The organism is Streptomyces sp. V1I1, from assembly GCF_030817355.1.
Lineage (GTDB): Bacteria > Actinomycetota > Actinomycetes > Streptomycetales > Streptomycetaceae > Streptomyces.
Genome location: NZ_JAUSZH010000001.1, coordinates 676776 through 905703, shown reverse-complemented (window position 1 = coordinate 905703; position 228928 = coordinate 676776). Strand labels below are relative to the sequence as shown.

Sequence of the window (228928 nt, the reverse complement as noted above, 5' to 3'; positions counted from 1 at the left end):
GGACTATCTGCGTGGACTGACGCCCGTCGTGCTGCGCGCCGACACCCGCGTCACCAGCCACGGCTTCCGCGACCGCACCGCCACCACCTACCAGTCCGTGCTGCAGGCCGGGACCGCCGTGCTGGTGGACCAGTACGGCACGCCGCGCGTCCGGTGTGCCTGCGGAAACCCGCTGAAGCCGCCGGTCGCCGTCAAGGGCGCCGTGGTTCACAACGGCCAGTCCTGGGCGGGCTACCAGTCGGACCGGGTCGTCGTCATCAAGCCGACCACCCAGGTCATCAACAATTTCTTCATCGTCAACATCGTCACCAACACCTGGATCGACCGGCAGGCCGGGACCGACGGCGAACTGGACAAGCGGCCCGATGTGCTCCCGCCGGTGACCCCGGACGACGTCTTCGTCTATCCACCGGTGATGCCCGAGTCCGGTGACTCCGACGTGCCGAGCGACGGCAGTCTCACGCCGACGACACCGGAGCAGCCGGTCAACCCGCCCGTGGAGACGCCTGCCGAACCGCCTGTGGACACACCGAGCGAGGCACTGCCCCCGCCGGTCAACCCCGATGTGCCCTCCGACGAGGGGGTCACACCGTCCCAGCCGGACCTGCTCATCCCCAACGAGGAGCCGGCGTCGCCGGACACCTTCCAGGGCTGAGCACGCCCTCCGAACCGGTCGAAGAATCCGACAAATGATGGCAGAGTGGCCCCATGGTTGATCGGGCAGCGGGTGCCCTGTCGCTTCCCGACGACTGGCCGGCCGACCCGGATCTGAGCCTGACCCTCAATGGCATGGGCAGCTTCGACTGGGACCTGGTCAGCGGGCTGATGCACCTGGACCAGCCCGGTCACGAGGTGTTCGATCTGCGCCCCGGCGAGTACGACGGCCGTCCGGAGAGTCTGGCTTCCCGGGTGCCGTCGGACGAGGCCGCCCGGCTTGACGCCCTGGTGGCGCAGGCGCTCAAGAACGGCAGTGACCGCTACGGGGCGTACTTCCGCGTCCGCCGCCGCGACGGCAGCCTGCACTGGGCCCACACGCAGGCCTGCGTCCGCCGCGACGAGACGGGCCGCCCGTTGCGCATCATCGGCATCGTCCGCGACGCCACCGAAGAGCTTGCCGAGTCCAGGGAGCGCCTCGAAGTCGAAGTCGAGCGCCGCCGGCAGACCAGCGTCGTCGAGAGCACCACCGCGGCCCTCGCCCATGCCAGGACCGTCCAGGACGTCATCGACGTACTGAGGGACTCGCACGGCCTGGAGCACTTCGGCGCGACCAGCCTGGTCATGGGGCTGCTGGAATCGGGCCGGATCCATCTGGTCGCCGAGGGGCCGGAAGGCTCGTTCGTGCCGGGCACCCGCTACACGCGCGTCGACGAGGAGTACCCGATGAGCGAGGTGGTGCGTACCCTCACGCCCCGCTTCATCGAGTCCGAACGGGACTTCGCCGAGTCGTATCCGCTGCTGTGGCCGCACATCAAAGATCTCAAGATCACCTCGGCCGCCTATCTGCCGCTGATCGCCCAGGCCCGCCCCATCGGGGCGCTCGGCCTGCTGTACGGCGACAAGACCGGCTTCAGCTCCGAGGAGCGCAATCTGCTGGTCGCCCTCGGCAGCAGCATCGCCCAGAGCCTCCAGCGCGCCATGCTCTACGAACAGGAGCACGATCTCGCCGAAGGCCTCCAGCAGGCGATGCTGCCGCGCCGGATCCCCGCTGTGCCCGGGGCGCAGATCGCGGTGCGCTACCGCTCCGCCCGTATGGGCCGGGACATCGGAGGCGACTGGTACGACATCATCGCGCTGCCCGGCGGGCGGGTGGGCGCGGTCATCGGCGACGTGCAGGGGCATGACGTGGACGCGGCCGCGGTGATGGGGCAGCTGCGCATCGTGCTGCGGGCGTACGCGGCCGAGGGGCACACCCCGGCCACCGTGATGGCGCGCGCCTCCGTCTTCCTCGATGAGCTCGACACCGACCGGTTCGCGACCTGCATGTACGCGGAGGCCGACCTGTCCACCGGTGTGGTGCAGCTGGTGCGGGCGGGGCATGTCGACCCGCTGATCCGGGACATCGACGGCAGCTGCCGACGGCTGCCGGTGGAGGGCGGGCTGCCGCTGGGGCTCTCGGCGGAGTTCGGGCAGCTCGAATACCCCGTCAGCACCGTCGAGTTGGACCCCGGCCAGACCTTGCTCCTCTACACCGACGGACTGGTCGAGCAGCCCGGCGCCGATCTCGACGACGGGATGCAGCTGCTGACCGCGCAGGTGCGCGACGGCCCGCGCGATCTGCAGCTGCTCGCCGACCATCTGTGCGAGGCGGCGGGCGAGCGGGGCGGCGACGACGACGTGGCGATGCTGCTGCTGCGCCGCAAGGGCGCGTACACCCCGCAGACGGGCGGCCGGCTGCAGCAGCATGTCGGGCAGAACGACCCGGAGGCGCTTCGCTCGGCCCGGCACATGATCCGGGCGGCCGTACGCGCCTGGGGCGCGCGCCAGCGGTCGGACGAGATAGAGCTGGCTGCCGACGAGATGATCACCAACGCGCTGATGCACACGGACGGCGGCGCGATCGTGACCATCCGGGTGCTGTCCGGCCCGGAGCGGCGGCTGCGGGTGGAGGTCGAGGACCGCTCCAGCGCGCTGCCGCGTCGGCGTGATGCGGGCGAGTCGGGCGTGTCCGGCCGCGGGCTGATGCTGGTGGACCGACTGGCGGAGGCCTGGGGCGTGGAGTCCAGGGGCAGCGGCAAATGCGTCTGGTGCGAGTTCATAGTCCCCGACAGGCCGCCCAACTGATGGAAACCTGTTGTTAACTGTGCGTGAAGTGATCGTACTTGACCGTAACCGACCGCAGGCGTTTGACTCCGTACTCTGTGGCCCTTCAGGACACCCTTTAGGACACCTTCTAGGACAAGAGGTCCCCTTGAGCAGCGAGCTTCTTGCCCCCCTCGACCTGGCGTTCTGGCACCTCGAGTCCGCCGGTCATCCGATGCACCTCGGTGCCCTCGCCTTCTTCGCGCCCGCCCCCGGGACGCGGAGCGGCGACAGCGTCCTCGAACTGCTCGCCACGCGCGCCGCCGCGATCCGCCGGCTGCGGATGCGGGTGAGGGATGTCCTGCTGCCCGTCGGCGGCGCCCGCTGGACCGTGGCCAAGGACTTCGACGTACGACGGCATGTGCACCATGTCCGCCTCCCGGCCGGCGACTTCGCCACCGAGGCCGCCGGGATTGCCGGCGAGCTGATGGAACGGCCTCTTGAACGAGGTCTGCCGCCGTGGGAGATGTACCTCCTGACGGGTGAGCCGGGCGGCCCGTTCGCGGTGCTGGTGAAGCTGCATCACGCGCTGGCGGACGGCATGCGCGCGGTCGCCATCGGGGCCGGCATCTTCGACCAGATCGCCGACGCCCGCACGGTCGGCGTACGGCGGACGCGTACCGTGCCGCCCCGGTCCTGGTTCGCGGGTCCCTCGCAGGTGGCCGGCTTCGCCCGCGGCCGGATCGAGGAGCTGGGCCGGGCCGTCGGTGTAGGGGCCTCGGTCGTACGTGCCAGCAGGCTCGACCCGCGCGGCATGGCCGCACTCACTGCCGGTTCGAGCGGCACACGGCGGCTCGGCACCGCCGTACTCGACCTGGAAGACGTGCAGCGCGTACGCAGGGCGGTGGGCGGCACCGCCAACGATGTGCTGCTCGCCATCGTCGCGGGCGGGCTGCGGCGCTGGCTGGCCGAGCGCGGCGAGCGGCTGCCGGCCGCCGACCCGCGCGCCCTGGTGCCCGTCTCTCAGCGCAGGCCCGGCAGCCCGCCCGGCTCGGGCAACAAGTTCTCCGCGTATCTGCTGGAACTTCCGGTCTCCGACCCCGATCCGCGTTCACGGCTCGACGCCGTACGCACCGCCATGGACCGCAACAAGGCGGCAGGGCCTTCGCGTGGCGCCGGGGCGCTGGCCGTGCTCGCCGATCAACTGCCGCCACTGGCACACCGGTTCGGCGCGCCGCTGGCGGGCGGCGCGGCCCGGATGCTCTTCGACGTCCTGGTGACCAGCGTGCCGCTGCCCCGCTCGGCCCTGTCGCTGGGCGGCTGCCCGCTGCGCGAGGTCTATCCGATGGCACCGCTCGCCCGCGGGCAGTCCCTGGCGATCGCCATGTCCACCTATGACGGGCGGGTGCATGTCGGACTGGTCGCCGATGGCAAGGCCTTGCCCGATCTCGACCGGCTGGCGCGGAGTCTGGGGGAGGAGCTCGTAGAACTCCTCGGCCTGATTGGAGAGGCCTCGCTCGGTATGCCGGCCCGATAGATCGGACAGCTCAGAGGCCCGGCATAAGTTCTCGCCCCTTCAAGGGTGTTGACGCCCCCAAGTGATCCGATGAATATTCGTCGTCATCGGTGAACGCCACAGCGAGGGGGCAGCAGCGGATGCGACGGAGCACGCTCGGACGCAGCGCGGTCGAGATCACCGAACTGTCCTTCGGGGCCGCCGGAATCGGCAATCTCTACACCCCCGTGGAGCCCGTTGCCGCCGCGGCGGCGGTCGACGCCGCCTGGGACGCGGGCATCCGGACCTTCGACACCGCGCCGCACTACGGGCTCGGCCTGTCCGAACGCAGACTGGGCGAGGCCCTGCGCACCCGTCCCCGCGACGCGTACACCCTCTCCACCAAGGCCGGGCGGCTGCTCGAACCCTGCCCGCCCGACGGAGACGACCTCGCAAGCGGCTTCGCCGTTCCCGCCGACCACCGTCGCGTATGGGACTTCAGCGCGGACGGCGTACTGCGCAGCATCGAGGAGAGCCTCCTGCGGCTCGGCCTCGACCGGATCGACATCGTCTATCTGCACGACCCGGACGAGCACGAGGAAGCCGCCTTCCGCCACGGCTACCCGGCGTTGGAGCGGCTGCGGGCCGAAGGCGTCGTCGGCGCGATCGGCGCCGGCATGAACCAGGCGCCGATGCTCACCCGTTTCCTCCGCGACACCGACGTCGACGCCGTCCTGTGCGCCGGCCGCTACACCCTCCTGGACCAGAGCGCGCTCGCCGAGCTGCTGCCCGAAGCCGCCGCCCGCGGCAAAAGCGTTGTCGTCGGAGGAATCTTCAACTCCGGGTTGCTCGCCGATCCGCGCCCGGGGGCCACGTACGACTACACCGCCGCGCCGGACGACATCCTGCAGCGGGCTCTGCGGCTCAAGGCCGTCGCCGAACGCCACGGCGTACCGCTGCGCGCCGCCGCCCTCCACTATCCGCTCGCCCATCCGGCCGTCGCGGGCGCCCTGGTCGGCGCGCGCTCAGCCGATGAAGTACGGGACGCGGCCGACATGCTCGCTCTGGCCGTCCCGCCCGCGCTCTGGGACGAACTGCGCGCCGAAGGACTGCTGCCGAAGGACGGGGATGCCCGAGAGCACAGGGACGGCCGAAACGACGGGGACGCTCGAAAGGACGGGGACGCCTGATGAGAGTCGCCCTGCACACGACGGTTCGCGCCGACCGCATCGACGAGTACGAAGCGGCGCACCGCGAAGTCCCCAACGAGCTCACCGCCGCGATCCGCGGCGCCGGTGTCACCTCCTGGACCATCTGGCGCAGCGGCACCGACCTCTTCCACCTCCTCGAGTGCGCCGACTACGGCCAACTGCTCGCCGCACTCGAGAAACTCCCCGTCAACATCGCCTGGCAGGCCCGGATGGCCGAGCTCCTCGATGTGGTGCACGACTACTCCGCGGACGGTGCCGAAGCCGGACTGCCCGTCGTCTGGGAGCTGTGAGCCAATGGCGATCATCGACGCCCACCACCATGTGTGGGACCTCTCCGGACGGGACCAGGACTGGATCACCGGCCCCGACCTGGCCCCCATCCGGCGCAGCTTCTCCCTCGACGATCTCGTCCCCGAGGCCCGCGCCGCGGGCGTACACGCCACCGTCCTCGTCCAGACGGTCACCGTCGCCGAAGAGACCCCGGAATTCCTCGCCATCGCCGACGGCAGCGACCTCGTCGCGGGCGTCGTCGGCTGGACCGACCTCACCGCCCCCGGCATCGCCGACATGCTCGCGGCCCTGCGTGAACTCCCGGGCGGGGACCGCCTCGTCGGCGTCCGCCACCAGGTCCAGGGCGAGCCCGACCCCGCCTGGCTGCTCCGCCCCGATGTTCTGCGCGGCCTCGCCGCCGTCGCGTCGGCCGGACTCGTCTACGACCTCGTGGTGCTGCCGCACCAGCTGCCCGCGGCCACCGAGGCGGCGGCCAGGCTGCCCGAGCTCACCTTCGTACTCGACCATCTCGGCAAGCCACCCATCGCCTCCAGGGAGCTGGAGCCCTGGGCGAGCGCCGTGCGCGCACTCGCGGCCAGGCCCAACACCGTCTGCAAGCTCTCCGGGATGGTCACCGAGGCGGCCTGGTCCACCTGGACCACTCCCGATCTGGCCCCGTACGCCGATACGGTCCTCGACGCCTTCGGCCCCGGCCGGCTGATGTTCGGCTCCGACTGGCCGGTCTGTCGGCTCGCCGCGAGCTACGCCGAGGTGGTCGCCGCCGCCCGCGCGCTGACCCATCGGCTGGCCGAGGACGAACGCCGCGCCGTCTTCGAGACCACCGCGGGCCGCGTCTACGGACTGCCCCCGCGCGGTGAATCTCAGTGAACCTGCGCGCGCCCCGCCCCTTTGGCACCCTGGATGCATGCCGGAGCTGCCCGAAGTCGAAGCGCTGAGAGAGTTCCTCAACACCCACCTGGTGGGGCAGGAGATCGTCCGCGTCCTGCCGCTGGCGATCAGCGTCCTGAAGACGTACGACCCGCCGCTGACCGCCGTCGAGGGCGCCGAGGTCACCGCCGTGAACCGGCACGGGAAGTGGCTCGACATCAGCGTCGGCCCACTCCATCTGGTCACCCACCTCGCCCGGGCGGGCTGGCTCCAGTGGAAGGACGAGTTCCCGGCCGCGCCACCACGGCCCGGCAAAGGCCCGCTCGCCCTGCGTACCGTCCTCGCCTCGGGCGGCGGCTTCGACCTCACCGAAGCGGGCACCACCAAGCGTCTCGCCGTCCATCTCGTACGTGACCCGGCCGAGGTCCCCGGCATCGCCCGTCTCGGCCCCGATCCGCTCGCCGACGGCTTCGACCGTGACGCCTTCGCCGCGCTGCTGGCCGGGGAACGGCGGCAGATCAAAGGCGCGCTGCGCGACCAGGGCCTGATCGCCGGCATCGGCAACGCGTACAGCGACGAGATCCTGCATGCCGCGAAGATGTCGCCCTTCAAGCCGGTGCAGAACCTGAGCGAGGACGAAATCACCGCCCTGTACGAGGCCCTGCGCTCCACGCTGCGTGACGCCGTCGAGCGCTCGCGCGGAGTCGCCGCCGGCCGGCTCAAGGCCGAGAAGAAGAGCGGTCTGCGCGTCCACGGCCGCACCGGTCAGCCGTGCCCCGTCTGCGGCGACACCATCCGCGAGGTCTCCTTCAGCGACTCCTCGCTGCAGTACTGCCCCACCTGCCAGACCGGCGGCAAGCCGCTCGCCGACCGCAGACTCTCCCGCCTGCTGAAGTAGCGCAGGACCTGAGCTACCCCTTGAGGGAGATCAGAGGCTGTCCGTCGAGGGTGCGAACCTCCCAGCGGCCGATCTCGCCGCTCGGCAGGTCCGTGCCCCCCTCGATGTCCAGCGGGTCCTCGTGCCCCGGAGAACCCGGGATCCCGTAGCCACCGGCCGGCACCGCCCAGGTGAGGACCGGGTGTTCGATGCCGTCCCTGCCGATGGCGACAAGACGGCAGGCGCCAGGCCCCTTGAGACCCGACAGACGCAGCGCGACCGCCGTGCCCCAGGCCCGCTCCTGCGTCGCGGCGGCCGCAGTGACGCCCGTCGTGGAATCCTTCGCCACGATCAGGGCGGGGTTCCCGCTCCCGGCGTCCTCGAGCGCCACCGCCGCGGCGGGCAGGGCGACGATCAGAGCCGCGGCCGCCGCGACCAGCTTCAGCCGACGCCTGCGGCCCCGCCGCCGCACCGCGTCGACCTCGTCCGTCAGCCGGTCGAGCAGTCGCCCGCTGGGACGGACCACGATCCGGTCGGGTCCCGCGAGCTCGGCCAGGGACGTGGCGGCCGAGGCGAAGTCGGAGAGCTGTACCGTGCACATCACACAGTCCGCCAGATGCTCCTCGAACCGGAACGCGTCCGCGGGCTCCAGGACGCCCAGCGCATAGGCGGCCACGTCCCGGTGCCGCTGCTGCAAGCTCATGGCGTCCTCGATTCGTCTCTCGCCCCGTTGCGTACTGCGTCTGTAGCGGGTCTGTCGCGGGTCTGTCGCGGGTCTGTAGCGGGTCTGTCGCCCTGAAGTACGGACCAGGTGCGCGCCGTACTCAACTCCGTGCGCGTCGAGCGCAACCGCCGGGCGGCCCGGACCGTGCCGCAGTATGAACGGCCCGCTTGCGGAACCGTCTTGAGACCGGGCGAGTGCTGCCCGCATGATGTGTGCGTGACAGGTGGAGAGACGGGGACCAGCATGATCGTGCCGCACCCCGACAGCGCCCATGTGGAACTGCTGCTCGGCGCGTATGTCCTCGGTGCGCTCGGCCGTGCCGAGGACACCCGGGTCTCCGGCCACCTGCAGGTCTGCGACCCGTGCCGGATCGCCTACCTCGACATGGCCGACGCCCCCGCGCTGCTGGCGATGTTCTCCGAGGACGATCTGCTCGACGGGCCCGACGATCTCGACGATCTCGACGGGCCCGACGGGCTCGGCGAGCAGACGCCATAGTCCGGCCGTCGAGGCGCGCCTACACTCCGTAGCATGCTGCGCGTACTGGCTGTCGACGACGAGAAACCGGCACTCGAAGAGCTGCTCTACCTCCTGCGCTCCGACTCCCGCATCAAGAGCGCCGAAGGAGCCACGGACGCGACCGAGGCACTGCGCCGCATCGGCCGTGCGCTGGACGCGGGCCCGGACGGGGACGACGGCATCGACGTCGTCTTCCTCGACATCCACATGGCCGGTCTCACCGGTCTCGACGTCGCCAAGCTGCTCGCCGGATTCGCCCGGCCGCCGCTGATCGTGTTCGTCACCGCCCACGAGGGCTTCGCCGTCCAGGCCTTCGACCTCAAGGCCGTCGACTACGTCCTCAAGCCGGTGCGCAGGGAGCGGCTGGCCGAAGCCGTACGCCGGGTCCGTGACCTGGTCGTCTCGGCGCGCGAGCCCCGGCAGCCCGACCCGGCGGGCCCCGCGGTGCACACCCCCGTACCCAGCCCCCCACCGGCCGTCGCGCTGCATGCCCCAGGGGGGACCGCGGCCGAGCAGATACCGGTCGAACTCGGCGGTGTCACACGGTTCGTACCGATCGACGACATCGCCTACGTGGAGGCCCAGGGGGACTACGCCAGGCTGCACACCGAGGACGGGAGCCACCTGGTGCGCATCCCGCTGTCCACCCTTGAGGAGCGCTGGGCGTCGCGCGGGTTCGTACGCATACACCGCAGCCATCTCGTCGCCCTCGCCCGTATCGACGAACTGCGCCTGGACGCCGGGACGACCACCGTCCGGGTCGGCTCCGCCGAGCTCGCCGTCAGCCGCCGTCATGCGCGCCAGCTGCGCGAACTGCTGATGCGGCACGCCAGGGGCTGAGCGGGGCGGACCCTGCCAGGACCCGGCCGACCGTTGGACGGGCGGACAGAGCCGCTCGTCGCCCCACCACAGCCGTACGGCGACGGGCGTCATCCGCTGACCGAGCCGCCGCCGGATTCGGCGCCGACCGCCCCCGCCCGCCGCCTAGCCTTGATCGGGCACGGGGAGAAGGGGCCTGATGTCCGACATCGAAGCACTGCTGGAGGAACTCCGGAGCCTGCCGGCGACCCGGGTGTCCAGCGCTCGTGACCTCGAGGCACTGCTCACCACGGTGAAGAGCGCGGCCGGGCGCTGGGCGGATGTGCTGTACGAGATCCAGGAATCGGCACAGGGGCTGGCCGGCCCGCGCGCCGAAGCAGCCCTCGAAGTCGCGTTCCGCAGGGCGGAGGAGTCCTACGTCGAGCTGGAGATCGCGCTGAGTGACTGCGCTCAGCGCACGGGCGGCCACTGAGAGGCGTCGCCGTACCGTCCGTCTCGAGGAACGGCTGGTGTCTACCGTAGGTAATCGCCCCTGCGTAGACTCCACAGCTCCGGAGAGTTCGCCGACAGACGCTGGAGCGGACGACGATGTCTGCAGAGCAACAACCCCGCCGTGAGGTGGTCACCGGCGTGCCGCGCAGCGCCAGGCGCGCGCCCGGGCACGCCCCCGCCCGGTCCGAGATCAGCGAGCAGACGACACTCGGCGCCACGTATGTGCGCTCGCTCATGCGCAGCCAGCTGCGGGCCGCGCTCTACGCGCTCGGCACCCTCGTCCTGTTCGTCGGCTCGCTGCCGCTGCTCTTCGCGCTCCCGGCCGTCTTCGACGGAACCCTCTCCTCGCCCGAGCCCTTCGTCTGGGCGGCACTCGGCGTCGCGGTCTACCCCGTGATGTGGATGACCGCCCGCTGGTACGTACGCCGGGCCGAGCGCAACGAAGAGGACTTCACCAGGCTCGTCGAAGGACGCTGACCTCGTGAACCAGACCTACGCGGTGACGGCTGTCACCGTCGTGGTGCTCGCCACCGTGCTCATCGGCGCGCTCGGCCTGCGCATATCCCGCACCACCTCCGACTTCTACGTCGCCTCCCGCACCGTGAAGCCCGGCCTCAACGCCGCCGCCATCAGCGGCGAGTACCTCTCCGCCGCCTCCTTCCTCGGCATAGCCGGGCTGGTCCTCCTGCAGGGCCCGGACATGCTCTGGTACCCGGTCGGTTACACCGCCGGCTATCTCGTCCTGCTGGTGCTGGTCGCCGCCCCGCTGCGCCGCTCGGGGGCGTACACCCTCTCCGACTTCGCCGAGGCCCGCCTGGAGTCCGCCGCCGTGCGCAGGCTCGCCAGCCTCTTCGTCGTCGGCATCGGCTGGCTCTATCTGCTGCCCCAACTACAGGGCGCCGGCCTCACCCTGGAGATCCTCACCGGCGCACCCGACTGGGTGGGCGGCCTCGTCGTCGCCTTTGTCGTCACCGGGGCCGTCGCGGCGGGCGGCATGCGCAGCATCACCTTCGTGCAGGCATTCCAGTACTGGCTCAAGCTCACCGCCCTGCTGGTGCCCGCGCTGTTCCTGGTCGCGGCCTGGGCCGGCGACGACACTCCCCGGGCACGCTTCGACGCGCCCGCGGTCTTCCGCGAGCACACCGCCGTACGCATCGACGACACCGTCCGCGTCGATCTCGACGAGCCGCTGACCCTCACCGTCACCGGCGACGTCGACGACACACGGTACGAGGACCGGAAGATCACTCTCGACAAGGGCACCCACCGCATCGAGGCCGGGACGAAACTTGGCTTTCCGCAGGGCGCCGCAGTGCCCGAACGGGCCTCGTCGGGCACCGATCCGGCCAGCTGGTCCCAGCCGCTCTCCGGCGGCCGGGACGGCTACCACCTGTACGCGACGTACGGACTGATCCTCGCCACCTTCCTCGGCACGATGGGGCTTCCGCATGTCGCCGTCCGCTTCTACACCAGCCCCAACGGACGTGCCGCGCGGCGCACCACCCTCGTCGTCCTCGGGCTGATCGGCGCGTTCTATCTGCTGCCGCCCGTCTACGGCGCGCTCGGGCGGATCTACGCGCCCGAACTCTCCCTGACCGGTGACGCGGACGCGGCCGTGCTCGTGCTGCCGGAGCGCATGGTCGGCGGAATAGCGGGGGACCTGCTCGGGGCGCTGCTGGCGGGCGGCGCGTTCGCCGCGTTCTTGTCCACCGCGTCCGGGCTGGCCATGTCCGTCGCCGGAGTCATCACTCAGGACGTGCTGCCCTCACGCGGCGTGCGGCACTTCCGCCTCGCGACCCTCCTCGCCATGGCGGTGCCGCTCGCCGTCAGCGTCGTGGCCACCAATGTGCCTGTCGCCGACGCGGTGGGGCTGGCCTTCGCTGTCTCGGCGTCCTCCTTCTGCCCGCTGCTGGTGCTCGGCATCTGGTGGCGAAGACTCACCCCGCCGGGTGCCGCCGCCGGGCTCGTCGTCGGCGGCGGGGCGGCGCTCACCGCGGTGATGGCAACCCGCGCGGGCCTCGCGCCCGAAGGCTGGGCGCACACCCTGATGGCCTGGCCCGCAGTGTGGTCGGTACCCGTCGGCTTTCTGACCATGGTGCTGGTCTCGCTGGCCACGCCCAGCCACATACCTCCCGGCGCCACCGCCATCCTCGCGCGGCTGCACCTGCCGGAAGATCTCGTCGGCAGGCCGCAGCCCGAAGGAGCGGAACGATGACCGGGATGGGAATGGCCGCGCTGGCAGCGGCCGGAGCGGTACTGCTCACGGCCGGAATCGCGCTCGGCAGGCTGACGGCACGGCGCGTCGTCAAGTCCGACCTCGACCTGGGCACGCCCGTCGAACGGGCCACCTTCCTCACCCTGCACACCGCATCGCTCGCCGCGCCCCCACTGCGCGCCGGCCTCACCGAAGACACCGCGCGCAAGGCCGCCCGGCGGCTGCGCTCGCTCCTGGGCACCGAGGCGCTCTGCCTCACCGACCGCGAATCCGTCCTCGCCTGGGACGGTCCCGGCGCCGACCACCACGAGCAGCGCGTGATGGTGCGCGTCGCCGAAATGCTGGACTCCGGGCGCAGCCAGAGCGTGCACACCGAGTGCGAGGAGCTGGAGTGCCCGCTGCGCTGGGCCGTGATCGCCCCGCTGACGGGCGAGGAGGGCGTGCTCGGCGCGCTCGTCGCCTACGGCTCGCGGGAGTCGGCCGTCCTGGTGCGGGCCGCGACCGAGGTGGCCCGCTGGGTCTCCGTACAGCTGGAACTGGCCGAGCTCGACCGGTCCCGCACCCGGCTCATCGAGGCGGAGATCCGGGCACTGCGCGCCCAGATATCGCCGCACTTCATCTTCAACTCGCTTGCCGCGATCGCCTCCTTCGTCCGCACCGACCCCGAGCGGGCGCGTGAACTACTCCTGGAATTCGCCGACTTCACCCGCTACTCCTTCCGCAGGCACGGTGAGTTCACCAACCTCGCCGACGAGCTGCGCTCCATCGAGCAGTACCTGGCGCTGGCCGGGGCCCGCTTCGGAGACCGGCTCAAGGTGACCCTCCAAGTCGCGCCGGAAGTGCTGCCGGTGACGCTGCCGTTCCTGTGTCTGCAGCCGCTCGTCGAGAACGCCGTCAAGCACGGCCTGGAGGACTCGAAGAGCGAATGCCGCGTCATGATCGCGGCGCGGGATGCCGGCGCCGAGGCGATGGTGACCATCGAGGACGACGGCGTGGGCATGGACCCGGACGTGCTGCGCGGAATCCTCGCGGGGGAGCGGACGCCGTCGTCGGGCATCGGCCTGTCCAACGTCGACGAACGGCTGCGCCAGGTGTACGGGGACGATCACGGGCTCGTCATCGAGACAGGCGCCGGCGCGGGCATGAAGATCACCATCCGGATCCCCAAGTACCGGGCGGGCGTGCACTCCTCCGCGGGCCGCCGGTCCACGGACTGAGATTTCGGCGCGGCGTTGAGTCGGCCCCCTGCCCGGTTCGTATCAACCGGTGGCAATAGACACCTACGTGGGGGCGTAAGCGACATGTGCACTGTACAGCCGACGGTGAGACCCGCCCGTGACGAGTTGCGCAGCCTGCTCGGCGCGCTCGACCCGGGCGACCGCGCGGTGGTCCATCAGCTCCATGTGCTGCGCAGCAGCCCCTTCGAGGCGGCCACCGCGCTGGGGCTTCCGGTGACCGAGGTGCATCTGCGGGCCACCCGCGCCGTGCGGCAGCTCAGCCGCGGGGCGAGGCAGCTCGGCGCCGCGTAGGCATTCCCCGTGCATTCCCGGTGGCCTTCCGCCAGGTTCCTCGGAGGAGGTGGATGGCCAGGTGGCTCGGCAGTAGACGTCGATGGCCAGGTGGCTGAGCCGTAGATGTGGCTGAGCCGTAGATGTGGATGGCCAGGTGACTCAGCAGTAGAGGTGGATGGCCAGATGGCTCAGCGGAAGTCCCAACTGCCAGGCCGGCGTCCATATCTGCGCGTACTCGTCCACGGCCGCGTCCATCGGGTTCGGCGCGTGCCACGGATCGCCGCCCTCGCCGAGGTCGGCGGCGAGCAGCTCGGTCTGCCGCAGCCAGCTCCAGGTGCCCAGCGCGAGGGTCAGATCCGGGTCGGCGCCGTCGCCCAGTTCGCTCTCCCGCTGCCGCCGGGCGGCCAGCCTCTCCTCCACCCACTCCCGCCAGGGATGGCCGTACGAGGTCAGGGACAGCCACTCGTCGATACGGGAGACCACCCGGACGCCCGCGAGCTCTTCCGCGCTGTCACACAGATAGATGGTCAGCGCCAGCGTCTCCCGGCCCGCCCGGAACTCGAGCGAGCCGCCCTCGACGAGAGCGCTCGTACGGAGCATCTCTTCGGCGATGTACTCGGCGCAGAGCCACGCCATGGGGACTGCCAGCCCGCCTCCGCTGGTGCCGTTCGAACTCTCGGGCCGCACGCTTCCCACCTTCCTCCCGGACGACTTCGTTGGGCGGCTTCGTGCGCCGACCCCGACGAAGAGCCTCCACCGAGAGACACGGCTGGGAGCCCGTATTTACTCAACTTGAGCGTGAGGTTTCGCATACGGTCGCCCTTTGGCCGTGATCCCAGGGGGACGAGGAAACCGGCGGGACAGCCGGGGCGCGCGTGACTGGGCCACCCGCTCCCGAAGGGCGACACTCCCGCCGGTGGACCCGCGAGCCGCGGCGCACCGATAATGCGGGGCAGCGCGCGTCGACGATCGCTGGGCGGAGAGATTCCGCCTCCGTGGCGCGTCGGGGGGACGGGGTGATGGCCGCCGTGTGGGTCGGTCGGGAAGAGCACGTCGGCATGGTGCGCACATTGCTCGACGCGGCTGTGGCAGGGCGCGGCGGCTCGGCGCTCGTGGAGGGCGAGCCGGGCGCCGGCAAGACCCGGCTCCTGGAGGAAGCGCTCTCAGCGGCGGAGGGGGTCGGCTGTGGCGTCCGGCACGGCAGCGGCGACGAGCTGTGGCAGGGCTACCCTCTCCGGGCGGTGCTCGACTGTCTCTACGGTGACGGCGCCGCCGGGGACCGCGGCCGCGGCGAGATCGTCGGACTGCTGAACGGCGACGGTGCCGACACACCGACCACAGAGACATCACTGATGGCGGCCATGGACCGGCTGCTCGCCCAGGTCGACGAGATCTGCGCCGAGCGTCCGCTCGTCGTCGCACTCGACGATCTGCAGTGGGCCGACGACGCCAGCCTGCTGATGTGGCAGCGCCTCACCAAGGCCGCACCGCGGCTGCCATTGCTCCTGGTGGCCTCCTGCCGGCCGGTGCCCAGGCGCCGCGAACTCGACCGGCTGCGCGCCGGGTTGGTCGAGCGCGGCACTCTTCCCGTCCGCCTCGGCCCCCTCACGCCCGAGGAGTCGGAGCGCTTCGTGGAGAGCCTGGCCGGCGCGCCGCCGGGGCCCAGACTGCGCGGCCGCGTGGGGCTCGCGGGCGGAAACCCGCGCTACATCGAGGAGTTGGTGAGCGGCCTGCTGGCCGAGGGGGCCATCGACATCGTGGGCGGGCGGGCCGAGCTCACCACCCCCGACGGGGGACGTGGCCATCTGTGTTCCCTGGCGGACAGGATCGGCTTCCTGACGCCGTCCTCGTACGAAACACTCCGTCAGGCCGCGCTCCTAGGCGTGGAGTTCGACGCCGGCCAGCTCGCTGTCGTACTCGGCCGGACCACCCGCCAGCTCCTGGACGCCTTGGGCGAATCCATTGCCGCCGGGCTGCTGAGCGACACCGGTGACCGGCTGCGCTTTCGCCACGAGGTGATCCGGGAGGCGCTGTACGCCGACATTCCCGGCTCGGTGCGGTCGGCGCTGCATCACGACACCGCGCGGGCCCTGGCCGACGCCGGAGCCTCTGCGCCCGTCGTCGCCGGGCAGCTGCGGGGAGTGTCGGGCCCGATGACGGGGTGGGCGGTGCGCTGGCTCGTGGAGCACGCCGGGACCCTCAACGCCCAGTCGCCGGTTCTCGCGGCCGAGTTGATCGAGCGGGCCATCGAGCAGGGCTGGCCCACCGACGCAGACCGCCCCGTCCTCGAAGAGCGCCTCGCCGAGGCGGCGACGCTGCTGCGCCGCCCCCAGTCGGCCGGTCTCGTGCGCACCATGCGCGACCGTACGCAGGACCCGGCGCGCCGGGCGGTCCTCGGCTTCATGCTGAGCTCGGCGCTGATGGTGCAGGGAGACATGGCCCAGGCGCTGAAGGCAACCGAGGAGGCTCTGGCGGAGCCCGGACTCTCCGTCGCCTGGCACATCAGACTCGTGGCCTGCCGGGTGCTCTGCCACGCGGACCTGGACCGGCTCGACGCGGCGCGCGCCGAGGGTGAGGATGCGGTCGCGGCGGCGGAGCGCCTCGGGGACCCGCTCGCCGAGGCCGAGGCGCGCCATGCGATGGCGTACGTGTACTACCGGCTCGGCCGGGAGCGGGAGGCCCTCCGCCACGGCGCGCAGGGCATCGCCCGGGCGCGGCAGATTCCGGCCGCCGCGGACATCCGCCTGCTGATGCTCGCCAACGTCGCGGAGGGACACGACAGGCTCGACGAGCCGGAAGACACGGAGCAGGCTCTCGACGAGGCGCGGACCCTGGCCCGGCGCGTGGGCTCCACGGGCCGGCTCGTCGGCATGGAGGCGCGCTCCGCCGAATTCCACTTCCGGCGTGGACGCTGGGACTGCGCGGCCGGGCATCTGGAGCGGGCCGCCGAACTGAAGGTCTTGGACGGGTGGGTTCCAGTGCTGGTCCACGGCATGCACGCGCTGATCCTCGGCCACCGCGATCAGCGCGCAGCGGCCCTGCGCCATCTGGAGCGGGTGGAGCCGGACGCTCTGGCCGCCGGCACGGCGGTGCTCCGCGACGCAGGCCATCTGTTGCTGGCCCGGGCGCTGCTGGCGGAGCGCGACGGCCGCCCGCGGGACGCGTTGCGGGTGCTGCTGCCCGTGCTGTCCGACGAGTACGCGGCCGGCATGGTCCATGAACGCCACTGGCTGCTGCCCGAAGTGGTCCGACTCGCCCTGGAGTCGGGGGACGCCGGGAGCGCCGAGGCCGCGGTCGCGGCCTGCGAGGCGGAGGCGGCGAAGGCACCCGAATACCCGGGCCCGAGGACCGCGGCGATCCGCTGCCGGGGCCTGTTCGCCCAGGATCCCGCGCCTCTCGCGCAGGCGCTCGCGTACTACGAGGGCGGCTCATGGCCGCTGCTGCTGGGCCAGACGCTGGAGGATCTCGCGGTGGCGCAGGCCTGGCACGGCGACCTCGTGGCATCGCGGATCAGTCTGGACCGGGCCGTGGAGGCGTACGGCGGCCTCGGCGCCCAGTGGGACATCGCCAGGGCCGAGGCGCGGCTGCGCACGCTGGGGGTGCGCAGGGGCAGCCGTGCGACACGCCGCAGGGCCACCAGCGGCTGGGAGTCGCTCACCCCCGCCGAGCTGAAGGTCGCGCTGCTGGTCGCGCAGGGGCGGTCCAACCCGGAGATCGCCTCCGAGCTGTTCCTGTCCCGCCGGACCGTCCAGACCCATGTGTCGCACATCCTGGGCAAGCTGCAGATGCGGTCGCGCACCGAGGTGGCGAGGGAGGCCGCACTGCAGGCCGCGGGGGAGTGAGAGGGGGTCAGGCGGTCAGCGCGCCATAGCCGGGCAGCACCTTGCGCAGGGCGCGCAGCGCGTAATACGTACGGGACTTGACCGTGCCCGCGGGGATGCCGAGCGCCTCGGAGGCCTCGGCCACCGACAGCCCCCGGAAGTAGATCTGCACCAGCACCTCGCGGTGCTCCCTGCTCAGCATCCTGACGGCGTCGCGCACATCGAGCGCGGTCGACGACGACTCGGTGTGGTCGTCGGCCACGGGGGACTGCTCCAGGCTCTCGGCGGCCACCTCGGCCGGGCGGGCCTGCCGGGCCCGGCGCGCGTCGATCGCGAGCCGGCGGCCCACGGTGAACAGCCAGGGGCGCATCGACTCGTGGTCGGTCTCCATCGCCTCGGGGTGCTTCCAGGCACGCACCAAGGTCTCCTGCACCAGATCCTCCGCCCGCTGCCGGTCCCCGTAGGTGAGCCCGAGGAGGAGGCGGAAGAGGGCCCTGCCGTGCTCGCGCTGCAACTCGGCGAGCACCCGCTCGTCGGTACGGGGCGCGGTCGCGGTGGCGCCGGTCTGCTGGTCCAGGGTGGTTGTCACCGTAACTCTCCTTCTGAGGGCCGGGTGGGGTGAAGACCCCGTCGGCCGGGCCGCACCGACCCTCAGAGCGTGGCGGGACGTGCCCCCGGAGTTATCCGCCACCTGGCGTATACGGGCCTGCTGGGCGCTCAGCGGCCGAATGGGACGACGAGGGCGGCGACGAACGGTCGAACGGGCGCGACGAGCGGTACGGCGGGCCGGTGCGCGGCGTCAGGGATGGCCCGCGCTCGCCGTCGCGCGCGGGCGCGCGTAGCCCGGCAGGCAGCGGGCGAGCGCACGCAGTGCGTAGTACGAACGCGACTTGACCGTCCCGGCCGGTATCCCGAGTGCCTCGGCGGCCTCATTGACGCTCAGCCCGTGGAAGTAGATCTGCACCAGCACCGCGCGGTGCTCGGGGCTCAGTGACTCCACGGCGGCCCGGACGTCGAGCGCGGCGACGGCCGCCTCTGTGACGTCCGCCGGGTCCGGCGTGGTGGCCAGGACCCCGTCGCCGATCTCGGTGGGACGGGCCAGCCGGGAGCGGCGGGCGTCGATCGCGAGGCGGCGGCCGACTGTGAAGAGCCATGGCCGCATCGACTCGTAAGGGCCGTCGAACGCCTCGGGGTGTTGCCAGGCCCGTACGAGCGTCTCCTGCAACAGATCCTCGGCGCGCTGCTGGTCCCCGTAGGTCAGGCCGAGCAGAAAGCTGAACAGAGCGGGGCCGTGTTCACGCTGCAGCTCGGCCATGGCCCGCTCGTCGGTTGTCGCTGAAGCAGTCGCGGTCGCCATTGCCAACACCTTTCGTGCAGAGTCGCTGCCACGTGGCGTATACGAACCCATCCGGGCGCGGAGGGACAGATGACGCACGGCTGTCTTCGGCGAGCGGTCGCACGGAGCGGCGAATGGTGCGGTGAACGGTCGGCGCACGCGTCAGGGACCGGTGGCCGCCACCGGCGTACTCCTCTCTGCCGCGGCAGGCTGCGCCGGACAGTCCCCCACCCGCATGGGCGACCGGCTACGGAACGACAGTCACCGGCCAGCGCCCGGCCTTCACCAGACGGACCGCCACCGACCCGATGATCCGGTGTCCCGCCGACTCCGAAGCCCCGACCACCACGGCGTCCGCCTTCAGCTCGTCGGCCGCGGTGACCAGTCCGCTGTACGGGTCACCGCGGACGGTGTGGAACTCCCAGCGGACGTCCCAGATCCCCTTGACCCGCTCGGCGGCGGAACGGATCTCGGCCACCAGCTCCTCGGCGATCTCCCCGGTCGCGTCCCCGACCGGGACGCCGAACGCCGCGCCCGCGGGCATCACCGGCTGGACGTACACGATGGCGAGCAGAGCGTTCTGCCGACGGGCGAGACCGCCCGCGTACGCCGCCGCCCGCAGCGAGGAATCGGAACCGTCCACGCCGACGACGATGACCTTCGGGCCGTCGGTGCCGCGTTCGAATTGGTGCGGTTGCTGCCGGGGCTGCTGCTCTGTCACACCAACGAGGCTAGGTCCTGTTCTTGGTTGTGATCAATGGGCTGACAGGAGGCTGGCGATCCAGATCGTCGTGGCGCGGAGGTGGACTCCGGCGAGGTAGCTCTCGGGGGTCTTGTCGTAGCGGGTGGCGATGCCTCGCCAGGCCTTCAGCTTGTTGATAGCGCGCTCGACGGTGTTGCGGTCGCGGTAGAGATCCGTGTCGTAGGTGACAGGGCGACCGCCCCGGCTGCCCTTCTTCCTGCGGTTCGCGGCCTGGTCCTTCTTCTCCGGGATGACCGCCTTGATGCGGCGTTCGCGCAGGTGGGCGCGGTTGGTGCGGGAGGAGTAGGCCTTGTCGCCGGCGACTGCGTCGGGCCGGGTGCGGGGACGGCCGACCGGGAGTCGGACCCGTACCTTGTTCAGGACGGGGACGAACTGGGGGCTGTCAGCGGCCTGTCCGGCGGTTAGGAGAAGCGCCATCGGGCGGCAGCGCCGGTCCGCAGCGAGGTGAATTTTGCTGGTCAGCCCGCCGCGGGATCTGCCGAGCAGGGCGGCCTTCAGCCGGGCCTTGCGCCGTCGCCGGACGCGTCGGCGCTCGGCCCGTTCGGGGTCGTCTTCGCCGTCCTGCCCGTTCCGTTCCTCAGCTGCTCCCCCTTTTGCCGGACCGCCTTCTCCTGTTCGAGGGCCGCTTCCTCCAGAGCGGCCATGACCTCCTCGTCGAGGCGCGTACCGGCCGCGTCCTGGTGGGCCCGGGCGGTGGTGGAGTCGACGCTGACCAGGGACATGTCGGTTTCACCTCGTCGCGCGGCCTCGGCGATCACACCTTCCAGCAGGGCCTGGAAGACGCCCGTGTCCCGCCACCGGACGAACCGCTGGTAGACGGTCTGCCAGGCGCCGAACCGCTCGGGCATCTCGCGCCACTGGCTGCCGGTCCGGAACCGCCAGATCACCCCCTCGAACTGCTCACGCAGCCGTCCGGGGTACGGGCCGAACCTGCCTATCGGCAGGTAGGGCTCGATGAACTTCCATTCCTGGTCGGTCAGTTGCGCACGCGTCACACGAACGTCCTACCAGCCCGCACGGGGCCAAAACCCGACTTTGATCACAACCGAGAACAGGCCCTAGTCGCTCCCGACAGGCGGCCCGCCGATGGCCTCCTTAGAGTGCAGATCATGAGTGTCACCGTGCAGGAGCCGACTCCCGCCCGTGGCAGCTTGCTGAGCAGGGTGCCCGGCGCATTCGCGATGTTCTTCGGCGCACTCGGCGTGTTCTGCGTCGTCCTCTCACTCATCCCTCCGCTGCGGCATGTGCTGCGACCGGTCGCCCTCTTCCTGGACCGGGTCACCGTCCCCGTCAGCGCGAACCTCGCCTACGCCGCGTTCCTGCTGCTGCTCGCCGCGGCCATCGGCGCCCGCAAGAAGGCCGCCTGGTGGCTGGTCGTCGGCTATCTGACCCTGCTGCTGATCACCGACGTACTGGTGCTGATCTTCGACAAGGACTGGGCCTGGATCCCCAGTCTGGTGCTGTGCGCGATCGCCCTGGCGGTGCTCGTCATGGCCCGCGGGGAGTTCTACGCCGAGACCCGGCGCGGGGCCCTGCGGCGCGCGCTCCTCGTCCTGGTCCTCGGGCTCGCCGCCGGAATCCTTGTCGGCTGGGGCCTTGTCGAGGCGTTCCCGGGCGGGCTGCCCCAGGGCCAGCGGCTGCTGTGGGCCGCCAACCGGGTGCTCGGCGGACTTGTCTCGGGCGACGAGTTCGACGGCCGCCCGCCGCGACCGCTCTTCTTCCTGCTCGGCCTCTTCGGTGCGATCGCCCTGCTCAGCGCCGCTGCGACGCTGTTTCGCTCGCAGCGCATGGAAGCCGCCCTGCACGGTGACGAGGAGCCCCGCATCCGTGCCCTGCTCGGCGCCTACGGCTCCCAGGACTCGCTCGGCTACTTCGCCACCCGCCGCGACAAGGCCGTCGTCTTCTCACCCAACGGCAAGGGCGCCGTCACCTACCGCGTCGAGGCAGGCGTCTGCCTCGCCAGCGGCGATCCGGTCGGCGACCGGGCGGCATGGACCCCCGCCATCGAGGCCTGGCTGGACGTCGCCAGACGCTACGCCTGGGCCCCCGCCGTCATGGGCGCGTCCGAGGAGGGCGCCAAGGTCTTCGCCCGCTCCGGGCTCGGTGCGATCCAGCTCGGCGACGAGGCGATCCTGCAGGTCGGCCGCTTCGACCTGAACGGCCGTGACATGCGGGTCACCCGGCAGGCCGTGAACCGTGTGCAGCGAACCGGCGCCACCACCCGGATCCGCCGTCACTCCGCCCTGAGTGACGAGGAGATGCAGCGCATCGTCGACAAGGCCGACGCCTGGCGGGACACCGAGACCGAACGCGGCTTCTCCATGGCGCTCGACCGCCTCGGTGACCCGGCCGACGGCGACTGCCTGCTCGTCGAGGCGCTCGACGGGGACGGCAATCTGATGGCCCTGCTCTCCTTCGTGCCATGGGGCAGGGACGGCATCTCGCTCGACCTGATGCGCCGTGACCGCACCGCGCCCAACGGCGTCATGGAGTTCATGGTCGCCGAGCTGTGCGCCCATGTGCACCGAGTCGGCATCCGCCGGATCTCCCTCAACTTCGCCGTCTTCCGCTCCGCCTTCGAGGAGGGCGCCCGCATCGGCGCGGGCCCCGTCCTGCGGATCTGGCGCAAGCTGCTCCTCTTCTTCTCCAAGTGGTGGCAGCTGGAAGCCCTGTACCGCTCCAACGTCAAGTACCAGCCCGAGTGGTATCCGCGCTTCCTCTGCTACGGCGACGCCGGCTCCCTCGCCCGAGTGGGCCTTGCCTCCGGGATCGCCGAGGGCTTCGTCTCCGTACCGAGCCTGCACAAGTTCTGGGGAAAGGGAAAGGGAAAGGGACGGCCGAAGGGAGTGGTCACCCCCGTCACCACCGAGGGGCTGCCGTCCATCGACTCGCTCGGCCTGGTGGGTCCGGACTCGCCCGACTCGGCAGGGGAGCAGCGGCTGCCCGAGCAGGTGCGGATCCGCCACCGCAAGCTGGATCGACTGCGCGCCAACGGCACCGACCCCTATCCGGTCGGCATCGCCCAGCGGACCGACACCCTCGCTGAGATCCGGGCCGCGACCCCCGCGCCCGAACCCGGCACCCGCACCGGCCGCAAGGCCACCGTGGCCGGGCGCGTGATGGCCGTTCGCGACCTCGGCGGCGTCGTCTTCGCCGTACTGCGCGACTGGTCCGGCGACCTCCAGCTCGCCCTCACCCGCGAGGACTGCGGAGAGGGCGTACTGAACGACTTCACCTCCGTCGTCGACCTCGGCGACCACATCACCGCCGACGGCGAGATCGGCGCCAGCGACAAGGGCGAGCTCTCCGTCTTCGTCACCGGGTGGCAGCTGACCGGCAAATGCCTGCGCCCGCTGCCCGACAAGCGGCACGGCCTGGCCGACCCCGAGGCCCGGGTCCGCCGCCGCTATCTCGACCTGGTGGCGAGCCCCGAGGCCCGTGATGTCGTACGCCACCGATCCACCGCCGTCCAGGCGCTGCGCCAGGGCCTGCTGGACCGCGGCTATCTCGAGGTCGAGACGCCGATGCTCCAGCAGATCCACGGCGGGGCCAACGCCCGCCCCTTCACGACGCACATCAACGCCTACGACCTCGACCTGTATCTGCGCATCGCACCCGAGCTGTATCTGAAGCGGCTGTGCGTGGGCGGTCTGGAGAAGGTCTTCGAGATGGGCCGCACCTTCCGCAACGAGGGCGTCTCCTACAAGCACAACCCCGAGTTCACGATGCTGGAGGCCTATCAGGCCTTCGCCGACTACGACGTGATGCTCGATCTGACCCGTGAGCTGATCCAGGGCGCGGCCACCGCGGCCTTCGGCGCCCCGATCGCGCACAAGGCCGGCCCGGACGGCAGACTCGTCGCCCACGACATCTCAGGCCCCTGGCCGGTCAAGACGCTGTACGGAGCGGTGTCCGAGGCGCTCGGCGAGGAGGTCGACGCCGACACCGACGAGGCCGTGCTGCGCCGACTGTGCGACCGGGCAGGCGTCCCGCACATCCCGGACGACACCCGCGGCGATGTGGTGCTCGAAATGTACGAGCGCCTCGTCGAGGAGCGGACCAAGATGCCCACCTTCTACAAGGACTTCCCGACCGACGTCTCCCCGCTCACCCGCCAGCACCGCCGCGACCCACGGCTCGCCGAACGCTGGGACCTGGTCGCCTTCGGTACGGAACTGGGCACCGCCTACTCGGAGTTGACCGACCCCGTGGAGCAGCGGCGCAGGCTCACCGCCCAGTCGCTGCTCGCCGCCGGCGGCGACCCGGAGGCCATGGAGATCGACGAGGACTTCCTGGACGCGCTGGAGTACGCCATGCCGCCGACCGGCGGTCTCGGCATCGGCGTCGACCGGCTCGTCATGTTCCTCACCGGGCTGACCATTCGCGAGACGCTGCCGTTCCCGCTGGTGCGTCGCAGCTGACGGCCTGAACCTGAGGCCCGAGGCGGCGTGAACCCTCCCGCTGCTCCCATCGGGTGCTTTCGCTTGTATTACCGGTGTTGATGAGGTGCCCGGGGTGGCAGCCGTGCGAGCAGTTGGTCATGAAATCGCATCAGATGCTCCCGGGGCGTCGGTCGGTGCTGCGCGTCGCCGCCTGCCTCGGTGCAGCCGCCACCGCCGGGCTGCTCTTCACCGAGCGGGGGTCGGCCCCCGCCCGGACCGCAGTCTCCCGCCCGGCAGCGGGTCCCCGGGCCGTCGCGGGCCCGCCGGTCAAGGCGTCGGCCTACCGGCTGCAGCCCATGACGGCGTACTCTCCGCCGAGATTCCGCCGGGCGATGCCACCCGTGCGCCAGCGGCCCTTTCTGGAAGTCTCGGACGCCGGGCGCACCATGGTGCTCACCTTCGACGACGGGCCCGATCCCCGCTACACGCCGGACATCCTGAGCACCCTGCGCAAGTACGAGGTGCCCGCGATGTTCTTCGTCTGCGGCGAGATGGCCTCGGACCACCGCGATCTGCTCCGTGAGATGGCCGACGACGGGCATGTCGTCGGCAACCACACCTGGTCACACCCCCTGATCCCGAAGCTCCCGCCGTCCAGGATCCGTGACGAGCTGGGCCGTACCAGCGAAGTGATCGAAGAGACGCTGGGCACCCCGCCGCTCTGGTACCGGGCTCCGTTCGGAGCCTGGAACAAGCACTCCTTCGAGATCGGCGCGCAACTCGGCATGGAACCGCTGGCGTGGACCGTCGACACCCTCGACTGGACCGAGCCCGGCACGAAGACGATCGTCCGCCGCGTGCTGGACGGTGCGGGACCCGGCGTCGTCGTACTGTCGCACGACGCGGGCGGCGACCGCTCGCAGAGCGTCGCCGCACTGCGCAGCTATCTGCCCGAGCTGCTTGACGCCGGGTACCGCATCACCGTTCCGCGCCGCTGAGCCGCGCAGCGGCTGCTCGACGCCACGCAGCGGCTTGCACGCAAGGGCCGGGATCAGCGGATCCTGACCATCCGTGCGAACACGACGACGTTCCCGTCGTAGCCGTTCGCCTTGGAGTAGCCGCCGCCGCAGGTGATCACCCGCAGTTCCGCCTGCCCTGTGTCGCCGTACACCTGGGAGCCGGGGAAGTCCTCCTTGGAGAACACCTCGACGCCGTACACCTCGAAGACCACGGTCTTGCCGTCGAAGCGGCTCACCTCGACGTGCTGGCCCTTCTGGATGGAGCCGAGGCCGTAGAAGACGGCAGGCCCGGAAAGGTTGTCGACATGGCCTACGACGACCGCCGTGCCGCGCTGGCCGGGGGCGATGCCGTTCTGGTACCAGCCCGCCAAATTGGGGTCGTGCGCGGGCGGCGCGGCGATCCAGCCTTCCTGGTCCAGGCCTACATTCACGACCGGAGCGTCCACATTGATAGCCGGAATCCGCACGCGTTCCGCGGCCGCGTACGCGAGCGGCTCGAGGTCGACGGGGATGAACGTCTCGCCCTGGGCACGGCCCGTCAGCGAGGCGGCCGCCGCGGGCTGGGGCGGTCCGAGGGAGACATCCGAGCCATTCCTTATAAGGGCGATTCCGCTGAGCAGGGCGAGGGCCAGTACGCCCCAAGGTGAGCGCCTCTTCTTCTCCGAGCCGCCGTAGTGCAGGCCCATGGTTCTCCCTTCGTGGCCTCTGTAAGCACGCTAAGCGCGCTCTGTCCACGCGGCGAGGAGGGAGAGGCGAACGGGTGGTGGGCCTGGGCGATGCCCCATCCGAGCAATCAGTCATTAAAAAATTTCTGACGGTCTGTGACCTGCGGCTCAGTCAGGTCCCCCGGCGCGTCGTCGGCGTGTCGCCTCACTGGGGTGGACCAGTGTCGAAATGCGGGGTTTGTTCGCCCCAGTGAGTGTTCGTCATGGAAGGCGTACTCGTCGATTTTCCCGGAGCGCCCGCTTTGGGGCGTCTTCCACAGGAGGTTCTACGATGCGTTCAACACGCTCTCTCGCAGTGGCCGCGGCCGCCGTCGCGGCCGTCGCGCTCACTGCCCCGCTGGCCGCCGCGGGCGGCGACGTCGATCCAGGGGGAATCGGTCAAGGTCAAGTTCCAGGGGGGATCGGCCCGGGAGACAACGGCCTGGGCGGGATCGGTCAGGGAGATTACGGTCAGGGCGGCAATGGTCAGGGAAATAACGGTCGGGGAGACAACGGTCGAGGCGGGAACGGCCAGGGAGACAACGGCAGGGGAGATAACGGTCGAGGTGGGAACGGCCAGGGAGATAACGGTCGGGGAGATAACGGTCGGGGGGACAACGGTCAAGGAGGCAACGGCAACGGTCAGGGGAACAACGGCCGGGGAGACAACGGTCAAGGGGGCAACGGCAACGGCCAGGGAGACAACGGTCGGGGAGACAACGGTCAAGGGGGCAACGGCAACGGCCAGGGGAACAACGGTCGGGGAGACAACGGCCAGGGCGGTAACGGCCAGGGCGGCAACGGCCAGGGGAACAACGGTCGGGGAGACAACGGCCAGGGCGGCAACGGCCAGGGGAACAACGGTCGGGGAGACAACGGCCAGGGCGGCAACGGCCAGGGAAACAACGGTCGAGGAGACAACGGCCTAGGCGGCAACGGCCACCAGGGAGTCAACGGTCTGGGCGGCGGTCAGGGGGGCAACGGTGCCATCAGCATCAACGTCAACCCGCGATCCGTACACCAGGGCGGCACCCTGACGATCTCGGTCCAGGGCTGCAAGCGCGGTGGCACGGTCACGTCCAACGCCTTCCCGCAGACCAATCTCTCCGTGAACCCCAACGGTATTTCGACCGCCATCGCGCGGATCCACAACGACGCGGCGCCGGGTCAGTACAACCTGGCGATCAGGTGCAATGACAACTCGAGGGTGGCGACCGATCAGTTCACCGTGCTCGCAGGCCGGGGCGCGCTCGGCGGTCTCGGCGGCTCCGTCGGCCCCAGCTCCACCGAGATGGCGATCGGCGGCGGGCTTGTGCTCACCGCGGCCGTCGGCGGCAGTCTCTTCGTCGCCCGTCGCCGCCGTATGGTCAGCACAGACGTCTGATCGACTGAACATCCTCGTCAGACGTCGATACGCCCGTCGCCCCGAGTCCTGGGCCAGGACTCGGGGCGACGGGCGTATCGCGGGGGTTACGGGCACAGCCCTCAGTGCCCTCAGTGCTGGCGGCCCTCCCTCCGCCTGCGGACGACGAAGATGGTGGCGGTGGCCGCGGCCACGACCAGTGCGGTGCCGGCCGCGAGCTGCCCGGCGTTGAGCCCTCCGATGCTGCCGCCGATCCCGCCCCTGGCGGGCCCGGGCGCGGTGGCGGTGGCGGTGGCGGTGCTGCCGATGGTCGGAGCGGACCTTCCGCCCGAGATCGTGAGGTTGAACGATCCGGTCCCCTGCCCGGGGCAGTTGAACTGGACCGAGTACTGCGCGCCGACTCTGGCGTCCGAGTCGACAACGGCAGTGGTGGAGGAGCCCGGTCGGATGGTGACGGTGTCGAAGACGCCGGAAGTGGCGGTGGCCGTCGTGTTGCATCCACTGGCGGACAGAGTGACGCGCCCGCCCGGCGCGACGGTCGAGGGGCTGACGCTGAAAACGGGCGACGTCACCTGGTTGTCGGCTGCCGCCGCGGTGGGGGCGGTCAGCGTGAATGAGGCCACTCCCAGCAGAGCGGCGGATGCGACACGTATCGCACGCATGGACATTCCTCCGGGTCTCCGAGGAGCAGCTGCGGAACGGATTTCCACAAAATGCAGAGAATGCACCTCGATGACCGAAACGCTAAGAGGGGCGGTTACCCACCGCGATCGCTGTCGCGCGAATGGGGTATCGATGTCCCCCGTGCGGCCCACCGCCCGGGCGTGTCACGGCGTCATTTCCGCTGCCGGCTGAGGGAGCGGCCGCGTGCCCGCGAGCGTACGACCGGGGTGTACTGGGGACGCAAGCCGTCCGGGCAGACAAGGAGCGCAGGCATGTCCGAGCTGTATCCGCCGATCGAGCCGCACGAACAGGGGATGCTCGATGTCGGCGACGGCCATCTCGTCCACTGGGAGGTCTGCGGCAACCCTGAAGGTAAGCCTGCCCTCGTCGTCCACGGCGGTCCGGGCTCCGGGTGCTCCACGGGCGTACGCAGCTACTTCGACCCGGACCGCTACCGCGTCGTCCTCTTCGACCAGCGCGGCTGCGGCCGCAGTACGCCGCACGCCGCAGATCCGGCGGCCGACCTGACCCACAACACCACCGGCCATCTCCTCGCCGACATGGAACGGCTGCGGGAGCACCTCGGCATCGAGCGCTGGCTGCTTTTCGGCGGATCCTGGGGTTCGACGCTGCTTCTCGCGTATGCCGAGCGGCATCCACGGCGGGTGTCGCAGATCGTCGTCAATGGGGTCACCACGACCCGGCGGTCGGAGATCGACTGGCTCTACGGCGGCGTCGGACGGTTCTTCCCCGAGGAGCACGAGCGCTTCAGGTCCGGCGTTCCCGAGGCCGACCGCGAGAACGATCTCGTCGCCGCCTATGCGCGCCTGATGGCGGACCCCGACGCCGGCGTACGGGAGCGGGCCGCCGCCGAATGGTGCCGCTGGGAGGACGCCGTACTGTCCCTGGAACCCCAGGGCGGGCCGAGCCCCTACAGCGGCCGCCCCTCGGCCGCGCGACTGGCGCTCGTACGGATCGCCTCCCATTACTTCGCGCACGGCGCCTGGCTGGAAGAGGGCGCCCTGCTGCGCGACGCGGATCGGCTCAAGGGAATTCCCGGAGTCCTCTTCCACGGCCGGCTGGATCTGAGCAGCCCGCTCGACACCCCCTGGGAACTGACCCGCGCCTGGACCGACGCCGAACTCGTCGTGGTCGACGACTCGGGGCACAAAGGCAGCGCTTCGATGCGGGCACAGGTACGCGGCGCACTCGACCGGTTCAGTTCCCTGAGTGACTGACGGAGTCAGTGGTGCGGTTGAGATCAAGCCATTCCGTCTTGGGGTGAATTCCCCTGGTGGAAGAGGGGTTTCGACGATTCGCGACTGCGACTGATGAAGATTTTTTCAAACGCGTTGAACACATCGCGCCCCGCTGTCCGTACCTAGGGCCATGAACGGCGCACTTTGGCGCCGAGGCAAGACCGATGGACTACGGGAGTGGACATGAACACCTGGCGGAACGCCTCGCTCGCGGTGACTGCGGCGGCCGTACTCGCGCTGACGACGGCGTGCGGTCAGGACAAAGGCACGGAGAACCCCAATGGTCAGGCGGTAGGCGCGGCCAATCCGGCGGCGCAGCCCGGCGCCGGCGGCTACGGCTCGGACTACGGCGCCGGCGCCGCGAACCAGGCGGCCGCGAAGCCGGCCGGCCAACTTGCCGTCTGGGACAGCAAGGAACTCGGCAAGGTCGTAACCGACAGCGCCGGCTTCACGCTCTACCGCTTCGACAAGGACACGGCCAGCCCGCCGAAGTCCAATTGCGAAGGCGAGTGCGCGAAGGCATGGCCCGTCGTGGCCGCCGGCGGCGCCTCCGCCGCTCCCGGCACTGACGCCTCACTGATCGGCGAGGTCACCAGGGCCGACGGCTCCAAGCAGCTCACCATCGGCGGCTGGCCGATGTACCGCTACGCCAAGGACGCCAAGCCCGGCGACGCCAAGGGCCAAGGCGTGGGCGGCACTTGGTACGCCGCCGCCCCCGACGGCAAGAAGGCCGGCGGTGGCGCGGGTGCCGGGGCGGGCTCCGGAGACTACGGCGACGGCGCGGGCGCCGGTGAGGAAGCGGGCGGCGGCGCCGCCGACCTGGCCGGGCTCTCGGTCCGCAAGGACCCCAAGCTCGGCGAGATCGTCGTCGACAAGAACGGAATGACGGTCTACCGGTTCGAGAAGGATTCCGCCTGGCCCATGAAGACGGCCTGCACCGGCGATTGCCTCAAGAAGTGGCCGGTTGTCGACCCTGTAGACAAGAACGACACCGAGGGAATCCTCAAGAAGGGCTTCGTCACCTTCAGCCGTCCCGACGGAATCAAGCAGCAGACCATCGACTGCTGGCCGATCTACACCTTCTCGGGCGACGCCAAGCCCGGTGACACCAACGGTCAGGGCGTTGGCGGCACCTGGTACGCGGTATCTCCCCAGGGCAAGCTGGTCGGAGCGCCCAAGTAGTCCCCACGCCGCGCGTCCGGCCCGGACCGGCCCGTCTCACGCCCCCCGCGTGAAGACGGGCCGGTTGCTGTGTAACGTCGGCGTGTGACCAAGAACGGACCGCTAATTTCCGTTTGGGCTCGCTCTCTTGGCGGGCGATCAGTAGCCTCGGCTCGAACACTGGCCATGGACATGGCCGAACTCCCCCGTGGCGACTTGTTGGAGACATCGATGGAGCGTCCCGCCTGGGCCCCGCAGGGCATCGACATATCGGTGCCGAGCGTGTCCCGCATTTATGACTACTACCTGGGCGGCTCGCACAATTTCGAAGTCGACCGGGAAGCCGCCCGCAGGGCCATGGAGTTCATGCCGGGCCTCCCCAAGATCATGCAGGCGAACCGCGCGTTCATGCGCCGGGCCGTGAATTACGCGGTGAGCGAGGGCGTCACCCAGTTCCTCGACATCGGCTCCGGCATTCCGACCTTCGGCAATGTCCATGAAGTGGCACAGAAGGCCAGCGCCGAATCCCGGGTCGTGTACGTCGACCACGACCCGGTCGCCGTCTCACACAGCCGGGCCGTGCTGGACGGCAACGAGCAGGCCGCCGTCGTCTCCGCCGACCTGCGCAAGCCGCAGCAGATACTCGACAGCCCGGAGACGACCGGACTGCTCGACCTGGAGCGGCCTGTGGCGCTGCTCCTCGTCGCAGTACTGCACTTCCTCGAGGACGAGGACGACCCGCAGAGCGCCGTCGCGGAGATCCGGGACGCGCTCGCGCCCGGGAGCCTCGTCATCGTCACCCACGCCTCGTACGAAGGAATCCCGGTGCCCAAGGAGCAGGCGGGCGGCGCCGTCGACGTCTACCAGAACATACGTAACCCACTGGTCATGCGCTCGCGCGAGGAGATCGCGCGGTTCTTCGAGGGGTACGAGATGGTCGAGCCCGGGCTGGTATCCATGCCGCTCTGGCGGCCCGACACCCCCGCCGAGCAGGAAGACCCGTATGCCTTCGCTGGCTTCGCCGGGGTGGGGCGCAAGGCGTGATGGCGCCGTCGCAGGCGGCGGGTTCCGCGGCGGACCCGGACGGCCTGGAGGACAGACTCCGCAGATTCGCCACGATCTGGAGCCGGGCCATCTTCCCGGTGACGGCCACATCGCTGACCCGGCCCGAGGTCGAAGAGCATCTGCTGCCGCTGGCCCGGGAGTTGTGCCTCTCCCTGCATGCGCGCCCCTTCGACCCACAGGTCGCGCAGCGGGTCGGAGCAGCCCTCGTCGAGGCACACTGCACGGACCCCGAGGCGCTCAGCCGCACGCTCGGCGTCATCGACGCGTACCTGGTGCTGTACTGCGGCAGCGGTGATCCCGAGCAGTCGGCCGAGGAGAGCCGGGCCCGCTGCGCGAAGCTGCAGCACGCGCTGGCCGCCGGCTTCGCCCAGGGACTGCGCGAGCGCACGCTGGCCGAGCAGGAGGCCATCGCCCGCTCCTCGCTGCTGGCCCGCAGCGACGCGATGCAGGCGCTGCACGCCACGGAGGCACGCTTCAGCGCAGTGTTCGAGGGGGCCGCGATCGGCATCGGGATCGCCGACCTCGACGGCAATGTGCTCGAGGTCAACGACACCCTGACGAGGATGTTCGGCGGCCTTGAGCACCATGTGCGCGGCAGGAAAGTGACCGACTGGGCGCATCCCGAAGACCGGCCGCACGTCTGGGAGTTGTACGGGGAGCTGGTGCGCGGCGAGCGCGAACACTTCCGGGTGGAGAAGCCGTTCTACCGCAACGACGGCACCGTGCTCTGGACCAATCTGACGGTCTCTCTGCTGCGGGACGCCGAGGGTCAGCCGGAGTACCAGCTGGCGCTGATGGAGGACACCACCGAGCGCCGGCTGCTCAATCTGCGGCTGCGCTACGAGGCCACGCACGACGCGCTGACCGGACTGCCCAACCGCACGCTGTTCTTCGAACGGCTGGAGAAGGCGCTCTCCGCCGGCGACGGCGCCCGCTTCGGCCTGTGCTACCTCGACCTCGACGGGTTCAAGGCGATCAACGACAGCCTCGGCCATGCGGCGGGGGACCGGCTCCTGGTGGAGGTCGCGGACCGGCTGCAGAGCTGCGCCACCGCGCCGGGCGAGATGGTCGCCCGCCTCGGCGGCGACGAGTTCGTGGCGCTGACGACCGGCCCCGACACCCAGCGCGAGGTCGACGAACTGGCCACCCGTATCCTCGCGGTACTCGCCTCGCCCATCTGCGTGGACGGCCGGGAGTTCACCGTCCGCGGGAGCATCGGCATCGTCGAGGGTCCGGCCGGCGAGCGCACCGCAGCCGAGGTGCTGCGCAGCGCCGACATCACCATGTACCGGGCCAAGTCCGCGGGAGGCAACCGCTTCGAGATCGCCGACCCGGAGGCGGACGCCCGCGCCATCACCCGGCACGGTCTGACCACCGCGCTGCCCGCCGCGCTGGAGCGCGGTGAGTTCTTCATCGAGTACCAGCCGCTGGTGCACCTGGGCGACGGGAGCGTGCACGGCGCGGAGGCACTGGTGCGCTGGTGCCATCCGCAGCACGGCGTGCTCGGGCCGGACCAGTTCATACCGCTCGCCGAGCACACCGGGCTGATCGTGCCGCTGGGCCGATGGGTGCTCCAGGAGGCCGTACGCCAGGCCAGGTACTGGCAGGAGCGCCACTCCGACGGCGGCCCGCTGCGGATCAATGTGAACCTCTCGCCCACTCAGCTGCACCACCCGGGTCTGGTCGCCGACACGGTCGCCGTCCTGGAACGCTCCGGCCTCGAACCGGGCGCGCTCTGCCTGGAGGTCACCGAGTCCGCGCTGATCGGCGCCGACGAGGATCTGCTCAAGCCGCTGCGGCAACTCGCAGAGATGGGCGTGGACATAGCGCTGGACGACTTCGGCACGGGCTACTCCAACCTCGCCAATCTGCGCCGGCTGCCGGTCAGCGTGCTCAAGCTGGACCGGTCCTTCACCCAGGGAATGCAGCGCCACCCGGCCGACCCCGTCGACCTGAAGATCGTCGAAGGGATCGTCTCGCTGGCGCACAGCCTTCAGCTCGCCGTCACGGTCGAGGGGGTGGAGACGGGTGCCCAGGCGGAACAGCTGCGGGAGCTCGGCTGCGACACCGCGCAGGGCTGGTACTACGCCCGGCCGGGCCCGCCGGACAAACTGCACGCCCTGTCCCTGGCGGACGCGGTGTAGCGGTTCGGGCATGCGCCGGGGCGGAGCCCCGGGGCTAGAGCACCGCCGCGCGCGAGTTCAGCAGCACCCGCTGCAGCTCACGCGCGGCGCGCGGCGGGGCCACATCGCTGCGGTGCGCGAGCGCGATCGTACGCCGCAGCCCCGGCCGGGCCAGCCGCGTGACCCGGAGGTCGCGGCCCGCCAGCTCGGCCACCATGCTCGGCACCACGGCTACGCCGAGCCCCGCCCGTACGAAACCGAGCACCGCGTCCATCTCGCCGCCCTCCACGGTGAAGCTCGGCTCGAAGCCCTCCGCGCGGCACGCGGCGACCGTCAGCTCCCGCAGGTCGTAGCCGTGCCGGAACATCACCAGCGGCTGGTCGCGCAGATCGGCGATCCGCACCGGCCGGCGCGGCGCCGCAGCCGCGGCCGATGACACCACGACCAGATCCTCCCGCAGCAGCTCCACGGTCGTCAGCGCCGGCGATGCGGGCGGCAGTGGCAGCACGATCAGGGCCAGGTCGAGGGAGCCGCGCGCCAGCTCCCGTACGAGATCGTGCGAACCGCTCTCCTCGATCAGCAGCTGGATGCCCGGATGCAGATCGTGGAAGACGCGCAGCACATCCGGGAGCAGGCCTGTGCAGAGACTGGGCGTCGCGCCGAGCCTGACCCGGCCGCGGCGCAGCTGGACCAGCTCCTGCACCTCGTGCCGGGCGGTGTCGGCGTCGGCGAGGATGCGCCGGGCCAGCGGCAGCAGCGCCTCGCCCGCGTCCGTGAGCGCGATATTGCCGCGCGCCCGGCTGAACAGCTCGGCGCCGAGCTCCTTCTCCAGCGCCCGGACCTGCTGGGAGAGCGACGGCTGGGAGACATGGACACGCTCGGCGGCATGCGTGAAGTGCCGGGTCTCGGCCACCGCGACGAAGTAGAGGAGCTGCTGGAACTGCATGGGATTCACGATAGGGCATGCCTATGGACATGAGCCGGATCATGTCTTGGACCTCTGGAGCCCTTCGGCCCTAGCGTTCCTCACATGGCTCTGGCAACGCGGACGGATCGAAAACCGCCACCCACGCGCACCTTCTGGGGATCGACGGTCGGCAAGAAGGCGGTCATGGCCGTGAGCGGCCTGATCATGCTCGGCTATCTGGTCGCGCATGTGATGGGCAACCTCAAGGTCTTCTTCGGCCCGGGGGAGTTCAACGCCTACGGCCACTGGCTGCGCACCATGGGAGAGCCCGTCCTGCACTATGAGTGGGCGCTCTGGATCGTCCGCGTGGTGCTGCTGGCGGCCGTCGTGGGGCACGCCGTCTCGGCGTACCAGCTCAGCCGCCGGGATATCAAAGCCCGGCCCACTCCGTACGCGCACAAGCGGCGGCGCGCGAGCTATGCCACCCGCACCATGCGATGGGGCGGAATCATCGTCGCGCTGTTCATCGTCTGGCACCTGCTCGACCTGACAACGCTCACCGTCAACGAGAACGCCCAGCCCGGCCATCCGTACGAGAACGTCGTCGCGACCTTCTCCACCTGGTACGGCAACGTCATCTACATCGTCGCGATGCTTGCCGTCGGTCTGCACATCCGGCACGGATTCTTCAGCGCCGCCCAGACTCTCGGCGTCGGCAACGCCACCCGCGACCGCGCGCTCAAGGCGCTCTCCAACATCCTCGCGCTGGTGCTCACCGCGGGCTTCGTCTCCGTACCAGTCGCCGTCATGACCGGAGTGGTGAGCTGACATGAACGACTACGCCGACTACACGGCCTACGAGACCGGCGCACCGATCGCCGACACCAAGGCCCCCGAAGGGCCGATCGCCGAGCGCTGGGACCGCCGGCGCTTCGAGGCCAGGCTGGTCAACCCGGCCAACCGCCGCAAGCACACCGTCATCGTCGTCGGCACCGGCCTCGCGGGCGGCGCGGCAGGCGCGACACTCGCCGAACAGGGCTACCACGTCGAGCAGTTCTGCTACCAGGACTCGCCGCGCCGCGCACACTCCATCGCCGCCCAGGGCGGCATCAACGCCGCGAAGAACTACCGCAACGACGGCGACTCGATCCATCGCCTCTTCTACGACACCGTCAAGGGCGGCGACTTCCGCGCCCGCGAGTCGAACGTCCACCGGCTCGCCCAGATCTCAGTGGAGATCATCGACCAGTGCGTGGCGCAGGGCGTGCCCTTCGCCCGCGAGTACGGCGGCCTGCTCGACACCCGCTCCTTCGGCGGCGTCCAGGTCTCCCGTACCTTCTACGCCCGCGGCCAGACCGGACAGCAGCTCCTGCTCGGGGCCTACCAGGCGCTGTCGAGGCAGATCGCGGCCGGATCGGTGACCCTGCACGCCCGCACCGAAATGCTCGATCTGATCGTCGTCGACGGGCGGGCGCGCGGCATCGTGGCCCGCGATCTGATCACGGGAGAGATCTCCAGCCACTTCGCGGACGCCGTGGTGCTGGCATCAGGCGGTTACGGCAACGTCTTCTATCTGTCGACGAACGCCATGAACTCCAACGCCACCGCCATCTGGCGCGCACACCGGCGCGGCGCGTACTTCGCCAACCCCTGCTTCACCCAGATCCACCCCACCTGCATCCCGCGCACCGGCGACCACCAGTCCAAGCTGACCCTGATGAGCGAGTCGCTGCGCAACGACGGCCGGATCTGGGTGCCGAAGGCAGGTGGCGACCAGCGGCCGCCCAACGAGATCCCCGAGGACGAGCGCGACTACTACCTGGAACGGATCTACCCCTCCTTCGGCAACCTCGTCCCGCGCGACATCGCATCGCGGGCCGCGAAGAACGTCTGCGACGAGGGCCGCGGTGTAGGACCCGGCGGGCAGGGCGTCTACCTGGACTTCGCCGACGCGATCCGGCGGATGGGCCGGAAGAAGGTCGAGGAGAAGTACGGCAACCTCTTCGACATGTACGAGCGGATCACCGCCGAGAACCCGTACGAAGTCCCGATGCGGATCTACCCCGCCGTGCACTACACGATGGGCGGGCTGTGGGTCGACTACGACCTCCAGACCACCGTCCCGGGTCTCTTCGCGATCGGAGAGGCCAACTTCTCGGACCACGGCGCGAACCGGCTGGGCGCGTCCGCGCTGATGCAGGGCCTCGCCGACGGGTACTTCGTCCTGCCGTCCACGATCAACGACTACCTCGCCCGCAATCCGCATCCGGAGAGCGTCGACGCCTCGCATCCGGCGGTGGCCGAGGTGCTGGCCGAGACCGAGGACCGGCTGAATCTGCTGCTCTCGGTCGACGGAGACCGCACCCCCGACTCCTTCCACCGCGAACTGGGCGAACTCATGTGGGAGTTCTGCGGAATGGCGCGCACGGACGAGGGCCTGCGCAAGGCGCTCGACCGCATCCCGCAGATCCGTGAGGAGTTCTGGCGCCGCATCAAGGTGCCGGGCACCGGCGAGGAGTTCAACCAGTCGCTGGAGAAGGCCAATCGCATCGTCGACTATCTGGAGCTCGCCGAGCTGATGTGCCTCGACGCCCTGCACCGCGCCGAGTCCTGCGGCGGCCACTTCCGTGAGGAGTCCCAGACGGCGGACGGCGAAGCCGCCCGCAGGGATGAGGAGTTCGGCTACGCCGCGGCCTGGGAATTTCGGGGGTCCCGGGGTCGCCCCCCGGGACAGCACAGCTCCGGCACCGGCGCGGCGCCCGTCCTGCACAAGGAAGACCTCGTCTTCGAATACGTCCACCCCACTCAGCGGAGCTACGCATGAAGCTCACCCTGCGCGTCTGGCGTCAGCGGAACCCTGAAGCGCCCGGCGCCATGGCCACGTACGAGGTCGACGGCATCTCGAAGGACATGTCGTTCCTCGAGATGCTCGACACCCTCAACGAGGAACTCATCCTGCGCGGAGAGGACCCCGTCGCCTTCGACCACGACTGCCGCGAGGGCATCTGCGGAGCGTGCAGTCTGGTCATCAACGGTGACGCCCACGGCCCGGAGCGCACCACCACCTGCCAGCTCCATATGCGGTCCTTCAAGGACGGCGACACCATCGACATCGAGCCGTGGCGTGCCTCCGCCTTCCCCGTGGTGAAGGACCTGGTGGTCGACCGCAGCGCCTTCGACCGGATCATCCAGGCCGGCGGCTACATCACCGCCCCCACCGGCGCGGCTCCCGAGGCGCACGCGACGGCCGTGGCCAAGCCGGACGCCGACTTCGCCTTCGAGCACGCCGAGTGCATCGGCTGCGGAGCCTGCGTCGCGGCCTGCCCCAACGGCTCGGCGATGCTCTTCACCTCGGCGAAGGTCAACCACCTCAATGTGCTGCCGCAGGGCGCGCCCGAGCGTGAGACGCGGGTGCTCGACATGGTCGCGACGATGGACGAGGAGGGCTTCGGCGGCTGCACGCTGACCGGCGAATGCGCGACGGCCTGCCCGAAGGGCATCCCGCTGCCGTCGATCTCGGCCATGAACAAGGAGTGGCTGCGGGCCACCCGTAAGGTGCGCCGCTGAGGCGGGGATCCGGTCAGCTTTCCTGTGTGAAGCCGAACACGTCTCCTCGCCTCCCGCAACAAGATATTCACACAGCTGCCGCATTGGCCGCAGGATTTCCGCTTCTGGCGGCGGCTGGGCGTGCGGACAGCAAGATCAACTTTGTTCAATTCTGCACTGCATATCTCGACATGTCCGCTTAGCAGCCAACCAGTCCTCAGGGATTTCAGCGGGACTCGGGTCAGCCGGTAGGCATGGCCGGGGTCACGGCAACCGACCACGCCGTGACCGACCGAACCACTGCAATTCCTGGGGGTTTTGCCATGCCTGAAATCACCCGCCGACGCGCCATGGGCGCGGCCGCAGGAGCGGCCGCCGCGCTCGCCGTAGGAGGCACCGCCGCCGCTGCCGCGCGGACGGTGTCGACCGCAGCCGAACCTGCGTCCTTCGACGAGGTCTACCGGGGCCGCCGAATACAGGGCGCGCCGTCGCACGGCGGCGGACACCACGGCGGACACGGGGGAGGCGAGGGACACGGCGGAGGCGAGGGACACGGGGGCGGCTATGCGGTGCGCATAGACGGCGAGGAACTGCACGTCATGCGCAACGCCGACGGCACCTGGATCAGCGTCGTCAACCACTACGAGACGTTCGCCACGCCCCGCGCGGTGGCCCGCGCCGCCGTGGAGGAGCTCCAGGGCGCCCAGCTCGTCCCCCTCGCCGTCGCCTGATCCGGGAGCACCGCCATGACCGTACGCAAGAACCAGGCCCAGCTCACCGCCACCGAGAAGCGCCGCTTCGCCGACGCGCTGCTCGCGCTCAAGCGCAATGGGCAGTACGACACCTTCGTCACCACCCACAACGCCTTCATCATGAGCGACACCGACAACGGGGACCGCGTCGGGCACCGTTCGCCCTCCTTCCTGCCCTGGCACCGCCGATTCCTCATCCAGTTCGAGCAGGCGCTCCAGGCCGTCGACCCGTCGGTGGCGCTGCCGTACTGGGACTGGACCGAGGACCGCACCGCCGCCTCCTCGCTCTGGGCGGCCGACTTCCTCGGCGGCACCGGACGCAGCAGGGACGGTCAGGTGATGGACGGACCGTTCGCCTTCGCCGCCGGCAGGTGGCCGGTCAGCGTCCGCGTGGACGGCCGCGGTTATCTTCGCCGGGACCTCGGCGTCGGCGGACGGCAGCTGCCGACCAGGGCCGAGGTCGACTCCGTACTCGCCATGACCACCTATGACGCCGCGCCGTGGAACAGCGCGTCGAACAGCTTCCGCAACCACCTGGAAGGCTGGCGCGGCCCGAATCTGCACAACCGGGTGCACGTCTGGGTCGGTGGTCAGATGGCCACCGGCGTCTCGCCGAACGATCCGGTGTTCTGGCTCCACCACGCCTTCATCGACAAACTCTGGGCCGACTGGCAGGCCCGCCACCCCGGCTCGGCCTACCTCCCGGCCGCCGGCACGGCCAATGTGGTGGACCTCAACGACACGATGCGCCCGTGGAACAACGTGACCCCCGCGGACATGCTGGACCACACCCGCTACTACACCTTCGACACGGCGGCCTAGCCCCCGTCAGGGGAGGCACCTCAGCAGATACGGCGCGGTGCGGCTGCCGGCCGCCCGCGCCACCTCCGCCGGGGTGCCCGCCGCGACGATGCGCCCGCCCTCGTCGCCCCCGCCGGGCCCGAGGTCGATGACCCAGTCCGCGGCCGCGACCACATCCATGTCGTGCTCGACGACCACCACCGAGTGCCCCGCGTCGACCAGACCGTTCAACTGCCGCATCAGCACCTCGACATCGGCGGGATGCAGCCCCGTTGTCGGCTCGTCGAGGACGTACAGCGTGTGATCGCGGCGGACGCGCTGGAGCTCGGCGGCCAGCTTGATGCGCTGTGCCTCGCCGCCCGACAGCTCGGTGGCGGGCTGGCCGAGCCGCAGATAGCCGAGCCCGACGTCGAGCAGGGGGCGCAGGCTGCGTTCGGCCGCGGGGACGCCGGTGAAGAAGTCCGCGGCAGCCTCCACCGTCAGACCGAGCACCTCGGCGATGTTCAGCCCTTCGTGACGGACTTCCAGCGCCGCCGGGTTGTAGCGCGCGCCGTGACAGTCAGGGCAGGGAGCGTACGTACTGGGCAGAAAGAGCAGCTCCACCGAGACGAAGCCCTCGCCCGCATAGCGGACGATTCTAGGCGTCGCAGCTGGTCAGCCCGGCGATCCCGGCGAGCCGGCGGAAGGAATCCAGCAGCGCCGCACGGTCATACGTACTGGTTGTGACCAGCACCTCGTCGGCGCCGCTGTCCTTCACGACCGCCTCCAGCGCATCCGCCACCTGCTCCTGGGTCCCGGCGATATGGCCGCGCAGCCCGGACTCGTAGAACCCGCGCTCCCTCTCCGTCATCGTCAGCTCCTCGATCCGCTCCGGCGGCGCGAGCGGCGGGAACACACCGTGCGTACGGGAGTACGCCAGCGCCCACGCCTCCGGCATCAGCAGTCGGCGGCCCTCCGCCTCCGTGGCGGCGACCACGACCGTGCCCGAGACGACCACATACGGCTGCTCGGACCAGGGGGACGGCCGGAAGTCCAGCCGGTAGCGGTCGATGGCCGCCAGCATCCGCTCGCGGCCCCGAATGTCGCCGATGACCAGCGGCAGCCCGGCAGCGGCCGCGATCTGCGCGCCCTCACCGGTCGCCAGAAGAAACGGCGGAACGCGCAGACCCTCCGCAGGGTGGGCGTGCACCTGCGGATGCGCCGTCTGCTCACCCGTGAACCAGCCCAGCAGCTCCTCCAACTGCCCGGCGAAGTCCTCGGCGTCCTTCTTGTCCCGGCCCAGCGCCCTGCGTATCCCGTCCGTGAAGCCCACCGAACGGCCGAGCCCCATGTCGATCCGGCCGGGGAAGAGCGATTCGAGCACCCCGAACTGCTCGGCGACGACCAGCGGTTGATGGTTCGGCAGCATCACGCCGCCCGTGCCGACGCGGATTGTCGAAGTAGCGGCCGCGACGGCCGCCGCGAGGACGGTCGGCGCCGAACCGGCCACCCCCGGCACGCTGTGGTGCTCGGACACCCAGAAACGGTGATAGCCGAGCGTCTCCAGCTCCTGCGCGAGACGAACCGTGTCGCGCAGGGCGGCGGCCCCGTCGTATCCCTCGCGGGTGCGGGAACGGTCGAGTACGGACAGCCGGGTGGACGCGATCACTGAGCTCACACCCAGTTCAACGCGCTCACCGCAGCGGGATTCCCCCGGCCTTGCCTAGGGTGGGGGCCGTGACGCGAAACAGCAGGCCACTGGCCATATTCGACCTGGACGGGACGCTCGCCGACTCGGGGCACCGGCAGCGCTTCCTGGAGCGCAAACCGCGAGACTGGGACGCCTTCTTCGCGGCGGCCCCCGACGACCCGCCGCTGGCGAAGGGCATTGAGATGTGTCTGCGGGCGGCCGAGGAGTGCGAGGTCATGTACCTCACGGGCAGGCCGGAGCGGTGCCGCAGGGACACCCTGACCTGGCTGGCCGAGCAGGGACTGCCCGAGGGCAGGGTGTTCATGCGGCGCAACGACGACCGCCGGCCCGCCCGCACGACCAAGCTGGAGATCCTGCGGCGGCTGGGCCGCGACCGGGAGATCCGGATGCTGGTGGACGACGACGAGTTGGTGTGCGACGACGCGGAGCGCGCCGGTTTCCGGGTCGTACGGGCCGGATGGGCGGCCGACAGGTCCGAGGCTATGAAGGACGCGCAGGAACGGGAGGGCCGCACCTGATCCGGCCCGGTGGGCGTACGGGCCCGGTGGTCGTACGGTCCGGCGGTCAGTCGCCGTCGTCGAGCCGGAAGCCGACCTTGAGACCGACCTGGTAGTGCTCGATCTGCCCGTCGACGATATTTCCGCGGACCTGCGTCACCTCGAACCAGTCGAGTCCCCGCAGGGTCTGGGACGCACGGCTGATGCCGTTGCGGATGGCGTCGTCGACGCCCTCGTGGGAGGTGCCGACGATCTCGGTGACCCGGTAGGTGTGATGTGACATGTGTGTCGCGCTCCTCTCGATGCGTTCACTCCACCGTGCCCCACCAGGAGGCAGTCCGCGAGGCGTCGGGAGCCGGACGGTCGTCCGCTGCCGGGCCGAGCGCCAGCCGCGAGACGATGCGGTACCGGTCGCCGCGGTAGAGGGACCGTACGTACTCCACCGGCCTGCCCGCGCTGTCCGATGTGACGCGGTCGAACAGCAGAGCGGGGGAGAGCACCCGGACGCCGAGCAGCTCGGCCTCGTCCTCGCTGAGAACGGTCGGCTCGATCGACTGCACGGCCCGTACGGTCACGACCTTGCGCTCCTCGCGCAGATGCGCGTAGAAGCCCGTCTCCATCTGCTCAGGGGTGAGCCCGGGCACCAGAGCGGCGGGGATGTGCAGATACTCCAGCGCGATGGGCGCACCGTCGACCAGCCGCAGCCGGGCCACGTACACCAGCTCGGCTGCGGGGAGACCCGCAGCTTGCGCCCGATGCGCGCACCGGCGGTGACGGTACGGAACTCGAGAACCCGGCTCGCCCAGGCACCCGGAGCCTGCGGGGCCGCAGCCGGGCCGCTCTCCGCGACCAGCTCCTGAGTGATTTTGGCGGGGGCGACGAACATGCCGCGTCCGTGTTCGCGTACGAGCTGTCCGGTGGCGACGAGTTCATCGACGGCGGCGCGCAAGGTGGGCCGGGAGACGCCCAGTTCGGCGCAGAGCGTGCGCTCGGAGGGGATGGCGTCACCGGGCCGGCGGTCCTCGACGAGGGTGAGCAGATACGCGCGCACCCGTTCGCGTTTGAGTACCGCCTTAGGAGAGTGGCTGTCGTTCATTGATGTTCCCCTCTCGGCCCCTCCGGCCACCGGCCCGCCCCGTCCGGGCCTGGGCGGCGGCACCGGCCGACGCCGCCGCGTGGCACGCGCCGCGGCCGTCCGCGCGGGCGACGATCCGGCCGGCTTCGATACGGACGGCGGCCTCGGTCGCGTCGCTCACGGCGGGCACACCGGCCGCCGCGGCGAGGGCGCCCGACTCGTCGCACACCGCCTGAAGGCGCGGCCATGCCGACGGCGGGAAGGCCTGACGCAGGCAGTCGCGGAGGCCGACGACGCTCAGCCGTGCCAGGGGTGCCAGCTCGCCGGGGTTGGCAGTGACCAGGACGGCGGTGACTGTCGCGCCGGGCGGTGCGGCCCGTACCAACTCCTCGGCGGCTTCCAGGCGGTGCAGCCCGAGGATGCCCACCACGCCGTCGTCCGCGAGCCGCGCGGGCTCGCCGCGCACCGCGTCCACCGCCCGCGGCGGGGCCCACGGCTCGTCGGCCGGCCGCGCGTGCGGGATGTAGGGGAGGTACGGCGGGGGCCACGCGTCGTTGAGATCGAGGCCCGCCAGCTGCTCGCAGGCCCTGACGACGTTGAAGGGCTCGATGAACCCGGGGGCGGCGTCTGCCAGTTGGGTCGCGCCGTACAGGGTCGTGAGGGCGGCCTCCGCAACGCGCACCAGGCGGCCCTGCGGCGCGTCGGCCGGTCGCAGCCGCTCCAGGGCCAGCCCGAGGAGGATCGCGTCCAGCTTCAGCAGCTGCCCGAACGGGCGCCGAATCGATTCGTCGGCGAGGATCTCCGGCATCAGGTGCATGCCGAGCCGGGCCGAGCCCCGCTTCTCGTCGGTGTCAGTGTCGGCGTCGGCGAGCGGCAGCCGGGCGACCCAGGCGCGGGCGAACGCGCCGAGCGCCTCGAAGACGGTGCTGTCCGGCTCCGGAGCGGCCGGCTCGTGCGCCGCATCCGGAGCCGACGCATCCGGAGCGGCCGGCTCGGGCGCCGCATCCGGAGCCGACGCATCCGGAGCGGCCGGCTCGGGCGCCGCATCCGGAGCCGACGCATCCGGAGCGGCCGGCTCGGGCGCGCGCTCGGCGAGGTCGGCCAGAACCGCGAAGTAAAGGGCCCGCTTGCCGGGGAAGTTGGAGTAGACCGCACCGCGAGTCAGCCCGGCGCGCTCGGCGATGCCGTCCACCTTGGCGTCGCGGAAGCCGCGCCCGGCGAACTCGTCCCTGGCGGCGGCGAGCACCTTGGCGCGGTTGAGCTGCTGCAGCTCCGCTCTGCTGAGCCGGCCCATTACCCCTCACTCATCGCCGTGTTGCCGTCTGTCGCGGTTCAAGATACCGTCGCCATTCAGATGGTGACGTCATATGATCCGGACATTGCAACTCGTAACCAGCGAGGGGACGCTTCCGAGTGACACGCATCGGTGACGGCGGCTCCTTGCTGGCGTGCACGTTCTGCGGGAAGAGCCAGAAGCAGGTCAACAGACTCATCGCGGGCCCGGACCGGTTGTGCATCTGCGACGAGTGCGTCGGGCTCTGCAATGAGCTCATCGACGACGAGCCGAGCGAGCCCTCTCAGGTGGGGTGGGAGGAACTGCCCAGGCCGCGCGAGATCTTCGAGTTCCTCGAGCAGTACGTCATCGGGCAGGAGAGCGCCAAGAAGACGCTCTCGGTGGCGGTCTACAACCACTACAAACGCATCCGGTCCGAAGGCGGCGCCAAGTCGCGGCACCTCGCGCAGGAAGAGCCGGTCGAACTCGGCAAGTCCAACATCCTGCTGATCGGCCCGACCGGCTGCGGCAAGACCTACCTCGTTCAAACGCTCGCCCGGATGCTCGACGTACCGTTCGCGATCGTCGACGCAACCGCGCTCACCGAGGCCGGCTACGTCGGCGAGGACGTCGAGACCATCCTGCTGAAGCTGATCCAGGCGGCTGACTACGACGTCGCGAAGGCCGAGACCGGCATCATCTACATCGACGAGATTGACAAGGTCGCCCGCAAGAGCGAGAACCCGTCGGTCACCCGGGACGTCTCCGGCGAAGGCGTTCAGCAGGCGCTGCTGAAGATGCTGGAGGGCACGACGGCCTCAGTCCCGCCGCAGGGCGGACGCAAAGACCCGCACCAGGAGTTCATCCAGATCGACACGGGCAATGTGCTGTTCATCGTCGGCGGAGCGTTCGCCGGTCTTGAGCGGATCATCGAGCAGCGGGCCGCGCGCAAGGGCATCGGGTTCGCGGCCGCGATCCCCAACGCTCAGGAGCGGGCGGACCGGGACGCCTTCGCCGAGGTGATGCCCGAGGACCTGCTGAAGTTCGGGCTGATCCCGGAGTTCGTCGGCCGGCTTCCGATGGTGTCGACCGTCCGGCCGCTCGACCATACGGCGCTGACGCGGATCCTCACCGAGCCGCGCAACGCGCTGATCAAGCAGTACCAGAAGCTCTTCGAACTCGACGGCGTCGAGCTGGAGTTCACGGACGAGGCTGTCGGCGCGATCGCTGAACAGGCCCTGCTCCGCCGTACCGGTGCCCGGGCGGCCCGCGCGGTCCTCGAAGAGGTTCTGCTCAATGTGATGTACGAGGTGCCGAGCCGGGACGACGTGGCCCGCGTCGTGGTCGACCGCGACACCGTGCTCGACAACGTCAACCCGACCCTGGTGCCGCGTGAGCAGCCGGGTGGGGCGGGGGAGCGCCGGGAGAAGTCCGCCTGAGGCCGGGCCGTGTCCGGCCTCGGTGTGTCAGTGCGCGATGGAGTCGATCAAGTCTCGTGCGCCCTGGCGGAGGAGGGTGACGGCGACGGAGGTGCCGAGGGTGGCCGGGTCGAGAGGGCCGGCCCATTCGTGCGCGTTGAGGACCGTCTTGCCGTCGGGAGTGAACACGCAGGCGCGCAGGGAGAGATCGCCGCTGCGCTCGGACTTGGCGTAACCGGCGATCGGGCTGTTGCAGTGACCCTGGAGAACGTGCAGGAACATACGTTCCGCCGTGGCCTCGCGGTGGGCGTCGGGGTCACCGAGGCCGCTGACGACGTCGATCACGTCGGTGTCGCCCTCGCGGCACTGGAGGGCCAGGATGCCCGCGCCGATCGGCGGACACATCACCTCGGGCGCGAGGACCTCGGCGATCACATCCGTGCGGCCGATGCGCTCGAGGCCGGAAACGGCCAGCAGCAGCGCGTCGGCCTCGCTGTGGGCGAGCTTGTCCAGGCGGCGGTTGGCGTTGCCGCGCATCGGTACGCACTCGAGCTGCGGGTGGGAGGCGGCGAGCTGGGCCCTGCGGCGTACGGAGGATGTGCCGATCCGCGTCCCTGCCGGGAGCTCGTCGAGAGTGAGCCCCGCGGGATGGATGAGGGCGTCGCGGATGTCGTCGCGTTTGAGAAAGGCGGCGAAGACCGTGCCGGCGGGCAGCGGCCGGTCGGCGGGCACGTCCTTGACGCAGTGCACGGCGAGGTCCGCCTCGCCGGCCAGCAGGGCGGCGTCCACCTCCTTGGTGAACGCGCCCTTCCCCTCGACCAGGGAGAGGTCGCCCATCCACTTGTCCCCGGTCGTCTTGACCGGGACGACCTCAGTGCGGATGCCGGGGTGAAGCGCGGCCAGTTCGGTGCGCACGCGCTCCACCTGGGCGAGCGCCATGGGCGAGTCGCGGGAGACGATGCGGATCAGCTCAGGGGTGGACATGGCATCCACCATAGAGGCTCGGACTCGCAACTCCCTCCACCGGACCCGACGCCCATCTCGGCGGTGCGGCAAGGAGGTTGGGCCATTCGGGCGGGTGTGCGGGATTCCGGGCGGGGCGGCCACGGCCGTGGGACCAGGTGGTCGAAGACGTCTGGCCGCGCGGTGCGGGCACGGCGATTGGCGTCCTCGTCGGCCAGGCGCTCAGCGCCCGCCACTCATACGTCCAGGGCTTGCCTTCCATCGCTGCCATAGCCCTTGGTCATGGCAACACTCCGGCAGCTCGAATACCTGGTCGCCGTCGTCGACACCGGCTCCTTCACCCGGGCGGCCGAGCTTCTGCACGTCTCCCAGCCCGCCCTGTTCCACCAGGTCCGCGCACTGGAACGGGATGCGGGCGGCCCCCTGCTCGAACGCCTGCCACGCGCCGTCCGGCTGACGCCGACGGGCCGTGCCATGCTGCCGCACGCCCGCGCCGCACTCGCCGACGCCGAGCGGGCCCGTACCGCCGCCCGCCGTGCCGTCGGCCTCGACGGCGGTGAGATCCAGGTGGCCGCGGTGTACTCCGTCACGCTCGGCGTGCTGCCGCCGGTCCTGCGCGCCTGGCGTGAGCAGCACCCCGGCGTTCGTATCCGGCTGCTGGAGTTCGCCCACACCGACGCCCTCGTCGACGCGATGACCGCGGGCCGTGCCGACCTCGCTGTCGGGCCCGCGCCGGGCTCGTGGGGCGGTCCCGTACGGGAGCTGGGAACGGAGGAGTTCGTGGTCGTCGTCGCCGACGGCGACCCGGCCGCCACCGACGAGGCCGGCCGGGTGGCGCTCGCGGCGCTCGCCGACCGCGACTGGGTGCACTACGCCCCTGGCAACGGCCTCGCCGACACCGTCCCCGGCCAGTGATCACGCTTCAAGGGGCGGACGCCAGGTGCGCGTCCGCCCCGCGGCCGGACCCCGCCACACCTTCCGGGGCTTGACCGGTCCTTTGGTACAGACCAAACTCCGTCACACCCGTGCGAGCGCGGAGCGCGCTTCCCCCCACGTCGGGCTCACACTCCCGTGCTCCCACGCCGAAGGTGACCTCCGTGAAGAAGCGCTCTCACAACCTGTCCGTCATCCTGTCAGTCGTACTCGTGTCCGCGCTCACGCTCAGCGGCTGCGGCGTCCTCGGCGGGCCCGAGACCCGCACCGTCCGGATCTGGCTGATGAAGGACAGCGTCTCCGACGACTTCCTGAAACGCTTCACCACCGCCTACGAGAAGGACAACCCCTCCATACGACTGGAGTTCACCTTCCAGGAGTGGACCGGCATCGGCAAAAAGGTCACCGCCGCGCTGGAGAGCGAGAAGACGCCGGACGTCATCGAGGTGGGCAACACCCAGGTCGCCCAGTACGCCGAGAGCGACGCACTGCGGGACCTCACCCTCGAATCCGTGCGGGACCTCGGCAACGAGGAATGGCTGCCAGGACTCGCCGAACCGGGCAGCATCAACGGCTCGCAGTACGGCATTCCCTGGTACGCGGCCAACCGCGTCGTCATCTACAACAAGGACCTCTTCGCCGACGCCGGGATCACACAACCCCCCAGAACCCGCGCCCAGTGGCTCAAAGACTCCGAAAGACTCAACCGCGGCGGCACACAGGGCATCTACCTCTCCGGCCAGGACTGGTACACCCTCGCCGGCTTCATCTGGGACGAGGGCGGGGATCTCGCCGTCGACCAGGGCGGCGAATGGCAGGGGGCGCTGGACACCCCGGCGGCGCTGCGCGGCATGGCGTTCTACAAGAAGCTCCAGGCGCACGGCAGCGGGCCCAAGAACGCGGACGAGGAGACCCCGCCGCAGGCCGAAGTCTTCGCCAGAGGCAATGTCGCCCAGATGATCGCGGTGCCCAGCTCCGCGACCCTCATCGAGAAGAACAACCCCGATCTCCAGGGCAAGCTCGGCTTCTTCGCCGTACCGGGCAAGACGGCCGCCGCGCCCGGCGCCGTCTTCACCGGCGGCTCCGATCTGATCGTGCCCGAGAAGGCGCGCGAGCGGACCGCCGCGATCGAGGTCGTCAAGGCGCTGGCGGGCGAGAAGTGGCAGACCGACCTCGCCCGCACCATGCACTACGTACCCAACAAGACGACCCTCGCGGGCGTCATCGAGGGCGAGGAGAGCACCGCGGCGATGGCCGCCGGCGCCGCGCGGGGCAGGGCGACGCCCAACTCGCCGCAGTGGGCCGATGTCGAGGCCGACAACCCGATCAAGCCCTATATGACGGCCGTTCTGCAGGGCAAGGAGCCCAGGCGCGCGGCGCGGATCGCATCCGCGCGCATCACCGAGGCCCTCGCGCCTCACTGAGCCGTCCCCTCTCGCTACCCTCCGTGCTCTGTCACGGCACGCATTCCCCGGCATTCAGCCTTCGCACATCCACTCTCCGCCGGGCGGTCATGTCGAATCCAGCCGACCACGGAAGAAGTAAGGAGCCGGGCCGCCGCACCCGCGGTCCGCCCCCTACCGTCCGGCACAGGAGAGCGTCATGCCCGCATCGCCAACCGTCGTCCCCGCCCCAGTCGCCGCTTCCCTCCCCGCGCAGTTCTCGGCGCCCGCGCCCGCCCTCACGCCGCTCGCCGAGGGCGACCAGCCCCGCTACGTCGTCTCCCTCGCCCGGGACCAGGACGACGTACGGGCCGCGCAGCGCCTGCGCCACCAGGTGTTCGCCGGTGAGATGGGCGCCAGGCTCGAGGGCCCGGAGCCGGGTCTGGACATCGACGCCTTCGACGCGTACTGCGACCACATCCTCGTGCGCGAGGCGGAGACCGGCGAGGTCGTCGGCACCTACCGGGTGCTGCCGCCCGAGCGCGCCAAGGTGGCAGGCCGGCTCTACTCCGAGACCGAGTTCGACCTCACCCGTCTGGCACCGATCCGCGACGACCTCGTCGAGGTCGGCCGCTCCTGCGTCCACCCGCTGCACCGCAACGGCGCCGTCATCGCCCTCATCTGGGCCGGGCTCGCCCGCTACATGACCCGCACCGGCCACACCTGGCTGGCCGGCTGCTGCTCCATCCCGCTCGCGGACGGCGGCACCCTCGCGGCCGCCACCTGGGACACCGTGAAGGCCAAGAACCTCGCCCCCGAGGAGTACTGGGTCACCCCCCACAAGCTCTGGAACCCCGACTCCGTCACCCGCTCCGAAGGCCGCACCGAGCTGCCCGCCCTGCTCCGCGGCTATCTGCGGCTCGGCGCCTGGGTGTGCGGCGCGCCCGCCCACGACCCCGACTTCGGCGTCGCGGACCTGTACGTGCTGCTCTCACTGCGCCGCACCAACCCCCGCTACCTGCGGCACTTCCTCTCCCTCGCCCCCGTGCGATGAGCGTCTGGCTGCCCAGCGCGCCCTGCACCCCGGGGGGCTGCGCGACACACCACGGACCGGCGGCCGGCGCGTTCACGGCCGCCGCCCGGCTGCTGGCCGGGACGCTTGCCGTGCTCGCGGGTCTGCTCTTCGCGCCGGTGGCCGTGCTGCTCGGCGTCCTCCTCGGGACCCGGGTGCGGGACGCCATGACCCGCTGCTGGGCGCGTGCGGTGGTACGCGCCTTCGGCGTACGCATACGGGTCGTCGGCCGGCCGTACGGCCCCCGGGGGTCCCTCGTCGTCGCCAACCACATCTCCTGGCTGGACATACCGCTGATCGCGGCGGCCCTGCCCGGACGGATGCTGGCCAAGAGCGAGATCCGGCGCTGGCCGGTGCTCGGGCCGCTCGCCGCCCGGGGCGGCACCCTCTTCCTGGAGCGCGACCGGCTCCGTACGCTGCCCGCCACCGTCCGCGAGATGGCGTCCGCGCTGGGCAGCGGCGCCCGCGTCATAGCCTTCCCCGAGGGCTCCACCTGGTGCGGCCGCGCCCAGGGCCGCTTCCGGCACGCCGTCTTCCAGGCCGCGCTGGACGCCGACGCCGCCGTCCAGCCCGTACGAATCAACTATCTGCCCACCGGAGCGGCCGCGTTCGTCGGGGAGGACCCGCTGACCGCGTCCCTGTGGCGGGTCGTGGCGGCCGGCGGGCTCACCGCGGAGGTCCGGCTGCTGCCGCCCATCCCCGCGGGGAGCCACCCCGACCGCCGCTCACTGGCCCGCGCCGCTCAGCTGGCCGTCGAGAGGGACAGTGCGAATCTGCCCTCCGTGTCCGTCCACCACTTCGTCAACTCGAGTTCAGCAGCCGCCAGTTCCCTGCGCACACCCTTCTGACGGAACTTCGCCGACACCTCCGTACGCATCTCCTCGCCCGCTTCGAAGGACACCGCCAGATCCAGCTCGGGGATCTTCACGGTCAGCGCGGAGCGCGCCCGCAGCCGCATCTCGATCCACTCCTGCTCCCGGTCCCAAACAGCCACATGATCGAAGTCGCCGGGGTCGACGTCCGCGCCCAGCTCCCGGGCGATGACGGACAGCACGTTCTTGTTGAACGCGGCCGTCACCCCCGACGCGTCGTCGTACGCCCTGACCAGGACCTCCTCGTCCTTCACCAGATCCGTCCCCAGCAGCAGCGCGTCGCCGGGGTCCAGCAGCGACCGCACGGAACGCAGGAACACCGCGCGCTCGGCGGGCAGCAGATTGCCGATGGTGCCGCCGAGGAACGCGACCAGCCGCGGTCCCGGCGTGCCGGGCAGCGCGAGACCGCGGGTGAAGTCGGCGATCAGAGCGTGGACATTCAGCCCTGGACGCTCGGCGAGCAGCCCCTCGGCCGCGCCGGTCAGCGCGCTCTCGCTCACATCGACCGGCACATAGCTGTCCAGCGCGGGCAGTGCGTCCAGCAGATGCCGGGTCTTCTCAGAGGATCCCGAGCCCAGCTCCACCAGGGTGCGTGCACCGGTCGCGGCGGCGATCTCGGGAGCGCGGGCGACGAGGATCTCCCGCTCGGCACGGGTCGGGTAGTACTCGGGCAGCCGGGTGATCTCCTCGAAGAGTTCGCTGCCCAGGGCGTCGTAGAACCACTTGGGCGGCAGTTCCTTGGGCGTACGGGTCAGCCCGTGCAGCACATCGGCGCGCAGAGCGGCATCCGTGGCGTCCTCGGGCAGGGTGCGGGTCAGCAGGAACGGGCTCACGCAGTGGGCTCCTTGAGCGGGGTCAGCAGGACATCGGTGCGGGTCGCGGCCAGCAGGGTGTGGTCGGGAACCTCGCGCCAGTGGGGATCGTCGTCGTACGGCTCGGAGGCCACGACCGTGCGGCGGCCGGGCTCGGCGAGATACCAGAGGGTGTCGCCCCACGCCGTCGCCGCGATCGTCTCGCCGTCGGTGAGGAGCAGATTGAGCCGGGATCCCGGCGCCGCCTCGGCGGCCTCGCGGACCGTGTCGGCCAGCGCCTGGCCCATCTCGTCGCCGTCGCGCAGCCGGTGCAGCACCAGCGCCCACAGCAGCGCGGAGTCGCAGCGCGCCTCCAGCGACAGCAGTTCGGCGGCGGGCAGCGACAGCGCGAGCGGAGCCAGTGTGGCGGGCCAGCCCCTGATCGCACCGTTGTGGCTGAACAGCCAGGGCCCGGCGGCGTATGGTGCGGCCGCCGCCTCACCGTCCGCGCCGGCCACGGTGGCGTCGCGGACGGCCGCGAGCACGGCCCCGCTGCGGACCACCCGGGCGAGATCGGTGAAGGAGAGATCCGCCCAGATGGGGCCCGACCGCCGGTATCTGGCGGGCACCGGATCCCCCTCGGCGTACCAGCCGACGCCGAATCCGTCGGCGTTGACGGTTCCGTACCGCTGGTGACGAGGCGCCCAGGACTGCCGGAACAGGCCGTGGGCGGGCTCGACCAGCAGTTGCCCGAGCGGCAGTTCGGGTCCGAGGAAGGCGATATGGCGGCACATCAGCGCTCGCCCCCTCGGCAGAGCAGGCGTCCCGGCAGCGGCGCGCGGAGCGCCGTCCGCGCGCTCACGACGCCTCCCCGGGAGCCGCGTCCCGCGCCGTGCGGAACCCGGCGAAGATCTGCCGGCGCACCGGCAGGTCCCAGTTGCGGAACGTGCCACGGCAGGCCACCGCGTCGACGGCGAACGAACCGCCGCGCAGCACCTTGTGCGCACTGCCGAAGAACACCTCGGAGTACTCCCGGTAGGGGAAGGCGGCGAACCCCGGGTAGGGCAGGAAGTCGCTCGACGTCCACTCCCACACATCGCCGATCAACTGCCGTACGCCGAGCGCCGATTCACCCTCCGGATAGCTGCCCACCGGGGCGGGCCGCAGATGGCGCTGGCCGAGGTTGGCGTGTGCCGGCGCCGGATCCTCGTCGCCCCACGGGAAGCGGCGGGAGCGGCCCGAGTCGGGATCGTGGCGGGCGGCCTTCTCCCACTCGGCCTCGGTGGGCAGCCGCCGCCCCGCCCAGCGGGCGTACGCATCGGCTTCGTACCAGCTCACATGCAGCACCGGCTCGTCGGCGGGCACCGGCTCGGTCACCCCGAAGCGGCGGCGCAGCCACTGCCCGCCCTCGCGCCGCCAGAACAGCGGTGCGCCGATGTCGTGCTGTCGGATCTGGTCCCAGCCATCGGCCGCCCACCAGCGGGGGTCCGTATAGCCGCCGTCCTCGATGAAGGCCTGGTACGCGCCGCAGGTCACCGGCACCGTGTCGATGAAGAACGGCGGCACGACACGCTGGTGCGAGGGCCGTTCGTTGTCCAGCGCCCACGGCTCGGTCGATGTGCCCATGGTGAACGGGCCGCCCGGCACCAGGACCTCGGCAGGCAGGCCCCGCGCGCTGCCGCCCGGCGGCTCGGGCGCGGTGAGCGCGGCCGGGCCCTTGCGCAGCTGGTGGGTGATGAGCATCGTCTCGTCGTGCTGCTGTTCGTGCTGGGCGATCATCCCGAAGGCGAAGGCGGCGTCGACCAGCGGCCCGCCCTCCAACGGGGTGCGGTCGAGGACGTCGAGGACCCGGCCCCGTACGTCGGATGCGTACACGCGTGCCTCGGCAGGGGCGAGCAGCGGCAGCGTTGGCCGCAGGGCACGCGGATGCTCGAAGGCGTCGTAGACGGAGTCGATCTCGGGCCGCAGCGCCTCACGCCCGGCGACGGTGCGCCACAGCCACTGCTCCTCCTGGTTGCCTATGTGGGCCAGGTCCCAGACCAGCGGGGACATCAGCGGAGAGTGCTGGGCGGTCAGTTCATGGTCGTCGACGCACGAGGTGAGCGTGGCCGTACGGGCTCGGGCGGCGGTCAGCGCATCGAGGGCGCGGCGCCGGAGGTCTTCGGTCATGTGCTCAGTTCCTTCCCGAGGGAGGAGATGCGCAGATCGTCGGCGGGACATCGGCCCCGCAGGACATGGCGCTCATTGAATGCGGCGACGGCCCCCAGCACGGCGTCGGACGCGCCGATGCGGGGGAGTGCTTCCAGGGCGACGGCGAAACAGGTCACGGCCGACGCGTGCAGCTCGGGATCGGCCAGCCCGTGCCGGGCGGCGTTGACCCAGAGCGGATTGCGCGGCGCCGGCAGCGAACCGGCGTACTCAGCCAGCGGTTTGACGGTGCGATAGACCGTCTCCGCCGCCTCGGCGTCGTCGAACAGGGCGGTGGTGACGGCGAGCGGCACCAGCCAGCCGTCCTCGCCGGACTGGGCGTCGATCATGCGCAGTTCGAGATGGCCACGCGGCCTTACGGGCGGAAAGAGGGTGGTCAGGTGGTAGTCGAGGTCCTCCCGGGTCGGCCGGCGCAGATTCCCCGAGCGCAGCCACTGGCGGAAGGTGAGGCCGTCGGGCAGCTCCCACGACCCCTCGGCCGTCCGGACGCACATCACCGGGGCGTCCAGCGCATGGGCGGTCCAGGCGGAGCGCGGCTCCTGGTCCAGCGGCGGCGCCACGGGCCGTAGGTCGTCGAGCGCGGCCCACACGGCCTGCCGGGTCGACCGCCAGCCGGTGTAACGCCCTTGCTGTGCAGGCGAGTTGGCGAACGCCGCCATCAGCACGGCGCCCAGAAGATGCGCGAGCTGCCAGCGTCTGCCGTACCCGAGGGGTCCCGGCTCCTCCTCGCCCGCGTCGAGGCACACCTGGGTGGAGGCTGAGGTGCACATCATGGCGCGGCCGGCCGGACCCGTCCGGTCCAGATACGCCTCCATGGCGTCGTAGCGGGGTTCGTGGAGCAGTCGGCGCGGCGGATGCCAGGGGTCGAGGCCGAGTCCGGTGAGAGTGAGGCCTGCCGGGCGGAGCGCGGATCGTACGGCGTCCAGATCGGCGGCGGTGGAGTCGATGCACTCCATCAGGGAGGCGGCGGGGAGGGAGCTGAGCTCCAGCTGGCCGCCTGGCTCGAAAGTGAGGGCCGATTTCAGTTGTAGCGAACGTACCTGGTCGTGGGCTGCGGCGATGCGGTCGGCGGGGACGGGGCGCTCGGGCCGCTCCAGCTCATGAATGAGCCATTCGACCTCCACGCCGACGGTGCGGGGCGGGCCGTTCTTGAAGCAAATACATCGAAGCAGGTCCTCCGCTTCATCCAGGTCGATCGGCCGGCCGAAGTCGTCGGCATCGGGTGGGTGCATGATCTGCTCCTCCAGTCGCGAAGGCACTCTGCCAACCTAAAGCCACGCCCGCTGGTTCGCACAAGAGTGCTTGTGATGTCCGCGGGACGTAAGGAAATCGATTGCCGTGGCCCCGGCCGATCAGGACGATGTCCGGCATGAGTGCACGACTGCGGGGGATCGCGAAGCAGACCGAAGACATCGTCGAAACGGGCCATTACCTGGCATTCGACGGTCGGAAGGTGGAGATCGGGCGGGAGCTGGCCGCCGCGCTGGTGGGCACGAGGATGTACGGACCCGAGGCGGTGGAGGTCACCGCGGACACGGACCGTACGACGTCCTTCGAGGTCACGGGCGAGAGCAGCACGGAAGCCGCCCGCCGGCTCACCTCCGCGGACGCGGCACCGGTCGCCGTCCTGAATTTCGCATCGGCACGCAACCCCGGCGGCGGCTATCTGAACGGCGCACAGGCCCAGGAAGAGGCGCTCTGCCGGGCCTCGGCGCTGTACGCCACGCTGCTGCGCGCCCCCGAGTTCTACGACCACCACCGCGCAGACCGCAGTCCGTTCTACACCGATCGGGTGATCCACTCGCCCGGCGTCCCGGTCTTCCGCGACGACCGCGGACGGCTCCTGGACGCTCCGTACACCGTGGGATTCCTGACCTCGCCCGCGCCGAACGCCGGGGTGATCACCAGCCGCACCCCCGACGAGGCGCACCGCATCCCGGCCGCCATCGCCGTCCGCGCCGAGCGGGTCCTGGAGACGGCGGCCGAGCGCGGCTACCGGCGCCTCGTGCTGGGGGCCTGGGGCTGCGGGGTCTTCCGCAACGACCCCGCGGCGGTCGCGGGCGCCTTCCACGCACTGCTCACCGACGGTGGCCGGTTCGTGGGCCACTTCGAGCAGGTCGTCTTCGCGGTCCTCGACCGCACGGCCGGGGCGGCCACGCTGGGGGCCTTCCGGCGGACCTTCGCGGGCCGGCTCAAGCCGTTCGGTCAGCTCCAGCCGTAGCGTTCCTGAAGCCGCCGCACGACCACGTCGAAGCGGGGCCGGTCGAGCGCGCAGGCCTCGCGGCGCATGCCGTCCTCGTGCACCCGCAGCACCCGGTCGAGGTCGACCCAAGATTCGCGTCCGGCCCGGTCCCACGGCCCGACGCCGATCGGCACCCACTCGCGGTCCCGGTCGTGGCGCTTGCTGGAGAGCTGCACGGCGAGCAGCGTGCCGGCCTCCTCGCGGGCCACCACCAGGACCGGACGGTCCTTGCCCCGCCCGTCGTTCTCCTCGAACGGCACCCACGTCCAGACGATCTCGCCGGGATCGGGATCGCCGTCGCTGTCCGGGGCGTACGAGGTGCGGACCGGGCCCACCTCGACAGGATCGGCCTCGGTAGTGGCCGCGGGGCCGCTACTGCCGGGCAGGTCGGAGGGGCCGTCGTAGGCGTCTGGTGCACCGGATGCACGGGGGAAGACTGTCACCGCCTCACGGTAGGACACTGTCCAGCACTCGTTTCAGGCCATCCTCCAGAACCCCGTGCGGAACTGGTCTGGAAAGATGCCCAGGGCGATGAGTCAGACACCCAAGCAATCCGCAGAACGCCCCGTTCCGACCAGCGCCGACGTCGCCCGGCTGGCCGGAGTCTCCCGAGCCACCGTCTCGTACGTGCTCAACAACACCTCGGCCGTACGGATCAGCGAGCCCACCCGCAGGCGCGTCCGCGAGGCCGCCGAGGAACTCGGCTATGTGCCCCACGCCGCGGCCCGCAGTCTGCGCGCCGGGCACACCCGGATGGTGCTGCTGCCCACCGCCCACGTCCCGGTCGGCCCGCTCTACAGCCGCTTCTTCAACGAGCTCCAGTGGGCGCTGCGCCGGCTCGACTACACCGTCGTGCAGTACGGCAGCCTCGGTCTCGACGGCGACGAGGCCGCCCGCGCCTGGGCGGAGCTGCGTCCCGTCGCGGTCGTCTCGCTCGGCGAGGTCGCGCTCACCCCGCACGGCGTCGACGTCCTCAAGCGCTCCGGCGCGAAAGCCGTCATAACCCTCGGCCCGCACCGCGTCCAGGGCGCGCACTCCCTCGTCATGGACCAGAGCGAGATCGGCAGCTGCGCGGTGACCCACCTGCTCGGGCGCGGCCGGCGCGCCATCGGCGTGGTCATGCCGCAGGAGCCGGGCCTGGAGCTCTTCTCCGACCCCCGCCTGGAGGGCGCCCGGCGGGCCGCGGCGGGCACCGGCGCCCGGATCGAGCCGCTTCCCCTGTCGTACGACGAGGAGTCGGCGGCCCAGCTCGCCGCCCGCTGGCGCAAGTTCGGCCTCGACGCGGTCTACGCGTACAACGACGAGTACGCCATGTTGCTCATGCGCGCTCTCCAGGACGCGGGCATCCAAGTCCCGGGCGAGACCGCCGTGGTGGGCGCCGACAATCTGCTGCTCGGCAGACTGCTGCGGCCCCGGCTCAGCACCGTGCGGATCGACATGGCGACCGGTCAGCGGCTGGCCGAACTCGTCGACCGCGTCGTACGCGACCCGGGTGCCGAGCCGGAGCGGCACGGCCTGATGGGGGCGCGGGCTCTCCACCGCGAGTCCAGCTGACCCGGGGCGCCTCAGCCCGGCGGCCCCGGTCTGGCGTGAAGTGGCGTGAAGTCGGCATGCGGCCCCAGGTCGCCGCAGTGACGACATGCGCGCCGGGCGGTGCGTGTCTAGCGTCACTTGCATGAGTACTGACCCGCAGCGCTTCGAGATCCTGGTGGTGCCCGAGCATGTCGAGGGCCGCGATGCCGCTTCCCTGGCCAAGAGCGCCATCCGCTCCGCCGTCGTGGAGGCCACGGGTCGGCACGGCTCCTCCGGCTATCCGCGCTATGAGGGTGAGGGTGTGGTGGCTGACATCGACCCTGCGACGCGCACGGTCGAGGCGCTGCTCGTCGACGGGTCGGAGCTGGACTACGGACTCTCCGTGCGGGTCGTCGACGTGGCAGACCGCTGACGGCGACTTCTCCACATGGGCGCCTCTCCGGGCCGTCGACAGTGGCCGTTGACATGGGACGACGCCCGGCAGAGACTCGGGCTGGGCCAATGGTGAACGTTGGTTCACCAAGAGAACAACGCTGTGCGCACGGCCAAGCCTGGGAGAGTTTTGATGAGCATCCGCGACGTCTACATCGTCGACGCCGTCCGCACCCCGATCGGCAAGTTCGGAGGCGCGCTCTCCTCCGTACGTCCCGACGACCTCGCCGCGCACGTCGTCAAAGCGCTCGTGGACCGTGCCCCGGAGCTCGACCCGTCCCGTATCGACGACGTCGTGCTCGGTGACGCCAACGGCGCGGGCGAGGACAACCGCGACGTCGCCCGCATGGCCGTCCTTCTCGCCGGCCTGCCCGTCACCGTCCCGGGCGTCACCGTCAACCGCCTGTGCGGCTCGGGACTTGAGGCAGTCATCCAGGCGGCCCGCGCCATCGCACTGGGCGACGCGTCGATCGTGATCGCGGGCGGCGTCGAGTCGATGTCCCGCGCACCCTGGGTGCTGCAGAAGCCCGAACGGGCCTTCCCCGCGGGCCACCAGCAGCTCTACTCGACGACGCTGGGCTGGCGTATGACGAACCCGCGCATGCCCGCACAGTGGACCATCCAGCTCGGCGAGAGCGCCGAACTCATCGCCGAGAAGCACGACATCACCCGCGAGCAGCAGGACGCATTCGCCCTCGCCAGCCACCAGAAGGCCGCCGAGGCCTGGGGCAAAGGGCTGTACGACGGTGAGGTCGTCGCGTACGAGCGCGTGGAGCTGCCGCGCGACGAATGCATCCGCGACTCGACGTCCATGGAGGCGCTCGCCAAGCTGAAGCCGTCGTTCCGCAAGGACGGCACAGTGACGGCTGGCAGCTCCTCACCGCTCAACGACGGGGCGGCGGCGCTCCTCCTCGTCGACGAGGAAGGGCTGCGGGCGACGGGCCGCGAGCCCCTCGCCCGCATCCGCGCCTCCGCCGTCACCGGCATCGAGCCGCAGCTCTTCGGCCTCGGTCCGGTGGAGGCGGTGCGGCGGGCGCTCACCAAGGCGGGCAGGACCTTCGCGGACCTGACCACCTTTGAGCTGAACGAGGCCTTTGCCGCCCAGTCGCTCGGCTGTCTCGCCGAATGGCCGGATCTGGACCCGTCCCTGGTCAACCCGCGCGGCGGCGCCATCGCGATCGGCCACCCGCTCGGCGCGTCGGGGGCCAGGCTGGCCGGCTCGGTCGCTCACCAGCTGGCGGCGGCCGGTTCGGGAACCGGCGTCGCCGCCCTCTGTATCGGTGTGGGCCAAGGCATCGCCCTGGTCCTGGAGCGCTGAGCCGGACAGCCTTCGAGCCTGCGTCAGGCCTCGGTCGCCCGCGTCAGGCCTCGGTTGCCCGCGTCAGGCCTTGGTCGTCCGTGTCACGCCTTGGCCGTGCGCGTCAGGCCTCCGCCGCCGCCTCCGCCTGGGCCGCGCCCTGCGCGTCCTCGATCGACTTGCGGACCTCGTCCATGTCCAGCGCGCGCGCCTGACCGATCACGTCCTCCAGGGCGGCCTCGGGCAGCGCGCCGGGCTGGGCGAAGACCGCGACATTGTCACGGACGATCATCAGCGTGGGGATGGAGCGGATCTCGAACGCGGCAGCGAGTTCCTGCTGAGCTTCCGTGTCGACCTTCGCGAAGACCAGGTCGGGGTGGCGCTCCGCGGCACCCTCGTAGACCGGGGCGAACTGCCGGCACGGACCGCACCAGGAAGCCCAGAAGTCGATCAGGATGAAGTCGTTGTCGGTGACAACCTGATCGAAGTTTTCCTTGGTGAGCTCAACAGTGCTCATGACGTGCTACCTCTTCCTGATGTCCGGCGGACTCGCCCCCGACAACGGTGCCTGGGGCCGTGCTATTCCTGCCCCTGCCCATGTGGCCAGGACGCACACCCGGGACCAGACTGGCTCTATGACAGAACCTGTGGAGTACGACGTCGTGGTGGTGGGCGCGGGCCCTGTCGGCGAGAACGTGGCGGACCGTGCGAGGGCGGCGTGTCTGAGCACCGCGGTCGTGGAGAGTGAACTGGTCGGGGGCGAGTGTTCGTACTGGGCGTGCATGCCCAGCAAGGCCCTGCTGCGCCCGGCGATCGCCCGTGCCGACGCCCGCCGCACGCCGGGCCTGAGCCAGTTGGTACAAGGGCCGCTCGACGCTGATGCCGTCCTTGCCCATCGAGACGAATACGCCTCCCATTGGAAGGACGACGGCCAAGTCGCCTGGCTGGACTCGATCGGCGCCCGCCTCTACCGCGGACAGGGCAGGCTGCACGGCCCGAAGAAGGTCGTCGTCGACGGCCCCGAGGGGGAGCACCACGTCCTGACCGCCCGGCACGCCGTGGTCGTGTGCACCGGCAGCCGCGCCGTCCTGCCCGACATCCCGGGCCTCGCCGGCGCGAAGGCCTGGACCAGCCGCGAGGCCACCAGCTCCTCTCGCGTGCCAGGGCGGCTCGCGGTCGTCGGCGGCGGTGTGGTCGGCGTGGAGATGGCGACCGCCTGGCAGGCCCTAGGCTCGCAGGTCACCCTGCTGGTCCGCGGCGGGGGACTGCTGCCCCGGATGGAATCCTTCGTCGGCGAGCACGTCGCCGAGGCCCTGACCGAGGGCGGGGCACAGATCCGTACGAACACCTCCGTGAAGTCCGTCGAGCGCTCCGAGGGTGCCGGCCCCGTCACTCTCGTACTGGAAGACGGCGAGCGTGTCGAGGCCGACGAGGTCCTCTTCGCCACCGGCCGCGCCCCCCGGACCGACGACATCGGTCTGGAGACGGTGGGGCTGGAACCGGGCGCCTGGCTGCCCGTCGACGACAGCTGCCGCGTCGAGGGCAGCGACTGGCTCTACGCGGTCGGCGACGTGAACCACCGCGCGCTGCTCACGCACCAGGGCAAGTACCAGGCCCGTATTGCCGGAGCCGCCATCGCGGCGAGGGCGCAGCGCGTCCCGCTGCTGGAGACCGACCGCTGGGGCGCCCACGCGGCGACCGCCGACCGTTCGGCCGTCCCACAGGTCGTCTTCACCGACCCCGAGGCGGCGGCCGTGGGCCTCTCCCTCGCGGAGGCCGAGGCGGCGGGCCACCGCGTCCGCGCCGTCGACCAGGACCTGTCCTCGGTCGCGGGAGCGAGCCTGTACGGCGACGGTTACCGAGGCCGCGCGCGGATGGTCGTCGACCTCGACCGCGAAATCCTGCTGGGCGTCACCTTCGTGGGCCCGGGCGTCGGCGAACTGCTGCACTCGGCCACGGTGGCGGTGGCGGGTGAGGTGCCGGTCGACAGGCTGTGGCATGCGGTGCCCGCGTATCCCACCATCAGCGAGGTGTGGTTGCGCCTGTTGGAGTCGTATCGAGGCTGAGCAGTCGTATCGAGGCTGAGGTGGCGACCGCGGTCTGCACGTGCATGACGTGCAGACCGGCTTCGCTTCCGGGCGGCTCAGGACTCGTTGGACGTCTTGGGCATGTCGCCCTTGGTCGTGTTGATGTCGATCACGGAGAACGCCGCACCCTGCGGATCGCTCAGCGCCGCGAACCGGCCGAACGGGCTGTCCATCGGCCCGAACCGCAGCACCCCGCCCCGCTCGGTCGCCGTCGCCACCGCCGCGTCGCAGTTCACCACGGTGAAGTACACGTTGAGGTATGGCGGCACCTGGGGCGGGAAGTCGGCGTCGTCCATCTTCATGCGCCCGAGGACCGCGGAGTCGCCGAGGTTGTAGAGCTTGAAGTCGATCGCGTCGTCCTCCACCCGCTGCACGCTGTACGGGAAGACGGCGGGGAAGAAGGCGTCCGACTTCTCGGGCTCCCGGGTGAACACCTCACCCCAGACGTACGCGCCCGGCACGGCCTTCGCCTCGAAGCCCTCGTGCGTACCCGCCTGCCACGCCCCGAAAACGACACCGCTCGGATCGCGGGCGAGCAGCATCGACCCGAAATCGCCGACCTGCATCGGCTCCATCAGCAGCTCGCCGCCGTTGTCACGGATCTTCGCGGCGGTGGCGGCGACGTCCGGCGAGGCCAGATACAGACACCACGCCGACTGGCCTTCCTGGCCCGGCATCGGGGGCACAACTGCGGCGACCGCCTTGCCGTTCGCGTACGCCTGTGTGTAATTGCCGTACTCCGACGAAGCCTCGCCGAAGGTCCAGCCCAGCACGTCACCGTAGAAGCTCTTCGCGCCCTCCACGTCGGTGAACATCGCATCAGCCCAGCACGGCGTGCCCTCAGGATGTACGGCCATGGCTCTGCCTCCCGCTCGGTGCGTGGTCCCCTTTTGCCACGCTAGCCAGCTGACGGCCAACCCGCCCGCCGAGCGTGTGGCGCAGACCCTCGCTACGGGACCCCGTGCGGCCGGTCACCTCAGAGGCTCCAGCGCAGCACCGCCCCCAGCCCGCCCGCCGGGCCCTGCATGCCCTCGGGAACCAGCAGCACCTCGGCGTCGGAGGCCGCGGCGGAGCGCAGCAGGGCGTCGTCCGCGCGTGCCTGTACGGGCTTGGCGACGCCCATCGCCTGTGCCTGGCCGCGCTGCACGGCGACCTCGTCGACGCCGGGCCCGATCCACACATCGCGGCCCGCGTCGGACGCGTCCTGCCCGAGCAGCAGCGTGGCCACCTGGTGGCTCCGGGCAGCGTCCACGACGGCGGGTACCCCTTCAGCGGCTTCTCCGCGACCGGTGTCGACAGAGGCCGCGCGGTGCTCGCCCGGCCTGCCGCGTCCGATGCGGAATCGCTCGAGGGCGCTCTGGAGCCGGTCGCGCGTGTACTCCTCGCAGGCCTGGGCGATCTGCCGGTCGAGCACGCTCTTCGAGGCACCCGGGGACCTGCTGCCGTTCTCGGCCTCGACGGTAACGGCCCGGATGCGCTCGGGCAGCCGGTTGTACACCGCCCTGCGCTCGCGGGAGTCGCCGGTCAGGACCAGCAACTGTGCGCCGCTGCCGGGCCACTGCCTGGCGAGCTCGCCCGCGATGGTGTCGGCGGTCTCGTTCCAGTTGTTCTCGACCTTGTTCCGGAAGTGCCACTCGCCCGTGGGGACGCTGCGCTGTCCTCGGCCCCGCTCCTTGCCGTTCGCCTGCCCCACGGTCTCGCGGCCGTGCGCGTCGCGCAGCTCCAGATCTGCTCCGGTGCGGTCGATGTACGCCACCAGGCACGACGGCTCGTCGCCCCGCAGGCCGGCCAGCGGCGCTACGTGCGGCAGGACCGACCAGGTCGCCTCGATGCCGGTCGGGGTCACGCTGAGCGGTATGTCGAGCACTACCTCGGCGCCCGCTGCGAACAGGGCCCGGCCGGGTGGTGCCCCGGAGACCGGCTCGTGGGTGAGCCTGTCCATCAGCGCCCTGATGGTGTAGGCGTCTGCGCCCGCGTCGATGAGCTGCGACGCGACGGAGCGCTCACGGAGCTTCTGCAGCCTCTGGGCGTCCTCGGTCGCACGCGTGGTGTCGATGTACACAGAGGCCCAGGGGCCTGGACGGTCGAAGAGCGGCTTGAGAAAACCAAGTTCCATGATCTCCCCCAGGCTGGTGGAGGGTGAGTACTACCAGGTTACGACGATGTGCCGGTTGAGCCCTCTTTATGGAGGAATCGAGCATTGTGGAGGAATCAAGGCAATCGAGGTAGTCGAGGCAATCGCGGCAGTGGCGGATCCGGCATGTGCGGGCCATCGGCCGCGCCCGGGCCCCGGTACCTGGTTACGCCACCCGGTCCTCGCTCGCGGTGGGCCGGTGCGCGCTGATCATCCTGTGCAGCTCTTCGGACGCCGCCCGGCCGAAGGCCGGATCGTTGATGTGGGTATCGAATTCGAGCACTTCGGTCGTGCTGCCCCGTAGCCCGTCACGGAGCGAGGTGAACAACGCGTCGTCTGCGTGCGGATCGTGATACGGGCCTCCCGGGCCGCCGAGCGTGGAGAGCCCGCGCCGGGGCAGGCACACCGCCGTCGGCCCGGTGGCGGCCCGCAGTTTCGCGGCGACGCCGCGGCCCAGCTCGGCGCACTCCGCCGCGGTGGTGCGGATGAGGGTGATGGACGGGTTGTGCACGCGGACTTGGCGGTCCCGGAAGCGCTCCGGGAGGGTGTCGAGCGGCCCGAACTTGACCATGTCCAGTGCGCCCAGGCTCACCACCTGGGGTATGCCCTTGCGCCCGGCGGCCCGGAGCCGGTCGGGTCCGGCGGTCAGGATGCCGCCCACCAGGTCGTCGGCGAGCTCACTGAGCGTCAGGTCCAGGATGCCGGCGAACAGTCCCTGTTCGGCGAGTGACTCCAGAGTCCGTCCGCCGGAGCCGCTGGTGTGGAAGACGAGGACTTCGTAACCGAGTTCGGTGAGCCGCTCCCGGGCGGCGTCGACGCCCGGTGTCGTCACGCCGGCCATCGTCGCGGCCACCAGTGGCCTCCTGCCGGCCCTGAGATCCGCCGGCCGTACGGCCCGTGACGCCGCGGCGAATGACTTGGCCATCGCGGCGATCGCATCCACCGCGTTGGCGAGGATCGGTGCCGAGACGGTGTTGATCCCGGCGATGTCGACGATGCTGTACATCATCGTGATGTCGGTGGAGCCGACGTACGGCGAGACATCGCCCGAGGCCATCGAGGACACCATCAGCTTCGGTACGCCCAGCGGCAGCGCCCGCATCGCCCTGGTCGCGATCGAGGTGCCACCGCTGCCGCCGATGGCCAGCACACCGTGCAGCCGGTTCTCGGCGTAGAGGCGAAGGACTGTCTCGGCGGCCCCGCGGGCCATGGTGGTCACGGCAGCGCCGCGGTCCCCCTCCTCCCGGAGCAGTCCCAGGTCGGCGCCCGCTGCCTCGGCCACCGCGGCGCGTGGGATGTCGGCCCGCACAAGGGGCTCCCCGATGACGCCCGCATCGATGAGCACGACCTCAACTCCCAGCCGCAGCAGCCGGTCCCGGAGCCAGCCGTACTCCTCGCCCTTGGTGTCCAGAGTCCCTACCAGCACAACGATCGCCATGTCTCTTAATGTTCGCGCCAATTCCGAGCGTGACAAGGCCTGCTTTGGGATGAGCACTTTTCGGCCGAGGGTGTGCACTTGCTCCCGGACGAGCAGTGGGGCGTACGCCGGTCCCGCACCTGGCCACGGGCCGCCGGGGGCAGTCGCGGCGCGATGATCGCCGTCGGGCATGCCGGCCGCGTGACCGTGCTCTCCAGCTTCCTGCCCATCTGGGCGATCACCGCTGTCGGTTGGGCGGCCGCGCGGTTCAATGTGCTCGGCGGTCGAGCGCAGACCGTGCTGGGGCCGATTCGCCTTCGCGTTCGCCATGCCCGCGCTGTTGTTCCTGACGCTGTCCAGGTCACAGCTGTCCGATCTGGCCACCCCGGGCATTGCGGTGTTCGCGGCCAGCCTCCTCATCGTGTGCGCCGTAGGCCTGCTGCTCGGCCGGTGGATCTTCCGGCGGCGTCAGGCCGACCGGGCCATAGGCGCGATGGCGGGGGCGTACGTCAACTCCTCCAATCTGGGCATCCCCATTGCCGTACACGTCCCGCCTGAACACCGATCTCGCCAGGGACACCGTTCTGCTGTCCACGCTGCTGTCGATGGGGTCGCTGTCGCTGATCGCCTGGCTGCTCACCTGACGGGCAGCGACTAGCGAGCACCGCCTTCCGGGATGCCTTCTGGGACCGGATCCCCGGACATCGCCGCGGCCATCCGCAGATGCGGCGCGGCGTCCTGGGGCCGCCCCTGCCGCTCCAGCGTGCGGCCCAGCATCAGCCGCGAGTAGTGCTCCACCGGGCTGAGCTCCAGCACGGCGCGCAGCTCGGCCTCGGCCTTGCTCAGCCGCGCCGAGTGGTAGTAGGCGCGGGCCAGCAGCAGACGCGGCGCGATCTGCTCCGGCGCCTCCTCGACGAGACCACCCAGAATGCGGGCTGCCGTCATGTACTTCTTGGCGTCGAAGAACATCTGTGCGCGGTCCCACCGATCGGCCGCGGTGCCGAACTCGTAGTAGCTGTCGTTCACTTGCCCTCCTCCTCAAGGACTCATCCTGCTGCGTGCAGTCAACATAGAATGATGGTTGAATATTCCACTATCCTTTGGGGCGTGGGGGCTGCCGGCTCGCACCCGTACAGGAATAGGTTGAGCGCCATGAGCAATCTCGATCGTCAGGCCGCCCTCTCAGTCTGCGGCGGTCGTGGCTTCGTCGTCGCCGAGCCCGTCCGTGAACTTCTCAGCCCCCGCCGAGTCCAGCTCGGCGAGTCCACCGAGGTCCGCCGACTGCTGCCCAACCTCGGCCGCCGTATGGTCGGCGCCTGGGCCTTCGTTGATCACTACGGGCCTGACGACATCGCCGACGAGCCCGGAATGCAGGTCCCGCCCCACCCGCACATGGGCCTCCAGACCGTCAGCTGGCTGCACGACGGCGAGGTGCTGCACCGCGACAGCACCGGCAGCCTGGCGACCATCCGCCCCCGGGAACTCGGCCTGATGACCTCCGGGCGCGCGATCAGCCACTCCGAGGAGAGCCCCAAGCCGCACGCGCGTTTCCTCCACGGAGCCCAGCTCTGGGTCGCGCTCCCCGACGCGCACCGCAGCGTCGAGCCGCAGTTCCAGCACCACACCGAGCTGCCGACCGTCACCGCGCCCGGCCTGACCGCCACGGTCATCCTCGGCGCCCTCGACGGCGCCGCCTCGCCCGGGACGACATACACCCCGATCGTCGGCGCCGATCTGGCGCTCGCCAGGGGGACCGAGACGAGCCTGCCGCTGGACCCCGACTTCGAGTACGCCGTGCTCGCCATGTCCGGCGAGGCGCATGTCGACGGCGTGCCCGTACTGCCGGGCTCGATGCTCTACCTCGGCTGCGGCCGTACGGAACTCCCGCTGCGGGCCGAATCCGGCGCCGGGCTGATGCTCCTCGGCGGCGAGCCGTTCGAGGAGGAGATCGTCATGTGGTGGAACTTCATCGGACGGTCGCATGAGGAAATCGAGGAGGCTCGGAAGGACTGGATGGAGAGCTCCCGCTTCGGCGAGGTCAAGGGCTACGACGGTGGCCCGTTGGCCGCACCCGAGCTGCCGCCGGTGGCGCTGAAACCACGGGGGCGGGTGCGCTGAACTGGGGCTATGTGTCTGGCGCTAGTGACAGCGAGGCGCGGTCATCATCTCCGGTTCTGTGCGGCGGAGGGGGTGGCCGCGCCTTCTTGTTGGCCGTCTCGGCTGGGTGTCGGTACTTGCAGGCTTAGCGTCTGTGACCAGGTCTAATCAGACTCTCGCTGACCCGTTGCTGACCCTATTGACGCGTAATTAGATCTGGCCGCATGTGGGTGCCAGGAGGGATGGGCAGGAGTCACGGCACAGCAGGGTGTGGCGACTGCTCCATGTCGAGCATTGGCTGCCCCGGCAGTAGAGGTCTCCGACGTGCTGCAACGTCGCTAAACGCGAGTTGGAATGGTCTCCTGCTTGCAGGAGCGGATCAGTGTCGGCGTACGTACTGGCTACTTCGGATGCGCTAGACGGTGCTATCTACAAGACCACCCTGTCAGGGTTCTGTGCTTGAGTGATCGATGTGTCTTGTTGATTTGTCGGCGCTCATTGGTCTATGTCGTCGATCGGAACGCGCGCGTCAAGTGGGGGCGAGGCAGGCGTATGGCAATGGAGTTCGGCATCTGCCCATGTGGTGAGCGGTACTCCCCACGGATCTCGATTGCGAGGTTCGTTCAGGGCAAGACCGTCGTGCTGTCGAGGAGTCCACAAGGATCATGCCCGTCATGCGGTAGTAGCGTCTACAAGTCGACGACGCTCGAAATCATCGAGGGCTGCTTCAAGAACACGTCCAAGTAAGCCACGTCAGCCGATCCGCGCGATCGGCTGGACATTGAACTCAGGGTCGATGTCGCGGTACGAGAGCACGGGCACCTGTGGCAGTTCGGCCCGGATGAGCTCGCGCAGTCTCCGGCGTGCAGCGACCCGGGTGAGGATTCCGGGCACCAGCGCTGTTGGTGGCAAGAATCGCATTTCCTCCATGATGAGGCCGATCAGATCGTCACGTTCGGCCTCCGAGTAAGGTGTGGGATCACTCAGCCGGACCTCGATCTGTGATGCCAGCAGGTACACCACCAGGGTCTTGGCACTGCCTGCGAACTTGGACGAGACAGCGGGTGCAAAGGCCATGCGCACGGCCTCCACGGAGGACACCAGCCCGGTGTTCCCCAGCTCCGGAGCGTCGGGCAGCCCTGGCCGGTAGGACGCTGGTGCGATGACCACACGCTCGTCCACCCAGGCGGGCATTGTCGGCGCGCGATACAGCGATCCGACGATACCGGTCAGATCACGTACGTTGACGCCCTCCGACACAAGGTCCCGCATGACGGGTGTGAGTGCGTCCGCCCCGCCCAGCGACGCAGCCATCGCGGCGGCGGTGTCGGCCAGTGTGCCGAGCTGGCATTCGACGACGTCACGGCTGAGCAGCGCGCACGCATGGCGCCGGACCTGTGCCGCGGCCACCAGGATGACAGTGCCCAACACCGTCCACGTCGTGTGGCCGGCCGCCTCGAGCAAGGCCATATGCCTGGTGGCGACCACGGCGGCAGGCTGCCCGGTCGAGGGGTTCGTAACCGGCTTGGCGTCCACGTCAATTGCCTTGAGTCTCCCCGCGGTGTCGTTTACCAAGGCTGTGCCGGGGCGGATCCCAGGTTGTGTGTTCAGCCGGCAGTCGTTGATCTTCACGGTGGAGTGGTACGGCGGAAGACTCTCGTCGAGGTCGACGCGCGGCCGTCCGAGCACGACCCCGAGTTCCACGAACACTCCTTCGGCCAGCCACGCGGTATCCGCGCTTACCTGCTCCTCATCCTTGTTGATCTCGATATGCGTCAGCTGATCGACCATGATGGTCAAGGGTGCGCTCGCCTCGCACATGGCATCCTCGAATGCCCGGCCGGCCTGGTCGTCGGACCACATGGCCGTGGTAATGGCCAACCGGTCGGGGCGCACACGATGGCGAACGAGTGAGCGCAGTGTGGCGGCGAACGCCTCCGGTGGCCGACTCGTCGTCCCACCCCACCCGGACCACAGCGCCGCGATCACCGCCGGGGTGAGCAACAGCTCCGGGCTTGTGTCCACCGCGTCGGCGAGCCGGGCGTGCAACGACTGGTCGAGCGATGCGAAGTAGCGTCGTTCGACCATGCGGCACCGGCGTCCATTGATGTGCATCAGGAGCCGCTCCGCGGTACTGATAGCCACCTCTACCCGTGGCGAGAGCGGCAGGGCGAGGTCGGTGACCAGTCGCTGTACGGTGCTTCGCACCGCGGCCTCGATCGGTGCTGTCCCGGATGGATCCGCGGTTGCCGGCAACCCGATCTCGACTGTGATCGTGTCGGCGGATTCGGCTTCGCCGGTGGCGCGGCTTTCCCTCATGACAGATCCTTGGCATCCGTCGATGTCACTGTGCGGCCGACCGTACGTCGGCCGAGGAGCTCGGCATCCGCGATGACGTGCAGCCAGGGAAATTCGGTTCTGACCAGGAGCCGTAGATAGCGGCGCACCAGCGGATCCGTGGTGAGCAGAGTTCGCCGCTCATCCGGTCGGCGATCCTCGAATTCCTGGCGGAGCACATCGAGAACCGTGTACGCGTCCCGTGCGTCGAGTACGAGGATGTGCTGGTCACCCGCATCGACGAGAGCGGATCGCAGAATCCGTTCGAGGTCATCGCCGAGGCGCACCAGTTCACCGCGGGGCGAGTTCCCCGGCAACTGCGGCCGGACGCCCGGCAGCACGCGGAGACTCTGAATCGCCTCGTCGATGTTCTCGCCCCGGTCCCGGGCCCCCCGGTACGCATCAAGCAGAACCTCCATCGCCACCACCGGCACCCCGTCGTCGAGCATGGCCCGCACGACCGTGGTGAAGCCGGCCAGCAACGGGAGATCCGCGACCGGGTCGAGCGGGTCCGCCCAGCGTTCCTCGAGCGTCGCGGCGATGTCCGCCTCGCGGAGCCACGAGGTGTCCGCCAGCACCGCCCGGTGGAGATGGCGCAGAGTGAAGTCGTACGGGCTCAACGCGCCCTCGGGCGCGGCAGCGTCGTCTGTGGTCGCGACCCATGCGCCGGATGCGCCGTCCAGCGGGTCCCGCGCGGCACCGCCGGACCGGACGAAGACCGCGCCCGGCACGGTGATCCCCAGGATGCGGCGACCCTCGTTGATCACGATGACGTAGTGGCCGGGATCCAGTTCGTCATTGCCCCGGTACCGAACGGGTGGCAGCCACACACCGACGGTCGCCTGGATCTCACCACGCACGTCGTTCGTCCGCGCCACCAGCCCTGCCGTATCGCCTTGCAGGGCTCTGGAGAGTTCGACCACGACCGGGGTGACGACGCTGGCCAGGGAATCGGCGTCGCCCCCCGCGTCACGCCGCCCCAACCCGCGGAGCCAGAGGTCGAGTTGAGCGAGTTCGCTCTCCAGATCGGACTTTTCCGTGCAGTGGTCCAAGCCGCGGCGAACCACTTCGATCGCCTTCCGCGCTCCGGCGGCCGAGTCCAATTTCTTCCGCCATGCCCCGGCGAGGTTGGTGTAGTACACCGGCCTGGTCGGGTCCTGTCCGATGGCTGCCTCGTATCTGTCGATCGCGGAGTCGAAGTCCCCCTCGGTGTAGTGCCGGTTGGCGATGTCGTTGTGCAACTGCGCGGCGGCCTCGGCGTCGGTGTCGCCGTAGGTGTTCCGAAGCCTGTCGAAATCGAGATAGGCGAGCGTAGCCACGGGATGGTCGGTGTGGGCGTCGACATGGGCGAGATGGAAGGCGTCGACGGTCTCGCCGCGGGTGTCGAGCTCCTCCGCGAGCCTGACCATGGCCCGGCCGGACGCCCGGTCTTCGAGGCCGTCCCACCAGGCCCGTGCCGGATTGCTTGCCGCGCCGTAGCCGATGCGGTTCTTCAACTGGCCAAGGCGTCGTACGATCCGGTCGGCCGCCCATGCCGAGGTGTCGGTGAAGCTGGGCGACCTGGTGTCGTACGGCCAGCGGGTCGCGGCGTTGCCGTCGGACCAGGGCTCCTCGCCCGCCGGCGCGGACTTCGTGCGCTGGTAGTCGAGGAAGCACAGGATCGCCTGGATATTGGCCGTGCCCCCGCCGAGCCACGCGTCGTGGTAGTCGGTGAGCGAGGCGCCCTCCCGCAGCGCGATCTCCTCCGCCAGGTGCAGGGCTCGGTCGAGCCGTGAGTTGTCGGGGCTGGTAAGCCGCCGCCAGAACGCCCGTACCTCGGGTGCGGCCGACGGCCAGTCGAGCTGGTACAGCACCGCCTGCAGCCGCAGGAGGATCCGCCAGGGCGGCCAGCCCTCCACCCTGGACACCCAGGTGATCTGCGGCTGTTCGGTAGACCGCGCCACGTCGAGCGCGCGGAAGGCGTACTCGATCCCTTCGGCCCCGCGCAGGGAGATCGCGTCGACGAACTGCGCGAGCGTGGCCGGGACCGACTGCACGCATTCGGCGATGACCAGCATGTCGCGCAGGCCGTTCGCCCCGGTCAAGCCGCGGCGTCGCTCGGCCTGGTGCCACCATCGGCGGACGTGATCCGGCGCGTTCGCGAAGCCGATGCGCCGCAGGCCGTCGTCGAGGAACACCCGCATGCCCTTGTCGTCGAGACCATGCGCGTCGAAGGCATGAGCCGCCTCCTTCGCGCGATCGCCGTCGAGGAACGCTTCAAGCTGGACATCCTGTGTCGCGGTGTCGGCGAGCCACGCGTCGCGCTGCTCCGCCGACGCGTCGGCGGCTTGCCTGGGCTCCTCGGGATGCAGGACCCGGATCGCCCACAGCTCGTGATACAGCACCTCGATCGAACGGTGGGCGCTCCGCTCGAAGCGCGCCCGCGCGTCCGCGAGGGTGAGCCCGAGCTCGACCATGGTCTTGCCGAGCAGGAAGGTGATCGTCGAGTGGTCGCCGGTGACGTCGGACCACCAGCGCTGGTCGTCGTCGGTGCCGGCGCGGGCCATCCGGTCCACCCGCAGGATCATCTCGTTGGTGTCCCTGCTCCGGCCGGCCGGCCGTCGGCGGGGCCGCCGACGAGCGAGCAGCGCGTTGCTCTGCTCCTCCTCCCGGCAGACCTGTTCGCTCAGCACCGTCGCCCACTCCGGCGGTAGCTCCGCGTCCACCCTGGGCACCGATGCGCCGAGCGAGGTGAGCAGAGCACGGGCGAGGACGAGCCCGTCCCGGTAGACGAACGGCGGACCGTCGCAGGCGGCACGCTCGTACGCCTTGCGCGCGGCGGAGACCGCCTCCCCGATGTCCCCTCGCCTGCGGGCGCACTCCGCGTGAATCCGGTGGGCATCGGAAGCGGTGAGCCGGTAGCGGCCCTTTGGATCAAGGCGGAAGTACTGGTCGACGAGGTCGGCCGCGGCCTGCACGCTGTCCTGGTCGAGCCGGATCTGCGCGAGCGTGGTGAGGGCGAAGCACTGTACGACCACGTACTCGATGCCCCGCGCGGTGCTCAGCGCCGTGGCGAGGTCGTCGTACGCCTCGTCCAGCTCCTCCGGCGTGCCGGCGCCGGCCCGGTACTTCGCCACACCCCTGGTCAGATACTCCCAAGCGAGCTGGTTGTGCCCCTCCGACGCGTCCGTGCCCAGCTCGGTCAGGTAGTCGAGCAGCTGCAGCGCTTCGGCGGGCCGGTTCGCGTACAGAAGCCCCTCGGCCGCCGTCTGCTTGCGCCACCGTTCGGAGTCGAAGTGGCCCATGGGGGAGTCGAGTCGAGCGAGACCCTCTGGTGCCTCGCCACGCAGCGCGAGGACGATGCCGATCCACAGGTCGATCGGCCCCACCATGCCGAACGCGCCGGCCCGCACGCTCATCCAGCGCAGCCGGCGGAGCTCGATCTCCGTCTCATAGAGCCGCCCCTCGTAGAGCGACACCCAGGTGCGGCTGTGGTGGAAACCCAGGAACATGAAGACATCGCCGAGGCGCAGTGCGATCGCGCCGCTCCAGCGGAGCAGCACATCGCCGAGCCCGTCCCGGTCGAATCCGCCGTCGCCCATCTGGACCAGGAGATCGGCGAGTGCGCCGGTCGCGATCGCCTGCTGGCGCCGGGACGTCAGCGGCGGCAGCTGGTACAGATCTCCCAGGGGCAGCAACCGACGCAGGAGGTCCAGCAGTTCGCGGGTGGCGCCCTGTGTTTCGAGGGGATACCAGAGCCGGTAGTAGAAGAGCTCCCAGGCACGGTCGAACTGCTCCGCACCGGCATACATCCCGTACACCTTGATGGCGCGCCGCAGATGGTGCAGATCCAGCGGGCGCTGCGGATCGGGAATCGCGGTCAGTTCCGACAGCGCGTGGCCGAGGAACCGCTCGCGTCCGGTCCCGGTGTCGGTGAGCGCCTCCCACATCTGCCCCCGCACGACGGGATGCACGTCGTACTCCCAGGTGTCCTCCTCCCTCACCCGGCCGATGAGGCCGCGTTTGATCAGGTGGTCGAGTACTTCGTCGACGCGGTCCGGCTCGGCCCACCGGCCCCCGTCATCGGCGATCGAGCCGAACCGCAGCGCCTCCGCGACCTCCCGGTGCAGCATGGGCCGACCGCTCATGGTCAGTACGAACAGCGCCTCGAGCCGGTCCTCTCCCAGGTCGCGCACGGAGGTGCCGATGATGTACGCCCGTGCCCGCGCGGGCGGGCCCTCGGGGTCGAAATCGCGGTGCGCGGCGCGCCAGGGCGTCCAGCCCCCGCTCTCGGCGACCTCCCGGGCCAGCACACCGACGGTGAGCGGATGGTCGCCGCACAGATCGAACAGCGCGTCCAGCACATCGTCGGACGGGCTGTCCTGGACGATGCTGTCCCACAGTTCGTACGTCTCGTCCCGGTTGAGTCCTTCGACGTCGTGGAACTCCGCCACCGCGCGCGCGTCCTGTCCATTCCTGGGCTCGAGTTCGGTGGGGCGGAGCCGGGTGGTGATGAGCACCTTCGTACCGTTGCCGGTCCCGGCCAGACGGCGCAGGAACTCACCGTCGCGCGGGTCGGACATGCTGCGCTGTGCGGGGGACGCGAAGACGAAGTCGTCGGCGGCACGCGCACCTTCCTCGTCGATCGCCCGGTCGGCGGCGCGTGTGTAGGCCGCCATCAGGCGCTCCAAGCCGTCGATCACCAGCACGAAGCGCTCACGCGCCAGCGCCTGAAGAAGCTCCTCCTCGACCCAGGTGCGCGGCATGGACCGGACCGTGGCCTCCTCCTTGCCCCCGCAGAAGACCAGGGCTCGGCGCAGGAAGGCCTCGAAGTCGAAGCCCTTGTCGTAGAAACTGCACCAGAAGGCGCCGCGATAGCCGCTGTTGTGCCATTCGGCCAGGACGCGGTTGATCCACTGCCATGCGATCGCGGTCTTGCCCCCGCCGCCGAGCGCGCAGAGGCAGAGGACGGCCCTCCCTTCCGGGTCGGACGCCCACTGCTCCAGCGCGCGCAGATCGTCCTCGCGCCCGATGAACTCGTCCGTCAGCGAATAGTGGTGAACACACTCGAAGTTGGCCCGTCGACGGTAGGTGTCGAGGTCCGTGTCCTGCTCATGACCGACCGCCCGGCGGCGGTGCCGGGCACGGAGACGCTCCAGCGATGCTACGAGCTCGTCCCATTGCTCGCGTTCGTGCTCGGGCAGCACGTGGACGGCGCGATGAGCGAGCCGGACCGCCGCGTCGAGATGATCGGGCATCGCGACCTGGCGCAGCAGCGCGTCGGCGAATACCCGGTCCGAGGCGAAGTCCCGCGCGGCGTGGTAGGCGCGTGAGACATGCGCAAGGTCGTCCCGGCGGCCTTCCTCCTCGGCCCTTTCGGCGCTCAGCGCGCTGTGTTCGGCCGTGTCGTCGGCGTCGCCTTGGGTGTCCGGGCCTTCACCACTGTCCCTGTTCGCCGGCTGGGCCTGCCGTGCCTCGTCCGGGCCGGCCAGCCGAAGGCTCGTACGCAGCCGGGTGCGGTCGTCGGCGGTGCTCAGCAGCGAGCGGGCCTGGCGCAGCAGTTCGCGGAAGAGTGTGGTGGGGAAGCCCTCGACGGGGTCCTGCGGCTGAGTCATGGCCTACCCCTCGGGGCCGGGTGGTACGGCGGCGAGCCGGAATCCGATCCAATCCGCGCGGGCGTCCCGGTCCTCGCCGAAGCGCGCGGAGACGCGCAGATCCATCGGGAAGGAGCGGAATCCGCCGCCCTTGACCACATGCCCGTGCGTGTATTCGGCCACCACGGGGTTGACGTCGGTGGTCTCGGCCTCGCTGTGCCCGACGAAGCCGTCGCGGCAGCGCTCTGCGACGTTGCCGGCCATGTCCCAGATCCGATAGGGGCCGGTGGGAAACAGCATCACCGGGCAGATACCGACGTTCGACCGGCGGCAGTTCGCCCGGTCGTCGAGCCAGTCGTCCCCCCACGGGAACCGCTTCGCACGGGGCTCCGTCTGGACTGTCGGGCCCCGGGCCGCCTTCTCCCACTGTGCCTCGGTGGGGAGTGCCGCAACATGGCCTTCGGGGACGGGTCCGCATCGGGAGAGCCACCGTGCATATGCGGTCGCCTCCCAGAAGGAGACGCCGGTCACCGGACGGTTGGTGTGGACACGCTGGGCCTCCCAGCCGAGTGGCGCTACGGCGTCTTCGCGGTCACGCCACGCGCATCCTTCCCCGTCCCACCATCTGCTGTCGCGCTGGCCTCCGTCGGCGAGGAAACGTGCGTACTCGCCGACGGTCACCGGCCACCGCTGGATCAGGTACCGGTCGAGCCGGATCGTCTTCGCCGGTCGTTCGTGGTCCCAGGCCTCGAGGTCGTCCGACCCGCGGATGAATGCCCCGGCCGGTATCTCCGCCCAGCGCTCCGGCACTTCGAAGTCGCTGTCGAGGACCCTGCAGAATCCTGCGGCGATACGGCGCCGGTCCGGGAGCGGGAGAGACGCCAACACCGTCTTGATGTCCCTCTGTACGGCGTGTACGGGTGCGAGCAGGTCCGCCTTCCGCTCTTCGGGCAGGAAAGAGTCGACCTCGTCGAGCGCCACCGTCACGGCCGCGAGCCTCGGTGCCCACGCGATCCATGTGTCCCGGCTCGCAGCGTCGCTGCCGGGCGGGATCCTGGGCGGTCGTAGGAGTGCAGTGAAGAAGGCGGGCAGCCGGTCGGGATCACTGCGTGCACGGATGCCTGCCGCCAGTGCGATGGTCTCCACCCAGGCGGCATCGGCGAGATGCTCGGCCAGCTCATGCGGTCGGGTCGCGAAGTAACCGGCCGCGAGAAACTCCTGGAACGTCTGATGCACAAAGGCGACGGTGCAGTCGAAAGGCGAGGGTTTCTTGATCGCGAGCAGGCCCGTGTGCAGAACAAGGCTGTCGAGGAGGGATCTGACGGAACCGGCCGGCTCCGCGGCGGCGAATCGCTCGGCGAGAATTCGGTGTGCGGCGTCGATGTGCAGGTAACCGGTCGACGAGGTGGGTCGGGAGCGTTCTCGCTGCAAAGCGACCGCCATTGCTTCGAGATGACCGCGCAACATCGTCGGTGAGATGCCCAGCTTTCGCACCGCTGGCTTGGCCAGGACGTTTTCGATGAAAGCCTCGTACAGAGGAACGCGCTGATGCGGGATCGGTCCACTCGCGATCTGCACGAGCATCACGGCGAACTGCGGATTCGTGGCGAGCTTGGCGAGGCCGCTGGAGTCCCGGATGGCATCGTCGATGAATCGCCGCGCCCGCTCCGGGTCTGACGTCCGGACCCCCGCACACCACTTCTGGAGGTACTGGTCCCTCTTGTCCTCGGTCATCGGCAGCAAGCGCACCCGGGTGGCGTTGGGGAGCGCGTCCGCCCATGCCTGTGGACGGGAACTGATGACGACATGCACCGCACTGGGCGAGAGCATGCGGTGGAGCACCTGGATCGCCTCGACCAGGCCGACGCGTGCGTCCGCGTCCGGGATTTCGTCGAGACCGTCGAAGACCACGATCAGATCGCCGTCGTCGAGCAGCCTCCGGGTCTGTTCGGGCTGGAGGTTCAGTACACGGGCAAGTGCCTTGGTCCAGCTGTCACCGATGTTCCTCGGACTCACTGCGCGGCCGCTGCCGGACCCGCTCAACGATTCGAGAGCGTCCACCGCCGGCATCCAGACCGGCAGGCGTGCACGTGGCCCGGAAACCGCCGGTGCGGTGCCCGCCGTCCGCTGCTGCTCCAGACGCTTCTTGACGAGGCACATCGTCAGCCACCTCAAGAACGTGGACTTGCCGGAACCCGCATCGCCGATGACGAGGGCGACCTTCGCCTGGAGCAGGTCCTCGGCGGTCACGGTGCCGTGCCCGTCGCCGGGACTGAGGTCCAGCGGCAGGTAGACGCGCTCGAGGGCCACGGACTGGTCCTCGGACGACAGTGGAACCGTCACCCCCGCGTGCTTGTCTCGAAGCAGTTTCAGATACCCGCGTTCCCAGCCGGGTCGTGGCCGGGGACCGGAACCGCGCGGCGGCCGTGGCAGGACCGGGAGGCCGTCCGGTTCGCCCACTCCGAGGTACTCCCACCACTGTCTCGCCCTGTCCGGATCGATGATGGCGTTGACCGGTGCGACGGTGAGAGCCGATTCTCCCTCAGGCGTGTGATGCTCGATGACGACCCCGACGGCATGCTGAGGGCCGCCCGGGCTGCCGGTGAAGACGACGGCACCGGACATCCCCTCCCATGCCGAGTCACCGAGCGGCCGTGGGGCGTCGTTCACCCGCAGGGCCAGCCTGCCGGCGCGCTGTTTCCCTCCGGGGGAGATCTCGCCGTGGACATGCCACGTGTCCCTGGAGCTGCCTTCAGGCAGAACCTGACCGGCCTGACCGAACCGCGGGAAGCCGACGGCCCAGCAGCCCGTGACCGCCTCGGGGCTGTCCCGGTTCACCTGGGCGAAGGAGACCGCAGGCGTATCGGGTACCTCGGGATCGTCGATCACCAGGAGGGCGAGATCCTCGTCGGAGCTCCGGTCGCAGACGAGCAGGGCCGTCGCCATGTACTCGACACCGTCGATGTCGCGCACCAACAGCTGTTCATCACAGCTGAGCTCCTGCCGGTAGTCGAGATTGTGCGCGGCGGTCAGTACCAGGTGACCGCCGATGAGATAGCCCGAACCGGCGCTCCACCGAGGCAGCGATGGTGGAGTGTCCGGGCCACGGTCATAGAGCACCTCGACTGCCCGGCCAGTCCCGGTGTCGTACGCGTCGTCCATGGAGCTGCGCCGGCTCAAGGCTTCCCGGCGGAACCATGGTGAATCTTGACCGGCAGGCCGTCCGGACCCACAGGCGCACCCAGGGTCACCGTTACGGTCTGAATCTCCTCCCGCGCGTAGCCGCCCGCGCCGCCCAACTCCACCACCCAGAACTTCACCCCGGCGCTTCCCTCGGCAGTCCGGGTCACTGCCACATGGAACTCCAGCTGTACCCCCGTCACCGGGAACTGGAACCCGGACCCCGCCCCCGCGGCCGCCGCTCGGGCCAACTCGGCGCGCAGCGCCTCCACCGTCTCCGCCAGTCCCAGTGCATCCATCGCGCGCGGCCCCCCTGCACTAGACGATCGTGCCTGGAACACTTACCGACACGACGGCCCTGATCACTGCTCGGACTCAATGGACCGACTATCCCACCAAGGACCCTTTGATCGTGCTGAAGTTGGCGAAACAAGTGAACTGCTGCCGGCAGGGAACCCTCTGGTCCCACTCGCCGTCCAGGGAGAGCAGCATCACTGGTGGGACGCCGTCCGGGGCGATTCCGCGCGCCCACCTCACCACCACTCTCGACTGCCCGGCTCAGCCATGGACGGATGCCCTCCAGGTAACCGGCAGGCCGACAATGCGCCTGTCAGACAAGGGCGCGGGAACCGGGCTGGGAATGCTGGACATGGGCCTGGCTGCCTGAGGCGTGGTGGAACTTCACGAGGTGCCCGCGCCTCGAAGTGATCCACTCTGTCGCGGAAAACGAGTTGCAGGTGTTGGCGTCTGTCACCAGGTCTAATCAGACTCTTGCTGACCCTGCTGACGAGTAATCAGGTTGCTGGGCCCCGCCGGGGCAGGTGAGGTTGGCTCTTGGTGGGCTCGAGCGCTTGAGGGAGGGCGACGTGCCAAAGGGTGTCGAGCGGTGTGCTCACCCGTAGGGCGTCGGCGCCGGCAAGGGGCGCCCCGAAAAGGTCATCTCTGTCGCCGAGCCCCCCGTGGAGGAGGTGGATCGGAAACTGCGAGCATGTCCAGGTCGCTGGTGGTACACGCTCTGTCCCCATTGTGACCAGCAGGAACGGATGCAGTTGTCCCAGACGGCCGTGAGTCGGCCCGGAGGACGTCCAGGTCGGCCGGCGCGGGCCGACCTGGACGTCATGATCAGACGAGGTCGAACCGGTCGAGGTTCATCACCTTGTCCCACGCCGCGACGAAGTCGTTCACGAACTTCTCCTTCGCGTCATCGCTCGCGTAGACCTCCGCGAGCGCGCGCAGCTCGGAGTTCGACCCGAAGACGAGGTCGGCACGGCTGCCGGTCCACTTGACCTCGCCCGTGCCGGCGTCGCGACCCTCGAACGTGCTCGCGTCCTCGGACGTCGCCTTCCACGTCGTACCCAGGTCGAGCAGGTTGGCGAAGAAGTCGTTGGTCAGGGACCCGGGGGTCGTGGTGAAGACGCCGAGCGGCGAGCCCTGGTAGTTCGCGCCCAGGACACGGAGGCCACCGACGAGGACCGTCAGCTCGGGGGCGCTCAGGTTCAGCAGGTTCGCCCGGTCGGTCAACAGGTACTCGGCCGGCAGTCGGTTGCCCTTCCCGAGGTAGTTGCGGAACCCGTCGGCGGTCGGCTCGAGCGCGGCGAACGACTCCACGTCCGTCTGCTCCTGCGACGCGTCCACGCGGCCCGGCGTGAAGGGGACCTCGACGTCGAAGCCGGCGTCCTTGGCGGCCTTCTCCACGGCGGCAGCACCGCCGAGCACGATCAGGTCGGCCAGCGAGACCTGCTTGCCGCCGGTCTGGGCCGCGTTGAAGGACTCCTGGACGCCCTCCAGGGTGCGCAGCACCGTCGCCAGCTGGTCGGGGTCGTTGACCTCCCACCCGCTCTGCGGCTGGAGGCGGATGCGCGCACCGTTGGCGCCGCCGCGCTTGTCGCTGCCGCGGAAGGACGAGGCCGACGCCCACGCGGTGGACACGAGCTGGGACACCGACAGGTCCTGGCTGAGGATCTGGCTCTTGAGGGAGGCGATGTCCTCGGCGCCGACGAGCTCGTGTGTCACGGCGGGGAGGGGGTCCTGCCACAGCAGCGTCTCGGCCGGGACCTCAGGGCCGAGGTAGCGCACGATCGGGCCCATGTCACGGTGAGTCAGCTTGAACCACGCCCGGGCGAAGGCGTCCGCGAACTCGTCCGGGTTCTCGAGGAAGCGCCGCGAGATCTGCTCGTAGGCCGGGTCGAACCGGAGCGAGAGGTCGGTCGTCAGCATCGTCGGGGCGTGGCTCTTCGACGCGTCGTGGGCGTCAGGGACGGTGCCCGCCCCGGCGCCGTCCTTCGGCCGCCACTGGTGCGCGCCGGCGGGGCTCTTGAACAGCTCCCATTCGTGGCCGAACAGGATCTCGAAGAAGCTGTTGTCCCACGCGATCGGGGTGTTCGTCCAGATACCCTCGAGACCGCTGGTGATCGTGTCGCCACCCTTGCCGGTGCCGTAGGCGTTCTTCCAGCCGAGGCCCTGCTCCTCAATCGAGGCGGCCTCGGGGTCGGCGCCCACGTTGTCCGCAGGGCCCGCACCGTGGGTCTTGCCGAAGGTGTGACCGCCCGCGATCAGGGCGACCGTCTCCTCGTCGTTCATCGCCATCCGGCGGAACGTCTCACGGATGTCGCGGGCCGCGGCGAGCGGGTCCGGGTTGCCGTTCGGGCCCTCCGGGTTGACGTAGATGAGGCCCATCTGGACCGCGCCGAGGGGGTTCTCCAGCTCCCGGTCGCCGCTGTAGCGCTCGTCGCCGAGCCAGGTGCTCTCGGGACCCCAGTAGACGTCCTCGTCGGGCTCCCAGACGTCCGCACGACCGCCGCCGAAGCCGAAGGTCTCGAAGCCCATCGACTCCAGGGCGACGTTGCCCGCGAGGATCATGAGGTCGGCCCACGAGAGACTCTGGCCGTACTTCTTCTTGACCGGCCAAAGCAGGCGGCGGGCCTTGTCGAGGTTCCCGTTGTCCGGCCAGCTGTTGAGGGGGGCGAAGCGCTGCTGGCCGGCCCCGGCGCCGCCGCGGCCGTCGCTGATCCGGTAGGTGCCCGCGCTGTGCCACGCCATCCGGATCATGAACGGGCCGTAGTGGCCGAAGTCGGCCGGCCACCAGTCCTGCGAGGTCGTCAGCACCCCCGCGATGTCCTGCTTCACGGCTGTGAGGTCGAGGGTCTTGAACGCCTCGGCGTAGTCGAACTCCTCGCCGAGGGGGTTGGCCACGGCGGGGTTCTTGGCGAGGATCTTCAGATTGAGCCGCTCCGGCCACCACTGGCGGTTTCCGCCGCCCTGAGTCGGGTGCGGGGCGCGCCCGTGCGCGACCGGGCAGCCACCTCCGCCCTCCGTCTTCGCGTCTACGACGATTGCATCATGGTTCTCAGACATGGGAATCCTTCCGGACTGGGCGGATCACGTTGCTCAGGTACTGCGGGCGGTGGAGCAGTCGGGGCACAGGCCCCAGTAGGTGACCTCGGCCTCGTCGGTGGAGAAGCCGTGGTCGTCGGACACGGTCAGGCAGGGGGCCTCGCCGACCGCTCAGTCGACGTCAGCGACGACACGGCGCGTCCCTCGAACCGGGCCTGGCTGCCAGCCGGTTCGAGGCGGCGTACTGGAGTCTTCCTGTCCCTTGGCTATCGCCGGAACTGATCCTACAATGGACAGAGTCCAGGTCAACAAGCACGCCAAACTCGTATTCAATCGGAACCCGGACGTCCACCGGTAAACTTCGGGTATCCCGCCGAACCTGAATAGGTGAACCGATATGAGTGACTTGCTTGCGCGACTGCGAGGGCGTGGCTGGCGGATGACCTCCCAGCGGCGTGTCGTTGCGGAGGTCCTCGACGGCGACCACGTGCATCTCACGGCCGACGAGGTGCACGCCCGTGCGGCACGGCGGCTGCCCGAGATCTCCCGCGCGACCGTCTACAACGCCCTGGGTGAACTGGTCTCCCTCGGTGAGGTCATAGAGGTCTCCACCGACGGCCGTGCCAAGCGCTACGACCCCAACGCACACCACCCGCACCAGCACCTGGTGTGCTCCAACTGCGGCACCATCCGCGATGTCCACCCGACCGGCAATCCGCTGGCCGGCCTCCCGGCCGAGGAACGGTTCGGCTTCACGGTGTCCGAGGTCGAGGTCACTTACCGCGGGCTCTGCCCATCCTGCGCCTAGTAGGGCTTTGTTAGGTGGGTCTTGTCGCGTTGGGTGTCTGGTAGTTCGCTGTTGGTATGAGGGTCGGGGAACTCGCTTCGTGTCGTGTCCGGTTGGAGGAGTTCGGTGGGGAGGTGTTCGCGCCGCTGGTGCGGCGGGATCAGCGTGAGAAGGGTGCCCTGTATCTGCGGGGGCTGCTGCTGGACGGCCGGCGTAAGTCGATGCAGCCGATGGCCGGGCGCCTGGGGGTGGACCACCAGCAGCTTCAGCAGTTCATCACGTCCTCCACCTGGGCCTTTGACGCGGTGCGGGCCCGGTTGGCGTGGCGGGCCGTGCGGGTGGTCCGTCCTCAGGCGTGGGTGGTGGACGACACCGGGTTCCCGAAGGACGGCATCTCGTCGCCCGGGGTGGCCCGGCAGTACTCGGGCACCCTGGGCAAGGTCGGTAACTGCCAGATCGGCGTCAGCGTCCACGCCGCTTCCGACACCGCCTCGTGTCCGCTGTCCTGGCGTTTGTTCCTTCCCGAGAGCTGGGACACGCCAGAAGCGGCCAGCCGTCGGGAACGCTGTCGCATCCCTGATGACGAGCATCACCGCCCGAAGTGGCAGCTGGCGCTGGAGATGCTCGACGACCTGGCCGGCACCGGGCTGAAGCCGGCGGTGCTGGTCGCGGACACCGGATACGGCGCCAACGCCGACTTCCGCCGCGGCCTGGAAGACCGCGGCCTGGCCTACGTCCTGCAGGCCAAGGCCGAAATGACCGCCCACAGTGAGGATGCCGAACCCCACCAGCCTGCCTATGGCGGCCTGGGGCCCAGGCCCCTTCCGCGTTACCGCACCCGCCCGGTGTCCTTACGGGATCACGTGCTGGCCGCCGGACGACGCCAGGGACGAACCCTGACCTGGCGCAGGGGCTCCAAAGCCGCGATGAGCTCGCACTTCGTTCTTGTGAGGATCCGTCTCGCGGGGCGGCGGCCCAAGCCCGCCACCGACGGCACGATCCCGCTGACCTGGCTCATCGCCCAGTGGCCCGAAGGCGAGGACGAGCCGGTCAAGTACTGGATCTCGAACCTGCCCGCAGACATCCCCGCCCGCGACCTTGTCCGCATCGCGAAACTGCGGTGGCGCATCGAGCACGACTACCGCGAGCTGAAGACCACCCTCGGCCTCGACCACTTCGAGGGCCGCTCGTTCACCGGCTGGCACCGGCACGTCACCCTCGTCACCGCCGCCCACCTGTTCCTGACCGAACAGCGGACCTGCCCAAAAGCCCCTGCCAGGGCCTGACCCTCTACCAGGCCCTGGATCTCCTCCAACACCTCCTGGCCACCTGGACCGGCACCTGCCCCACCTGCCGACAACCCACCCCCTGGCAGCCCTACGACACCACCTAACAAAGCCCTACTAGGCCGTGTCCGCAGAGTCCCGAGCCTGGCCATTCGCGACGGAACAGGCCGTCGAGCAGTGCCGATGGCCTTGAACTGCGTGACGGTCGCCTCGATCGGAAGCTCGGTGTGGCGGTTGATGCCCTCGTGCAACGCGAGCAGTAGCAGGCTCGATGGGCGTGACGTGTCGGACGGTGCGGAAGGCGGTGGACCTCTGGCCGGAGCCGCGCAAGAGGCTCCCGCCCCGGGGCCACCACCTTGGACTGTGCCGACGCCTGCTCCGACCGGCGTGACGTAGCTCCCGCCGGTGGGAGATCGACGCCACCGCTAGTGATCGGTACCGTCCACGGGAACAGCGGATGCCGATCCCGGCAGCCAAAATGACATCGCCACCTTGAGGGCGCGCGCCCGCAACACGACAGGGGACATTGATGTTCCGCAAGGTATTGGTCGCCAACCGGGGCGAGATCGCGATCCGCGCTTTCCGCGCGGCGTTCGAGCTCGGCATCTCCACCGTGGCCGTGTTCCCGTACGAGGACCGCAACTCGCTCCACCGGGCAAAAGCCGACGAGGCCTACCAGATCGGCGAAAAGGGCCACCCGGTGCGGGCCTATCTCTCGGTCGACGAGGTGATCAAGGCCGCGCGCAAGGCTGGTGCCGACGCCATCTACCCCGGATACGGCTTCCTGTCGGAGAACCCCGACCTCGCCGCCGCGTGCGCCGAGGCCGGGATCACCTTTGTCGGGCCCCCCGCCTCCGTACTGCTCCTCACGGGCAACAAGTCCCGCGCGGTGGCGGCCGCTCGAGAGGCCGGCGTTCCGGTACTGAAGTCGTCGGAGCCGTCCACGGACGTGGACACGCTGGTCGGCGCCGCCGACTCCATCGGGTTCCCGGTGTTCGTCAAGGCCGTCGCCGGCGGCGGCGGGCGAGGAATGCGGCGCGTCGCCGAGCCCACCGAGCTGCGGGAAGCGATCGACGCGGCGATGCGAGAGGCGGAGTCGGCGTTCGGAGACGCCACCGTCTTCCTGGAGCAGGCCGTCCTCAACCCGCGCCATATCGAAGTGCAGATCCTCGCCGACGCCCACGGGAATGTCGTCCACCTGTACGAGCGGGACTGTTCGCTGCAGCGGCGCCACCAGAAGGTCGTCGAGATCGCGCCCGCTCCGAATCTCGACCCGGAGCTGCGCGCGCGCATCTGCGCCGACGCCGTCGCGTTCGCGAGGCACATCGGGTACGTCAACGCGGGCACCGTGGAGTTCCTGGTCGACGAGCGCGGCAACCATGTCTTCATCGAGATGAACCCCCGTATCCAGGTGGAGCACACGGTCACCGAGCAGGTCACCGGACGGGACCTGGTGATCGGGCAGCTGCGGATCGCCGCGGGAAGGACGCTTCCGGAACTGAACCTGACGCAGGACGACATCGTCCTCACGGGCACGGCCCTGCAGTGCCGTATCACCACTGAGGATCCCGCCAACGGTTTCCGCCCCGACACCGGCACCATCTCCGCCTACCGTTCCCCGGGCGGCCCCGGTGTACGGCTCGACGGCGGCACCGTCCACACCGGCGCCGAAGTGTCCGCCCACTTCGACTCGATGCTGGTCAAGCTGACCTGCCACGGCCACGACTTCGCCAACGCCGCCCGTCGCGCACGGCGTGCGATCGCCGAGTTCCGTATCCGCGGAGTCGCCACCAACCTGCCCTTCCTCGGCGCCGTGCTCGACCACCCCGGATTCCGCGAGGGCCGTATCACGACGAGCTTCATCGCCGAGCATCCGGAGCTGATCCGGGTGCGCCCCTCGGCCGACCGCGGAAGCCGCATGCTCACCTATCTCGCCGAAACGACCGTCAACCGTCCCCACGGCCCGCGTCCCCAGGTCATCGACCCGGCCGCCAAGCTCCCTCCCGCCTCACTGGGCACAGCGCCCGCCGAAGGCTCCCGGCAGCGCCTCGCGGCACTCGGGCCTGAGGCGTTCGCAGCGGAGCTGCGTGCGCAGCGGGCCGTCGCGGTGACGGACACGACCTTCCGCGACGCGCACCAGTCCCTGCTGGCCACCCGGGTGAGGACGCGCGATCTGCTGGCCGTCGCCCCGTATGTCGCCCGCACAACACCGGAGCTGCTGAGCCTGGAGTGCTGGGGCGGCGCCACCTACGACGTGGCCCTGCGCTTCCTCGCCGAGGATCCCTGGGAGCGGCTCGCGGCCCTGCGGGAGGCGGTGCCCAACATCTGTACGCAGATGCTGCTTCGTGGGCGCAACACCGTCGGCTACACGCCCTACCCCGTCGAGGTGACCGAGGCCTTCGTCGCCGAGGCGGCGGCGACCGGAATGGACATCTTCCGGATCTTCGACGCGCTCAACGACGTCTCGCAGATGCGTCCCGCCATCGATGCCGTACGGTCCACCGGCACCGCGCTGGCCGAGGTCGCCCTGTGCTACACCGCGGACCTGTCGGACCCGGCCGAACAGCTGTACACGCTCGACTACTACCTGCGCCTCGCGGAGCAGATTGTCGAGGCCGGCGCGCACGTACTGGCCATCAAGGACATGGCCGGCCTGCTGCGCCCGCCCGCCGCCCGCACCCTTGTGACCGCACTGCGCGAGCGCTTCGACCTTCCGGTGCATCTGCACACCCATGACACGGCGGGCGGCCAGCTCGCGACACTGATCGCCGCGATCGACGCGGGCGTCGACGCCGTCGACGCCGCCGTCGCCTCGATGGCGGGCACCACCAGCCAGCCGTCCCTGTCGGCGCTCGTCGCGGCTACCGACCACACCGAGCGCGCGACCGGGCTCTCACTCGACGCGGTCGGGGGACTCGAGCCGTACTGGGAAGCCATGCGCAAGGTCTACGCGCCCTTCGAGTCGGGGCTCGCCTCGCCCACCGGGCGCGTCTACCACCACGAGATCCCCGGCGGACAGCTGTCGAACCTGCGTCAGCAGGCCATCGCGCTCGGCCTCGGCGACCGCTTCGAGCTGATCGAGGACTGCTACGCGGCCGCCGACCGGATGCTGGGCCGGCTGGTCAAGGTGACCCCCTCCTCGAAGGTGGTGGGAGACCTCGCCCTGCACCTGGTCGGAGCCGGGGTCCAAGCGGCCGACTTCGAGTCCGACCCCGGCAAGTTCGACGTACCGGACTCGGTGGTCGGATTCCTGCGCGGCGAGCTGGGCGACCCGCCCGGCGGCTGGCCCGAGCCGTTCCGTACGCGCGCCCTCCAGGGCCGCCCCGCGCCGGCCGAGGCCCCGACCTTGTCGGACGAGGACCGCCAGGGACTGAGCCGGGACCGGCGGGCGACGCTGAACCGGTTGCTGTTCCCCGGCCCGACCAAGGAATTCGATGCCCACCGCGAGGCCTACGGTGACACGTCCGTACTGCCCACGCAGGACTTCTTCTACGGCTTGGAGCCGGACACCGAGCACACGGTCACCCTGGGTGCCGGTGTCACGCTGCTGATCGAGCTGGAGGCGATCTCCGAGGCCGACGAGCGGGGCTTCCGTACGGTGCTGGCCACGCTCAACGGCCAGCTGCGCCCGGTGGCGGTGCGGGACAAGTCCGTCGCCACTGAGGTCAAGGCCGCGGAGAAGGCCGAGCGCGGCAACGACCGGCATGTCCCCGCGCCGTTCGCGGGCGTCGTGACGCTCCAGGTGGAGGAGGGCTCTTCGGTGTCGGTGGGTCAGACGGTGGCCACCATCGAGGCGATGAAGATGGAGGCCTCCATTACCGCCCAGTGCGCGGGCACGGTCGCGCGGCTGGCGATCGGAAAGATCCAGCAGGTCGAGGCAGGCGATCTGCTCATCGAGATCGGCTGACGCCTGCTTCCTGCGGGCGTACGCGGCCGGCCCGGGTGAGGTTCCTGGGCCGGCCCCGTACGTACTGGAGTCGGTCGGCCGTCAGACTTCGGCATCGTGGATGAGCATCGCGATCTGGACGCGGTTGTTCAGCTCGAGCTCGCGACGTCGGTGCGGCCCGGCTCAGCCCACGATCAGGCGCCTGAACTCGGCTCAGTGACGCCGAGGAAGATGCCGCCTGGCGTGTTGAGATCGTCGTTGTAGAGGTGGAATGCGCGGAGCGACCTGGCGACCTCTCGCTGGGAGATGAAGGCGTCGCCGTCAAGGTCCAGCCGCTGGAAGATGATCGTGGCGTCAGCGCTGGAAATCTCGCAGAAGGCCAGGTACCGGGCGAACTCGTCCCTGCTGATCCGCTTGTCGCCGTCGACGTCCAGGACATTGAAGATGGCCTGGGCAATGTCCTCCAGCAGGTGGGACGCGTTCGTGTCATAACCTGCAGCGCGGTGCGCCTGGACGAACTCGTCCTGGGACAGACGGTCCTGCCCGGGGTTCGCCTGCGTCAGAAGTCCCAGCCATTGCGCCCAGTACGCCTTCTCCAGTGACTTGATCCTGTCGTCGCTCTCCGCCAACGCATAGCCGGTCATGTACTTGTCCACGATCCGCTGGTAGTCACCCCACGTGACGAAGCCGTCTTCGTCGGTGTCCAGGACAGAGAAGAGCCGCCGGAGTCGACGGGTGATCGGATCGAACGTCGCCATGCGTTCCGTGTCCTTCCGATAGAGCTGATTGACGATGGTGCTTGCACACGGCGATGACGCTGGTCCATGCCTGCTGCATGCTGTCCGCCCTTCTCGAGAACGAACTTCGATGTATTAGACGTCCATAGGCCGCCGGAGGTTCACCGCCGCGCGTCTTCCGCTGTACCTGTCAGTGAGCGAAGGGGGGCGATACTGGTAGGAGTCTGTGATCAGGTGACCGGTAATCGAGGGCTTGCGCCGCTTCCGATTACCGTGAGTATCTGTCAGGGCGGCCTCGGGTAGGCCTTTGTACTGCGGTGTCGGGATCGATGCCTCGGTGCCGTAGTCGCGCGTGGACCCTCTCCCACCGCTCAGCAGGCAGCTTCCACCCGATCACCGATCCGGTGTCGCTTGCGGAGAAGGAGACTCCTGATCCCGTCGGCCCCCAGATCTCTGCGGAGATGGTGTGCGGCACGAGGGTGATGAACCATTCGCGCTGCCGTTCGTCCGTCAGGTCCAGGACTACGGCGGTCTCCCCTTCCCGAGCCCCCGTCGCGTCGACGATGGCGGTGAGGGCGGCCTGGGCATCCGAGGGCCAGGGGAGGTCGGATATGAGATCAATATCCGTCGAAGCCGCGTCAGGTGCCATTTCCCGGATCACCTCTTCGACCACTGTCCGTGCTGTTTCGGGGGCGGTGCCTTCCAGAAGGAGGAGGTCAAGCGGACGTGGCCTCTGGCCACTGCGGTTTCCAAAGGGCCATGCGAATTCGGTGAGTGCGCGCGTGAGTGAGCTTTTGGCGGACATCGGGCTGCTGTCTCCTCCGGTGAGGTTCTGCGCGGATCGTTTCATCGGGTGTGGTCGCCGGGGGCGTACTTCTTCCAGGCCCCTCCGGCTTGGGCGGCGACGGCCTCGGTGTGGACAGTGTGGTAGCCGAGCATGCCCGCGACGACCGATGGCGGTGCCTGAAGGACGAGTTGCCGCAGGGTGGCGGTCCGGCCGTGGAGGGTGGGGACTCCTGCGGTGGTCAGTCGCTTGCCGAGGGTGGCGGGGTCGTGAGGGCTGCGATCCGGGTGCAGTGGCCGGCCGACCGTCGAGTCCCACCCACCGCTTCCAGCCACCTACGCGGGGTGCTCCTGGGCCCGGGTGTTCGGGCACCGCACGGCGAGGGCCGCGATGTCGTCGTTGAGCCTTCCGCCGCTGTAGTGGAGCAGGTCCCGGTGAAGCCCGTCGAGCAGCTCCCGGGGCGGCGCCGGGCCCTGCCGCCGCATCCAGTCCGGCAGCGGGAAGAACTCGCCGGTGCGGTCCCGGGTCTCCGTTACGCCATCGGTGTAGAGCAGCAGCTGGTCGCCCGGAGCGAAGGCGACGGTGTCGACGAAGTAGCGGTCTCCGATGAGCGTGGCGAGGTTGAGGGGCGGCGAGGGGGCGGTGGGCTCCAGGACGCGGATCCCCCCTCGGTGCACGAGTAGCGGCGGGGGGTGCCCGCAGTTGAGAAGTCTGACGTGGCCGCCGCCGTGCGGAATCTCGGCGAGAAGAGCGGTAGCAAAGCGCTCCGGCAGGTCCTGGGCGGGGAACGCAGCGCTGTAGCGGGTGATGCTGGTCTCCAGGCGATGGACGATGCCCCGCAGGTCGGGCTCGTCGAACGCGGCCTCCCTGAAGCAGCTGATCACCGCCGCGGCCGCCCCCACCGCGGGCAGGCCCTTGCCTCGTACGTCGCCGATGAGCAGCCGGACCCCGTACGGTGTGTCGGCCGCCTCGTAGAAGTCCCCGCCGATCCGGGCCTGCTCTTGGGCCGCCAGATACAGCGACTCGATCTCGACGTCCGCGATGCGGCGCGGCAGGGGGCGCAGCAGCACCTTCTGGGCTGCGTCGGCGATGAGCCGGACGTGGAAGAGTGTCTCCTCCCGCTGGAGCCGGACATGGCTTGCGTATGCGGCCGCCAAGGTGACCGCGACGATCGCAGCCGCGGTGTATGGCGTCCCCAGGTCGGTGTAGACGAAGCTGAGTCCGATCATGACCAGCAGGCAGAACGTCCCCAGCAGGATCGTGGGGAGCACAGGCCACATCGCGGCGGCGAGGGCGGGTGCGGCGGGCAGGAGGCGGCTGAAGGCGATCTCCCTCGGTGTGGAGAACGCCAGGCCGGCGATGAGGACGGTGAGGATCACCGGTGACAGCAGGGCAGCTTCCCACCGGCCGCCGTAGGGAGGACGGCGGCGCCGCAGCCGCCCGGGCGTGATCACAAAGTGCATCATATTCGGTGCGAAGCAGGCCGTTACGTACTTCGAGGACCCAGCGGCTGGGCTTCGACGTCGGCGTTGCGTTTCTCGGCGAATCGGTCCGCAGGAAGCCGTCCGACTCCTGATCGACGGTCCCGTCAGACCGCAGGATCGTGTACGAGCACCCATCCGCCCCGCCATGCCACGTGACGAAAAGGCTTTCCACGCTCTGTAAGGCGAGGCCGCTGGTGACCGGCCCGGCTCGGTACCCTAGGACGGGTGCCGGAGGAGCCGGGAGGACGGCAGCAGGCGGAGACGTAGCGTCGTGGCCTGGGCCTGGCGGTCGGCAAGCTCCGCGTAGGTGCGGCTCCAATCGCGCTGGGCCTGCACCAGGTCGGACGGGGCGAGGTGTGAGCCATGGCCGATATTCAATCATGTGTTCGATTTGTAGCGGTTCAAGCCTCGCTGCGCTCGGCGTTGCCGAGCCGGTGTCCTTGCCACTGAATCTTGAGCGTGTGCCGGCGAACCTTGATGGGCGCGAGTCCGTGTCAGCGAAGCTTGAGTGGCGCAGATGAGACACGATGGCGCCGGGTGGCACCGCTTGGTGCCATCCGGCGCCGCCCGGTGCCATTCCGCGCTCCCAGAAGCACATGAGCATGCATGGCGCCACAATCGCTCAGGTCGACCCCTTCAAGTTTCCGCTCTTCAGGACGGCCTCCCTTGAGCCCGCCCCACACAAGGCGCCACCTGGACTTGCACATAACGCCATCATGGTGCCATGGTGGCGTCATGGACCTCACCCCGTATGTCGACACCCTCCGCCGCGAACTCGCGGTGGCCGCCGAAGCCGGCGGCGACGAAGCCCGCGAGCTGGCCGCGAGGCTCACCGCTCCCCTGGAGTCGGCGACCCGGCTGACCATGCTCAACGTGCTCTCCGCCGCGATGGACGAGATCACCCGCGAGCTCGCCCCCGGCTCGATCGACGTACGGCTGCGCGGGCTCGACCCCGACTTCGTGGTGACACTGCCGCCCACCGGCGGCGGTGCCCCCGCGGAGCCCGCCGCGCCCGTCGAACCGCCCAAGACCCCGGCCCCGGCCGACGGCGACGAGGGCGGCACCGCCCGCGTCAACCTGCGCCTGCCGGCCCACCTCAAGGCCCGCGCCGAGGAGGCCGCGAGCCGCGAGGGCCTGTCGGTCAACGCGTGGCTGGTGCGCGCCGTGTCGGCCGCGGTCGACGGCGGCACCCGGCCGCGTACGACGGAGAAGACCCAAACCATCGGGCAGAGCTACACGGGCTGGGTGCGCTAGCCGCGCCCCCGCCCCACCACTTCACCCACACCACGTCCCACCAGCGGGGACGCCCTAAAGACCCAAGAGGACGGGACAGCCATGCCTTCTTTCGACACTCCCGAACCGATCTCGGCCACGGCGCACGTGGAGGCCGGTTCCATCCGGTTCACCGCGGGCGACCGCCTCGACACCGTCGTCGAGGTGCGGCCCCGCGACCCGAAGCGGGACCAGGACGTACGGGCGGCCGACCAGACCGAGGTCACGTACGCGAGCGGCGTCCTGACCGTCAGGACGCCCAAGCAGCGCTATCTCGTCGGGCGCACCGGCACCGTCGTTGTGACGGTCGAACTGCCCACGGGCTCGCGCGTCGACATGACGGGCGCCTGGGCCCAGGTGCTCGGCGAGGGCCGGCTCGGCGAGGTCCGGGTAAAGACCTCGTCCGGTGACGTCCGCCTCGACACGACCGGGCCGCTCCAGCTGACCGCCTCCCACGGCTCGATCACCGTCGACCGGATCGAGGGCATGGCCGAGATCACCACCAGCTCCGGCAGCCTGCGCGTCGGCACCGTCGAGGGTCCCGCCGTCCTGAAGAACTCACACGGCACCACGACCGTCGGCACCGCGACCGGCGACCTGCGGGTGAGCGGCGCCAACGGCGACATCGACATCGCGCGCGCCGAGGGCTCGGTCGTTGCCACCACCGCCCATGGCACCCTGCGCGTCGCCGAAGTCGCCCGCGGCACCGTCCAGTTGGAGACCTCCTACGGCGCTATCGAGGTCGGCATCCGCGAGGGCACCGCCGCCTGGCTCGACGTCAGCTCCGGCCACGGGCAGGTGCGCAACACACTCGCCGCCTCCGAGACCCCGGAGAAGACCGAGGACACCGTCGAGGTCCACGCCCGGACCCGCTACGGCAACATCGACGTGCGCCGCGCCCGGGCCTGAGCACCGGCCCCGCGAACTCGCCCACTCCACCCCCAGTCCCTTCAGCCTTCGAACGGAGGGCTCCGTGCCTTCTTCTGTCATGCCCACGTCCAGGCGCGGCGGTCTGCAGTCGCCCGCCGCCGTCTCCACCATCGGTCTGCGCAAGTCGTACGGCGACAAGACCGTGCTCAACGGCATCGATCTGCGCATCCCGGCCGGGTCCGTGTTCGCACTGCTCGGGCCCAACGGCGCCGGCAAGACCACCGCCGTCAAAATCCTCTCCACCCTCATCACCGCCGACGCCGGCGACCTGCACGTCGGCGGTCACGACCTGGCCACCGACCCGCAGGCGGTGCGCGCCGCGATCGGTGTCACCGGGCAGTTCTCCGCCGTCGACGGGCTGATCACCGGCGAGGAGAACATGCTCCTCATGGCGGACCTGCACCACCTCTCCCGCAGCGAGGGCCGCCGAACCGCCGCCGAGCTGCTGGAGCGCTTCGACCTCACCGACGCCGCGAAGAAGCCCGCCTCCACCTACTCCGGCGGCATGAAGCGCCGCCTCGACATCGCCATGACGCTTGTCGGCGACCCGCGCATCATCTTCCTCGACGAGCCGACGACCGGCCTCGACCCTCGCTCCCGGCACAACATGTGGCAGATCATCCGCGAACTCGTCTCCGACGGCGTCACCGTCTTCCTCACCACCCAGTACCTGGAGGAGGCCGACCAGCTCGCCGACCGCATCGCCGTGCTCAACGACGGCAAGATCGCCGCCGAGGGCACCGCAGAAGAGCTGAAGCGGCTGATCCCCGGCGGCCATGTCCGGCTCCGCTTCTCCGACCCGTCCGTGTACCAGTCCGCCGCCCTCGCGCTGCGCGAGGTCACCCGGGACGACGACTCCCTCACGCTGCAGATCCCCAGCGACGGCACCCAGCGCGAGCTCCGCTCCATCCTCGACTGGCTGGACTCGGCCGGCATCGAGGCGGACGAGCTGACCGTGCACACCCCCGACCTCGACGACGTGTTCTTCGCCTTGACCAGCGGCACCAACCAGCCCCCCAAGGAGGCTGTCCGATGAGCTCCCTCTCCCTCGCCGTGCGCGACTCGTCCACGATGCTGCGCCGCAACCTCCTGCACGCGCGGCGCTACCCGTCCCTCACCCTGAACCTCCTGCTCACGCCGATCATCCTGCTGCTGCTCTTCGTCTACGTCTTCGGCGACGTGATGAGCGCGGGCATTGCCGGCGGCGGCGCCGATCGCTCCGAGTACATCGCCTACGTCGTGCCGGGCATCGTGCTGATGACCATCGGCGGCACCGTGGTCGGGACCGCGGTGTCCGTCTCCAATGACATGACCGACGGCATCATCGCCCGCTTCCGCACGATGGCGATCCACCGCGGGTCCGTGCTCATCGGGCACGTCGTCGGCAGCGTGCTGCAGTCGGTCATGAGTGTGGTCCTCGTGGGCGCCGTCGCCGTGGCCATCGGCTTCCGGTCCACGGATGCCACGGCCCTGGAGTGGCTGGCGGCGTTCGGGCTGCTCGCGCTCGTCGCCCTGGCGCTCACCTGGATCGCCGTCGGGATGGGTATGGTCAGCCCGAACGCCGAGGCGGCCAGCAACAACGCGCTGCCGCTGATCGTCCTGCCCCTCATCTCGAGCGCCTTCGTCCCGGTCGACGCAATGCCGGGCTGGTTCCAGCCGATCGCCGAGTACCAGCCGTTCACCCCGGCCATCGAGACCCTGCGTGGGCTGCTGCTCGGCAGCGAGATCGGCAACAACGGGTGGATCGCGATCGCCTGGTGCCTGGCTCTCTCCGCGCTCGGCTACTACTGGTCGAAGGCGGTTTTCAACCGCGATCCGAAGTAGCCGAGACGACCGCGCCGGCCGCCTCCCGCAGCTCGTCCCGCCCGAGGGCGGCGTACTCCGACACCGCGTCGGCGTACGCCGCCCCGTCCGCGTCCTCGGCCGCCCGCCGGGCCCGGGCCAAGGACATCGTCGGCTGGAACTCACGCTGCACCCGCATCCGTTCGGCCAGCGCGATCAGCCGTACGGCGGAGGTGTCCCCGGACGCGATTCCGGCCAGGCCGAGGGCGTGCAGCACCGTCCCGTACACCGGGAACTCGACGGGGGTGTAACTCGGGGCGGCGAGGAGTGTGCGCAGCCGCTCCCGCAGCCGCTCGGTCAGCTCCGCAAACGGCTCCGGGCGGCCGGCGTACGCGCGTGCCGCCACCGCCGGCGATTGGATCTCCAGCGCGCCACTCAAACTTCGGTGACACACGGTCAACCTTCGATGGCACAGGACAGCCGGCGGCGTGTGCCACTCCCGGAGGTTTTCGGCCATCGCCGTGCCCGCACCGTTGACGGGGTCGGCTGTCAGCTTGAGAATGACATGTCATTCCGTCGGTAGGAGGGGAACGCCCGTGGCTTCAGGCGCCGTTGGCACGGTGGGCGCGGTCGACAAGCGGGAGGCGATCCTTCGCGCGGCGAGGACGGTGTTCGCCGAGCGCGGCTACCACGCGACCGGCATCTCCGACATCGCCCGCGAACTCGGTGCCGGGCACGGCACGTTCTACCGGTATTTCAAGAACAAGGAGGACATCGCGCGCAGCGTGGTGTCGCACGCTCTGCGGCAGGTGAGCGAGGCGCTGGCCGACGAGGACCCGCGCTCCTCGCAGTCCCTGCCGCAGTACCGGGAGCAGGTCGCGCGAATCGGCAACAAACTGTTCGACCTCGTCGTCGCAGAGCCGGAGTTGTGCCACATCCTCTTCTACGACGCCATCGCAATCGACCGGGCCGATGCGGACTTCGCCGGGAGGGTGTTGGAGTCGGCGGCCGCCTTCACGGCCGCGTTCATCCACAACGGGCAGGACCGGGGCTTCCTGCGCCGCGATGTGGACACCATGGTGGTCGGACTGGCCGTGAACGGGATGATCACGACCGGGGCGCTACGGCTGCTGCACGCGCCGGATCCCGAAGCCATGCGCGAGCCGTGGATCCACGCCGTGGAAACGCTCATGTTCGACGGCCTCGGCTCCGCCTGAGCCGCGGGCTGCAAGAGGTGCAAGGACCGCTCATTTCTTTTGCCTTCCGAACGGAATGACATGTCATTCCGGAAAGGGGAGAACAATGGTCCAGGTCGATGTCTTCTGGTCGTACGGCATAGGGGCGAGCCTCGCCACCGCCGCCGCGTACCAGCTCAGGAGCGCTGACGCCCGCCGTGCCGGCCGATGGTCGGATCCTTATCTGCTGGGCAGTGCGCTGTATTGCGCCGTGCTGTTCGCGCCGAGCGGCGCCTGGCTGCTGTGGGGCTTTCCGGACTGGGAGACGATGCAGACGGCCGACGGCCACGGCTCGCTGCCCCCATGGCTGGTCGCGCTGTTCGCCGCGACGAATGTGAGCCAGGGCGTGCTCGGCTACTGCGTCGCGGCGCGGCTGATCGCGCGCGGCCGGGTGTACGCAGCCTTCCTCCAGGCAGGACTGGGGTACACGGGCATGTTCTTCATTCTTGTCCACGGCTGGGACGGCCGGGGCTACCAGCGGTTCTTCTCCGCCGACCGGGATACCTTCGCGGCCTGGCCCGAGCATCCGGGCCTCGGGCAGGCACTGTCGCGCGCGGGCGACTGGCTGGCCTCGCCTGTCGCTTTGACGCTGTACGGGATGGGGGCGGTGATCGTCCCGGCGATGCTGGCGCTGATGGTCTCCTGGGTCAGGTCGGGGCAGCTCGCAGCGGGCGGTGCCGACGGCGGCGTGGTGGCCGGGCGGCTCCGTATCGTCGCTGCCGTGCTGGGCGCCGTCTTCGGGGTGGCGCTGGGCACGGCTGTGGCCGCCAGTGTGCTGGTTCACCTGCTGGGCTGGTGGCTCGGCGTACCGGTGGTCGCGGCCGTCACCCTCCTGTTCGTCGTACGCCCCGAAACGGGTGCGGCGCACCGCGTCTTTCTGCTGCTCGGCCTCCCTGACCGGCGGATCGGTTTGCCTTCGAGTGCACTCCGAGAGTGAGACTGGCAAGCGGTCGTCAGGCCAACCCGCACGCGTCAATAGAGCGAGGACGAGTGACCATCGCACATTTGCCGGGGCACCCGCTGCCATACGACCGCTACCTCGAGGCGATCGAGCGGGATACCGCCCGATTCGCAGCCGCCATCACGGCCGAAGATCCCACCGCAGCCGTCCCCACATGCCCCGACTGGACGCTGGCCGATCTGACCAGACACCTCGGAACGGTGCAGCGCTGGTTCAGCGTTCTGCTGACCCGCGTCATCCAGGAGCCGCCACGCGAGCGCACGGTGGAGCTGGGGCTGCCGGAGCGCGAGGACGCTCTTGCCGAATGGCTCTCAACTGAGGTCTCCGAGGTCCTCGCCCTCCTGCGCACCACCGATCCCGACGCCCCGATGTGGGCTTGGGGTGCCGACCAGCGCGCGCGATTCTGGGTCCGCCGGATGGCCTTCGAAACACTGGTACACCGGGTCGACGCGGAACGGACCGTGGGTCGGACATCGGACATCGACGCCACACTGGCCGCAGACGGCGTGGACGAGTTCCTGGTCAATCTGCCCTACGCCAGCTCATTCGCACCAGACGTGGCGAACTTGCGCGGGAACGGCGAGGCCATCCGTTTCGAGTGCACCGACCGTGAGAGCGACGGTGACACCTGGGTCGTCCGGCTGCGGCCCGACACGTTCGGGATCGAGCCGGAACGAGCGGAGGAGGCCCCGTCAGGGCAGACACTCGAGCACGCCAAGGTCAGGGGTCGGGCCGCTGACTTGCTCCTGCTCATGTACGGAAGGCTTACGTACGACAGCAGAGCCTTCGAGGTATCGGGCGACGAGCGCCTACTCACCCGCTGGTTCAGCCACTCCGCGTTCTGATGCTCGCCAATCGGTCGCCTGCCGCCGCAAGACGTCGGCCTGCGTCGTAAGGCATACCAGGACTGTGTGGATGAGGAAGCTGACGCTGCGGTCGGGTGCGAGCTCACCAGCGCATGACTCGGCGAGCGGCACTATCGGCGAGCGAGTTTGGCAGCGAATCGTTTGGCGAGGGTGTGGACGTCACCCGGCCAGCGGGCGGACAGGTAGTTCCCGTCCTCGACGACGAATGCGGGGCGCTCGTCGCTCGGACTGTCGCGGCTGCTGCCGCGAGCCTTGCGCCGGTAGTCCGCGGTGCCGGGCTCGACATCGAGGAAGTCCTCCGGATGCGCCAGATTCCGTGTCACCTCTTGCTGCACGGACATGTGGCCCTCAGGCTGGCCAGGCTCCTCCCGGTAGGTGCGGTAGTAATCGGGGTCCCAGTAGCGCGTGCGCCGGGCGATTCGCCACGCCGTCCTCTCAAGGCGCCATGTCAGCGCCGTGGTACGGCGGCCGTACAGAACCGAGCGACCGCTGTCGGGGTCAGTGCTCCGCGCGGCGAGCAGAACGCCGTGGCAGATCGCCGCAACCGGCAGGTCGCGGCGGAATGCATCCACGACCAGGGACTGAAGAGTCTTGCTCTCCAGATACGGGCGCATGCCCCGTGCGCGGTGGCCGCCCGCCAGATACAGGCCGTCCGCGCCATCGGCAGTCAACGCATCCCACGACTGCGGGACGCGGAACTCCTCGGACTGGACCATCTTTGTGTAGGCGGACCGGGCATCGGCGTTGGCACGCAGGGCCCGCCCGATGCCGAGGAATCGCTTCAGTCCCGGAACACGTCCCCACGGATCGAGCCCCTGCCCCGTCAGCATGACCTCGTCCCCCATTGCGGTCCTGCCGTCGGGCGTCGCAAACACAACACTGTGTCCGGCCCGGGTAAGGACCTGCCACCCCACCGCCACCTCGCTGGGGTCGAAGTCCTGCGCGGGAATGGGCATCAATACAGTTGCCATTGCTACCTCCTTCGATGCCGGCATCGTCCTGCGTGCGGGTCGGCGCACGACATCCACCGATGTTCCTGGTTAAGCGACTCGACGAGGCGGTTGAAGTACTCATTGGCACGCGCGAGATGCTTCGAGTCCCATCGACTGTGAGGCTACTGCTGGCTGCAGCTTCGATGGCGTACGCAGCGGGTGTCGCCCAGGAGTCAACGTCTGCGTCGCCCTCGTAGCCGGTGCTCACAGGGACGGACCGGTGCGGGACAGCCTCGGACATCGCTTTGACGCGGTTCGTACGCGAACTTCGCCCCATGAGGCGCTGCCTCAGTCCGCCGTCGGCGTCAGAGGGTCAACGCGAGACAACGTCTCGGAGAGCGGCAGCCCGGCCCTTGAAGCCGCGATCTGACGCGTTCGCAGTTCGCAGCGCGTACGCGGACGGAACTTCGGCTCCTTGCCACAGCCACAAACCAGTCGCCCCTCGTAGCGCAGTCCTTCGCCCAGCACCGCAGCCACTACGGACCACCCGCGGACATTACGCCTTGGTGGTGGAGCAAAGTCGTGACCAGCGCAAACAAGGGGCCGGGCGCAGTTCGGGCACGGACGCTCCCGCTCCGGATCCGCATGCTGCTTGAAGCTGACACGGCACGTCACGCATGCGTAGTGCAGCTTGTAGTAGGTCATGGCGTAGAGGCACACCCGGTGACCGTACTGACCAGACCCTCGAACTGCCCACCGGCTTCAGCCATCTGACGCGACTGGGCCCCGACTCGGCGGAACCAGATCGATTTCGCGCATCGGAGCCCCACGGATGCGACCCGCCATCGGAAACGGCGTCATAAAGCTGTGTCCGATGTGGTGATCGTTCGATGGCTGTTCATGGGGCGGGGTACGTGGAGTTGGGTGGTTCTGGACGGACTGCGGGACTGGATGGAAGGGTCCCGCTTCGGTGACGCAAAGGGCTAGGACGGCGGCCGAACCGCTCGCTCCCGAACTGCCGCCGGTGCCTCTCAAGCCACGGTGACGGGTGGCCTGACCTGCGGCACCAACTGCCCGTCCAGGCGCCGGACCTCAAGGATTGCGGCGCCCGCTGCCGGGCCACGGCTCAGTGGGCGAGGAGCATGTAGGTGTTCTCCAGCTCGTCCTGCACGACGTGGGCATCTCCCGCGACCGTCCGCACGACAAGGTCGTCTTCCGGGGCATGGACCCGATACTGCCAGCCTTGCGGGAGCCGCAGCCGGTGGCCGAGCGTGGCCAGGGAGTCCATCGTCTGGCTGTCGTCCACGGTGTGGGAGTACGCCTGCAGGACGTATGTGCGGTCGCCCGGGGCGAGCAGCGCGTGCACCGGTTTGCCGCTGGACAGGACGTACTCGGTGTCCCGTTTCACGGTTGAATCGACGTAGAACTTCTTGGCCGTCGCCCCGGTGAGGTCGATCTCGGCGGGGATGCGGAGTTCGGCCACGCAGCGGGCCTCCAGGCCGTCGAACATCGCGGTGTCCCCCCACTCGAACGCCGTGACCTCGTCGATCGTCCAGAAGCGGGGTCCGTTCAGGAACACCATCGGCACCTTGAACTGCTCCGCCAGCGCACCGGGGTCGAGCGCGTCCCACCGCTCCGGCGGACAGTCGTTGAGACCGAAGGTATTATAGACGGCTGCCTTGAGACGACCGTCCTCGCCCGGCGAGATGAGAAGGATCTCGCCGTAGCGAGCGTTCCGCAGGCCGCTCAGGTGCCGGGCCGCTTTCGTCGTGTCGGACATGGCTCCTCCTGGTCACCGCCCGTCTCCGCTCCTGCGCGGAGACCGCCTGTGGGGAAAGGCCCGCCATGGGTCGGGCCCGGGTAGTACCGCGGGTCGTCCACTCCATCAAGCGCATCACACGCGTGGTGAAGCCGCACGTCGTCCCCGGTGGCGTCGAGTAACCGAACCTGCCCGCCACCGCCCGTACGGCTCACGTGGGATGAGGGACGAAGCCTCGTGCCACCACCGGCAGGCGACCGCCCCGTAGATATCCGGGGGGTGAGTCTCCTAGGTGAAGCGCGCCCCCCTTCACCCCCCACCACACGGCGTCGGGCCGCCCTAGCCTCGACACCATGGACACAGACAAGCGCCCCGCCGCCGAGAACGCGCTGGGAGGTTTCCTCCGCGCACGGCGTGCCCAACTGCACCCCGAAGACACGGGGCTTCCCACCTCCGGCCGCCGCAGGGTGCCCGGTCTGCGCCGAGAAGAGGTCGCCACGCTCGCCGGGGTGAGCGCCGACTACTACATGCGTCTGGAACAGGGCCGTGAACGTCACCCGTTCCAGCAGGTACTCGAAGCCGTCGCGCGAGCTCTGCGGCTGGACGACGAAGCGGTGGCTCACCTGTACCGTGTGGCTACCCCGACCACGCGCCGTACGCGCCGCGCGCCCCGCGTCGAACGCGTCGCCCCGCACTTGCGGCGGCTCGTCGACACCTGGGGCGACACGCCCGCCTTCGTCCTTGGCCACGCCCTGGACATCCTGGCGCGCAACCAGCTCGCGGGCGCCCTGTACGCCGGCTTCACCCACTCCGACAACCTGCTGCGCATGACGTTCCTGGACCTGGCCGCGCACGACTTCTACCGCGAGTGGGACCGTGCCGCCGAATCATGCGTGGCCACACTGCGGCGGGCGGCCGGTATCGACCCCGAGGACCCGCTACTGATCGAACTCGTCGGCGAACTGTCCATGAAGAGTGCCGACTTCCGCTCCCTGTGGGCTCGCCAGGACGTGCGGGGCAAGACTCGCGAGGCCAAGCTCTTCCATCACGCCGAGGTCGGCGACCTGGAGCTGCATTACGAGGCCTTCACCGTGAACAGCGCTCCCGGTCAGCAACTCATCGTCTACCAGGCCGAAGCGGGCAGCCCTTCCGCCGACGCCCTTGCCCTGCTCGGTTCGCTGAGCGCCATCCCCGTTCCCGCGCAGGACACCGCGATGGGCACCGACTGAGTGCGCGCTCGCGGCTCCACGAGGACAGAGCCCTGCCCTGCGTTTCCTGGGTGCGCGCCAGGGCTACCCTCACGGCTCCCCATCAGGGTGGACGCGAAGGAGAATGACGCCATGAACCACATCGTGGAGCTGGGAGAGTTTCTCCGCTCGTGCCGCGGCCGGCTCACCCCCGCCGAGGCGGGAATGCCGAGGACCTCCCGGCGGCGCGTACCGGGCCTGCGCCGGGAGGAGCTCGCCCAGCTGGCGGCCCTCAGCGTCGACGACTGGACGACACCGAATGCGTACATCTGTTCGGTTTAGCGAACCGGCGCCCCATCCAGCACCGAAAGACCCGGCCCGCCCCGCGCGAGCGGGTCGGCCCGGCGGCCCACCAACTGCTGGCCACGCTGGATGCGGCCTATTGCCTCGCCTTCGTGCTGGGGCGCCGTACCGATGTGGTTGCCGCCAACCCGCTCTCGCGTGCACTGATCGCCGACTTCGAGGCGATGCCGACCCGGGAGCGCAATCAGGCCCGGTTCGTCTTCCTCGATCCCGCCGCACTCGAGCTGTACGCGGACTGGGAGACCGCCGCCGCGGACACCGCGGCGATGCTGCGGATGGACGCCGGGCGCCATCCCGAGGACCTGCAGCTGGGCGAGCTGGTCGGCGAACTCGCCGTATGTAGTGAGTACTTCCGGGAGTGCTGGGCCGAGCGCCGAGCGCCGAGCGCCGAGTGCACGAGCGCACCGAGGGGACCAAGGGCTACCACCACCCGGTCGTCGGCGACCTCACCGTCACGTACCAGGCCCTCGCCCTGCCCGGCGACACCGACCAGATCTTGTTCATCTGCACCACCGAGCCGGGCTCTCCCTCCGAAACCGCCCTGCGGCTCCTGGCGACCTGGGCGATCGAGCCCCTCGCCGACGACGCCCGCACCACCGTGCACAGCGAACCGGGCCCCACCTCCTAATGATGTTGTCAAGCTGCTGCTGTGACCGGGAGTTCGCGTTGGTAGCACCGTCCGTCACGTATCAGGGCCCACAGAACGTTGACCCGTCGCCGGGCCAGCGCGAGCACGGCCTGGGTGTGCCGTTTGCCTTCAGCGCGCTTGCGTTCGTAGAAGCGCCGCGATGCGTCGCAGTTGCGGATGCTGATCAACGCGGAGGTGTAGAAGACCCGTTGCAGGCCGCGGTGGTAGCGCCGGGGGCGGTGGAGGTTGCCGCTGACGTTGCCGGAGTCCCGGGGCGCGGGGGCTACTCCGGCGAGGCTGGCCAGGCGGTCGGCGGTGCCGTAGCGGCTCATGTCGCCAGCGGTGGCGGCGAGGAATTCGGCGCCCCAGCAGCGGGCCGATGCCGGGCATGCTGGAGATCACTTCGGCGAGTTCGTGCTCGCGAAACCGGGCCGCAATGAGCTTGTCGATCTCGGTGATCTGCTCGTTGAGGCCCATCACCTCCTTCGCCAGGGTGTGGATCACCTGCGCGGTGATCTTCTCCCCGGGAACGGCGGTGTGCTGACGCTCGGCTGCTTCCAAGGCGACCGTGGTGAGGGCCTCGGGGCTGCGGACGTGGCGGTTGCGCAGCCAGGTCTCCAGACGCTTGCGGCCGGTGCGGCGCAGGGCGGCCGGGGTCTGGTAGCCGGTCAGCAGGATCAACGGGCCGACGTTACCCAGGTCCAGACACCGCTCCAACGCAGGGAAGATGCTGGTGAGTTGGCCGCGCAGGCGGTTGATCCGGCGGGTGCGGTCGGCGTTCAGGTCGGCTCGCCGGTTGGTGAGGACCCGCAGCTCGATGGCACCCTCGTCGTCCGGCCGCAGCACAGTCAGGTCCCGGCGCATCCGGGCCTGGTCGGCGATGACGGTGGCGTCCTTGGCGTCGGTCTTGCCGGTGCCCCGGTAGCCGGCCGAGGCCCGGTTCACCGCGAGACCGGGGATGTAGAGCAACCGCTGCCCGTGGTTGAGCAGCACGCTGATCAGCAAGGTGGCCATGCCGTCGGCGACGTCGACCGCCCATACGGCGTCCTCGTCGAGGGCCAGCACGTCGGCGAGCAGGGCCAGCAGCTCCGGCTCGTCGTTCAGCACCCGCCGCGACAGCAGCCGCTTGCCTTCGGCGTCCAGGACCACGCAGTGGTGATGGGTCTTGCCGATGTCCACGCCCGCCCAGATCTGGGGCACGGGTTCCTCCGGTTCGTCGGTATGAGCTGTTCTCCCGAACGACCTCGCCAGCGTGGTCCTACTCAGCGATACACCCGCAGGTGCTCGCGGCTCCTAATCAGCGGCCGAGTCGTCGTGAGACACCGGGCGGCCAGGTGAGGCAAACCATCGAGTGCAACCGCCTGAAAGCCATACCCGGTGTCTCTGGGCCTCTGGACCTTACGACGGCCCGTCCAACCCACAAACAACGTAGGACCGCCTGAGCCCGGCACTCCTTCCTCGACTAGCCTGGGACCATGAGCGACGGCACTCCTCTGGGAGAGTTCCTCAGAGCACGGCGCGAAGGCCTCAAGCCACAGGATGTGGGCCTGCCCGAGCATGGTCGCAGGCGGGTGCCCGGGCTGCGACGCGAGGAAGTCGCCATGCTGGCCGGTGTGAGCTCCGACTACTACATGCGCCTGGAACAGGGCCGGGAGACCAGCCCCTCGCCCCAGGTCATCGACGCCGTCGCCGCCGCCCTCCACCTCGATGAGGAGGCCACCGACCACCTGCGCAGACTTACCCGGGCACCCCAGGAACGCCGCAGCATTCCCGCCGGCCACGACCGGATCAGCCCCCAGCTGCTCCAGTTGCTCGACAGCTGGCCCGACACCCCCGCGTTCGTCCTGGGCCCGGCCCTGGACGTGCTGGCGCAGAACGTCCTCGCCACGGCTCTGCACAGCGGATTCGAGCGGTTCGACAACCTGGCCCGCATGGTGTTCCTGGACCCGGCGGGACGTGACTTCTACCAGGACTGGGAGAAGGCGGCGCACGCGTGCGTCGCCGAAATCCGCGCGGCCTACGGACATGACCCGGACTCCCCGCGTATCACCGAAGTCGTCGAGATCCTTTGCGCGAAGAGCCCGGAATTCACCGAGTTGTGGGCGCGGCACGATGTGAAGGGCAAGACCCGGCAGGCGAAGAACCTCAAGCACCCCCAGGTCGGCGACCTGGAAATCCAGTTCTCCGCCTTCACCGTCAACGAAGCCCCGCACCAGCAGCTGGTCGTCTACCAGGCCGAACCCGCCAGCACCACCGCCGCCGCCTTCGTCGAGCTCCGCTCCCGGGCCGACCACCGCGAACCCGCGCAGCAGCAGGCCGAAACCGACCGGGTCTCCAGCGACACGTAGTTCCGTTGCCCGTGTGGCCAGACACGTATTCTGAGGAAGTCTGCTGCGTGCGGCGGCAGTTGAGCGGCGTGTAGCCGACGCGGCGAGTCGGTGCGTCCACCGCGTCGGCTGCTGATCACGGGGTAAGGCCGCAGCCGATTACTGCTTGCACCGTCCGGCTCGCAGCTCGACTGCCGTGCCGCCGTCGCCCAGCCCGGTCATGGTCAGGCTCCATCGCGGGCGCGCTGGTCACCTTCGCGGTAGAGCACCAGGTGCTCGTGGAAGAGAATCCCGTCGCGGACGTCACCAGTGGCGGTGAAGCCGGTGTCGTCGACGTAGTCGATGTGGCTGCCGGTGACGGTATAGCCGCCGGTGTAGGCGCTCCGGCGGTTGCCGCGGGCCTCGTCGTAGCGGCCGTTCGGCAGCAGTTCCTGGCGGATGAACCCGTCCGCGGTCACCCACATCCCGACGTACGGATGCGGATCGCGGGGCATTTCGTTGCTGGTCATGGCTCTACAGTCGGCCCTGCGGCGCGGAGCAACCAGGCCGCCGTCTCCCCAGGTGAGGGCTTCCCGGGTGCCGCGCACCCAGTGTTGTGGCCGGCCTCCGCTCCGCGCTGCGATTCTGCTCGCCCGGCCTCACATGGGCGGGCCTCCTGTCGAAGTCGCCCTGGTCGGCGACATGTTCACGCAGATGCGGGCCGTCCTCCAACGCCTCGCCGCACCGCCGCGGGTGGTGCTCGCCCTGGCCCTGGCCGCCGTCACTGTCGCGGCCGGCTCGCTGCTCGGCGGCCACACGATGCTGCTGCTGTGGCCCTGCTGCTGTTCGTGGCCGCCGTAGCCGTACCAGCACCCGCCGTGGTCGAGACCGTCAACACGATCGCACCGCACGCACGGGGCGCGGCCGTCGCCCTCTACGCATGCAGCATGTTCATCGGCGTCAGCCTGGGCCCGCAGCTGACCGGCGCCCTCGCCGGGCAAGGCTTCGGCGGCATCCTCCGCATCGTGGCCGTGGCGCTCGTCCTGGGCATCGACCCGGCCCTTCCGGCCTGCGCAACCAGCCCTCCGAACCACCCCGCAATCCCCACTCATCCTGACCCAGCTCCAGAGCGGAGCCGACGCGAAGTGTCCGATCACCTGGGATCAGCGTGGACTCCGTCAGGAGCCTCTGCCTGGAGCGCAGGCCATTGAACTGGCGCCACGTGCTGGCCGAAGCTCAGGATTCCACGGCTGACTGGTGCAGGATCCGTGCCAGCTCGCGTGGCTGGGAGAACATCGGCCAGTGGCCGGTGTCCATCTCGACCAGCCGCCAGTGCTCGCTGGTCAGCAGCTCGGCCACGTCGTCGCTCGGCTCGGCGCCGTCGAGCAGGCACTTGATGTACGTCGCCGGAAGCTCGCCGAGTGGCAGTGCCAGCACGGCCGGCTCGGCCAGAGAGGCACCCGGGTGCGGCGTCGAGCCGCCCACGAGCCGTGCGATCTGCTCATCGGTGAGGCCCTGGCCGTCGCAGTCGGCCGTGGTCAGCGGTGCCCAGAATCCGCCGTTCCCGGCGATCGAGGCCTCCAACTTCGCAGGGCCCTCCCACCAGCCGGAGACGAACGACCCGCCGTCGGCCGGAACGTTGGAGTCGACGAAGACCACGCGGGTCAGCCGGTCGCCGATCCGCTCGGCGGCCTGACCGACCGGGATGCCCGAGTAGCTGTGCCCGACCAGGACGACGTCGCGGAGATCGTGGCGTTCGACCTCGTCGACGATGTCCTGTACATGGGTCTGCTGCCCCTGCCGGCACGCCCTGCTTGTCGGCGAGGCCGGACAGCGTCAAAGGGTGGGTGCCGTGCCCGGCCGCACGCAACTCCGGCACCACCTCGTCCCACGCCCACGATCCAAGCCACGCGCCCGCCATCAGTACGAATTTCGCCATGGTGGCAACGTAGCGCGGCGGTCTGACAACTCGCCTCGGTTGCGCGCACGATCGGCCGGTGGCGGCCGCCGTCGTCGTGCGCAGTCACCGTCACGGTGCCGTCCTCGGCCCGACAGGGGGGTGTCGCGCACCCAGGTGAACGGCGGCCTGGCTCTCGCCCCCGCGCCGTCGGAGGCTGCTCATACCGGACGCCCATCGGAGGCGCCCCGCCCCCGACATGTGAACGGACTCGACCATGAACCTCGACCACACCCCGCGTCAGACCGTCCTCGACCAGTTGCGCAGCACCGCAACCGACCCCGACCGCCGCATCCTGTTCACCGGCGCCACGGTGGTCACCATGGACCCCGCACTCGGCACCCTCCCGGTCGGCGACGTGCTCGTCCAGGGCACCACCATCGCCGCCGTCGGCGGCGACCTGCGCGCCCAGGGGGCCGCCGAGGGCGCCGTGGTTGTCGATGCCGCAGGCACCGTCGTCACCCCCGGATTCGTGGACACCCACCGCCACGCGTGGGAGGCCCAACTGCGCCGGATCATGCCGGACGTCGACGACCTCGGCGCCTACGTCACGACCACTCTCCTCGGCTACGCCCCGGTCTACCGGCCTCAGGACATGTACACCGGGACGAAGCTGGCGGCGCTCACCGCCATCGACTCCGGCATCACCACGATGCTGGACTTCTCCCACAACTCCCGTACCGCCGCCCACTCCGACGCTGCGGTCCGCGCCCTGCTGGACACCGGCATCCGCGGCGTCCACGCCGCCATGAGCCCGCACTTCGGCGCGTGGGACCACCAGTGGCCGGCCGATGTCGCCCGGTTGCAGAAGGAGTACGGCAGCGAGCTGCTGACCTTCCGCCTGGCCACCCTGGCCACCGATGAGATCGCCGGACCCGAGATCGCGTACGGCCCCGAACTCGCCCGGTTCGCCAAGGAGCTGGGTATCGGCGTCAGCGTCGACGCGGTCTTCGGCACCTCGTCCTCGCAGGCCATCCTGGCCTGGGAGCGGCAGGGCCTGCTGGGCCCGGACCTCACCCTGATCCACTCCACGGGCCTGACCGCCGAGGCCTGGCGCGCCATCGGCGCCAGCGGTACCACCATCGCGCTGGCCCCCACCTCCGACGCCCAGATCGGCCTGGAGAGCGCGATCCCCGCCGTGGACGAGGCCCTGTCCGTCGGCGTCCGCCCCGGCCTCAGCATCGATGTCGAAGTCGCGCTGGCCAGCGACATGTTCACGCAGATGCGGGCCCTGCACGCCATCCAGCGGATGCGCGCGGTCAACGGCGTCTACGGCACCGAGCGTGAGCCGGTCCGCATCAGCACCACCGATGTGCTGGACTTCGCCACCCTGCAGGGCGCCCGGACCAACGGCCTGGCCGACGTGGTCGGTTCACTGACACCGGGCAAGCAGGCCGACCTGTTGGTGATCAACGCTGAGGAGATCAACAACATGCCGCTCAACGACCCGATCGGCACCGTCGTCCTGGGCTCCGATGCCCGCAACATCGACACCGTCCTGATCGCCGGCCAGATCCGCAAGTTCAACGGCCATGTACTCGACGTCGACCTTCCCGCGCTGCGCGCCGAAGTCACGGCCTCCCGCGACCATGTCCTTGCCGCCGCCCAGGCCGCCAACGCGACCGCTCCCTGATCCTCTCTCCCCGCTCCTTCGCTGCCGCCGCGACAGGCACCCCCCGGGTGTCCGCCCGGTGGCAGCGTCGCGCAACCTCCAGAACGACCTGGCCGATCGGCTGCTTGGCCAGGCGGTGTGGGAAGCGCCCTCCCATCGATCGGCAGATGACGCACCAGCAAGGCATCGAAGCGGAGATCGGCTTCGGCTGTCCGCTGCGGTGAACGGCGTGCACGCCGACGTCAGAGCCGTCGAGGGCCGGGCGCCTCTCCTGCCCGACGGCAACTGACCTGCCGTCGGCAACACCACAATCTACGACTGGAGTACCAGGCGACCGTCCGCATAGGGGAGCGCCTTGGCGCGCGGCAGATGCACCAGGAATGCCTCCTTCGCCGGAACTCCGTCCTCCCGCGGCACCTTCGCCTTGATGAGCCGGCCGGCCACCTCGATCTCGAGCACGCGCTGCGGCCCGTGGTCCCGGACGCCCCGAAGCCTGGCGGGAAACGTATTGGGCCCGGGTTCCGTGACGATTCTGACGTACTCGGGACGGATTCCCACCTGGACGTCGGTGGTTCCGTCCGGGATGTCCCACGCCACGGCCAGGGCCCGGCCGCCAAGGGTGAAGTTCCCGCGTGGCCCGTCCACCGTCACGAAGTTCATCGCCGGGGAGCCGATGAAGTAGCCGACGTACGCTGACGAGGGTGCCTCGAAAAGCTGCTCCGGGGTGCCCTGCTGCATGGCTCGGCCGTCCTTCATGACCAGTACTTCCTGCGCAATGCTCATTGCTTCGTACTGGTCGTGGGTAACGTAGATCACTGTGGGCTGGAAGTGCTCGGTGATTTCACGGATTTTGCGCCGCAGCGAGTGCTTCAGCTGCGGATCGATGACGGTCAGCGGCTCGTCCATCAGCACGGCCGCCACGTCGTCGCGGACAAGACCACGGCCGAGCGAGATCAGCTGCTTGTCGTCGGCGGTGAGCCGCCGGGCGGGCTGCTTGAGCCGATCATCCAGGTCCAGCGCCTCGGCGACCTGGTGGACCTTGGCGTCGATCCTCGCCTTGTCCCAGTGCCGGCACTGCAGAGGGAAGGCGAGGTTCTCGTACACCGTCATGGACTGGTAGATGACGGGAAACTGGAACACCTGGGCTATGTTGCGCGCCTTCGTGGGCAGAGCCGTGACGTCCACGCCGTCGAACAGGATCTGGCCCTGTGACGGTCTGACCAGTCCGGACAGGATGTTCAGCAGCGTGGTCTTGCCGCAACCCGACGGTCCGACCAACGCGTAGGTCCTGCCGGCTTCGAATGTCAGCTGCAGTGGCTTGAGAGCCCACTGCTCCTCTTCGACACCCGGCGCGTAGCTGTGCCCGACGTCGACAATGTCCAACTGCGCCATATCAACGTCCTTCCAGTGAAGCAAGATCGTATGAAGGTGTCTGCACGAGCGTGCCCTTCTCGTCGAAGGCGAACAGCCGCTCCGGACGTAGCCGCAGTTTCACCAGATCGCCAAGAGCGACGTCATGGATGCCCTCGATCTGCACGACGAACGGAGTCTCGCCGACGGCCGCGTGAACGAAGGTCTCGGACCCGGAGATCTCGACGAAGGTGACCTCGCCCTCGACACCGGCGGAGGCCAGACCGACGTCCGTTGCCCGCAGGCCGAACTGGTAGGCGCCGTCGGGCAGGTCGGCGAGATGCGGGGATACGTGCGTGGCCTGGAAGCCGGCCACGGTGACCTGACCGCCCTCGATCCGGCCCGTGAAGATGTTCATGGGAGGGTCGTTGATGATGGACGCCACCGTGGTCGTCGCCGGGCGCTCGAAGACCTCCTGCGGAGGGCCGATCTGGAGGATCTGGCCCTCATGCATGACCAGCACCACGTCACCCAGCATCATCGCCTCGGCGGGTTCGGTGGTCGTGTAGACCACTATCGTGTCGCCTTGGTCCGAGAAGAGGGTCTTGAACTCGTCGCGCAACTGCTCACGCAACTTGTAGTCCAGGTTCGCCAGCGGCTCGTCGAGCAGGAGAATGCCCGTGCCGCGTGCAAGGGCGCGAGCCACCGCGACTCGCTGCTGCTGTCCGCCGGAGAGCTGAGATGGTTTGCGCCGCTCCAGGTCGGCCAGGCCGACGCTCGCCAGGCTCTTCCTGACACGTAGTCGAATCTCGGCTCGTGACAGTCCCGCCCGCCTGAGCGGAAAGGCCACGTTGTCGAACACGTTGAGATGCGGGTAGTTGATGAACTGCTGGTAGACCATGGCAGTGTCGCGCCGCCAGACCGGCGTCTTGAGGAAGTCGGCTCCATCCCTGGTCAGGGAGCCGGAGTCGACCCCCTGCAGACCGGCCAGCACCCGCAGCAGCGTCGTCTTTCCCGCCATCGTCCGGCCGATGACGGTGTGGAGCCGTCCCGGCACAAAGGTCGCGGTCACATCCTTGAGATGGTTCACGCCATCGACGGTCAGGCATAGATCAGTGGTACTCATGTTCATCGGACCGCTCCCGACAGGTTGCCTTTTGACAGATAGCGCTCGACCCAGAGCGCGAGCAGGATCAACGGCGCTACGCCGAAGAGGGCGGCGGCGGACAGGGTCCACCACGGCGGGATCGACGAGTTGAGGGCGACGACCGCCTGGGGCAGGGTCTGCACCTCGGTGAATGTAAGCCTGAAGGCGAAGAAGAAGTCGTTCCAGCCGAACACCGCACAGAACATCGCAGCCACGGTCAGCCCGGGCAGGGAGTTCGGCAGGATCGCACGCACGAAGGTCTGGAACGGGCCGCATCCGTCGAGCATGGCCATCTCGTCGATCTCACGCGGGATGCCGTTGAAGAAGTCCACCATCACCCACACCGCGATAGGCAGCAGCAGGGCAACCGTCACGATGACCAGGCCCGCGATGGTGTCCAGGAGGTTGACCCACTGCAGAAGGTAGAAGAAGGGGATCACCAGGACGACAGGCGGCATGATTCGTTGTGACACGAAGAAGAAGACGATGTCGCTGTTCTTGATGAAGCCGAGCTTGAACCGGTAGCGGGACAACGCGTAGGCGGCCAGGGACCCGAGGACGAGGCTGATGGCCGAGGCGGCGACGGTGACGATGGCGCTGTTGAGGAAAGGCTGCATCACATCGACACCACCGGCTCCACCGAAGATGTTGCGCCACCCGGCGGCGGTGGGTTCGTACTGGACCCATGGAAGGTAGGTGGCGCCACCTTGGACCGCGTTGGCGTCCTTGAAACTGGTCGTCATGGCCCAGAAGAACGGTCCCGCGACGAAGCAGGCCCAGAGTGCGATCACGGTGTACTTGAATACGGGATAAAGGCGTGACCTCATGAGTCCCCCTTCAGCTTGAAGGCCCTGGTGAGCAAGGCGGCGACAACCGTGAGCGTGACGATCATCAGGACCAGATAGGTCAGGGACATCGCCCCGCTGTACCCGGTCTGCTGATCCCGGAGCCCCTGGATGTAGAGGTAGTAGCCGGGAGTCTCCGTGGAGGAGCCCGGTCCCCCGGAGGTCAGCACGTAGACGCTGTCGGAGAGCTTGGACGCCTCGATCAGCCGGATGATGACCGCAGCGACCGACACCGGCGCCATGAGCGGGAAGGTCACCTTCCGGAAGGTGCGCCAAACGTCGGCGCCGTCGATCGCGGCGGCCATGAACGGTTCCTTGGGAAGGCTCAAGAGGCCGGCCAGCAGCAGCAGGAACATGAACGGGGTCCACTGCCAGACCTCGACGGTCATCAGCGCGACCAGCGCCGGCCCGGACTCGGTGAGCCAGGGAACCTCGGTCAGGCCCAGCATCCTGAGGAGATCGTTGACCGGGCCCAGGGACTCGTGGAAGATCATCTGCCAGATGGCGGCCATCACTACGGGAGTGGTCATCATGGGGACGAGGAACAGCACCCGCCAGAAACGACGGCCGCGTACCTCACGCCAGACGAGCAGGGCCATCCCGAATCCGATGACGTACTGGAGCAGGACGGTGCCGCCCGCCAGCAGTATCAGGCGCATGATCGAGGCCCAGAAACGACTGTCGTGCAGCATCGTGGCGTAGTTGGCCCCACCGATGAAGTCCATCTGAGGGTTGCTTACGTTCCAGCCGGAGAAGCTGACACGAATGGTGAACAGAAGCGGAAAGATGATGATGAGTGCGAGCGTGAGCAGCCCTGGGAGGAGGAACATGCTCTTGTGCCGGCGCAGGCCGTCCATGGTGCTCCTTGCGGAAGTGGGCGGGCGCCCCCGGTTGGCCGGCCGGCTTGGGCGGCCACCCGGGGCGTCCTGCGATCGGGTCAGGAGTTGTCCTCGAGCGCGACCACGTTTCGATAGGCGCTCTGGACCTTGTCCTTACCGATCTGGTCGGTGATCTTGGCCCATTCCTTGGCCACCTCGTCCAGCGCCCGCTGCGGATCCTTCTGTCCCGCCAGCGCCGCGGCCACGCCGTTGGCCAGCGCGGACATGTATCCGTTGACGCCCGGTACGCGCAGGTCGAAGACGCGGTTGGTGCTCTTCTCCATGCCGGAGAGTGTCTTGACGTACGACTCCGCTACGTCCTTGTCCCACCCCTGCTTCTCCCAGAACGTCGCGTCGAAGTGGGCGTTGCGGTAGGGGTTGACACCGAAGCGGCCGATGGTCAGGTCGAGAGCGGTGTTGGCCTCGTTGCTGAAGAAGCACAGATAGTCGAAGGCCATCTTTTGGTTGCGCGCCGCCTTGGCCACCGCCGAGGTCCATCCCCAGGTGAAGTAGGGGGCCTGGTTCGGCTTCTTGTCCCACGCCTTCTTGGTGAGGTTGTAGACCTCATCGGATCCCGGCAACTCCGCTGCCTTGACCTTGTTACGGATCCTGCTGTCCGGCGACTGGGCCTGGATGAAGGCGTCGTCCCACGAATAGGACATCAGCGTCTGGCCGCCTCCGAAGGAGAAGATCTCGTCACCCAGACCGAAGTTGGCGCCACCGGGTGCCCAGGTCGACTTGGCCTTGACCATGTCGTCGAGGGCTCGTACGAAGCCGGGCGTGTTGATCAGCGGCTTCATGGTCTCCAGGTCGAAGAAGATGCCACCCTTGACGTCGGGGTGCTTCACATACGGCGCCGCACGACTGATGAACGCGGAGAAGGTCAGGTCGTCACGCTTTGTCACCTCGGCGCTGCCGAAGTTGGCCTTGCCGTCACCGTCGACGTCCTTGCCGCCGAAGAACGCGGCGATCTCCTGGTATTCGGCCCACGTCTTGGGTGTTCGGAGTTCCTTGCCCGTGGCCGCCTTGTACGACGCCTGCCTCTTCGGATCCTCAAGGACATCCGTCCGGACCTTGAGGTAATGCCGGTCGCCGTCGACGGGGTACTGCACGACCTTCCCGTTCCAGGTCGCCACGTCCATGTAGGCCTTCGTGACGTCCTTCATGCCGGGAGTGTCCAGATACTCCTTCGGCACCGGGGCCAGATGAGGGGCCATGTCGCCGATCCACAAGGAGGGGTAGAACATGACGTCGTACGCCTGCTGGCCCGCTTGCAGGGGCGTGAGGATCTTCTGGTGCAGTTCCCCGAACGGGACGTTGATCACCTCCACATTCGCCCCGGTGATCTCCTCGAACTGCCTGGCGTGCAGCCGGGTCGGCTCGCCGATGACGGGGACGGCATGGCTGATGATCTTCAGCGTCTGTCCGGAGTAGTCCCTACGGCTGATCGACTCGTAGCTGCAGGGTCCCGGGACGTCCTTGACCTTCGTGGCCGGGTAGTCCTTGCCGTACTTTTTGTAGCTGATCTCCTCACCCGGCTTGAACAGGGCCGGCCTGTCGGCCTTGTTCTTCACCGGACCCTGAGCGGTACATCCCGTGGCGGTGAGGGCCACGAGGGCAGCGGCGGCGACCACGACCTTGTATGAACGGTTGCGCATGGGACTGCTCCTTCGACTCACGGGATCAAGATCGCTCGGCCGCGTACGGCACCGGTGAACAAGTCGTCGAGGGCGTCCCGGAAGGACGCGAGAGGGTACCGCTGGGTGTGCAGGCTGACCTTGCCCTGGGCTGCCAGGACCATCAGCTCGGACAGGTCGTTGTAGGACCCGACGAGATTGCCTATGAAGTTGATCTCGGTGGAGATGACGTCGATCGTCGGAACGTCGAGGTGGCCGCCGTAGCCGATGACGTAGTAGTTGCCGTTACGGCGCAGGCAGGCGACGCCCGTCTCGACGGCACCCCCCTCGCCGACGAAGTCCAGGACCGCTTCCGCCCCGTGGCCCCCGGTCAGTTCCCGTACGCGTTCGGCCTCGCTCCCGTCCGCGAGAAGCGTGTGTTCGGCACCCAGTTCCTTGGCCAGGGCGAGGGCCTCCGGGCTACGGTCGATGACGATCATCTCGACCGGCGACAGGGCCCGGAGCACCTGGATCCCGATGTGCCCGAGTCCACCGGCGCCGATGACCACGGCCTTGTCACCGGGGCGCAGGACCCGGGCCGCCTTGGCGACGGCGTGGTACGCCGTGAGCCCGGCGTCAGCCAGGGCCGCAACCGAGGCCGGCTCAAGGGACGGGTCGAGTGCCACGACCGAGCGGGCGGTGGTCTTCAGGTACTCGGCGTAGCCCCCGTCGGTGTCGATCCCCGGGAAGGCCGAGTTCATACAGTGCACGTCGTCGCCGGCCCTGCAGGCACGGCAAAAACCGCAGGTCATGAGCGGGTGCAGGATGACCGGGTCGCCGACCTTGACGTGTGTGACGGCCTGCCCCACCTCCGCTACCCAGCCGGCGTTCTCATGACCGATGGTGTAGGGGAGGACAACCCCGCTCTTGTCGCTCCACTGTCCTTCGAGAATGTGCAGATCGGTGCGGCAGACCCCTGCGCCTCCGACCTTCACGATCACATCCAGCGGACCGGTGATCTGCGGGTCCGGCACATCCACGAGCACTGGCGGCTCGTCGTACTCGATGACCTGCACGGCTTTCATGGCGCTCCCTGCGAATCGGCGGGTGGATGGTGCGCCGATTACACAGCCCGCCGCGCGCAGGCCGATGTCTCACAAGCGGTCCGCGGATGTATCAATGTGATACAGGCCATAGGCGCGGCGTCATCGAGCTGCTCCAATCACTCCACCGATGGATGACGCGTGCGATACGGGAGTGTTAAATGCCCCGACGTCAACCTGGCAGCTCGCTGACAGCAGCCAGAGAGCTTTACCAGGAAGCCACCAACGATCCGAGCGCCCGCCCGCTCGTGGTCGCCTCGTGGCAACGCTCGATGGAGTACGAAGTGAAGTCGGGCTGTATCGACGCTCCCTACTTCGAGAACCCCAATCTGGACAGCCCGCTCGCCAGAGCGGCGCTACCGATCCTGAACAGGCTGCACGAGCAGCTTGCCGACGACCCGGTGTCCACGATGGTCACAGACCGGAACGGCGTGGTGCTGTCCCGCAAGGTCTCCCACGAGGCCCTGACGACACGGCTGAACCGAGTGCAACTGGCCCCGGGCCACGTGTTCGCCGAGCGCTATGTGGGCACCAACGGCATCGGGACCGCGTTGGCCAGCGGCCGCCCGGTCATGATCGCCGGCAGCGAGCACTACGTCGAGGCACTGCGGGACTTCCACTGCGCGGCCGTGCCGATCCTGCATCCCACCCGGCGCGCGCTGCTGGGAGCGTTCAACCTGACCACGGTCCGTCAGGGTTCTGCCGGCATGCTCATGGCCTTGGCCCGCTCTGTCGCCGGCCAGATCGAAAGTGAGATTGCCGCGATCAGCTCGCGACGGGAGCGGGCCCTGTTCCAGGACTACTTGGACGCGTGCTCCTCGGTGCGCCCGGGACCTGTTCTGGCCCTCAGTCGTGATGTCGTCATGATGAACGAGCAGCTGAGATCGGCCGTGACAGGGCCGGATCAGTACGCTCTGCTCGACCACGCGCGTGAGGTCGCCGACGATTCCCGGTTCGAAGGGACGCGGAGTATCGCCCTCCCCTCCGGACGAGTCGCCGAACTCCGGGTCAGCCGTAGCCGGCGCGAGGACAGCGACGCGGGCGCCATCTTCCGAGTCCGGGTCATCGGACGTCCCCAGCCCGGACCGGTCATCTCCGATGGACCCGCACGATCGAGCCTGGGGCTGGTGGGCTCCTCCCCACAATGGGTGCGCGCGGTCGCCGAAACCGAAGCAGCGTTCGTCGCCGGGTCGTCGCTTCATCTCGTGGGCGAAGCCGGTGTCGGAAAGAGGACGCTGGTCGAAGCCATCCACCGAGCCCACGGTGCCGGGCGCCGGCTCGAGATGGTGGAAGCGCCGCTGTCGGAATCACCGCACGCCACGGAGCCCTGGCTGCGCAACGTCCGCGAGCTGCTGGCCCAACCGTCGATCGTGGTCGTCCTGCGCGATGTCCACCTGCTGGGCGACCACCTGCGCCGGCAGCTGAGAAGCCTCCTGGCGCACGTCGACGGGACCGCCACCGGGGAACTGGTCATGACCAGCCAACCGTCCATGGTCACGACGGACGACGAGCTCGACCGTCTGTGCGACGCCTCCGTGGAGGTGCCGCCCCTCCGTCATCGCTATGGAGACATCGAGCACCTGGTCCGGTTCTTCCTGCTCAAATACCGGCCGAGCGGAGAGAGCGGCTGCTCCCCGGATGCGCTTGAGATGCTGCGGCGCTGCCCCTGGCCGGAGAATGTCCGGCAGCTCGAGTCGGTGATCCGTGGCCTCGCGCGGCGACCTTCTGGCCGGATCATCCGAGTAGAGGATCTCCCGCCGGAATGCCGGGTATCGTCGCACAAGGTTCTGACCACCATCGAAGCGCTGGAACGGGATGCCATTCTGCGTGGGCTCATGGACCGCAGCTCCAACGTCCAGCGCACCGCACAGGATCTCGGCATCTCCCGCGCCACCATGTACCGCAAGATGCGCCGTTACGGGATCGTCCCATCGAGCCTCACCTAGAAGTGTCGTCCGACCACCGCCGGCTGCTGCACGCGGAAGGCCTGGACGTGACGGCGCAGGCACTCGCGCGTGCCGTGCGCGGGACAGGCCTCTCCCTTCCCCTCTCGGCCGGACGGGCCGAGGGGAGACTCTCCGGCCGGTGGCCGGGACATCGGGCAGTCGGGCTGCCTGGACCGCCGGTGTGCAGAGCACTGCTCGCCGGTCACGGTGACCGCTGTGCCGGCGTCCGGCGGCCGGGCCGCCAAGGTTCCGGGTGTACCCGGTCTTCCGGGTCTACCGGGAAACGATCGCTTGCTTCGGTTGGCGTCGGACGATGAGGTCAGCAGATCCTCGGCAGCTGTTCCCCGAGGGGCAGGTCGACGACGCGTCTACCGCCCAGCCCGGTGCGGGCCACCACCATGCCCGGATGCTCGGCCACGCACTCGCCGATCACGGCGGCGCCCGCTCCCCGGGGGTGCGCGCGCATGGCGGCAAGGACGGCGTCCGCGTCCCTGCGCGGCACGAAGGCCACCAGACGGCCCTCGTTGGCGACGTACAGAGGATCCAGCCCCAGGAACCCACAGGCGTTGGCCACGGCATCCGGTACCGGGATGTCCCGCTCGGTGAGGACGACGCCGGTACCCGAGGCGGCGGCGATTTCGTTGAGCGCCGTGCCGAGACCGCCGCGGGTGGGGTCGCGCAGGACGTGCAGTTCATGCGTGACGGCCAGCATCGCCTCGACCAGGCCGCCCAGCGGCGCGGTGTCGCTCACCACCTCCACCCCGAACTCCAGGCCCTCACGCACGCTCATGATGGCGATGCCGTGCATGCCGATGGGGCCGCTGACGATGACGACGTCCCCAGGAGCGGCCCGCTGGGGGCGGATGTCCACGCCGTCCGGGACGAAGCCGATCCCCGAGGTGTTGAGGTAGACCCCGTCGCCGTGCCCTGCTTCGACCACCTTGGTGTCGCCCGTGACGACAGTGACGCCCGCCGCCACGGCGGCCGCCCCGATCGCGTCGGCGACCCGTCCCACGACGGGGAGGCCGACACCTTCCTCCAGGATGAAGGCGCAGGAGAGGAACGTGGCGCGGGCGCCGCTCATCGCCAGGTCGTTGACCGTTCCGTTGACGGCCAGGTCGCCGATGCTGCCGCCGGGGAAGAACAGCGGCCGCACGACGTACGAGTCGGTGGAGAACGCCAGCCGGGATCCGTCCACGGGCAGCACGGCGGAATCGCCCAGGCCGGCCAGTGTCTCGTTGCCGTACGCCGGAGTGAAGAGATGACGGGTGAGTTCGGCGGACAGGGCTCCGCCGCCGCCGTGTCCCATAACGATCACCGGGTGGTCGCGCAGCGGGGCGGGGCAGGACCAGGTGGCCGGGTCGACCGGAGCCTTCGTCTCTGTCATGGTTTCAGCCAACGGTCGTCGCCTCCTGGACTTGCACGGGTCGCGCCGGGACTTCCAGGCGGCGGTAGAGGTAGTACGCGGCGCACGCGCCCTCGCTGGAGACCATCGTGGCGCCGAGCGGGGTACGGGGTGTGCAGGTGGTCCCGAAGGCCTCGCACTGGTGGGGCTTGATCAGTCCCTGGAGCACCTCGCCGCTGCGGCAGTCCCTTGGCTCATCAGCGCGCAGGCCGCCCACGTCGAAGCGCCGCTCCGCGTCGAAGTCCCTGAACGCGTCGGTCAGCCGCCAGCCGCTGCGGGGGATGACTCCGATGCCGCGCCACGCGCGGTCGGTCACCTCGAAGACCTCTTCGATCATGCGCAGAGCCGCCGGGTTCCCGTCCGCGCGGACCGCCCGCTCGTAGGCGTTCTCGACCCGGTGCTCGCCGCGTTCGAGCTGGTGCACAGTACGGCGGATGCCTTCGAGGATGTCCAGCGGTTCAAAACCCGTCACCACGATCGGGACCTCGAACCGTTCCGCGAGCTGCGGATATTCACCGGTGCCCATCACACTGCACACATGTCCCGCCGCCAGGAACGCCTGCACCCGGCAGTCCGGGGCGCTCATGATGGCCTCGACGGCCGGGGGGACGCGTACATGTGAGACGAGCAGACTGAAGTTGCGGATGCCGAGGCGGCGCGCCTCGTGGACGGTCATGGCGTTGGCGGGTGCGGTGGTCTCGAAGCCGATGCCGAAGAACACCACCTGGCGGTCCGGGTGACGGCGCGCGATGCCGAGGGCGTCCATCGGGGAGTACACGACGCGGACGTCGCCGCCCGCGCTGCGTACGCGGAACAGATCGCGGCCGGTGCCCGGCACGCGCAGCATGTCACCGAACGAACAGAAGATCACGTCGGGGCGGGAGGCGATCTCCAGAGCCTTGTCGATCATCTCCAGAGGTGTTACGCACACGGGGCATCCGGGGCCGTGGATCAACTCGACCGAGTCGGGCAGGAGTTGGTCGATGCCGTGCCGGATGATCGAGTGGGTCTGGCCGCCGCAGACCTCCATCATCGCCCACGGCCCGCCGGTGGCTGTGGCGTGGATGTCGTCGAGCAGCCTCCGGGCGAGATCCGGGTTGTTGAACTCGTCGATGTACTTCATCGTGGCTCCTTCTGCGCCTCTGTCACCTCGGGGATGTCGGCGTTGGTCAGGGCGGCCTCGGTCAGGCCCGCCTCGGCTGCCGCTCGGCCCCAGGGGTCGCCGAACTCCTCCTCCAACAGCCCCAGTTCCTCGAAGAGACGCAGTGAGGCCAGGGCCGACTCCTCGTCCAGGCGCTGGAGGGCGAAGCCCACATGGACGATCACGTACTCGCCGACCTCTGCCTCCGGTACATAGGCGATGCAGACTTCCTTGACCACGCCGCCGAAGTCGACGCTCGCCATAGGCGTGCTGTCCCGTTTCCCGATCCCGACCACCTTGCCGGGCACTGCCAGGCACATGGTGTTCTCCGTTCGTCGCTGGTTCGTTGGCTGACTACCGGTCGCTGACTACCGTTCGTGTTTCTGAGCGGCCACGAGGAGCTGGCCGAGGGCGAGTCCGCCGTCTCCCGGGGGCACGTGCCGGTGGCGAAGCACCGTGAGGCCGGCGGCTGTCAGGCGCTCGGTGCACGCCTCGTCGAGGAGCGCGTTGGCGAATACGCCTCCGGTCAGGCCGACCGTGCCGATTCCGGTCCCACGGCGCGCGATCAGGCAGGCGTCCGTGACCGCTGCCGCGACCGCCCGGTGGAACCGGGCGGCGACGACCGGAACCGGGACACCGGCGCGCCGGTCACCGACGACCGCTCGCAGGACGGGTGCCGGATCGATCCTGGTGGTCCCGTCGCCGTATGTGCTCCGCAGCCCGAAGCGGTAAGTGACGCTGTCGTCCCGGTCCCAGGCAAGTGCGGCGGCGGCCTCGAGTTCGACGGCGGCCTGGGCCTCGTACCCCGCTCGGTGGCAGATGCCCAGCAGAGAGGAGACCGCGTCGAACAGCCGTCCCATGCTGGAGGTGGGCACGCAGGCGATGTTCCGTTCCAACTGCCGGGCGAGAAGACGGAGTTCCTCGGGCGGGCAGGCGGCCACGCACGGTAGGTCCGCCGTCCACGGCAGGCCCGCGGTGCGCAGCCGGGCCAGTGCCGTCCGGCAGGGGTTGCCGACACCCGCGTCGCCGCCGGGCAGCGGGGCGTACATGAGATGCGCGAGCCGCCGGTATCCGCGGTAGTCGGCGAGGAGCACCTCGCCGCCCCAGACCGCTCCGTCGTCGCCGAAGCCGGTGCCGTCGAAGGCGACACCGATGACGGGAGTCCTGCCGTCGAGTCCGTGTTCCGCCATGAGGGAGGCGATATGGGCGTGGTGATGCTGGACCAGCCGCAGGGTGGTGTCCGTTTCAGCCGCGCGGCGCGCGGCCCGGCGGGAGGAGTGGTAGCCCGGGTGACGGTCGGCTGCGAGCAGCCGGGGCGTGATTCCGGTCAGTGCTGTCAGCCGCTGTGCCGCTTGTCCGGACGCCGTCACGGTGGCGAGGTCACCCATGTCGCCGATGTGCGGGGAGAACCAGGCGTCACGGCCGGCTCCCAGGCACAGCGTGTTCTTCAGGTCTCCGCCGACGGCCAGCGTCGGCGGCACCCGGACCGGCAGGGGCAGGGGCGCGGGGGCGTACCCGCGGGAGCGGCGCAGCAGCAGTTCGGAGCCGTCGGGGCGCAGCCGGACCACGGAGTCGTCGCAGGACGCGGCGATGGCCCGGTCGTGCCACAGCCAAGCATCGGCGATCCCGGCGAGCCGGGAGAGCGCTTCGGCGTCGTCGGTGACGATCGGCTCACCGGAGCGGTTGCCGCTGGTCATGACGAGGACGCGGGGGCCCGGCGGATCGCCGCGCAGACCGAACAGGAGCTGATGCAGCGGGGAGTAGGGCAGCATCACGCCCACCTGCGGACTGCCAGGGCACACGGCGTCGGCGAGTCCGCCCGCTTCGTCGTCGGCGCGTCGTTGCAGCAGCACGATGGGACGCCGGTGTCCGGTCAGCACCGTCTTCTCCGCGGGACCGACGCGGGCGATCCGCTCGGCGGCGGCGAGATCCGCGCACATCACCGCGAACGGTTTGCCGCCGCGTTCCTTGCGGGCGCGCAGCGTGGCCACGGCGCCGGGGTCGTCGGCGGCGCAGGCGAGGTGGTACCCGCCGAGGCCCTTGACCGCCAGGACCGCTCCCCGCGCGAGCAGCTCACGGGCGCGGACGAGGGCATCCGCACCGTCTGCCGGGCCCGGCTCCGTGCCGGTTGCGGGGGTGAGGCGGAGCCGGGGCCCGCAGGACGGGCAGGCGACCGGCTGGGCGTGGAAACGCCGGTCCGCCGGATCGTCGTACTCCCTCGCACAAAGGGGGCACAGGGGGAACACCCCCATGGTGGTGGTGGACCGGTCGTAGGGGAGACCGGCCGCGATGGTGAGGCGAGGCCCGCAGTGGGTGCAGGCGATGAAAGGGTGGCGGTAGCGGCGGTCACGGGGGTCGGCGAGCTCGCGCAGGCAGTCCGCGCAGGTCGCGGTGTCGGGCGGGATCGCCGCCGCGCCGTTGCCCTCGGTACGCGAGCGCCGGATGGTGAAACCGCCTCCGCCCAGTGGCGTCACGGTCTCGTAGCCGATGTCGCGTACGTCGGCCAGCGGAGGCGGCTGTTCCCGCAGCCGGCGGCAGAACTCCTCGACCGCCGCCGGCGTGCCCTCAACCTCCGTGAAGACTCCGTCCGTGCCGTTGAGTACGAAGCCGGACAGGTCCAGTTCGGACGCCAGCCGGTGGACGAAGGGGCGGAATCCCACGCCCTGCACGGTTCCGCGCACGGTGACCTTGCGGCGCAGGGCGCCCTGTTCCGGACTGCCTGGGAGCGTGCTCGTCATACGGTGGAGCGGGTGCCGACGGCCCCGTGGTCGTGAGCGTGACTCTCCTGGCCGCTGTGCTCGTGCGGCTCCTCGCCATGGGTGTGACCGTGGGCGCGGACGTGTTCCGCGGCGAGCAGCGGGCTGTGTGGTACGGCGCCGTCGCACACGGCAAGCACCCGGTCCAGCAGATCGTCGACGCCCCGCGCACGGCGGGCGCTGGTGCGCAGTACCTCCACTCCGGGGTTGATCCGTTCGACGTTCGCCGTGAACTCCGTCTCGGCGAACCCGGCGGCGTCCGCGAGGTCGGTCTTGGTGAGCACCACCAGCTGCGCCGACCCGAACGCGGTGGGGTACTTGACCGGCTTGTCCTCGCCCTCGGTCACTGACATCAGCGCCACCCGGAGCGTCTCCCCGAGGTCGTAAGAGGCGGGGCAGACCAGGTTGCCCACATTCTCGACGAAGAGCGCCCGGGCGCCGTCCGGCAGCCACCCTTCGAGATGGGCGCGCAGCTGGGCGGCTTCCAGGTGGCACAGGCCGCCGGTGAGCACCTGCTTCACCGGCGCTCCCGATCTGGCGAGCCTGCGGGCGTCGTTCTCGGTCGCGAGGTCGGCGGTGAGCGCGGCCACCCGCACTCCGCGTTCGGTGGCACGGCGCAGCACGAGTTCCAGCAGGGCGGTCTTTCCGCTGCCGGGGCTGGACAGCATGTTGACGACGGTCACGCCTCTGGTCGTGAGTTCGGCCCGCAAGGAGGCCGCCAGGCTGTCGTTCTTGGCCAGTACCGCCTGGCGCACAGTGACGCTCCGGCACATCAGATGTCCTCTCCTGGGCCCTGTCCGAGCCCTGCTCGGCGTGGGGCGGCGGCCCGGCAGGGCTCCGTGTCCGGCAGCCGCACTTCGGCCAGTTCCAGCTCGCGTCCGGTGAGCAACTGCGCGGCGGGGCGGTCGCATCCCGGGCACCACAGGTGGGGCGGCGACCCGACGGCGAACTCCTTGCCGCAGCCGCCGCAACGGGCCCTGGCGGCCACGTCTTCGACGATCAGCTCGGCGCCGGCGACCACGGTGCCCTCGGCGACGAGCTCGAACGAGAACCGCAGGGCGTCGCCGACCACGCCCGCCAGCTCACCGACGCGCAGCCGCACCGCCTCCACCGAAGTCGCTCCATGTGCGCGGGCGGTGTGCCCGGCCTTCTCGACGACGGCCGCCGCGATCGACAGTTCGTGCATGGGGCACCACGCTAGGCAGCCGCGGCGGGCGGCTCCCGGATGACAGAGGCGGGGCGGTCCCCGATTCCCCCCGGTGGCCCAAGCACGGCGCGTCCGGCGGGCCCGCGGCGGCGCGGGAGCGAACATCAGGGTGGCGCGTGCCCACCGGGACCACTGCTCCGGACCCCGGCGCACGCGCTCCTACACTCACTGGCTCGGAGGAGGCGACGTCATGCGCGTGCTGCTGGTCGCGAGCGCGTTCAACAGCCTGTCGCAGCGGGTCATGTGCGAGCTGCGGGACCGGGGGCATACGGTCGCGGTCGAACTGGCCGCCCGTGACGCGCCGAGCCCGGAGACGATCACCCGTCACGCGCCGGATCTCGTCATCGCGCCGATGCTCACCACCGCGATCCCCAAGGAGGTGTGGTCGGCCCGCACCTGTCTGATCGTGCATCCGGGGCCGCCGGGAGACCGGGGGCCGTCCTCGCTCGACCGGGCCGTGCAAAAGGGCGCCGGGCGCTGGGGGGTGACGGTACTTCAGGCTGTCGAGGAGATGGACGCCGGTCCCGTCTGGGCGTCAGAGGCCTTCGACGTTCCGGCCGTCGGCAAGAGCGATCTGTACCGGGGCGAGGTGACCGATGCCGCCGTGAAAGCCGTTCTGCGGGCGGTCGAACGCTTCGCCTCGGGCACGTTCGAACCACGGCCGCAGGGCACGGAGGGCTCGTTCCGCCCGTATCTGCGCCAGGAGGAGCGCCGGATCGACTGGTGCTCGGAGCCGACCGCCGCGGTGCTGCGGAAGCTGCGTGCCGCCGACTCCCATCCGGGCGTGCTGGACACCTTCCTGGGAGGGGAGTGGTACCTGTGCGGCGGGCACGAGGAGGACGCGCTGACGGGCGCACCGGGCGAAGTCCTGGCCACCCGGCACGGCGCCGTGTGCCGGGCCACCGTCGACGGAGCCGTGTGGATCCCCCAGCTGCGCTCGCGCCGACGGGCGGGCGGCCCCCGGACGTACAAGCTCCCGGCGGTCCTGGCGCTCGGTGACCGGCTGCCCGAGGTGCCGAAGCTGCCCGCTCCGCTCCGGCCGGCGGCCGGGCGGCGAACCTGGACGGACATCCGGTACGAGGAGGCGGGGACCGTTGGCTTCCTGCGCTTCTCGTTCCCCGGAGGTGCGATGAGCACCGATCAGTGCCGTCGGCTGCTCGATGCGTACCGCTTCGCCGTCTCCCGGCCGGTCGACGTGCTGGTGCTCGGCGGGGCCAGGGACTTCTTCTCGAACGGCATCCACCTCGGCGTCATCGAGGCCGCCGACGATCCCGCCGCCGAGTCCTGGGCGTGCATCCAGGCGATGGACGACCTGGTGGAGGCGGTGCTGACGACCACGGACCGGCTGGTCGTGGCGGCGCTCGCAGGCAACGCGGCGGCGGGCGGAGCGATGCTGGCCCTGGCGGCGGACGAGGTGTGGTGCAGGTCCGGGACCGTGCTCAACCCCCACTACCGGCTGATGGGGCTCTACGGGTCGGAGTACTGGACGTATACCCTGCCGCGCCGGGCCGGCGCCGAGGAGGCGGAGCGGCTGATGTCTCAGGCGGCGCCGGTGAGCGCCGCGACCGCGCTGCGTCTGGGGCTGGCGGACCGGGTGCTGGACTGCGCGCCTGAGGAGTTCGCCGGGGAAATTGCCCGTTCGGCTCAGCGCCTCGCTGCTTCCGCCCGGCTCCGCGCACTGGTCGGCCGGAAGAAGGCGGAGCGGGAGCGTGACGAGGCCGTCAGGCCGCTGAGCGGCTACCGGGCCGCGGAGCTGGCGCGAATGCGGGAGATCTTCTTCGAGCCGGGCTCGCCGTACCACGCCCTCAGGTCGGCGTTCGTGCGCAAAACGGCCACGCCCTGCTCCGCCCCCTCATGGGTGCGTCCGAATTGTGAGCAATATCAGCCCGTGTGAGCCTGCTGCGGAAGCCTTCGGCAGAAAGGAATGCGCCATGAGTACCGAAACCGAGGCTCCTCCGAGCGCCGTCGACGAGGTCCACATCCTCTGGACCTCGGAAGGGATGAGCTGCGACGGGGACTCGGTGTCGGTCACGGCTGCCTCGCTGCCCAGCCTGGAGGACGTCGTCCTGGGCGCCATTCCCGGCCTCCCCAAGGTCGTCCTGCACAACAAGGTGCTGTCCTACGAGTCCGGCGACGACTTCATGCGGGCCTTCCACCAGGCCGCCCGGGACGAACTGGGAACGTTCGTCCTCGTCGTGGAAGGGTCCGTTCCCAACGAGCGCATCAACGGGGACGGGTACTGGACCTCGATGGGCAACGATCCGCAGACCGGCGAGCCCATCACCTTCAACGAGTGGATCGACCGGCTCGCCCCCAAGGCGTTCGCCGTCGTCGCGATCGGAACATGTGCTACCTACGGCGGTATCCATGCCATGGCCGGCAACCCCACCGGCGCCATGGGCCTCGCCGACTACCTCGGCTGGGACTTCCGCTCGGCCGGCGGTATGCCGATCGTCAATGTGCCCGGCTGCCCCGTCCAGCCGGACAACTTCATGGAGACCGTGACCTGGCTGCTGTACCAGGCGGCCGGGGTCGCCCCGCCCATCCCGCTCGACGAGCAGCTGCGCCCGACCTGGCTGTTCGGCAAGACGGTGCACGAGGGCTGCGACCGGGCGGCGTACTACGAACAGGGCGACTTCGCCAAGGACTACAACTCTCCCAAGTGCCAGGTGAAGATCGGCTGCTGGGGGCCCGTCGTCAACTGCAATGTCACCAAGCGCGGCTGGATGGACGGCGTCGGCGGCTGCCCCAATGTCGGTGGCATCTGCATCGGCTGCACCATGCCGGGCTTCCCCGACAAGTTCATGCCGTTCATGGACGAGCCCCCTGGTGGCAGTGTTTCCTCCGCGATCCTCAGCTCCTCCTACGGCCCGCTCATCCGATCCCTGCGCGCGATCACCAACAGGGCGGCGAACCGTGAACCCAAGTGGCGCCACCGCCGCGCGGAACTGACCTCTGGCTACGCCCCGCGCTGGCCCCGCCGCTGACCCCGCCGACGCCCCGAAAGGACTGTGCCTTGTCGAGCGAGACCGTTCCGCCCGAGCAACGCGACCTCACCGATGTCGCCTTCGACCCCATCACCCGGATCGTTGGCAACCTCGGCATCTATACAAAGATCGACTTTCCTCGCCGTGAGGTGGTCGAGTGCCGCAGCACCTCGTCGATCTTCCGCGGCTACAGCGTCTTCATGAAGGGCAAGGACCCGAGGGACGCGCACTTCATCACCAGCCGGATCTGCGGCATCTGCGGTGACAACCACGCGGTGTGCTCGGTGTACGCGCAGAACATGGCGTACGGGGTGAAGCCGCCGCCGCTCGCTGACTGGATCATCAACCTCGGCGAGGCCGCCGAGTACATGTTCGACCACACGATCTTCCAGGACAACATGGTCTTCGTCGACTACTGCGAACGCATGGTCAAGGAGACCAACCCCGGAGTGTGGGAACGCGCCGAGCGCACTCCGGCCCCGCACGCCGAACTGCACGGCAATCGCACCATCGGCGACATCATGCGCTCGTACAACCCCTTCGAGGGGGCGACGTACAAGGAAGCGCTCGTGATGAGCCGCCTCACCAGGGAGATGATCTGCCTGATGGAGGGCCGGCACGTCCACCCCTCCACGCTCTACCCGGGCGGGGTCGGTACCGTCGCCACGCCGCAACTCTTCACCGACTACCTGGTGCGGCTCACCCGCTGTCTCGACTTCGTCAAGCGGGCCGTCGCCATGAACGACGACGTGTTCGACTTCTTCTACGAGGCCCTGCCCGGCTATGAGGAGGTCGGGCGCCGACGGACACTGCTCGGATGCTGGGGCGCATTCCAGGACCCCGAGATCGTCGACTACGACTACCGGACGATGAACACCTGGGGCAACTCCATGTTCGTCACCCCCGGCATCATCGTCGACAACCAGCTGGTCACCACCGACCTGGTCGACATCAACCTCGGGATGCGCATCCTGCTCGGCAGCTCCTACTACGAGGACTGGACGGCCGAGGAGACCTTCGTCGACAAGGACCCGCTGGGCAACCCCGTTGACAAGCGCCATCCATGGAACCAGACCACGCTTCCGGCACCGCAGAAGCGGGACCTCGACGGCGGCAACTACAGCTGGGTCATGAGCCCCCGCTGGTACGACAAGCGCACCGGCGACCATCTGGCCCTCGACACCGGCGGCGGCCCCATCGCCCGGCTGTGGGCGACCGCCCTCGCCAACAAGGTCCACACCCCCTACGTCCGCTCCACCGGGCACAGCGTCGAGATCGACCTGCCGAAGACGCCCAGCAGTCCCGAGGTGCGGCTGGAGTGGAAGCCGCCCCCATTCCCCAACACCATCGAGCGCAACCGCGCCCGTATGTACTTCGTCGCCTACGCCGCCGGGATGGCGCTGCACTTCGTGGACAAGGCCCTCGCGGAGGTACGGGCCGGGCGCACGAAGGTCTTCCAGGACTTCACGGTCCCCGACGAGGCGATCGGCGTCGGCTTCCACGAGGCCGTGCGCGGTGTCCTCTCCCACCATCTGGTGATCCGCGACAAGAAGATCGCCAACTATCACCCGTACCCGCCCACCCCCTGGAACGCCAGCCCGCGGGACATGTACGGCACACCCGGGCCGTACGAGGATGCCGTGCAGGGCTGCCCGATCTTCGAGGAGAACGGCCCCGAGGACTTCAAGGGCATCGACATCATGCGCACCGTTCGCAGCTTCGACCCATGTCTGCCGTGCGGCGTGCACATGTACCTGGGCGGCGGACGGACCCTGAAGCAGTCCCACTCGCCGACCTTCGGCGCACTCTCCTAGGAGGCGGGGTATGCCCTGGGACGACGAAGAAGCCCGCCGCCACGTGCTGAGGCTCGACGAACTGCTCGCCGCGCTGGACGGCCTGCCGGACCACGCGGCGGCGGCCCGCGCGAACGACGCCGTTCAAGCGCTCGTGGATCTGTACGGGGAGTGCCTCCGGCGGATCATGGGCCAACTCGCGGACGGGGCCGAGGCCGAGCGACGGCTCGCCGCCGACGAACTGGTCGGCCATCTGCTCCTCGTACACGATCTCCACCCGGACCCGGTGGCAGCCCGTGTCGAGGCGGCCATCGCCGAGCTGCGGTCCGTTCTGCGGCGCAAGGACGGTGACATCGAGCTACTGGGCCTGGACGGGGCCGTCGCGCGCGTACGGCTGACGGAAGGCAGCGGCGGTGGCTGCGGCTGTTCGGCCGAGCCGCCGGACGCCGCCGTGCGGGACGCGGTCATGGGGCGCGCTCCCGAGATCGAGCAGGTCGAGATCGAGACCGTGCGGGCCTCCAAACCCCAGGCGCTGATCCCGGTGGACTCGCTCTTCCGGAGCCCCGTCACGGCCGGCCGGGCGACGGGATGACGACACCGACGTTCGCCGCCCGCCGACTGCGCCGACTGGCTCAGGGAGGCACGCCGTCCCGAGCCCGGCGCACCGCGTCGGAGGGCGCCGAGGACGAGCGGTGCGACCTGTGCGCCGAACCGATCCCGCCGGACCACCGGCATCTGCTCGACCCGGGCGCGGGCACGGTCTCCTGCGCATGCCCTGCCTGTTCGCTGCTCTTCGACCGCGGGCAAGCAGGGAGCGCACGGTATCTGCTGCTGCCGACCGCCCGGCGACGGCTGGAGGGCTGCGGCATCGACGACATGGTGTGGGCGGGGCTCGGCGTTCCCGTCGACCTCGCGTTCTTCACCCGGTCCGCGACGTCTGGGCAGGTGAACGCCGCCTACCCCAGCCCTCTGGGGCTGATGCGGTCCGTCGTCGGCCTTGCCGACTGGTCCCGGGTGGAGGCCGCCCATCCCGCCCTGTCCGCCATGGCTCCCGAGGTCGAGGCGCTGCTGGTTCACCGCGCCCACGGCGGCGGCTCCCATGAACCGCAGTACTGGCTGGTGCCGCTCGACGACTGCTACCGCCTCGCCGCCCTGGTGCGCGCACACTGGAAGGGGCTGGGTGGGGGACCCGAAGTGTGGCAGCAGGTCGACGGCTTCTTCCGGGCATTTTCCACCCGCCCTTCCCCCGACACCCAGGAGGCGTCATGGGCATCACCGTAGGCAAGCCGGATGTACGGACCGACAGGACCGCGCACGTCCCGGGGGTGCGCCGGGGCAATCACCGCGGCCTCATCAAGCGCCAGCCGGGCCACCGGCCCGACGACACATCGACCGCGCGGCGCTCCACGGGCATCAACGCCAGGCACCGCGACCCGATCATGCCCGATATGCCGAATCTCTCCCCGGCATGACCGCAGCGCAGCAGGATGCCGTGGTCACCCGGGCCTGTCCCGATCTGACGTTCGCGGTCACCGCCGTGCAGGCGGAACCCTTCGCGGCGGTACCGACCCTCCGGTTCACGCTGGAGGTCGTCCGCGAGGGTGGCGGACCGGTCCGGGGCATGGCTCTCACGACCACGGTCCGGATCGACGTGACCCGGCGGGCGTACGCGCCGGACGCGCACCGGGCGCTGACCGAGCTCTTCGGACTTCCCGAGGAGTGGAGCCGCACCATGAGGCCACTTCAGTGGATCCGAACCACCGTGCAGGTGCCGTCATTCGACGACCGCACGTCCGTGCCGCTGCTTGTGCCGTGCGGTACAGAGACCGAGCTGGCCGTGACGAAGTATCTGCGCGCGGTCAAGGACGGTGAGGTGCCTCTCGGGTTCCTCTTCAACGGCATGGTCTTCTACCAGGCTTCCGGTCCGCCGCCGGGTGGCGTGTTGCGGACCGCCCCCGTTCCCTCGTCCGCGGAGACCTTCTGCCGGATGCCCGCCGCGCTCTGGCACGAGCTCATCGAGCGCTACCACGGCACCACCCCATGGCTACGGCTGCCCCGGGAGATCCACGACCGGCTCGACGACTACCGGGCACGGCACACACTGGGCAGCGTCGGCGACGCCGTACGCGCTCTGCTCGACCGCTCAGGAGCACCATGAACACCGCTGCCACTTCTGCCACTTCTGCGACGACAGCCGTCGACACGATCGCCCGCACCTGCCTGTACGAGGGCTATCTGCTGTGGCCATATCGCAGATCCGCGCTCAAGAACACCAAACGCTGGACCTTCGGCGGAGTCTTTCCCGGGGGCGAGTGCGCCGAGGTACTCGGTGAGCCCGCGTCCATCACGACCCAGGTGCTGCTGGAGCACGGCGGCGCGCCGCGAGAGGTGGCCGTACGACTGCGGTTCCTCCAGGTCGTGGACCGGCAGGTGGTGCGCGAAGGCCCGCACGGGCCGGAGCCCGTGGACGAACTCACCGTTGACGGTGAACGGCATCTCGCCTGGCAGGAGGCCACCGAACGGGAAGTCCTGATCACGGTCACCGTTCCCGGCGGGCCCCGGCACACCGCCGTCGACATCCCCGAGGGCTCGCAGACCGAGCACTTGACCGACTCCTCAGGGCGCCCCGTCGGCAGCGTCATCCGGAGCTGGCGGCGGCTGACCGGGATCCTGGCCTTTGAGTCGCAGCCGGCAGTGCACGGCGTGGACAGGCTCACCGTGCGGGTGGAGAACACCACCGCCTGCCCGGCGCCCGAGCCCGCCGACCGGCACGCCCGCGAGCGGGCCGCCTCATACGCCTTCGCGTCCACCCATGTGATCCTTCACAGCGACGAAGGCCGGTTCGTCTCGCTCCTGGACCCGCCGGAGCGGCTGCGCGGGGCCGCCGCGAGCTGCGCCAACCGGGGCGTGTGGCCAGTCCTTGCCGGGGAGGGCAGCGGGCACAGCTCGCACACCGTGCTGGCTTCCCCCATCACCCTGTACGACTTCCCCACGGTGGCCCCGGAAAGCCCCGGCGATCTCTTCGACGGTACGGAGATCGACCAGCTCCTCGTGCTCAGCGTGCTCAGCATGACGGAGGAGGAGCAGGCCGAGGCCAGAGCCTGCGACCCCCGGGCGCGGGAGATTCTGGACCGGTGCGCCGGGCTCGACCCCGACGTGATGGCGGCGCTGCACGGCGCGATTCGCGAATTCCGCCCTTCAGCCGCACCGTCGGCCTTTCCCTTGCTGGAGGACGCATGAACCAACGGCTACAACCGGTCGCGGCTGATGAGGCCGTGCCGACGACCGTGGTGGTGGACGGTGTGACGGTGGGGCGCGGTTCCCGGGTGCGACTCAAGCCCTCGCGCAGAGCCGACATCTTCGACCTGGCGCTCGTCGGCCGTGAGGCCGAAGTCGACGCCGTCGAGGAGGACTTCGAAGGCATGCTCCACCTCGCCGTGCTGGTGCAGGACGACCCCGGGCGGGATCTGGGAGCGAGCGGGAAGATCGGACATCGCTTCTTCTTCACTCCCGAGGAGGTGGAACCTCTGAGTCCCGACCACGAGAGCGCGTCGCATCGTTCCCGAGTGCTGGTCGCCGGCATCGGCAACATCTTCCTCGCCGACGACGGGTTCGGACCCGAGGTGATTGCCGCCCTGAGGGAGTGGCCGGTTCCGGCGGGCGTGCACGTCGTGGATTTCGGCATCCGGGGCATGGACCTGGCCTATCGGCTGCTTGACGGCTTCGACGCCGCCTTGCTGGTCGACGCGGCGCCCCGGGGAGAAGCACCCGGCACCCTCACCGTCATCGAGCCGGACCTCCCCCCGGAGGCGGGTCTGCCCGAGGCACACGCCATGGATCCCGTAAAGGTGCTCGCTCTGGCTCGGCGGCTGGGCGACGGACGCCTCCCGCGGGTACTCGTCCTGGGCTGCGAGCCACAGGTACGCATGACCGGCGAAGAACCGGATGTCGTGGTGGGACTCAGCGAGCCGGTGCGGGACGCCGTCACGCGTGCTGTGCCGCTCCTCGCATCCGTCGTCGACGCCCTGCAGAAAGAGCCCCTCCGAGGGTTCGGCGACCCGCCTCCTGAAAGAGCGGCGGTCCGAACGAAGAACGAGTCGAGAAAAGGTGAGTCTCTGTGAAGAACGGTATTTTCATTCCGGCCGGCGTGGTTCGCGTCGCTGTGGGCGCTCTGGCCGTCGCGGTGACCGCGATCGTCCTTTCGGAACTACCCGAGGCATGGCGCTACTACAAGATGGAGACCATGTGAGCCGATGAAGTGCGCTGCCGGGCGGGGGCGTACAGAGAATGGGCGGCGTACGCCCGGCCCGCCCTGCCCCGCTACGGCACGGACTCCGTCGCCTCGCGTTGGTGCGGGAACACTACAGGCGCATCCCTCTGCTGCACTGTCACGGTTCGCGTCGGAGCGGGAATCGTGATGCCCTCCTCCCGATATCGCTGATGCAACTGCTTGATGAACTCGTGCTTGATCCGGTACTGGTCGCTGAACTCGCCGACCCCCAGGATTACCGTGAAGTTGATCCTGGAATCCCCGAACGTGTGGAAACGGACAGCCGGTTCATGGTCAGGAACGGCACCGGTGATATCGGTCATCACCTTCTCGACGACTTCGGTCGTCACCCGCTCGACGTGCTCGAGGTCGCTGTCGTAGCCGACTCCCACCTGGACCATGATCGACAGCTGCTGCTCCGGCCTGTTGAAGTTGGTCATGTTGGTGCCGGCGAGCTGGGCGTTGGGGATGATCACCAGGTTGTTCGACAGCTGACGCACCACGGTGTTACGCCAGTTGATGTCGACGACATAGCCCTCCTCGCCGCTGCTGAGCCGGATGTAGTCGCCGGGCTGCACCGTCTTCGAGGCGAGGATGTGCACGCCTGCGAACAGATTGGCAAGAGTGTCCTGCAATGCCAGAGCGACCGCCAGACCGCCCACTCCCAACGCGGTGAGCAGCGGCGCGATGGAGATGCCCAGGGTCTGAAGAACGACAAGGCAGCCCATCGCCAGAATCACGACGCGTGTGATGTTGACGAATATGGTGGCCGATCCGGCCACCCCCGACCTGGACTGTGCCAGGGACCGCACCAGACCGGTGATCACCCGGGCCGCCGTGAGAGTTGCGGCCAGGATGAGCAGCGCCGTCAGCGTCATATTGACGTTGTGTCCGACTCTGGCGGTCAGCGGAAGCGCCGTGGCCGCCACCGCCGCGCCCCCAGCTATCGCCGCCCAGGGGACCAGGGTCCGCAAGGCGTCGACGACGAAGTCGTCTCCACTCCATCGCGTTCTGCGCGCCCGTTCTCCCAGCCATCGCAGGGTCGCGCGCAGCAGCAGTCCTGCCGCGATGCCGGCGGCCAGCGCGATCCCGGCGACGATCAGGTCGTGCAGCGTGAGCGCCCGATTCATCGGCCTGCTCCCGTCGTACGGGGGAGAGGGCTGACGGTGGCATTCGCCGCAGAGCACGGGATGTGATGTTTCGTCACCTTGTTGTCTGCTCGATTCTCGGGTGTGCGGTCACGTCGAGACATGCGGACCGGTCCGACGCGATCGCCCATCCTGCCGCATGCCGTCGTCCGCGCCGCGGCTGGCCCCACTTCGGCTCAGCTCGACGCCGACGCGGTCGTCGTCGGTTTCGGCATCACCCCCAACAGCGGGCTTGCCGACTGCCGTCGGTCTGGGTCCTCGACGGGCCTCCTATCGGTCCGGCCTACGCGCCCCGGCGAACGGCTGCCAGAGCGTGACCTTCCCCGTCGAGGACGGCATGGAGATCAGCTGCCGGCTCTGAGCGGCCAGGGCCGCAGACGCTGGTGAAGGACCGCGGTGGCTGCGGTGGGCGTCCCGCCGCCAGATAGTGGACGAAGAGTTGCCGCAGGGCGGTTTTGGTGAGTGACTCCTCGCACCCCATCCGCTGCCAGTCGACGGCGGCCCGCACCACGGCCCAGCCTTCGGGGCGTTGAGCCGATCCTCGAGGAGGGCGCGGCAATCATCTGTTCGCCGATGCCACGGTCGGTGAAGTCCTCGTGCTCATAGAGGCGTTGTGCCTCGGCTCGGTCCTCGTCGCGCAGCAGACGGGGCAGAATGATCGGCTTCACCCTGCCGAGCACCTGGCGCGCCGCGCGATTCACCTCCCCCTTGGGGGCCTTGAGCCGGCTGTACGCCTCAAAGGTGATCGTGGCGACCACGGTGACGGACGGTTGGTGCCGTGCGAAGGCCGCGTACGGGAGCCGCTGCCGCCGCGCGGCCGGGCTGCCGGGAGCCGTGGAGGAAGAGCACCGAATTGACGTACCGCCGCCGGAACGGGGTGAGGCTGCGGCGCAGGAGTCCGTGCTCGGCGACGTGTGCCGTCAGGGACTGGTGGCCTGACAGATCGAAATCGGACAGCGGTAGCCAGTCGCGGCCCGGCAGCACCCAGCCCCGGTAGCCATGGTGGGCGAGCAGGTTCAGCACCGGTTCCAGTGGCCCGATCCGGGCCTCCAGCTCGATGAAGAGCGCAGGTCGGTCACAGACCAGCGTCTCCTCGGCGCCGCGCAGCACGTTCAGCTCGCTTCCGTCCACATCGATCTTGATCAGGGTGATGTCGTGCAGACCGAGGCTGTCGATCCGGACGCAGGGCACCGGTATCGATCTGGTGTGCAAGTCCCTGCGGACGAGCGACGAGACACCACGGTTGCCGCGGTCGTCCGACGGCAGCCACAGCTGCGCCGTGCCGCCGTCGCGGTCCGTGGCAGCCGCGTTCACCACGTCGACGTTGGCGGGAGTGGTGGCGGCCAGCAGGCGGGCGAGGTGGGGGACCGGCTCGACTGCCACCACCCGGCCCGCCCGCCGCGCCAGCCGCCGAGACCACGGGCCGTACCAGCCGCCGACATCCACCGCCGAGCCGCCGGGCGGGCAGAAGTCGGCCAGTCGGCGCAGCTCCGGCTCATACCGCGGATACAGCAGACCGACGCCCGTGGCGACCAGTGGGGGCGGCAGATGAGGGGCGATCCGGGCGGCGAGTGTCACGGGCCGATCCGCCTGAGGATCCGCTCGTGCTCATCGTCGGGTACCCGTGCACCCGAGGAGGGAAGCAGTTGGGGGATCCCGTCGATGATCGGATAGCGGCGGCGCAGCCGCGGGTTGTAGAGGAACTGCTCGGGCAGGAGCAGCGTGAGCTGCCCCTTGTCGATCGGGCAGGCGATGATCCGGAGCAGGGGGTCGTCATGCTTCATGGGCCAATTCCTTTGCCGGGGTGGGGGGTTCGTCATGCCGCGGAAGCATCAGCAGGACGGAGACGGCGAGTGCGGTGCCGCCGAGCCGCAGCGCGAGCCGCAGCGGGTCTTCCGGCAGCGACTCGCCGAAGACGAAAGTGCCGAGCGCCGCCGTGAACAGACAGGTGACGGTCGTGCACACGGGCACGATCAGAGATGCCCGGCAGCGCTGCAGCGCGGTCTGGGACAGGATCAGGCCGGTGACTGCGGTGAACAGCAGGATGTACGGATAGGGGGACCCCAGCAGGGCGAAGACCGCGTCCCCGATACCGCGGGTCGTCAGATAGCTGGAGACGCCCTTGATGGCGAGCGAGCTGACGCCGTACAACAGCCCGACGGCGACGCCGTATTCGACGCCCGCGGTCGGCAGCCGGTGACGGCGGCGGCTCCGGCGTTCCACGGCCCAGTACAGCCACAGCCCCGCTGCGAGCGCGGGTAGGCAGATCAGCAGGACACGGCCGGCCGAGGCATGCGCGCCCACGGCGTCGGAGTCCTGGAGGGAGGCCACGACCATCAGCAGGGCGAGGGTGATCATGACCACGCCGCGTCGCTCGCGGCCGCTGGGGCGCTCGCCGAGCACGGCCGCGGAGAGCAGCAGGAGCAGCACGAGACCGGAGACGAAGATGCCCTGCGCGGCTGCGATGGGAAGGGTTCGGTAGACGGCGAGCTGTGCCGCGAAGCCGGCGGCGAGCGCGAGCGAACCGCCGAGCCACAACGGGCTGCCGATGAGCAGCCGTACGACTCGGGCCGGTTGTCCCGAGCTCAGTGGCGGCAGACCGGACAGTGCCCGCTTCTCGAGTACGAAGCCGGTGCTGTAGAAGACGTTGGCCAGCAGGGCTGAGGCCACCCCCCACCACACGGCGCTACACCCGCCTGGCGTGCACCAGGAGGATGGAGGCCATGGATGGCGCGGCACAGGCGGCCCGGTCCACAAGGCGCAGTGGGCGCGGGACACCGTGGAAGGGCGCGCCGGCCAGGGCGACCACCTCGAAGCCCGCGGCGGTGAGGAATCCCCGCAGGGCACGGGCGGTGAACAGGCGCAGATGGCCGACCACTTGGGATCCCGGCCGGCCGTGAATGGCACGCAGGCTGACCTCCGAGAAGACGGGCTGCACTCCCGCGGCCAGCAGCAACCGGTTGTACCAGGCGGCCAGGTTCGGGGTGGAGAGCATCAGATGGCCGCCCGGTTTGAGGATGCGGCGAAGCTCGTCCATCGCACTGTCGGGATCCACCAGATGCTCGATCACCTCGCTGAAGAGCACGGCGTCGGCGGTCGCGTCGGCCAACGGCAGGCCGCCCGAGGTCAGTTCACCCCGCACTACATGGTTCATCCGGGTGGCGGCCCGGCGCAGCGCGTCCTGGGACCAGTCGACACCGACGATCCGGTGATGGGGGAGGAGTGGACCCGCGGTGGCCGCCGCGGAGCCGTCGCCGCAGCCGACGTCGACGACGAGGGAGGGCTCAGGGGGCAGAACTCGGGCCAGCATCAGTGCCTGGCGGCGGCTGCGCTCGTCTCCGGAGGCGACGGGGACGGCCGGGTTCTCGTAGAACTCGCGCAGCCCCGCGGGGAGAGTTCCCGTCATGGCCCGTCACCTCCTGACGTGGCCGGCAGGGCCGCCATGGCCGCCAGATACTCCGTGAAGAAGTCGCACAGCCGCTGCCCCGCCGCGTCGTCGAGGAGCGCGCGCGACCAGCGCAGCGCCAGATGCAGTCGTCCCCCCGTGCTGGCGGTGGTCACGGTCAGCCCGCGCGGCATCGCGGCGGGAGCCGAGAACCAGACGGCCTCCGCCCGGCCGGCCTCCGCGAAGTCCAGCGGGTACGGAATGCGCCCGATGTTGCTGAGCAGCGTCGTCGAGGTCCAGGGAGCGGCAGCCCACCGAATGCCACGGGTCAGGGCGGCCCGCATCCCGACGGGCAGGGCGGGTGCGGTCAGGAGGGCGGCGGCGTGGCCGAGTTGAGGGCGGGGTGCCGACTTCAGGGCGCGGGTGCTCTCCGCGGTGCGGTGAAGCATGGCGGCGACAGCCTCGGGGCCTGGCTCCCGCGCGTACTCCTGCGCCCCGAATCCGACCTCGACGAGACGGGTGCCGTTTCCGATGGGCATCTCGGCGCCGCGGGGCCGGTCGTCGACGGGCATGGTGATGCGCATCGGGCGGGGAGGGGCATCGTGCAGCCGGTTCCAGCGGGCGATCATCAGGCAGGTGGCGACGAGGAGTTGGTCGTTGACGGTGTAGCCGGCCCCGGCCGGCCGGCGCGGCACCGGCAGATCGGCCAGCAGCAGGCCGTTTCCGCCGGTACCCCGGACGCCGGTCGCGGGTGCCACACGAGCGGGCCGGGCCGGGCCGACCATGCGGGCGGGCGGTTGTGGAACCGGCCGCCCCGCCGCGCCGACCGGATTGCGTACCGGTGACGTGGGGGAGACGGCGGCGCCGCCGTACAGCTCGGCGGCCGTGGCCAGCACGCGCAGACAGGCGGGCCCGTCCAGGGCGGTGTGGTTGAGCGTCAACAGCAGCACACACGAGCTGCCCGTCGAGGACGGCCTCACCACGTCCAGCCGGACGGGCGGGGAAACGGACAGCGGCGGAGCTTCGGACAGCGCTTTGACCCTGGCACGCTCCAGCGCACCGGGCCCCGGCTCCGGGAAGCTCACCGGATCCACGTCCGGGATGCCGGTCAACTCCCACTCGTAGCGCCGCCGGTACCAGGGGCCGGGTGCCTCGCGCACCAGAATCCGCGGGTGCCGGCGCAAGGCCTCGCCGAACGCGGCCCGAAGCCGTTCCGGATCCGGCTGCCGGGGCAGGCGCACCTCTATGTGTACGGTCTCGGGCTCCTCCTCACGGAGGCAGTGCCGGGAGATCTCATCGACAACCGGAAACGGAATCCGGCCCGGAGCGGGGTCGGCCGGGGGCCCGGGCCGGGCGGGTTGCAGGGCGGTCATCTCGGCGGGGCCTCCCTTGTGTTGAACGGTCCGATGCCGGGCGGATCAGGGTCGGGCCCCGGGCCCGGCCCGGGGCGCTCGGCAAGGCCGTTTCCCGACGGCACCCGCTGGGGCAGGGTCTGCGGATCAGGAGCCGCCGACGCAGGTGTGCCCCGCACCCGCCGGTCCACGGTGACCACGGCGGCGCACAGCGCGATGAGCGCCAGCAGTTGGGCCGGCGGGCCGAACGCACCCTGGCCGGCGGACACCGGATCGCCCGCCCCCGTCGCGGCCGCGATCCCGGCGCCGGCCATCGCCACCGCTGCGATCGGCACCAGCAGGGAGTGCCGCAGGCGGGCAACTACCGCCAGCGCGGGGACGATCAGTGCGAAGGGACCCGCCACGACCGCGACCACGAGGGTCAGCGCGACGCAGCCCAGAACCCATCCGGGCGCCGGCGGGGCCATTTCCGCGGCGGCCGGGGTGGAGCCCCGGCGGCGTACGAGCGCGAGACCCGCGAGCAGGGCCACCGCCACCGCGCCGCCGATCAGCCCGATGTCGTAGATCAGCACGGGCTCGTACTCGAGCTCGACCGTGCCGCCCGCGCCTGCGGGGATCAGCCAGGCCTGCTGCCAGCCGTCGATCCGCAACGGGATCAGCTTCTTGCCGTTCAGGGTGGCCTTCCAGCCGTCGTTTACGTTCTCGTACATCTGGAGGTAGCCGGCCTCGCCCGCGCCGACGGTGACGGACCGCCGGTCGCCGCGCCAGTCGGTTGTGGTTACCGCCCGCTGTTCGCTCACGGCGGTCGGCCGGACCTCGCCGCGGGTCAGCGTGATGTCGGTGAGGGCGAGGGGACCTTCGTCGCCCGCCTCCACCTGGTGCAGCCCTCGGCCCAGCGCAAGAGTGCCGTCCGGTGTCCGGCAGAGCTTGACCTCGACCGGCCGGCGCTCCGTCAGGTCGCGCACCGTTCCCGACGCGCTCGTGGCGTGCAGCGTGCCGTCGACGGCGACGGGAGGGCCTTCGCCGCACGGCACGGAGAACCTCAAGTGCGAGGCCGGGGGCGGTGTGCGAAGGTCGGCGAGCGCCGGAACGTAGACCTCGCTGAGGCCGACCGGCAACTGCATCCGGTTGTCGGCAACGGGGTTGTGGACGGTCATCGGCGCGGCCCGGCTGATGGTGATGTCGAGCCGGTCCGTGGTGATCGGCTCGAAGCGGGCCAGGCCGTTCTCGTCGACGCCGGCCGTCACGGCGCCGTTCGGGGTGCTGATCAGTATCTGCTCGGGCCGGGTGGAGAGTCCGCCCGCGGCCGCGAGGACGATCTCGTCGATGGTCTTCCGGCCGGGCCAGCGCAGATGGATGACCGGCCGGTCGCCGGCGATCCACGCGGTGGTCAGGTCCTCATCGACGAGATTGCGGGGACTGAGGCCGTTCCCGAGTCGGCTGGTCGAGTCGGCGGTCGCCGTGATCCGCCGCCCCTGCCGCGGATCGGCGCCCGTGACGAGCCGGTCGAGCGCCTCGCCCGGCACCGGCAGCGCCTGAGCGGTGACGGCGAAGTCTCCGCCCCGGCCGACGCTGAGCCGACGGTGCAGGCCCTCCTCTGCCGAGGCAGGCGAGAGACCGCCCGGGTCGCTGCCGCGGTGGAGCGAGAACACCTCCGCCCGGGCCTCGGTGTCGCGCGCGTCGGTGGGAAGCCGGAGCAGCCGGGTCACCTGGACGCCGGGGACGGAGACCTCGCTGAAGCCCGCGCCACCCAGTCCGGCCTTCGGGGACTGGGCCGCCAGGACGGTGATCTTCAGCCACTTGGCCTGCCCTGCGGGTGCCTTGACCGGCTGCGGGTTTCCGTTCGGTGCCAGCGGGCTGTCCTCGAAGCCGTGGTCGGTCTCGACCCGTACGAATGTGGGGGCGGCCCGCATTCCGTCGCCGGGCAGCGGAGTGAGCTGAAGCGAGGCGGGGATGTCGGTGGGCGAGGAGAAGCCGATACGGAGCCACTGGCCCGCGGCGTTTTTGGCACTGCCCTCGGCCCACGCGGTCCCCGGGTTGCCGTCGAAGGCGTTCACCGGGTCGTACTGCGGCAGGTGGAACAGCCAGTTGCCACTGCTGGATGCGGTCACCGAGGCGGCGCCCCGCAGGACGGCCGTCGTCTGGTGCCCGGTGCCCTTCATCGGCAGGATCTGCCGCGGTTGCTCGCCCGGGTCCTGCAGGCTCCCGGTGGGGTTCCGTTCATCCGCGGTGTAGGTGTACGAGGTGTTGCTGTTGACCAGCCCGAAGCGGGTGTCGGCGCGGCGCAGCCCGTCCGCGACGTACTGCGCGGCAGGTGTGCCGAGCCCCGGGTGGTTGTCCCCGGTGAGCACGGTGGGGCGGTTCCGCAGTCGCGGATCGGCGGACAGTTGCAGCAGCGCTTCGGGGCCGCCGCTGACCACGGCGGTGTCTGCGACTGCCTGAAGGCCGGCCTGGCCGGGCCGCCGGGCGTTGCCGGCCGGTTCGTAGATCTCGACGGCCTGCATCCGCGGGAAGATGCCCTGGACCTGCAACGGTGTGCCGCTGGGGATCCGGCCGCCGGTGAGTACCGGGTCGAATCCGGCGACTCTCCGGTAGCCGGAGGCCTCCAGGGTGCGCTTCACGGTGATCGGCGGGACGTATCCGATCTGGTCCGGGTCGAGGTCGTTGCGTACGACGACGAAGTAGAGGCCGGCGCGCGACAAGTAGTCGCGCAGGCCCGGAACTTCGCTGCCACTCATGAGCGCCTGCTCCACCGCGTCCATCGCTCGTCGCGAGCCGGGCGTCCCGAAGGGCACGAAGTCCCGCTGTGCCCAAGGGGAGTCGGCGAGCACGTCGAAGGGCTGGTCGATGGGAGAGCCCCAGGTGTAGAGGCCGTGGGAGGTGGCGGGGACGACGAGGGCACGGCTGTCGGGCGAGTTCTTCTCCAGCCAGTCGGCGGCCTGCGTCCACTGGCCCGGCAGCTTCTTGAAGGCGCCGGGCTGCAGGATCGTCCCGTTCACGTACGGCCAGGCCAGACCGGGCAGTACCAGCAGCGTGGCGATCACGGGGGCGTAACGCCGCGCGGGGAACGGCCGGGCGCCGCGGCTCTCGCTCGCCGCCGCCACCAGGTGCATCAGCCCGAAAGCGAGCGCGAGTGCGAGCCCGGGCTGGAACTTGTAGATGCTCCTGAAGGGCCGCAGCGACCCGTTCAGCCAGTCCCGGACCCCGTCGTGGAAGGGCGCGCCGAAGGAACCGGCGTATCCGGCCAGGGCGATCAGGACGACGACCAGCACGGTGAGCAGCAGCCAGCGGCGCTCGGGCAGATCGCGCCGGGCCAGGCCTCCGAGCCCCAACGCGGCGGCGAACGCCGAGCCGAGAATGGTGACCGTCGCCGTCGCCACGGTCCAGCCGGCGGGCAGCCAGGCTTCGCCGAAGTGGAGGTAGGCGACCCAGTTGCCGGCGCCGCGCAGCAGTTCGGTCGCCGACATCGTGCCGGTCGTGGTGTCGGCCTGTTCGACGTACGGCATGAAGTCCTCGCCGTAGACGCCGAGCAGCAGCAAGGGGATCACCCACCAGGCGGTGGCGAGCACGACACCGGGAACCCACCAGGCGATCAGGGCGCGCTTGCGGGGACCTGCCGGGCGGCTGAGCAGATAGAGCCCTACTGGCAGCAGGGAGGCGAGCGTCGATGCCGCGTTGACCCCGCCCATGAAGGGGATCAGCAGAGCCGACGTGGCCGCGGCCACCCGTGGGCTGGTGCGGGTGCCGGTGAGCGGCAGCAGCACCCACGGAAGCATCGAGCCGGGGAGCGCGGCCGCCGAGGTGGAGCCGACGACGATGGTGAAGGTGGGCCACAGCGCGTAGCCGACGGCGCCGAGCAGCCGGGTCCGTGCGCTGCCGATGTCCATGCGCTCGGCGAGCCGCAGGGCGCCCCAGAACGCGGTGGCCACGATTAGCGAGAGCCACAGCCGCTCGGCAAGCCACACCGGGATGTGCGCGAGGTCGGTGAGTGCGTAGTACGGGAGGGTCGGGAAGGCGTATCCGGCGTACTGGTTGGAGAGTCCGCCGAAACCGGCGCGGCTCTGCCACAGCTCCCCGAGGTCGCCGATGAACTTCCATGGGTCGGCGACCACTCCGAGCTTGGTCTCGAAGGTCATCCTGCCCGGTGAGACGGAGAGGAACGCGACGAAGACCGCCGCCCAGAAGGCCAGCAGCCACGATCTGCGGCGCGGCCGGCCGGCCGGCTGGGGCGGCGGTGCGGTGGGCCGGGGCCGTCCGGGCCGGCTCGGGGGGAGGGTCAACGTCGTCTCAGCCACGGGTGGCTCGCAGTTGACTGTTCATCGCTGCTGCCGTTTCTGTTCGGCGCCGGAGGATGAGGAGGAGGTTCCAGGTGGCGATCTCGCGCAGGCCCGGAACGCGGGTGACGGCCTGTGCGAGGAACGGCCAGTACCGCGAGCGGGCCGTTACGAGGGACACGTCGTCGCGGGCGCGCACCTGACGCAGGGTCGGGCCGATGTGGATCGCGAAGAGGTTCTCGCCGAGTGCGTGCTTGGCGGGGCGTCCGGTCCGTCTCAGGTACCGGGCGCGGGCACGGTCGGCACCCAGGTAGTGCCAGGGCGCCCACTCGTGACCGCCCCAGGGGGAGAGCCAGTTGGTGAACGAGACGTAGATCAGCCCGCCCGGGCGGGTGACGCGGATCAGCTCGCTGAGGAATGTCTGCGGATCGGCGACGTGCTCCAGCACGTTGGAGGAGAAGCAGACGTCTGCGACGCCGTCGGCCAGGGGCAGCAGATAGCCGTCGGCGACCACCGAGCCCGCGGGGACGGTGCCCCGCGCGCCCAGTTCCCGCAGATCGGGCTCGAAGAGATAGCTCTGCGCACCGCGCCGCCGGAACTCCTCGGTGAAGTGGCCGCGTCCGCCGCCCACATCCACCACCAGCCGGTCGTGCAGGGGCGTCTGCCGCTCCAGCTGGTCGGCCGCATCCTGGGCGAGCAGGCTGTAGCACCGGTCCGGGTCGGTCTGCTCGCCCATGAACGCCCGGAAGAGCGTGATGGACCTGCGTATGGAGGGATCCTTCACCGCCGCATCACCTCCGCTGCATGGCGGCCTCCGCGGCCGCCGCCCGGAACTGCCGGACCGTGGCGCCCCAGTGGAAGTCCGCGGCCCGCTGCCCGGCCGCCCGGCCGAGCGCCTCACGCCGCTCGGGGCTGAGCGCCAGCGTGCACCAGGCCGCAGCGAACGAGCTCTCGCCGCGGGCGAGGAGGCCGGTGACGCCGTCCTCGATCGAGTCTCTGAGTCCGGGCACGTCGAAGCCGATGGCAGGCGTGGACCGGGCCGCCGCCTCGGTCACCACCAGCCCCCAGCCCTCGACGAGCGAGGGGTGCAGCAACACCCAGGCCGCGCACAGCAGCCGGTGCTTCTCGGCCTCCGAGACCCGGCCGGTGAAGGTCACGCCGGGCCCGGCGAGGGCTTCCAGCCTGGCCCGTTCCGGCCCGTCACCCACGATGACCAGCCGGCCTCCGGTGACCGGTCTGACCCTCTCCCACAGACGCAGCAGCAGCTCTATCCGCTTGTATTCGACGAGGCGTCCCACGGCGAGAAACAGCGGCTCTGCCGATGTGGGGGCGAGCGGGCCCGGCTCCTCGACACCGTTGTGGACGAGCCGGATCCGCTCGCGCGGGACACCGAGGCCGTGGAGCGCGTCCGCCGTCGAAGGGGAGACGGCGACCAGCAGGTTGCCGCTGTGGGCGCGGGTCAGTGCCCAGCGCTCGAGCCTTTTGCCGAGCCTGGCGGCGGGGCCGGGGAAACGCTCGCCCCAGATGTCGGTGTGCACATGGTTGACCAGGCAGAGCGTCGGTCCACGGTGCCACAGCGGGGCGAGGTACGGCATGCCGTTGCACACCTCGACGAACAGGTCGCAGTCACCGACCTGCCGTTCGAAGGCGCGGCGGGCGCGCAGGAAGTGTCCGGCGTCCGAGCCGGCCGAGACCACACGGTAGTCGCGGAAGGCAGCGGGACCGCCGCACAGGAGCGTGACCTGGTGTCCGTGAGCGGTGAGCCCGTCGGCGATACGGTCGATGAGCAGTTCGGAGCCGCCGGCGGCCGGGTTGCCGAGGTCGCGGCGGGCGAGGAAGACGATCCGGCGGGGATGCGGAGGAGGGCCGGACGGAGGGCCGTGCTGCGGGGACTTCGGCGGATGGTGGGGGACTGGCGCGCGCAACATGGGGGGTACGTGCTGGGGCATTCGAGCTCCAACTCGCCTCGGGTGCGGGACGGTGGGGGATGTTGGTGGCGCGAGCGGTTGACGGCGGGGTGGGGTTGGTAGTGTCCGCCCGGCTGTTCGACGCCGCTACTCACGGCGGTGACAAATTTGGCCTGTCCTGGAGCTGACGCTCCATCACATTGTGCGCATTTCTAGGGATTCGGGCGTTCCCTTCCGCGCACGACGAGTACGACACCCGCAGCCGCCAGCACGAGCCCGGCCGCTCCCGCGCCGATCGGCGCGGTGTCACCCAGCGCCCGCAGTCTGCCGCTGTCCGCCTTCGCCAGAGCCACCTGCTCGCGCTGGGTCTCCGGGGTGAACTCCAGCCCCGCGCTGTCCAGCAGGACCACCTTCGCCTCATCGGAACCGGGCGCGCGCAGCGTCTTGCGGGGAGCGATACTCGCGTTCATGACGCGGCCGGTCCGCCGGTCGACGACGAGCTCGATGCCGTCGTTGGCGTACCACTCCTCGGCATGCACCTGGCTCTGCTTCGGCACGCCGACCAGCCGCCCCGGTACCTGCCGGGTGCCCGTCCGGGTGTCCTTCACGGATCCGGTGAACCGGTAACCCTCGTAGCCCGCGACCTTCTTGGTGCCCTTGAACTCCAACCGGACGGTGGCTCCCAGCGTGCTGTCCCACCAGGCGTAACCCCGTTTCTGCACGTCGAAGGGGAACTTGAGGTAGGCCTCGCCCTGGTACTCCGGCGTCTCTCCGCAGCAGTGCACCGGAGCGTTGGTCCGGCGGTCGGTCACCCAGCGCTCCAGCGTCCACTGGTAGGACCTGCGCGGGTCGCGGAAGGCCAGCGTGTCGGGGGTGTCGATGGCCGTGGACACGTCCCACACCGCCCGCCCGCTGCGCTCGCTCGCGGCGACATCGCCCAGCACTCGTCGGGTGATGGTGATTGGTTTCTCCTGGACGGGTCTGAGGCTCTTGGTGTCGAAGTATTCGCCGGTGCCGGTGAAGACCGTGGTGACATCGACATCGGTCGGGGTGCGTTTGGCGCGTGGCTCGACGTACCAGGCGAGCATCGGAGCCAGTACGAGCAGAAAGACGCCGATACCCAACAGGACCAGCGACAATGGCGAAGCGGTACGACGCATGGGGGGCACTCCCGGACAGAGGGTGGATTCAGGATGGTGCGCGTCTGTACGGGCCGGGACCGTAGGCGCCCTCTTGACGAAGTGTCAATGCCCCTCACAGACTGGGCAATCGCCGAGCCGGTGCCGTGGGGGCGGGGTGCCTTCCGACCGAGAGGCTCGCTGAACCATGCACAGACTGACCGCCGCCGTGCTGACCACCATGGCCGCTGCCGCCCTCGCCGTGGGGGTCGCTTTCGGCATCGTCGCCGCACTGAACGCCACACCCGAGCAGCCCAATGTGCCTCTCGTCTCCTTCGAGACGGGCGGGCCGACGGCGTCCCCGCAGCCGTAGCCTGACCAGCGAGGGAGGAACCCATGGCCGTGCGCACGGCCTGGCGGGACGTACCCCGCCCGCGGGCACGCAAGTTCGCATCCCTGGCCATGGCCGAGGTGCCCGCACTCGCCCAGGCCATCCTGGAGGAGATCCGCAGGGAGTACCCCGGCCTGCCGCTCGCCGTCGACGACTCGGGCGAGCCCATGGCCCTGATCGGCATCCGCGGGGCGCTGGAGGACTTCGTGGGCCACCTCGTGGTGGAGGAGAACCGGCCGCACGGGCGTCAGCTGGAGGTCTTCCAGGAGTTCGGCCGCGGCGAAGTGCTGCAGGGCCGCAGCCTGGACTCGCTCCAGGCCATCTACCGGCTCGGCGTTCGGCTCGCGTGGCGTCGCTTCTCCGAGATCGGGCAGCAGGTCGAGATCCCGCCGCCGGCCATGTACGAGCTGGTGGAGTCGGGCTTCGAGTATCTCGAAGGGCTCGTCGCACAGTCCGTACGCGGCTACGCCGAAGCCGCCGCCCGCCAGGCCGGCGAACGGCTGCGACTGCAGCGGCGGTTGATCAGCCTGATGCTCAGCGAGCACCGCACGGATCCCACCGATGCCCTTGCCGAGCATGCCGAGCGTATCGGCTGGCCGCTGCCCGAACAGGTCGCCGTCGGAGTACTGATGCGACCGGCCCCGGAGTCCGTCGCCCCGGCAGTGGGTCAGGACGTGCTGCTGGACATGGAGTACGAGCAGCCGCGCATGGTCGTCCCCGAGCCGGACGCGGCCGGCCGGCCGGAACTCCTGGAGCGTGCGATGACGGGCTGGTCCGGCGCGATGGGACCCCCGGTTTTGCTCGCCGAGGCCGCCAAGTCGCTGCACTGGGCCTTCGCCGCCGTACGCCTGATGGAGCGCGGGCTGCTCCCGGCCGGCCAGGTCCTGCGCTGCACGGAGCACACCGAGGCGCTGGTCCTGCTGCCGCCCGAGGAGCTGATCGAGGACCTCGCCCGTCGCTGCCTGGCGCCGCTCGACCAGTGCACCCCCGCGCACAGCCGACGACTCGTCGAGACGCTGCTCGCCTGGCTGGAGACCCGTGGCGGCGCCCCCGAGGTCGCGGCACGACTCGGCGTCCATCCCCAGACCGTGCGCTACCGATTACGCCAGATCCGCGAACTGCTGGGCGACGAGGTGGACGATCCGGACCGGCGCTTCAAGCTGGAACTGGTGTTACGGGCCCGGCGCCTGCGCGATGCGGGGCCGGCTCGGGACGCCGAGGCTGTCCCGTAGTGCTCCCACCGGCCATTGGCCGGACCGCCTCAGCGCTGCGGGAACGACGGAGCCGCCGGGGCTGGTCCCAGGGTCGTCGTGCCCGGGGCTGCCCGGTGGCCCAGTCCCGTGCGGTACGCGTCCAGAGCGGCCTCGGTGCGGCCGCTGCGGCGCAGCAGGTCGCCCAGCAGACGGCACAGGTCGGCGAGGTCGCCGCTGGCTCCGCTGCGCTCCAGCAGCGCCAGCGCCAAGACGTAGTGCTCCTCGGCGGCCTCGCCCTCGCCCCGCTCCTCGGCGATCAGCCCGAGCAGCCGGTGCGCGCCGCCTGCGTGCACCGCGCCGTGCCGGTCGCCGAGTTCCAGTAGCGCCGAGAGCAGGCCGGCAGCCTCGTCGTGCCGCCCGAGCCGCCGCAGTACATCGGCCAGCTCCACCTCCACCTGGGCGGTGTAGAGAATGGCGCGCTTGGCGGTCAGCATGTCCCGGGCGGTGCGCAACTCCTGTTCGGCGAGGGCGAGTTCGCCGTTCTGTGCCTGGACGTAGCCGCGCATCCAGTGGCAGTGCGCGAGATCGGTACGTAGCCTCAGCTGCCGGTAGATCGCCTGGGCCTTGGCGAGCGAGGCGTCGGCGTCGGCCGTGCGTCCTTCGGCGAGGAACGTACGGGCCACCTGCCGGTGCATGCCCGCCACCAGCACCGGATCGTTGACCTGCGGCGCCAGGGCCAGGGCGAGCTCGGCGGCGTGCGCGGCGCGGGCGTGGGCGCCCATGTCGATGTACGGGCCGATGACGGCGGCGTACAGCAGGACCAGCGCCTCGGGGTCGGCCAGGCCGCTCGCGCCGAGCTCGTCGATGGTGGACTCAAGGAGATAGCAGGCGTAGCGCAGCTCCCCGGCGAGGAGGTGCGCGATGGCGCGGCCCCGGATCGCGCGGGCACGGCGTGGCAGCGGTTCACCGGCCAGGAGCCGCTCCGCCGCCTCGAAGTGCCGTCCCGCGTTGGCGAGTTCACCTGTCTCCAGTGCGCATTCACCGAGTCCGAGCAGCGCCTCGGCCTGCTCGGGAGCGAGGTCGAGGTGTTCCGCGTCGGTGAGGAGCCGGCGGTAGCGGACGGCGGCCTCGTCGGCGGCGCCGGTGGCGAGCTGCTGCTGGGCATCGGTGAGGGCGAGCCGCAGCTCGGTGGCCAGATGCGCGGGGCGTCCGGTGGCCAGTTCCTCGAACGAGGTGCCGAGCCGCTCCGCGAGGAAACGAAGCGCGGTCTCGGAAGGCCGGACCTTGCCGGACTCCAGTGTCGAGACGTACGCGGGCGTGTACGAGGGTTCTGCCAACTGCCGTTGTGTCAGACCGCGTTGGTTGCGCAGTTGATGCACCCGGCGGCCGATCTCGGCCGGTTCGTCCATGGGAACCCCCTGGTTCTCGAACTCCCCAGTATTCAGGGGCAGTAGGCATTGCGCACGTCCTGTTCCTCCGCCTAGTTTAAGCAACTCGTTCATCGCGTTTACTCAGTCACTTAACTTCCGTATCAGGGGGAGGACTTCATGCGTTCAGCACGGCGCAGAGTTATGGCGGCGGTCGGCGTGGCCGCTGCCCTCGCGGCCGTACTGGCCGCCGCACCCGGCGGCGCGGCCGCGGATCCGGTGACGCCCGGCAGGGCCGGGGTCGAGGTCGAGATACCCGGCCCGGAACACGGCACAGCCGCCGGATCCGGCCACACGCGCGTACCGCAGGAGGGCCGGGACCAGCCGTCCTCCCGGCTCTCGGCGGCCGAGGAGGCCGCCGACGGTGAGGTCACCAAGCTGATAGACAACGGCTCCACCGCCGACCGGCTGGACATCGTCGTCGTAGGGGACGGCTATACCGCCGCCGAGCTGGCGCAGTTCCACACCGACGCCAAGGAGAAATGGGCCGAGTTGGCGGCCGTCGAGCCGTACACGACGTACCAGAGCCTCTTCAACGTCTGGGCCGTGGACGCCGTGTCGAACGAGTCCGGCGTCTCGGGCGACCCCGGGCCGGCCATCGTCCGGGACACCGCCCTGGGTTCGTACTTCTGGTGCGACGACATCGAGCGGCTGCTGTGCATCGACCAGGACAAGGTCGACGGGTACGTGGCGAAGGCGCCGGAGGCCGACTTGGTGCTCGTCCTCGCCAACAGTGCCAAGTACGGCGGCGCGGGCTACAACGAACCGAGCGCGACCCTCGGCTACGAGGGCATCTCGACCGCCTCGGCGGGCAACGAGAAGTCCGGCCAGGTCGCAATCCACGAGACCGGTCACTCGCTGGGCAAGCTCGCCGACGAGTATTACTACCCCGGCTACCCGGACTACGAGAAGTACACGGGCCCCGAGCCCGCCGATTCCAATGTCTCCACACTGGCAGCCGAGGACATGTCCGAGCAGCGCGCCAAGTGGCACCGCTGGCTCGGCGAGGAGTCGCCCGACGGCGGCACGGTCGGCACGTACGAGGGCGGGGGCTACTACGTCACGGGGCTGTACCGGCCCACCGACAACTCCCTGATGCGTGTCCTCGGCAAGCCCTTCAACCTGCCCGGTGTCGAGGCGGTGATCGCCGGCTTCTACCGGCATGCGAGGGTCGTCACCGCGGTCACCCCCACCGGTCGAACCCTCCGGCTGGGAGAGACCGCGAAGGCCGCCGTACCCCGGCTGACGGGCGCGGACGGGCGCCAGCTGAGGATCCGCTGGTATCTGGACGGCAGGGAGTTGAAGCCCTTCGCGGGCCGTACTCAGGTGCGTGTGTCGGACGTTGCCCTGTGGCTGCTCGACCTGCGCACGCACAATTTGTCGGTCACCGCCGAGGACCGTACGCCCTCAGTGCGAGACCGGAGAATCGCCGCGACGCTGAAGTCCACCGTCAGCTGGCAGCTCCGGCTCTGACGCCGGCCGGCCGAGCGGGCCACAAACGAAAAGGGGCCGCCGCCTCCCGGGTGTCCGGGAGGCGGCGGCCTCCTTGGTGGCCCCACCGTGCACGTGATGTGAAGAATCTTTGACACGGTGTCTGAGTTGCTTTACATTCATGGAATGCCATACGAAGAGAAGAGCGCATGGGTCATGGGGGTGCTCGCGGTCGGTACGTATACGGGCTACCTCGTCGTCATTCTTGGGCGAGCGGGGGACACCCCCCTCGTGGACGTGCCGTACGTGGCGGCGCTGCTGTGGGCCTTGGGCGTCTCGATCGCAGCGTCGATCGTGCTCCATATGCTCATCGGGATGTTCTGGTCGAAGGACGCCTACAAGAAGGACCAGCGCGACAGGGAAATCAATCGGTTCGGCGAACACATCGGCCAGTCATTCGTCGTCATCGGGGGAGTGGCAGCGCTCGGCATGTCGATGGCCGAGCTGGATCACTTCTGGATCGCCAATGCCGTCTACCTGGCGTTCGTACTGTCGGCGATGCTCGGTTCCACGGCCAAGATCGTCGCGTATCGCCGAGGTTTTCAGTCATGGTGAAGCCCACCAGGGTCACGAACGCGATCCGAGCCCTCCGGTTCACGCACGGAGAGATGACTCAAGCGGATCTGGCCGAACGCATCGGTGTGTCACGCCAGACCGTCATTGCCATCGAACAGGGCAGGTATTCACCTTCACTCGAATTGGCATTTCAGATCGCCAGGGTGTTCAGCGTTCCGCTCGACACTGTGTTCCAGTACCCGGACAGCGAAGGAAAGACACCATGAAGGCAATAGTCCAAGAGAAGTACCGGTCACCCGATGGCCTGGAACTCAAGGAGATCGACAAGCCGGTTGTCGGCGATGACGACGTGCTCGTACGCGTTCACGCCGCCGGCGTCGACCAGGGCGTCTGGCACCTCGTCACGGGCCTGCCGTACCTGCTTCGCATCGTGGGATTCGGGCTGCGCAGACCCAAAACCCGTGTTCCCGGTCTGGATGTCGCAGGGCGTGTAGAGGCAGTCGGCCGGAACGTGATCCGGTTCCAGCCCGGCGACGAGGTGTTCGGCACCTGTGCGGGCTCCTACGCCGAGTACGCCTGCGCGCACCAGGACAAGTTCGCGCCCAAGCCGGCGAACGTCACCTTCGAGCAGGCGGCGGCAGTCCCCACCTCCGCTTTCGCCGCCCTCCAGGGTCTTCGCGGCGGCGCACAGATCCAGGCGGGACAGAAGGTGCTGGTCATCGGTGCGGGCGGAGGCGTCGGGACGTTCGCGGTGCAGTTGGCCAAGGAGTTCGGAGCGAATGTCACCGGTGTGTGCAGCACGAAGAAGACGGACCTGGTCCGCTCGATCGGTGCTGACGACGTCATCGACTACACACGCGAGGACTTCGCGGACAGTCGGCGCCAGTACGACCTGATCCTCGACACCGCGGGTGGTCGTTCGCTGTCCCACCTACGGCGTGCTCTCAGCCCTCGGGGAACTCTCGTCATCGTCGGATCCGAAGCGGGAGGACGGTGGGTGCATGGCATCGACCGCGCGCTCCGGGCGGCGCTGCTGTCACCGTTCGTAAGTCAGAATCTGCGGATGCTGGTGTCCACGGAGCGTGCGGAGGACATCCAGTTGCTGGGGAAACTGATCGAGGCCGGCAAACTGACTCCGGTCGTCGACAGGACGTACTCGCTGAGTGAGGTTCCCAAGGCCATTGAGTACCTGAGGGCCGGCCACGCATGCGGCAAGGTCGTCATCACGGTGTGAGGAGACCAGCCCGTGCTGTGCGGGTGTGCCGGGCCAGGGCGGCTTGCCCGGTGTCGGCCAGTTCGGTCGGACGACGTCTGAGGGAAAGCCGCCCCCGAGTGCACTTTGTCGGGCTTGCAGGGGACGTACCGGCGTGGGAGACCGTCACCGTGACGGGCAATCCGACAAGTGCGGCCGCGGCCGCACTGCTGCGCGAGGTCCACGTTGCGAAGAGCGGCCGCCGGTCCGCGGCCATCATCGGCTGATGGAAACCGGCCGATACCGGTCGACGACGCTGGACGAGTCCCCCCGACGGTGACGGGGCTGCGCCACCGCCCAATTGTCGCCCCGAGCCGACGTACCGGTTCCTCGAGTCGGCGTTGGCGGTCGCAGTGGCTCGGTTACTCGGCCGAGAGGACTTCCTCGACATCTTCAAGGGATCCGTCCATGACGGTCGGCACGGTGAGCGGCAGCCCCAAGGGGTTGTCGAGCGTGTCGGCGTGCGCGCTGGGGGAGGGGGCGATGAGGGATGCCACGACGCCGGTGACGAGAGACGCAACAGCGGCCATGCTTCGCTTCTTCATGACCTGGTCAACGTCTGGTGAGCTCCGACGTCACGGGTGCAGGTGCCGGTCGGCGGGACGAGGGCAATCCTGAGCTTCGGTCCGGGGACTATCACGCGTCACGCCACCGACCAGCGGCCGGATCCCGCGCCCCGGCGTCCTCTTTCCCCGCGACCGTCGCACTCACAAGTTCTGCCGTTCGACCGATGAGTCTTGGCCACGGCCTCAGTCCAACTGCTGCACCCTCAATACCGTTCCAATCCCTGCCCGCCCGAAGGAATTGAGAAGGAACATGAACGCGATCGCCGACCGTTACCGCCGACACGCCGATGCCTTCGAGCGCAAGGTCGCCGCCGCGGGGCCCGATCAGTGGTCCAACCAGTCACCGTGTGAGGACTGGACGGCCCGGGACGTCGTGGGCCACATCCTCGACATGCACGCAGTGATGCTGCGCCCCCTCGACCGCTCTCTCAGCCCTGCACCATTGCTGAAGGACGACCCGCTGGGAGCCTTCAAGTCCGCCCGCGCCGACATCCAAGCCGTGCTCGACGACCCCGAGAGCGCCGGGACGGAATGCGACACCCCCAACGGCCGTATGACGGTCGAGCAGCAGATCGACCAGGTCATCAGCGACGACATGGTGCTTCACGGGTGGGACCTCGCCCGAGCCACCGGGCAGGACGACACGATGGACCCCGCAGACGTCGAGCGAATGTGGTCGTCCACCTCAGCGCTTCCGAAGGAAGTGCTGGAGATGCTGCGCACGCCGGAAGCGTTCGGTCCGGGCGTGAAGGTCTTCGGCCCGGAGGTGTCGGTCCCCGAGGGCGCCCCGCTGCAGGACCGGCTGCTCGGTCTGATCGGGCGCGACCCTCGCTGAGCACCACACCGAAGGTGAGTCGGCCGCGACGGCGCTGTAGCCCGGCCGGCCGCTCACCGGATGCCGCCCCGCCGGGAACCCGGCAGGGTGGCCTCCACCAGGACTTTCCGCACAGACGGGGACTGCCCATGTCCGTGACCGATCACCGGCGCCTCGGCGTTGTCGCCGGGGCAGCGCTCCTGTCCATCGCCGTTGCGGGCTGCTCCGGCCTCGGCCGCGACGCGGTGGGCACCATCTCTTACCAGACCGAGGGGGACCGCCACGTGATGGTGTCCAACCCCTCGGTCAAGGGCTGCCACCGACTCGGGTCCACCGGCGCGACTGAGGTCACCAACAACACGCTGGTCGACATCGTCCTGTATCCCAACCGCGACTGTTCCGGGGATGAGACGACGTATCTGGCGACGACGACGTCCGACCGAATCGCGCCACGCGCCCCCTCGTGGCGCAGCTACACCGTCGTCCACTGAGTGCCTTCATCAGTGGCCTCGGCCCGCGCGTGGAACGGAACCGGCGCTGTACGCATCTGGACTGCGGGGAACAGTAAGTGAATGGGGGAGAGTCTTGATGACGAGGGGCCAAGGTGTGCGCCGCGCGGGTGCCGTGACAGCGGTGGTCCTGCTCTGCTGTGGGCTGTTGGTGTCGTGCGGACAGGAGCGGCCGGAGCCGGGTGCAGTGGTGGCCGACGACGGTGGCGTCCAGGGGCGGTCGGGAGCGGCCGAGGGGAGCACGGATGAGACGACCGACGAGTCCGGAGCGGAACAGCCCGATCTGACGACCGAGGGCGACGGCGAGCCGGTTCTGACATCCGAGGAGGAGATGGCGGGCTGGTACGACGCGAAGGCCGACTTCCGCGACTACCTCGCCTCGAACAGCGTCAGGACCGACGACGTAGTGGCTCCGATGGCCGGCAAGGTCATCATCCGCAAGGTGGGGGACACCAATGAGGCGGAGATCAGGATGCAGGCGGGCTCCGGAACGTCTGAGGACATGCAGCGGGTGGCTGATGCGTTCGCCAAGTGGCGTCAGGACGTGTACGACGACACGGGCCGCGTGAGCGTCCTCGCCGGCGCCAAGATGGGTGGCATCGAGAAGGACTGGTAGCCGTCACTGAGGTCCCGAGAGGCCTCGCCGATCTCGGCGTAGGAACACCGAGCGGACGACACCGGCACATCAGGCCGTTGCTGCACTATTGCCACGCCCCCGGGATCACGGATGGCGATCTCGTAATCAAGCAGGCAGGGGTCCACTCACGCCTGCGGGAGATGCAGGCTGCTGAGTGGACGCGTCGGCAGCGATCGTCGAGCAGAACGCCAGTCGGAGAGTCGCCTCAGCCTCCGGACTGACCAGACATCCGAGCAGTCGAGTACACGCGGCTCGCAAACTCCGCGATTTGTTCGTCGCTCAGGTTCTTCGCGAGATTGGCCTCCGTGATCATGCCGACCAGACGGTGGCCACCTTGGACGTCGATCACCGGCAGCCGCTTGATCTGGTGTTCCTCCATGGTCGTCAGGACCTCGGTGGCGTCCGCTTCGGCATCGATCCAGTGCACCTTGGCATTGAGGGAGCCGGCCTGCACGGTCGCCGGGTCGACGCCTTCGGCGCAGCACTTGACGACAATGTCACGGTCGGTGATCAAGCCTGTGAGCTTGTTGTTGTCGCCGCAGATGGGCAGGCAACCGACGTCCAGATCGCGCATCATCTTCGCCGCCTCGAACAGCGACTGGTGCGCACCGACGCACTGCACGCTGCCGGACATGATGTCTCGGGCTCGCAGCTTCTCAGCCATGATTTCCTCCTGGCCTCTTCAGCGTTGTGTCCTCCGCCATCGATCACAACACGAATGGCTCAACACCGCTCCCCGGGGTGCGTCAGCAAGCCGGAGGAACCCATCTCGGCCGCGATCGAAAACGGATCCAGGCACTCGTATACCCGATGAGCGAGCATCCATGACGTGCGACGACGTCCAGGGTCCGGCGCGCCGCTGCGTCCTGATCCTTGCTGTGTAGGTTCCCGCCGGCAGTGCGATGAGGGGTGAGAACCCTGCTGTGCAGCGGCTGTCTGACCTGTCGGCCGAGGGCTGAACGGCTGTCGTTCTGTTACGGCTCCACGTGACTGAATCCCACCTCGAAGCGTTCGACCGAGACAACCTGTTGGCCTTCCCGGTGTGCGACTTCCTCGCGGAGCCGGGTTCCCCGGTCCTCGCTGGCCTGCATGGCCTGCTTGTCATCCCACAAGGTCAGCGACTTGGCCTTCCCGGAGGCTCGGTCAACGAGGTAGAACACGCCACGGAAGCCGGGAACTTCCTGGATCTGATTGAGAATCGCCTCCCAGTTCGCGGTCAGGTCTCCCTCCGCAGGAACTGGTGACCCCTCATAGGTGCTCAGCCTCGCGAACATCTGCCAACCCTTTCCTGCCCGGCTGCCGGCCGGGGGGACAGGCAGCTCCAGGACCAGGGTGCTCCGGCAGGCCGCACGCCGCATGCCGAGCCGGGCAGCGTGCCGTGCCCCGGCCGACTCGTAGGGCGGGCAGGTGCGGACCGGCAATTCGCCGGGATGCCGAGCATGTACTGCCCGGGGGCAGCAGCTCTGGGGCCGCGATGACCGCGAGCCTTGGCCAGTGCTTAAGCTGCGGCCCACTGATGGTGCGAACGGGGTACGGGCTCCCCCGATCGAGCAGAGTTTTCGTCGGAGCATTGCCTGTGCGGAGGGGGCGAGACGGGGCACGGGCCAGGCCGCGGGGAGGGTGGCGGCGCTGAGCTGGAGCAGCGCCTGCGTACTGGCACCTGTGGGGTCGCCTCAGACAACGGCTGCGGGCAGGGCGACGCCAGTGAGGCGTTCGGCTTCGGTCCACAGGCGCGTAGCTAGGCCGGGCGGCCCCCCGAGTGCAGGCTTTCCAGCCGCCGTTGCAACACTTGCAGCGCCCCGCGCTGACGGCCGGGAACGCTGCGGCGCAGCCTGACGAGACTCGGCGCGAGCGCCCGCGCCCGCGGCAGGTCCCGGATCTGCTCCCACTGGTGATGGGCGCGGTCGACCGCGCCTTCGACGTCCGGGTCGTCCGGGGCCTGCCGACGCGTCAGCCGCGCTTCGGCGGCGGCCATCCACAGCTGGCAGCTGAGGCCCGGATCCCGGGCGAGCCGGGCGAGATCGGCGCGTACTTCCAGCCAGTGGATCGCCTGCACCGATCCGGGGCCGTGGGTCCGCAGCTCCTGCTGCTCCCAGGCGGCGGCAGCGGCGGCGGCCTCGCTGTGCCGCCCGGCCTGCGCGGCAGCGAGGATCGCCGGATGCGGGTCGTCGGGCGAGGGGAGGGCTTGTGCGGTCGCGACCCGCGGGGTCGTGGCCTGCCGCGTGACCGCGACCTGCGTAACCGGGCTCGGGGCGTTCGCGGCCTGCGGGGGTGCGACCCGCGGGGCCGCGACCTGCGTAGCCGGTCTCCAGGCGGCCGCCGCCTGCTGTTCGGCCGCGGGCGTGCCGGCCGTCAGCAGCAGCGCCTCATCGCCGCCGGCCCGCGCCGCGGCCTGTTCGTGCAGCGCGGCCAGGTCCGGCCGTGCTCCACTGCGCCAGATCGCGGCGCACGCCTTCAGATAGTCGGGCGTCGCCGAGCCCCGCCGCTGCGGTGCCGGGGCGACGCGCCCGTACAGACGGGTGCCGCGCCCCAGGGCGAGGCCCTGCGACGCGACCTGTTGCCACGCCTCGGCGTCGGCGACCAGGTCGACTACCACGGTCGTGGTGCCGGGGGGCCGGATCGCCGTTTCGGCGATCAGCCAGTGCCAGGGGAGCGCCGTGTAACGCATGGTCGTCGGCGTGGTGCGGGCGAGCCCGAGATGCAGCAGCCGCTGCTTACGGTCGAGTTGGAGCTGGCCGGCGATATACAGGAACAGCGGCCCCTCCGCGGCCGCCGTCGCCCGGATCCGGGTCAGGACGGTCTGCGGGTCGAGCGGATCGGCGAGCTCGATCACCGTCGCGGCCGGGGTGCCGGTCAGCGCGCTGGGCGGGACGGCCGCGAGCGCGGGCAGCACGGAACTCGCGTCGATCAGACGCCCCTTGCCGACCGGCGCGGCCGCGATCAGCAGCGCGGTCCCCGGCGCCGCTGTGTCCCCTCCGGTGATCACCACACCCAGCACCGTAGCCGACGCCGCAGACAGCAAGCGCTCCGTACGTTGTGGTCCTCACCTCGCCACGCCTGCCCGGAGCGGGCGTTCACTCCTCAGCACCACGGCGGCACGGCGCGTCCGATCTCACCGCCGTCGCCGATCATTCTTGTCATGCCCCTTGCGGGACGGGGCCGACGCTGCTATTCCAGCCGGTTAGGAAAGTTTCCTTCCAGTCCTTGAAGTGAGTCCGCACCACCAGCCCAGGCAACGGAGACCCCCATGAGACCGGCACGGTTCTGGTTACGCTCGCTCGGCGGCGTCGGCACGCTCAGCGCCGCCCTGCTCCTCGGCCTCACCGCGGCACCCACCGCCCCGGCCGCCCCCACAGCGTCCGATGCCCCGGCGGCAGCCCCCGCCGCTGCCGTCACCCACGAGGCCGAGAACGCGGTCATCTCGCAAGGAGTCGTGGAGTCCAACCACACCGGCTTCACCGGCACCGGCTTCGTCAACTACAACAACAACACTGGCAGTTACGTCCAGTGGACGGTGAACGCCGCCCAGGCGGGCAGCGCGTCGCTCACCATCCGCTACGCCAACGGCACCACCACCAACCGTGCGATGGACATCACCGTCAACGGCGCCGCCGCGGCCACATCCCGCGCCTTCCCCGGCACCGGCGCCTGGACCACCTGGACGACGACCACCATCACCGCGAATCTCAAGGCCGGCGCCAACACCGTCCGGGCCACCGCCACCACCGCCAATGGCGGCCCCAACGTGGACCATCTCGCGATCGACGCAGGCGGCCCCGCCCCCGGCGGCAAGTCCCCCGTCGAGATCAACGGGCAGCTCAAGGTGTGCGGTACCAAGCTGTGCAACCAGTACGGCAAGCCCATCCAGCTGCGCGGCATGAGCACCCACGGACTTCAGTGGTACAGCCAGTGCGTGACCTCGGGCTCGCTCGACGCCCTGGCCACCGACTGGAACGCCGATGTCCTGCGCATCTCCATGTACATCCAGGAGGGGGGCTACGAGACCAACCCGCGCAAGTTCACCGACCTGGTCCACTCGATCATCGAGCAGGCAACCGCGCGCGGCATGTACGCGATCGTCGACTGGCACATGCTCAGCCCCGGCGACCCGAACTACAACCTCTCCCGCGCCAAGACCTTCTTCACCGAAATCGCGCAGCGTCACGCCAACAAGAACAACCTGCTCTACGAGATCGCCAATGAGCCCAGCGGCGTGAGCTGGTCGAAGATCAAGAGCTACGCCGAGCAGCTCATCCCGGTCATCCGGCAGAACGACCCGGACACGCCCGTCCTCGTCGGCACCCGTGCCTGGTCCTCCCTCGGCGTCTCCGAGGACTCGGACGAGACCGAGATCGTGAACAGCCCGGTCAACGCGTCCAACATCATGTACACGTTCCACTTCTACGCGGCATCGCACGGCACCGAATACCTCAACACCCTCTCCCGTGCCGCCGACAAACTCCCCATGTTCGTCACCGAGTTCGGCACCCAGACCGCATCCGGCGACGGCGGCAACAACTTCACCAGAGCCCAGCAGTACATCGATCTGATGGCGAGCAAGAAGATCAGCTGGTCCAACTGGAACTACTCCGACGACAGCCGCTCCGGCGCCGTCTTCAAGGGCGGCACCTGCGACAACAACGGTCCCTGGACCGGCACCGGGCCGCTCAAGCCTGCCGGCGTCTGGGTCCGTGACCGCGCCAGGACCCCGGACGACTTCCCGACGAGCTGAACCCGGTTCCGTACGTCTCCCGCCCGCCCGTGTGATCCCATGGGCGGGCGGGGGCGCACGGAGACAGGAGCAGCATTGACCAGCTATCGCCAACCGGGAGTCGTCCTCAAGGACCGGCGTTTCACCGTCCCGCTCGATCACGCCGACCCGACAGGGGAGCAACTGGAGATCTACGGCCGCGAGGTCGTCTCCAGCGCGCGGGCGGGCGCGGATCTGCCCTGGCTGGTCTATCTGGAGGGCGGCCCCGGCTTCGGCGCCCGCCGCTTCATCGGCAAGCAGGCATGGCTGGGGCGGGCGGTGCAGGAGTACCGCGTACTGCTCCTCGACCAGCGCGGCACCGGCCGCTCCACACCCCAGAACCGGCAGACCCTGCCGCTGCGCGGCGGACCACAGGCCCAGGCCGAGCACCTCGCCCACTTCCGCGCCGACAGCATCGTGCGCGACTGCGAGACCATCAGACAGCAGGTCACCGGCGGCGCGCCCTGGACCGTCCTCGGCCAGAGCTTCGGCGGATTCTGCGCCACGCACTATCTCTCCACCGCCCCCGAGGGACTGCGCACGGTGATCGTCACCGGCGGTCTGCCCGCCCTGGACGCCCCCGCCGATGACGTCTACCGGGCCGCGTACCCCCGCATTCAGCGCAAGGTCGAGGCGCACTACGACCGCTATCCGCAGGATGTGCGACGGGCCCGCCGCATCGCCGAGCACCTCGCCGAGTACCGGCCCGTGCTGCCCGGCGGCTACACCCTCACGCCCGAGGCCTTCCAGTCCCTCGGGATCCTGCTCGGCGGCGGCGACGGCAGCCACCAGCTGCACTATCTGCTCGAAGACGCCTTCGTCCGTACGGGACAGGGCCACGAACTCTCCGACGCCTTCCAGCAGGGCATGCTCGCCACCCTCTCGCACGCGGCACACCCGCTGTACGCCGTGCTGCACGAGGCGATCTACGCCCAGGGCGCACAGCCGACCGCCTGGGCCGCCGAGCGGGTACGCGCCGAATTCCCGCAGTTCGACGCGGCGAAGACGTTGGCTGGCGACGGGCCGCTGCTGTTCACCGGGGAGACCGTCCACCCCTGGCACTTCGAGGTGGACCCCGTGCTGCGTCCGCTGCGCGAGATCGCTGAACTGCTGGCCGCCCGCACCGACTGGACCCCGCTGTACGACCCCGCCAGGCTCGCCGCCAACGAGGTTCCGGTCGCCGCGGCCGTCTACCACGACGACATGTACGTCGACACGGAGCACTCGCTGCGCACCGCCCGCACCATCCGCGGACTGCGCACCTGGGTCACCGACGAGTACGAGCACGACGGGGTGCGGGCGAGCGGTTCCCGCGTGCTGGACCGGCTGCTCGCCCTCGCCCGCGGGGACGCCTGAGCGGGCCGTCGGCCGCGCGACGCTGCACGCCCCGCACCCGCGGCACCGGCCCGCGCCCGGCGGCCCCGCGCCGCACACCCCTCACGCCCCCGCGCCGCGCACCGCCGGGCCAATCCCGTCCCGCGACAGATAGCCGTGCGTGTGCGCGGTCGGCGGGTTGCGGGGCTCGCCCGCGTCCACCACCAGGACGCGGCGTCGCGAGCGCCCCGGAATCAGTGCCGCGCTCAGGCCCGCGGTTCAGCCGCCGATCACCACTACGTCGTACATCTGTGACCACCTCCGACACCGACCGCCGCTCCGGGCCGGCGGGATTGACAAACCACGTTGCCGTTTAGGCAAATAGATCCATGGACGACGACGCACGGCTGGACGCCGTACTGGACGAGGTGGGGCCGCGGCTCCGCAGAATCAGAAGGGAGCGCGGAGCCACGCTCGGTGCGCTCTCGGAGGTGACCGGGATCTCCGTGAGCACCCTGTCCCGGCTGGAGTCGGGGCGGCGCAAGCCGAGCCTGGAACTGCTGCTGCCCATTGCCCGGGCTCACCAGGTGCCGCTCGACGAGCTGGTCGGCGCGCCGCCGGTCGGTGATCCGCGGGTGCGGTCGAAGCCGATCGTCCGGCACGGCAGGACGATGCTGCCGCTCACCCGGCAGCCGGGCGGCCTCCAGGCGTACAAGGTGGTGCAGCAACCCGGCAGTGGCGAGCCGGAGCCGCGCACGCACGAGGGGTACGAATGGCTGTACGTCCTGTCCGGCCGGCTGCGGCTGCTGCTCGGCGACCACGATGTGGTGCTCGGCGCCGGCGAGGCGGCGGAGTTCGACACCCGTGTGCCGCACTGGTTCGGCCCGACGGACGAGGGGCCGGTGGAGTTTCTGAGCCTGTTCGGCCCGCAGGGCGAACGGATGCATGTGCGGGCCAGGCCCAAACGTGGCTGAGAGAGGTCTTCCCGAGCAGGCAAGCGACCGCTTAGTATGCGACTGAGCGTGGTACTGCCTACGGTTTGTGGAGGGCCCCGAAATGCAGGCATGGCGAGTGCACCGGAACGGCGAGCCGAGCGAGGTGATGCGGCTCGAAGAGGTGGAGCGGCCCACGCCGGGCGAGGGGCAGTTGCTGCTGAGGGTCCGTGCCGCGAACATCAACTTCCCCGATGCGCTGCTCTGCCGCGGCCAGTACCAGATCCGGCCGCCGCTGCCGTTCACGCCGGGCGTGGAGATCTGCGGCGAAACCGAGGACGGCCGCCGCGTGATCGCCAACCCCGCGCTGCCGAACGGCGGACTCGCCGACTATGTCGTCGCCGACGCCGCGGCCGTGCTGCCCGCACCCGATGCACTCGACGACGCCGAGGCGGCAGCCCTGCACATCGGCTACCAGACCGGCTGGTTCGGTCTGCACCGCCGCGCCCACCTCCAGGAGGGCGAGACCCTGCTGGTGCACGCGGCGGCGGGCGGCGTCGGCAGCGCGGCCGTCCAGCTGGGCAAGGCGGCCGGCGCGCGCGTCATCGGCGTCGTCGGCGGCGCGGACAAGGCGCGCACCGCACGGGAGCTCGGCTGCGACGTCGTCATCGACCGCCGCGAGGACGACATCGTCGCCGCGGTCAAGGAGGCCACCGGCGGCCGCGGCGCGGACGTCGTCTACGACCCGGTCGGCGGCGACGCCTACGCCAAGTCCGTGAAGTGCATTGCCTTCGAGGGCCGGATCGTGATCGTCGGCTTCGCCAGCGGCACCATCCCCAGCCCAGGCCTCAACCACGCCCTGGTGAAGAACTACTCGATCGTCGGCCTCCACTGGGGGCTGTACAACCAGATGGATCCGGCGGCGATCCTCGGCTGTCACGAAGAGCTGACCAAGCTCGCCACCGAGGGTGCCATCAAGCCGCTGATCAGCGGACGCGTCGCCATGAAGGACGCGGCCGACGCCGTCCAGCGGGTCGCCGACGGCACCACCACCGGCCGCCTGGTCGTCATCCCGGAAGGAGAGAGCCGATGACGGACGCCTCCGAACTGCGCAGCCGTACCAAGGAGCTGCTCGCCGCACACCCTCCGGCCGACACGGACCGTACGGACTTCCTGAAGGCACGCTTCGACGCGGGCCTCGCCTGGGTGCACTACCCGAAGGGGCTGGGCGGACTCGACGCCCCGCGCGCCCTGCAGGCCGTCGTGGACGCCGAGTTGACGGCCGCGGGCGCGCCTGACAATGACCCGGGCCGTATCGGCATCGGCCTCGGCATGGCCGCGCCGACCATCCTCAAGTACGGCTCCGAAGAGCTGAAGCAGCGCTTCCTGCGGCCGCTGTGGGTCGGCGAGGAAGTGTGGTGCCAGCTCTTCAGCGAGCCCGGCGCGGGGTCGGACCTGGCCGCGCTCGGCACCCGCGCGGTACGAGAGGATGGGGGCACCTCCCGCTCGAGCGAAGCCGAGAGTGGGGGAGACTGGGTGGTCAACGGGCAGAAGGTGTGGACGTCCAGCGCCCACGTGGCCCGCTGGGCGATCCTCATCGCCCGCACCGACCCCGATCTGCCCAAGCACCGCGGCATCACGTACTTCATCTGCGACATGACCGACCCCGGCGTCGAGGTGCGGCCGCTGCGCCAGATCACGGGTGAGGCGGAGTTCAACGAGGTCTTCCTCACGGACGTGCGGATACCCGACGCGCACCGGCTCGGCGAGGTCGGCGAGGGCTGGAAGGTCGCCCAGACCACCCTGATGAACGAGCGCGTCTCGATCGGCGGCAGTCGTATCCCGCGCGAGGGCGGCATGATCGGCCCGATCGCGCAGACCTGGCGCGAACGCCCCGAGCTGCGCACGCACGATGTGCACCAGCGGCTGCTGACCCTGTGGGTGGAGGCCGAGGTCGCCCGGCTGGCCGGGGAACGGCTGCGCCAGCAGCTCGCCGCCGGACAGCCCGGCCCCGAGGGCAGCGGAATGAAGCTCGCCTTCGCCCGCCTCAACCAGGAGATCAGCGGTCTGGAGGTGGAACTCCTCGGCGAAGAGGGCCTGTTGTACGAAGACTGGACCATGCGCCGCCCCGAATTCGTCGACTTCACCGGGCGCGACGCCGGCTACCGCTATCTGCGTTCCAAGGGCAACTCCATCGAGGGCGGCACCAGCGAGGTGCTGCTGAACATCGTCGCGGAACGCGTACTCGGTCTGCCCTCCGAGCCGCGCAACGACAAGGACGTCGCCTGGAAGGACCTGGCTCGATGACCGATCTGCTGTACTCCGAGGCCGAGGACGACCTGCGCGCCGCCGTACGCTCCCTGCTCGCCGACCGCGGCGACACCGCGTCGGTGCTGGTGCGCGCCGAGGCGGGCGCGCCGTACGACGCCGAACTGTGGAAGGCGCTCGCCGGTGACATAGGCGCGGCGGGCCTTCTCGTACCGGAGAAGCTCGGCGGGCAGGGCGCCTCGCACCGGGAGGCCGCGGTGGTTCTGGAGGAGTTGGGCCGTAGCGTCGCGCCCGCGCCGTACCTCACCAGCTCGGTGATCGCGACCGAGACGCTGCTCGCCCTTGACGTTCAGGCCCCCGAAGTGGGCGGCCTGATCGAGGAGTTGGCGACCGGCCGCAAGTCTGCCGTACTTGCCGTGCCGCTGTCGGCCTCTCCGCACGGGCCGCTTCCCGTCGACGCACCCAGGATCACCGGGGTCGCGGACGCCGCCGTCGCCGATGTGCTGCTCGTACTGAAGTCCGACGGGCTGTACGCGGTCGACAAGGCGAGCGTCACCGTCGAGGCGCAGACCCCGCTCGACCTGACCCGTCCGCTCGCCGCCGTCACCGTCGGCGACACCGCGCAGGCAACGCGCCTCGCGGACGCGGCAACCGCCGAGCAGGCAGTACGCCGCGGCCTGCTTGCCGGGGCCGGACTGCTCGCCTCCGAGCAGCTGGGACTCGCCGAGTGGTGTCTGGAGGAGACGGTCCGTCACACCCGAGAGCGGCACCAGTTCAACCGTCCGATCGGGTCCTTCCAGGCGCTCAAGCACCGTATGGCGCAGATGTGGCTCGAGGTCGTCTCGGCCCGCGCCGCGGCGCGCAACGCCGCCGACGCCCTTGCCACCGGCAGCCCAGAGGCCCCTCTGGCGGTGGCCGTCGCGCAGGCGTACAGCTCCCGGGTCTCCGTGCACGCCGCGGAGGAGTGCGTTCAACTGCACGCCGGAATCGGCATGACCTGGGAGCATCCCGCGCATCTCTACCTCAAGCGTGCCAAGGCCGACGAGATCGCCCTCGGCACGCCGGGACGTCACAAGGAGGCGCTGGCCGAACTGATCGACCTCCAGGCTCCGTAGGGGCCGGAGGCAGTCGCACCCTTTCAGGCCGCCGCGCTGACCACCGGCGCGGCGGCCTGCCCAAACCCGGGAGCGGCACGGCAGGCGGTAGGGGCGCGAGGGACTCGGCTGTCGTCGCGTCGCGTACGAGCCCGAGGACCCGTACGAGCCCGACACCATCGGCCGGACGCCGGGCCGCGTCGTCGTCGACGGCGCCCCGGCCCACGGCCGGCGGCACCGGGCCCGGTCTCAGCGCACAGCCATCGGCGTCGTATTCCAGCAGCCGAGGCTCGCCGCCGACCCGCGGCCGCCGCTGCGCGAGCTGATCGCAGAGCCGCTGCGCGCGAGTATCGCCGAAGCCGAAACCGCCTTACGCGAAAGCGAGTTGATGCAGGCCGGTCGGCCTCACCGACGAACTCCTCGCCTGCCGCCGGGCCGCGTGCGCCCCTACGACTCGCCCTCCCGGCGGCCCCCGCTGACGCCCCGGTGACAGATGGCCGAACTCTTCCCCGGACTCCGCCCCTTGGCGGCCCCGGCACGCATACTCCACGGTGTCCCGTCCCACCGTCCCGCCCGGAGTCACGATGCCGCTCACCACCCGCCGCAGAGCCGTCACCATCCTCGCCACGGCCCTGGCAGGAACCGTCGCCGCACCCGCGTACGCCCACGCGGCCGAGAGCAGGGGACACGGCCCCCTCCGCCGAGCCCACGCCCACAACGACTATCTCCACCAACAGCCCCTCCACGACGCCCTGTCGCACGGCTTCACCAGCGTCGAGGCCGACATCTTCCTGGTCGACGGGGATCTGCTCGTCGCCCACGACCCCGCGGACCTCGACCCGACCCGCACGCTGCGCTCGCTCTACCTCGACCCGCTGCTCGCGCGTGTGAAGGCCAACCACGGCTCCGTGTACCGCGGTTACCACCGACCCGTCCAGCTGCTGATCGACATCAAGACGGACGGCGTCGCCGCCTATCTCGAACTCGACCGTCAGCTGCGGCACTACCGGCGGATGCTGAGCAGCTACTCCCACGGCCACGTCCGCCTCGGCGCCGTCACCCCCGTCATCTCCGGCGACCGTGCGGCCCGCGTGCCCATGGAGGCCCAGCGTGTCCGGTACGCCTTCTACGACGGCCGGCTCGACGACCTCGGCAGCGCCGCTCCCGCCTCCTTCATCCCGCTGATCTCCAGCAACTGGACGCAGAGCTTCAGCTGGCTCGGCGTCGGCCAATTTCCCGCCGCCGAGCGGGAGAAGCTGCACGCGATCGTCGCCGCCGCCCACGACCGCGGTCAGCGCGTCCGCTTCTGGGCCACCCCCGACGTCGCCGGCCCGGAGCGCGACGCTCTGTGGACCGAACTGCTCGCCGCCCGCGTCGACCACATCAACACGGACGACCTGGCCGGCCTGGAGCGCTTCCTCCGCGCCCGCGGCCAGTAGGCGGGAGGCCGCCCCAATCCCCGCCACACATCACCCGTACGCGGACACGCCAGTCGGCCGTATGGGCCCTCCGCTGCGCCAGACTGACCGCCGAATGCCGCAATTCCGCGCGGCGGAGGAGGTTGGCGATGGCCATTTCGATCTCGATGGTGCTGCTTCTGCTGGTGCTCGCAGTGATCTTTCTGCGCAACGGCGGGCTGAAGCTCTCCCACGCGATTGTCTGCGCTCTGCTCGGGTTCTTCCTCGCGGGCACGAGCATGGCGCCGACCATCCAGGACGGCATCGCGGCCACCGCCAACGTGGTCGGCAGCCTCAGGCCGTGACGTCCGCCGGCAGCTCGAAGTAGCTGCCGCGGACGTCGTCCACGTGCACCACATGCCTGCCGACGCGGACGATCTGCGCCGGCCCCACCCGCCAGGAGCCGCACGCTCCTTCACTGTCCGGCAGTGGCGTCCACACCTCGAGGAACGTACTGCCGTCGGGGTTCACACCCGTCTCGATCATCCGGTCGCCCGACCGCTCCAGCGTTCCCGCATCCTCGCCCGGCTCCCCGATGTCATGGTGGAAGTGGACCTGTTCGCCGTCGTACGTGGTGATGCCGGCGAAGCCGCGGCTGTCCGCGTAATAGGCGTCGATCTGGAGCCAGACCACGTGCTCGTTCTCCTGCAGCGGTCCATCGTTGCGGCTGATTCCGGCGCGCAGCCATGCGCCGCGAGTGGGGGCGTTCACGTCTCCCAGCATGTCAGCCGGCGCGCGGCCGCCGTCGACTTCACCATCGGCCAGCGCGGCGCCTATGCCGAGGTCTTCGACATCATCGTGGCGGTACGGGACCGGGAAGGGCACTCGGGCCGCAGCCGAGGCTCAGCCCTCCACCACATGCGACCGGATCAGGAACCGCACCCCCTCCGGTGCCTCGAGCGAGAAGCCGCTGCCCCGGCCCTCGACGACATCGACGACGAGCCGGGTGTGGCTCCACACCTCGTACTGACTTCTGGAGATCCAGAACGAGACCGGCTCCTCGACGCCCTCCACCCGGAGGGTCTCCAGGAGGACGTCGGACTCGCCCGTACGGAATTCCCCGTCCGGGTAGCACATGGGCGCGCTGCCGTCGCAGCAGCCGCCCGACTGGTGGAACATCAGCGGACCGTGGGCGGCCCGCAGCCGCCGCAACAGACCGGCGGCTGCGGGGGTCAGCTCCACGCGCGGGGACTGTGTCATCCGCCCAGCAGAGCACCGGCGAGGTTGCAATGCCGTTGCGGGCCCGTTCGCGGAGGATTTCTCCTCGGGGATGTCGATTGCGCGCGATCCCGTTCGACATACCTGTGAAAGCGCCCGTGGGGGCGCGCCAGGCACGCGGAGGAACGGCCATGCGGAAGATCATCTACTGGGTTCACACCTCGCTCGACGGACACATCGACGGCCCCGGCGGAGCCTTCGACTGGCCCGTCCTCGGACCGGACCTCGCCGCCTACGGCGACGCCCTCAACGAGCGCGTCGACACCTTCCTCTACGGCCGCGTGGTCTGGGAGATGATGTCCGGCTTCTGGCCCAACGCGGAATCGATGTCGAACGACCCGCACGACCTCGCCTTCGCCCCCGTCTGGCGGCGCACCCCGAAAATTGTCTTCTCCAAAACGCTGCAACAGCCCGAGGGGAACGTCCGCGTGATCGACGGCAACCTTGCCGAAGAGGTCACCGCCCTGAAGCAGAGCCCGGGCAAGGACCTGCTGCTCACGGGCGGTTCGACCCTGGCGGGCGCTCTCACGGAGCTCGGCCTGATCGACGAGTACCACATCGTCGTACACCCTGTGGTCCTCGGCGGCGGCAGGCCGCTGTTCCGCAAGCCGAAGGAGCGACTGACCCTCCAGCTCGTCGATTCGCGTTCGTTCGACTCGCGGACGGTGCTGCTCCGCTACGAACGCCCCCAGGGATGATTGCCTGGCTCCAGGGCGTTCAGCCTGCCACGAGAAGTCTTCGACGATGGGATGGATGGCATGCCGCTTGAGGGTGAGTACGAGCCGAGCCCGGAGAAGTGGGTACGCGACCAGGTAGAGACGTACGAGAGCTCCGGCGGCACCAAGGGCACGACGATGCGGGGCATGCCCGTCATCATCCTGACCACCCGCGGCGCCAAGAGCGGCAAGATCCGCAAGTCCCCACTGATGCGCGTGGAACACGAGGGCAGGTACGCGGTGGTCGCCTCGCTGGGCGGTGCGCCCAAGCACCCGGTCTGGTACCACAACGTCGTCGCCGACCCACGGGTGGAACTGCAGGACGGCCCGGTCCGCAAGGACATGAAGGCCCGTGAGGTGACGGGGGACGAGAAGGCCCTGTGGTGGGAGCGCGCGGTCGCGGCCTACCCCGACTACGCGGACTACCAGAAGAAGACGGACCGCGAGATCCCGGTCTTCGTGGTGGAGCCGACGGCCGAGGAGCACTGAGCCGCAGGACGGACGACGGAGAGCGGCCCTTGGACCGGCAGGCGGGCCGTCCAAGGCCTGTGGGCGCCTTCTGGGCCGGCGGCTCGCTCCGCTCGCGGCGCGCGGCCTCGGCTCAGCGCCGGCCGTGCTGTGCCGTGTCACCGTGCCGGGTCGGGGCAGCTACTCGCCGACAAGTTTGAGCCGGTACCTTTCGGTCAGTTCGGCGACCCACTCGTCCGAGAACCCGAGACCGTACTTCTCGCCCAGCTCGGCGCGCCGCTGGACGAACTCGGCAGGATCGGCCGCCGTCTCGGCGACCGTGCCCATCTCTTCGAAGAACCGCTCGAAGCCGGCCGGGGAGAGGATCTCCAGAATCCTCGCCGGTTCCGGTCCGGCATTCCAGAAGGTGTGCAGGATCCCTCGCGGCTTGAGGATGTACGAGCCAGGGCCTGCCGTGGCCTCCTGGTCACCCACCCGCGCACCGACGTGGCCCTGAAGGACGTATGAGAACTCGTCCTCGCGGCTGTGTACGTGCGGCGGTACGAGACGACCCGGCTCGATCGGGTGCTCGACGACCGAGAACTGGTTGCCGGTCTCCTCCCCCCAGATCTTGAAGTCGACTCCTATGCCGGCGAGCCAGATCGACTTGCCCTCGGCCGGTTCGATTACGAAGCGGAGAGCCCCCATGACGGCCTCCATATGTCGTATCCGTCATTTTCTGCCAGCCTATGCCTGGTATGCGAGGGGTGCCCAGCGAGAGCCTGTAAGGCGTACGGCGCGGCCGAGGCCGTGACAGTGGAGACCCCGGGCGCAGCGGCCAGGAGCCTCGCTTTGTCACGGCCCGGCTCAGCCGTCGCGGTCACTCATGTGAACGAGGGGTGAGCAGGGATCTCGGAAGGTCGCGGGTTGCTTTCCCCAGAGGCGGAGGCCGCCGCGGGGGCAGTCGTCGAAGTCTCGCCCGGCCAGCTCGGGTGACTTCCGCACCCGCGCCCATGCGTTCGCGGCGTTCACCGTCTGATGGCGCATGCCGCCAAATTCTGTCGACTCGGCGGCGACGACACCGTCCGGCACTGTCCGCCTCAGCGCGAGACCGGAAGGATTCGGCGGGGCGGCACCGTGCGTGGGTGGCCGGGCCGGCGCCACTCGCGCGGGTAGCCGACCGAGACCTCCTCGAAGCGGACCCCGTCGTACACCGTCGACCGGGGGATGTGCAGGTGGCCGTAGACCATCGCCGCGACATTGAATCGGCGGTGCCAGTCGGCGGTCCGCTCCGTACCGCACCACAGGGCGAATTCGGGGTGGTGCAGCACGCGCGTCGGTTCACGGACCAACGGGTGGTGGTTGACCAGCACGACGGGTATCGCCGGGTCCAGGGCGGCCAGTCGTACCTCGGTGTCCTTCACTCTGGCCTCGCACCATGCCTCCCGGCTCTCGTACGGATCGGGATGCAGCAGGAACTCGTCCGTGCACACCACGCCCTGCTCGTAGGCCGCCGCGAGCGCCTCCTCCCTGCTCAGCCCGGGGCTGGTGCGGAACGTGTAGTCGTACAGCAGGAAGAGCGGGGCCACTGCCACTGGACCCTGGGGGCCGGGCCAGACCGGGTAGGTGTCCTCGGGGGTGACGACGCCCAGGCTTCGGCAGAGCTCGACCAGATACTCGTAGCGCGCGACGCCGCGCAGCTGGAGCGGGTCCTCGCGCGGGGTCCACAGTTCGTGGTTGCCAGGTGCCCAGACGACCTTGGCGAAATTCGAGGCGAGGGTGCGCAGCGCCCAGGCGATGTCCTCCGACATCTCGCCGATGTCTCCCGCGACAAGGAGCCAGTCGTCCTCCGACTCGGGGCGCAGATCGGCGACGATCTTGCGGTTCTCCGGGTAGGAGATGTGGAGGTCACTGATGCCCAAGAGGCTTCCGGACGTGTGTCCCACCTGCTCTTCTTCCTCTCGACTCAGTGCGAAACGTGACGGTGACCGGTCGAGGCCGGACCGTCCGCCAGAATCGCACGCGCGGGCGGTACGGCATAACCCCCAACGTCCCAGGGGCAGTTCTTCGCCCAGCGCGTCACCAGCTCCGCACATGCCAGCGCTGGATCGCCGGATCCTGGAAGGCCTCCATCACAGCAGCGGCATCTGTGAGCAGCCATGGACGCGGCAACACATCACCCCCGACGGGCAGAGTCGGCTGGTCAGTGGCGGCACCCTTCCTCGACCACACCCAGGAAGCCGCCACCACAGGACGTGTGCCTGCAATCCCACCCTTCGGATGACAAGACCGTCGATCTTGCACCTGATGGGACGTCATGCCAGTACCGTCGCCCAGTGGGTAGTGCTTCGCTGGTGACGGGCCGGTTCCGGGCCCTGAATCGGTGCCGAGGGAGTGTGCGGAGGTGCGTGCGTGAAGGAACGAGACAGGGGAGCCCATCGGGGCAGCGACGCTGTTGGATGGCACCGGGGTCGGGGGCCTGGATCTGGGCTGCTGCTGGAACGTGAGAGCGAACTGCATGCCGTCACCGACGCCTTGGCCAACCTTTGTGGCCAGAAGGCCGCGAGAAGCAACGGCGGCGGGCTGGTGGTGTTCACCGGGGCGGCCGGGCTCGGCAAGACCAGCATGCTCGCGGAAGTACGGCGCATCGCCCTGGAGCGCGGCTGCGGGGCCCTGTTCGCCAGGGGCGGCGAACAGGAGGAGGGTCTTGCCTTCCACGTGGTCCGCCGCCTGCTCCAGCCTGCGTTGGCCGCGCTGTCCGAAGTGGAACGCCGTGAACTCCTGGGCGCGTGGTACGAGATCGTCGGCCCGGCGCTGGGGCTGTTCGCGGCTCCGGATGATGTGGCGCATGGGAAGGACGGCGAGAAAGCCGCGCTGCCCGACCCGCAGGGAGTGCGGGACGGTCTCGACTGGGTGGTGACCCGTCTGGCGATGCGCGACGCGCCGCTCGTGCTGATTGTGGACGACGCGCACTGGGCCGACGGCGAGTCGCTGGCCTGGCTGGCCTCTTTCGTTTCCAAGGTTGAGGACCTGCCGCTGCTGATGGTGCTGGCCTACCGGCCCGACCAGCTTTCCGAAGAGGCCGAAGGACTCCGCCGGATGGCCGGGAGGAACGGCGTGCGGCCGCTTGGCCTGGCCGCGCTCACCCAGGAAGCGGTCGCCGAACTGTTGCGCCGGGAACTCGGCGAGGATGCCGAGTACGGGTTCTGCCGCGAGTGCTGGGTCGTCACCGGTGGCAACCCGTACGAGGCGGTGGAGCTGACCGCCAAGGTACTGGAGCGCGGCATCCTGCCGACCGAGGAGAACAGCCCTTTGCTGCACGATCTGGCCGCTGCTGTCAAAGGCAGTGGTCTGGTCGCCCGTCTGCGGCGGATGGGCCCGACGGCTGTGCGGCTCGCCTGGGCGGTGGCCTTGCTGGGCACCGAGGCACCACCCCAACTGGCCGCGAACATCGCGAGCCTGGGCCCGGCGGAAGTGACCGACGCCGCCGACCGGCTGCGGGCGGGACGCATTCTCACCGGCAGCGACACCCTGGAGTTCGTCCACCCGCTGATCGCCACCGCGGTCTACCGGGCGATCCCGGGAGCGGTGCGGGTTGCCATGCACGGCCAGGCCGCCTGGGCGCTCCTCGACGCCGGTCAAGGCCCTGTCGCGGCGGCCCGTCACCTGCTGGAGACACAGCCGGAGCGGGACCCGGCGGTGGTGAAACACTTGCGTGACGCCGCACGGGCCTATCTGCGGGCCGGTGCGCCGGATGCAGCCCGCCGCTGCCTGGGAAGGGCTTTGCAGGAGCCTCCCCCGGCCGATGTGCGCGCTGCCGTGCTCTACGAGTTGGGCTGCTCATCGCTGCTGCACTCGCCCGTAGCCACGGTCAATCATTTGCAGTCGGCGTTGGAGGAGCCGCAGGTGACACCTGCCCTGCGTGAGGGGATCACCCTGCGCCTGGCCCAGGTTCTGGCACACACCGACCGGCTCGCGGAGGCGGCCGAGACGGTCGCCAAGGAGGCGCGCGAGGCGGTCGATTCTCGGGCCCGGCTGCGGATGCAGGCCTGGCATTTCATCTGGTCCGCCTTCCGTGTCGACGAGCCGGACTCTGCCGCGCGCTCTCGTCGCCTGGCCCGCCTTGCCGATCGACTGACCGGCCGAGATCTGACGGAACGTTATATTCTGGGCCTGCGGGCATGGGACGCCATGGTTCGCGGTGAGCGGGCGGACAACGTCGTGGACTATGCCGAGCGTGCCCTGCGTGACGGGATGAGCTGGACCGACCCGGACTGGGGCTTCGAGGTGCCGGTCCTGGTGGCACTGACGTTTATGTACTGTGACCGGCCACACCGCACGGAGGAGCTGTTCGCCGCGGGTATCGCGGAGTTCGAGGCCGCAGGGTGGCGCGGCGCGCACTTGTCCTACGGCTACGCACTGCTGGGCTACGTCCGCTACCGACGGGGCAGGCTCGCCGAGGCGGAGGACTTCGCCAGGAAGGGGCTGGACGTCGCCGAACGGGTGGGGGAGGGCGTGAGCGCGCGGTGCAATGCCGTGGCCATCCTCATCGAGGTGCTGCTGGCCAAAGGCGAGATCGCCGCCGCACAGGAACTGGCCGAGAGCCATGCCTTCGGAGATGACTTCCCGAGGGCGATGATGTTCCCGCCACCGCAGGCGGTGCACGGGGAGCTGCGCCTCGCCCAGGGCCGCACCAGGGAAGCGGCGATGGACCTCGCGGCGGCGGGGCGGAGGCTCACAGCGCGAGAGATGATCAACCCAACCTTGAGCCCCTGGCTCGGCCATCTGGCGCTGGCCGAAGCCGAGGAAGACCTCGAAAAAGCACGGGATCTGGCCCTGCAGGAGGCTGACCGCGCCGAGCGTGCGGGCATCGCCTCACAGGTGGGGATGGCCCTGCGCGTCGCGGCAAGCCTCACCGAAGGTCCGGAAGGCCTGCGCCTGCTGGAACGGGCCGTAGCCTGCCTCGAGCAGTCGCCGGCAGCCTATGAGTACGCACGGGCACTGGCGGATCAGGGCTCAGCTCTGCGGCGTGCCGGGCGGATCGAGGAATGCGCGGAGCAGCTGTATCTGGCGATGGATCTGGCGGCGCAGTGCGGAGCCGAGGCGCTGGCTACGACGGCCAGTCGCGAGCTTGCCGGCCTCGGGCTGCGACCGCGACGGCTGCGCGGCGACACGGCGGCGGAGTCGCTGAACCAGGAGGAGCGGAAGGCCGCCGAGCGGGCCGCGCTGGGCAGTTCCAACGAACTGATCGCGGAGGAACTGCGGATGGACGATACGCAGGTGGCCCGGTTGTTGTCCTCCGTGTACAGAAAGGTCGGGACGGACAGGGCGGGCCTGCGACGGGCGCTGCGGCTGCCGGCACCCAGATCGCTGAGCCTTGTTCCGTCTCGCGCGGATCCGGCCGGCCCGCAGGCCTTCGGGCCGGGGGCGGGCAAGCGAGGGGAAGGGTAGTGTCCGGCTCCCCAAGAATTGACATCACCCCTGGCGGGTTACGTGCTGGGGGAAGCGGTGAACGACGTCGGGCCACCAGGGCGCAGGGTGACGGTTCCCGTGGTCACCGGGTTCCAGACGAAGGCGGATCCGTGGTAGCGGGGACTGGTGCACGACCAGTGCCAGTTGCCGGCGAGCATGTTTTCCAGGGCATCCAGGTACGCGTGGACTTCCGCAGTCCGAGCGGTGCTGGCGAGCAGGTGGTCCCGCAGGAATAGGAATCGGCGCTCTGCCTCCTCGATCCTCCGGCATATCCGGTCAACGGCCTCCTGCAGAGCCACGCCGCCTCTGTCGCACAGGATGAGGACGGCGTTCATGGTCTCGCCCCTGTGCTGTTCGTAGGCGAAGGTGAACAAGTCATTGACGAAGGTGAGGTGTTCCGCGACCTCCCTCTGAAGATCCCGGAGTTCCGGCTCGGCGAAGAGGGCCTCGGGCAGGTCGACGCCCACTCCGTACTCGGCCATCGCGCTGCACAGGTCGGCACCCACGCTGTGGGCACGTAGCTCCAAATAGCTGGGGAGATCGGTGAACCCGCCCCCGTGCCGTGAGGCCACCTCTGCCACGAAGCTGCGAAAGAGGATTTGGAGCGACGCGAACAGACGCTGCCGCACGCCGGGAGCCGCCTTGGCCGTGATACGGCCCCAGACGTCCGAAAGAGCGGACGCGTAACCGGGCCCCTCAGCGGATGGCACTGGCTCGCCCCGCAGAACGGCGTCCAGCTCCCGGGCGAATTCCGCGGCGCGTGCTTCACTTCGGCCGGCATCGTGCGGGTTGGGCAAAACATCATCGATGCGGGAGATCACCGCGGACAGGTCGCACAGGTCGCGCATCCTGTCATAGGTGGCTTGTGGCCACACCAGACACGGGAAGAGGCAGGCGTACTCGAGGAATCGCTGCCGCTCCTCGGCTCCGGCGAACGGGAGATGCGCGCGGGACCAGCTTCCGGAGTTCTTCTGCAACTCTGGGGACTGGGGATGGTAGCGCGCGGGAAGTCGGCTTGGTAGGTGCGGCAGGTGAAACTCATACATCGTCGCTGTCGATGGTGGGACGTCATCCGAAGCCGACGTTCGGGCCTTCCCGGCGGCGTGTTGGGGCGTTAACGGAACAGACGTCTGCTTTTCCGGTCCGGGGTGGTCGTGACGGACTTGCTGCGTGAGGGCTGCCACCCATGGGGCGGGGATCCACTTGGCCGCCTGCCGGAATATCCTGCGTGGCACGGCGCTGCCCACTTCGCCGACGGATGAGGGGCGGCCTCTCCGGACCCTCCATCGGCTGATCCCATCGGGCCGTATTCGCCCCGTTTGGCCATTGCCGTCCGTCATCGTCCCCATTACTGATACTCCCTCAACTACCCCGCGGACGGGTCGATTTCGCACGTGGACTCGGGCTCGGTAGATGGCTTCCCTGTTCGACAGGGGATGACGCACAGGCGCGCCTCTTGACGCGGGGTGGATGCCCAGGTGGACCGGCTCCCAGTGCCGTGCCGCCCCAGGGGCCTCACGCGTCACCTGCTGGCCGGCCACCGCCCGGGCCCGACTGAGCCGATCCGTCTCCTCGGGACGCTCTCGGCCCGCGGCGCCGTCCTGGCCATCCGAGCGCGGATGTCCTGATCACCTAGACTCGGCGAATGGCGAAGTATTTCGACGTGCACCCCGAGAATCCTCAGCGGCGCACCATCAGCAATGTGGCTGACAGTATCCGTTCCGGCGCGCTCGTCGCGTACCCGACGGACTCCTGCTACGCATTGGGATGCCAGCTGGGCAGTCGTGACGGCATCAGCCGGATCCGGTCGATCCGGAACCTCGACGATCGTCACCACTTCACCCTTGTGTGCCAGAACTTCGCGCAGCTCGGTCAGTTCGTACACGTCGACAACGACGTGTTCCGCGCGATCAAGGCAGCGACGCCCGGCAGTTACACCTTCATCCTCCCCGCGACGAAGGAGGTGCCGCGCCAGCTGCTGCACCCGAAGAAGAAGACGGTCGGAGTCCGGATTCCTGACCATGCCGTAGCTCAGGCTCTGGTCGCCGACCTCGGCGAGCCGCTGCTCTCCAGCACCCTGCTCCTGCCCGACGAGGACGAGCCGCTGACACAGGGCTGGGAGATCAAGGAACGGCTCGACCACGTGGTGGATGCCGTGGTCGACTCGGGCGACTGTGGCACCGAGCCGACCACGGTCATCGACTTCTCCGGCGGCGAAGTCGAGATCGTACGCCGAGGTGCAGGCGACACCACGCGGTTCGAGTAGCCGCGTCGATGGCATCACCAGGTGTCGGGCACGGGCGTGTGCCCGGCGTCCCTGGCCACCACCATTGAATTGACGGGACGTCCGCTCAGCCGCCGCGCAGCCGACCGTCCGCGGCGAGCAGGTCCAGGACGATTCGGGCCGCCTGGCTCACCCGATGGCGGTCGCCATGGGTGAGCCAGGCGAGCTCGGCGGTCTCGCTGTGTGGTGCCGGCACCCCTCGGTAGTCGGCGGTGTGGCAGGCGATACGGACGATGGTTCCTGCCGGCTCGCCATGGGCCGGGGCCTGGACGGTGACCGTCGGGGTGATGCTCCCGGGAAGCAGTTCGACGCCCAGTTCCTCCCGCGCCTCCCGGATCAGGCTCTCATGAGCGCCCTCACCGGGCTCCGGCTTGCCACCGGGAAGGTAATAGGCGTCCTTTCCCCGGGATCGGACGACGAGAATCCGGCCGTTCTCCAGCCGGACCCACGCCACCTTCTCGATCACCTCGGTCATATGTCCGTGCCGAAGAACCGGTCGCCGAAGTCACCGATGCCGGGGACCATGTAGGCGTTCTCGTTGAGCCGCTCCTCGATGGAGGACGTGAACGTGACGATCCGCACCTTCGGATAGCGCCGGCAGACCGCGTTGATGCCCTCCGGCACGGTGATCAGGTTGACGAAGACGATGTTCTCCTCCGCGACGCCCTTGTCGAGCAGGAGCTGAATCGTGGCGACCGCGGTTCCGCCAGTGGCCAGCATGGGCTCGAGGAGCAGCACATGACTCTCGGCGATATCGCTGGGAAGCGATGTGTAGTAAAGGTGTGGGAGTTTCGTCTTCTTGTCCCGCTGCATGAGTATCTTGCCGATACGAATGGATGGGCAGATGGCACGCAGCGGCCCCTCCATGCTCTCGCCGGCGCGGACCACGGACACCCCGCAGATGCGCGAGGGAAGACGCAGGCCCTCGTAGGTCTCGCCGACCGGCGTGGTGACCTCGCACTTCTCCAATGGCAGGAGATTGAGGCCGGCTTCAATCAGCATCCGAATGATGCGTTCCGACGTGAGACTGCCGAGATATTCCTCGGTCGACGGTAATTTCGCGCTCAGCATGGTGTTCAGGTCTCCCAACGCTCGAAGTCACTCGTTCGGCGGTTGTTCGAAGGACGGGGGCAGTGCAGGCGTGGCTGTGAACTGGGCGGCCGCTGTCCGGTAGATGGACCGACCTCCCGTTCGCTCCCACATCCTGCGCATGACATGGACGAGCTTGGGATTGTGCTCTTCCTCTTCCTCGAAGGACCGGGCGACGGTCAGCTCCCAGTCCGGGCGCCACGTCTCGCTGCCGCCCGCGTCGGCCGTGTCCTCGAACGCGGAGTGCAGGGCCGCCAGCTTCGCCCGCTTCGGGAAGTCGGCGAGGGCGAATACAACGCCGAGCATTGCCGTCCAGTAACAGGTGATGACGTACCGGTGCATGTCCTCGGGCAGGCGTGCGGCGATCTGTTCCATCGCGTGGAGGGACGTGATCAGATGCAGCAGCACGAAATCTCCCGGGCGGGAGAGATACAGCAGCGTGGCCGTGTAGTACAGCTGTTCCCAGCTCGTCGGGACGTCCTGGTCGGCGATCCAGGACGGCGTGTCGTAGATCAGAGGATGGCCCTCCGCAAGCATCCTGGCGTTGCGGTACTGCAGCCCGGACCGGGCGAGTTCAGGGTGAATGCCCTCCGGCACGCCCGATTCTGGGACGGTGCCGAGCTCCTGCGCCCACTTGCGGAGCTGCTCGCGATCGTTGTCCCAGGCGCCTGCGATACGCAGCAGGGAATCAACGGCCGACGCGCCGGCGTCCGCGGAGGACGTCCGTTCCGGGTGACAGGACACGTACGAGAACGCCATGTACGCGAGACCCTCGATGGTCATCCACCGGCTGCCTGCCTCCAGGGCCCACCCCAGGTGAATGGTGGCGTGTGTGAAGGCACCGACCCAGCCCGGAAGCAGCGTCGGCACATAGCGCCGCAGCACCTCGTCCATGCCGAGTTCCCGCTCCTTGCGGTCGAAGAACTCGCAGTAGGACGAGAAGCTGGTGCGCCGGCCGAAGAACTCCTTCCAGTTCTCCTCCGTAATGACGTACTTGGACGGCCTGGGCGGTTCCAGGCCGTATCCGTACGTCGTCAGCTTCGCATAGTTGTCGTAGTACTCCTTGATTCGATCCGGAGACGCCCCGAGCAGAGCCAGCGCGACCACTGCGTGTTTGGAGTGATTGCTGAGATGCCCGTTGAACTCGATGTGGTAACTCCGGTCGTCCAACAGTTGCTCGATCACCGGTGAACTAATCACTGCACTTTTTCCTTCTCGCGGTGTGACTGTGACAACCTGGACAGGTAGATGCCCAGAAGCACGATGACCACCCCAAGACACCGCAGTCCATTGGGGGTCATTCCCTTGCTCTGCCAGTCGATCAGGACGGCGGAGATCATCTGGCCGCTGATCACCATAAGAGCGGCGTTCATCGCGCCGAGCCGGGGGAACACATAGCTGCTGACGGCCACGAACAAAGCGCCGAAGAAACCGCCCAGATAGGCGGCCAGGGGCGGGGAGGAGCCGAACTCCCATTGGCCGAGGGCTGCGAGAATCACGGTGAGGAGGAGAAAACCCACGACGTGGTTCCACAACGATGCCCGGAAAGGACCGATCGTCGCACTGAGCCGCCCGTTGATCGCGCGGCTGGTTCCGATGACCGCGCCGTTGAGAAAGGCGAGGAGTACGTAGAGGATCACGGTCACGCTCCGCCGAAGATGATGAGAGCGCTGCCGGTGAGAACACAGAGCGCCACGACGGCGTCCATGGCCACGAGGCGCCGTTTCGGGGTGTTGAACAGCCCGAAGTGGTCCGACACGAGTCCGAAGACGATCTGACCCACGAGCATGAGTGCGATCGTGCCGGACAGCGACAGACTTCCGTTCACGGTGATCGCGGCCAGTATCACCGTGAACGCGCCCGGGATGCCGCCCAGATAGAACCAGAGTGGCGCCTTCACCCGCTCCGGCTCCTCACCCGCACGCGTCCGGCGGAACAGCCGAGAGGCCGCCAGCATCACGAGCAGCACAGCTACCACCGCGCCGAGGCCGTGGGCCACCCACGACGCAAACGTGGGCGTCGTGTACTTCGCCAGAAGACTGTTGTAGTGGATCATCAGCGCGAGAAGTACACCTCCCGCGATGCCCAGCAGCCAGTCGGTCGAACGTCCGAACACGGTGACCACCCGTCAGCTCTGCGCCGATGCGGCTGTGAGGCGCGCCAGGACGTCGTCGAAGGTGTCCACCAGCCACGTGGGGTCGGCCGTCCGCAGTTCGTGCACACTGTGCACGCCGTACGTCACGGCGATCGACCGCATACCGCAGGCCCTCGCCATCAGCAGGTCGTGGGTGGTGTCCCCGACCATCACCGCCCGCTCGGCCGGTACCCCCAGCTCGCGCAGGACCATCTGGCCGGACTCCGGGTGGGGCTTGGGGTGGGTGACCTGGTCGGCGCCGACCACGACATCGAACAGGTCCCGCAGCGCCGCCGCCGTGAGCAGTGCGTCAGCGCTGGCGTAGAACTTGCTCGTCGCCACGGCGAGGGGCATCCCCTGGTCGCGCAGAGCCGCGAGGCCGTCCGCGACGCCGGGGAAGAGCAGTTCCACCGCCCTGGGCAGCACGATGTCGCGGAACTTCCTCTGGTACTGGCGTATTCCTTCGACCACCCGCTCGTCGTCGGGTGTGACACCCATGAGCTTGCCGAACGCCTGCTCCAGGGGGAGGCCGATCGTCGCGCGGACCTCCGCGGGGTCAGGGGTGTCGAGGCCCATGGCCGCGAAAGCGGCCGTGAACGTGTCCACGATCCCGCGTGGTGTGTCGATGAGTGTTCCGTCGAGGTCGAAGACGGCTACGGCGGTCATCGCCCTCCTTCCGGCGCGGGCGTACCGGCCGGCAGGCCCTCGGCGCGGAGCCGGGCGTGCGCCAGGGCGAGCCGGCCCGCCAGTTCGGCCGTGCTGATGAGGACGGACATGTTCGCCTTGGCGGAGCGGCCCTCGGTCACCTTGTCGACGGCGCGCATCAGGTACTTGGTGAGGCCATTGCCCCTGACGCCGTCGCGTTCGGCGGCGACCATCGCGTCGGCGATCGCGGCGTCGACTTCCCGGCTGTCGATCGCGTCCGCTTCCTTGATGGGTGTGGCGACGAGGAAGGAACTGCGGTTGCCGAGCGCCCAGTGGGTTTCGATGGCCCGGGCGATCACCGCCTCATCGTCCAGCCGGTGCGGGCTGCGAATGCCGCTGGTGCGGCAGTAGAAGGCCGGGAAGTCGTCGAACCGGTAGGAGACCAGCGGCACACAGTGCGTCTCCAGGAACTCCATGGTCAGGCCGAGGTCCAGAATGCTCTTCGCACCGGCGCAGACCACCGCCACCTTGGACCGGGTGAACTGGATCAGGTCGGAGGAGATGTCCATGGTGGTCTCCGCACCACGGTGCACTCCGCCGATACCGGCGGAGGCGAAGAACGGGATGTCCGCCAGCTCCGCCGCGACCACGGAGGAGGCCACGGTGGTGGCGCCCATGCCGCCCCGGGCCAGGACGACAGGCATGTCCCTGCTGCTGACCTTGGGGATGCCGGGTGTCGATGCGAAGCGTTCGATGTCCGCATCCGTCATCCCGACGAGGATGCCGCCGTTCTCGATGCCGATCGTGGCCGGGACCGCGCCACCGGCGCGGACGGCCGCCTCCACCTTCCGGGCGGTGGCAGCGTTGTCAGGGTAGGGAAGGCCGTGCGTGATGACATTGGACTCCAGTGCCACGACCGGTGCACCGGAGTGGAGTGCCTCCGAGACCTCCTCGCTGAACACCAGGGGGATGTCGCCGGGGTGGCGGCGCGTCGTCATGCGTCTCCGATCCTTGTCGTACTTCGATGTTGCGATATGGCGTCTTCAGTAGTTGGGGGTTTTGCGCAGCAGTTCCTTGCGCTCCACCAGCTCCGGGACGTAGACCTGCTCGTTCCAGGCGTCCTGATCGACCGGTTCGAGCGCGATGGATATGACCCCCTCGTCGCACTCGAAGGCCGACTGCACCGCCTTGGCCACCGCGGCGACCAGCTCGGACTCCTGCTCCTCGCTGAGCGCGACGGGGAAGTGCTTGATATTGACGTGAGGCAAGGTGAACTCCTCCTTCTTTTCCTGTCCTTGTTCCAGCCCCGGCTGCCGGCCACGTAGCCGGCGACGGATCGTCTGGACCAGCTCGTCGATGTCGGGATCGCGCAGCAGGCTGTAGTGGTCTGCCTGGAGGGCGATGACGGTCGGCGACTCTGCGGAGTAGCCGCTGCGGTTCTCGATGAACGAGTAGTCGTCGCCCCGCGCCTTGAAGATGGTCACCGGGGCCTCGATCCGGTGTTCCGCCAGTTCACGGAAGGTGTAGGTGAACTCGTACGTCTGACGGACGATCCGGACGATTCTCTGCACCAGTTCGCGGTCGAGGCCCCTGAACACCGTGGTGATGAACGTCGCGAAGGTCTCGTCGTCCGCGGCCTGCCGCAGGTACTCCTCCAGCAGGGGACCGCTGATGCCGCCCGCGAACACGGAGAAGAGGATCGTCACGAACGCCCTGTTGCGGTACGTCGGCTCGTTGCCGTGAACCACTGCGTCGTCGGCCCGGACCTTGGGTGACCCCGGTGCGATCAGCACCAGGTTCTCCACCTGTTCCCCGGCCTGCTCCAGCTGATGAGCCGCTTCGAAGGCCACCCGGGCACCGAAGGAGTAACCCCAGAGCGTGTATGGACCCGTGGGCTGTACGCGTCTGATGGCCCTGATGTCCTCTGCGGCCATGTCCCGGATGGTGGGATACGGCGTCTCCAGCGGGTTGATGCCGTACGCCTGAACGCCGTAGAAGGGACGTTCCATGTCCAGCTTGTCGGCGAGCAGGCGCAGGTTCATGGGGTAACCCCCGAGTCCGGGCCAGCAGTAGACAGGATTCCCGGAGCCGGAGCCTCGCAGCCGTATCAGCCGCGAGGTGGTGCCGGCATGGTCGCCGTCGATCCGGCGCGCGAGCTTCTCGACCGTCGGTGAATCGAAGAGCGCCTGGAGCGGGAGCGCACTCCTGAACGTCTTGTTGACCCTGTTGATGAGCGCGACCGCGATGAGCGAATTACCGCCGGACGCGAAGAAGTCGTCCCGCACCGAGACGGCGTCACGCTTCATCAGCATCTTCCAGATGTCCCCGATCCGCTTCTCCGTCCTCGTGCGTGGCGGGACGAAGGGGCGGTCGGCGAAATCCATGTCGGTCTTGTCCGACGCCTCCAGCGCCTTGACGTCGATCTTTCCGCTGGCGGTGAGAGGCAGCCGGTCCAGGATGACGACCCTGTTCGGCACCATGTAGTCCGGCAGGAAGTTGACCAGGTCCTCCTTGATCATCTCCGCCGGACCCTGCATATGGACCATGTCCTCCTTCATGCCCTCGCTGCGGACCTGCTCGGCACTCACCCGGCCGCAGACGAAGAAGTAGGAGGGGCCCGTACGTTCGCCGCGGGCTCCCAGGATGCCTGCGATCCGCTTCGCTGAGGGCAGGTCACTACCGGTCTCCGAGCTGTAGCCGGAGGACATGAATCCCAGGCCCAGGTCGTTCATCTGCAGGCGTTGCAGCTTGCGGCCCAGATCGACGTAGCCCTGCCAGCCACGCTCGGGCCTGCTCAGCACCGTGATCCCGAAACTCGACCGCTCGTAGACCCGCTGGTTGATGGCGATGACGTCCTTCTTGCGGACGAGTTCGCCTGATATGCGCTCCAGTTCACCGTCCCGGTACCGGTACTGGCCCGCCGACAGGTCGACGATCTTCCCCGGGTGCGCATGCACACATATGTCGAGTGTGTCGTCCTGCCGCTGCCCCGTGAACGGAACCGCCTCGAAAGTGCCGAGGTAGTAGTCCTCGTCGGCGCACTCCAGGAGGTCCTTTGCCTCAGGAGTGAGCTCCAGCTCCCTGATGCTCAGTCCGTACGCGGGGAGAACCTCATCGAAAAGGCCCACCATATGGCCGGTCTCGATGTGCAGGACTTCCTGGATGTTGTTCTTGTAGACCGGCTCGATCGCCCGCTTCTTGCCCACGAAATGGAACGTGAGCCGTGCCTCGTCCGCTGGTCCGGCATCGGGCGTCTCCCGGATCAGCACCAACTGGTGGTGCACGGGGTGGTAGTAGTAGTGCCCCGGTGGCAGCCCACCGGTCCCGCTCAGTTCCAGGTACATCTGCGTCGCGTAGAGCGAGCCCGGCGACGCGTATCCGTACTTCGGCAGCAGCCGCTCCTCGCTGAGGAACTGGCCGAAGTACCGCAGGATCTCCCCGAGTTCGGCGAGGGTCAGCTCCGCCAGACTCCGGGGCCGCGCGTCGGCGGTACGTGTGCGGTCGAGGAGCCGGAGAATGTCGGCCCTGGTGACGTCACCGTCCTCGAAGGAACGGTACGTCTTACGCGCGAACACGCGCCGCCGCTGTTCCGGGGTCGGCTCCTTGCCGGGAAGGTCCACAACCGTCCGGCCGGCGATCTCCGCGGTGTCGCGGCAGCCCGCGTTCGACAGCTGCGCCCTGACCTGGAGCTTGCTCTCCTTCGACTGATGGTGGGCGCCGTGATTGCCCTGGTCCATCAGCGCTGCTTCCTTCGGACTCAGCTCGATGCAGGCGATGAGGTTCTGGAAGCCGGTGCGAGGGTCTTCCTTGACGATCACCGCCGTGTTCTTGACCCAGTCATGGGTCTCGATCGCCAGCCTGATCTCGTCCGGCTCGACCCGGAAGCCCCGCAGCTTGACCTGATTGTCCACGCGGCCGGTGAACTGCACGGTTCCATCGGAATTCCACTAGGCCAGGTCTCCGGTCCGGTACAGCCTGGTGTCCCCGGTGTCCCGGCCGGACGGGTTGTCGACAAACCGTTCCGCGGTCAGCTCCGGTCGGTGGAGGTACCCCCGTGCCAGCTGCACGCCGGCGATGTACAGCTCACCGATCTCGCCCACGGCCACCGGCGACAGTGTTTCGTCGAGTATGTAGTAGCGGGTGTTGTGGACAGGCGAGCCGATCGACACGGCGTTGGGGCCCTCACCGACCCCGGCCCGGTCCACGGTGAAGGCGGACGCGTTGATGGTGCATTCGGTCGGCCCGTACAGATTGATCAGGTCACAGCCCGGAAGCGTGTCCAGCACCTGCACCGCCAGATTCCTGGACAGCGCCTCGCCCCCGCTGAAAACCTGCCTGAGCGAAGTGCACCGGTCCAGCTCCTCCGTGTCCACCAGTGCCTGCAGCACTGTCGGCACGCACTGCAGCGTGGTGACCCCGTACTCGGTGATGGCCTCGATCAGCCCTTCGGGATCGCCGACGACCTAACCGCGATCTGCGCCGCCCGGCCGGTGGCCGGTACTCCATGGTCGAATTTCGGCCGGTGCGCCGGCGGTGAACCGAGCACCCGAGCGCTTGCGACGAGAGCGGCGCCGGAGTTCAGGTCCGCGCAACTGTCCTCATCCGCGAGCGTCAGAGCCCATCGGTCGCCAGATGAGGAGGCGGCGCCTGTAAGGGAGGCGCCTGACGGGCATCAGTCCCAGTCAGGCGCCTCTTCGTCGCTCCTGGAACGAGCAAGACGGTTCGGGCTGCCCCTGTCGAACCCGTCCACGCGAGGGAGGAAGGTCAGGAGCGCGGCCGGCGGGGTTGATCGCCGCGCGCCGAGTCCTTCTCCTTGATCCGCGCCGCTTCTTTCCGGACCTCGGCCTGGGTGGCACGTTCCTTCTGCAGCCACTCGGGAAGGTCCCGCTTCAACGCGTCGATCTGCTCCGTGGTGAGGGCGTCTGTGATTCCGCCACGCGCGAGACCTGAGATGGAGATGCCCAGCTTCGCCGCGACCACCGGCCGCGGATGCGGGCCGTTGCGTCGCAGTTCCAGCAGCCACTCGGGCGGATCGGCCTGCAGCGCGTTCAACTCGGTGCGCGAGACGACACCCTCCTGGAACTCGGCGGGGGTGGCCTCGAGGTACACACCCAGCTTCTTTGCCGCGGTTGCGGGCTTCATCGTCTGGGCGGTCTGGTGCGACATCATGGTGTCAAGGGTATTCGAGCGTGTGCGCTACCTCCGACCACGACCGGTAACCTGGCCGAGTGACAGGCTCGGAAGTATCCCCTTCGTTCCGGCTTGCGTACGTCCCGGGAGTGACGCCCACGAAGTGGGTGCGGATCTGGAACGAGCGGCTGCCCGAAGTCCCACTGAACCTCATCGCGGTACCCGCCGCTGAGGTCTTCGACGTGCTGCGGAGCGGCGGCGCCGACGCGGGTTTCGTGCGGTTGCCTATCGACCGGACGGACCTCAGCGCGATCCCCCTGTACACCGAGGCGACGGTGGTCGTGGTCCCGAAAGACCACGTCGTGGCGGCGGTCGACCAGGTGTCCGCTGAGGATCTCGCCGACGAAGTCGTGCTGCATCCCCTCGACGACGTCCTCGACTGGGAGCGTCTGCCGGGACGGCCCGCGATCGAGCGCCCCGCCACGACGGCGGATGCCATCGAACTGGTGGCGGCAGGAGTGGGACTGCTCGTCGTCCCACAGTCACTCGCCCGCCTGCACCACCGTAAGGACCTCACGTATCGGCCGGTCTCGGACGCCCCCGAGTCGCGCATCGCACTGTCGTGGCCGCAGGACGAAACCACCGACCTGGTGGAGCAATTCATCGGGATCGTCCGCGGGCGGACCGTCAACAGCACACGGGGTCGCCCCCCGACCCCGGCACAGCCGAAGCGCAAGCGCTCCGATACAGGCGGCGCACAGCGGAAGCCCGCAGCCGGCAAGTCGAGCGGCAAGAGCCCACGGAGCGGTTCCGGCGGCCCCAAGGGCGGTAAGCGCGGCAAACCTCGCCGCCGGTCGTAGCCTCGGCGTCGCTCACCCGTGGATTCCGGGCAGCCTCCACCCGCGGACGTGTCGGTCCGAGCAGGCTCTTGGCAGCGACGGCGCTCAGCGTGGGGTGGTCGGCCGAATGACCGTCAAGCTGAAGTGAGACGAGGGCCTGGCCGCGCTGCTACGGGGCCGGCGTGGTGCGGGCTGGGCGATATACGCCACCCACCGTGAGCAGGCGCGACCGCGGCATCGCGGCCTACGCCAGGATATTCGCCCTGCCCGGGCAGGATGTGCCCGCGGCCTTCGCCGAACTCGTCGGACCGGAATTCGCCGAGGAGGCTCTCCAGGCCGCCGGTGGGGCCGGATGGTGGCACCCGGCGCTCACCGCACGGGACCGCAGCATCGCCATCATCACGGCCCTGGCCTGCCAGGGTGTCGCCGACAAGTGCCTGCGTACCCACGTTCGGCTGGGTATGCCCCACGGACTTGACCAAGACGCACTCACCGCGCTGACCGCCCTGCTGGCCGACTGCATCGGATACCCGCGAGCGTCGATCACCATGGAAACCATCAAGGACGAATGCGGGCACACCGACCGCATGGTGCCGTAACCGGCAGCGAGCCCACCGGTCGTACAGAGCTACACGTCACCTGGCCGTAGCTGTACGAGAACTGGGCAGGGTCAGCTGTTCAATGCCGCCGCCACGACGGACCGGGCCTCCTCCTGTACGCGCGTCAGGTGGTCGGGTCCGAGGAAGGACTCGGCGTACACCTTGTAGACGTCCTCGGTACCCGAAGGGCGGGCGGCGAACCAGGCGTTGGCGGTGGTCACCTTGATGCCACCGATGGCCGCCCCGTTGCCCGGAGCCTGTGTGAGCACAGAGGTGATCGGTTCCCCGGCAAGGGTGTCTGCCGTCACCTGGTCGGGGGAGAGACGGCTCAGTACGGCCTTCTCCTCGCGGGTCGCGGGGGCGTCGACACGGGCGTAGGCCGGTTCGCCGAACCGGGCGGTGAGCGACGCGTAGTGCTCGCTCGGCGTCTGCGCCGTCACGGCCAGAATCTCGGACGCGAGCAGGGCCAGGATGATGCCGTCCTTGTCGGTGGTCCACACCGAGCCGTCACGGCGCAGGAAGGAGGCCCCGGCGGACTCCTCACCGCCGAAGCCGAGGGTGCCGTCGGCCAGCCCGTCCACGAACCACTTGAAACCGACCGGCACTTCGATCAGCTCGCGGCCCAGGTCGGCCGCCACCCGGTCGATCATGCTCGACGACACCAGTGTCTTGCCGACACCGGCATCGTCGGGCCACTGGTCGCGGTGGGTGTAGAGGTAGGCGATGGCGGTGGCGAGATAGTGATTGGGGTTCATCAGTCCGCCGTCGGGGGTCACGATGCCGTGCCGGTCGGCGTCGGCGTCGTTGCCGGTGGCGATCTGGAAGCGGTCGCGGCCCTCGATCAGCGACGCCATCGCGTAGGGGGAGGAGCAGTCCATCCGGATCTTGCCGTCCCAGTCCAGCGTCATGAACCGCCACGTGGGATCGGTGTACGGGTTGACGACCGTCAGGTCGAGGCGGTGCTCCTCGGCGATGCGGCCCCAGTACGCGACGGACGCGCCCCCCAGCGGATCGGCGCCGATGCGCACACCCGCGGCGCGGACCGCGTCCAGGTCGAGTACGGACGGCAGATCTCGCACGTAGGCGCCGAGGAAGTCGTACCGTCCAGTGGTCGGCGCGGCCAGCGCCCTGGCGTAAGGCAGCCGCCGTACATCCTTCAGGCCGCCCGTGATGATCTCGTTGGCGCGCTCCTGGATCCAGCCGGTCGCCTCGGAACCGGCGGGTCCGCCGTTCGGCGGGTTGTACTTGAAGCCGCCGTCGGCCGGCGGATTGTGCGAGGGCGTGACCACCACGCCGTCGGCCAGGCCGGAGGTGCGCTCTCGGTTGTGGGTGAGGATGGCGTGCGACACGGCCGGGGTGGGGGTGTAGCCGTCGGCGGTGTCGATGAGCACGGTGACGCCGTTCGCGGCGAAGACCTCCAGGGCGGTCACCCGGGCGGGTTCGGACAGCGCATGGGTGTCGGCGCCGAGGAACAGAGGCCCGTCGGTTCCCTGCTGAGCCCGGTACTCGCAGATCGCCTGGCTGGTCGCGGCGATGTGGTCCTCGTTGAAGGCGGTGGCGAGCGAGGATCCTCGGTGTCCCGACGTGCCGAAGGCGACACGCTGGGCGGGTTCGGCCGGATCGGGGTGCAAGGCGTAGTACGCGGTCACCAGCCGAGGCACATCGATGAGGTCTTCCGGCCGCGCCGGCTGTCCCGCGCGCTCGTTCGGCATCCGTCCACTCCTTCGCATCGGTCGGTGCGATCAGTGCACGAGTCATGATCGCTTGTCGGTCGCGTCTCGTCCGGTTGCCCCTCCGCACGGATGTGCCGACGGACGTTCCAGTCGGGCATGCCCAGCTTGGGCCCGGGCATCCGCATCGGATGGCGACTCTCCGAAAGTTGGCCAGTCCGCTGCCGGCCACCGTCACCGCCGTCGCTCCCGACAGCAACATGGCTCGCAGGCGGCGGGTACGGCGGAACCGTACGCCGCTGGGACGCACAGCACCGGCATTCATCGGTGAACCGGAGATGGTCCCGTGACGGTCGCATGGCGGCGATGCGAAGCTGTCGTTGCAGATGTGGGTCTGCCAACTGCCTCCTGTTGACCGGGGATCGGTGCGTGGATAGCTTCACCGGCATGTGGATCTCCTCGCGGTTCACCCGGCGGCGTGCCGTCGACATGATGCGTGTCGCCGCCGCGCTGTGTAGCTGACCGGCGCCGCATGCCGCATGCCGCAGCCATCCGCACGTACCGCCGCCCCGTCGGGCGGTCCTTCTTGTGGTGCGTGCGTGTGCGTGCCCTCAGCACTCATCAGAGAGCCCCCGCGAAGGAGTACGCGTGAATCCGCTCAGAACCCGCCGCATCGTCCATCACGCCCGCACCGCCCTGGTGGCGCTGGGCTCGGTCGCCCTCCTGGCCGGCTCCGTCACCGTCCCGTCAGCGGCGGCTGCCGCGGCGGAGGAGAGGCAGGCGCCCGCTTCCGTGGCGCTCGGCTGGTACGACACGACGGCCGCGACCGTAGCGGCGGGCGGCGCCGCGACTCAGATCACCAACAGCCGGACCTGGGCCATCAGCTGGCTCGCGGCGGCGCGGGCCGTGCGGAAGGTGCCGCCGGCCGTCGACCGGCAGGACTTCCAGGACGCGGCCCTCGCATCTGCGGTGCACGACTCCCTCGTAGTGCTCGTTCCGTCTCGCGCTGAGGCGCTGGACGCCGCGCTGCGCACGACGCTCGACCGCATCCCGGACGGACCTGCCGAATCGCGGGGCGTAGCGGTCGGCGCCCGCCAGGCCCGGCTGGTGCTCGCATCACGTGACGGCGATGGCCTCGACCCGGCTTCGGTGAACGCGCCGTTCACCGTGCCGCCGGCGGCCCCGGGCGTGTGGCAGCCGACTCCGCCCGCCTACGCTCCGGCCGCGCAGTACGGCAACCGGCTGGCCAGGCCGTTCCTGCTGGACAGTGCCGACCAGTACCGGCTGCCCGCCCCTCCCGCCCTCGACTCCGCGCGCTATCGTGCCGATCTGACGGAGGTGCGTGCGTACGGTGCCGTGAACAGCGCCGTACGCACAACGCACCAGACTGAGACCGCCGACTTCTGGTTCGGTTCCTCGCTGACGCTGTACACCGAGCCGTTGCGGGTCGCCCTGTCGCGGTCGCCGCAGTCCCTCGCCGAACGGGCGGGGCTGGTGGCGCTGTTCCACGTGGCACTGGTGGACACGCAGATCGCCACGTCCGACAGCAAGTACACGTATCAGAGCTGGCGCCCGGTCACGGCCATCCGCACCGGCACGATCGACCCGGACACCGCGTGGACGCCGCTGCACGCCACGCCTGCCCACCCGGACTACCCCAGCGGCCACAACACCTACTCGGGTGCTGCGGAGGCCGTTCTCTCGGCGCTGACCGGACCTCGCACGGCCCCGTTCGAGCTGACGAGCCCCACAGCACCCGGAGTGACACGCACATACACGGCCTGGAGCAGTCTGTCGAAGGAGAACGAGGATGCCCGAGTCTTCTCGGGGATCCACACCCGCTTCGCCGACAAGGCGGGCCTTGCCCTCGGCAAGCGCGTCGCGACCCACGCGCTGCGCAACGCAGGGCGGCTGTTCGGCGACCTGTGAGCGAGACGCCCGCCATACGGCGGCCGGGACCGGCATTGTGTCTCTCCCCTCGAGCCAAGCTCGCGCGTTTGCGCGTAAGCCGACGCGGTTACGGACACGGGTGCTCCTCGCCCTTCGGCCCCCACTTGGTGCGTTCATCGCCGCGCGCCACCGTGCCGCACAGCAGCGCGGTCGCCGGCTCGTGGCTGCTGCCCCGCAGGACCGCAAGCAGCTTGTCCTCCGTCAGCCGTCCCCCGCCCGCCGCGCCGTGCGCGTCGATACGGCCGGTGGCGCCGTCGAAGCCCCCGCCGCCCAGGCCCTGGTAGAGCACGCCTTGCAGCAGCCCGCGGTCGAGGCGGTCGTCATGGCCGCCGGTGGTGCGCCAGGCCTGGTCGATGCCTTCGGCGAGATAGCGCAACGCGTCCCAGGCGAGCGCGACATGGCCGTCCTCGCGCATGGCTTTCGTCCTGGCGCTGTGGTCGCCGCCGTACGCACGGTCGTACGCGGCGAGGAAGGCCGCGGCCTCCGGGCTCCGTGCCGCCAGCGTGGGGGCGTAGCCGTGCGAGACGTAGAAGAGGGTGAGGCCCTTGAAGTCGTCCCAGGGGCGCCGCTCTTCCGTCAGCGTGTTGGTGACGTCGTCGCCACCGAGGACGCTGATCTTTGGGCAGTCGCCGGAGATACGGGCGATCTCGGCCAGGAACAGCTGGAACTGGCTTGCCCGCGCCGACCACACCACCGCCGTCCGCGGCTCCTCACTCACGGCACGGCAGACCTCGCGGGCCAGGTCCTCCACGGTCGGCACGGGCCGCCCGCCGAGCGCACCCGGCACGGGTCCCGGTTCTGGTGCGTCGGTGGGGGTGTAGAGGAGTACGTCGGTGCGCCCCGGCCCGTACGAGGCACGGAAGGACGCGGCAAGGCTGTTGCTGTAGGCGTCGGTGGCGTCGGCGACGAGACTCACCCGGCGCGCCTTCTGGCCGCCCGTGGTCATCCCGGCGCTCGAAGCGAACGCTGCCATCAGCTCGGCGGCCCGCGCATCGGTGGGGGCCGTCTGGTAGTAGTGCTCGCCCTGGCGAAGGAGTTCATCGGCGGTGCCCGAGGTGCCGACCATCGGGATGCCGGCCTTGTCGAGGGTGCGTATCGCGTCGTACGTATTGCGGCGGCTCTGCCCGAAACCGACGACGCCCGCGATGGACGGATCGCTCGCGGCGAGCTCCGCGATCCGGTCGGCGACGGCGGGTGCGTCCTTGAAGCGGTCACCCGCGTTGGCGGCGAGCACCCGCAGCGGGACGCGCTCGCCGGAACGCAGCGCCTGGGCGTTGATGTGCTGCTGTGCCAGCGCGATGCCGCGCAGCTCCGCCAACGTGCCGCCGCGCACCGGGTCTTCGGCGTACTTGCCGCCGGTGAGGGGGCCGAAGTAGACGATGGTGCGGCGACCGGGGCGCGGGTCGTCGCCGGGCCGGCCCGCGAGCTCCTTGTCGACCTCCTCGTTCTGCCGCTCGATCTGCTGGAGCACGGCCCGTACGGCCTGCTCCCTGGGCTCCTTGCCGAAGCCGGCCGCGCCTTCGGCGACGCCGACGCACTGCCCGTCGGTGCCCAGGAAGGTGGAGCCCTGGCAGGGGTCGTCCTTTTCGCGGCTCATGATGTCCGGTACGAGGACGAGGCCGGCGGCGAGTGCGAGCGTGAGCGTTCCGATGCCGAGCACTCCGGCCACCTCGGCGCCCGGACCCCAGCGCGGCGACGGCGTCACCAGCGTAGGCCAGCGGCCGAGCCAGTAGACCGCCGCCTGGTCGTCCTCGGGTCCCTCGGCCACCGGCACGACGATGCCGGTCGGCTGGCCCGGCTCCATCCCGCGCCGCTCGATGTTGATCAGCTCGGCGCCGGCGAGGGCGAGGCCCGATGCTTCGATGTCGGGGATGCGCGAGGCCAGCGAGCGGACGCCGCCTGCCACTGCGAACACCGAGGTACAGCGCAAGTCCTCCATGGCGGAGCGGAGTTCACGCAGGAAGCGCTGGACGCGCGAGTCGGCGGGCCCTGCCTCGTCGAAGAGAAGCACGAAGCGGGAGGTGCGGCGTCGCCGCCAGGGGTTGAAGAGACGGGCCCGGCACGCCTGGTCGAGATCGGCGAGCAGAGCGTGCATGAGCACTCGGTCCATGCGCTCCGGCTCATTGGCGGGCTCGCCGTGTACGAGGTCGAGCGCGGAGCGGAAGAAGTCGGTGGGCGGGCTGCCGTGCTGACGGCGCACCCACTCCGCGTACCAGCTGCGGCTGCGGGCCCGTCCGAGCATGCGGCGGTTGGCGCGCCAGCCGTAGAAGGCGCGCGGCAGCCGCTGGAAGAGCGGGCCTGCGATGAAGTTCCACAGCAGCTCGAGCAGCGTGCCGCCGCTGGCCTGGTCGCGGCCGCCGAGCCACCACAGGGTCTGGGCGGTACGGGACCAGTTGCGGTGCTCCGCGTAGCAGTGGTTGCGCAGCTCGGCGTGGCGGCGCTCCATGAGTCCTTCGATGGCGGGCGCGGTGACGACGGAGCGCAGCAACCGGTAGCTGTGCAGCCGTAGTTCACCAGTGCCGGGCGGCATGGTCTCGGCGAGCTGAAGCGTCAGATGCTCGAAGAGCTCGAGCGGCGGCGGGTCGGTCCCGTCCGGGATCTGTGGGATGTACGCGTGCGGGGCGAGGACCTCGCTGCGGCCGCGCATCCGTGAGCGGAGCCCCGTGACGATCTGGCGTCCCGCATTGCCGCCGCCCGGCTCACTGAGCAGGACGACCGGCACTCTGCTGCGGCTGCGCCGCGGCTGTACGACCAGTTTGTCGAACGCGTCGATGAAGCGCTCGACGCCCGGATATGCCGGAATACGGCTTTGTGGATCCCCCGCAGTCATGAGCAGGCCCCCCTTGTTCCCCCTGAGAAGCAAGGGTTATTCCCCTTGACTGCCATACGCAAGCCTGGAGTTGGATCACATGGCAGGAACAATCCTGCCGGGGAGTCCCCGCCCTCGGCTTCTTGAGGGCCTCGCGCGCCCGGTCGTACCGCGCCACCCTTCGTTGGCGCCCGGTCTTTGACGGCAACGCTGGTGGCAACGTCAGCGGACGACTGGACGGGCGAGGAGAGCAGCATTTCCGGCGGCGCTGTGTTCGGGTCATCCCGGCGCACGCAGAGGGTGCCTACTTCACCCCCCGAATGGCAACGACCACCAGGTGGCTCACACGTCTTCGCTCCCTTCCGTCCGGCGTGCGGCGGCCGAGCGGGAGCCCACCAGGAGCAGGCACAGCACCGCGACTCCGGCGACGGCTCCAGTGAGGAGCAGCAGGGGCTGTAGGGGGGCGGCGGTGGCGGCGGGCTGGGTGTCGGTGGCGGCCTGCGCCTGGGCGGGTGCGGATGAGGCGGCGGAGGGCGTCGGGGAGGCTGCGGACGGCGAGGGCGGACGGGTGCTGCTGCGGGGTGTGGCGGGCGGTGCGGCGGCGGACCTCTCGGCGTGCTGGTGCCGCGCGGTGGGCTCGTGCTCGTGCGTGTGCGACGGGGCGGCCGACGGGCTCGGAGCAGCGGCCGCCTTCACGATGAGCTGTCCCGTCATGTCGGGGTGGACCGTGCAGAGGTAGCGGTACGTGCCAGGGCTGGTGAAGGTGTGGCTCCAGCTGCCTCCCTTGTCGAGCATCGGGGAGTGGAGCGAGTGCGGACCGGACGTGGACTTGACGTCGTGCGGTGCGGTGTCCTGGTTGGTCCAGGTGACGGTGGACCCAGCGGTGATGGTGAGGGCGCGCGGGGTAAACGCGTAGCCGGACATGCGGACTTGGTACTGGCCTGCGGCGTGGGCTGCGGTGGACGGGAGGCCGATGAGGGCCGTCGCCACCAGGAGCATGCCGGCCGCAAGGGCGCGCAGCAGGATGGTGGTCGTGGGGGTGGCGGTCACGTGAACTCCGCGGCGACGAGCAGACGCAGCCGGTCTGCGGGACGGGTACGAGGCAGCGCGAAACCAGTGGCGGCGCGCAGGAGGCGGTAGGGCACCTGTGTGGAGCCGGTGACCAGCAGCCGCTCGGCGATGCACTCGACGACGCGCAGCGGGAGGTCGGTGGGGAGGGGCTTGTCCCGCAGTGTCAGCCGGCCGGGGCAGACGAGTCGGGACCCGTCGTCGGCCGGTTCGCAGTGGTCGCTTTCGAAGACGAGTACGGAGCGCCGCAGCGGTCCGCCGGTGAGCTCCAGGCGTAGGGCGCAGCCGTCGGCGTCGGCGGGCACGGTCAGGGTGGCGTCGGATGCGGTGAGGCGGCGGCGCATGGTGACGAACGGGCCGTAGCAGGCGGTGAGTTCGACGATGCAGCGATCGGTCTCGGCGGTGTAGGTGCCGGGGCGGGGAAGCCGGCGCGGGCCGTCGGCGGACTGCGGAACTGGGGGCAGGGGCAGGGTTTCGGTCGTCATCCGGGCACCTCTGTAGGCGGCGGAGGGACAATGGCGGGGGTGGCGGGCCGGCCGACTGTGACTCGGCCGGCCCGCCACTCGTCGTACCTACGTGGTCCTCGGCAGGACCCGGCGGTCCTCAGCGGGGGTCGGTGACCCTCAGCAGGACTCCGTGAGGTACTTCTCGGTGGGACCGAGCAGGTGCTCGGCCCATACGGTGTGCGTCTTCACGTACGCGTCGGGGTTGAGGATGTCCTGGATCTGCTGGCCGGGCGACTCCTCCAGGTGGGCGGACTTGACGTGCTGCAGCAGCACGCTCAGCGTCCCGTCGGCGGTGGCGCCGCCGCCGTCGACCGCGGGCGTGAGGATCGATTCGAGCCAGACCGTGTGCATCCTGATGTAGCTGTCGAGCTTCAGCGCGTCCTGGATCTGCTCGCCCGGCGACTCCTCCAGATGAGCGGACTTGAGGTGTTGAAGGATCGGCAGCAGGACCTGCTGGACGCTGTGGCACTGCTCGTCGGAACCACCGCCGCCACCCGTCGAGCCACCGCCACCCGTCGCACCTCCCGAGTTCGCGCCGCCGGAGTGGGAGCCGCCCGACGTACCACCGGTGTGGCCACCAGATGAACCGCCCGTACTGCTTCCGCCGGTCGACCCGCCGCCGGAGGTCGAACCCCCGGATCCGGAGCCACCTGTGCCCGATCCGCCCGAACTGCCGCCGGAGTTGTCGTCTACGACGGTGATCTGCGCCTTCATGTCCGGGTGCACGGCACAGTAGTACGAGTACGTGCCGGGCTTGGTGAAGGTGAATGACCAGCTCTCGCCCTTCTCCAGGTTGCCGGAGTCGAACTCCTCCGGGCCGCTGGTGGTCGTGACCGTGTGCGGCGCGGAGTCCTCGTTGACCCACTTCACGGTCTCGCCGACGGAGACCGTCAACTTCGGTTGTGCATAGGCCATGTTCTTGATCACGATGGTGTGATCGGCTGCCTTGTCCGACGCGGCCGCGGGGTGTGCCTCATGTGCCGCGGCGGGGGCGGCGGTGTCTCCCGCCGGGGCCCCACTTGCCGACTGGAGCAGCGCCAGACATGCCACGGCGGTGACCGCGGCGGCCAGTCCACCGATCAGTAGCGCGCGATTGCCCCGCCGGGATGGCGCTCTGCGGCGCCGGGTTTCTTCATCCTGCATGATGAGCACTCCTTGTAAGGGGGGACAGTTGGGACTGTCAGCGACCGGGGGCGGTCGTGACGAGCAGACTCGCCGCGCCGAGGACGGCCAGGACGAGGCCCGTCTCCGCAGCAACCGAGTAGACGAAGGGCCGTACGGTGGCGCTGTCGCCCCGCAGCAGTACGGCGATGTCGAGCCGGGTGCGCACCCAGCTCCGGCTGCGCTGCGCGACGAGCAGCACGGTGGCCAGCAGCGCGACCTTGACCAGCAGCAGCCGCCCGTACGAGGTGTCGAACAGCGCCCCGAAGGACCCGAGGACCTGCCAGGACAGCACGACTCCGGCTGCCGCGACGGCCGCCACCGACACCCCTGCGAGCGTGGAGTAGCGGTGTACGACCTCGGCCAGCTCGTCCGGCCGGCGCCGCGGCAGTACGCCGACCAGCAGCACTACGAGACCGCCGATCCACAGCGATATGCCCAACAGGTGCACCAGATCGGCGACCGCACCCCAGCCGGGGTGGTTGCCCTCTGTTGCGTGCCCGGACATACCGACCGTGCGCAGCAGGCCCAGGCAGACGACGGCCGCGCCCACCCGCCAGCCGGGCGAGCGTGCGGTCCGCTCGCCGCCCTGCAGCACGGCGGCCAGTACGACGGCGGCCAGCAGCCAGAGCAGTGCCCGCGCGGCCCTTGCGATCCCGGCCTCGCCGGCCAGCGCGTCGGCGTATGTCGCCGGCTCGAGGGCGTCACCGAGCGATCCCATGGCGGCGTACGCGCCCTGCAGCCCGGTGCCGGCCACCGTTGTGGCGAGCCCGCACACCCAGGCCAGGGTGAGGACGGTGCGGGCCCGGCGGACCTCGCTGCCCTGCGGCCATAGCAAGGTAAGGAATCCGAGGCTGCCGACGAACAGCGCGAGGGCGAGGTATTCGACCCAGCGTGCGGCGGTGACGGAGTCCCGCAGTGCGGAGGAGGGCGTCGGGACAGCATCCTCGCCGCCACGATCCGCGGGGGCAGCGGCGCGTATCTGGAAGGAGACCTTTCCTGCGGTGGCGTGGCCGTCGTGCTCGTCGGCCACCCGCCACACCAGGGTCAGCCCCTTGCCCGCGGCGCCAACGGAATCCGGGACGGCGACTGCGACGGCTTGAGGGCGGCGGGCATCGGGCCGGGTGACTGCCAGCTTCTTGCCACCTGCCGTCACCCGCACTTCCGCCGGATCGACGGGCTCACTGAAGGTGAGCTGCACGGCGCTCGGGGCGTGGTCGAGCCGGGCGCCGTCCTTGGGGTTGGAGGAGGTGAGTTCGGTGTGGGCGGAGGCCTCGGGCGCGCACAGCAGCACAGCGATGAGGGCGAGAAGGACGGCGCTCGCTCGGCGGACTGTCATGGCGTCGCCTCCGCGCCGGCGCTCGGCACAACAGGGGACACGACACCGGACATGAGGCCGGTGCACGCGGGCGGAGCCGAGGCCGCCGCTGCGGATGAAGGCGAGGGCGAGCGCGAGGGAGTGCCGGGGACAAGGAGGCTGTTCAGCAACCCCTTCACGGGCCCGACGACACCGTTGAGCAAGGGCTGCACGAGGTGCACCTCGCCGTCCTGGCACGCCTGCGACTCGGACGGCGAGGGACTGGGCGACGCCGGCGCGCCGGGACCAGTCGGATGGCCCGCGTGGCCCCCAGGTTCAGAACCGTGATCGTGCGCGGATCCCCCGCCGGGCACATCCGTCACCGGAAACATCCCAGCTGCGCCCCCGCCTTGCCACCCACTACCAGTGCCGGGCACATCTGTTTCGGGGGTATCCGCCTCGGAGGCGCCTGCGGCGGGCGGCGAGGCGGACGGCGGCGCCGACGGGTAAGTAGTCGGCGGTGAAGCACTGTTCACGGCGCCGGCCCCAGGAGCGCCGATGCCGGAGGCGTATCCAAGGACAACGACCACCGCCGCGACAAGTACCCCCGCAACGACCTCGTCACGGTGATCCGCCGGCCATGACGCCCTGGGAATGAAGGGCATGGGCACTCCTGTCGTGGTCACATGAGTTGCGATGCGAAGGAGTGGAGCGGTGCGACGATTCCCGGGCACTACACGTCAGTTAATCGAGGGTTGCATTACCCCTCTCTCAACACCTGTCTCCCCTGTGAGAACGGACAGCTCCACCGAAGGCCCCGCATTAACACCCGTGAAGAAACAGTGAATTCGAACGCGCTTCGGGGATCTCTTTTCAGAATCACCAACTATGCATATGCCGCCTGATCTTGAGGCCGGCCGTCCGCCCTCTGGGCGAGGTCGCGCTGCCCCGAAGCGCCGGGCCGGGGGGCGGGGCCTACGAGAGAAATACTGCGCGGCCAGACTGCGGACGAGGTCCTTGGTCAGGCGTCCACGGAGTTTGGCGTCACCGGCCTCTGATCGGCTGTAGACGTGAATGATCCGGAGCCGTTCCCCATGTACGGAGGCCGACTGGTCCAATTCCTCGCGGAGGATGGCTGAACGCGGGTCACGGTTGACCGGCGACGACACCTGCGACAATGAGCCGACGGCTATGCGGGCGTGTCGCCCTCCAGCCGGCGCAGCCGCTCGGCGTCGCAGGTCCGCGGGCAGGTGATGCACGCCTCGGCAGGCCGGATCGTGTAGTAGAGGCAGCAGCCGAGTCGGGTACGGGTCGGGTACGACTGTCCGTCGCGGCCCGCCAGCTGCCGGAAGTCGGCGCCGCCGGGGAACGGCGGGATGGGGCCGGGCAGCAGCTCCCCGGCTGACCGCATCGCCTGTTCCTCCTGCCCGAGCGTGCGGCCGAGGTACCAGATGCCGGAGATCAGGTCGTCGCCGACCATGCCCCACAACGCCCGGGGTCCGCGCCGCAGTTGCGGGCCGATCGCGGCCAGCAGCGACCGTACGTGGTCGGCGACCACGGCGCGCAGCTCGGCGCGCAGCGCCTCCTCGTGCTCCAGCACCCGCACCCCGGGGAGCCGGGCCGCCGGGTCGTCGGGCAGGCAGGCGAAGCTGCCGGGGACGACCTCGAACGCTCCGGTCACCAGGTCGATCCGTACGTCCCGCGGGCGAATCCGCGGCACGCGCCGCTCCAGATACCAGGCGCCGCTCATCAGCAGGCAGATGGACCAGAGGTAGTTGTGCAGCGCGCGGGATGCGGCGACGTCCGGACGGGCGGTGTGCTCGTAACGATCCAGGATGCGCGCGGCCTCGGCGTCGATGAAGGCGTCGAGCGGTTCTGCACAGTCCGCCAGCTCCGCGCCGTCGACCCAGCCTTGGGCCACCCCCGATCCGGGGGCGGCCACCTCTATGTGCAGCGACTCGCAGTGCACGAAGAGGCGCCGGTAGGTCGCGGCGAGCAGAGCGGAGGCGCTCACGGCGGGTCCGACCACCGGAAAAGCCGGGGCCAGAGTCATCGACACTCCTTAACCACATCGGACAGGGGTACGGGAAGGCAAGGCTCACCTTACCTATGTGGATCAGGTCTGCAATCAAGCGCATCCCGCGGCGCGGCGCCAGGTTGACAAGCTTAGGTATAGCTAACCTAAGCTTGTCGATCGTGTCCAAAAACGAGCCGGTCACCCTCCCAAGTGGCCCATCCGCACGGCGGATCCCCCTACTCCTCGCCGGTCTCGGCGCGTTGACGCTGTGTGCCGCTCTGAGCCTTGCCCTGGGTGCCCGATCGGTGCCGCTGTCCACCGTGGTCGACGCCCTCTTCAGCGACGGGCACGGCAGGGACGCCATCGTGGTCACCGGCCTCCGGCTGCCGCGTACCGTCGTCGGTCTGGCGGTCGGCGCCGCGCTCGGAGTCGCCGGGGCCGTCGCCCAGGGCATCACCCGCAATCCGCTCGCCTCGCCGACCACTCTCGGCATCAACGCGGGCGCGGGCTTCGCCGTAGTCGTCGCGATCTATGCGCTCCATCTCACCCGCCCCGTCGAATACTTGTGGTTCGCGTTCGCAGGAGCAGCGGCCGCGGCGCTGTTCGCCCAGGCACTCGCCCGGCGCTCCGGTGACCTGGACCCGGTACGGCTCGCGCTCGGCGGCACCGTGCTCCAGCTCGTTCTCATGTCCTGGACCTCGGCCGTCATGCTCGCCAGCAAACGGACGCTGGACGAGGCCCGCTTCTGGCTGGCCGGTTCGCTGGCCGGACGCACCCTCGACGTGCTCTGGCCGGTGCTGCCGACGCTCGTCATCGGTCTGGTTCTCGCGCTCGCCATTACTCCCGCGCTCAACGCCCTGTCCCTGGGCGACGATTCGGCCCAGGCGCTGGGCGTGCCGGTGGCGCGGATCCGGCTGCTCGGCGGTCTCTCGGTGGTGCTGCTCGCGGGTTCGGCGGTCGCCGTGGCGGGACCCGTCGCGTTCATCGGCCTGGCCGCACCGCACCTGGTCCGCCTCGTCCTCGGCTCCGACCATCGTCTGCTGGTGCCCGGCTGCCTGGTGGCGGGACCGCTGCTGTTGCTCGCCGCCGACGTCCTCGGCCGGCTCGTCGTACGCCCGTCCGAGCTGGAGGTCGGCATCGTCAGCGCCTTCCTCGGCGCACCGCTGCTGGCGGTCCTGGCCCGGAAGGTGGCCCGATGACCGACACCGTACGGACCGTGAAGGCCGCCGAATCGGTGTCGCCCGCCAGTGCGCGGACCAGGCAGCTGCGCCGCATCCTGCTGCTCGGCGGCTGCGCCCTGATCGTGCTCTTCGTGCTCGTCACCGTCTCCGTGACCACCGGCCAGATGCCGATGGCGCCGTCCGTCGCGCTGCGCGGGCTGTTCGGGTTCGGCGACCCCGCCGACGTGCTGGTCGTGCAGGAGTTCCGTGCGCCGCGGATGGTCGCCGCTCTCATCGCCGGAGCCGGTCTCGCCGTGGCGGGTTCCATGCTGCAGCGACTGTTCCGCAACCCGCTCGCCTCCCCGGATGTCATGGGCGTGACCGGCGGCGCCTCCTTCGGCGCGGTGGTGCTGCTGGCCACCGGTGTCTCCGCGTCCCTCATCCCGGTGGCCGCGCTGGGCGGCGGCATGCTCGCCGCACTGCTGCTCGGGGTCTTCGCCTGGCGCTCCGGACTCGCCGTCACCCGACTGGTGCTCGTGGGTCTCGCCGTACAGGCCGGGCTGGCCGCCGCCGTGAACCTCATGGTGGTGCGCTTCCCCGCCGAGCTGGCCAACTCCGCGCTGCAGTGGACCACCGGCTCGCTGTACGGACGGACCTGGATCGAGGTCTGGGCCGCGGGCGGTGCGGTGGCTCTGGCCCTGGCCTGCGCCTTCGCCCTGCACCGGCGGCTGGCCGTGCTGGACCTGGGCGATGACTCCGCGGGCGCACTGGGCCTGATCCCGTCCGCTGCCCGGCTCCAACTCCTCGTGACCGCCATCGCGCTGGCCTCGCTGGCCGCCGCGCTGACCGGCCCTGTCGCCTTCGTGGCGCTCGCCGTGCCCCACGTCGTGCGCTTCCTCGCGGGGCCGCCGACGGCCGGGACCCTGGCGCTCACCGGGCTGGCCGGTGCCGTACTGCTACTCGCCTCCGACCTGGTGGTGCAGCACCTGCTCCCGGTGAGCGGACTGCCGGTCGGGGTGGTCACCGCCACGCTCGGCGCCCCCTGGCTACTGGTGCTGATGATCCGTCAGAGCCGCCCCGTCAACAGGAGTCTCGGATGACCGCCCAGCAGCTGAACCAGCTGTCCACCCACGGACTCGACCTGCGCTACGGCGACCGGCTCGTGGTCGGCGGCCTCGACCTGGTGCTGCCCGGCGGCGCCGTCACCGCCATCGTCGGCCCCAACGCCTGCGGGAAGTCGACCCTGTTGCGCGGCCTCACCCGGCTGCTGGCCCCGTCGGAAGGCACCGTCGCGCTCGACGGCGCTGACATCCACCGGATGACGGCCCGCTCCCTCGCCCGCCGGATGGGACTGCTGCCGCAGCAGCCCGTCACGCCCGACGCCATCTCCGTCGAGGCGCTGGTCCGTCTCGGCCGCTACCCCCACCAGCGGCTGCTCAGCGCCTGGTCGGCCACCGACCAGGCGGCCGTCGAGGAAGCCCTGCGTCGCACCGGTACCACGCAGCTGCGCGATCAGCCGGTGGACCAGCTCTCCGGCGGGCAGCGGCAGCGCGCGTGGATCGCCCTGGCCCTCGCTCAGGACACCGACCTGCTGCTGCTCGACGAGCCCACCACCTTCCTCGATCTCCGGCACCAGCTCGACGTACTCGACCTGGTCGCCGAGCTGCACGCCGAGGCCGGGCGCACCGTGGTGATGGTGCTGCACGACCTTGGACAGGCTGCCCGGTACGCCGACCACCTCGTGGTCCTCAAGGACGGGCAGTTGGCCGCGGCCGGAGCACCGGCCGAGGTACTCGACGCGGAGCTCGTCAAGTCCGTGTTCGACGTCGAATGCCGGGTGATCCCCGACCCGGAGACCGGCACCCCGCTGGTCGTCCCCCGAGGCAGAGGGGCCCGGCAAACCGCCGTCCCCGCCTGATCGCGCATTACCCCAACTCCCGCTCACAGCAAGGACACCGAACCCTCATGACCACCAGCTCCCCCCTGCACGGAATCAGCCGGCTCATCGCCGCGCTGCTCGCCGTCGTTCTCGGCACCGCCGCGCTCGCGGCCTGCGGCGGCGAGAAGTCGTCCGCCACGGACGACAAGGCCAAGGCCGGCGCGGACTCCGCCGCCTTCCCGCGCACCATCAAGCACGCGATGGGCAGTACCCCGATTCCCACCCAGCCCAAGCGCGTCATCGTTCTCGACACCGGTGAACTGGACGATGTCACCCTGCTCGGCATCAAGCCGGTCGGTGCGGTCTCCCCGCACATGAAGACCGAGGGCGGCTTCCCGAACTACCTCAAGGGCAAGATCGACGGCGTCAAGGACGTCGGCCCGATGGAGGAGCCGAACCTTGAGCTGATCGCTTCCCTCAAGCCCGACCTGATCCTTTCCTCCAAGGTCCGGCACGAGAAGGTCTACGACAAGCTCAAGGGCATCGCCCCGACCGTCTTCACCGAGACCACCGGCGCGCCGTGGAAGGAGAACCTGAAGGTTCACGCCGAGGCCCTGGGTCTGGAGAAGCAGGCCGCGGGCGCGCTGAAGAGCTACGAGGCCCGCGCCAATGCCCTCGGTGAGGCCATCAAGAAGAAGTACGCAGGGAAGATGCCGTCTGCTTCGGTCGTCCGCTTCGTCGCAGGGCCGACCCGCCTGTACCAGAAGTCCGCGTACAGCGGCATCGTGCTGAACGACATCGGCCTCGTACGCCCCGCGTCGCAGAACTCCGCCGACCCCAAGACGACCATGCTGGACGTCAGCCCGGAGCAGATCGACAAGGCCGAGGCCGACCTGATCTTCGTCACCGTCGCCGACTCCCCGGAGAAGACCCAGCAGAAGGACGTCACGTCCAACCCGGTCTGGAAGGACCTGAAGGCCGTCAAGGACAACAAGGTCTTCACCGTGCCGGACGAGACCTGGATGTCCGGTATCGGCGTCCAGGCCGCCGGGAACATGCTCGCCGACGTGGCCAAGGCTACCGGCGTAGAGCTCCCCAAGAGCTGATCCGCAGCGGGGGCGGACCGCCGCCCGGCCCGCCCCCGCCCTGCTCGCCGTCCCCGCAACTCTTCGCTCGGAAGGGGCCTTTGCCCATGCGGCTCTACCTGCTCGCCCTCAACCCCACCGACTCGGTCACCGAAGGCTTCCTCCCCGCCGCCGCTCGGCTCGGCCTCGACGTCACCGTGCTCACCGACCAGCCCGAGGCCCACCGGCGCGTCTACCCGGACATCGAAATCCTGGAGTGCGACGTACGCGACTTCCGCACCGTCATCACTCGGATCGCGACCCACCACACCGCCGACGCGGTCTTCACCAACAGCGACCACCTGCAGACCCAGACAGCCCTGGCCGCCGACTACTTCGGCCTCCCCGCCAAGAACTGGCAGGCCGCACTGCGCGCCAAGGACAAGGCGCACATGCGGCGCCACCTTGCCGCCGCGGGCGCCGACACCGTGTGGTCCACCGAACTCACGGCCGGCCAGGACCCGGGCTCGCTCATCGCCCTCGACGTGCCGTACCCCTGCGTCCTCAAGCCGCGCGAGGGTGTGGCCAGTGAGGACGTCGTCCTGGTCGACGGCCCCGAGGACCTCGTGGTGCGCTGCAAGGAGATTCAGGCGCGGCGGCCGCAGACCGCGCTGGTCGTCGAGGAATACCTCGCCGGCGAGCTCTACACGCTGGAGACGCTCGGTGACGGCCGCATCCGCCATGTGCTGGGCGGGTTCCACACCAAGCTGTCCCCGCCCCCGTACTTCATCGAGGAGCGCCTCACCTTCGTCCCCGCGCATCCGGAGCCGATTGTCGAGCAGGTGCTGGCGCAGCTCGACGCGCTCGGAGTCGGGTTCGGCGCCTGCCACACCGAGTTCGTGGTGCACGACGGCCGCGCCCGCATCATCGAGGTGAACTACCGCGCCATCGGCGACCAGTGCGATCTGCTGCTGGCGCAGCTGCTGGACATTCCGCTCTTCGAGCACATCCTCCGTACGCATCTGGGCGAGCCGCTGCCCGCGGACCTCGGGGCGCGCACCGACGGCCGGGCCCTGCTCGAATACCCCTGCGCCGACCGAGCCGGGACGCTCAGCGTCGCCCCTGGCGCAGCCGATCTGACGGTGGACGGCGTCACGTTGACGTACCGACCGCTGCGCGAGGTCGGCGAACGGCACGAGCTGTACGGCACGAACCGCGACTACGTCGGCATCGTTCGGGCCACCGGCACTGGCCAGGAGACGGTGGACCGGGTCGTGGCCGACTTCCTTGCCGCGCAGCGCTGGGAGATCGCCCCGTGACGGCGACAACCACAGCCCTCGACACCGAGACGGACGACCTGCTGCTGCGCGTGCTCAGCGCGCTGCTGCGCGAGGACGTCGTGGGCCTGCGCACGCGCAGCACACAGGTCGAGCGGCCCGACGGGCCGTGGCTGCGCCTGGACACCGGAGACGGCGACGCACTGCTGATGCCGGTTCGCGAAGACGGATTCCAGTGCGAGTCCGCCGCACGGCTGCCCCTGCTGGAGCGGGAGTCCGACGGGGCCGAACTGACCAGCCCGGACGAGGCCCTGGCTGCGCTGAGCGCCCTCGCCGACCCCGCCGACCTCGGCGGCTTCGACGCCTTCGCCGGGGAATGCAGGCAGACCCTGGCCACCATGCGGCTGCACGCCGAGTCGCACGACGAGGTCACCGCCCGGCTCACCGCCAGATACGGGACCGACCCCGCCGACTGGACCGGTCTCGGCGGCGCCCTGGCGCACGACACCCTCGCAGCCCACCTCGACCACCCGGTCTACCCGACCGCGCGCGGCCGCTCCGGCCTCACCGGGGACCAACTGCGCTCGTACGCACCCGAGTTCCACCCGCGCTTCGCGCTGCGCTGGCTCGCCCTGCCTCGGGAAGCGGTCACCATGCACCGCCCGGACGGCGACGCGGAACTGTTCGGCCTGTGGCCCTCGCCCGCTGTGATCGGGCTGCCGGAACTCGACGGCAGCCACATCGCCTTCCCCGTCCACCCGCTGACTCTCGGGGCACCACTGCGGGACGCGCTGCGTGCCACCGGCCTCGAGGACCGCGCGGTCCTGTCCGACCGACCGTACCTGGAGGCCGTACCGACCCTGTCGATGCGGACCGTGGCTCTCGCCTCGGACCCGGCCCTCCACCTCAAACTGCCGCTGGCCACCGCCACCCTGGGCCTTCGCAACCGCCGAACCATCAAGCCCGGAACGCTGGTCGACGGTGCGGCGGGCCAACGCCTGCTGGAGACGGTGATCGCCCGCGAGCCCCGCTTCCGGGGCACCGTGCTGCACGCCGACGAGAGCCGCTTCGCGCACGCCGGACACGAACTCCTCGCCGCACTCTGCCGCCGCTACCCGGCGGGTCTCGACGATGCCGTCGTCGTGCCGATGGCCGCGCTGCTGAGCCGGGCACCCGGTGGCCGGCTGCTGATCGACCATCTCGCCGACCGCTTCTACGGCGGCGACCCGGCCGCTCTCCTCGACGCCGCCCTCACTCTGCTCTTCGACTGGCAGACCGCGCTCTTCGGCTATGGCATCGCGCTGGAGTCCCACCAGCAGAACATCTCGCTGGTGCTGGACGGGCACGCGGGCAACCCGCGCATCCGGCTGCTGCTGAAGGACAACGACGGGCCGCGCATCAACGCCGCCCGACTGCGCGAGACCCTCGGCGCGGACGCCCCGGACCCGGCCGAGTTCGACGACTCCCGCATCTTCGGTGAGAGCGACCGGCCGGTCGCCGACCTGTTCACCACCATCACCGTCCACCTGTGCGCGGGCGCGTACGCCTTCGGGCTCGCCCGGCACGGCCGCGCCCCGCTGGACCGGCTGCTGCGGCTCGTACGGGACCGGCTCACCGAGGCCGTCGAGCGCCTGGGCACGGGCCCGGGCGAGCCCGGCGCCGTACTGCAGGCGTACGTGTTGGACGCGGACCGGCTGCCGGTGAAGGCAATGGTCACCGCGGGCACTCTCCTCACCAAGGAGCGCTCGGGCGCGGCCGACATCAACAAGCACTACACCACCGGTCCCAACTACCTGCTGCGGGGAGCGTGACCGGCGATGACCACCGCAACGTCCGAGGCCCGGCTGGCGGGTAACAGCGCTGGCAGCAGGCCGGAGTTCGGCCGCCGCCAGGTGCACGCTGTGGCCGCCTGCTACTTCGTGGCGTCCTTCGCCGCCCTGGGCCTGCCCCCGTACCTCACCGCGATCCTGCCGGAGCTCGGCGACAAGACCGCTCAGTGGGCGGGACTGCTGTACATCGTCCCCACCGTCTTCGGCGGACTCGGAGCACCACTGTGGGGCCGGATCGCCGACCGCTTCGGCCGCAAGCGGCTGCTGCTGCGCGCGCAACTGGGCCTCGCCGTCTCCTTCCTGCTCGCCGGGTGGGCGGACTCCCTCGCCACCTTCACAGCGGCGCTGGTGCTGCAGGGCATCCTCGGCGGTACGTTCGCCGCGTCCAACGGCTATCTGGCCGCCGCGCTGGAAGGGCCCGGCCTGTCCAAAGCGCTCACCCTCATGCAGGGCAGCGCCCGGGCAGCACTCGTCTTCGCCCCGATCGTCGTCGGCTCACTGTCGCCGTGGCTGTCGCCGCACCGCCAGTACGCGCTGCTCGCCGTACTGCCGCTGGCTGCGGCCGTGATGCTCACCGCGCTCCCGGAGCCACGTACGGCACCTGCGCCCGACAAGACGGTCCCCGAGGAACCGGAGTCCCCTGAGCCGCAGGCCGCAGCCCCGGCCACCCCCTTGAACGCGCTCTACGCCTTCGAGTTCGCCTTCGTCTTCTCCACGGTCATCTCCTTCCCGTATCTGATCTCCCTGATCGAGGACCGAATACCGGGCATCTCCCCAGTCGCGTCCGGCATGCTCTTCGCCCTGCCGCACCTCTCCTACCTGGTGTTCGCGATGCAGGTGCACAAGGCATTCCAGAGCCGCCCGCGGCTCGGGATCGCGCTCGGCTTCGGCTTCATCGCACTCGGCCTGGCCGGGCACGGCGTCGCCCACTCGCTCGCCGCCTTCATCGCCGTGCGCCTCCTGCTCGGCGCCGGCCTCACCCTCGGCCTCGTCTGTCTGTCCATGCTGGCCGCCGACTGCGCCAAGGGCCGCCCGCCCGGCGGGATGTTCGGCTCGCTGGAGTTCGTATCCAAGGCCGGGGCAGTCGCCGCCGGCGTGGCCGCCGCGGCAGGCAACAGCTTCTTCGGCCCCGCCGCGCCCGTGCTGACGGGCACCGCTGTCGCCCTGGCGACCGTCCTGGCCGCCGCCCTTCCCGCCCTGTTCCGCCGCTCACCCCGCATCCGCTGGAGCCGTTGATGTCACTGCCCACCGGCACTGCCCCTGCCCATTCCTCCGCCCCCACCGGGCTGCCCACGGCCGACCTGGCTGTGGCGCACACCCTCCTCAACTGCCTCCTCCGGGAGGTGTCCGGTCCCGAGCACCAGACCGCCGTCGACGACGGCCACCTGCTGCTGCGCCTGCCGCGCCGTGGGGTGCTGCTCCGGGTTGCGCTGCGTCGTACGTCCCTGCTCGGCGCACACCGGTTCACCGGGCCGGTGACCGAGCACCGCGACGGGGGCGGGGACTGGGCCGAGGTGGGCTGGATGCGCCTCGCCGAGTACACACACGCCGAGCTGTCGCTCCGTACGGGCGTCAGCAACGAGGAGTTCCTGGAGCAGATCGTCTCCAGCTACCAGGGGGTCTGTGCCGCTCTGGCCGCACGGCCCGGGGCCCCCTCCCCGGAACCGTTGGACGACTGCCTAACCACCTACCTCGAATCCGAGCAGTCGCTGCTGCTCGGCCACCGCTTCCATCCCACCCCCAAGGCCCGCAGCGGCGACCCGGCTTCTTGGTCCGCGTACGCGCCCGAGGCCGGTGCCGTCTTCCCGCTGCGCTGCCTGGCCGTACGCGAGCACCTCATCGCCGAGGAGAGCGCCGAGCCGGGCGCGGCCGCGCCGCTCGACCGGCTGCACCCGGTGCCCGAGGGCTACCGGCTGCTGCCCGCACACCCCTGGCAGTACGAACTGCTGCACGAACACCCTGAGCTGCGTGCCGCCCTGGAGCGCGGCGACATCCTCGACCTGGGGACCGGTTCCGCGCCCTTCGCCGCCACCGCTTCCGTACGGACCCTCTACGACGGCGACATCTTCCTGAAGTTCAGCCTCAACGTCCGCATCACCAACTGCCTCCGGAAAAACTCCAGTTACGAGCTGTCCGGCGCGGTCGCCCTCACCCGCGTCCTCGAACCGGTCCTCACCGACCTGGCCGCCCGTTTCCCCGGCAGCGCCATGCTCCGCGAGCCGGCTTACCGCAGCCTGGCCCTGCCAGGGCCGGACGGCCGCCCCGACCTCGCACTGCTCGAAGGTTTCGGCGTGATCGTCCGCGAGGGCCTGTCGCACCGGCTGCTGCCGGGCACGACCCCGCTGCTCGCGGGCGCCGTCGCCGACGAGTACCCCACCGGCCCCGGCCACATTTCCCGGCTGCTGGACGGCGCGGGCCCGCAGACCGCCCTGGACTGGTGGCGGGCCTACCTGAAGCTGCTCCTTCCGCCCGTCCTCGCCGCGTACTTCGACCACGGCCTGGTGCTGGAGCCACACCTTCAGAACGTCCTCGTCTGCGTCGACGGCGACGGCATGCCGGCCCAGGTTCTCTTCCGCGACCTGGAGGGCACCAAGCTCGTCCCCGAGTACCACGCCGACACCCTGGCCGCTCTGCCCGCCGAAGTCGCGGGCCCGATGACGTACGACGCGCAGCGAGGCTGGGACCGGGTCGTCTACTGCCTGCTGATCAACCACGTCGCCGAGATGCTCGCCGCCCTCGCCGACCTGTACCCGGAGACCGAGGCGCCGCTGTGGGGCGAGGTCCGCGCCACGATCCAGGCGTACGCCGACGAGCACGGCTGCCCGCCGCGGCTCAGCGCCCTGCTGGCAGGCGTACCGCTGCCCGCCAAGGCGAACCTGCTCACCCGCTGGGAGCGGAAGGCCGACCGCGAGGCCGGCTACGTCCGCCTCCCCTCCCCGTTTCCGCTCGCCGAACACGTGCTGACCGAAGCCGCCCGCAACGACGACTCCTGGAGCGCCTGATGACTGCGCTGGTGCGCGACCGCGCCCTCACCCTCGCCTCGGACGAGCTGCCGGCATACCTGTACGACCTGTCTGCGCTGCGCGACCACTCGGCCGCCGTACGGGCAGCACTCCCCCCGCGGGTGGAGCTGTACTACGCCGCCAAGGCAAACCCGGAGCCGGAGATCCTGGCGGCGCTCGGCCCGTATGTGGACGGCTACGAGGTCTCCTCGGGCGGCGAGTTGGCCCACGTCGGCAAAGCCGCGCCCGGCCGCCCGCTGGCCTTCGGCGGCCCGGGCAAGACACCGGCCGAAATCGCGGCCGCACTCGAACTGGGCGTGGAGCGCTTCCATGTGGAGAGCGAATACGAACTCCACATGCTGGCCGGCCTGGCCACCCGCATGGCCCCGGATGCGCGCATTGCCGTCCTGCTCCGCTTCAACCTCCCCCTGTCCGCCGGCTCGCTGGAGGGCAGTTCCCTGGCGATGGGGGGCCGGCCGACCCCGTTCGGCCTCGACCCGTCCCAGGCGGACGACGTGGTCCGCCTCCTCACCGACGGCACGTACCCGCAGTTGGAGCTGCGCGGCATCCACGCCCACCTGGCCAGCGGCCTGGACGCCCCGGAACAGCTCGCGGTGGCCGAGTCGATCGTGACCTGGTCGCTTGCGCTGGCCGCGCGCCACGGGATCCCTCTCGCCGAGGTGAACGTCGGCGGCGGCATGACGGTCGACTACGCCGCCCCGGACTCCCGCTTCGACTGGGCGACGTACGGCGCGGGCCTCGGCCGCCTCACCGACGCCCACCCCGACCTTGTGCTCCGTATCGAACCGGGCCGCGCCCTCACCGCGTATTGCGGCTGGTATGCCACGGAGGTGCTGGACGTGAAGCACAGCCACGGCGAGGAGTTCGCGGTGGTGCGGGGTGGCACCCACCATCTCCGCACCCCGGCGACGAAGGGCCACGACCAGCCCTGCACGGTGCTTCCGGCGCGGCAGCCCTGGCCCCACCCCTGGCCGCGCTCCGTGGCGCAACAGGACCGGGTCACCTTCACCGGTCAGCTGTGCACCCCCAAGGACGTCCTCTCCCGTCAGGTCCCGGCGGCGGGCCTACGGGCGGGGGACCGCGTGGTGTTCGCACTGACGGGCGCGTACGCGTGGAACATCTCCCACCACGACTTCCTCATGCACCCCCGGCCGGGCTTCCACTTCTTGGGGATGCACGACGACTGAGGCGAGGCGCGTGGTGCGGTGGCGCCGCTACCGTGAGCCCATGCCACACGCCTCCGCGCTCCTCGTCATCGACATGCAGAACGCCCTGGTGGCCATCGCGCACCGGGCCGGCGAGACTGTCGCCGCGATCACCGGGCTCCGCGAACGAGCCAAAGCCGCGGGTGTACCGGTCGTGACGATCCAGCATCAGGGTGACGGGCTGGAGGCGGGTACCGAGGGCTGGCGGATCGTGCCCGAACTCGCGCCCGGCGCCGACGAGGCGGTCGTCCACAAGACCAGCGCGGACAGCTTCCTCGACACCGATCTCGACAAGACCCTGAAGGTGCTGGGAGTCACCGAGGTGGTCGTCACCGGGTTCGCGACTGAGATCTGCGTGGACACCACGGCACGGCAGGCGCTGAGCCACCGGTACGACCTGGTGCTGGTCGCCGACGGGCACACCACGTCCCACCGGCCCGACACCGGCGAGTACGCCTCGCCGATGCAGTCGATCGCGCATCACAACGAGATCTTCCGGCACATCGACTTCCCCGGGCGGAGCATCCGGGTGCTGCCCGCGTCCGAAGTGGACTTCGCTGCGGCTTGGGAGCCGCGCAAGTAGGCGTCTGTTCATGGGCGGCGGTTCGGGCGTTCGACCCAGAAGAAGCGGTTCGGCTCACGCGCTGCGGGCGCGGGCGGCGAGCAGGGCGGCCAGGGCGCACGGTGCGAGCAGCAGCCCGAAGGCGGCGCCGTAGCCGACGGCGTCGGTCGAGCCGGCGCCCAGGCAGGCGTTGAACAGGGCAGAGGAGACGCCCAACACTGTTATCTGGCCCAGGTTCTGGGTGGTCTGCATCGCGCTGCTGGCATAGCCCTGCCGACCGGGCGGGCTGTGGGTGAGTGACAGGACGGTGAGGGAAGGGGCGTACATACCCATGCCGACGGCCGCGACGACCATGGCCGATGCGGCGGTGTACGCAGGCGTCACAGGAAGCGTCCCGGCGACCGCGAGCGCGATCGCCGCCGCCTGCACCAGTGCACCGGCGACGACCAGGCGGTGGCGGGGGCATTGCTCAAGCAGACGGCCCTGCACCCAGGAGGAGCCGGCCCAGGCCAAGGCGGCACCTGTGAAGGCCAGGCCGATCACCACGGGAGGCGCGTCCCGGTCGGTGACCAGCAGCAGCGGCACGTAGGCCTCCAGCGTGAAGAACACGCCTGAGCCCAGGCCGCGCAGCAGGACCGTGGCCGACAGGCCGCGCGCGGCACGCAAAGTGCCCGGCGGCAGCAGCCGCGGCGCGAACGCCGCCAGCAGGGCGAGCCCGCCCGCCGCGAACAGCAGGTGGCGCCTGTCCCAGCCGGAGACGCCGTACTGCCCCAACGCCGCCCCCAGGCTTACCGCTGTCGCGACCATCAGCGCCGGGCGCGGCGGCCTGTCTCCCGACGGCGCGGGCGCGGCCGCCCAGGCAGGGCCGCGCAGCAGGGCCACCACTACCAGCGCGGGCAGCACGGTGAGGGCGGCCAGACCGAAGAACACCGCGCGCCAGGACCACCACTCGGCCACCAGCCCCGCCAGCGGGGGACCGACCAGCGACGGGACGATCCAGCAGGCACTCATCAACGCCAGAACGCGCGGGCGCAGGCGGTCAGGGTAGGCCTGGCCGATGGCGGTGTTGATCGACACCGCGACCATCCCGGCCGCCAGCCCGTCCAGGAAGCGCCCGGCCGCCAGCTGCCAGATCGACGTGCTGGCGCCCGAGACCAGCAGGGTGACTACCGCCAGCACCATGCCCGCCGCCAGCGGACGCTGCGCCCCGACACGGTCTGCCCAATGACCGCCGAGCACCCCGCCGAGCAGACTCGCGGCCACGAAGCAGCCCGCCACCAGCGGGTAGAGCGACACTCCGTCCAAGTCCCCTGCGGCCGCCGGCAATGTGGGTACCACGGCCAGCGCGGCGAGCCCGGTCAGGAACATCACCGCGGTGAAACAGGATGTAGCGGCAGCGTAGGTTCCGGAGAACAATCCCTCAGGCGTTTCGGATTGCGCCGGCGGGCGATCAGCTGTCGTTGTCCACTCGTCGGAGGCCGGCACGGTCCGTTCTGTGGAAGCAGGCCAGTCACTCGATGAGCGCTCCGGATCATCAGTCACGAGCGCACAAGCTATGCGGAGCACGCGACTGCCTGCCACCCGTTTCCGGACCGCCCCGCGCCCCGGACGCAGAGTTCGAGCTGACTCGCAACGCCCTTTCGACCATGCGCCGGGGTGAAGGCGTAGACACCAGCTCGCGCAGGACCTCGTCGACCGCAGGCAAGCCGACGGCGGTACAGGCGAAGCTGTCATCGGGCGGACGCCCGGCGCAGCCCCCGTTGGAACTCGGTCTCCAACTCGACCTCGACTGGTCGGGTGCGCGATCGACTGCCCCGGCGTGGATGAAAAGGAACTCGCTCCCTGTGAGGGCACTCGCAATGTCGACACCAAGCCTGCGGCCGGGAACAGCACTTGCGGCAGCTTTGTCACTCCCCGCCGGAAGTCCAGCGCTGGGTGGCCGGGCGGGTTGATGAAGAAGCGAGGGTGCTCGCGGCCGGTGTCGAGGTTGTGGACGGATGAGGGACGGCCCGGGGAACTCGTGCGCGGCGCATCCGGCGCATCCAAGCGCATCCGGGCTCGTCGGCTGTGACTCTCGGCTGTCACTCAGACCGGACTCAAGATGCTGGCGGTCTGCTCGGACCGGTGATCAAGCCGGTCCCGGCATGACGGCCGGGGGAGCCGAGGCGACTGGCGATCCGTCGCCCGCCACCACGGCCGCCGCGAGCACATGCACGAGGTCGTTGGGTCGTTGGCCCAGGACCGCGCCCACCAGTTTTGCCCGGGCGCGCTCACCTGTGCGTCGTGTGACTTCCCCCGGCCCCCACGAGGCCACCCGCCGACGGTTGTTGGGCGGCGGCGACGCGGCGCTGCTGCATCGACGTCACCTGCTGCACGACCACGACGGCCAGCACCGTCGACGCCAGGGTCAGTGCGCCTTCGAAGAGGCTGCCCAGGGCGAACAGCCGGGCTTCGTCGAGGTTCTTGGCCTCGTCCCAGGTCTGCCAGGCCTTGGAGACGTACAGCAGGCCGATGCTCCCGGCGAACGACAGCCACCATGCGTGCAGTGCGCTGCGTGAGGGCGCCGGCCGCTGGGGCTGGGTGGCATAGGACGCGGGGGCGGGCGGCGATGTGCTGGCGGTCCAGATGTCGTTGATGACCTGCTTGGGCACCCACAGGTGAGCCACGGGCACGAACCAGGCGGCCAGTGCCCATCCGCGCCCGAGCCTGTGCGCCTGTGGGTCGAACAGTTCGGCGTTGATCCGTACGCGCCGGAACCAAATGAGCCACAGCACGACGGTCGCGAGCAGGATGAGGAACCAGAGCCCCAGGAACGCGTCCGGGGTGCCCTTCCAGCTCCACTGGAGCGATTGGAGCAGGTCGGAAGGATTCGATCCGGTCAGATCCACCGTGCTTTGGATCTCGGCCAGTTCGCCGACGAGCTTTGCGTCGTAGTTGAGGTCGATGACGGACACGAGCATTCCGGCGCCCAGAAGAATGACCAGCGCATTGGACAGGCCCCTGGGCGACTTCAGCACCGGCCCGTCGGCTGCCGGGCGCGGCGGCGGTGTCGCGGGCATGAACACCGGTGGTGGCACCGGTCCGTGGATGCCGGGAGTCGGGTGGGGCGGGAACGGCAACGCGGCCCCGAACTGGCCTGTCGGGGCGTTCGGTATGTGACCGCCGGGCACCACCGTCGGCGGCTGCCCCGCCACGTCGGCGTCCAGCAGCCGTGCCGCGTGGCGCCCCAGGTGCGCGGTCAGCTCGGCAGGGAGCCATGCGCCCGCGTCCTGTTCCCGCACGTACGGCTCGGTGAACTCCCGCAACTGCGCGACCGTCGGCCGGTCCTCGGGGTTCTTGGCCAGACAGGCGGTGATCAGACGGAGGAGGGGGCCCTCGGGGAGCGCCGAGAGGTCCGGATCCTCGTGGGCGATACGGAAGAGCAGTGCGTGGATGCCGCTCTCGACCCCGCCGAACGGCACCCGCCCGGTCATGGCGTACGCGAGGACCGCGCCGAGGCAGAACACGTCGCTCGCCGTGCCGACCCGCTCTCCCCGCACCTGCTCGGGTGACATGAAGCCGGGAGAGCCGATCACCGCACCGGTGCGGGTGGCCGGGGCTTCCGCGACCGGTTCAAGGGCGCGGGCGATTCCGAAGTCGATGACGCGCGGACCGTCGAGGGTGATCAGGACATTGGAGGGCTTGAGGTCACGATGGACGAGTCCCGCACGGTGGATGTCCGCGAGAGCGCCGAGCAGTCCGTTGGCCAGGACGAGCACGGACCGTTCGGGCAGCGGCCCATAGCTGACGTCGGCCACGACGTCCTGGAGCGACGGTCCGGCGATGTAGCCGGTCGCCACCCACGGCGTGGCGGCGTTCGTGTCGGCGTCGAGCACGGGGGCGGTCCACTGGCCACCCACGCGCCGGGCGGCCTCCACCTCCTGCTGGAAGCGCCGCCGGAACTCCGCCTGGCCGGCGAGCTCTCTGTGCACCAGTTTTACCGCGACGGTACGGCCGCCGGCAGACCGTGCCAGATAGACCTGTCCCATGCCTCCGGCACCGAGTCTGCGCAGCAGCCGGTACGCACCGATCGCCTGCGGATCGTCCGGATTCAGGTACTCCATGTGAGGTTGGTCCTCCCCCTGCTGCCATTCGCTCGCGACGCCAGCCAGAAGGATATGTGTGTTCGAGGATCGGGATGCCCACGGGGTTCAGCCCCGGCCGTCAATGGGGAGGTTGACCCGTCGTGTGTCCCCAATCCGAACCAGGTGTGGTCCCCACCTCGAAGCGTTCTTCGGATGCAGGTACTACGCGGCCACGAGACCGGCCGAGGTGATCCACCTCCAGCTTTCGCAGTGCCACGTGCCGAAGACCGGGTGGGGCATGCTCAACCTCTCGGGTGGCGTCGTTACTTCCGGCAAGAAGTGGACTGACCACGGCGAGTGCACGTCCTGCTCGATGACGGCTACGAGCCATGGCTGCTCGACTGGCGGGGCATCTGCGCGCTGCCGTACAACGAGACCGGCCAATACGACGACGTCGCTCTGTACGACGTCCCCCGAGCTGGCCGTGGACGTCCTCGCCCTCCTCGACCACCTCGAGGTCGACCGGTTCGTGCTCGTCGGTCACTCCATGGGCGGGATGATCGCGCAGACCCTCGCCCTCGGCCATCCCGAGCGGATCGAGCGCCTGGTTCTGGTGAACTCGATCAGCCGGATGACCTACAGCCGTGGGAGGGGCCTGCTGATGGCGGCATCGACGCTGTTGCCGTTCAAGGTTCTCAGGGACCCGCCCGCGGAGATCGTGGCCAGTACGGCGAGCCGGCGAGGCTCAGCTGTTCGCCCTCGGCGGGCTGTCGCCGACGCTTGGACCGGTCGGCTGCGTACGTGCCGGGCCGCGGCAGAACCCTCAGAATGCGAACGGCACCCGAGTCCAGGTCAGGACTTGCTCGCTTCCTGGGTGGACGGTCACCTTCAGGTAGTTGGTGCCGTTGCTCGACCCGTCGACGGTGACGCGGGAGAGGTTCGGGGCTGCGGTCCTGATGCCGTAGAAGGAAAGCCATTTGGAGCCGGTGTCCAGCGGCTTGTCGCTGTTGTAGACGTGGCTGTCGCCATTGAAGAGGTACACCGGTCCAGCGAACCTGGCCGACTCCTCCGTGATCGTACGGACGATCGGCTGGAAGGCGTCGTAGTCGGCGAACGCGGGATCCGTGACTGTCGGGTCGAACATGTCGGCCTGAGTGAGCAGGGCGACCGCCTTGTTGTGGTTGCGGCGGGCCTTGTCGAAGGTGTCACGGATCGACTGCACGGCCGCGGCAGTACGTCCCCTGACCTCTGCGGCCTGCTCCGGGGTGGGTGCGGTGTTGCCGGTCCACGGCGCCATGCCATTGTTGCTGCCCACGATGTGCACGGCGTCGAATGCTACGCCGGCTCGCCGGTACGTCACGTTCTCGGGGTAGCCCGTGCCGGCCCCCGAGGCCACGCGGACGCTGTGCTGACCGAGTGTCCAGCCGGGCCGCGGGAAGAACACCTTCCGGATCGCGGCCAGTCGCTCCAGCGGGTTGTACGGTCCGGCGCTCGGCCGGTGGCAGTCGGTCCACTCGTTGTCGCCGGGGGTGTAGACCAACGGATCCTTGAATTTGTCGAACTCCGACCTGATGAGCTGGACGTACTCGTCACTGCAGACGGACGAACCGCTCTTGATGTCACCGAGGTGTCCGACGAGCTGAACGTCGGGGTCGGCGTTGATCTGAGCGACGACCTTCGGAAACTCGGCGACCTGGGCATCGCCGTACGGAATGTCACCGATCACCGCGAAGGTGAAGGGCTGGTCCTCGGGGCCGGCGGACGCAGGCTCGGCCGAAAGAGCCAGGGCCAACGTACTCAAGGCAATTGCCGCCGATGCGGCACGGCGCCACGGTCTCATCGCACATCCTCCTGTGGTCTACGGCCGTCCACTGTCCCGGCATGGCGTGAACTGGCGGCCCGCACCAGGAGAGCGAGGGGTGAACAGCACCCGAGGGACGGCGTCGCGCATCCTGCGAACGGCTGGGCCGTGCCGCCGGACTCGTCATGCCGATCAGCGGGTTCTCGTCGACCGTCTCCCAGACCCCGCCGAGGCCGCGCCGGACGATTTCGCCGAAGTAGGTGCCGAGTGCGAACAGCCGTGGGCCCAGATCTGTTGCGAGGAGCCCGTCGGCCACCGCCACTCCGTGGTCGCTGTGCTCGTCCATGAATCGCTCGATGTCCCGCAGGCTTTCCGGCGTGAAGTCCGCCTGATATCCGTCGCTGTTGAGAGCGCGGGCGCCCGCTCGGCCTCGGTACGGCATCCCACCCTGGAGGCGTGTCCGGAGGCGGGCGGGCCGGAGCCGGAGTTGGAGCGCAGCCTAGGATCTCGGGTAGGCAAATTGTTGCCGAGTCGGCCACCGAGGCTGCCCATGTGGAGGCCCGGCTCGAACCGGTGCCCGGTCTCTGCTACAGCGGGATGTGGATGTCGAGGACGGGCCCTGTCGCGCGAGTGGGCGGCGCGTCCAGACTCTCCAGGACGTGGAGCATTGGTGTATTGACCGCGACGACCGACGCGGTCAGGGTGTGGTGGCCGGCCCGGCGGGCCACATCGGCCGCGTGTGAGGCCAGCGCAGTGCCCAGGCCCTTGGACTGCCAGGCGTCCTCGATCAGCACGGCAAGTTCGCCGACCCCTTGCTGATCGGTGCGCATGACGTTGGTCATGGCGATAATGCGGTCCGTGTTCCGGGCGGTGGTGGTGACCAAGGTGGTGCCGCGCTCCGGGTCGGACAGCATCTTCCATCCGGCCCGAGACAGCTCGGGTTTGCCCGCGTGATAGCGCAGGGCGCGACTGCCCGGCGAGCAACGGTGGTGCAGCGCCTGGATGGGTCCGAGGTCAGCGTGGGCCAGCTCCCGAGTCCGGGTGGCAGTGCCGTCGGTCAGCGTGATCCGGTGTGCGCTACTTCGAGGCCCGGCGTCGGGCATTTGGCGGTCTCCTCAGATTGCGAGCAGGACTGATGTGCGCGGAGCCCCTGCGGGGCGCGTGGCCGTCTCTGGCACAGGAGAAGTCTCTTGCCGCTCCCCCGGCCGACTCAAGGAGGGTTCAGGCCACATCGATCACGGTATGCGCATCCCTGATCACGGAACGGAGTTGAGCGGAATCCCTGGCCCGCCGGTGACTGCATTGCGACGTAGGGCATCGGGCCCATGATGTCGGCGATCGGGGTACCAAGCGGGCGCGGTGGCCGGACCGCCGCTTCCCCGGCCTCGATGGCGCTGGCGTACATGCTGGCGATGACGACGATCCGGGTACCGTGCACGTCTTCGGGCAGGAAGGGCAGGGGAGGCGCCGTTGTCAGGTTGACCAGCGTCGTCGGCTCGTCGGGCATCTCGGCGGTCAGGTCACGCCACTTGGCGATCACCTGCCGTGCTTCGGCGAGGGGGTAGACGATCAGGCCCGCGGGCACGTGTGGGCCCACCGGGTGCAGCTGGTACTCGAAGGACGTGACGACACCGAAGTTGCCGCCACCGCCGCGGAGCGCACAGAGCAGGTCAGGGTTCTCGTCCGTACTGGCGTGCACGAGCCGGCCATCTGCTGTGACGACGTCGGCTGCGACCAGGTTGTCGCTGCTCAAGCCATGACGGCGGACCAGCCAGCCCACTGTGATCTCTCCTGCAGCAGCCGGATCCAGATGTCGAGCTCAAACAGCGGACGGGGGCCTGGGGCCAGGCGATTGCGGGCCAGGTCCTGGGCAGTGAAGTGAATGCGCAGTGCCACACTGTGATTCTTTTGCAGTGGCCTCCCTTCGGGCCAAACCGAAACGAGTCGACGCGGCCATGCCGGTAGTCCAGCCTGAAGTGGCAATCCAGCACGCCAGACCAAAGTCATACACACGGCCACCACACCAGCGAGGCCGCGACCGGAACGGGGGTCCGGTCGCGGCCTCGCGCCGGACGGGCGACCCGCAACACCCTCCGAACGCGTCGTTCTCGCCCGGAGTAGGTGGGTGGGCAGGCGCTGCTGAGGGCTGACAGCCGCAGGGTCGACTGCATCGGGATGCTGTGTCAGTCGTATTCCCCTGGGTTCAGGACGTATGGCCGGTCAGCACCCGGAGCGCTGCGCCCCGCGTAGGACGCCTTGCCGTGGCTGTCGGATGGATGTACTGCCCTGGCCGCATGGTCGTCAAAGCCGCACCGCATGGTTGGGTGGTACTGCACGCCGTCGATCTCGGAGGAGGACACCTCGCATGCCCCTTCAACGCCTGAATACGAGCGCCTCGCCGATCGCTCGCTTCGGGTTGGGCCTGGCCGCGGTTGGGCGCCCCGGCTACATCAACGTGGGCCGGAAAGCCGACCTGCCCGCAGACCGCTCGGTCGACACGATGCGGGCGCGTGCTCACCAGTTGCTGGACACCGCCTACGACAGGGGCGTGAGGTACATCGACGCTGCCCGCTCCTACGGCCGGGCCGAGGAGTTTCTGGCCACCTGGCTGCGGACGCGCCCCGATGCACGCGACGTGGTGATTGGCAGCAAGTGGGGCTACACCTACACCGCCGACTGGCGCACCGACGCCGAGGTGCACGAGGTGAAGGAGCACAGCACGTCCGCGTACGACCGGCAGCTCGCCGAGACGCGCGCGCTGCTCGGAAGTCGGCTCGACCTCTACCAGATCCACTCGGTGACCCAGGACAGCCCGGCGCTGACCGATCGTGCGCTGCACGACCGACTTGCCACGCTTGCCGCCGAAGGCGTGACGATCGGACTGTCGACCAGCGGACCGGGCCAGGCGGAAGCTATCCGCGCAGCGCTGGCGGTCACGGTAGCCGGAGAGCCGCTGTTCGGCAGCGTGCAGGCCACGTACAACGTACTGGAGCCGTCAGCGGGTGAAGCCCTGGCCGAGGCGCATGCCGCCGGGCGGACGGTGATTGTCAAGGAAGCGATGGCCAACGGTCGACTGGCTGATCGCCACGCCATTGGCCCGGACACGGCTGTGCTGCGCGAGATCGCGCAGGAGACAGGCGCCTCCTGCGACGCCGTTGCGCTCGCCATGGTCACCTCACGACCCTGGGTGAACGTCGTGCTGTCGGGAGCGGCCACGGTCGATCAACTCACAAGCAACCTCACGGCGGCTGACCTGCGCCTCAGGGCCGATCAGCTTGAACGGCTCGCCGCGCTGACTCAGCCCGCCGATGGCTACTGGGCACACAGATCGCGGTTGGTCTGGGCCTAGGTCCGTAAAGTCGGTCGCTCGTTGTCCCGTTCGTGGTGCGCTGTCATGAAGTGACTGACCAGGCTTGGGCCGTGATCGAGCCGTTGTTGGTTCCGCCCAGGATGGGGCGTCCCGTCCGGGACCGGTGGCAGGTCGTCAACGGGATTCTGTGGAAGCTGTCGACCGGTGCGGCCTTGTACCGGGGCGGGGTAAGGGGCCCACGAGCTCCTTGAAACGGCACGCTCGCAGTTTCTGGACAGACAGGCACGCGGTCCGTCAGAAGACGTGGTCGGCGCACAGTCGACACCAGTGAGAGGTTCGTCCCCGTCGGCAGCCTGGTCGGAGGCAGCCCCACAGGCCGCTTCGGTGCCTCATCGCGTGCGTGCTCGGTGGAGAGCAAGATGGAAGGCATGGCGAAGCCGACGATCCTGACCGTCGATGACGATCCGGGCGTGTCCCGAGCCATCGCCCGCGACCTGCGGCGCCGGTACGGCGACCGGTATCGGGTGCTCCGCGCGCCTTCCGGTGCAGAAGCTCTGGAGGCGCTGCGGGAGGTCAAGCTGCGGGGCGAGCCGCTTGCCGTGATGATCGCCGACTACCGCATGCCGACGATGAACGGAGTGCAGTTCCTCGAGGAGGCCATGGACCTCTTCCCCCTGGCCAGGCGTGTGCTGCTGACCGCCTACGCCGACACGGGCGCGGCCATCGAGGCCATCAACCTCGTCGACCTCGATCACTACCTGCTCAAGCCCTGGAGTCCGCCCGAGGAGAACCTCTACCCGGTCCTGGACGGGCTGCTGGAGCTGTGGGCGGCAGCGCCCCATGAGGAAGCCGGCGAGACGCGGATTGTGGGACACCGTTGGTCGGCACCGTCCTTCGCCGTAAGGGAGTTCCTCGCCCGCAACCTCGTCCCCTATCGCTGGCTCGCCGCGGACGAGCCCGAGGGGATGAGGCTGCTGGACGCGGCCGGGCTCACCGCGGGCGACGTGCCGCTGGTGATCACTGCCGACGGCGAGACACTGCAGGCGCCGAGCGAACCCGAACTCGCCGCGCACGTGGGGCTGACCACCACCCCCGCCGCCGCCTTCTATGACGTCGTCGTGATCGGTGCGGGCCCCGCCGGGCTCGGCGCCGCCGTCTACGCGGCTTCCGAGGGACTGCGCACTGTACTGGTGGAACGCAGCGCGACGGGTGGGCAGGCCGGCCAGAGCAGCCGGATCGAGAACTATCTCGGGTTTCCCGATGGAGTGTCGGGGGCCCAGCTGGCGGACCGTGCCCGCCGCCAGGCCATGCGCTTCGGCGCCGAGATCCTCACCGCACGTGAGGTGGTGTCCCTGGAAGCCGCGGGAGCGGGGCGCGTACTGCGGTTCAGCGACGGGACATCGATCGGCGCCCACACCGTCGTGCTGGCCACCGGGGTTTCCTACCGGCGGCTGGACGGTCCGGGACTGGAGGAGTTCACCGGGGCGGGCGTCTACTACGGCGCCGCTTCCTTCGAGGCGGCCAGTTGCCAGGACCAGGACGTCTACATCGTGGGCGGAGCGAACTCCGCGGGCCAGGCCGCGGTGTACTTCTCCCGCTACGCGAAGCAGGTCCATCTCCTGATCCGGGGATCCGGCCTGACCCAGTCCATGTCCCACTACCTGGTGCAGCAGCTCGAGGCCCTCGCTAACATCGAGATCCACTCGCACACCGAAGTTGCGGGCAGCGAGGGCGAAAAGCACCTGCAACGCCTGATCCTGCGTGACAACAGGACGGACGCCCTCACCACGGTCCACGCGTCGTACCTGTTCGTCTTCATCGGAGCCGAACCGCCCACACAATGGCTGGACGGCGTCATCTGCCGCGACGCGCGGGGATTCGTCCTGACCGGCCCCGACCTGCTGTCCGGTGGGGCCCGTCCCGCCGGGTGGCCGCTGTCCCGGGATCCGTACCACCTCGAAACCAGCGTGCCCGGCGTTTTCGCCGCCGGAGACGTACGCGCCGAGTCGGTCAAACGTGTGGCCTCCGCCGTGGGGGAGGGTGCCATGGCCGTCTCCTTGGTACACCGCTACCTGGAGGCGCAATGAACGCTCAGAGCGAGCGCACCACGCTCACCCCCGCCGAGCTGCGCGGGTTGTTTCTCTTCGAATCCCTCGACAGCACGCAGCTGGAATGGCTTGCTGAGCGTGGCCGGGTCGAGACCCGGCAGGGCGGAGCTCCTGTGTACTCCGAGGGCGAGCCCGCGACCTGCTTTTTCGTACTGCTCGGCGGCACCGTGGCCGTCCTGCGCCGCCTTCACGGCGACGACATCGAAGTCAGCCGCACGGACCAGATCGGCGTCTACGCCGGGGCCACACAGGCCTATCTAGGAGACCGGGTGGACCAGGCCTACCCCAACACGCTGCGAGCCATCACCGACGTCGAGCTGTTCGTCCTGCCCGCGGACGAGTTCGCCCAGGCCATCCGCACGTGGTTCCCCATGGCCCTCCACCTGCTCGAGGGCCTCTTCTTCGGCACCCGCGCCACCAACACCATCCTCGCCGAACGAGAGCGATTGGTGGCGCTCGGCTCCCTCGCCGCGGGCCTCACCCACGAACTCAACAACCCCGCGGCAGCGGCCGTACGCGCCACCGACTCCTTGCGCAGCCGGGTGACAGGAATGCGCCACAAGCTCGCCCTCCTCGCCGACGGCCGCCTCGACGGCAGCCAGCTGCACCAACTGGTCGCCATGCAGGACGCGGCCATCACACGCGCCAGCGCCGACCGTACGCTCTCGGCCATCGAGGCGTCCGACGCCGAGGACGAACTCGCCGACTGGCTCGAGGACCACGGCATCCGCCAGGGCTGGGACATCGCGCCCACGCTCGTCGCCGGCGGCATCGACGCGACATGGCTGTCCGAGGCCACTGCTGCGTTGGGGGAGGAGCATCAGGAATCGGCAGTGCGCTGGCTCGCCTACACCATCGACACCGAGCTGCTGATGGGCGAGATCGAGGACGCGGTCACCCGAATCTCGGGCCTCGTCGACGCGGCACGCCAGTACTCGCAGCTCGACCGCGCCGCCCAGCAGCCGGTCGACGTCCACGAACTCCTCGACGCCACGCTGGTGATGCTGCAGGCCAAGATCCCGTCCGGCGTGAACGTGGTGAAGCATTACGACCGCGGCCTGCCGCCGATTCCGGCGTACGGTGCGGAGCTCAACCAGGTGTGGACGAACCTCATCGACAACGCGCTCGGAGCGATGGACGGAACCGGAACCCTCACCCTCACTTCCCGGCGCGAGGGTGACCGCATCGTTGTCGAGGTGCACGACACCGGACACGGCATCCCGCCCGAAATCCGCCCGCGGATCTTCGAACCGTTCTTCACGACCAAACCGGTCGGCGAGGGAACCGGCCTGGGGCTCGACATCTCCTACCGGATCGTGGTCAACAAGCACCACGGCGACATCAGAGCGTACTCACAGCCCGGTGACACGAGGTTCGAGGTCTGCCTGCCCATCACGCCACCGCTCGAAGAGCCGGACGCGTCCGTCGGCCCTGGCCGAGCGAACGGAGTGAACTGACCGCCGGGCTGACGCACGGAGCGGCAGCCGTTCGACGTACGGTGGCGCCCCGGAGACGATCCATCGGCCGGGCAGGTCCAGCAAGCGCCGCTCGACCCCGGCGCTCTCAACGCGGATCGCGACGTTGTTGTGTGTTGCGCGGTGGAGTGCCCGGACGTGGAGATCGTGTACCAGTGCGTGTCCTGTCGGTGATCGCCGTCCAGTCGTACGAGATCCCGTGGCCTCGGACCTTACGTACGGCCCGAGGCCACCGGGGTGTGACGACGGCTTCTATTGCGACGGAGCCACCCGGACGCCGCCAAGGAGAAGGGCGATGAAGCGGGCCACGTCGGTCCAGCGGTCGAAGTACTCGAGACCCGGGACGTCCACCGGCGTTCTGTCTCACGGTGCGGCAGGTGTCTGGTCGGCAGTCCTCACCAACCAGCTCTCGGTGCGCGCTGCGCCGAAGCTGATGAGGCCGGCAGCCGCGGCGAGTGCGATACCGGTCCACGATGGCGATGAGGTGTCCAACAGGTCTGCCAGGAAGGGTACGTAGAGTGCGGCAGCGCCCAGCCCCGCCGCAGTCAGCACAGCTGCGGGCAGAAACAGATTTTGGCGCGTGAACAGTCGCTCCCGCAGCCCCAGAGCGACGCCGAGCTGGGCGGCCAGCAGGGCGATGAACAGGACGGTCTGCCACGGGCCGCCGGAGTGCCGGACCCAGAGGCTGGCAGCGAGGCTTGCTGCCGTGACCAGGACCGACAGCCGCAGTACCCGCTGCCAGAGCCCGTCGCCGAGTACGTGCTGCTGCGGCGGGCGCGGCGCGCGTCGCATGGCGTGGGGTGAGACCGGTTCGGCGCCCATGGCGACCCCTGTCAGACCATGAGTGAGCAGGTTGATCCACAGAATCTGACCTGCTCGCAGAGGCAATGCGAGTCCGAGCATCGGGCCAATGAGCATAACGAGGATTTCCGCGGCACCGCCGGCCAGCGCATAGACCAGGAACCGGCGGATGTTGGCGTAGACACGGCGGCCCTCTTCCACAGCCGAGATCACCGAGGTCAGTTCATCGTCGGCGAGGACCAGATCGGCAGCCTGGCGGGCAACTTCGGTTCCCCGGCGGCCCATCGCCACGCCGATGTCCGCCTGCCGCAGGGCGGGGCCGTCGTTGACGCCGTCGCCGGTCATCGCGGTGACCTCTCCGCGGGCGCGCCACGCTTGGATGATGTCCAGTTTCTGTTGAGGCGTGGTACGAGCGAAAACCCTGACCCGGGTGGGGTCCGGGATCTGTCCGGCGGCCAGCTCTTTGCCGGTGGCCACGCGGCTCGGCATGGTGGCGTCAGCTCGCGTGAGGATACCGACCCTTTCCGCGGTCGCACGGGCAGTCTCTGGGTGGTCTCCAGTGATGAGAACCGGGGTGATCCCGGCACGGCGGCAGGCTTGCACGGTTGCAGTGGCTGCCTCTTTGGGCGGGTCGCTGATGGCTGCCAGTCCCAGCAGCCGCAAGCCGCTTTCCGACTCCTCGACCGGGACAGGAATACAGGTGGACGAACCTGACGCTATGGCCAGGACGCGGTAGCCCTCGGCGGACAGGGCGGCGGCCTCCTTGCGCGCATGCTCCAGTGACGCGGGACTTTCGTTCAGAAGCGCGGCGTCCAGCACCATTTCAGGTGCGCCCTTGAGGTAGATCTCGATCGTTCCCGAGGGCGTGCGGTGGATGGTGGTCATACGTTTGCGGAGGCTGTCGAACGGCACCTCGTCGACGCGGGGATGAGTTCGCACCAACTCGTCGGGTGTGCAGCCCACTTTGGCGGCGGCGGTCAGCAGGGCGGCCTCGGTTGGATCGCCGAGCGGGGTCCATTGCGCGTCTGCTTCCCCGGGCGGAATCAGCGACGCGTCGTTGCACAACGCCGCTGCGATGAGCACTTCTCGTACGGCATCCCTGGTGCCGGGTTCTGGATGCCGGCCGGTCGTGAGAATTTCACCAACGGGTTCGTACCCCGCACCCGTCAGGGTCACCGTGCCATGGGCGGCGGTCCACACGCGTTCGACGACCATGCGGCCTTCGGTGAGGGTGCCCGTCTTGTCCGTGGCCAGTACGGTGACCGATCCGAGGGTCTCCACTGCGGACAGGCGGCGAACCACGGCGTTGCGGGCGGCCATCCGCCGCGCGCCCAGCGCCAGGCCGAGCGTGACGACAGCCGGCAGTGACTCCGGGACGGCAGCCACGACGAGGCTGATGACCGTTACCGCCATCGTCTCCAAGGACTGGCCGCGCGCCAGTCCCAGGACGAGCACGAGGAGGCACAGTCCTACAGCGACCAGGGCCAGTACCCGGCCGAGCCCGGCCAGGCGCTTTTGGAGCGGGGTCTGTTGCTGTCGGGGATGCAGCGAGGCGGCGATCATACCGAGGGCGCTGCGCGGCCCGGTGGCGGTGACGGTGGCGACAGCGCGGCCACGCAGTACGACTGTTCCCGCCTGCAGTTGTCCCGCGTGCGGATCCGTTCCTTGGACGTCCTTGTCGACCGGTACGGATTCGCCGGTCAGCGCCGACTCGTCGATCAGAAGGGCAGCGGCCTGCGTGAGCGCGGCGTCAGCGGGGACGATGTCGCCCTCACCGAGTACCAGCACGTCGCCCGGGACGACGGCTGACGAGGTCACCTCCTGTTCCGTCCCGCCGCGCAGTACTCGTGCGGCAGACGCGGTCATGGCGGAAAGGGCAGCGACCGCATTGTCGGCGCGCACCTCCTGCACCACCCCGACAGTGGTGTTGAAGAGCACGACCACACAGATGACGACTGCGTCGGCGTAGTCCCCGGTCGCCACGGTCAGTGCCACGGCCGCCAGTAGCACGATGATCAGCGGGTCACGAAGCTGAGCGAAGACTCGGGACCGAAGCGATATCCTGCGCTGTTCGCCGAGCTCGTTGGGACCGCACTCCGCCAGCAGCTGGGATGCCTGCTCCTGACTGAGACCTGTCGCCCGGGCGGCCCCCGGAAGAGGTGCGGACGTAAGGGGCATGGTGACTCCGGTTGCTTCAGGTGCTCATGGTCTTACGGGCCCGGCTCAGTGGGCGCTGGGAGTGTTGGCCGCGTCAGTTGGAGCTTTGACCGCGTCAGTTGGAGCTTTGACCACGTCAGTTGGAGCCGGGGTGCATCAGCGTCCTGTCTCCGACATCACGGACCAACGCCGCGGCGCTCAGCTGTTCCAGTTCCATTCGCTGACTTCGGGCAGGTCGGTGCCGTGCTCACGGATCCAGGCGTGGTGGCGCAGACGGGTGTCCGCCATCTCCTGTCGGACTGTGGCGGCGCGTACCGCCAGCCCGGGGACGCGGTCGATGACATCCATGACGAGCCGGTACCGGTCGAGGTCGTTGCGCACGACCATGTCGAAGGGCGTGGTGGTGGTGCCTTCCTCCTTGTAGCCGCGCACATGCAGGTTGGCGTGCCCGGTGCGCCGGTAGGCCAGGCGGTGGATCAGCCACGGGTATCCGTGGTAGGCGAAGATGACGGGCTTGTCGGAGGTGAACAGCGCGTCGAACTCCGCGTCGGACATGCCGTGCGGGTGCTCCTCCTTGGGGAGCAGCCGAGCCAGGTCCACGACGTTGACGACGCGTACGGCCAGGTGAGGCAGGTGCTGGCGGAGCAACCGAGCGGCGGCCAGGATTTCCAGGGTGGGGACGTCGCCCGCGCAGCCAGGGACGACATCAGGCTCCCCGGTCTCATTCTCCGAGCCTGCCCAGTCCCAGATTCCGGCACCGCGGGCACAGTGTCCGCGGGCCTGCTCGAGGGTCAGCCAGTCGAAGCAGGGCTGCTTTCCGGCGACGACGACATTGACGTAGTCGCGGGAGCGCAGCACATGATCGGCCACCGACAGCAGGGTGTTGGCGTCCGGTGGCAGGTAGACCCGCACGACCTCGGGGGACTTGTTGAGGACGTGGTCGATGAAGCCGGGGTCCTGGTGGGAGAAGCCGTTGCTGTCCTGCCGCCATACGTGCGAGGTGAGCAGGTAGTTCAGTGAGGCGATGGGGCGGCGCCAGGGCAGGCGCCGTGAGGTGCGCAGCCACTTGATGTGCTGGTTGACCATGGAGTCGACGATGTGGACGAACGCCTCGTAGCAGGAGAACAGCCCGTGGCGGCCGGTGAGGAGATAGCCCTCCAGCCAGCCCTGGCAAGTGTGTTCGGAGAGGATTTCCATCACCCGGCCGTGGCGGTCCAGGTGTTCGTCGACCTCCAGGGTCCGCGCCTGCCATGCCTTGCCCGTCGCTCCGTACACGGCCTGCAGACGATTCGAGGCCGTCTCGTCCGGGCCCACCACACGGAAGTCCCGACGCTCGGCGGTGTTCTCCATGACACCCTCCAGCAGGTCGCCCAGGACCCGGGTGGGCTCGTGCAGGGTCGTACCGGGCTTGTCGACTGGAACGGCGTACCGTTCCAGTGGCGGGATCGGCAGGTCCCGTACGAGTAGGCCGCCGTTGGCGTGCACGCTCGCCCCGAGGCGGCGAGGGCCGGCGGGCACACACTCCAGCACCCGCTCGCGCGGGCGGCCGCGATCGTCGAAGAGTTCCGCCGGCCGGTAGGAGTGCAGCCATTCCTCCAACTGCCTGAGGTGGTCCGGGTTTTCGCGTACGGAGGACAGCGGCACCTGATGCGCACGCCATGTGCCTTCCACCTGTACGCCGTCGACCTCGGTCGGCCCGGTCCATCCCTTGGGCGTGCGCAGCAGGATCATCGGCCAGCGCAGGCGTTCGGTGACGCCCTCTTCGCGGGCGCCGCGCTGGATGGCGCTGATGCGATCGAGTGCGGTGTCCATGGCGCGTGCCATGGCGCTGTGCACCTGAAGTGCATCATCACCTTCGACATGCAGCGGGTCATGGCCCAGGCCACGAAGAAAGTCGTCGAGTTCGTC

General features: G+C 69.7%; 195 protein-coding genes and 11 pseudogenes (2 of these 206 only partly in view). 108 read left to right on the top strand and 98 right to left on the bottom strand.

The window, feature by feature from the left end; translation table 11 throughout:
• The 7 genes from QFZ67_RS04490 to QFZ67_RS04460 all read left to right on the top strand — a co-directional run.
• Positions 1 to 655, top strand: partial view of a DUF6777 domain-containing protein gene (locus QFZ67_RS04490; RefSeq protein WP_307659782.1) — the 3' portion only. It extends 401 nt beyond the left edge of the window; the window shows 655 of its 1056 coding nt (coding positions 402–1056); the start codon falls outside the window, past its left edge; its stop codon occupies positions 653 to 655.
• A 53-nt stretch (positions 656 to 708) separates the two neighbouring features.
• A complete protein-coding gene (locus tag QFZ67_RS04485) occupies positions 709 to 2781 on the top strand; it encodes a SpoIIE family protein phosphatase (RefSeq protein ID WP_307659781.1) in 2073 nt (690 codons plus the stop codon).
• Between the two features lie 127 nt (positions 2782 to 2908).
• A complete protein-coding gene (locus QFZ67_RS04480; RefSeq protein ID WP_307659780.1) occupies positions 2909 to 4276 on the top strand; it encodes a wax ester/triacylglycerol synthase family O-acyltransferase in 1368 nt (455 codons plus the stop codon).
• Between the two features lie 119 nt (positions 4277 to 4395).
• On the top strand, positions 4396 to 5424 hold the full coding sequence (locus tag QFZ67_RS04475) for an aldo/keto reductase (protein WP_307659779.1): 1029 nt from the start codon (positions 4396 to 4398) through the stop codon (positions 5422 to 5424).
• Positions 5424 to 5735, top strand: a complete 312-nt coding sequence (locus tag QFZ67_RS04470; protein WP_307659778.1) for an L-rhamnose mutarotase — start codon at positions 5424 to 5426, stop codon at positions 5733 to 5735. Before QFZ67_RS04475 ends, QFZ67_RS04470 begins: the two co-directional genes overlap by 1 nt.
• A 4-nt stretch (positions 5736 to 5739) precedes the next feature.
• Complete coding sequence (locus QFZ67_RS04465) at positions 5740 to 6603, top strand: amidohydrolase (protein WP_307659777.1); 864 nt, start codon at positions 5740 to 5742, stop codon at positions 6601 to 6603.
• Between the two features lie 37 nt (positions 6604 to 6640).
• Positions 6641 to 7501 carry an Fpg/Nei family DNA glycosylase gene (locus QFZ67_RS04460; RefSeq protein ID WP_307659776.1) on the top strand — a complete coding sequence of 287 codons (861 nt, stop codon included), beginning with the start codon at positions 6641 to 6643 and terminating at the stop codon, positions 7499 to 7501.
• Positions 7502 to 7514: 13 nt separating this feature from the next.
• Here QFZ67_RS04460 and QFZ67_RS04455 read toward each other — a convergent pair whose 3' ends face one another.
• The gene (locus tag QFZ67_RS04455) at positions 7515 to 8183 is read right to left on the bottom strand and encodes a zf-HC2 domain-containing protein (protein ID WP_307659775.1); all 669 of its coding nucleotides are present in this window, start codon (positions 8181 to 8183) and stop codon (positions 7515 to 7517) included.
• A gap of 237 nt (positions 8184 to 8420) precedes the next feature.
• Here QFZ67_RS04455 and QFZ67_RS04450 point away from each other — a divergent pair, with 237 nt between their 5' ends.
• The 7 genes from QFZ67_RS04450 to QFZ67_RS04420 all read left to right on the top strand — a co-directional run bounded on the left by QFZ67_RS04450 (position 8421) and on the right by QFZ67_RS04420 (position 13778).
• Positions 8421 to 8702, top strand: coding sequence for a zf-HC2 domain-containing protein (locus QFZ67_RS04450; protein WP_307659774.1), 282 nt, complete (start codon positions 8421 to 8423; stop codon positions 8700 to 8702).
• A gap of 33 nt (positions 8703 to 8735) precedes the next feature.
• Positions 8736 to 9563, top strand: a complete 828-nt coding sequence (locus tag QFZ67_RS04445; RefSeq protein WP_307659773.1) for a LytTR family DNA-binding domain-containing protein — start codon at positions 8736 to 8738, stop codon at positions 9561 to 9563.
• A 178-nt stretch (positions 9564 to 9741) separates the two neighbouring features.
• Positions 9742 to 10014, top strand: a complete 273-nt coding sequence (locus tag QFZ67_RS04440) for a hypothetical protein (RefSeq protein WP_307659772.1) — start codon at positions 9742 to 9744, stop codon at positions 10012 to 10014.
• A gap of 116 nt (positions 10015 to 10130) precedes the next feature.
• Positions 10131 to 10511 (top strand): hypothetical protein, encoded by a 381-nt coding sequence (locus tag QFZ67_RS04435; protein ID WP_307659771.1) that lies wholly within the window; start codon positions 10131 to 10133, stop codon positions 10509 to 10511.
• Positions 10512 to 10515: 4 nt separating this feature from the next.
• Entirely contained in the window at positions 10516 to 12249 is a 1734-nt protein-coding gene (locus QFZ67_RS04430; RefSeq protein WP_307659770.1) for a cation acetate symporter, read from the top strand.
• Positions 12246 to 13466, top strand: coding sequence for a sensor histidine kinase (locus QFZ67_RS04425; RefSeq protein ID WP_307659769.1), 1221 nt, complete (start codon positions 12246 to 12248; stop codon positions 13464 to 13466). The genes QFZ67_RS04430 and QFZ67_RS04425 overlap by 4 nt, the downstream gene beginning before the upstream one ends.
• Positions 13467 to 13571: 105 nt before the next feature.
• Positions 13572 to 13778, top strand: coding sequence for a hypothetical protein (locus QFZ67_RS04420; RefSeq protein WP_307659768.1), 207 nt, complete (start codon positions 13572 to 13574; stop codon positions 13776 to 13778).
• Positions 13779 to 13919: 141 nt separating this feature from the next.
• On the opposite strand, the gene QFZ67_RS04415 is transcribed toward QFZ67_RS04420, so the two are convergent.
• Complete coding sequence (locus QFZ67_RS04415) at positions 13920 to 14447, bottom strand: hypothetical protein (RefSeq protein ID WP_307659767.1); 528 nt, start codon at positions 14445 to 14447, stop codon at positions 13920 to 13922.
• Positions 14448 to 14779: 332 nt separating this feature from the next.
• Between QFZ67_RS04415 and QFZ67_RS04410 the strand changes: the two genes are divergently transcribed.
• Entirely contained in the window at positions 14780 to 17602 is a 2823-nt protein-coding gene (locus QFZ67_RS04410) for an AAA family ATPase (protein WP_307665721.1), read from the top strand.
• Between the two features lie 7 nt (positions 17603 to 17609).
• On the opposite strand, the gene QFZ67_RS04405 is transcribed toward QFZ67_RS04410, so the two are convergent.
• The 4 genes and pseudogenes from QFZ67_RS04405 to QFZ67_RS04390 all read right to left on the bottom strand — a co-directional run bounded on the left by QFZ67_RS04405 (position 17610) and on the right by QFZ67_RS04390 (position 20675).
• Complete coding sequence (locus tag QFZ67_RS04405) at positions 17610 to 18170, bottom strand: sigma-70 family RNA polymerase sigma factor (protein WP_373429943.1); 561 nt, start codon at positions 18168 to 18170, stop codon at positions 17610 to 17612.
• A gap of 210 nt (positions 18171 to 18380) precedes the next feature.
• Positions 18381 to 18938, bottom strand: a complete 558-nt coding sequence (locus QFZ67_RS04400) for a sigma-70 family RNA polymerase sigma factor (RefSeq protein ID WP_307659766.1) — start codon at positions 18936 to 18938, stop codon at positions 18381 to 18383.
• A gap of 226 nt (positions 18939 to 19164) precedes the next feature.
• The gene (locus QFZ67_RS04395) at positions 19165 to 19638 is read right to left on the bottom strand and encodes a universal stress protein (RefSeq protein WP_307659765.1); all 474 of its coding nucleotides are present in this window, start codon (positions 19636 to 19638) and stop codon (positions 19165 to 19167) included.
• 33 nt (positions 19639 to 19671) lie between these two features.
• Positions 19672 to 20675, bottom strand: a pseudogene (locus QFZ67_RS04390) (IS5 family transposase).
• Between the two features lie 114 nt (positions 20676 to 20789).
• On the opposite strand from QFZ67_RS04390, the gene lysX reads away from it, so the two are divergent.
• Both lysX and QFZ67_RS04380 read left to right on the top strand, forming a co-directional pair.
• Positions 20790 to 24101 (top strand): bifunctional lysylphosphatidylglycerol synthetase/lysine--tRNA ligase LysX, encoded by a 3312-nt coding sequence (lysX, locus tag QFZ67_RS04385; protein WP_307659764.1) that lies wholly within the window; start codon positions 20790 to 20792, stop codon positions 24099 to 24101.
• A 119-nt stretch (positions 24102 to 24220) separates the two neighbouring features.
• Positions 24221 to 25060, top strand: coding sequence for a polysaccharide deacetylase family protein (locus tag QFZ67_RS04380; RefSeq protein WP_307659763.1), 840 nt, complete (start codon positions 24221 to 24223; stop codon positions 25058 to 25060).
• Positions 25061 to 25113: 53 nt separating this feature from the next.
• Here QFZ67_RS04380 and QFZ67_RS04375 read toward each other — a convergent pair whose 3' ends face one another.
• Entirely contained in the window at positions 25114 to 25767 is a 654-nt protein-coding gene (locus QFZ67_RS04375; protein WP_307659762.1) for a class F sortase, read from the bottom strand.
• Positions 25768 to 26267: 500 nt separating this feature from the next.
• Between QFZ67_RS04375 and QFZ67_RS04370 the strand changes: the two genes are divergently transcribed.
• Both QFZ67_RS04370 and QFZ67_RS39025 read left to right on the top strand, forming a co-directional pair.
• The gene (locus QFZ67_RS04370; RefSeq protein ID WP_307659761.1) at positions 26268 to 26714 is read left to right on the top strand and encodes a hypothetical protein; all 447 of its coding nucleotides are present in this window, start codon (positions 26268 to 26270) and stop codon (positions 26712 to 26714) included.
• A gap of 29 nt (positions 26715 to 26743) precedes the next feature.
• Positions 26744 to 27169: a hypothetical protein gene (locus tag QFZ67_RS39025; protein WP_373430203.1), complete on the top strand. Its 426-nt coding sequence runs from the start codon at positions 26744 to 26746 to the stop codon at positions 27167 to 27169.
• Positions 27170 to 27279: 110 nt separating this feature from the next.
• Here the strand turns inward: QFZ67_RS39025 and QFZ67_RS04360 are convergent, their stop codons facing one another.
• A complete protein-coding gene (locus QFZ67_RS04360) occupies positions 27280 to 27810 on the bottom strand; it encodes a hypothetical protein (protein ID WP_307659759.1) in 531 nt (176 codons plus the stop codon).
• A 273-nt stretch (positions 27811 to 28083) separates the two neighbouring features.
• Between QFZ67_RS04360 and pip the strand changes: the two genes are divergently transcribed.
• The 4 genes from pip to QFZ67_RS04340 all read left to right on the top strand — a co-directional run bounded on the left by pip (position 28084) and on the right by QFZ67_RS04340 (position 33440).
• On the top strand, positions 28084 to 29049 hold the full coding sequence (gene pip / locus QFZ67_RS04355) for a prolyl aminopeptidase (protein ID WP_307659758.1): 966 nt from the start codon (positions 28084 to 28086) through the stop codon (positions 29047 to 29049).
• Positions 29050 to 29253: 204 nt separating this feature from the next.
• Positions 29254 to 30252 carry an SCO0930 family lipoprotein gene (locus QFZ67_RS04350; protein WP_307659757.1) on the top strand — a complete coding sequence of 333 codons (999 nt, stop codon included), beginning with the start codon at positions 29254 to 29256 and terminating at the stop codon, positions 30250 to 30252.
• 210 nt (positions 30253 to 30462) lie between these two features.
• On the top strand, positions 30463 to 31275 hold the full coding sequence (locus tag QFZ67_RS04345) for an SAM-dependent methyltransferase (protein WP_307659756.1): 813 nt from the start codon (positions 30463 to 30465) through the stop codon (positions 31273 to 31275).
• The gene (locus tag QFZ67_RS04340; RefSeq protein WP_373429942.1) at positions 31275 to 33440 is read left to right on the top strand and encodes a putative bifunctional diguanylate cyclase/phosphodiesterase; all 2166 of its coding nucleotides are present in this window, start codon (positions 31275 to 31277) and stop codon (positions 33438 to 33440) included. Before QFZ67_RS04345 ends, QFZ67_RS04340 begins: the two co-directional genes overlap by 1 nt.
• 34 nt (positions 33441 to 33474) lie before the next feature.
• Here QFZ67_RS04340 and QFZ67_RS04335 read toward each other — a convergent pair whose 3' ends face one another.
• Positions 33475 to 34365 (bottom strand): LysR family transcriptional regulator, encoded by an 891-nt coding sequence (locus QFZ67_RS04335; protein ID WP_307659754.1) that lies wholly within the window; start codon positions 34363 to 34365, stop codon positions 33475 to 33477.
• 84 nt (positions 34366 to 34449) lie between these two features.
• Here QFZ67_RS04335 and QFZ67_RS04330 point away from each other — a divergent pair, with 84 nt between their 5' ends.
• The 5 genes from QFZ67_RS04330 to QFZ67_RS04310 all read left to right on the top strand — a co-directional run bounded on the left by QFZ67_RS04330 (position 34450) and on the right by QFZ67_RS04310 (position 39446).
• On the top strand, positions 34450 to 35154 hold the full coding sequence (locus QFZ67_RS04330) for a succinate dehydrogenase (RefSeq protein WP_307659753.1): 705 nt from the start codon (positions 34450 to 34452) through the stop codon (positions 35152 to 35154).
• Position 35155: 1 nt separating this feature from the next.
• Entirely contained in the window at positions 35156 to 37150 is a 1995-nt protein-coding gene (locus QFZ67_RS04325) for a fumarate reductase/succinate dehydrogenase flavoprotein subunit (protein ID WP_307659752.1), read from the top strand.
• Positions 37147 to 37893 (top strand): succinate dehydrogenase/fumarate reductase iron-sulfur subunit, encoded by a 747-nt coding sequence (locus tag QFZ67_RS04320; protein WP_307659751.1) that lies wholly within the window; start codon positions 37147 to 37149, stop codon positions 37891 to 37893. Before QFZ67_RS04325 ends, QFZ67_RS04320 begins: the two co-directional genes overlap by 4 nt.
• Positions 37894 to 38195: 302 nt before the next feature.
• Entirely contained in the window at positions 38196 to 38603 is a 408-nt protein-coding gene (locus tag QFZ67_RS04315) for a tyrosinase cofactor (protein ID WP_307659750.1), read from the top strand.
• 15 nt (positions 38604 to 38618) lie between these two features.
• Positions 38619 to 39446, top strand: coding sequence for a tyrosinase family protein (locus tag QFZ67_RS04310; RefSeq protein WP_307659749.1), 828 nt, complete (start codon positions 38619 to 38621; stop codon positions 39444 to 39446).
• A 6-nt stretch (positions 39447 to 39452) separates the two neighbouring features.
• On the opposite strand, the pseudogene QFZ67_RS04305 reads toward QFZ67_RS04310, so the two are convergent.
• A pseudogene (locus tag QFZ67_RS04305) lies at positions 39453 to 40046 on the bottom strand (ABC transporter); the annotation flags it as partial.
• Between the two features lie 16 nt (positions 40047 to 40062).
• Positions 40063 to 41082: an LLM class flavin-dependent oxidoreductase gene (locus QFZ67_RS04300; protein WP_307659748.1), complete on the bottom strand. Its 1020-nt coding sequence runs from the start codon at positions 41080 to 41082 to the stop codon at positions 40063 to 40065.
• A gap of 59 nt (positions 41083 to 41141) precedes the next feature.
• Between QFZ67_RS04300 and QFZ67_RS04295 the strand changes: the two genes are divergently transcribed.
• A complete protein-coding gene (locus tag QFZ67_RS04295; protein WP_307659747.1) occupies positions 41142 to 41633 on the top strand; it encodes a hypothetical protein in 492 nt (163 codons plus the stop codon).
• A 46-nt stretch (positions 41634 to 41679) separates the two neighbouring features.
• Here the strand turns inward: QFZ67_RS04295 and QFZ67_RS04290 are convergent, their stop codons facing one another.
• The 3 genes and pseudogenes from QFZ67_RS04290 to QFZ67_RS04280 form a co-directional block, all read right to left on the bottom strand.
• Positions 41680 to 41895 carry a dodecin gene (locus QFZ67_RS04290; protein ID WP_307659746.1) on the bottom strand — a complete coding sequence of 72 codons (216 nt, stop codon included), beginning with the start codon at positions 41893 to 41895 and terminating at the stop codon, positions 41680 to 41682.
• A 25-nt stretch (positions 41896 to 41920) separates the two neighbouring features.
• Positions 41921 to 42708, bottom strand: a pseudogene (locus tag QFZ67_RS04285) (GntR family transcriptional regulator).
• On the bottom strand, positions 42686 to 43981 hold the full coding sequence (locus tag QFZ67_RS04280; protein ID WP_307659745.1) for a helix-turn-helix domain-containing protein: 1296 nt from the start codon (positions 43979 to 43981) through the stop codon (positions 42686 to 42688). The pseudogene QFZ67_RS04285 and the gene QFZ67_RS04280 overlap by 23 nt, the downstream one beginning before the upstream one ends.
• Before the next feature lie 119 nt (positions 43982 to 44100).
• On the opposite strand from QFZ67_RS04280, the gene clpX reads away from it, so the two are divergent.
• Complete coding sequence (gene clpX / locus QFZ67_RS04275) at positions 44101 to 45399, top strand: ATP-dependent Clp protease ATP-binding subunit ClpX (protein ID WP_307659744.1); 1299 nt, start codon at positions 44101 to 44103, stop codon at positions 45397 to 45399.
• A gap of 27 nt (positions 45400 to 45426) precedes the next feature.
• Here clpX and hemC read toward each other — a convergent pair whose 3' ends face one another.
• Positions 45427 to 46362 carry a hydroxymethylbilane synthase gene (hemC, locus tag QFZ67_RS04270; RefSeq protein ID WP_307659743.1) on the bottom strand — a complete coding sequence of 312 codons (936 nt, stop codon included), beginning with the start codon at positions 46360 to 46362 and terminating at the stop codon, positions 45427 to 45429.
• Between the two features lie 261 nt (positions 46363 to 46623).
• On the opposite strand from hemC, the gene QFZ67_RS04265 reads away from it, so the two are divergent.
• From QFZ67_RS04265 to QFZ67_RS04250, 4 genes are all read left to right on the top strand, one after another.
• Complete coding sequence (locus tag QFZ67_RS04265) at positions 46624 to 47256, top strand: LysR family transcriptional regulator (RefSeq protein ID WP_307659742.1); 633 nt, start codon at positions 46624 to 46626, stop codon at positions 47254 to 47256.
• Positions 47257 to 47438: 182 nt separating this feature from the next.
• Positions 47439 to 48698 (top strand): extracellular solute-binding protein, encoded by a 1260-nt coding sequence (locus QFZ67_RS04260; protein WP_307659741.1) that lies wholly within the window; start codon positions 47439 to 47441, stop codon positions 48696 to 48698.
• Between the two features lie 178 nt (positions 48699 to 48876).
• Positions 48877 to 49710, top strand: coding sequence for a GNAT family N-acyltransferase (locus QFZ67_RS04255; protein ID WP_307659740.1), 834 nt, complete (start codon positions 48877 to 48879; stop codon positions 49708 to 49710).
• Positions 49707 to 50576 carry a 1-acyl-sn-glycerol-3-phosphate acyltransferase gene (locus QFZ67_RS04250; protein WP_307659739.1) on the top strand — a complete coding sequence of 290 codons (870 nt, stop codon included), beginning with the start codon at positions 49707 to 49709 and terminating at the stop codon, positions 50574 to 50576. Before QFZ67_RS04255 ends, QFZ67_RS04250 begins: the two co-directional genes overlap by 4 nt.
• Here the strand turns inward: QFZ67_RS04250 and egtD are convergent.
• The 4 genes from egtD to egtA all read right to left on the bottom strand — a co-directional run bounded on the left by egtD (position 50471) and on the right by egtA (position 54831).
• On the bottom strand, positions 50471 to 51433 hold the full coding sequence (egtD, locus tag QFZ67_RS04245; protein ID WP_307659738.1) for an L-histidine N(alpha)-methyltransferase: 963 nt from the start codon (positions 51431 to 51433) through the stop codon (positions 50471 to 50473). The two genes, QFZ67_RS04250 and egtD, sit on opposite strands and share 106 nt — an antisense overlap.
• On the bottom strand, positions 51430 to 52185 hold the full coding sequence (gene egtC / locus QFZ67_RS04240; protein WP_307659737.1) for an ergothioneine biosynthesis protein EgtC: 756 nt from the start codon (positions 52183 to 52185) through the stop codon (positions 51430 to 51432). The genes egtD and egtC overlap by 4 nt, the downstream gene beginning before the upstream one ends.
• 64 nt (positions 52186 to 52249) lie before the next feature.
• The gene (gene egtB, locus QFZ67_RS04235) at positions 52250 to 53560 is read right to left on the bottom strand and encodes an ergothioneine biosynthesis protein EgtB (RefSeq protein ID WP_307659736.1); all 1311 of its coding nucleotides are present in this window, start codon (positions 53558 to 53560) and stop codon (positions 52250 to 52252) included.
• A complete protein-coding gene (egtA, locus tag QFZ67_RS04230; RefSeq protein WP_307659735.1) occupies positions 53557 to 54831 on the bottom strand; it encodes an ergothioneine biosynthesis glutamate--cysteine ligase EgtA in 1275 nt (424 codons plus the stop codon). Before egtA ends, egtB begins: the two co-directional genes overlap by 4 nt.
• A 137-nt stretch (positions 54832 to 54968) precedes the next feature.
• Between egtA and QFZ67_RS04225 the strand changes: the two genes are divergently transcribed.
• A complete protein-coding gene (locus tag QFZ67_RS04225) occupies positions 54969 to 55820 on the top strand; it encodes a TIGR02452 family protein (RefSeq protein WP_307659734.1) in 852 nt (283 codons plus the stop codon).
• On the opposite strand, the gene QFZ67_RS04220 is transcribed toward QFZ67_RS04225, so the two are convergent.
• Positions 55805 to 56284 carry a type II toxin-antitoxin system PemK/MazF family toxin gene (locus QFZ67_RS04220; protein ID WP_307659733.1) on the bottom strand — a complete coding sequence of 160 codons (480 nt, stop codon included), beginning with the start codon at positions 56282 to 56284 and terminating at the stop codon, positions 55805 to 55807. The genes QFZ67_RS04225 and QFZ67_RS04220 overlap by 16 nt on opposite strands.
• 88 nt (positions 56285 to 56372) lie before the next feature.
• On the opposite strand from QFZ67_RS04220, the gene QFZ67_RS04215 reads away from it, so the two are divergent.
• The 3 genes from QFZ67_RS04215 to QFZ67_RS04205 all read left to right on the top strand — a co-directional run bounded on the left by QFZ67_RS04215 (position 56373) and on the right by QFZ67_RS04205 (position 59124).
• On the top strand, positions 56373 to 57395 hold the full coding sequence (locus QFZ67_RS04215) for a LacI family DNA-binding transcriptional regulator (RefSeq protein ID WP_307659732.1): 1023 nt from the start codon (positions 56373 to 56375) through the stop codon (positions 57393 to 57395).
• A gap of 121 nt (positions 57396 to 57516) precedes the next feature.
• A complete protein-coding gene (locus QFZ67_RS04210) occupies positions 57517 to 57786 on the top strand; it encodes a hypothetical protein (protein ID WP_307659731.1) in 270 nt (89 codons plus the stop codon).
• Positions 57787 to 57939: 153 nt separating this feature from the next.
• The gene (locus QFZ67_RS04205; RefSeq protein ID WP_307659730.1) at positions 57940 to 59124 is read left to right on the top strand and encodes a thiolase family protein; all 1185 of its coding nucleotides are present in this window, start codon (positions 57940 to 57942) and stop codon (positions 59122 to 59124) included.
• 103 nt (positions 59125 to 59227) lie between these two features.
• Here QFZ67_RS04205 and trxA read toward each other — a convergent pair whose 3' ends face one another.
• A complete protein-coding gene (gene trxA / locus QFZ67_RS04200) occupies positions 59228 to 59620 on the bottom strand; it encodes a thioredoxin (RefSeq protein ID WP_307659729.1) in 393 nt (130 codons plus the stop codon).
• 118 nt (positions 59621 to 59738) lie between these two features.
• Between trxA and QFZ67_RS04195 the strand changes: the two genes are divergently transcribed.
• Complete coding sequence (locus QFZ67_RS04195) at positions 59739 to 61169, top strand: NAD(P)/FAD-dependent oxidoreductase (RefSeq protein ID WP_307659728.1); 1431 nt, start codon at positions 59739 to 59741, stop codon at positions 61167 to 61169.
• A 77-nt stretch (positions 61170 to 61246) separates the two neighbouring features.
• On the opposite strand, the gene QFZ67_RS04190 is transcribed toward QFZ67_RS04195, so the two are convergent.
• The 4 genes from QFZ67_RS04190 to QFZ67_RS04175 form a co-directional block, all read right to left on the bottom strand.
• Entirely contained in the window at positions 61247 to 62047 is an 801-nt protein-coding gene (locus QFZ67_RS04190; RefSeq protein ID WP_307659727.1) for a VOC family protein, read from the bottom strand.
• Between the two features lie 119 nt (positions 62048 to 62166).
• Complete coding sequence (locus QFZ67_RS04185) at positions 62167 to 63306, bottom strand: hypothetical protein (RefSeq protein ID WP_307659726.1); 1140 nt, start codon at positions 63304 to 63306, stop codon at positions 62167 to 62169.
• 184 nt (positions 63307 to 63490) lie between these two features.
• Positions 63491 to 64762, bottom strand: a complete 1272-nt coding sequence (locus QFZ67_RS04180; protein ID WP_307659725.1) for a Tm-1-like ATP-binding domain-containing protein — start codon at positions 64760 to 64762, stop codon at positions 63491 to 63493.
• A 633-nt stretch (positions 64763 to 65395) separates the two neighbouring features.
• Positions 65396 to 65767: a M48 family metallopeptidase gene (locus QFZ67_RS04175; protein ID WP_307659724.1), complete on the bottom strand. Its 372-nt coding sequence runs from the start codon at positions 65765 to 65767 to the stop codon at positions 65396 to 65398.
• Positions 65768 to 65893: 126 nt separating this feature from the next.
• Between QFZ67_RS04175 and QFZ67_RS04170 the strand changes: the two genes are divergently transcribed.
• The gene (locus QFZ67_RS04170; protein WP_307659723.1) at positions 65894 to 66859 is read left to right on the top strand and encodes a pirin family protein; all 966 of its coding nucleotides are present in this window, start codon (positions 65894 to 65896) and stop codon (positions 66857 to 66859) included.
• 732 nt (positions 66860 to 67591) lie between these two features.
• Here the strand turns inward: QFZ67_RS04170 and QFZ67_RS04165 are convergent.
• From QFZ67_RS04165 to QFZ67_RS04140, 6 genes and pseudogenes are all read right to left on the bottom strand, one after another.
• Positions 67592 to 69157, bottom strand: a complete 1566-nt coding sequence (locus QFZ67_RS04165) for an FHIPEP family type III secretion protein (protein WP_307659722.1) — start codon at positions 69155 to 69157, stop codon at positions 67592 to 67594.
• On the bottom strand, positions 69154 to 74769 hold the full coding sequence (locus QFZ67_RS04160) for an FHIPEP family type III secretion protein (RefSeq protein ID WP_307659721.1): 5616 nt from the start codon (positions 74767 to 74769) through the stop codon (positions 69154 to 69156). Before QFZ67_RS04160 ends, QFZ67_RS04165 begins: the two co-directional genes overlap by 4 nt.
• Positions 74770 to 74772: 3 nt before the next feature.
• Positions 74773 to 77928, bottom strand: a complete 3156-nt coding sequence (locus QFZ67_RS04155; protein ID WP_307659720.1) for an SUMF1/EgtB/PvdO family nonheme iron enzyme — start codon at positions 77926 to 77928, stop codon at positions 74773 to 74775.
• Positions 77925 to 78227, bottom strand: a complete 303-nt coding sequence (locus QFZ67_RS04150; protein WP_307659719.1) for a trypco2 family protein — start codon at positions 78225 to 78227, stop codon at positions 77925 to 77927. The genes QFZ67_RS04155 and QFZ67_RS04150 overlap by 4 nt, the downstream gene beginning before the upstream one ends.
• Before the next feature lie 823 nt (positions 78228 to 79050).
• Complete coding sequence (katG, locus tag QFZ67_RS04145) at positions 79051 to 81282, bottom strand: catalase/peroxidase HPI (RefSeq protein ID WP_307659718.1); 2232 nt, start codon at positions 81280 to 81282, stop codon at positions 79051 to 79053.
• 33 nt (positions 81283 to 81315) lie between these two features.
• Positions 81316 to 81506, bottom strand: a pseudogene (locus tag QFZ67_RS04140) (transcriptional repressor); the annotation flags it as partial.
• A 152-nt stretch (positions 81507 to 81658) separates the two neighbouring features.
• On the opposite strand from QFZ67_RS04140, the gene QFZ67_RS04135 reads away from it, so the two are divergent.
• The 3 genes from QFZ67_RS04135 (at position 81659) to QFZ67_RS04125 (ending at position 87241) form a co-directional block, all read left to right on the top strand.
• Complete coding sequence (locus QFZ67_RS04135; protein ID WP_307659717.1) at positions 81659 to 82069, top strand: Fur family transcriptional regulator; 411 nt, start codon at positions 81659 to 81661, stop codon at positions 82067 to 82069.
• Positions 82070 to 82125: 56 nt separating this feature from the next.
• The gene (locus QFZ67_RS04130; protein ID WP_307659208.1) at positions 82126 to 83334 is read left to right on the top strand and encodes an IS701 family transposase; all 1209 of its coding nucleotides are present in this window, start codon (positions 82126 to 82128) and stop codon (positions 83332 to 83334) included.
• A 529-nt stretch (positions 83335 to 83863) separates the two neighbouring features.
• Complete coding sequence (locus QFZ67_RS04125; protein WP_307659716.1) at positions 83864 to 87241, top strand: pyruvate carboxylase; 3378 nt, start codon at positions 83864 to 83866, stop codon at positions 87239 to 87241.
• Positions 87242 to 87414: 173 nt separating this feature from the next.
• On the opposite strand, the gene QFZ67_RS04120 is transcribed toward QFZ67_RS04125, so the two are convergent.
• The 3 genes from QFZ67_RS04120 to QFZ67_RS04110 all read right to left on the bottom strand — a co-directional run bounded on the left by QFZ67_RS04120 (position 87415) and on the right by QFZ67_RS04110 (position 90195).
• Positions 87415 to 87978, bottom strand: coding sequence for an EF-hand domain-containing protein (locus QFZ67_RS04120; RefSeq protein ID WP_307659715.1), 564 nt, complete (start codon positions 87976 to 87978; stop codon positions 87415 to 87417).
• 825 nt (positions 87979 to 88803) lie between these two features.
• On the bottom strand, positions 88804 to 89076 hold the full coding sequence (locus QFZ67_RS04115) for a hypothetical protein (protein WP_307659714.1): 273 nt from the start codon (positions 89074 to 89076) through the stop codon (positions 88804 to 88806).
• On the bottom strand, positions 89077 to 90195 hold the full coding sequence (locus QFZ67_RS04110) for a PP2C family protein-serine/threonine phosphatase (protein WP_307659713.1): 1119 nt from the start codon (positions 90193 to 90195) through the stop codon (positions 89077 to 89079).
• 765 nt (positions 90196 to 90960) lie between these two features.
• Between QFZ67_RS04110 and QFZ67_RS04105 the strand changes: the two genes are divergently transcribed.
• The 4 genes from QFZ67_RS04105 to QFZ67_RS04090 all read left to right on the top strand — a co-directional run bounded on the left by QFZ67_RS04105 (position 90961) and on the right by QFZ67_RS04090 (position 94251).
• Positions 90961 to 91479, top strand: a complete 519-nt coding sequence (locus QFZ67_RS04105) for a toxin-antitoxin system HicB family antitoxin (protein WP_307659712.1) — start codon at positions 90961 to 90963, stop codon at positions 91477 to 91479.
• A gap of 81 nt (positions 91480 to 91560) precedes the next feature.
• Complete coding sequence (locus QFZ67_RS04100; RefSeq protein ID WP_307659711.1) at positions 91561 to 92406, top strand: DUF4097 family beta strand repeat-containing protein; 846 nt, start codon at positions 91561 to 91563, stop codon at positions 92404 to 92406.
• A 79-nt stretch (positions 92407 to 92485) separates the two neighbouring features.
• The gene (locus QFZ67_RS04095; protein ID WP_307659710.1) at positions 92486 to 93463 is read left to right on the top strand and encodes an ATP-binding cassette domain-containing protein; all 978 of its coding nucleotides are present in this window, start codon (positions 92486 to 92488) and stop codon (positions 93461 to 93463) included.
• Positions 93460 to 94251 (top strand): ABC transporter permease, encoded by a 792-nt coding sequence (locus tag QFZ67_RS04090; protein WP_307659709.1) that lies wholly within the window; start codon positions 93460 to 93462, stop codon positions 94249 to 94251. The genes QFZ67_RS04095 and QFZ67_RS04090 overlap by 4 nt, the downstream gene beginning before the upstream one ends.
• Here the strand turns inward: QFZ67_RS04090 and QFZ67_RS04085 are convergent.
• Positions 94232 to 94615: a hypothetical protein gene (locus QFZ67_RS04085; protein ID WP_307659708.1), complete on the bottom strand. Its 384-nt coding sequence runs from the start codon at positions 94613 to 94615 to the stop codon at positions 94232 to 94234. The genes QFZ67_RS04090 and QFZ67_RS04085 overlap by 20 nt on opposite strands.
• 190 nt (positions 94616 to 94805) lie before the next feature.
• Between QFZ67_RS04085 and QFZ67_RS04080 the strand changes: the two genes are divergently transcribed.
• The 3 genes from QFZ67_RS04080 (at position 94806) to QFZ67_RS04070 (ending at position 97250) form a co-directional block, all read left to right on the top strand.
• Entirely contained in the window at positions 94806 to 95426 is a 621-nt protein-coding gene (locus QFZ67_RS04080) for a TetR/AcrR family transcriptional regulator (protein WP_307659707.1), read from the top strand.
• Positions 95427 to 95511: 85 nt separating this feature from the next.
• Positions 95512 to 96381 (top strand): hypothetical protein, encoded by an 870-nt coding sequence (locus tag QFZ67_RS04075; protein ID WP_307659706.1) that lies wholly within the window; start codon positions 95512 to 95514, stop codon positions 96379 to 96381.
• 53 nt (positions 96382 to 96434) lie between these two features.
• Positions 96435 to 97250, top strand: coding sequence for a maleylpyruvate isomerase family mycothiol-dependent enzyme (locus tag QFZ67_RS04070; RefSeq protein WP_307659705.1), 816 nt, complete (start codon positions 96435 to 96437; stop codon positions 97248 to 97250).
• A 131-nt stretch (positions 97251 to 97381) separates the two neighbouring features.
• Here QFZ67_RS04070 and QFZ67_RS04065 read toward each other — a convergent pair whose 3' ends face one another.
• Together QFZ67_RS04065 and QFZ67_RS04060 are read right to left on the bottom strand one after the other, a co-directional pair.
• A complete protein-coding gene (locus QFZ67_RS04065) occupies positions 97382 to 98242 on the bottom strand; it encodes a type 1 glutamine amidotransferase domain-containing protein (RefSeq protein WP_307659704.1) in 861 nt (286 codons plus the stop codon).
• A gap of 1087 nt (positions 98243 to 99329) precedes the next feature.
• Positions 99330 to 99983 (bottom strand): hypothetical protein, encoded by a 654-nt coding sequence (locus tag QFZ67_RS04060; RefSeq protein ID WP_307659703.1) that lies wholly within the window; start codon positions 99981 to 99983, stop codon positions 99330 to 99332.
• A gap of 332 nt (positions 99984 to 100315) precedes the next feature.
• On the opposite strand from QFZ67_RS04060, the gene QFZ67_RS04055 reads away from it, so the two are divergent.
• From QFZ67_RS04055 to QFZ67_RS04040, 4 genes and pseudogenes are all read left to right on the top strand, one after another.
• Complete coding sequence (locus QFZ67_RS04055) at positions 100316 to 101191, top strand: helix-turn-helix transcriptional regulator (RefSeq protein ID WP_307659702.1); 876 nt, start codon at positions 100316 to 100318, stop codon at positions 101189 to 101191.
• Positions 101192 to 101302: 111 nt separating this feature from the next.
• Complete coding sequence (locus QFZ67_RS04050) at positions 101303 to 101491, top strand: hypothetical protein (protein ID WP_307659701.1); 189 nt, start codon at positions 101303 to 101305, stop codon at positions 101489 to 101491.
• A gap of 113 nt (positions 101492 to 101604) precedes the next feature.
• Positions 101605 to 101838: pseudogene (locus tag QFZ67_RS04045) on the top strand (transcriptional regulator); the annotation flags it as partial.
• Between the two features lie 32 nt (positions 101839 to 101870).
• A complete protein-coding gene (locus tag QFZ67_RS04040) occupies positions 101871 to 102140 on the top strand; it encodes a hypothetical protein (protein ID WP_307659700.1) in 270 nt (89 codons plus the stop codon).
• An 8-nt stretch (positions 102141 to 102148) separates the two neighbouring features.
• Here the strand turns inward: QFZ67_RS04040 and QFZ67_RS04035 are convergent.
• Positions 102149 to 103340, bottom strand: a pseudogene (locus tag QFZ67_RS04035) (IS110 family transposase).
• 275 nt (positions 103341 to 103615) lie between these two features.
• On the opposite strand from QFZ67_RS04035, the gene QFZ67_RS04030 reads away from it, so the two are divergent.
• A complete protein-coding gene (locus QFZ67_RS04030) occupies positions 103616 to 104488 on the top strand; it encodes a helix-turn-helix transcriptional regulator (RefSeq protein ID WP_307659699.1) in 873 nt (290 codons plus the stop codon).
• A gap of 203 nt (positions 104489 to 104691) precedes the next feature.
• On the opposite strand, the gene QFZ67_RS04025 is transcribed toward QFZ67_RS04030, so the two are convergent.
• Positions 104692 to 104976, bottom strand: coding sequence for an Atu4866 domain-containing protein (locus QFZ67_RS04025; protein WP_307659698.1), 285 nt, complete (start codon positions 104974 to 104976; stop codon positions 104692 to 104694).
• A 133-nt stretch (positions 104977 to 105109) separates the two neighbouring features.
• Here QFZ67_RS04025 and QFZ67_RS04020 point away from each other — a divergent pair, with 133 nt between their 5' ends.
• Together QFZ67_RS04020 and QFZ67_RS04015 are read left to right on the top strand one after the other, a co-directional pair.
• Positions 105110 to 105307 (top strand): hypothetical protein, encoded by a 198-nt coding sequence (locus QFZ67_RS04020; protein WP_307659697.1) that lies wholly within the window; start codon positions 105110 to 105112, stop codon positions 105305 to 105307.
• Complete coding sequence (locus tag QFZ67_RS04015) at positions 105277 to 105657, top strand: hypothetical protein (RefSeq protein ID WP_307659696.1); 381 nt, start codon at positions 105277 to 105279, stop codon at positions 105655 to 105657. Before QFZ67_RS04020 ends, QFZ67_RS04015 begins: the two co-directional genes overlap by 31 nt.
• Before the next feature lie 25 nt (positions 105658 to 105682).
• Here the strand turns inward: QFZ67_RS04015 and QFZ67_RS04010 are convergent.
• Positions 105683 to 106385 (bottom strand): annotated as a pseudogene (locus tag QFZ67_RS04010) (alpha/beta fold hydrolase).
• A 235-nt stretch (positions 106386 to 106620) separates the two neighbouring features.
• Here QFZ67_RS04010 and QFZ67_RS04005 point away from each other — a divergent pair.
• The gene (locus tag QFZ67_RS04005; protein ID WP_307659695.1) at positions 106621 to 108036 is read left to right on the top strand and encodes an amidohydrolase family protein; all 1416 of its coding nucleotides are present in this window, start codon (positions 106621 to 106623) and stop codon (positions 108034 to 108036) included.
• 291 nt (positions 108037 to 108327) lie between these two features.
• Here the strand turns inward: QFZ67_RS04005 and QFZ67_RS04000 are convergent, their stop codons facing one another.
• The 6 genes from QFZ67_RS04000 to QFZ67_RS03975 form a co-directional block, all read right to left on the bottom strand.
• Entirely contained in the window at positions 108328 to 109407 is a 1080-nt protein-coding gene (locus QFZ67_RS04000; RefSeq protein ID WP_307659694.1) for an ABC transporter ATP-binding protein, read from the bottom strand.
• 1 nt (position 109408) lies between these two features.
• Entirely contained in the window at positions 109409 to 110455 is a 1047-nt protein-coding gene (locus QFZ67_RS03995) for an ABC transporter ATP-binding protein (protein WP_307659693.1), read from the bottom strand.
• Between the two features lie 38 nt (positions 110456 to 110493).
• Positions 110494 to 111339 (bottom strand): carbohydrate ABC transporter permease, encoded by an 846-nt coding sequence (locus QFZ67_RS03990; protein WP_307659692.1) that lies wholly within the window; start codon positions 111337 to 111339, stop codon positions 110494 to 110496.
• On the bottom strand, positions 111336 to 112214 hold the full coding sequence (locus QFZ67_RS03985; protein WP_307659691.1) for a carbohydrate ABC transporter permease: 879 nt from the start codon (positions 112212 to 112214) through the stop codon (positions 111336 to 111338). The genes QFZ67_RS03990 and QFZ67_RS03985 overlap by 4 nt, the downstream gene beginning before the upstream one ends.
• Before the next feature lie 80 nt (positions 112215 to 112294).
• Positions 112295 to 113893 (bottom strand): extracellular solute-binding protein, encoded by a 1599-nt coding sequence (locus QFZ67_RS03980; RefSeq protein ID WP_307659690.1) that lies wholly within the window; start codon positions 113891 to 113893, stop codon positions 112295 to 112297.
• A 17-nt stretch (positions 113894 to 113910) separates the two neighbouring features.
• Positions 113911 to 114936, bottom strand: coding sequence for an NAD(P)-dependent alcohol dehydrogenase (locus QFZ67_RS03975; protein ID WP_307659689.1), 1026 nt, complete (start codon positions 114934 to 114936; stop codon positions 113911 to 113913).
• Between the two features lie 266 nt (positions 114937 to 115202).
• Between QFZ67_RS03975 and QFZ67_RS03970 the strand changes: the two genes are divergently transcribed.
• Positions 115203 to 116900, top strand: coding sequence for a sigma-54-dependent Fis family transcriptional regulator (locus tag QFZ67_RS03970; RefSeq protein ID WP_307659688.1), 1698 nt, complete (start codon positions 115203 to 115205; stop codon positions 116898 to 116900).
• Between the two features lie 319 nt (positions 116901 to 117219).
• On the opposite strand, the gene hypE is transcribed toward QFZ67_RS03970, so the two are convergent.
• Genes hypE through hypA form a run of 6 tightly spaced genes read right to left on the bottom strand, consistent with a single transcriptional unit; the run spans position 117220 to position 123388 of the window.
• Positions 117220 to 118287, bottom strand: coding sequence for a hydrogenase expression/formation protein HypE (hypE, locus tag QFZ67_RS03965; protein ID WP_307659687.1), 1068 nt, complete (start codon positions 118285 to 118287; stop codon positions 117220 to 117222).
• A gap of 4 nt (positions 118288 to 118291) precedes the next feature.
• Positions 118292 to 119428, bottom strand: coding sequence for a hydrogenase formation protein HypD (hypD, locus tag QFZ67_RS03960; protein ID WP_307659686.1), 1137 nt, complete (start codon positions 119426 to 119428; stop codon positions 118292 to 118294).
• Positions 119425 to 119766, bottom strand: a complete 342-nt coding sequence (locus QFZ67_RS03955; RefSeq protein WP_307659685.1) for a HypC/HybG/HupF family hydrogenase formation chaperone — start codon at positions 119764 to 119766, stop codon at positions 119425 to 119427. The genes hypD and QFZ67_RS03955 overlap by 4 nt, the downstream gene beginning before the upstream one ends.
• Before the next feature lie 48 nt (positions 119767 to 119814).
• Positions 119815 to 122184 carry a carbamoyltransferase HypF gene (hypF, locus tag QFZ67_RS03950; RefSeq protein WP_307659684.1) on the bottom strand — a complete coding sequence of 790 codons (2370 nt, stop codon included), beginning with the start codon at positions 122182 to 122184 and terminating at the stop codon, positions 119815 to 119817.
• Positions 122181 to 122975, bottom strand: a complete 795-nt coding sequence (gene hypB / locus QFZ67_RS03945) for a hydrogenase nickel incorporation protein HypB (RefSeq protein WP_307659683.1) — start codon at positions 122973 to 122975, stop codon at positions 122181 to 122183. Before hypB ends, hypF begins: the two co-directional genes overlap by 4 nt.
• Positions 122975 to 123388: a hydrogenase maturation nickel metallochaperone HypA gene (hypA, locus tag QFZ67_RS03940; protein WP_307659682.1), complete on the bottom strand. Its 414-nt coding sequence runs from the start codon at positions 123386 to 123388 to the stop codon at positions 122975 to 122977. The genes hypB and hypA overlap by 1 nt, the downstream gene beginning before the upstream one ends.
• Before the next feature lie 211 nt (positions 123389 to 123599).
• Here hypA and QFZ67_RS03935 point away from each other — a divergent pair, with 211 nt between their 5' ends.
• The 10 genes from QFZ67_RS03935 to QFZ67_RS03890 are packed head-to-tail and all read left to right on the top strand — an operon-like array spanning position 123600 to position 132438.
• Entirely contained in the window at positions 123600 to 125303 is a 1704-nt protein-coding gene (locus QFZ67_RS03935; RefSeq protein ID WP_307659681.1) for a hydrogenase maturation protein, read from the top strand.
• A gap of 37 nt (positions 125304 to 125340) precedes the next feature.
• Positions 125341 to 126396: a hydrogenase expression protein HypE gene (locus tag QFZ67_RS03930; protein WP_307659680.1), complete on the top strand. Its 1056-nt coding sequence runs from the start codon at positions 125341 to 125343 to the stop codon at positions 126394 to 126396.
• Positions 126397 to 126425: 29 nt separating this feature from the next.
• Positions 126426 to 128210, top strand: coding sequence for a nickel-dependent hydrogenase large subunit (locus tag QFZ67_RS03925; RefSeq protein WP_307659679.1), 1785 nt, complete (start codon positions 126426 to 126428; stop codon positions 128208 to 128210).
• 10 nt (positions 128211 to 128220) lie between these two features.
• A complete protein-coding gene (locus QFZ67_RS03920) occupies positions 128221 to 128781 on the top strand; it encodes a NifU family protein (protein WP_307659678.1) in 561 nt (186 codons plus the stop codon).
• Entirely contained in the window at positions 128778 to 129470 is a 693-nt protein-coding gene (locus QFZ67_RS03915) for a DUF5947 family protein (RefSeq protein WP_307659677.1), read from the top strand. The genes QFZ67_RS03920 and QFZ67_RS03915 overlap by 4 nt, the downstream gene beginning before the upstream one ends.
• Positions 129455 to 129661 (top strand): hypothetical protein, encoded by a 207-nt coding sequence (locus QFZ67_RS03910; protein WP_307659676.1) that lies wholly within the window; start codon positions 129455 to 129457, stop codon positions 129659 to 129661. The genes QFZ67_RS03915 and QFZ67_RS03910 overlap by 16 nt, the downstream gene beginning before the upstream one ends.
• Positions 129658 to 130347 carry a DUF6084 family protein gene (locus tag QFZ67_RS03905; RefSeq protein ID WP_307659675.1) on the top strand — a complete coding sequence of 230 codons (690 nt, stop codon included), beginning with the start codon at positions 129658 to 129660 and terminating at the stop codon, positions 130345 to 130347. Before QFZ67_RS03910 ends, QFZ67_RS03905 begins: the two co-directional genes overlap by 4 nt.
• The gene (locus QFZ67_RS03900) at positions 130344 to 131429 is read left to right on the top strand and encodes a hypothetical protein (RefSeq protein ID WP_307659674.1); all 1086 of its coding nucleotides are present in this window, start codon (positions 130344 to 130346) and stop codon (positions 131427 to 131429) included. Before QFZ67_RS03905 ends, QFZ67_RS03900 begins: the two co-directional genes overlap by 4 nt.
• Positions 131426 to 132310: a hydrogenase maturation protease gene (locus QFZ67_RS03895; RefSeq protein ID WP_307659673.1), complete on the top strand. Its 885-nt coding sequence runs from the start codon at positions 131426 to 131428 to the stop codon at positions 132308 to 132310. The genes QFZ67_RS03900 and QFZ67_RS03895 overlap by 4 nt, the downstream gene beginning before the upstream one ends.
• Positions 132307 to 132438, top strand: coding sequence for a hypothetical protein (locus QFZ67_RS03890; protein WP_307659672.1), 132 nt, complete (start codon positions 132307 to 132309; stop codon positions 132436 to 132438). The genes QFZ67_RS03895 and QFZ67_RS03890 overlap by 4 nt, the downstream gene beginning before the upstream one ends.
• A gap of 71 nt (positions 132439 to 132509) precedes the next feature.
• On the opposite strand, the gene QFZ67_RS03885 is transcribed toward QFZ67_RS03890, so the two are convergent.
• The 10 genes from QFZ67_RS03885 to QFZ67_RS03840 form a co-directional block, all read right to left on the bottom strand.
• Complete coding sequence (locus tag QFZ67_RS03885; protein WP_307659671.1) at positions 132510 to 133589, bottom strand: mechanosensitive ion channel family protein; 1080 nt, start codon at positions 133587 to 133589, stop codon at positions 132510 to 132512.
• Between the two features lie 753 nt (positions 133590 to 134342).
• On the bottom strand, positions 134343 to 135185 hold the full coding sequence (locus QFZ67_RS03880) for an FkbM family methyltransferase (RefSeq protein ID WP_307659670.1): 843 nt from the start codon (positions 135183 to 135185) through the stop codon (positions 134343 to 134345).
• Positions 135182 to 135391, bottom strand: coding sequence for a Trm112 family protein (locus QFZ67_RS03875; protein ID WP_307659669.1), 210 nt, complete (start codon positions 135389 to 135391; stop codon positions 135182 to 135184). The genes QFZ67_RS03880 and QFZ67_RS03875 overlap by 4 nt, the downstream gene beginning before the upstream one ends.
• Positions 135381 to 136277, bottom strand: a complete 897-nt coding sequence (locus QFZ67_RS03870; protein ID WP_373429941.1) for a hypothetical protein — start codon at positions 136275 to 136277, stop codon at positions 135381 to 135383. Before QFZ67_RS03870 ends, QFZ67_RS03875 begins: the two co-directional genes overlap by 11 nt.
• 16 nt (positions 136278 to 136293) lie before the next feature.
• Entirely contained in the window at positions 136294 to 137013 is a 720-nt protein-coding gene (locus QFZ67_RS03865) for a bifunctional 2-polyprenyl-6-hydroxyphenol methylase/3-demethylubiquinol 3-O-methyltransferase UbiG (RefSeq protein WP_307659667.1), read from the bottom strand.
• Entirely contained in the window at positions 137010 to 138365 is a 1356-nt protein-coding gene (locus QFZ67_RS03860) for a condensation protein (protein WP_307659666.1), read from the bottom strand. The genes QFZ67_RS03865 and QFZ67_RS03860 overlap by 4 nt, the downstream gene beginning before the upstream one ends.
• Positions 138362 to 142639, bottom strand: a complete 4278-nt coding sequence (locus QFZ67_RS03855; RefSeq protein WP_307659665.1) for an alpha-(1->3)-arabinofuranosyltransferase family protein — start codon at positions 142637 to 142639, stop codon at positions 138362 to 138364. Before QFZ67_RS03855 ends, QFZ67_RS03860 begins: the two co-directional genes overlap by 4 nt.
• Entirely contained in the window at positions 142632 to 143402 is a 771-nt protein-coding gene (locus QFZ67_RS03850) for a class I SAM-dependent methyltransferase (RefSeq protein ID WP_307659664.1), read from the bottom strand. Before QFZ67_RS03850 ends, QFZ67_RS03855 begins: the two co-directional genes overlap by 8 nt.
• Positions 143403 to 143409: 7 nt before the next feature.
• On the bottom strand, positions 143410 to 144567 hold the full coding sequence (locus QFZ67_RS03845; protein WP_307659663.1) for a glycosyltransferase family 4 protein: 1158 nt from the start codon (positions 144565 to 144567) through the stop codon (positions 143410 to 143412).
• Between the two features lie 170 nt (positions 144568 to 144737).
• Positions 144738 to 145685 carry a DUF3068 domain-containing protein gene (locus QFZ67_RS03840; protein ID WP_307659662.1) on the bottom strand — a complete coding sequence of 316 codons (948 nt, stop codon included), beginning with the start codon at positions 145683 to 145685 and terminating at the stop codon, positions 144738 to 144740.
• Between the two features lie 166 nt (positions 145686 to 145851).
• On the opposite strand from QFZ67_RS03840, the gene QFZ67_RS03835 reads away from it, so the two are divergent.
• Positions 145852 to 146016 (top strand): hypothetical protein, encoded by a 165-nt coding sequence (locus tag QFZ67_RS03835; RefSeq protein ID WP_307659661.1) that lies wholly within the window; start codon positions 145852 to 145854, stop codon positions 146014 to 146016.
• Between the two features lie 23 nt (positions 146017 to 146039).
• Positions 146040 to 147266, top strand: a complete 1227-nt coding sequence (locus QFZ67_RS03830) for a helix-turn-helix domain-containing protein (protein ID WP_307659660.1) — start codon at positions 146040 to 146042, stop codon at positions 147264 to 147266.
• Between the two features lie 29 nt (positions 147267 to 147295).
• Here QFZ67_RS03830 and QFZ67_RS03825 read toward each other — a convergent pair whose 3' ends face one another.
• Positions 147296 to 148636: a helix-turn-helix domain-containing protein gene (locus tag QFZ67_RS03825; RefSeq protein WP_307659659.1), complete on the bottom strand. Its 1341-nt coding sequence runs from the start codon at positions 148634 to 148636 to the stop codon at positions 147296 to 147298.
• Between the two features lie 138 nt (positions 148637 to 148774).
• Between QFZ67_RS03825 and QFZ67_RS03820 the strand changes: the two genes are divergently transcribed.
• The 4 genes from QFZ67_RS03820 (at position 148775) to QFZ67_RS03805 (ending at position 151895) form a co-directional block, all read left to right on the top strand.
• The gene (locus QFZ67_RS03820; protein ID WP_307659658.1) at positions 148775 to 150127 is read left to right on the top strand and encodes a M64 family metallopeptidase; all 1353 of its coding nucleotides are present in this window, start codon (positions 148775 to 148777) and stop codon (positions 150125 to 150127) included.
• Positions 150128 to 150271: 144 nt separating this feature from the next.
• The gene (locus tag QFZ67_RS03815; RefSeq protein ID WP_307659657.1) at positions 150272 to 150700 is read left to right on the top strand and encodes a hypothetical protein; all 429 of its coding nucleotides are present in this window, start codon (positions 150272 to 150274) and stop codon (positions 150698 to 150700) included.
• A complete protein-coding gene (locus QFZ67_RS03810; protein WP_307659656.1) occupies positions 150694 to 150927 on the top strand; it encodes a helix-turn-helix transcriptional regulator in 234 nt (77 codons plus the stop codon). Before QFZ67_RS03815 ends, QFZ67_RS03810 begins: the two co-directional genes overlap by 7 nt.
• Entirely contained in the window at positions 150924 to 151895 is a 972-nt protein-coding gene (locus QFZ67_RS03805; protein ID WP_307659655.1) for an NAD(P)-dependent alcohol dehydrogenase, read from the top strand. The genes QFZ67_RS03810 and QFZ67_RS03805 overlap by 4 nt, the downstream gene beginning before the upstream one ends.
• Before the next feature lie 380 nt (positions 151896 to 152275).
• Here the strand turns inward: QFZ67_RS03805 and QFZ67_RS03800 are convergent, their stop codons facing one another.
• Positions 152276 to 152443 carry a hypothetical protein gene (locus tag QFZ67_RS03800; protein WP_307659654.1) on the bottom strand — a complete coding sequence of 56 codons (168 nt, stop codon included), beginning with the start codon at positions 152441 to 152443 and terminating at the stop codon, positions 152276 to 152278.
• A 286-nt stretch (positions 152444 to 152729) separates the two neighbouring features.
• Between QFZ67_RS03800 and QFZ67_RS03795 the strand changes: the two genes are divergently transcribed.
• The 3 genes from QFZ67_RS03795 to QFZ67_RS03785 all read left to right on the top strand — a co-directional run bounded on the left by QFZ67_RS03795 (position 152730) and on the right by QFZ67_RS03785 (position 154418).
• Positions 152730 to 153314, top strand: a complete 585-nt coding sequence (locus QFZ67_RS03795; RefSeq protein WP_307659653.1) for a TIGR03086 family metal-binding protein — start codon at positions 152730 to 152732, stop codon at positions 153312 to 153314.
• Positions 153315 to 153442: 128 nt separating this feature from the next.
• Positions 153443 to 153784 (top strand): hypothetical protein, encoded by a 342-nt coding sequence (locus QFZ67_RS03790; protein ID WP_307659652.1) that lies wholly within the window; start codon positions 153443 to 153445, stop codon positions 153782 to 153784.
• A gap of 97 nt (positions 153785 to 153881) precedes the next feature.
• Positions 153882 to 154418, top strand: coding sequence for a hypothetical protein (locus tag QFZ67_RS03785; protein WP_307659651.1), 537 nt, complete (start codon positions 153882 to 153884; stop codon positions 154416 to 154418).
• Positions 154419 to 154644: 226 nt separating this feature from the next.
• On the opposite strand, the gene QFZ67_RS03780 is transcribed toward QFZ67_RS03785, so the two are convergent.
• The 3 genes from QFZ67_RS03780 to QFZ67_RS03770 form a co-directional block, all read right to left on the bottom strand.
• Positions 154645 to 155103, bottom strand: a complete 459-nt coding sequence (locus QFZ67_RS03780) for a CBS domain-containing protein (protein WP_307659650.1) — start codon at positions 155101 to 155103, stop codon at positions 154645 to 154647.
• A gap of 310 nt (positions 155104 to 155413) precedes the next feature.
• Positions 155414 to 155713 carry a hypothetical protein gene (locus tag QFZ67_RS03775; protein ID WP_307659649.1) on the bottom strand — a complete coding sequence of 100 codons (300 nt, stop codon included), beginning with the start codon at positions 155711 to 155713 and terminating at the stop codon, positions 155414 to 155416.
• 464 nt (positions 155714 to 156177) lie between these two features.
• Positions 156178 to 157437, bottom strand: a complete 1260-nt coding sequence (locus tag QFZ67_RS03770; protein ID WP_307665719.1) for a hypothetical protein — start codon at positions 157435 to 157437, stop codon at positions 156178 to 156180.
• Positions 157438 to 157686: 249 nt separating this feature from the next.
• Between QFZ67_RS03770 and QFZ67_RS03765 the strand changes: the two genes are divergently transcribed.
• Positions 157687 to 159171, top strand: a complete 1485-nt coding sequence (locus QFZ67_RS03765) for a cellulase family glycosylhydrolase (protein WP_307659648.1) — start codon at positions 157687 to 157689, stop codon at positions 159169 to 159171.
• A 75-nt stretch (positions 159172 to 159246) separates the two neighbouring features.
• Positions 159247 to 160545 (top strand): alpha/beta fold hydrolase, encoded by a 1299-nt coding sequence (locus tag QFZ67_RS03760; protein WP_307659647.1) that lies wholly within the window; start codon positions 159247 to 159249, stop codon positions 160543 to 160545.
• Positions 160546 to 160647: 102 nt separating this feature from the next.
• Here QFZ67_RS03760 and QFZ67_RS03755 read toward each other — a convergent pair.
• Positions 160648 to 160812 (bottom strand): annotated as a pseudogene (locus QFZ67_RS03755) (FAD-binding protein); the annotation flags it as partial.
• Between the two features lie 80 nt (positions 160813 to 160892).
• Between QFZ67_RS03755 and QFZ67_RS03750 the strand changes: the two are divergent.
• The 6 genes from QFZ67_RS03750 to QFZ67_RS03720 all read left to right on the top strand — a co-directional run bounded on the left by QFZ67_RS03750 (position 160893) and on the right by QFZ67_RS03720 (position 166559).
• Complete coding sequence (locus QFZ67_RS03750; RefSeq protein WP_307659646.1) at positions 160893 to 161477, top strand: helix-turn-helix domain-containing protein; 585 nt, start codon at positions 160893 to 160895, stop codon at positions 161475 to 161477.
• An 82-nt stretch (positions 161478 to 161559) separates the two neighbouring features.
• The gene (locus tag QFZ67_RS03745) at positions 161560 to 162528 is read left to right on the top strand and encodes an NADPH:quinone oxidoreductase family protein (RefSeq protein WP_307659645.1); all 969 of its coding nucleotides are present in this window, start codon (positions 161560 to 161562) and stop codon (positions 162526 to 162528) included.
• Positions 162525 to 163742 (top strand): acyl-CoA dehydrogenase family protein, encoded by a 1218-nt coding sequence (locus QFZ67_RS03740; protein WP_307659644.1) that lies wholly within the window; start codon positions 162525 to 162527, stop codon positions 163740 to 163742. Before QFZ67_RS03745 ends, QFZ67_RS03740 begins: the two co-directional genes overlap by 4 nt.
• On the top strand, positions 163739 to 164818 hold the full coding sequence (locus QFZ67_RS03735; RefSeq protein ID WP_307659643.1) for an acyl-CoA dehydrogenase family protein: 1080 nt from the start codon (positions 163739 to 163741) through the stop codon (positions 164816 to 164818). The genes QFZ67_RS03740 and QFZ67_RS03735 overlap by 4 nt, the downstream gene beginning before the upstream one ends.
• Positions 164819 to 165381: 563 nt before the next feature.
• Positions 165382 to 166236: a phosphatidylinositol-specific phospholipase C/glycerophosphodiester phosphodiesterase family protein gene (locus QFZ67_RS03725; protein WP_307659642.1), complete on the top strand. Its 855-nt coding sequence runs from the start codon at positions 165382 to 165384 to the stop codon at positions 166234 to 166236.
• 128 nt (positions 166237 to 166364) lie between these two features.
• Positions 166365 to 166559 carry a hypothetical protein gene (locus tag QFZ67_RS03720; RefSeq protein WP_215089395.1) on the top strand — a complete coding sequence of 65 codons (195 nt, stop codon included), beginning with the start codon at positions 166365 to 166367 and terminating at the stop codon, positions 166557 to 166559.
• On the opposite strand, the gene QFZ67_RS03715 is transcribed toward QFZ67_RS03720, so the two are convergent.
• Positions 166549 to 166965 (bottom strand): hypothetical protein, encoded by a 417-nt coding sequence (locus QFZ67_RS03715; protein ID WP_307659641.1) that lies wholly within the window; start codon positions 166963 to 166965, stop codon positions 166549 to 166551. The two genes, QFZ67_RS03720 and QFZ67_RS03715, sit on opposite strands and share 11 nt — an antisense overlap.
• A gap of 132 nt (positions 166966 to 167097) precedes the next feature.
• Positions 167098 to 167454 carry a DUF779 domain-containing protein gene (locus tag QFZ67_RS03710; RefSeq protein WP_307659640.1) on the bottom strand — a complete coding sequence of 119 codons (357 nt, stop codon included), beginning with the start codon at positions 167452 to 167454 and terminating at the stop codon, positions 167098 to 167100.
• Positions 167455 to 167603: 149 nt separating this feature from the next.
• Between QFZ67_RS03710 and QFZ67_RS03705 the strand changes: the two genes are divergently transcribed.
• Both QFZ67_RS03705 and QFZ67_RS03700 read left to right on the top strand, forming a co-directional pair.
• The gene (locus QFZ67_RS03705; RefSeq protein WP_307659639.1) at positions 167604 to 168170 is read left to right on the top strand and encodes a dihydrofolate reductase family protein; all 567 of its coding nucleotides are present in this window, start codon (positions 167604 to 167606) and stop codon (positions 168168 to 168170) included.
• 60 nt (positions 168171 to 168230) lie between these two features.
• Positions 168231 to 168677 carry a nitroreductase family deazaflavin-dependent oxidoreductase gene (locus tag QFZ67_RS03700; RefSeq protein ID WP_307659638.1) on the top strand — a complete coding sequence of 149 codons (447 nt, stop codon included), beginning with the start codon at positions 168231 to 168233 and terminating at the stop codon, positions 168675 to 168677.
• 159 nt (positions 168678 to 168836) lie between these two features.
• Here the strand turns inward: QFZ67_RS03700 and QFZ67_RS03695 are convergent, their stop codons facing one another.
• Together QFZ67_RS03695 and QFZ67_RS03690 are read right to left on the bottom strand one after the other, a co-directional pair.
• A complete protein-coding gene (locus QFZ67_RS03695) occupies positions 168837 to 169343 on the bottom strand; it encodes a cupin domain-containing protein (RefSeq protein WP_307659637.1) in 507 nt (168 codons plus the stop codon).
• Between the two features lie 392 nt (positions 169344 to 169735).
• Entirely contained in the window at positions 169736 to 170581 is an 846-nt protein-coding gene (locus QFZ67_RS03690; protein ID WP_307659636.1) for a metallophosphoesterase, read from the bottom strand.
• A gap of 544 nt (positions 170582 to 171125) precedes the next feature.
• On the opposite strand from QFZ67_RS03690, the gene QFZ67_RS03685 reads away from it, so the two are divergent.
• Positions 171126 to 174086 carry an AAA family ATPase gene (locus tag QFZ67_RS03685; protein ID WP_373430202.1) on the top strand — a complete coding sequence of 987 codons (2961 nt, stop codon included), beginning with the start codon at positions 171126 to 171128 and terminating at the stop codon, positions 174084 to 174086.
• Between the two features lie 38 nt (positions 174087 to 174124).
• Here the strand turns inward: QFZ67_RS03685 and QFZ67_RS03680 are convergent, their stop codons facing one another.
• The gene (locus tag QFZ67_RS03680) at positions 174125 to 175084 is read right to left on the bottom strand and encodes a terpene synthase family protein (protein ID WP_307659634.1); all 960 of its coding nucleotides are present in this window, start codon (positions 175082 to 175084) and stop codon (positions 174125 to 174127) included.
• A 668-nt stretch (positions 175085 to 175752) separates the two neighbouring features.
• On the opposite strand from QFZ67_RS03680, the gene QFZ67_RS03675 reads away from it, so the two are divergent.
• Positions 175753 to 176373 (top strand): L-threonylcarbamoyladenylate synthase, encoded by a 621-nt coding sequence (locus QFZ67_RS03675; protein ID WP_307659633.1) that lies wholly within the window; start codon positions 175753 to 175755, stop codon positions 176371 to 176373.
• Positions 176374 to 176458: 85 nt separating this feature from the next.
• Here QFZ67_RS03675 and QFZ67_RS03670 read toward each other — a convergent pair whose 3' ends face one another.
• From QFZ67_RS03670 to QFZ67_RS03625, 10 genes are all read right to left on the bottom strand, one after another.
• On the bottom strand, positions 176459 to 176866 hold the full coding sequence (locus tag QFZ67_RS03670; RefSeq protein ID WP_307659632.1) for an NUDIX domain-containing protein: 408 nt from the start codon (positions 176864 to 176866) through the stop codon (positions 176459 to 176461).
• The gene (gene upp, locus QFZ67_RS03665; protein WP_307659631.1) at positions 176863 to 177462 is read right to left on the bottom strand and encodes a uracil phosphoribosyltransferase; all 600 of its coding nucleotides are present in this window, start codon (positions 177460 to 177462) and stop codon (positions 176863 to 176865) included. The genes QFZ67_RS03670 and upp overlap by 4 nt, the downstream gene beginning before the upstream one ends.
• A 27-nt stretch (positions 177463 to 177489) precedes the next feature.
• Positions 177490 to 178680, bottom strand: coding sequence for a questin oxidase family protein (locus tag QFZ67_RS03660; protein WP_307659630.1), 1191 nt, complete (start codon positions 178678 to 178680; stop codon positions 177490 to 177492).
• A complete protein-coding gene (locus tag QFZ67_RS03655; protein ID WP_307659629.1) occupies positions 178677 to 179120 on the bottom strand; it encodes a DMT family transporter in 444 nt (147 codons plus the stop codon). The genes QFZ67_RS03660 and QFZ67_RS03655 overlap by 4 nt, the downstream gene beginning before the upstream one ends.
• Before the next feature lie 2 nt (positions 179121 to 179122).
• Positions 179123 to 179596, bottom strand: a complete 474-nt coding sequence (locus QFZ67_RS03650; protein ID WP_307659628.1) for a DMT family transporter — start codon at positions 179594 to 179596, stop codon at positions 179123 to 179125.
• A 12-nt stretch (positions 179597 to 179608) separates the two neighbouring features.
• Complete coding sequence (locus QFZ67_RS03645) at positions 179609 to 180280, bottom strand: HAD family hydrolase (RefSeq protein WP_307659627.1); 672 nt, start codon at positions 180278 to 180280, stop codon at positions 179609 to 179611.
• Positions 180277 to 181257 (bottom strand): pseudouridine-5'-phosphate glycosidase, encoded by a 981-nt coding sequence (locus tag QFZ67_RS03640; protein ID WP_307659626.1) that lies wholly within the window; start codon positions 181255 to 181257, stop codon positions 180277 to 180279. Before QFZ67_RS03640 ends, QFZ67_RS03645 begins: the two co-directional genes overlap by 4 nt.
• Positions 181258 to 181302: 45 nt before the next feature.
• Entirely contained in the window at positions 181303 to 184188 is a 2886-nt protein-coding gene (locus QFZ67_RS03635) for an alpha/beta fold hydrolase (RefSeq protein ID WP_307659625.1), read from the bottom strand.
• A gap of 18 nt (positions 184189 to 184206) precedes the next feature.
• On the bottom strand, positions 184207 to 184698 hold the full coding sequence (locus QFZ67_RS03630; RefSeq protein WP_307665718.1) for an AMP-binding protein: 492 nt from the start codon (positions 184696 to 184698) through the stop codon (positions 184207 to 184209).
• Positions 184699 to 185023: 325 nt separating this feature from the next.
• Entirely contained in the window at positions 185024 to 185428 is a 405-nt protein-coding gene (locus QFZ67_RS03625; RefSeq protein WP_307659624.1) for a DUF5997 family protein, read from the bottom strand.
• Between the two features lie 59 nt (positions 185429 to 185487).
• On the opposite strand from QFZ67_RS03625, the gene QFZ67_RS03620 reads away from it, so the two are divergent.
• Positions 185488 to 186249, top strand: coding sequence for a LysR substrate-binding domain-containing protein (locus QFZ67_RS03620; protein WP_307659623.1), 762 nt, complete (start codon positions 185488 to 185490; stop codon positions 186247 to 186249).
• Positions 186250 to 186443: 194 nt separating this feature from the next.
• Positions 186444 to 186827 carry a carboxymuconolactone decarboxylase family protein gene (locus QFZ67_RS03615; protein WP_307659622.1) on the top strand — a complete coding sequence of 128 codons (384 nt, stop codon included), beginning with the start codon at positions 186444 to 186446 and terminating at the stop codon, positions 186825 to 186827.
• Between the two features lie 71 nt (positions 186828 to 186898).
• Here the strand turns inward: QFZ67_RS03615 and pgm are convergent, their stop codons facing one another.
• Complete coding sequence (pgm, locus tag QFZ67_RS03610) at positions 186899 to 188539, bottom strand: phosphoglucomutase (alpha-D-glucose-1,6-bisphosphate-dependent) (RefSeq protein WP_307659621.1); 1641 nt, start codon at positions 188537 to 188539, stop codon at positions 186899 to 186901.
• Positions 188540 to 189145: 606 nt separating this feature from the next.
• On the opposite strand from pgm, the gene QFZ67_RS03605 reads away from it, so the two are divergent.
• Entirely contained in the window at positions 189146 to 190426 is a 1281-nt protein-coding gene (locus QFZ67_RS03605; RefSeq protein ID WP_307659620.1) for a vanadium-dependent haloperoxidase, read from the top strand.
• 88 nt (positions 190427 to 190514) lie between these two features.
• Here the strand turns inward: QFZ67_RS03605 and QFZ67_RS03600 are convergent, their stop codons facing one another.
• The 6 genes from QFZ67_RS03600 to QFZ67_RS03575 form a co-directional block, all read right to left on the bottom strand.
• On the bottom strand, positions 190515 to 193277 hold the full coding sequence (locus tag QFZ67_RS03600; RefSeq protein ID WP_307659619.1) for an ABC transporter substrate-binding protein: 2763 nt from the start codon (positions 193275 to 193277) through the stop codon (positions 190515 to 190517).
• A 321-nt stretch (positions 193278 to 193598) separates the two neighbouring features.
• On the bottom strand, positions 193599 to 194306 hold the full coding sequence (locus QFZ67_RS03595) for a cupredoxin family copper-binding protein (protein WP_307659618.1): 708 nt from the start codon (positions 194304 to 194306) through the stop codon (positions 193599 to 193601).
• Complete coding sequence (locus QFZ67_RS03590; protein WP_307659617.1) at positions 194303 to 194809, bottom strand: hypothetical protein; 507 nt, start codon at positions 194807 to 194809, stop codon at positions 194303 to 194305. Before QFZ67_RS03590 ends, QFZ67_RS03595 begins: the two co-directional genes overlap by 4 nt.
• Positions 194810 to 194947: 138 nt before the next feature.
• On the bottom strand, positions 194948 to 195973 hold the full coding sequence (locus QFZ67_RS03585; RefSeq protein WP_307659616.1) for a cupredoxin family copper-binding protein: 1026 nt from the start codon (positions 195971 to 195973) through the stop codon (positions 194948 to 194950).
• A 37-nt stretch (positions 195974 to 196010) separates the two neighbouring features.
• Positions 196011 to 197330, bottom strand: coding sequence for a CopD family protein (locus QFZ67_RS03580; protein WP_307659615.1), 1320 nt, complete (start codon positions 197328 to 197330; stop codon positions 196011 to 196013).
• 1147 nt (positions 197331 to 198477) lie between these two features.
• Positions 198478 to 199341, bottom strand: a complete 864-nt coding sequence (locus QFZ67_RS03575; RefSeq protein ID WP_307659614.1) for a (2Fe-2S)-binding protein — start codon at positions 199339 to 199341, stop codon at positions 198478 to 198480.
• Between the two features lie 143 nt (positions 199342 to 199484).
• Between QFZ67_RS03575 and QFZ67_RS03570 the strand changes: the two genes are divergently transcribed.
• The 10 genes from QFZ67_RS03570 (at position 199485) to QFZ67_RS03525 (ending at position 211325) form a co-directional block, all read left to right on the top strand.
• Positions 199485 to 200504: an iron ABC transporter permease gene (locus tag QFZ67_RS03570; protein WP_307659613.1), complete on the top strand. Its 1020-nt coding sequence runs from the start codon at positions 199485 to 199487 to the stop codon at positions 200502 to 200504.
• Positions 200501 to 201565 (top strand): iron chelate uptake ABC transporter family permease subunit, encoded by a 1065-nt coding sequence (locus tag QFZ67_RS03565; RefSeq protein WP_307659612.1) that lies wholly within the window; start codon positions 200501 to 200503, stop codon positions 201563 to 201565. Before QFZ67_RS03570 ends, QFZ67_RS03565 begins: the two co-directional genes overlap by 4 nt.
• The gene (locus QFZ67_RS03560) at positions 201562 to 202383 is read left to right on the top strand and encodes an ABC transporter ATP-binding protein (RefSeq protein ID WP_307659611.1); all 822 of its coding nucleotides are present in this window, start codon (positions 201562 to 201564) and stop codon (positions 202381 to 202383) included. The genes QFZ67_RS03565 and QFZ67_RS03560 overlap by 4 nt, the downstream gene beginning before the upstream one ends.
• Positions 202384 to 202430: 47 nt before the next feature.
• The gene (locus QFZ67_RS03555; RefSeq protein ID WP_307659610.1) at positions 202431 to 203450 is read left to right on the top strand and encodes an ABC transporter substrate-binding protein; all 1020 of its coding nucleotides are present in this window, start codon (positions 202431 to 202433) and stop codon (positions 203448 to 203450) included.
• A gap of 86 nt (positions 203451 to 203536) precedes the next feature.
• Entirely contained in the window at positions 203537 to 204727 is a 1191-nt protein-coding gene (locus QFZ67_RS03550; protein WP_307659609.1) for an acetyl-CoA carboxylase biotin carboxylase subunit family protein, read from the top strand.
• Complete coding sequence (locus tag QFZ67_RS03545) at positions 204724 to 206496, top strand: IucA/IucC family siderophore biosynthesis protein (protein WP_307659608.1); 1773 nt, start codon at positions 204724 to 204726, stop codon at positions 206494 to 206496. The genes QFZ67_RS03550 and QFZ67_RS03545 overlap by 4 nt, the downstream gene beginning before the upstream one ends.
• Before the next feature lie 6 nt (positions 206497 to 206502).
• Positions 206503 to 207750, top strand: a complete 1248-nt coding sequence (locus QFZ67_RS03540; RefSeq protein ID WP_307659607.1) for an MFS transporter — start codon at positions 206503 to 206505, stop codon at positions 207748 to 207750.
• Complete coding sequence (locus QFZ67_RS03535) at positions 207750 to 209516, top strand: IucA/IucC family siderophore biosynthesis protein (RefSeq protein ID WP_307659606.1); 1767 nt, start codon at positions 207750 to 207752, stop codon at positions 209514 to 209516. Before QFZ67_RS03540 ends, QFZ67_RS03535 begins: the two co-directional genes overlap by 1 nt.
• Positions 209516 to 210724, top strand: coding sequence for a type III PLP-dependent enzyme (locus QFZ67_RS03530; protein ID WP_307659605.1), 1209 nt, complete (start codon positions 209516 to 209518; stop codon positions 210722 to 210724). Before QFZ67_RS03535 ends, QFZ67_RS03530 begins: the two co-directional genes overlap by 1 nt.
• A 40-nt stretch (positions 210725 to 210764) precedes the next feature.
• On the top strand, positions 210765 to 211325 hold the full coding sequence (locus QFZ67_RS03525; protein ID WP_307659604.1) for an isochorismatase family protein: 561 nt from the start codon (positions 210765 to 210767) through the stop codon (positions 211323 to 211325).
• A 54-nt stretch (positions 211326 to 211379) separates the two neighbouring features.
• Here QFZ67_RS03525 and QFZ67_RS03520 read toward each other — a convergent pair whose 3' ends face one another.
• Both QFZ67_RS03520 and QFZ67_RS03515 read right to left on the bottom strand, forming a co-directional pair.
• Positions 211380 to 212672 (bottom strand): MFS transporter, encoded by a 1293-nt coding sequence (locus QFZ67_RS03520; RefSeq protein WP_307659603.1) that lies wholly within the window; start codon positions 212670 to 212672, stop codon positions 211380 to 211382.
• A gap of 902 nt (positions 212673 to 213574) precedes the next feature.
• Positions 213575 to 215407: a DUF4328 domain-containing protein gene (locus tag QFZ67_RS03515; RefSeq protein ID WP_307659602.1), complete on the bottom strand. Its 1833-nt coding sequence runs from the start codon at positions 215405 to 215407 to the stop codon at positions 213575 to 213577.
• A 349-nt stretch (positions 215408 to 215756) separates the two neighbouring features.
• On the opposite strand from QFZ67_RS03515, the pseudogene QFZ67_RS03505 reads away from it, so the two are divergent.
• Positions 215757 to 216146: pseudogene (locus tag QFZ67_RS03505) on the top strand (alpha/beta fold hydrolase); the annotation flags it as partial.
• A 45-nt stretch (positions 216147 to 216191) separates the two neighbouring features.
• Here the strand turns inward: QFZ67_RS03505 and QFZ67_RS03500 are convergent.
• The 3 genes from QFZ67_RS03500 to QFZ67_RS03490 form a co-directional block, all read right to left on the bottom strand.
• A complete protein-coding gene (locus QFZ67_RS03500; protein ID WP_307659601.1) occupies positions 216192 to 217160 on the bottom strand; it encodes a metallophosphoesterase in 969 nt (322 codons plus the stop codon).
• A gap of 596 nt (positions 217161 to 217756) precedes the next feature.
• Positions 217757 to 218272 carry a GNAT family N-acetyltransferase gene (locus QFZ67_RS03495; protein WP_307659600.1) on the bottom strand — a complete coding sequence of 172 codons (516 nt, stop codon included), beginning with the start codon at positions 218270 to 218272 and terminating at the stop codon, positions 217757 to 217759.
• A gap of 107 nt (positions 218273 to 218379) precedes the next feature.
• Positions 218380 to 218922, bottom strand: a complete 543-nt coding sequence (locus QFZ67_RS03490; protein ID WP_307659599.1) for an FAD-binding oxidoreductase — start codon at positions 218920 to 218922, stop codon at positions 218380 to 218382.
• 612 nt (positions 218923 to 219534) lie between these two features.
• Here QFZ67_RS03490 and QFZ67_RS03485 point away from each other — a divergent pair.
• The 4 genes and pseudogenes from QFZ67_RS03485 (at position 219535) to QFZ67_RS03470 (ending at position 224044) form a co-directional block, all read left to right on the top strand.
• Positions 219535 to 220518: an aldo/keto reductase gene (locus tag QFZ67_RS03485; protein ID WP_307659598.1), complete on the top strand. Its 984-nt coding sequence runs from the start codon at positions 219535 to 219537 to the stop codon at positions 220516 to 220518.
• Positions 220519 to 220550: 32 nt separating this feature from the next.
• A pseudogene (locus QFZ67_RS03480) lies at positions 220551 to 220691 on the top strand (transposase); the annotation flags it as partial.
• 216 nt (positions 220692 to 220907) lie between these two features.
• Positions 220908 to 222566, top strand: a complete 1659-nt coding sequence (locus QFZ67_RS03475) for an FAD-dependent oxidoreductase (RefSeq protein WP_307659597.1) — start codon at positions 220908 to 220910, stop codon at positions 222564 to 222566.
• A complete protein-coding gene (locus QFZ67_RS03470) occupies positions 222563 to 224044 on the top strand; it encodes an ATP-binding protein (RefSeq protein ID WP_307659596.1) in 1482 nt (493 codons plus the stop codon). The genes QFZ67_RS03475 and QFZ67_RS03470 overlap by 4 nt, the downstream gene beginning before the upstream one ends.
• A 381-nt stretch (positions 224045 to 224425) precedes the next feature.
• Here the strand turns inward: QFZ67_RS03470 and QFZ67_RS03465 are convergent, their stop codons facing one another.
• From QFZ67_RS03465 to QFZ67_RS03460, 3 genes and pseudogenes are all read right to left on the bottom strand, one after another.
• Positions 224426 to 226858, bottom strand: coding sequence for a cation-translocating P-type ATPase (locus tag QFZ67_RS03465; protein WP_373430201.1), 2433 nt, complete (start codon positions 226856 to 226858; stop codon positions 224426 to 224428).
• 51 nt (positions 226859 to 226909) lie between these two features.
• A pseudogene (locus tag QFZ67_RS39020) lies at positions 226910 to 227041 on the bottom strand (cation-transporting P-type ATPase); the annotation flags it as partial.
• Positions 227042 to 227218: 177 nt separating this feature from the next.
• Positions 227219 to 228928: the 3' portion of a phosphoketolase gene (locus QFZ67_RS03460; RefSeq protein ID WP_307659594.1), read on the bottom strand. 675 nt of this gene lie beyond the right edge of the window; the window shows 1710 of its 2385 coding nt (coding positions 676–2385); the start codon falls outside the window, past its right edge — the gene reads right to left on this strand; it ends in the stop codon at positions 227219 to 227221.

What these genes read in the sequence shown, in the direction of transcription:
- QFZ67_RS04485 (WP_307659781.1), top strand. Translation starts at nt 709, where the DNA reads ATGGTTGATCGGGCAGCGGGTGCCCTGTCGCTTCCCGACGACTGGCCG.
- QFZ67_RS04475 (WP_307659779.1), top strand. Translation starts at nt 4,396, where the DNA reads ATGCGACGGAGCACGCTCGGACGCAGCGCGGTCGAGATCACCGAACTG.
- QFZ67_RS04470 (WP_307659778.1), top strand. Translation starts at nt 5,424, where the DNA reads ATGAGAGTCGCCCTGCACACGACGGTTCGCGCCGACCGCATCGACGAG.
- QFZ67_RS04465 (WP_307659777.1), top strand. Translation starts at nt 5,740, where the DNA reads ATGGCGATCATCGACGCCCACCACCATGTGTGGGACCTCTCCGGACGG.
- QFZ67_RS04460 (WP_307659776.1), top strand. Translation starts at nt 6,641, where the DNA reads ATGCCGGAGCTGCCCGAAGTCGAAGCGCTGAGAGAGTTCCTCAACACC.
- QFZ67_RS04455 (WP_307659775.1), bottom strand. Translation starts at nt 8,183, where the DNA reads ATGAGCTTGCAGCAGCGGCACCGGGACGTGGCCGCCTATGCGCTGGGC.
- QFZ67_RS04445 (WP_307659773.1), top strand. Translation starts at nt 8,736, where the DNA reads ATGCTGCGCGTACTGGCTGTCGACGACGAGAAACCGGCACTCGAAGAG.
- QFZ67_RS04440 (WP_307659772.1), top strand. Translation starts at nt 9,742, where the DNA reads ATGTCCGACATCGAAGCACTGCTGGAGGAACTCCGGAGCCTGCCGGCG.
- QFZ67_RS04435 (WP_307659771.1), top strand. Translation starts at nt 10,131, where the DNA reads ATGTCTGCAGAGCAACAACCCCGCCGTGAGGTGGTCACCGGCGTGCCG.
- QFZ67_RS04425 (WP_307659769.1), top strand. Translation starts at nt 12,246, where the DNA reads ATGACCGGGATGGGAATGGCCGCGCTGGCAGCGGCCGGAGCGGTACTG.
- QFZ67_RS04410 (WP_307665721.1), top strand. Translation starts at nt 14,780, where the DNA reads ATGGCCGCCGTGTGGGTCGGTCGGGAAGAGCACGTCGGCATGGTGCGC.
- QFZ67_RS04400 (WP_307659766.1), bottom strand. Translation starts at nt 18,938, where the DNA reads ATGGCGACCGCGACTGCTTCAGCGACAACCGACGAGCGGGCCATGGCC.
- lysX (WP_307659764.1), top strand. Translation starts at nt 20,790, where the DNA reads ATGAGTGTCACCGTGCAGGAGCCGACTCCCGCCCGTGGCAGCTTGCTG.
- QFZ67_RS04380 (WP_307659763.1), top strand. Translation starts at nt 24,221, where the DNA reads ATGAAATCGCATCAGATGCTCCCGGGGCGTCGGTCGGTGCTGCGCGTC.
- QFZ67_RS04375 (WP_307659762.1), bottom strand. Translation starts at nt 25,767, where the DNA reads ATGGGCCTGCACTACGGCGGCTCGGAGAAGAAGAGGCGCTCACCTTGG.
- QFZ67_RS04370 (WP_307659761.1), top strand. Translation starts at nt 26,268, where the DNA reads ATGGTCAGGGAAATAACGGTCGGGGAGACAACGGTCGAGGCGGGAACG.
- QFZ67_RS04360 (WP_307659759.1), bottom strand. Translation starts at nt 27,810, where the DNA reads ATGCGTGCGATACGTGTCGCATCCGCCGCTCTGCTGGGAGTGGCCTCA.
- pip (WP_307659758.1), top strand. Translation starts at nt 28,084, where the DNA reads ATGTCCGAGCTGTATCCGCCGATCGAGCCGCACGAACAGGGGATGCTC.
- QFZ67_RS04350 (WP_307659757.1), top strand. Translation starts at nt 29,254, where the DNA reads ATGAACACCTGGCGGAACGCCTCGCTCGCGGTGACTGCGGCGGCCGTA.
- QFZ67_RS04345 (WP_307659756.1), top strand. Translation starts at nt 30,463, where the DNA reads ATGGAGCGTCCCGCCTGGGCCCCGCAGGGCATCGACATATCGGTGCCG.
- QFZ67_RS04340 (WP_373429942.1), top strand. Translation starts at nt 31,275, where the DNA reads ATGGCGCCGTCGCAGGCGGCGGGTTCCGCGGCGGACCCGGACGGCCTG.
- QFZ67_RS04335 (WP_307659754.1), bottom strand. Translation starts at nt 34,365, where the DNA reads ATGCAGTTCCAGCAGCTCCTCTACTTCGTCGCGGTGGCCGAGACCCGG.
- QFZ67_RS04330 (WP_307659753.1), top strand. Translation starts at nt 34,450, where the DNA reads ATGGCTCTGGCAACGCGGACGGATCGAAAACCGCCACCCACGCGCACC.
- QFZ67_RS04325 (WP_307659752.1), top strand. Translation starts at nt 35,156, where the DNA reads ATGAACGACTACGCCGACTACACGGCCTACGAGACCGGCGCACCGATC.
- QFZ67_RS04320 (WP_307659751.1), top strand. Translation starts at nt 37,147, where the DNA reads ATGAAGCTCACCCTGCGCGTCTGGCGTCAGCGGAACCCTGAAGCGCCC.
- QFZ67_RS04315 (WP_307659750.1), top strand. Translation starts at nt 38,196, where the DNA reads ATGCCTGAAATCACCCGCCGACGCGCCATGGGCGCGGCCGCAGGAGCG.
- QFZ67_RS04310 (WP_307659749.1), top strand. Translation starts at nt 38,619, where the DNA reads ATGACCGTACGCAAGAACCAGGCCCAGCTCACCGCCACCGAGAAGCGC.
- QFZ67_RS04290 (WP_307659746.1), bottom strand. Translation starts at nt 41,895, where the DNA reads ATGTCACATCACACCTACCGGGTCACCGAGATCGTCGGCACCTCCCAC.
- QFZ67_RS04280 (WP_307659745.1), bottom strand. Translation starts at nt 43,981, where the DNA reads ATGGGCCGGCTCAGCAGAGCGGAGCTGCAGCAGCTCAACCGCGCCAAG.
- hemC (WP_307659743.1), bottom strand. Translation starts at nt 46,362, where the DNA reads ATGTCCACCCCTGAGCTGATCCGCATCGTCTCCCGCGACTCGCCCATG.
- QFZ67_RS04265 (WP_307659742.1), top strand. Translation starts at nt 46,624, where the DNA reads ATGGCAACACTCCGGCAGCTCGAATACCTGGTCGCCGTCGTCGACACC.
- QFZ67_RS04255 (WP_307659740.1), top strand. Translation starts at nt 48,877, where the DNA reads ATGCCCGCATCGCCAACCGTCGTCCCCGCCCCAGTCGCCGCTTCCCTC.
- QFZ67_RS04250 (WP_307659739.1), top strand. Translation starts at nt 49,707, where the DNA reads ATGAGCGTCTGGCTGCCCAGCGCGCCCTGCACCCCGGGGGGCTGCGCG.
- egtC (WP_307659737.1), bottom strand. Translation starts at nt 52,185, where the DNA reads ATGTGCCGCCATATCGCCTTCCTCGGACCCGAACTGCCGCTCGGGCAA.
- egtB (WP_307659736.1), bottom strand. Translation starts at nt 53,560, where the DNA reads ATGACCGAAGACCTCCGGCGCCGCGCCCTCGATGCGCTGACCGCCGCC.
- egtA (WP_307659735.1), bottom strand. Translation starts at nt 54,831, where the DNA reads ATGCACCCACCCGATGCCGACGACTTCGGCCGGCCGATCGACCTGGAT.
- QFZ67_RS04225 (WP_307659734.1), top strand. Translation starts at nt 54,969, where the DNA reads ATGAGTGCACGACTGCGGGGGATCGCGAAGCAGACCGAAGACATCGTC.
- QFZ67_RS04215 (WP_307659732.1), top strand. Translation starts at nt 56,373, where the DNA reads ATGAGTCAGACACCCAAGCAATCCGCAGAACGCCCCGTTCCGACCAGC.
- QFZ67_RS04210 (WP_307659731.1), top strand. Translation starts at nt 57,517, where the DNA reads ATGAGTACTGACCCGCAGCGCTTCGAGATCCTGGTGGTGCCCGAGCAT.
- QFZ67_RS04205 (WP_307659730.1), top strand. Translation starts at nt 57,940, where the DNA reads ATGAGCATCCGCGACGTCTACATCGTCGACGCCGTCCGCACCCCGATC.
- trxA (WP_307659729.1), bottom strand. Translation starts at nt 59,620, where the DNA reads ATGAGCACTGTTGAGCTCACCAAGGAAAACTTCGATCAGGTTGTCACC.
- QFZ67_RS04195 (WP_307659728.1), top strand. Translation starts at nt 59,739, where the DNA reads ATGACAGAACCTGTGGAGTACGACGTCGTGGTGGTGGGCGCGGGCCCT.
- QFZ67_RS04190 (WP_307659727.1), bottom strand. Translation starts at nt 62,047, where the DNA reads ATGGCCGTACATCCTGAGGGCACGCCGTGCTGGGCTGATGCGATGTTC.
- QFZ67_RS04185 (WP_307659726.1), bottom strand. Translation starts at nt 63,306, where the DNA reads ATGGAACTTGGTTTTCTCAAGCCGCTCTTCGACCGTCCAGGCCCCTGG.
- QFZ67_RS04180 (WP_307659725.1), bottom strand. Translation starts at nt 64,762, where the DNA reads ATGGCGATCGTTGTGCTGGTAGGGACTCTGGACACCAAGGGCGAGGAG.
- QFZ67_RS04170 (WP_307659723.1), top strand. Translation starts at nt 65,894, where the DNA reads ATGAGCAATCTCGATCGTCAGGCCGCCCTCTCAGTCTGCGGCGGTCGT.
- QFZ67_RS04165 (WP_307659722.1), bottom strand. Translation starts at nt 69,157, where the DNA reads ATGAGGGAAAGCCGCGCCACCGGCGAAGCCGAATCCGCCGACACGATC.
- QFZ67_RS04160 (WP_307659721.1), bottom strand. Translation starts at nt 74,769, where the DNA reads ATGACTCAGCCGCAGGACCCCGTCGAGGGCTTCCCCACCACACTCTTC.
- QFZ67_RS04150 (WP_307659719.1), bottom strand. Translation starts at nt 78,227, where the DNA reads ATGGATGCACTGGGACTGGCGGAGACGGTGGAGGCGCTGCGCGCCGAG.
- katG (WP_307659718.1), bottom strand. Translation starts at nt 81,282, where the DNA reads ATGTCTGAGAACCATGATGCAATCGTCGTAGACGCGAAGACGGAGGGC.
- QFZ67_RS04135 (WP_307659717.1), top strand. Translation starts at nt 81,659, where the DNA reads ATGAGTGACTTGCTTGCGCGACTGCGAGGGCGTGGCTGGCGGATGACC.
- QFZ67_RS04130 (WP_307659208.1), top strand. Translation starts at nt 82,126, where the DNA reads ATGAGGGTCGGGGAACTCGCTTCGTGTCGTGTCCGGTTGGAGGAGTTC.
- QFZ67_RS04125 (WP_307659716.1), top strand. Translation starts at nt 83,864, where the DNA reads ATGTTCCGCAAGGTATTGGTCGCCAACCGGGGCGAGATCGCGATCCGC.
- QFZ67_RS04120 (WP_307659715.1), bottom strand. Translation starts at nt 87,978, where the DNA reads ATGGCGACGTTCGATCCGATCACCCGTCGACTCCGGCGGCTCTTCTCT.
- QFZ67_RS04105 (WP_307659712.1), top strand. Translation starts at nt 90,961, where the DNA reads ATGGACCTCACCCCGTATGTCGACACCCTCCGCCGCGAACTCGCGGTG.
- QFZ67_RS04100 (WP_307659711.1), top strand. Translation starts at nt 91,561, where the DNA reads ATGCCTTCTTTCGACACTCCCGAACCGATCTCGGCCACGGCGCACGTG.
- QFZ67_RS04095 (WP_307659710.1), top strand. Translation starts at nt 92,486, where the DNA reads ATGCCCACGTCCAGGCGCGGCGGTCTGCAGTCGCCCGCCGCCGTCTCC.
- QFZ67_RS04090 (WP_307659709.1), top strand. Translation starts at nt 93,460, where the DNA reads ATGAGCTCCCTCTCCCTCGCCGTGCGCGACTCGTCCACGATGCTGCGC.
- QFZ67_RS04075 (WP_307659706.1), top strand. Translation starts at nt 95,512, where the DNA reads ATGGTCCAGGTCGATGTCTTCTGGTCGTACGGCATAGGGGCGAGCCTC.
- QFZ67_RS04065 (WP_307659704.1), bottom strand. Translation starts at nt 98,242, where the DNA reads ATGGCAACTGTATTGATGCCCATTCCCGCGCAGGACTTCGACCCCAGC.
- QFZ67_RS04060 (WP_307659703.1), bottom strand. Translation starts at nt 99,983, where the DNA reads ATGTCCGACACGACGAAAGCGGCCCGGCACCTGAGCGGCCTGCGGAAC.
- QFZ67_RS04055 (WP_307659702.1), top strand. Translation starts at nt 100,316, where the DNA reads ATGGACACAGACAAGCGCCCCGCCGCCGAGAACGCGCTGGGAGGTTTC.
- QFZ67_RS04050 (WP_307659701.1), top strand. Translation starts at nt 101,303, where the DNA reads ATGAACCACATCGTGGAGCTGGGAGAGTTTCTCCGCTCGTGCCGCGGC.
- QFZ67_RS04030 (WP_307659699.1), top strand. Translation starts at nt 103,616, where the DNA reads ATGAGCGACGGCACTCCTCTGGGAGAGTTCCTCAGAGCACGGCGCGAA.
- QFZ67_RS04025 (WP_307659698.1), bottom strand. Translation starts at nt 104,976, where the DNA reads ATGACCAGCAACGAAATGCCCCGCGATCCGCATCCGTACGTCGGGATG.
- QFZ67_RS04020 (WP_307659697.1), top strand. Translation starts at nt 105,110, where the DNA reads ATGGGCGGGCCTCCTGTCGAAGTCGCCCTGGTCGGCGACATGTTCACG.
- QFZ67_RS04005 (WP_307659695.1), top strand. Translation starts at nt 106,621, where the DNA reads ATGAACCTCGACCACACCCCGCGTCAGACCGTCCTCGACCAGTTGCGC.
- QFZ67_RS04000 (WP_307659694.1), bottom strand. Translation starts at nt 109,407, where the DNA reads ATGGCGCAGTTGGACATTGTCGACGTCGGGCACAGCTACGCGCCGGGT.
- QFZ67_RS03990 (WP_307659692.1), bottom strand. Translation starts at nt 111,339, where the DNA reads ATGAGGTCACGCCTTTATCCCGTATTCAAGTACACCGTGATCGCACTC.
- QFZ67_RS03985 (WP_307659691.1), bottom strand. Translation starts at nt 112,214, where the DNA reads ATGGACGGCCTGCGCCGGCACAAGAGCATGTTCCTCCTCCCAGGGCTG.
- QFZ67_RS03980 (WP_307659690.1), bottom strand. Translation starts at nt 113,893, where the DNA reads ATGCGCAACCGTTCATACAAGGTCGTGGTCGCCGCCGCTGCCCTCGTG.
- QFZ67_RS03975 (WP_307659689.1), bottom strand. Translation starts at nt 114,936, where the DNA reads ATGAAAGCCGTGCAGGTCATCGAGTACGACGAGCCGCCAGTGCTCGTG.
- hypE (WP_307659687.1), bottom strand. Translation starts at nt 118,287, where the DNA reads ATGACAGAGACGAAGGCTCCGGTCGACCCGGCCACCTGGTCCTGCCCC.
- hypD (WP_307659686.1), bottom strand. Translation starts at nt 119,428, where the DNA reads ATGAAGTACATCGACGAGTTCAACAACCCGGATCTCGCCCGGAGGCTG.
- QFZ67_RS03955 (WP_307659685.1), bottom strand. Translation starts at nt 119,766, where the DNA reads ATGTGCCTGGCAGTGCCCGGCAAGGTGGTCGGGATCGGGAAACGGGAC.
- hypF (WP_307659684.1), bottom strand. Translation starts at nt 122,184, where the DNA reads ATGACGAGCACGCTCCCAGGCAGTCCGGAACAGGGCGCCCTGCGCCGC.
- hypB (WP_307659683.1), bottom strand. Translation starts at nt 122,975, where the DNA reads ATGTGCCGGAGCGTCACTGTGCGCCAGGCGGTACTGGCCAAGAACGAC.
- hypA (WP_307659682.1), bottom strand. Translation starts at nt 123,388, where the DNA reads ATGCACGAACTGTCGATCGCGGCGGCCGTCGTCGAGAAGGCCGGGCAC.
- QFZ67_RS03935 (WP_307659681.1), top strand. Translation starts at nt 123,600, where the DNA reads ATGCGCGTGCTGCTGGTCGCGAGCGCGTTCAACAGCCTGTCGCAGCGG.
- QFZ67_RS03930 (WP_307659680.1), top strand. Translation starts at nt 125,341, where the DNA reads ATGAGTACCGAAACCGAGGCTCCTCCGAGCGCCGTCGACGAGGTCCAC.
- QFZ67_RS03920 (WP_307659678.1), top strand. Translation starts at nt 128,221, where the DNA reads ATGCCCTGGGACGACGAAGAAGCCCGCCGCCACGTGCTGAGGCTCGAC.
- QFZ67_RS03915 (WP_307659677.1), top strand. Translation starts at nt 128,778, where the DNA reads ATGACGACACCGACGTTCGCCGCCCGCCGACTGCGCCGACTGGCTCAG.
- QFZ67_RS03910 (WP_307659676.1), top strand. Translation starts at nt 129,455, where the DNA reads ATGGGCATCACCGTAGGCAAGCCGGATGTACGGACCGACAGGACCGCG.
- QFZ67_RS03905 (WP_307659675.1), top strand. Translation starts at nt 129,658, where the DNA reads ATGACCGCAGCGCAGCAGGATGCCGTGGTCACCCGGGCCTGTCCCGAT.
- QFZ67_RS03900 (WP_307659674.1), top strand. Translation starts at nt 130,344, where the DNA reads ATGAACACCGCTGCCACTTCTGCCACTTCTGCGACGACAGCCGTCGAC.
- QFZ67_RS03895 (WP_307659673.1), top strand. Translation starts at nt 131,426, where the DNA reads ATGAACCAACGGCTACAACCGGTCGCGGCTGATGAGGCCGTGCCGACG.
- QFZ67_RS03885 (WP_307659671.1), bottom strand. Translation starts at nt 133,589, where the DNA reads ATGAATCGGGCGCTCACGCTGCACGACCTGATCGTCGCCGGGATCGCG.
- QFZ67_RS03875 (WP_307659669.1), bottom strand. Translation starts at nt 135,391, where the DNA reads ATGAAGCATGACGACCCCCTGCTCCGGATCATCGCCTGCCCGATCGAC.
- QFZ67_RS03865 (WP_307659667.1), bottom strand. Translation starts at nt 137,013, where the DNA reads ATGACGGGAACTCTCCCCGCGGGGCTGCGCGAGTTCTACGAGAACCCG.
- QFZ67_RS03860 (WP_307659666.1), bottom strand. Translation starts at nt 138,365, where the DNA reads ATGACCGCCCTGCAACCCGCCCGGCCCGGGCCCCCGGCCGACCCCGCT.
- QFZ67_RS03845 (WP_307659663.1), bottom strand. Translation starts at nt 144,567, where the DNA reads ATGCCCCAGCACGTACCCCCCATGTTGCGCGCGCCAGTCCCCCACCAT.
- QFZ67_RS03840 (WP_307659662.1), bottom strand. Translation starts at nt 145,685, where the DNA reads ATGCGTCGTACCGCTTCGCCATTGTCGCTGGTCCTGTTGGGTATCGGC.
- QFZ67_RS03835 (WP_307659661.1), top strand. Translation starts at nt 145,852, where the DNA reads ATGCACAGACTGACCGCCGCCGTGCTGACCACCATGGCCGCTGCCGCC.
- QFZ67_RS03830 (WP_307659660.1), top strand. Translation starts at nt 146,040, where the DNA reads ATGGCCGTGCGCACGGCCTGGCGGGACGTACCCCGCCCGCGGGCACGC.
- QFZ67_RS03825 (WP_307659659.1), bottom strand. Translation starts at nt 148,636, where the DNA reads ATGGACGAACCGGCCGAGATCGGCCGCCGGGTGCATCAACTGCGCAAC.
- QFZ67_RS03820 (WP_307659658.1), top strand. Translation starts at nt 148,775, where the DNA reads ATGCGTTCAGCACGGCGCAGAGTTATGGCGGCGGTCGGCGTGGCCGCT.
- QFZ67_RS03815 (WP_307659657.1), top strand. Translation starts at nt 150,272, where the DNA reads ATGCCATACGAAGAGAAGAGCGCATGGGTCATGGGGGTGCTCGCGGTC.
- QFZ67_RS03810 (WP_307659656.1), top strand. Translation starts at nt 150,694, where the DNA reads ATGGTGAAGCCCACCAGGGTCACGAACGCGATCCGAGCCCTCCGGTTC.
- QFZ67_RS03805 (WP_307659655.1), top strand. Translation starts at nt 150,924, where the DNA reads ATGAAGGCAATAGTCCAAGAGAAGTACCGGTCACCCGATGGCCTGGAA.
- QFZ67_RS03800 (WP_307659654.1), bottom strand. Translation starts at nt 152,443, where the DNA reads ATGGCCGCTGTTGCGTCTCTCGTCACCGGCGTCGTGGCATCCCTCATC.
- QFZ67_RS03795 (WP_307659653.1), top strand. Translation starts at nt 152,730, where the DNA reads ATGAACGCGATCGCCGACCGTTACCGCCGACACGCCGATGCCTTCGAG.
- QFZ67_RS03790 (WP_307659652.1), top strand. Translation starts at nt 153,443, where the DNA reads ATGTCCGTGACCGATCACCGGCGCCTCGGCGTTGTCGCCGGGGCAGCG.
- QFZ67_RS03785 (WP_307659651.1), top strand. Translation starts at nt 153,882, where the DNA reads ATGACGAGGGGCCAAGGTGTGCGCCGCGCGGGTGCCGTGACAGCGGTG.
- QFZ67_RS03780 (WP_307659650.1), bottom strand. Translation starts at nt 155,103, where the DNA reads ATGGCTGAGAAGCTGCGAGCCCGAGACATCATGTCCGGCAGCGTGCAG.
- QFZ67_RS03775 (WP_307659649.1), bottom strand. Translation starts at nt 155,713, where the DNA reads ATGTTCGCGAGGCTGAGCACCTATGAGGGGTCACCAGTTCCTGCGGAG.
- QFZ67_RS03765 (WP_307659648.1), top strand. Translation starts at nt 157,687, where the DNA reads ATGAGACCGGCACGGTTCTGGTTACGCTCGCTCGGCGGCGTCGGCACG.
- QFZ67_RS03750 (WP_307659646.1), top strand. Translation starts at nt 160,893, where the DNA reads ATGGACGACGACGCACGGCTGGACGCCGTACTGGACGAGGTGGGGCCG.
- QFZ67_RS03745 (WP_307659645.1), top strand. Translation starts at nt 161,560, where the DNA reads ATGCAGGCATGGCGAGTGCACCGGAACGGCGAGCCGAGCGAGGTGATG.
- QFZ67_RS03740 (WP_307659644.1), top strand. Translation starts at nt 162,525, where the DNA reads ATGACGGACGCCTCCGAACTGCGCAGCCGTACCAAGGAGCTGCTCGCC.
- QFZ67_RS03735 (WP_307659643.1), top strand. Translation starts at nt 163,739, where the DNA reads ATGACCGATCTGCTGTACTCCGAGGCCGAGGACGACCTGCGCGCCGCC.
- QFZ67_RS03725 (WP_307659642.1), top strand. Translation starts at nt 165,382, where the DNA reads ATGCCGCTCACCACCCGCCGCAGAGCCGTCACCATCCTCGCCACGGCC.
- QFZ67_RS03720 (WP_215089395.1), top strand. Translation starts at nt 166,365, where the DNA reads ATGGCCATTTCGATCTCGATGGTGCTGCTTCTGCTGGTGCTCGCAGTG.
- QFZ67_RS03710 (WP_307659640.1), bottom strand. Translation starts at nt 167,454, where the DNA reads ATGACACAGTCCCCGCGCGTGGAGCTGACCCCCGCAGCCGCCGGTCTG.
- QFZ67_RS03705 (WP_307659639.1), top strand. Translation starts at nt 167,604, where the DNA reads ATGCGGAAGATCATCTACTGGGTTCACACCTCGCTCGACGGACACATC.
- QFZ67_RS03700 (WP_307659638.1), top strand. Translation starts at nt 168,231, where the DNA reads ATGCCGCTTGAGGGTGAGTACGAGCCGAGCCCGGAGAAGTGGGTACGC.
- QFZ67_RS03695 (WP_307659637.1), bottom strand. Translation starts at nt 169,343, where the DNA reads ATGGGGGCTCTCCGCTTCGTAATCGAACCGGCCGAGGGCAAGTCGATC.
- QFZ67_RS03675 (WP_307659633.1), top strand. Translation starts at nt 175,753, where the DNA reads ATGGCGAAGTATTTCGACGTGCACCCCGAGAATCCTCAGCGGCGCACC.
- QFZ67_RS03670 (WP_307659632.1), bottom strand. Translation starts at nt 176,866, where the DNA reads ATGACCGAGGTGATCGAGAAGGTGGCGTGGGTCCGGCTGGAGAACGGC.
- upp (WP_307659631.1), bottom strand. Translation starts at nt 177,462, where the DNA reads ATGCTGAGCGCGAAATTACCGTCGACCGAGGAATATCTCGGCAGTCTC.
- QFZ67_RS03645 (WP_307659627.1), bottom strand. Translation starts at nt 180,280, where the DNA reads ATGACCGCCGTAGCCGTCTTCGACCTCGACGGAACACTCATCGACACA.
- QFZ67_RS03640 (WP_307659626.1), bottom strand. Translation starts at nt 181,257, where the DNA reads ATGACGACGCGCCGCCACCCCGGCGACATCCCCCTGGTGTTCAGCGAG.
- QFZ67_RS03625 (WP_307659624.1), bottom strand. Translation starts at nt 185,428, where the DNA reads ATGATGTCGCACCAGACCGCCCAGACGATGAAGCCCGCAACCGCGGCA.
- pgm (WP_307659621.1), bottom strand. Translation starts at nt 188,539, where the DNA reads ATGCCGAACGAGCGCGCGGGACAGCCGGCGCGGCCGGAAGACCTCATC.
- QFZ67_RS03600 (WP_307659619.1), bottom strand. Translation starts at nt 193,277, where the DNA reads ATGACTGCGGGGGATCCACAAAGCCGTATTCCGGCATATCCGGGCGTC.
- QFZ67_RS03590 (WP_307659617.1), bottom strand. Translation starts at nt 194,809, where the DNA reads ATGACGACCGAAACCCTGCCCCTGCCCCCAGTTCCGCAGTCCGCCGAC.
- QFZ67_RS03585 (WP_307659616.1), bottom strand. Translation starts at nt 195,973, where the DNA reads ATGCAGGATGAAGAAACCCGGCGCCGCAGAGCGCCATCCCGGCGGGGC.
- QFZ67_RS03580 (WP_307659615.1), bottom strand. Translation starts at nt 197,330, where the DNA reads ATGACAGTCCGCCGAGCGAGCGCCGTCCTTCTCGCCCTCATCGCTGTG.
- QFZ67_RS03575 (WP_307659614.1), bottom strand. Translation starts at nt 199,341, where the DNA reads ATGACTCTGGCCCCGGCTTTTCCGGTGGTCGGACCCGCCGTGAGCGCC.
- QFZ67_RS03565 (WP_307659612.1), top strand. Translation starts at nt 200,501, where the DNA reads ATGACCGACACCGTACGGACCGTGAAGGCCGCCGAATCGGTGTCGCCC.
- QFZ67_RS03560 (WP_307659611.1), top strand. Translation starts at nt 201,562, where the DNA reads ATGACCGCCCAGCAGCTGAACCAGCTGTCCACCCACGGACTCGACCTG.
- QFZ67_RS03555 (WP_307659610.1), top strand. Translation starts at nt 202,431, where the DNA reads ATGACCACCAGCTCCCCCCTGCACGGAATCAGCCGGCTCATCGCCGCG.
- QFZ67_RS03550 (WP_307659609.1), top strand. Translation starts at nt 203,537, where the DNA reads ATGCGGCTCTACCTGCTCGCCCTCAACCCCACCGACTCGGTCACCGAA.
- QFZ67_RS03540 (WP_307659607.1), top strand. Translation starts at nt 206,503, where the DNA reads ATGACCACCGCAACGTCCGAGGCCCGGCTGGCGGGTAACAGCGCTGGC.
- QFZ67_RS03535 (WP_307659606.1), top strand. Translation starts at nt 207,750, where the DNA reads ATGTCACTGCCCACCGGCACTGCCCCTGCCCATTCCTCCGCCCCCACC.
- QFZ67_RS03530 (WP_307659605.1), top strand. Translation starts at nt 209,516, where the DNA reads ATGACTGCGCTGGTGCGCGACCGCGCCCTCACCCTCGCCTCGGACGAG.
- QFZ67_RS03525 (WP_307659604.1), top strand. Translation starts at nt 210,765, where the DNA reads ATGCCACACGCCTCCGCGCTCCTCGTCATCGACATGCAGAACGCCCTG.
- QFZ67_RS03520 (WP_307659603.1), bottom strand. Translation starts at nt 212,672, where the DNA reads ATGTTCCTGACCGGGCTCGCCGCGCTGGCCGTGGTACCCACATTGCCG.
- QFZ67_RS03515 (WP_307659602.1), bottom strand. Translation starts at nt 215,407, where the DNA reads ATGGAGTACCTGAATCCGGACGATCCGCAGGCGATCGGTGCGTACCGG.
- QFZ67_RS03495 (WP_307659600.1), bottom strand. Translation starts at nt 218,272, where the DNA reads ATGCCCGACGCCGGGCCTCGAAGTAGCGCACACCGGATCACGCTGACC.
- QFZ67_RS03485 (WP_307659598.1), top strand. Translation starts at nt 219,535, where the DNA reads ATGCCCCTTCAACGCCTGAATACGAGCGCCTCGCCGATCGCTCGCTTC.
- QFZ67_RS03475 (WP_307659597.1), top strand. Translation starts at nt 220,908, where the DNA reads ATGGCGAAGCCGACGATCCTGACCGTCGATGACGATCCGGGCGTGTCC.
- QFZ67_RS03470 (WP_307659596.1), top strand. Translation starts at nt 222,563, where the DNA reads ATGAACGCTCAGAGCGAGCGCACCACGCTCACCCCCGCCGAGCTGCGC.